Source organism: Salinicoccus luteus DSM 17002, from assembly GCF_000712035.1.
GTDB lineage: Bacteria > Bacillota > Bacilli > Staphylococcales > Salinicoccaceae > Salinicoccus > Salinicoccus luteus.
In genome coordinates, this window is sequence record NZ_JONV01000009.1 from 57,672 (window position 1) to 268,361 (window position 210,690).

A 210,690-nucleotide genomic window follows, 5' to 3' on the forward strand; every position below is an offset into this window, starting at 1 on the left:
CAGGACGGCCCCCTTGTCTATGAGAGCATAGACTCTGCGTTCTGCAATTTTTCCACCTCCGACAATAACAATCTGCCTGTCTGTAACATCTATCATTAATGGCACAAAAGACATTTGAAACCATCCTTTACATGAAATACTTTTAATCAGCTGATATATAGCTGAAGTGGATATTTAAATGTTTCATAAACCCGTTCTTTGAGTGCTTCTTGCATAGCAGGATGGTTTCCCAGATGATGACAGAGCACTACTTGTTTATTTGTACTATGATTTTGTATCTTCTCTTCAATGTATTTTTCAAGCACTCCGGTGAACCATAAATATGGGACGATAAAAACTTGTGAATGTTCTGCTTCAAGCGACTGTTGCAGCGCATCTTCAAATGAAGGTCTGCACGCCGCCAGGTAGCATACATCAACATAATCGAATCCTGTAGATTCCTTGAGCTCCCTGCCAATCGAAGAAATGTCAATTTCAGTCTGGGGATTATAACTGCCCCTGCCGACCACGAGTATTTTGGCGTCTTTATTTGCCCGGATACCCGTCTCTTGTATCCTTTCTTTCAAGATGTTCGTCAGACGGGACTGCACACCAAGTGGTTTGCCATATAGAAACTTTATATGGGGATACTTTTCATTTATAGTATTCATTTCTTCCGGTATATCTCTGAAATAATGTCCGGCGCTCAGAAGCAGCACAGGAATAACTGAAATCTCCGTTGCCCCCTGATCAACGAGTGTTTTCACGCCCTGCTGTAAATCGGGCTTTGCCAGCTCCAAAAAACATATTTCCTGAAGTTCAACATCAATCTGCGCTCTGACGGAATGGATGAATGATTCTGCTTCTTTTCGCGCTTCATAAATTCTGCTTCCGTGACTGACATATAAAATACCTCTCACTCAAATCCCTCCGTCATCCGTAAACAGCCAGTTGGGATAATGCTTCCCGGTTAGCAGATTCTTCATACCAGCTGATCTTATCTCTGAGATTCACTACTTCACCAACGACAATCATTGCCGGATTCTTAATTTCGTATGATTTTTCCACTATATTTTCGAGTGTTCCTGTAACTGTCTCCTGTGCTTCGGTTGTTCCGGAGTGAATCAGGGCTGCCGGTGTCTCCGACGGTCGACCATGTTTCACAAGCAGTCTGCATATATCCGGAAGGTTTTTAACACCCATATAAATGCAGAGTGTTTCTGGTCCTAAAGCGAGATGTTTCCAATATTCATCCACATCGACGTTTTTTTTAACCATCCCTGAGACAAAAGCGACAGAAGAGCTGAAGTCACGATGTGTCACTGGAATTCCAGCATATGCGGGTGCCGCTGCTCCTGATGTGATTCCTGGCACTATTTCAAATTGCACACCGCTCTCTGCAAGCGCCTCTGCTTCTTCACCGCCTCTGCCGAAAATCAATGGATCGCCGCCTTTTAACCTGGTCACTGTGCCTCCCTTGGACGCAAGGGAAACGAGGAGATTATTGATCTCCTCCTGTTTCATGAAATGGTGATTGGGACTTTTTCCGCAATAAACAAGTTTCGCAGTCTCCGGGGCATGATTCAGCAATTTTTTATTCACCAGACGGTCATATAGAATGAAATCTGATTGCTGGATTGCCTTCAGGCCTTTTACTGTAATCAGATCCGGGTCTCCTGGTCCGGCTCCGACCAAATATACTTTTCCCATGAAATCACCTCATTTTTAATATATTAACTGTGGAAATCCTGGCCGGAATGTACTTCCTCAATGATGCCGGCACGTATGACGAAATCTCCAAAATGTTCTCCGTCCATTCTTTCTCTACCGTACTTCAGAATTATCGGACGCAGGCTGTTCAGAATTTCTTTTTCACCAATGTTCTCTTTGTATAACTTATTCAGACGATTTCCTGCAAATCCCCCGCCAAGATACATATTGTATTTCTCCGGGCCTTTTCCTATAAAAGCAATTTCTGCAAGGGCTGGTCTGGAACATCCATTTGGACATCCGGACATGCGGATTACAATCTCTTCTTCATTCAGGCCTGCTTCATCCAAAATCTCTTCTATCTTGTTGATCAGTGTAGGCAGATAGCGTTCTGATTCCGCCATTGCCAGCCCGCATGTCGGGAAAGCGACACACGCCATAGAATTTCTTCTTAACCCTGAGTAGCTTTCTCCTTCAGTTACACCATATTTTGAAATGATCCCTGAGATCTGTTTCTTCTTATGATCTGTAATATTTGCAATGATCAAGTTCTGATTCGGCGTCAGACGGAAATCTCCTGTGTGAATCTCTGCAATTTCTCTCAATGCAGTTTTTAACTTGTAATCTTCTGTATCTTTGACACGACCATTTTGGATAAAGAGGGTGAAATGCCATTTTCCGTTACCCTTGGTCCAGCCATATCTATCTCCATTATTTTCAAATTTGAAGGGGCGATTTTCTTCAAGTTCCCATCCAAGCCTGCCGTTCAATTCATTTTTTATCCAATTCACACCTTTTGCGTCCACAGTATATTTGAACCTTGCATTTTTCCTTTCGGTACGATTGCCAAAATCTCTTTGAATCGTGACGATTTTTTCTGCAACTTCTTTCACTCTATCTTTTGAACAAAATCCTATCGTTCTTCCGAGTTGAGGGTATGTAGCGGTATCACCGTGAGTCATCCCCATACCACCGCCAATGGTGATATTGAACCCTGTTAATTTTTCATCTTCTATGATGGCGATAAATCCCAAGTCCTGGGAATATACATCGATATCATTTGATGGGGGGACAGCAATACCAATTTTAAACTTGCGTGGAAGGTATGTTTTCCCGTAAATTGGTTCAACCTCTTCCTCATCATTGTGGGTGTCTACAATTTTTTCCTCATCAAGCCATATTTCATGATAGGCACCGGTTTTTGGCGAGAGATGATTGCTTATTTCGCCGGCCAACTCATTTACTTCATGGTGGACTTCCGACTGGTATGGATTTGGATTACACATTACATTACGGTTTACATCCCCGCAGGCAGCAAGAGAGTCCATCAGGGAATCATTTATGTTCTTCATTGACTGCTTCAGATTCCTTTTCAATATTCCATGGAACTGAAATGCCTGCCTTGTTGTCAGTTTTAATGTCCCATTTGCATATTCATTGGAGATATCATCCATTGCCAACCATTGTTCAGGAGTGGATGTCCCACCGGGCACACGTACTCTGATCATAAAGCTATATGCAGGTTCCAGCTTCTGTCTTCGACGTTCATCGCGAATATCCCTGTCATCCTGCTGATAGCTGCCGTGAAATTTAAGTAATTTTGTATCATCTTTTGAAATTGAACCGGTTATTTGATTCTCTAACTCTTCTGTAATCGTTCCACGGAGATAATTACTTTCTATTTTAATGCGTTCCATTTCATCTAATTTTTCTATAAGCGTTGAACTTTTATCTTCAGTCATTCTAAAGCCCCTTTCTAATAAACATCCCGTTGGTATCTTTTATCTTTTTTCATCTGGTTCAAATATATTTCTGACTCGTCACGGCTCATGTTGCCTTCTTTCTCAAGGACAGCGATTATTGCTTCATGAACATCTTTAGCCATCTTTTTTTCGTCTCCGCAAACAAAGAGAGAGGCACCATCTTTTAACCATTGATAAAAGTCTTTACTGTTTTCAAGAATACGTTGCTGAACATATATCTTCTCGCCAGTATCACGCGAAAAAGCAAGATCCATACGGCTCAAAATTCCCTCTTTCAGCCACTTTTGCCATTCGGTCTGGTAAAGGAAATCGGTAGTGAAGTGCTGCTCTCCAAAAAATAGCCATGTTTTCCCGCCCACTTCCAATTCTTCTTTTTCTTCAAGATACGATCTGAAAGGAGCGACACCTGTACCGGGGCCAACCATAATGACTGGTGTTTCCCCATCAAAAGGAAAGTTAAAGTTTGGATTGTGGTGGAGATAGACCGGCACGGTATCTCCGGGTTCCAATCTTTCTGCAAACTGTACGGAACATACTCCTGAACGATTGCGTCCATGTGTCTGATACCGTACAGCTCCTACAGTCAAGTGGACCTCCTCAGGGTTGGCTTTGTAACTGCTTGAAATTGAATATTCGCGCGCAGTAATCTTTCTGAGAATTTTAACCAGACTGTCTGGAACAAGGTCTTGGGGAGGGAAATCACTGATGAGGTCAAGAAGATCCCTTCCTTCCAAATATGTTTTCAGTAGTGCTTCATTTTCAACCATTGTCGTCAGTGCCTGATTTCGGAAAATATCAGCAGCTTTGGTTAAAAGAGGCTTCGTCAATCTGGTAATTTCAAAATGGGTGGTAAAGGCTTCCCTGATGGAAAGGGTCTTTCCCTGTGTATTGACAGAAACCGTTTCATCTGGAGACCAACCAAGCTTTTCTATTACCATATCCACTAGTGCTGTGTCATTTTTAGGATACACACCCAGACAGTCACCGGGCTCAAACGGTATATTGAAGTCTTCGAGTGATAACTCAATATGTCTGGTTTCTTTGTTGGATCCACGTCCGTTCAAATTCAAATTTTCCAGAATTTCAGCCATATATGGGTTTGTTCTGGAATATACAGGACTTGCTTCAGAGTCCGGCGCATCTATTTCTGGAATTGAAACAGTCGAATCATTATTTGACGAATTCGTCAGTTTAAGCAGTACATTTCCCATCCATTCTTCAGCAGGTTCATCGAAATCTAAATCACAATCGATTCTTTCAGCAATTCTTTCTCCGCCAAGTTCTTCAAGACGTTTATCAAAATCTTTTCCGGTCTGGCAGAAGAACTCATAGGACGCATCTCCGAGTGAAAGGACTGAAAACCTCAAGTCCGTTAACTTTGGCGCTTTTCTGCTGTGGAGGAATTCATGGAAGGAAACGGCATTTTCAGGTGGATCACCTTCACCATGTGTAGCAGAAATTATGAACAGATCCTCCACTTTCTTTAAATCTTTTGGTTTGAAATTTTCAAGGGAGGAAAGTTTTACGGTAAACTCTTTCTCTTTTAGTCTGGTTTCCAATGATTCCGCCAAACTTTGTGCATTACCTGTTTCAGAACCAAACAGTATGGTTATTTCCCGGGTTTTAGAGGGGCTGTTCGTATTCAGCAGATACTCTGCTACTTCCTGGGACGGTGCATCAACATTTTCTTTAATTCCAGCCTGCTGGTTTGCAGTGAGGTATCCACTGAACCAGATTTTTTGTTCTGTTGTCAGTGTAGGAAGTATCTGGTTGATCTTTTCAGTCTGTTCTTCATTAAACGGGCTATTGGTTACGGTTAGATGCAAGGAAAATCACCTCATCCTATCTGTCTTTTTAATTAATATGGAGGACATATACATATTATCCCTACCATAAAACTATGTTTTAACTGCAAAAAAATATGCTTTTTCAAGCTGGTTGATTCCTATTTGGAATGGTCACTTGCGGTATGCAGTCCACATTCAGTTTTACTGGAGCCGGCCCATCTGCCATCACGTGAGTCACCTGAAGATGAGACTTGGGAGGTACACGGTATGCATCCAATACTTGGATATTGAAAATCGTGAAGTTCATTGTAAGGCAGGTCGTACTTCTGGATGTAATCCCAGACATCATCCCATGTCCAATGGATGAGAGGGCATACTTTAATCGACTTGAAGCGTTCATCCTTATTGACAAAATCGGTATTTTGGCGACTTGGCGACTGTTCCCTCCTCAAACCGGAAATCCATGCTGATGCACCGGACAGGACATCTTCAAGCGGCTTTATTTTACGGATGAAGCAGCATTGGTTCGGATTGCTTTTCCAGAGTGATTCGCCATGTTTTTCTGTCTGCTCTTCAAGTGTAAGATCGGGTTTCTTTAGTTTGATGGACAGTTCAGGGTATCTTTCCTTAACTCTGTCAATCAGGTCATAAGTTTCCTGGAAGTGGATCCCGGTATCCAAAAACACGATTTGAGCATCTTTTTTCACTTTGGATATCAAATTGATGAGTACCATGCTTTCGGCCCCAAAGCTGCAGGAATAAATAATAGAGTCACCAAAGTTTCCATATGCCCATTCTAAAATCTGTGATGCGCCTTTGGTCTGGTCTGCAGGAATTAAATCTTGAAAAGGATCATTTGTAAAACTTTCATAAGTGAGCTCTGATTCTGTCATACTTTTATTAACCCCCTTGTTATATTAAGAATTTTTTCAAAAAATTCTGTCGAAAATTTCATTGACAGTATTTTCTTCTCTTATAGAAAACCTTTAGTTTGCTTATAGAATCCTTCTATAATAGATAGAATTTTTTGAAAATAATTAATTATGAGGATTATCATATCCGATAAATTATTTCATGTCAACGATAAAATATAGTTTTTTACTATGATTTACAGCATCTCAAATCCATGGCTATTTATGGAGGTTAACAAGAAATTAAGCATTTGATTAACTTGTGCTTAAAACTAAAAATTCAGTTGCTTTGAAAAGATGAAAGCAAGAAGACCATTTATTTTCTTTAAAACTTAAAATACAGTTGAAAATGAAATTTATATCATGCTATAATAACCTTTGTGTTCAGAGTCACCATCCAATGCGGCCCGTTGGTCAAGTGGTTAAGACACCGCCCTTTCACGGCGGTAACACGGGTTCGAATCCCGTACGGGTCACTTTCTAATATCATCACCATGGTCCCGTGGTGTAGCGGTTAACATGCCTGCCTGTCACGCAGGAGATCGCGGGTTCGATTCCCGTCGGGACCGTACTTCAGGAGCTGTCAGCATACTATGCTGGTGGCTTTTTTGTTATGGTGGAATGGAAATAAGGATGGAAAAGTGATACATTTATAATGGATATGAGTATGGAAATAGGCACCTAAGGAAAGTGAGGGAATGAAATGCCGAAGAAGATTGTCGTAGTGGATGACGAGAGACCCATCGCGGATATACTGGAGTTCAACCTCGAGAAGGAAGGATATGAAGTGCATTGTGCCTACGATGGAATCGATGCACTGGAAATGATACTTGAAGTCGTGCCGGATATTGTATTGCTCGACATCATGCTGCCGGGCATGGATGGCATGGAAGTATGCCGGGAAGTCCGCAAGACGCACGATATGCCGATCATCATGCTGACAGCCAAAGATTCCGAAATAGATAAGGTGCTCGGTCTGGAACTCGGAGCCGATGACTATGTGACGAAGCCGTTTTCGACACGTGAGCTGATCGCCCGGGTGAAAGCGAACTTGAGAAGGAAGAGCGATACGGGAGTAAAGGACAAGGAACCGGAAAACAACAACATCCAGATAAAGGATATCACGATCCTTCCGGACTCCTATGCCATAAAGAAGCACGGCAAGGATATTGAACTTACCCACCGGGAATTCGAACTGTTCAACTATCTGGCACAGCACCTCTCGCAGGTCATGACACGGGAACATCTGCTTGAGACGGTATGGGGCTATGATTATTTTGGGGATGTACGGACAGTCGATGTAACTGTAAGACGCCTCAGGGAGAAGATCGAAGCAGATCCATCCCATCCTGAATACCTGATGACAAGAAGAGGTGTCGGATATTACATTCAAGGTGACGAATAAAGGAGTTAACTTTTGATGAAGCAGTTTTTCAGAAACTTGCAGTCTCTTCATATAAAGCTTGTTATCATATATGTGCTCCTCATCGTCATCGGCATGCAGATCATCGGTCTGTATTTTACGAATACGCTTGAGAAAGAGTTGACCGGAAACTTCCAGGACAACATCGAGACACAGGTGAGTCTCATAGATACGAGGATCAACGAACTCTACACCGAGTATGGAGATGATAGTGAACAGTTCCGTGAAGAGATTCAGAATCTGCTTTCCGACTATGGAAACAGGCCGGAAATCGAGGAAATCAGATATGTGAACTCTGATAATGTCCTCGTGGGCACAAGCCGAATCTCCAATGAATCGAGCATCGGTTCGAGGATCAATGCCCCGCTCACCGAAGAAGCAATCACTACCGGCACGCGCAATGAGGAGATCTATGTCGATGTGGAACAGAACCATCAGCGTGTCTGGCTGCTCAACCAGCCGGTCATACAGGACAACCAGATCCTCGGTGCCATATATACGGCTTCGAATATAGAAACGGTATACCAGCAGCTGGAGGCGATCAACAACACCTTCATCATTGCCACTGTAATTTCACTGATCATCACAAGCATCCTCGGCATCTTCATTGCACGGACCATTACAAAGCCCATTACAGATATGCGGAATCAGGCGCTCCTCATGTCGGAAGGTGATTATACATCCCGCGTAAAAATCTACAGCAGTGATGAAATCGGCGAACTCGCAGGCTCCTTCAACATCCTGTCGAAGCGTGTCCAAGAGGCACAGGCGAATACTGAAAGTGAGAAGAAGCGCCTGGATTCCGTCATCACCCACATGTCGGACGGCATCATCGCCACAGACCGCAGAGGACGCATCCGTGTCGTCAACGAGATGGCTCTGGATATGCTCGGCATGTCGGGTAAGAATCTCCATGGAGAGGACATGCTGGAACTTTTGAAACTGGAGGAGGATATGGCGCTTGAAGACATCCAGGAGATGAATGAAAGCCAGCTGATTTTCGTCGATCAAGATGACGAGGAGACGACGATCCGGGTAAGCTTCTCGACGATCGTGAAGGATACCGGATTCATCAATGGATATATCGCAGTACTTCATGATGTAACCGAACAGGAACGTGTAGATAATGAGCGCAGGGAATTCGTGGCAAACGTCTCCCATGAACTCAGGACTCCGCTCACTTCCATGAGGAGCTATATCGAAGCCCTCCAGGAAGGGGCATGGAGGAATGAAAAGCTTGCACCGAAATTCCTGGGTGTGACACGCGAGGAGACGGATCGGATGATCCGCCTCGTAGAAGATTTGCTGCAGCTTTCCAGAATGGACAATGAGGCAGAGGAGCTGGAACGTGAAATTGTCGATTTCAACCAGTTCCTGAACCGGATCATCGACCGTTTCGAGATGACGCATAAGGATGATGTGGAGTTTGTCCGCAATATTCCTGAGACTCCGATTTTCACGGAGATTGCCATGGACAAGATGGGACAGGTGCTTGATAATGTCATCTCCAACGCCATCAAATACTCGAACAGCAATTACAAAAAAGTGGAGTTCCATGTGAAACAGAACCGTCTGTACAACAGGATGACGGTCCAGATCAAAGACAATGGACTCGGCATACCGGCGAGCAAGGTCGAGCGTATATTCGAGCGCTTCTATCGTGTGGATAAGGGCCGGGCCCGCAAAATGGGCGGCACCGGACTCGGGCTCGCCATTTCGAAGGAAATAGTGGAAGCACATGATGGCAGGATATGGGCAAACAGTGTTGAGAACAAAGGCACGACGATATTCATCAATCTGCCATGCGAAACGCTCGAGGAGGATGATTGGGATGTATAGGGAAACAGCCAAATCGGTTCTCCTCTTTCTTCTTGTTGTCAGCAGTGCCATACTGACCTATATGGTATGGAGCTACCAGCCGGAATTTTCACAGATTGATACGACAATCGAATCCACCTCCAATATCGGCCAGGGGGAGCCTGTTCCATTCGACAGCGTCATGCGCGCCTATCAGCTCATCTGGGTGGATGGAGAAAATGTCAGAGGAACGATAGAAGAAAATGCTGTGGTAGGTGTCAGAGAATTTCTGGATGGCACCGAAATCGAAGGTATAGATGTCTACAATAATATGAACCGTCTGGAGCCTGCAGTGAAGGAGAATGGTAATGAAGAATTTCTGATCGTCGACTATCCCTCAGAAATACCCTCCAAGTCTCTTTTCCAGGTGCTTGGATTCACATATGAAGGCACTCTGCCCGATTACAACTTCGACCGTATCGTCGTGGACATCGCCTCCCCCCAGGTCACCTTCTATCTGTTGAATGAAGCGCTGGATCGTGTGGCGGTAGCCCAGACGAATATAGACAGCGCGTACCTGCTCTCCATTGTCAATGAGTATGAAAATTCCTTCGAAGACTACACCTCCATCATCACCAACCAGCAGACATCCAATAATAAGACAGCCATATATGGACCGGATGATCCGGGGGAAGTGAGCATAGAGAATTTTCTTTCGACACAGATCAGCATAGACACGGTCAATGACCTGCTTTTCATGGAAGATGAAATCAGCGTGACCCAGAATGAGGATGTGTATGTATACGAAGGGGAAAACAGTCTGGCGACCTACAACACGGAAACCTACAACTATGTATACACCAATCTGGATGAATCCCTGACGTCCGATCGCAACCCCCATCAGACCATCCAGCGGAGTTTCAATTTCCTCAATTCCCATATAGGTCTAGCACCGGAACATATGCTGTTCGACTATGATGAGGAAGGCAGCCAGTCGACATACCGGTATACATTGAATGGCTACGCCGTGTTCAGTGATGAAATTGCCCATACCGTCACAACGAAATATGGCAGCAATGCACTGTTCGAATACGAACGGCCCCTGCTCTACATCAATGCACAGATTCCAAGTGAAGAAACGAAGTCACTTGCCCGTATTGAAGATGTCCGTTATCAGATTGCCCTGAATGAAGACATCGACCTGCAGAAAATATCGAAAATCACCATCGGTTATGATATGCGCTTCTCGGAGTCGCAGACGGAACTCAATGTGGTCGAGTTCTTACCAGAATGGTATGTGAAGTACGACGGGGAATGGATGCGGTTCAATGAAGGGGGTCTGGAGTAATGGATTGGAAATTGACCAAGTCTCTCTATATTCTCGTTTTTCTGCTCATCAACGTCGCCCTCCTCATGATGTACTACAACAAGCAGCAGGAGGACATCAGGGAAATTGAAAATTCACCAGGGGTGCTTGAAGAAACCAATATCGACCTGACACAGCTTCCCGAGCATCAGCCTGAAAAACTGAATATACTCGCTGGTGAGAAAGTGGACTTCAACGAAGTCGAAGAAGTCTCTGAAGCCAGTGTTGAAATTATCAATGATGGCTACATCATCCAGGAGGATTTTGAAGCTGGAAGCGGTACACTCGAAATGACGGCGGAATCCCTCCGGAGGCATAAGGAAGAACAGGTTTACAGGGGCGGAAATTACCAGTATGATGACATAATGAGCAATGACAACGCCATGCTTTTCAACCAATACTATGGTGATTATCCGATTTTCAACAATGAAGCGGCACGTTTGATATATAGAGGGAATGGTACGGAAGCGATAGAATATGAGCAGGGTTACATCACAAATCTGCGTGAAAACAGCCTTACTTCCCCGATTGCAGTCAGAAATCCAAGACAGGTTGTGTCGGATCTCTATATGCGGCAAAGGATATCCGAGGAAGCAGTGATAGAAAATGCAAGACTCGGCTACTATATTATCCTGAGCGATGATGACCAGGTGCTTCTCAGACCGAAATGGGAACTCCAGATTACAGATCAGGGTGTCGAAAAGGCAATTTATGTCGATGCCATCAGTGAAACAGAAGATATTATCGAAAGTGAGTGACAGTAATGAAGATGAGCGTGTTAGCCAGCGGTTCCACCGGGAACAGCACGTATATAGAAACTGAAAAAGGCAGCCTGCTCATAGACGTGGGACTCTCCTGCAAACGTATAGAGGAGTCGCTGAATACATTGGATACTTCCTTGAAGAATATCGATGCCATACTCATCACCCATGAGCACAGTGACCATATCAAAGGTCTCAAAGTCATTTCCAAACGCTATGGCATTCCAATCTATGCCAATGAGAAGACGTGGCAGAGGATAGAAGCCAAGGATATCGAAGTCCATAGCGACAAGAAGTTCCACTTCAATCCCTTGGAGGAAAAAGAACTGCTCGGCATGGATGTACAATCCTTCAGTGTCTCCCATGACGCCATAGATCCACAATTCTATACATTCATGAAAGACAACAGGAAACTCTCCATCATCACCGATACAGGTTATGTCTCCGATCAGATGAAGGGTATCATCAAGGAAAGTGACTGTTTTGTATTTGAAAGCAATCATGATGTCGATATGCTCAGAATGGGCAGATATCCATGGGTGACCAAGCAGAGGATACTATCCGATGTCGGACATGTTTCAAACGAGGATGCTGCACACGCCATGCGTGACGTTATAACCGACCGTACAAAACGCATATATCTCAGCCATCTGAGTTTGGACAACAATATAAAGGAACTGGCGAAGATGAGCGTCGAGCAGGTACTGAACCAATATGATATCGATACGGACAACCATGTAACGATAAGCGATACAGACAAAGCCGTACCGACAAAGATATATCAGATATAAAAGTTATCCACGGAAATGTGTGAAAACTCTGTGGATAAATAGTCATAAATGTGGGTAAAGTATAAAAAGTGTGGATAAGTAAGCAGTCAGTCGTGTAAAACTGGCTGTTTTATTTATATTTATGTGGATTTAATGAGTAAACAAAAGTAATATTCATGAATAATGAGTATTTATCCGTGGATATGTTAAAAAAATGTGGATAACTATTAGTCTATGCATGAAAATAGATGAACTACTGTGAATATCCTCACTATAGTTCATCTACAATACTGTGGATAAGTCAAACTAACCGGCGTTTCTTTCAGCAAAAATCTCCTTTACCGACTTCTCATCAATCTGACTATTTCTTATACCTTCTTCATCACAGCACATCTCCCCATAGACAGTAAACGTATCATTGGTGTATTGATAGATGAAAGGGACGTCCGTTTTCTCATAAAGGTTCTTCATCAAATTTTCGACGGCTCTCGAAGAAGTGGAAAATGAAATTTCCAGGTTTTCCTCGTCGACCACCGTATCTATCGCATTCCCTTTTGTATTCCAGTGATCATTCGCCCATTCGAAGAAGTCAGGATAGCCATATTCCATTATATTCTCATAATATTTCTGCCCCAGGTCTATGCGTTCCTCTGCCACCAGAATCTGTTCCTTTTCCTGAGCGGCTGCCTGCGCAATAATCTCCTCGACATTCGTATAATGCTTATCCTTGAGATCTTCAATGAGAGAGACCTGCTCTTCCCTGTCGAGGGTGTTATAGTAGGAGCCAATGGCGGCATCCTGATAGGGGATGTGCTCTACCTTCAGAGCGTCCGGTATCGGTTCTATTGAATTGAAATCAAAATCTTTTCCGTCTTTGATGGCGTAATCGATTATCCTCCGAAGCTCGTCCAAGTTCCGGAATTTCAGTATACTGTAAGTTGTATTTGACATATGATTACTCCCTTCTCACTTTATGTGTATAAAGTTACTCTAATTATTTAACAATTCAGAATTATAGTCAAGCTATTATAGCTCGTACAAAAGGATGATTTAAAATGAAAGTCACACTGATCAGTGTTGGAAAGTTGAAAGAAAAGTATTGGAAGCAGGCTGTTGAGGAGTATAAAAAGCGTATCAGCGGCTATGCAAAGCTCGAACTCATTGAAATCCCCGATGAAAAGGAGCCGAACAATGCAAGTGCTAAAGATATCGAAATTATCAAGGAGAAGGAAGCTGAGAAGATTCTATCCAAAATCAAGGATACACAGCACGTGGTCACCTTGGAAATTAAAGGCAAAGCGTATACCAGTGAAGCATTGGCAGAAGAGTATCAAAAATGGATGAATACCGGCAGGAGTGATGTCGTATTCATCATCGGCGGCAGCAATGGCCTTGGAGAAAGTGTGCGTAGGCGTTCCGACCAGGCAATCAGTTTCGGCGCCCTCACCTACCCTCATCAGATGATGAAAGTCATGCTGCTTGAACAGATATTCAGGGTGAATAAGGTCATCAGGAATGAGAGTTATCATAAATAAAACTGATCATATAATGATATGATTAAAAACTCAAATTTACTGAACATCAAGGGGCTTCAAGCCTAAGTCAAAGGGAGGGAATTTATGAGTTTGGATAAAGAGCGCAATGGCATTTTCCGTCTACGTTCGATATTGTCTTTGATTATTCTGATCGTATTGGGTGCATCATTGTTATGGGCGGGCTTCAATCTGAATCTGCCTGAACCGGAGGAGATGAGGGAGATTATTCTTAGCTATGGCTGGGCCGGCTGGCTGGTATTCCTAGGTATTACAGCAGCATTTGCCATCACCCCCATCCCCATAACGGTACCTGCCCTGGTGGCCGGTTCACTCTATGGTCTGATTATAGGGACAGTGCTCTCCCTCTCTGGAGTGATGCTTGGCTCCTGGATTGGCTATTGGCTCGCGCGTACACTGGGTCAACGTATCACCTTTCAACTCCTGGGAAGCCATGGTTCCCTTGTAGAGAATTATCTCCGCAATGCGGGATTCTGGGCCATGTGTACGGTGAGACTGATGCCCGGCCTGCCATACTGGCCGGTGAATTATGGTGCTGGAGCTTTGGGTATAAAGCAGTATGCATTCATATCCGCTACTCTTCTGGCCTCCATCCCCGGGCAGGTTTCTCTTGTGGCTTTAGGTGCCTTTGCAGTGAATCCGTCAGTGTTCCGTGGCGTGATAGTGATTGTTGCGTGGATTGCAGTAGTGACTTTAACCTGGGTCTCTTATCGTTACTGGGGACGTATAAAGCGTCACACGAAGGACTTTTGAGTAGATTTAAATTTTCCAGTACCGATATGAAAGTTACTCAAAGATTGGGAATCTTTTAACCCATGTTCACAAAGGGACGGTGGTACTCAAGAGTTCCTTTGATTTGCTTGACGTTGACATTGTCGCCTTTCAGCCATTTGTTGAAGTCAAAGATGACCGGTTTCTTGTCTGGACCTATCACGAACCATGCTTTCAATTCTTTTGGAAAATAGACGGAAGTGTGTATCGTTCCTGCTGAAGCGTCATATTTGTTGGAAAATACGCCATGTGCGGGATCGTTCATTACTTTAAAAGCCTGGTATGGGTTGGTCGCTTGCTGCTGCTCGTACTGTATCGTTTCTTCCCGCTCGCGTGTTTCCTGTTGGCGATAACGGTTCTCTTCATCCAACAAGTGGAAATGGTTTGTGCATACATTGGATCTTCTGACGGCGACTCTCCTCGGCGATGCTTCAACGACGTAGGATTCACCCTCGGCATCCAAAAGGATATAGCTGAATGAGTGTCTGTGAGGAAGGTCTTTCAATAGAGATATGGCTTCCTCCACGTTTGCGCATGTCTCTAGTACCAGACGGCCAATCATATTGCATATGAATCCATCGTCTGAATTTTTACTGTGGGTGAAGTTGTAGCCCATCACAAGTCCTTTTTCATTCATACCGTCTATTCTTCCCGTAATCTGCATGGAGGGGCCGATTACAGCGTATCCGGAGTCAGTGGGTGCGTAGAACAGATAACGCCCTTCATATCCACGCGGATGGCTGTCGTAATTGCGGACCATGAAGTCGGCATCGGTGAAAACAGAACAGCCGCTTCGTGTATATTCCAAATAATAACCGCCGAATAGCCGGAATGCCTTCTCCATTTCCATCTCGAGTGCATCAGCAAGTCCATGAATTTCCTCCAGTATGGCTGGTGAAAAATTTGAAATTACACTTTTATATTCTTCAGGATTGATTAGAAAATGCCGATCTCTACGGGATTCCCATTGTTTTTCACGGTTGGGCAGAATCAGGGATGCTTTAAGCAGTTCTCCCTGGAAATAGCCAAAATCATAATGTGTGCCTCTATATTGAATAACATCGCTGTAAAATTCCTTCATCATATCTCCGCCTTCGTCTTTAATGAACATCCGATTCCAGCTTTATGGAATATGGAACGCCTGATAATATTAGAATACATACTATAGTCTACCCATTTTCTATTACTCTACAGAACCGTACTTATATTTTCCAAATGATCATCAGTCGTTTAGAATGAATAGAAGACAGTAATCAAAAGAGAACGAAGTAAAGGAAGTTTTTTTAATGAAAAATAAAAAGCAGTCAAGCGGACCGGATGCAGAATGGAAAGTACAGGAATCAACAGAACTATTGAAATATCTATTTGAAAAGATGCCTTCACGCAGTCGCAAGTCAGTGAAGGGGATTTTGGGCCGCGGCCAAGTGTATGTAAACGGTGAAGCAACGACCCAGTTTAATGCGCCTCTCCATCCTGGAGACCGGGTTGAAATTCAATCCCATTTTGGTGCCAGAAATGTAAAAATCAAAGGAATCGAAATTCTGCATGAAGATGATGATGTGATTGTGATTGAAAAGGAAGCGGGTCTGCTGTCGATTGCGTCGGAGAAAGAGAATCAGATGACTGCCTACCGTCAGCTCGCAGATCATGTACAGCGCAGTCATCCCAAAAACCGGATTTTCGTCGTCCATCGGCTGGACCGGGATACTTCGGGAGTCATGATGTTCGCCAAAAGCAAAAAAGTGCAGCAAAAGCTGCAGAATGCGTGGAAGGACGTCATTTCGGAGCGGTCCTATATCGCACTGGTCGAAGGAAGGGTGGAGCAGGATGGGACGATCACTTCCTGGCTGACGGAAGATAAAACGCTCACTGTGCGGTCGAGCAAAAATCCAAACCATGGGAAGAAAGCTGTAACCCACTATAAAGTATTGAAGTCCAATCGAAATTTATCATTGATGCAAGTCGATTTGGATACGGGACGTAAAAACCAGATTCGTGTTCATATGCAGGAACTTGGTCATCCCATCGTGGGGGATAAAAAGTATGGCTCCTGCAGTAATCCGATTCGGAGGATGGGGCTGCACGCCCATGTCCTGGCTTTCAGACATCCGACGACTGGAGCGTCCTTACGTTTCGAATCGGAAGTTCCAAGTGCGTTTATGCGAAACTTCAATTGACTTTAAATTGGAGCAGGATGTAGCTGCTGGATCTTTAAAGGCAGAAACAAAATGGATATGCTAAAAACAGGGTCGGGCCATTATGAATAATGGCCCGACCCTGTTTTTAATTCCTGTTGTAAATAATGCACCTGATGCTAAATGGAATAATCGTCCCTATCCTGTTCAGGTGTGTCAGCAGGCTCTTGATCCTTTTCTTTCTTTTCGTCGTTGGATAGGTTTCCGAGGAAACTTTCCAGATCGAAACCGGTCATCTGTCCCATGCTTTCCTGAAGCTTGGCCATGGTTCCTGTGACTGTGTTCGGCAATGAATTCAGCTGGTCTCCACTGCCACCATCCAGAATGCGGATGGATTCCACATTGCCCAGTGATTCACTGACGGCTCTGGCGAATTCAGGCATGATTTCAATGAACTGTTCCAGGATGATGACGTCTTTGTGCTCAGCCATTGCTTTGGCACGGCGTTCAATGGCTTCAGCCTCTGCCATGCTCTTCTCCCTGATGACTTCCGCTTCGGCCTTACCTTCGGCCATGCGTGCCTCGGCTCTTGCTTCAGCTTCCTTGGTGCGTGCATAGTAGTCTGCTTCAGCCTGCTGTCTGCGGACCTCCACCTGCTGCTTCTCAAGCGCCACATCATTTTCACGCTCCATCTGGCGAAGCTTCAATTCATTCTGCTTCTCCTGCTCGCGGATCTCCAGACGTTGACGTTCCACTTCCAGGCGCCTCTCTTCCTCTTCAAGCTGGCCGGCGGCTCTGGCTGCTGCATTTTCCTTCTCGGTTTCAGCAAGTATCTTGGCGTCCTTCAAGTCTTTTTCCTTGCGGCTGTCGGCGATATTCATTTCTCTCTTGTACTGTTCATTGGAAATGTCTTCATTATCTTTAGCCTGCTGGATTTCTGTTTCACGCCTATTTTCGGATTCTGCGATTTCTGCTTCCTTCTTCACCCTGGCTATCTGCGGGCGGCCGAGGTTTTCAAGATAATTTTCATCATCCTTCAAGTCCGATAGGCCCAGTGAAGTGATTTTGAATCCCATTCTGTTCAGCTGGTCCTGGGCGATTTCACGCACTTGCTCGTTGAAGCTCTCGCGATCCTTGTTGATTTGCTCCACTGTCATCTTGGACAGGATCGCTCGCAGATTTGAATTCAGGACTTCGGATATTTCATGTTCGATATCCTCCTGGTCCTTACCGAGAAACTGTTCTGCATACTTTACGATGCCATCCAGGTCATCGGCCACTTTTACAGTTGCGACAGCCTGACCGTAGATGCCCACCCCTTCAAGTGTATAGACCTTTGGTGTTGAAATCTGCAGCTGGAATGATTTCAGGGATACTCTCGTACCGGTCTGGAAAAGTTTGAGCCTGTGGCCACCGCCACGGATGACCTTCATATAACGGCCCTGGTCGTCTTTATATATATTCGTCTCTTTGGTTTCATCCCCGAGATTCGGTCCGGTAACGATGAGTGCTTCGTTGGAAGGAACGGTACGGTACCTGGCCTTCATGAACAGATACCAGCCAATGGCTCCAGCGATGAGCAATGCGGCAACTGCGAGTATTATTATCAATGTGCCTGTAAGTTCCATATGTATTCTCCCATCTTTGTAATTTTACGTCATGTCTAGGCAGCAGATTGCAAAAGACTGATATGGATTACGATTAATCCCCTCCCGTAAGCGATTATATGAGTCAGCTATTCTGAGACTTGCACATAGTCAGTGGGCCTCCTATTTTCAATGAAAAGAGAGCACACTGAGAATGGGTATATCTCCATGGTATCACTTTTAATAAAATTTGTTATATTCAGTAAAAAATTATTGGATAATTTAATAAAAAAACTCCCTTATGAATTGAGATTTCCAATTCATAAGGGAGTAGATACGGGCGAAGATCTTACCACCAGTTGTTTGCTTCACGGAATTCGATGGCTTCTGCAACGGAGCCGTAGCGTTCTTCTGCATAGTTCAGCATGCCTTCAGTCTGCTCCTGTACGGAACCGGTGCCCCAGGACTGCTTCGTCTGACCGAGGCCTCTGTAGCCCAGTTCATTGACGGCATTCGGGTTGCCGCTGGATTCCGGCATTACGATGGACTGCCACATTGCTTCTGAACCGCCTGCTGCGAGGAACTGTTCCTTCGTGGAGCCGTCAGCTGCAGGCGCCGCTGCCTGTACATCCTCGACCTGCTGCGTCTGTTGTGCCGGCGCCTCTTCAACGACCTGCGGTGCTTCTTCCTGCGGTGCTTCTTCCGTCACTTGTGGCGCAGTTTCCTGAACTGGTGCTGCTTCAGTCACCTGCGGTGCCGCCTCCTGAGGGGCCTCCTGTGGTGCTGTCTCAGCAGCCTCTGGCGTCTCTACGCTGTAGCCGCCATAGGACCATGTATAGTGTGTACCGTTGGATTCGAAGCTGTAGTTTACACCGTCGACGGTGAAGTTGTAGCTGTATTCACCTTCGTGGATCGGTGCATTGTTCAGTGCGCTTGAATTGTTCTGCGCCATCTGTGCGAGTTCAGCTTTATTGACCTCTGAAGCCTCTGCATTCTGATCGGCTGCGATGCCGGATACGCCAAGTCCAAGTGCGAGTGTTGTCGTCAGTATTGTTTTCTTCATAGAAATTTTCATCCTCCATAAATGGGTTTATATCATCAATCGATTGTTTGTCATCTTTGGGGTGCATCACGTTTTGATGTCCTGCTTTCTCAAGCACAAGACCCACTATAACACGCTTATCCGCCACTGTGGTTACAGCCACATAATAAGCAGGTTACAATATACACCGATATCTGTAATATGGAGATGTGACTGTATTATTTCTGAATATTCCAATACCCTGTTGAAGTTGATAAAATGATGTCTCACTAATATAGAAAGAAGCAGAGTTTTCTCTGCTCCTTTCTATCTCAAACTATAGATCCCTTTCATCGATGCCTGCTTCCTTCTGCTCCTGGTACTCCCTCTGTTCCCTGTTGAGGTACTCTTTCATGCGATGTTTGTTCGGAGTGATGGTAAGACCTAAATATTTTCTTTCTTCATCGGCATCCTTGTAGAACGAAATCATCATCATGATGATGACGAAGCTGAATGGCAATGCTGCAATGATGGCTGCAGACTGAAGGGCCTCGAGCCCTGTCTCCCCTCCGGAAAGGAGAAGGACATAGGCGATGGATGACAGGGCAATCCCCCACACGATTTTTATCCTTGCTGATGGACGCAGTGAACCATTCGATGTCTGCATCCCCAATACGAACGTGGCGGAGTCGGCAGATGTGATGAAGAATGACGATATCAATATGATTGCTATGATGGAAAGCGGTACACTGAGCGGCAGTTCATTGAAAATGGCGAACAGCTGCGTCTCCGGTCCAAGTTCCACAATGGATGGCACTTTGTCGGCAATCTCAATGCCGGTGACGCCAAATACGGTGAACCAGATGATGCCGATGGTGGTCGGTACGATGAGAAGTGCCATAATGAATTCACGGACTGTGCGTCCCTTGGAGACACGCGCGATAAAGATGCCAACGAAAGGACTCCAGCTCAGCCACCAGGCCCAGTAGTAGATTGTCCAGGCCTGCAGCCAGTCATTTTTCTGATGGCTCAGCGGCGCTGCATCAAGGGTTCTTGCTACAAATGTGTTGATGTACTCCCCAGCAGCAGTCGGCAGCATATTCAATATCAGCATTGTTGGACCTAGTATGAGAACAGTCAAAAGCAATATAGCTGCCAACACCATGTTCAGGTTGCTCAAATATCTGATTCCTTTTGTCAAGCCGCTCCATGCACTGGCGAGGAAGAGGATGGTCACCACAGCTATGATGATGCCCTGCATGCTCAGGCTGATCGGGAGGCCAAACAGATAATTCAGTCCCCCGTTAATCTGTGTAGTACCGACGCCAAGCGACACGGCAACCCCTATTACTGTGGCGAAGACGGTGAGCACATCAATGATGACACCTAAAGGTCCGTCGACTTTATCCCCTAATATCGGACGCAGCGTTTTGGAAAGCAATCCTGATTCGCCTTTTCTGAACTGGAAATAGGCAAGGGCCAGAGCAACTGCGCCGTACATTCCCCATGCATGTGCACCCCAGTGGAATATGGTCGCACGTATGGCCTCGAGTATGGCTTCTTCTGTTTCAGGTTCGGCAGTTGCGGGCGCGATGACGTGCGCAATGGGTTCGGACGTACTGTAGAATACAACACCGATGCCCATCCCGGCACTAAAAAGCATGGTTAACCATGAACGGGTACTGAATTCCGGCTTATGATGCGGCTTGCCCAATTTCAATTTCCCAATGGGGCTGAAGATCAGAAAAACACAAAAGAACAACATGGCGGATGTGATGATCATGTAATACCATCCGAAGTAGTTGCTTACCCAATCTGCTATGGCACCTGACACTGCCCCAAACCGCTCTGGGTTGATTGCACCAATAACTACCAATAATGCGACTATAATGACTGAGTATATAAAGACATTCGATAACTTCCTACTGTCAGGATTTGAAGAATCCTTCATTGATCTGCTCCTTATTGTGCGTGGGATATAATCTCCACTGTATTTACGTTCATATAAATAAATAACCTATTGATAGTAACAAAATTAATGGAGAAGCACAATTTGGATTTCCATAATCCAATGGATAAGCTGCCAAAAATCACATTATATAGACGTTATATTTTATGTAGGAACATTGATTTAGAGGTGTTTAACAAGTACCGCATAGCGTTACAAATTAAAATGGAAGACTGTTCTTCAAAAGCCCTTGAAAAGATAATGCCCATGGGAGTCAGCTCCCATGGGCATTATGATGGTATCTATTTCTTTGTCTGCTCAAAAAGGCGATACAGGTTCTCACAGGCCTTGGCTCCGGCAATATCCTTTTCAGTCAACTCCTTTTTGGAGAAGGTCGTCCAAGACACTGTGACTGTCGTATGGTTGATTGTTATTCCTGGGTGGTGCTGGGTCCCTTCAGCATAGATGCTTATTTTTTCTGTAAAATCGATACCATCCAAATACTTGGCAAACTTAAATTTCTTGCTTATCTTTTCTCCCTCGAGTGCCCAGCCATCCAATTTCTCCACTTCGGATTTTACATCTGACATTATGACTCCCCCTTTTATTTATACCTTTATACTCTACTTCTACCCTACTGGGTGAAAGGTATTTGGTTTTCCTAAAAAAAGACAGTGCCCAGTTGTACTGTCCATTCAATTTCTACTCTATCAGACCGGCTTCTTCCAAGTAATCCTCTGCAACGACATAAGGGTCTTCACTTTCGACTGCCACCCTGTAGTTCATTTCCTGCATTTCCTCGTTGCTGATCATACCACCGAGTTTATTCAATGGTTCGATGATTTCAGGGTGTTCATCGAGGAATGACTGCTTGAAGAGGGGGGCGCCCTGGTAAGGAGGAAAGACATTCCGATCATCTTCAAGGATGACCATGTCGAACTGTCTCAGTTCCGCGTCAGTGGAATAGGCATCGACAAGGTTGATGTCTCCGCCCTCCACCGCCTGGTACCTTAAGCTTGGTTCCATGGTTCTGATATTATCGAAGTCGAGACTATATGCCTCCTGTATTGCCGGCCAGCCGTCTTCACGGTCGTTGAATTCCAATGTAAATCCTGGACTGATCTCGTCTTCGATGCTTCTCAGGTCTCCAATCGTCTCCAGGCTATTCTCTTCTGCGAATTCACGTTTCACGGCAAGTGTATAGGTATTATTGTATTCCATCGGTTCAAGCAGCGTCATGTCGAACTGTTCCTCGAGGCTTCTATTGGCCTGTTCATATACCGCTTCTTCCTCTTTGGAATCCAGTTCTTCTTTTGTCAGCTCAGCGAGGACCGTTCCTGTAAATTCGAGATACCCATCTATATCGTCAGACCTTAATGCATTGAACAGGAAGGACGTTTTGCCGAGACCATCTTCGACCTCCACCGTATAATCCGTCTCCTCTTCGATGAGGATTTTGTACATATTCGTAATGATTGAAGGCTCGGTGCCGAGCTTCCCTGCGATTGTTATCGTATCTCCTCTCTGTGCGAGGAGCGGAGCGGCGGAAATCAGCAGCATTGCGACCAGTATGGTGCCGAGTGTAATGATGATTCTTTTATAGGAGAGGTTCTGTATCACCCGAAGCGCTATATCAAAAAAGATGGCAAGCAGGGCTGCTGGTATGGCACCGAGGATGATGAGTGACGTGTTGTTCCGATCGATTCCAAGCAGAATCAGATCACCGAGGCCGCCAGCCCCGATGAGTGCAGCGAGTGTCGCGGTACCGATGATCAGTACCATTGCGGTGCGTATGCCGGCCATGATGACGGGCATCGCAATCGGAAGCTCGACTTTGGTCAGGCGACGCATCGGCTTCATGCCGATTCCTTTGGCAGCTTCGACAAGCGAATCGTCGACTTCGTCTATGCCGGTAAAGGTATTCCTCAGGATCGGCAGCAGTGCATAGATGACCAGTGCAATGATGGCGGGCACCTTACCGATGCCGAATAATGGAATCATCAGACCGAGCAGCGCAAGGGAAGGGATGGTCTGGAGCACTGCTGCTATGTTTATAACGACTTCGGATAACTTTTTCGTTTTTGTCAGCATAATGCCGAGGGGCACACCGATGATGACCGCAATAAGCAGCGCGATGAAGGATATCTGTATATGCTCGATAAGTGTTGTGAGCAGTTCGCCTTTTCTTGCATTCAAAGTTTCGAAGAATGTATTCATCGGTCGTCACCCCGCTGACTGGTATCGAGGTATTTGAAGATATCCCTATGCTTCAGCACTCTTCTTTCATCATTCTCTCTGACGAGAATGCCTTCATGTTCTGATAAGTATTTATACACATCCTGTATGGAAGCTTCATGGGAGACTTCCGGGTAGTCTCCCCGCTCCCCTGGATGGAGGGGAGGATGATCTTTAGCGATATCTCCCACCGTCACCTGCTGCATCCTGTACGATTCAAGGTCACCGATGAACTCCCTGACAAAGTCATTTTTCGGGTTGGTCATGAATCCTTCGGGGGTGTCGATCTGTTCGACATGACCTTCTTTGAGGAGGCAGATGCGGTCTCCAAGCTTCAGTGCCTCCTGTATATCATGCGTTACGAATACGATCGTCTTCTGTATCTTCTCCTGAAGATCTGCGAGATCATCCTGAAGCTTCTCGCGGCTGATGGGATCGAGTGCACTGAATGGTTCATCCATAAGTATGACTGGCGGATCCGCAGCAAGTGCCCGTATAACGCCGATGCGCTGCTGCTGGCCGCCGGATAGTTCAGCCGGCATGCGCTTCTTGTACTGCTCCGGCGGCTCCAGTCCGACCATCGTAAGCAGTTCATCTATCCTTTTGTCGATGTCTTCATCCGGCCATTTCTTCATCTGCGGTACTTGCGCAATATTCTCCTTGATTGTCATATGCGGAAAGAGTGCAATCTGCTGGAGTACATACCCGATATCCCAGCGCATTTCGTAAACAGGATAGTCGCTGATCGGCCTGTCCTTGAAATAGATATAGCCTTCACTCAATGGAATGAGGCGGTTGATCATCTTCAAAGTCGTCGTCTTGCCGCAGCCTGAAGGTCCGATGAGGACAAAAATTTCCCCTTCTTCGATTTCAAAGCTCACATCGTCCACTGCAACCTTATCACCATAGCGTTTTGTCACATTTTCAAATTTGATCATATTTAATCTCCTATTGGATGTATTACCAGTAATTATAGAGAAAGAAGAATATAATGAAAATAATTTCAATTGGAAGCGTACTTGTTTGACGGTGTACTGGGGCCCGACTATGATTGAAGTGACCAGATGAAAAAATGTTGGAAAGGGTGGAATCATGATTACTGAAACGGATCGTAAATATTTGAAACGGTGCATCGAACTGGCCCAAAAAGCATTGGAAGAAGGAAATGCCCCGTTCGGATCCATACTTGTATCCGAGAACGGCGAAGTGCTCTTTGAAGATCATAACCGGACTTCTGGAGGGGACAATACACAGCATCCGGAATTCGCAATCGCCCGATGGGCCGTCAATAACATGCACGAAGCGGATCGTCCTCATGCGACCGTATACACTTCAGGTGAACATTGTTCCATGTGCGCCTCCGCCCATGCTCTGGCAGGCCTGGGCCGGATTGTCTATGCCAGTTCAACCAGACAGCTGAAGGGCTGGCAGGAAGAACTGGGCATCGGTTCCGGACGGCTGAAAGGACTGTCGATTCAAGAGGTCGTGGAGGATATTACAGTGGAAGGCCCGGATGAAACTCTGGCTGAAGAGGTAAAGAAATTGCAGTATGCCTATTTCCAGTCCCTGTCCGGTTCCGAATAGATCAGACATCCTGGGGGTAGACTACGGTGCCATCGGCTTCTATGATCGGTGCCGCGCCCCATCTTCCCAGTTCATGGCTGACCAGTTCAGGTTCGTTTTTGGAGTTGTTGATGATATGCTGCACCTCCCAGTCGTTTGCAGCGAGCCAGTTGCTTATGATCAGACGGTGGCATCGTGCAGGATGCCTTTCCGAGCACATATAGACGACATTGTCCTCCCTGGCCCTGGCTTCCAGCATTTCCATGCCTTCTTTGAACTCATCCGTCAGGGTATAGTCTGCATAGTTGTGGAATGACCGGTTGTCCCAGCCGCTGTTCAAATCGCTGCCGACAACTCCAGATGTCCCCCTTCTACCCCCGAGCATTGGGAAATGCGCATAGTCCATCTTTTCTTCCCGGAGCCATGCCTTCATTTCATCCCCATTGAACTGTGGATGTTTTCTGCTGTAGGGGAATGCGCGGACATCCGCTACATACTGAATATCCGCCTTTCTCAGCATATTAATAAACTGTTCTTTTGTATTGGTCGAATGACCTACAGTGTATATCTTCATCCGTATCACCCTGGTCTGAATTATTTTCCAATGGTTTTTAAACTGCAAAATCAATCCCCTGTCATTCGACAGGGGAATTGTTTTTGACTTTTTGGCCTTTCATTAGCAAAGGAATGGCGAGCGCGCCGGCACCTGCCGCCAAGGCATACCATTTTGCTGCCGGTCTTGAGGAGGAAGCAGCTCTTTTCTTTCTGGATGCTGAGGACCTTTTCTCCTGGTTATCTTTTGGCTCCTCATTCATTTCCTTTTCTGGATTTTCAAGACGGTCTTTCTGAGGCTCGACTCTCTCCTCATCTTCTTTTCCTTCTCCCATGCCTTTGACAATCTTTACGAGAACATTCAGCCCTTCTATTACGTGGGGATCTTTCAATGCACCGAGAAGTCCAGTATAGCCGGCGGGTTTCTTCTCGTGTTCATATTCTGCGGCCCTGGCGATTCCGCTGTTGATTTTAAGGACGATGGGTTCAATCTGTTCCATGTCTATCGTTCCAAGCAGTTGGAACAGCAGCAGCATATTCTTCATAGACTGTGGCGTTTCGGATTCATCGATTGCTGTGACTATCCGGTGGATGACCCTATCGCTCTGACCGAGGGCACTGCTGATCATATTGAGTATTTCCCGGTCCTTCAGCTTATCGGCGATGTCGAACATATCATGGAGTGTATCCTTGTGCTCAAGGAGCAGGTTCTCCAATTCCCTGAGTTCCTGCTCATGCTTCACTTCCGGGTCGATCTTCATTTTATGAATGACTTTTGTCGCTTTCGCCATTATTTATTCGCCCTTCTTTCTTTGACAAGGTCTCCTGGGAATATATAGTCGTCCCTTGCCCATTTCTCTTCAACGCGTACGCCAATCTGCGGTTGTGGATTGCCGTTGCGGTGGTTGATTCTAGGCAGCGGATTGTCGCCTTTCGGTTCAAGGACTTCCATCTTCACAGAAACCTCCTTATAGGCAGGTGTATCCGTATCCTTGTCGGAATGCGAGCTTGTCAGATAGTTGATTGCACCTTCCCCGTTGGAGTTCATCGGCAGATACAGCTGATTGCCGAAGACACGGTCGGTGACGACGCAGCGTACTTTGACACTGCCGTATGGAGATGTGAGACGTACTTTTGTGCCATCTTCGAGCCCGCGCTCCCTAGCAAGGTCCGGTGACACCTCAAGGAAGACTTCAGGTGTCCGCTTGGTGATGCCTTCGGATTTGTATGTCATGTTGCCTTCGTGGAAGTGTTCCAGCAGGCGTCCATTATTGACATGAAGGTCATATTCTTCTTTGAACTCAAGCGGCTTCGTCCATTCCACCGGCCACAGGCGCGCTTTGCCTTCAGGCAGCGGGAATTCCTTTTCAAACAGGAGCGGCGTATCTGTACCATCCGCCGCCACCGGCCACTGGAGGCTGTCATAGCCTTCAAGTCGGTCATAGCTGACACCAGCAAACAGTGGGGTCAGGGAAGCGGCTTCATCCATGATTTCACTTGGATGGGTATAGTTCCATCCTGCACCCATGCGGTTGGCGATTTCTGTGATGATCTGCCAATCCGGCTTGGAGTCGCCGAGCGGATCCATGACTTTATAGAGACGCTGGAAGCGGCGCTCCGTGTTCACGAACGTGCCGTCTTTTTCCAGGCTTGGACTGGCTGGAAGGACGACATCTGCATATTCGCATGTCCTCGAGAAGAATATATCCTGCACGACGAAGAACTTCAGTTTTTCATAGGCCGAATGGACATGGTTGAGGTTTGAATCGACGATGCCCATGTCCTCCCCTTTCAGGTAGAGGACTTCCAGGCTGCCTTCATGGATGGCTTCGACCATTTCATGGTTATTGAGCCCTTTGCTTGTTGGTATTTTTGTGCCCCAGCCTTCTTCAAAACGTGCACGGACTTCATCATCCGAGACAAACTGGTAGCCGGGGAAGCGGTCCGGCATGCTGCCGAAGTCGCTTGCACCCTGAACATTGTTGTGACCGCGGAGCGGGTAGGCGCCTGCCCCCGGTTTCATGTAGTTGCCGGTCACGAGCAGCAGGTTGGAAATGGCTGTGCTTGTATCACTGCCGCCCCCGTGCTGGGTCACACCCATGGCCCAAAGAATAGAGGTCGTTTTCGCTTCATGGATGGAAGTTGCGATCTCGATCAGCTGCTCTTTTGGCATGCCCGTCACTTCTGAAGCATAGTCGAGTGTATATTTGTCGAGGCTTTCGATGTATTCTTCAACATCATTCACATGGTCGCGAAGGAATGATTCATCATGCCAGCCCTGGTCGATGATGTACTTGGTCACTGCAGAGAGCCATATCAGATCGCTGCCCGGGGCCGGTCTGACGAATAGGTCTGCGCGATTGGCCAGCTCATGTTCACGGAGGTCTGCGACGATTACTTTCTGTCCATGCAGCTTCTGGGCACGTTTTACGCGTGTGGCGAGAACCGGATGCGACTCTGCCGTATTTGATCCGATTGAAATTACAAGTTCCGCCTGCGCGATATCCGTAATGCTTCCAGAGTCACCGCCGTATCCGACTGTACGCCATAGTCCCATAGTGGCAGGAGACTGACAGTATCTGGAACAGTTGTCGATATTGTTTGTCCCGATGACACCCCGTCCAAGTTTCTGCATCAAGTATGATTCCTCATTGGTACATTTGGAGGATGAGATGAAGGCCAAGGCATCGGCCCCTTTCTCTTTTATGGTTTCTTTGAACTTGCCTTCAATGAGGTCGAGTGCTTCCTCCCATTCTGCTTCCCTGAATGCATCGCCTTCACGGATGAGTGGTTTGGTCAGGCGTTCTTCACTGTTCACAAAGTCCCAGCCGAACTTTCCTTTGATGCATGTGGAGACTCCATTTGCCGGCGCTTCGACCTGCGGTTCCACCTTCAGTATCTCGCGGCCTTTCGTCCAGACATCGAACGAGCACCCGACACCACAGTACGTACATACCGTCTTCGTCTTCTCGATGCGGTCCTCCCGCATCTGCGCCTCCACATCGGAAATGGTCATGAGGGATTCGTATCCAGTTTCCACATTTTTCGTAATATCCACCATCGGCCTGAAGGACTCCTGCGCCAGGCCTGTCAGGAAGCCCGCTTCGCCTTCCATGCCAACTTCCATCATGGCATTGCATGGGCACACTGTGGAACAATGTCCACAGTTGACACACGAAGATTCATCGATTGTCGTATCGTTGTCCCAGATGACACGCGGCTTCTCGAGCTCCCAGTCGATCAACAGTGTTTCATTGACCTGGAGATCCTGACAGGCTTCTACACAGCGGCCGCACAGGATGCACTGGTCTGGGTCGTACCGGTAGAAAGCATTGCGCATTACTTCGGCACCTTTGGTCTCATGTGGCGTCTCCTGGTGGCTGATCCGCATTTCCTTGACCGTGTTATGTATCTCACAGTTGCCATTGTTGAAATCACAGACTGTACAGTAGAGTTCATGATTTCCCAGAATACGGTCCATAGCAATAAGCTGTGCCTCATGGACTTCTTCACCGAATGTTTCCACGACATCCCCCGGATTCAACTCCGTGGAACAGGAGCGTACATATTCGCCATTCACTTTGACTATGCATGTATCACATGTCTCCAGAGCACCGAGGCTCGGATGATAGCAGAGGTTGGGCGGTTCAACATTGTTTTCCTTCAGGTAATTGAGCACGGTGTTATCCTTTGCAGCCTGCTGTTTTCTGCCGTTCAATGTAATCTCAAAAGAATCTGGCATTCCAATACCCCTTTCCAACTCAGTTTTATATGCTGTTTCCCTGATATTGTAAAATTCAAACATTTATAATTATATAAATATAGAATAAAAGAATTTTGCATTATAAAAGAGACCATCTCTTCAGATGGTCTCTCCTTTCAGTTTATTGAACTCCTCTTACCGGCAGCCATATTTCACTGTATGCGTGGTCCTTTTTTTCTGTACTCATTTGGGTGAACGAGAATGTCGGTGCCTCGATCAGTTCATAGTTGGAAGAAGGCAGCCATTCGGAATGGGTCCGCGCCATCGTCTCCTGCATTGTCTCGGGGAATTTTCCTTCGTTGGGAAAAACAGCCCATGTGCAGGCCTCCACATGCTTCCTATCCAGATTGTCGCTGATATCTGTTTCTGTCGTCAGTACACCAATCATATGGGTCAGTTCCCCTTCTTCCTTCATGAATTTCTCAGCGGCATCATATGACGCATTGACGATTTCCTGCGGATCAATGTTCTGTATTCGTCGCATTTCGTCCCTTTGTTCCTCTGTAATGCTTTTCGCAAGTTCCATGATGGAATCGTTGACCCCTTCAAACTGCATTGGGACCCTTTTTTCCACCCCGGCTATTGTGAAAGCAGGCATTTCTACTAGTTTCACTTCCATATTTTCTCCTCCTCTAACATCGATATAGAATGAAAGCTTGGGAAATGATGTGATGGCACCTTTCCTATAGGCTTCGGAGGGCAGCATGCCACTCCAGGATTTGAAGGCTCTTGAAAAGCCCTCGACAGAGTTATAGCCGTATTTGAAGGCGACTTCAGTTACACTATGCCCCTGAACCAGGTCCTGATTCGCCATGGACAGCTTTCTTTTCTTGATGTATTCGTTGAGTGGCATGCCTGTGATGTACAAGAAAAGCTTTCTGAAGTGGTAATCCGACTCCCCGACATAGCGTGCAACATCGCTGAGTTGCAGGTCATTGGAAAGGTTCTTTTCTATATAGTCGATTACATCATTCAATTTTCCTATCATCATTTCCACGTTCCTTTCACTGCTGATGTTACATTTTTATTGGAAGTTCCACCTGATATTTTTAATATGGGAATTGTCATATCAGCTTTGGGTTATGATGCATGCAATGGGGAAAAGGACTTTATATCTCCTATTATAGCTACGCATGAAGAGGTGGCACAAACGAAATAAATAAGAATGGAAAGTCGGGATTAACTATGAAAGTATCAGAACCATTGGAACTGAATGGCGTCACACTGAAAAACCGTTTCTTCAAGTCGGCCATGAGTGAAACGATGGCCAAGGGTCGCAATCAGCCTGGAGAGAAGCACATCAGACTGTATCATGAATGGGTCAGGGGTGGTGCTGGTGTAGTCGTGACGGGGAATGTAATGGTAGACCGCAATGCCCTCGGGGAGCCAGGTAATGTCGTCATCGAGGATGAGAAAGATATGGATATGTTGAAGAGATGGGCAGAAAAGGGCACAGAGGACGATACGCATCTCTGGATGCAGATCAACCACCCCGGCAAGCAGTCGCCGAAAACCATGTCCAAAGAGCCTGTGTCACCAAGCGCCATTCCAATGGGTGACGCGCTGAGGAGTGCATTTAATCCGCCGCGTGCACTGGCGAATGATGAAGTCAAAAGTATTGTAGAAAGATATGTTCATACCGCAGAAATCGCCAAAAAAGCAGGGTTTACCGGCGTGCAGATCCACGGTGCCCATGGCTATCTGGTCAACCAGTTCCTCTCGCCCCATGATAATCGGAGGGATGATGAGTATGGTGGCAATCTTGAAAACCGAATGCGTTTCCTGGCCGAAATTTATGAGGGGATGCGTAGGGTTTTGGGGGAAGCTTTCCCCATTTCGCTGAAGCTCAATTCTTCCGACTTCAACCGGGATGGTCTTACGGAGGCAGAATCACTCATTGTTGTTGAGAAAATGTCAGAAATGGGTCTGGATCTGATTGAAATTTCAGGAGGAAATTATGAACAGCCGAAAATGTCGACGGGTACGGATTCGGAAGTGTTCTTCCTGGACTATGCCCAAAAACTGAAGGAGAAGGTCGATATTCCCGTAGTCGTTACAGGCGGCTTCAGGTCCAAAGAAAGTATGGAGGCCGCTCTTAAAAAGGGGCATACAGATATGATCGGCATTGCCAGGCCCATGGCTCTGGATCCCCTTCTTCCGAACCGGATCATGTCAGGCGACTACGAGAAGATAACGACAAGGCGCCTCACTACAGGCATAAAGGGATTGGATGAAAAGGTAGGGCCGGCTGTAGGGAACGTCTACTATGCCATGCAACTCAAGCGGATCGCTGAAGGGAAGGGAACACAGCAGCACACCAATGCATGGCGCCCACTCCTACATCTTATCGCAACTCATGGACCGCAGGCATTGAAGCCGAAACGGCGGAAGAGGAAATGATGACGGTAATGCCTGTGTAACACGAGGAACGATACCAAGAAAGGACTTTTCAGTTCCATTTAAACTATGGATTTACGGTAGTAACATAAGGTTTCTCCCCATATTATAAGAAATGGTGTAAGCTCCCCCTTTAAAGAGGGTTTTGTCTGATACAGATGCGCGAAAGGAGAATAACGATGTTCAAGGAGTACGGAAGTTTGCGTTTTCCGTTCTTTATGGTAAGTATTTTTCTTATTGTATTTGGGTTGAGTTTTTTTGTAATGATGATTTATTTGTTTGCAAAAGATCTCCTGAATTTTCTATGGCATATCCTTTTCTGATTTGATTCTCAAATAAGTGTCGAAAAAGTTAACAATAGTGAAGCCGGAACAATCTCTCCGGCTTCACTATTCAAAATTATAGTATGGAATTATTTCTTTCCACCAGGGAACTTCTGTCTGTTGAGCATTTCATCAATGCCTTGGTAGTACGGTCTACTGAAGAACATAGCGACGAACTCCGTCCACGTACCAATCCTGTTGTTGTCTGATCTTGATTGGAGATATTGTGTATACATGCTGTTGTATTTCTCAAGCAGTGGCTTCAGCTCATGATTATAGTGTTCTTCATGATACACAGCCGCTCTCGGAAGGCGTGGTTTCTGTTCAGGGTCTTCAGCAGGATGTCCGATGCACAGGCCCGATATTGGAATGACATACTCCGGCAGTTCAAGCATTTCAATCACTTCAGCGGATTTCCTGCGTATCCCTCCGATGGCCACAGTGCCGAGTCCGAGTGATTCAGCAGCCGTGACGGCGGTTCCGAGAGCGATGCCGACATCCGTTGTTCCTACAATGAGGGAGTCGATATCGTCAGATATGTTCAAAGGCTGTCCCTCCATCTCGCTGGCAATGGATGTACGGTAAAAATCCGCACAGAATATCAGGAATACAGGCGCTTCCTCGATGTGTTTCTGATTCCCGCACATTTCTGCTAGCTTCTTCTTTCGATCAGGGTCTTTTACAGCAATGATGGAATACTGCTGACCATTGGCCCAGTTGGGTGAAGCCTGTACGGCTTCGATTATTTCATCCAATTGCCGTTCGTCAACCGTCTCATCTTTATATGAACGGAAGGAACGGTGACTCTTTAGTGTCTCTATGACTTCATTCATTTATAAAAACCTCCTGTTTAATTCCAAGTACAATGGAAGTATAGCAACCTTTGAAGAGGAAGGGAAAAATTTGAGCAGGCTGCCCTGAGGTATAATGGGCATGTTATGGATGCTTTGGAATACCGTTTGAATAACACGCTGGAATGCCTACATATTAACGATTTAATCTATTTTTATAACGCCAAGTGTTACATTATTTATAACACATAGCGTTATATTAAAGAGGATTCTTGGATTATGACTGCGTTTCCAAGTCTTTTGGACGCGGGTTCTCCTTTGGATGGATGTAGGAATAGCGGTCTGTATTATCTGACGTGATGGTACGTTGGGTTACTTCATAGGGCTCGGTATAATTCATTTCGGAGATGTGAATCGAACCATCTTCATTGATGGATTCGATGTAGGCAACATGTCCAAGCTCCCCTCTTTCAGTTTGAAGAATGGCACCTATTTTTGGCTCATCATTGACTGTATAGCCATCAGCTGCTGCATTTTCTGCCCATTGGTCGGCATCTCGCCAACTGGTTTCTATCATATCCCCTTGTGCCTTCACTTTTTCGAAGACATGGTAGGTGCATTCCCCGGCATCATAAGTGTTATTTGCCATCGGGTCGGGAAGCAGGTGGTACTCCAATGTTTCCCATAGGCCATCTTCAGTCTGACTATCTGCTATGAACAGGCCAGCCGCAATAAGGCCGATGATGATAAGCACAGCAAATCCTTTTTTCACGTGAAACATCCCCTCCCGACAACATTTTCTTTTTATAGCATCATATATTATACAGACCGGCACGAACGTATAAAATAATAATGCTCATCAAAAAAGCCGGCCCAGAGCCGGCTTTTCATCCAAAGAGGGTGAAGCTATTTCTTTTTGAAAGTCTCGATGAAGCTGAGAAGACTCAAGCTGAAGAACTTGAGGGCATTCTTACTGCCTTCATAGCCATGACCGGCTTTAAGGTGTTTGAAGATGGCCACCCCGAGTACGGAACTGATCATAAGTGACCCAATACGTGTGAACGACTTGCCGAGGAAGGATGCGAACAGGAATAGTGAACCGATGGCTTCAAAGTAGCCGGCGAGTTTCATCTGCGCAGGTTCAACATTGAACTCCTGCTCAAAATCTTCACCCATCTGTCCCTCATTTTCAACTTTTGTCAGTCCACCTTCAATCATATTTTTACCGATATAGGCATTAAATAGATAATGAATCATCTGAATCATCTCCTTTTCTTATTTTGCAAGTTTCTCAAACCTGATCGTATTTGTCACTATATTTGCTTACAAAATGTAATTTATTTAATTAATGTAACGATAAGACATGAGTGCCTGCAGCATCTCAATCTCTTCCTGCAATCTGGCACCGATGTTGGTATCGCGTATCTTCTTCCTTTGAAGTTCCTCATCAACGATGCGACGCACGGAGAGCGCATCTGCGCCGTTCAACAGTACATTCTTTTTTGAATTGAAGTGCTGGTGGGCGACGAGCTGCATGCCGTATGAGTTGTATAGTAATGTATAGCCAGCGATGCCTGTAGTCTTCTGGTACGCTTTGGAGAACCCGCCATCGATGACGATCATCTTGCCGTCCGCCTTGATTGGATTCTCTCCGTCGATTTCCTTCACGGGCGTATGCCCATTGATGATATGGCCCTGATCCGGATCGAGGTCGAATTCTTCAAGCATCTTCCTGCATACATCAACATCTTCCCGCAAATGATAGTAGGGATTCTTCTCTTCCTTATGCGAAGCCTTGTCTTTGATGAAGTAGCGTTCAAATGTAGTCATCGCACGTTTGCCGAACAGGGAGGAATGCTTGCCGGTCCAGAGGTACCATACAAGGTCCGTCGATAGATCATCCGTCGATTCGATATCTTTGAAGGCTTTGCGGAGATGCTCCTCGAACTGGTTCAACAGCTCTCTTCCTTCATAGATGTTGCCATCGATTTCCATCTGTTCCATATTTCCTTCTTCGTCTACAGGAATACATCCATGAATCAGCAGGTTGCCATTATATTTCAGGTAGAGACTGCCTTTTTTCATCAGGAAGTTCATATGGCGCTTCAATTTTTCGGATTGCTGGAGGGAAAGCAGGAGTTTGTCTATGACTTCTTCTTCCTCTTCGAGTAGTTTCGCTGGATCCTCTGGATCGACAGTCGAGAAGCAGGTGTTCTCCAGTGGATAAGTCTCGCCGTAGACTGTGATTTCCTGCTTGTCATAATCGACTTTCTCCAAGACAAGCCGCTCTTCCATTTCGAAATACGGACGGCGTTTGATGATTGGGCTTTCCAACTTGAACTGGATGATGGCGATGGCCTGGTGGATTTTTGTGATCTGGAGTTTTTCCTGCTCTGTGAGCACCTTTTCCGAATGCTGTTTCGGATGGAAGGCAGGATTGTCTTCATAATATTTCTCAGCCAGGTTCAGAAGTGGACGGAGATTAATGCCGTAGGCATCTTCAATGATGTCAAGGTTGTCATAGCGTGCACAAATCCTGAGAATGTTCGCAAGGCATACTTTTGATCCGGCATATGCACCAATCCACAGTACATCGTGGTTCCCCCACTGGATGTCGAGAGAGTGGTAGTCAATCAGAGTATCCATGATCTTATCAGGCTCCGGTCCCCGGTCGTAGATATCTCCCACTACATGGAGATGGTCCACCACCAGGCGCTGAGTGGTATAGGAGAGGCCTATGATGAGCTTTTCAGCCTGGCCGAGTGTAATGATTTTATCGACGATCTTTTCATAATACGGTTTTTTATTCGTATCCTCATCACTCTTATAAAGCAGTTCCTCGATGATGTAGACAAATTGTTTCGGCAAAGCTTTTCTCAGCTTTGAACGTGTGTACTTGGAAGAGGCGAAAGATATCAGTTCGATCATATGATGAACCTTTATTTTATACCATTCATTCAGTGCCTCTTTCGAACCCACCTGGTTCTTGACCAGCTTCAATTTGTCCTCCGGGTAATATACGAGTGCCGCAAATTCACTGATTTCGTCATCTGTCAGCCTGTCCTTGAAAACATCCCGGATTTTTACCCGGACATTGCCGGAGCCGTTCCTCAGCACATGCTGAAAAGCTTGGAATTCCCCATGCAGGTCGCTGACGAAATGCTCAGTACCCTTCGGCAGGTCCAATATGGACTCGAGGTTGATGATTTCCGTGACGACTTTTTCTTCACTATTGAATTTTTCCGACAGCAGATTGAGATATTTCGCTTCCATATCCCTTTCTGCGCCGACCGTATGGGTTTTGAAACCGTTACCAAAAGTATTTACCATAACACACACTCCTGTTCAGATATTACCCTCCATTATACTTGAATTTTGGAAGATTTGGCGCAGTGCATTCAGATTCATTAATTTACATTCATTTTCATAGCAGATGCGCTTCATGAGTCCAGCATGAACGTCGTATGTCGGACATTGTTGGTGTGGATGATCTTCAATCCTGTCCTGCTGGCGATATAATGCATGGTTTTTGGCGTGTAGAAAGAAATATGGGTGCGATCCCGCATGTAGTGCCAGTTGTTGAAGTGGTCCATGTCGTTGTGATGAAAAAGGGTCATGACAGCTAAAACCCCTTCAGGTTTTAAGAGATCAGCAAACTGGTGGAAGTATTCGAGAGGGTCTTCCAGGTGTTCGACCACTTCAGTGGCAGTAATCAGATCGTACTTTTTTCCTTCATAGATTCTTTCCGGGACATAGAACAGGTCGTATATATCCATATGGAAATCATGGTTTTGGTCGAGTATCTGGGCAAGAACCGGGGCCGGTCCGCTTCCGAAATCAAGACCATGCACCCCGCCATTGACATAAGGGAAGACCGCATCATAGAGAAACTCGTAGAAGAAATCGATATATTTAGGATCATCGATCGAGTTGTTGTGGGAGTTGTAGATTTTGAGTTCCTCCTGTTCAGAAAGAATACCGTTTTCATCTTTAGAAATATATTCACAGAAAGTGCAGAAGTGGTAGTCACCAAGTTTTTGATGGCTGAAAATGCTAGTGTCTGAGTGGCATAATTTGCATCCCTTGTTCATCACATCACCTCTTAATCTGTGAGTTTTCCTTATTATACCAATAAAAATAGGCATGAACCAAAAGGTTCATGCCTATTTTCTGATTATTTGTCATTTAATTGATTTCAATGCGTTTCGAGCGGTTATCCCTATTTGTTTTTGGAAGGGTTATTTTCAATACCCCGTTGTTGAAGTCGGCTGAAATGCCGTCCTCCTTGATGTTATCGAAAGCAAACTGGCGTTTGATGGTGCTGTAGCTGCGTTCACGATGAATGACACGCCCTTGGTCATCCTTGGCTTCATTATCGATGGACTGTTCACCTGAAATCGACAGTATACCGTTACTGTATTCAATATTGATGTTTTCCTTCTCGATACCAGGCAGTTCCGCCTCGAGAACATAGGAGTGCTCATACTCACGGATGTCGGATTTCATTGTGTTTTCAGGGAATTGTGTGAAAAGTTGACGGCCAACATCCCTGAACATATCGCTAGGACTCATATCAAAAAAGCTGTTGTTGAAAGGTTTCATTTCAAAAGCCATTTCACATCTCTCCTTTAATGATAATATGCAAAGCCCCGGATATATTCACACCCTACCGACTTTGCATTTACATTATAGCATTAAGGTCAATTTTGGTCAAATAATAAAGGATAAAAATATCATTTTTTGCGTCTTTTCATTTCCTCTGAAATGCGGCGGGCATTCTGGTCCTTCCCCTCAGCCAGATGGGCCATCACACTGTCATAGTCTTTTCCACTCTTGTTCTGGTTCATCTTGTAGGCTGCCTGGACTTCATCGACTTCTATTTTGAATCCGACGATGCCTTTCATCTGGGCTTTGCTTTTGTCTGAAAGGTTATCCCATGTCCTGCCCCTATCGCGATGTCCTTCGTAAAGGTCCAGCAGGTGGATCAGATCATTCTCCAATTCGTCCTCTGACAGCAATGTTCCAGAGCCATAGATGTGGACGGATTGATAATTCCATGTCGAAACCTCCTCCGTTTCATACCAGGAAGCGGAAACATATGCATGGGGGCCCTGGAATATGAGCAGTATATCGGCGTTATCATCAATCGTCTTCCACTGCGGATTGCCCTTTGCGACGTGTCCGGTAATGACATGGCCACCGCCATTCCGGCTCATTTCCATGGGAACATGAGTGGCCATCGGCCGGCCGTTATCATTCGATATGATTGTACCGAATGGATGGTTTCTGACAAAGCTTTCGATTTCGGCCAGATCAGTGACTTCATAGTACTTTGGTATATACATCAGAACACCCCTTTTTCGAATTTATGATGCGAACGGCTTCACCATAATAATGTCAGTCTGCTCTTCGTCCCCCATGTAGAAGGAATGGCTGCCGTGCTCCGAGAAACCCAGCTTTTTGTAGAAGGCTATCGCCTTATCATTCTTCTCCCATACACCCAGCCATATTTTCGAGGCCTGCATTTCATCGGCGATATCCATAGCCTTATCGAATAGGATGCGGCCGAGACCCTGGCTTTGGAAAGCCTTAAGTATGTAGATTCGTTCGATTTCCAAAGCTTCATTGCCCATCTCCTCGGTCTGCGCATCTCCAACATTTATTTTCAGATAGCCGGCGCGCCTGTCCCCTGCATATATGAAGAAGAACTGGGAGTTCTCTTCGGAAAGTTCATTTTTGATCTTCTCTTCAGTGAACGCTTGTGTAAGATAGGCCTCCATGTTCTCCGGTTTATTCTGTGCCCTGAACGTTTCGTCAAACGTGATGCGGCTGATCTCCTGCAGCTGTTTCCATTCATTTTCCGTGCATCTTGTAATCGTCATTTCCATCTGTTTCACTCCAATGATAGGATATTCTTATTAGTAGTTTACCATGCCTGGGACATAGGAGATAACAAGTTGAAAGGAGTACTTGATGAGGATAAGGCACATACTGGTTGGAATGGTCGTGATGGTATTGGCTGGATGTGGGAGTGCAGTCAATACGATGAAGACAGCTGAAGTTTCTGAAAATGAAAAGCAGCTGATATCGGCACTGTCCGAGGAGACATTCGTTTACGGAATTGAGCATGAAAATCTGGAGAAACCTTATTTGAATATTTGGATTGAAGAGTATGTATATGGAGAAAAGCAGGAAGAGTATCTGATGATGCATAGTACGGAAAGGACGGAGGAAACTGGAAGTAGCCCAGAGGATGGAAGGCTTTATTTATCCATTCAGGGACAGGCTGGAGACAACAATCGGAAATCAATCAACATCATACATATGGATAGCGGAGTCTATAGTACAAGTGAGCTTGATGCTGAATTTGGTGAGGAGGTTGATATGGAGCGCATGAGCAGAACATACAGCACTGAACTTGGCGAGTCCGTTGATTTCAGTGATGAAGCGGAAGTGGTCATCGGTATTATGCAGTATACTGATAATACATCTACAGTACGGGGTGTTGTACCTGAGGCGCTGAATGACGGGGATGTCCGTGCAGAAGCCCTTTTTGAAGAAAACCCCGTCTCCTATTTGATCAAGGCCCAGTTCACATCAGAACCCCGGACATGATTATATATTGAAAATTAAAGGATCGCTGTCCTCGCACAGCGATCCTAGTTATATGACTGGCTGTTGTCTGCATAGCATTGCACGATGAAAATCGAATAGCGGATCAGTACATAGGTGACGATGATGACAGCCAGTGCCAGTTCGATGGTGGAAAGGAATCCGAGTATGCTGTTCAGCAGGCTGCTGCCATCCGTCATCTGCAGTGTATAGACGATTGCCGTAGCAGAAATGACGACTGGAAATGTCAGGGCGGCATAGCTTGGGTGGAACCTGAAACGCATAATCCTGGGGAGCATCATGACAATCAGGAAATATACTGCCTGGGACAGGATGAGCAGCAAATAGACGAGCATTTCAGAAGGATGTTCCATGACGGAGATGTAGCCGGTCAGGCATAACGAACCCGGTGCCGCGACGATGGCAACGAGTGGCAATGTGGTACGCGTAATACGCTGCTTTATCAGCTGTATGATGACAAGCGGCAGCAGGATGAGGTAGAACGTGAGAGCGATCCAGATCACAATTTGGCCGAATTCCACTCCGAAGTTGCTTGAAGTGGTTGGTATGACGCCGATGCCGACAAAAGTGACGAACCAGCCGGGATTGATATATTCGGACTTCAACCTGTTCGGCGCGACGAAGGTAAGGGCGAAGAAAGCCATCAGTCCAAAGTGGAGAACGATGGCAAGCCACCATACAACGAATATAAGTGGAGCATTTACAGTAAAATGGCCGAGGGTATTGCAGAGGACCATGAGTGACATGGGGAATGTCGGTGATATGGCTGCCACGACTGGATTATCGAGTGTTTTCAGGGTGTCTTTGCCCGTAACGGTGATTTTCATGAAGAACAGGAGCATCAGCAGTATGCCCATGCCAGTGAACGCCCACCCGATGGCAGTGCGCTGTATGGAGAAGAAGAGATGGCCGAGCGATACAAGACCGAGTATCAGGCCGCAGATTGAGACAGGTATCTGGTTTAGGAAACGTTTCATAATAAGACACTTCTTTTCTAGTATTGGAAAATTTGTTATCGGCAAATTGAATGCAATAACCAAGTTTACATAAATGAGCCTATGTTTTCAATATGAAGAAGCAGTGATGGGCTGCACCACTGCTTCATATTCCTATATATCTTCCAGTTGGAACCTTACGTTGAAAGACTGTTCCCGGTCGACCACTTCGCGGTCGACCCCGGATTCCGTTCCCCTTTTTCTATGTGTCTGCCCATACTGTTTGGAGTTCTGCCAGTCATGGAAGGCCTCCTCATCATTCCACAAGGTCAGGATGACGTAATAGGGACCGGATGATGCCTTCATTACACGAATGGCCTTGAAGCCATCGACTGTCGACAAATTGGACTGGCGATTCAGGAAGCGTGCTTCAAAGGGTGATTCCATGCCTTCGTTGACATAGATGTTATTGAGCACACAGTATCCCCTGTTCTCCAGTTCCCCCCTGCTTTCAATGACCGTATAGTAGGTCTCCTCAGACCCATGCTGGACTGCTGCCTTTTCCTTTCCCAGAATGATTTCATACTTTCCTTCTGCATCTTTAAGAATCATGCTGCCACCTCTGTATTCTCATTAGTTTTTTGTACTATTTCTTCCTGTGGTTCATGTTCGAAAGTACTGCTCCGAGGACTACACCAAATGCACTGCCAAAAGCGACGCCCATCGCAATTTCATCCATCGCAACACCAACGGCCGTCCCAATGCCTGCACCGAGTGCAATGCCGACCCCTACGTAGGATGCATTCTTGTTTTCTTCTTTTGGCTTTTTATCCATGAAAATCATCCCCTTTGATTTCAGATATAAAGCGTAGCATTCATCCTGATCATACCATACTTCAATAAAGGTTTATTCTGTAAGCTCCCCGGTCATACATGATATATTTGATGGGAAAAGATGGTTCAAATCACAAGGAGGTCTACAATCATATGATTAAAGCAGTGAACGAGATACGTGTCAAAAAGGGAAGAGTGGATGAAGTGGCGCCCCGGTTCTCGACGGCAAAATCGGTCCATACTTTTGATGGATTCATCCTTATGGAAGTATTGACAAAGGAGAATACGGATGAATATGACGTCATCGAAGTATGTACGACATGGGAAGACCATGCGAGCTTCGATGCCTGGAGGGAAAGCCGTGCGACGAAGAAGGCGCATGCCTCCGGCGGTTCTGAAGAAAAATCGGAAGACAACCCGATTCTTGGCGCTGAACTTTCCATCTATGAAGTGTTCGTCCAGCATCATCCGGAAAAGTAGGTAGAGATTGAAATATGGTCATGAGAGCCATTCCACGATATAATGGAATGGCTTTTTTCAATTTCCTGGGCAATAATAATCAGAAATGAAGGAGAATGGATATGACTGCTGCACTGCTGCATGGCATTATACTGGCATTCGGACTGATCCTCCCCCTCGGCGCACAGAACGTATTCGTATTCAATCAAGGCGCATCCCAGCCAAGACTGCGGGGAGCGATTCCGGTCATCATTACTGCAGGATTGTGTGATACACTGCTGATTCTGCTTGCTGTATTGGGCGTGTCGGTCATCGTCCTGACCATGCCGATCTTGCAGACGGTCATCTTCTCTCTTGGCATCATTTTCCTGCTATATATGGGATGGTCGATCTGGAGGAGCGATCCGGCGAACCTCAGTCAGAAGGAGGCGGCGATGTCCATGCAGAAGCAGGTCCTGTTCGCCATGTCCGTTTCATTGCTCAATCCACATGCCATCATAGATACAATTGGCGTCATCGGTACAAGCTCACTCAGTTATGAAGGGCTGGAGAAGGTGGCTTTCACCACGTCCTGCATCGTCATTTCCTGGCTGTGGTTCATCGGACTGGCGGTAGTGGGAAGGACAGTCGGAAACTTCGATACGAAGGGCATCTTCCTGAATGCCCTCAATAAGATTTCTGCAGTCATTATATGGGGTGTGGCGTTATATTTGGCGGTACAACTGTATAATGGCATATAAACGACACATCAAATACTTATCATCATACAAATAGAAGGTGTAATAATGGCACATAACCAGCAGGATTTTACACATGGACCGATACTCAAGTCGCTGATTATATTTTCCGGACCGATCATGCTGACGAATCTGCTCCAGACGTCATTCCAGATTGTAGACAGCCTCTGGGTCGGGAACATACTTGGTGCATCGGCACTCGGGGCGGTCGCTGTTGCAACGACGATACTGATTACGGTCCTATCATTCATACTGGGGCTCAACAACGCTGCACTCACCATACTCTCCCAGCAGTACGGCAAAAAGAATGAAGCGGGATTCAGGTCCTACCTCAATGCATTCATCGTTACGATGACAAGCATGGCGCTGGTATTCGGAATCATCGGTTTCGTCTTCGCGGAACAGTTGCTGCTGCTGATCGGAACACCGGAAGACCTGCTCGGTCAGGCAAGAATCTACCTGCAGATCAGCTTCCTGAGCATGTTCTTTCTTTTTGCATACAACTTCATGAATACAGTCCTCAGGGCAGTCGGCGACAGCAAGACGCCGCTTCGGGTCGTATTTGTCGCGGTCATACTGAATGCGGCGCTGGCCCCTGTGTTCCTGATTGGGTTCGGCATGGGCATCGAGGGTGCTGCATTGTCGACGGTCGCCTCGCAGGGCATTGCTTTCCTCTACAGCGTCTACTACTCGGTGAAACACAACCTGATTCCTTTCACAAAGCCAAAGCTGCCTTCCAGTAAGGAAGTCCGCCTGATCTTCAACCTCGGCATTCCTGCCGGGCTGCAGATGGCCGTTATCCATGCGGGTGTCGCCGCCATCCTCAGTGTGGTTACCCAGTTCGGCGGCCAGACGGTTGCGGGCTTCAGTGCCGCCCAGCGGCTCGACAGCCTGATCATGCTGCCTGCAATGGCACTCGGTACCGCAGTGAACAGCATGGCCGGGCAGAACATCGGAATCAACGACTGGGCACGTGTCAGAGAGATTGCGAAAAATGCCGCCCTCTACAACTTCGGACTCATGGTGGCCGTCGCAGTCTTCGTCATCATCTTTGCGGAATTCGGCATGCGCCTCTTCATAGAGGATGAGGAAGCGGTGCAGTTTGGAGCCCGGTACTTGCGTATCGTCGCGCTCTGCTATCCATTCCTTGGACTGAACTTCGTACTCAATGGTATCGTGCGTGCTTCCGGAGCGATGTACCAGGTGCTTGCACTGAATATCATCTCCTTCTGGATATTGCGGTATCCATTGACCGCCCTGTTCGCCTCCCAGTTTGGAGAAGTGGGCATCGGTATCGGCATGGGAATGAGTTTTATACTCAGCAGCGCATTTGCATTCGCCTACTACAATTTCGGCGGCTGGAGGAGCAAGCAGCTGTTTGGAGAAAGTGGATAGTGTTCATGGATATACAGAAAGCTGCCTCCAGGGGCAGCTTTTTTGTTCTCTTAAAATTATACATTCCAAAAATCCCCATCATCCTTATCGGTGAGTTCAAAGGTGTGGATCTGCAAGAATATACCGACAATCAATGTTGGAATAAGGACAGATACATGGGCTTGCCAAGATGCATTGAAAAAGGTGGGCAGGAAGAATAATAGGAGCATCAAAAAGGTGATCAGACTGCTTTTCTTCCTGTAATGCCAAGTCAGGTACTGCGCTTCCCCGCAATGGGGGCATGGCATCCCCCTATCAAATGAAAAAGACTTCCTCAACTTCTCCTTGAATGTCCATCGTGTGCCGCAATTTGTACAACGTGTCATAACGAGGCCCTCCTGTGGATTTGGGTTGATTGTCTCATATTTACAGAAAAATATACAAATGGATAAAGTATCATCGACGCAGAATTGACACATCTTTTTTCATTTTATATGTGAATTAATTCACGTTAGTGATATACTTTAATTGTGATATATTGAACAATCATTTGGAGGGATGTTCATGTTGAAGGAAAAGGTTCAAAGAACAGATGCATGGGAAGGCTTCAGAGCAGGACGCTGGAACAGGAAGGTGGATGTCAAGGAATTCATCCAACTGAACTATACATTGTATGAAGGAACGGATGAATTCCTGGCCGGCCCGACGGAGGCGACGGAACGTCTTTGGAAGCAGGTGCTGGAACTGTCGAAAGAGGAACGCGAGCGTGGCGGCATGTGGGATATGGATACGAAGACCGTATCGACGATCACTTCCCATGGTGCGGGCTACTTGGATGAGAAGCTGGAAACGATTGTAGGGGTGCAGACCGATGCGCCTTTCAAACGCTCCATGCAGCCATTCGGCGGCATCCGTATGGCGAAGGCGGCATGCGAGGCTTATGGCTATGAGCTCGACAAGGAGACGGAGAGCATATTCACCGACTACCGCAAGACGCATAACCAGGGCGTATTCGATGCCTATTCTAAGGAGATGCTGGCATGCCGAAAAGCGGGCATCATTACAGGACTGCCTGATGCATACGGCCGCGGGCGCATCATCGGAGACTACCGGAGAGTGGCGCTCTACGGCATAGATTTCCTCATGAAGGAGAAAAAGGATGAATTCGACAGCATGACGACCGTCATGTCGGAAGATGTCATCCGTCTGCGGGAGGAGATGTCGGAACAGTATCGTGCGCTCGGTGAGCTGAAAGCACTCGGGGAAATATATGGATTCGACCTCAGCCGTCCGGCACGGGATTTCAGGGAAGCGGTCCAGTGGACATATCTTGCCTATCTTGCAGCGGTCAAGGAGCAGAACGGGGCTGCGATGAGTCTGGGACGTACGTCCACTTTCCTCGATATCTACGCAGAACGCGATCTTGCAGCGGGTGCTGCGACTGAAGAAGAGGTACAGGAGATCATCGACCACTTCATCATGAAGCTCCGTCTTGTGAAGTTCGCCCGTACCCCGGACTATAACGAGCTGTTCTCGGGAGATCCGACATGGGTGACGGAATCCATCGGCGGCGTCGGCATCGACGGCCGGGCACTTGTGACGAAAAACTCATTCCGCTTCCTGCATTCACTCGACAATCTTGGACCGGCGCCGGAGCCGAACCTCACAGTACTGTGGTCGGAACAGCTGCCGGCGAACTTCAAGACCTATTGTGCCAGAATGAGCATCAAGACAAGCTCCATCCAATACGAGAATGATGATCTGATGCGGGAGAGCTATGGTGATGACTACGGCATCGCATGCTGTGTGTCCGCAATGAGGATCGGGAAGCAGATGCAGTTCTTCGGCGCCCGGGCGAACCTGGCCAAGACACTGCTCTACGCCATCAATGGCGGAAGGGATGAAAAATCCGGTGTTCAGGTCGCTCCTGGATTCTCCCCTGTCACTTCTGAAGTGCTTGATTACGGTGAGGTGGACAGAAAATTCGACGAAATGATGGAATGGCTCGCCGGGGTCTACATCAATTCGCTGAATGTCATCCACTATATGCACGACAAGTACAGCTACGAAAGGATTGAGATGGCACTGCATGATACGGATGTCCACCGCACGATGGCGACAGGCATCGCCGGGCTGTCGGTCGTCGCCGATTCACTGTCTGCCATCAAGTACGCCACAGTGAAACCAATCCGTAACGCAGAAGGTATTGCGGTCGACTTTGAAGTCGAAGGGAACTACCCGAAATACGGCAACAATGATGCACGGGTCGACGATATCGCCATCGAACTCGTGGAACGCTTCATGGCGAAGCTCAGAAAGCATAGGACATACCGCGACTCGGAGCACACCATGAGTGTCCTCACCATCACTTCAAATGTCGTCTACGGCAAGAAGACAGGCAATACACCGGATGGACGCAAAGCCGGTGAACCGTTTGCGCCGGGTGCGAACCCGATGCATGGGCGGGATCAGAAAGGGGCGCTCGCTTCCCTCTCATCCGTCGCCAAGCTGCCGTATGACAGCTGCAGGGATGGCATCTCAAACACATTCAGCATCGTACCGAAATCCCTCGGCAAGGAAGAGCGGATACAGGAGCTGAACCTGGTCGGCATCCTTGATGGCTACGCCATGCAGCACGGCCACCACCTGAACATCAACGTGTTCAACAGGGAGACGCTGATTGATGCCATGGATCATCCGGAAGAATATCCGCAGCTGACCATCCGGGTATCCGGATATGCCGTCAACTTCATCAAACTGACGCGCGAGCAGCAGCTTGATGTCATCGCCCGTACATTCCACGAAAGAATGTAGAAATCATTAAAAGAGGCAGGGGTTTATTATGATCAAAGGGAATCTTCATTCTGTAGAAAGTCTCGGTACGCTCGACGGACCTGGTCTGCGCTACGTATTGTTTACACAAGGGTGTGTGCTCAGGTGCCTGTTCTGCCACAATCCGGATACATGGAAGACACGGGGCGCCGCAAGAGTGGTGACGGCAGAAGAGATGGTTGAAGAGATCAGACCCTATATCCCCTACTTCAAAGCTTCAGGCGGGGGCGTTACCGTAAGTGGCGGGGAACCGCTTCTCCAGCTGCCTTTCCTGACCGAACTGTTCAAACTGCTGAAGGCTGAAGGCATCCATACATGCATCGATACTTCTGCGGGATGCGCAAATGATTCGGAAACCTTCAAGGAGGGAATGGAGGCGCTCCTCGAATACACGGACCTCATACTTCTCGACTTGAAGCATATAGACAATGAAAAGCATATCCGCCTGACGAAGCGGCCGAATACCCATATACTCAAATTTGCAGAAATGCTGGCGGCGCATCGTCAGCCTGTCTGGATCAGGCATGTCCTCGTTCCGGGTCTGACGGATGATGCGGAGGATCTCGTCAACCTCGGCAGGTTCATCAATTCCATGGATAATGTCGAGAAGTTCGAAATCCTTCCCTATCATCAGCTCGGTGTACACAAATGGCAGGCACTCGGTGTGCCCTATGAATTGAATGATGTAGACCCTCCAAGTGATATAGATGTCGAGGCGGCCTACCAGCTTGTGGACTTCAAGGGACTGACACCCGTAACAGCATAATATGATTCCGAAAGCCGGCACCCAGTGTTCCGGCTTTTTTTGAGCACTAGATTTGAATAAGACATACCCGATGACTATGATTGGGGTGAAGCCTCATGAAAAGGAGTTTTTGAAAATGACACAGCATGTTGAACTTGGAAAGTCCGGAATCAAAGTGTACCCGATTGCGCTCGGTGCCAATGCAGTCGGTGGGCATAACCTGTATAAGGATCTCGACGAAGAGGAAGGCCGCCAGGTGGTGAGGGATGCCATCGACGCGGGTGTGAACATGATCGATACCGCCTATATGTACGGGCCGAAACGTTCTGAGGAACTGATTGGCGAAGTACTGAAGGAATACATGCGTGAGGATGTCGTTGTGGCGACAAAGGCCGCCCATCGGATGGACGGAGATGGCAATACGATCCTCGACAATTCACCAGAGTTCCTCAAGCAGGCGGTGGATGAAGCACTTGAGCGGCTGCAGACGGACTATATCGATCTCTTCTATATCCATTATCCGGATGAGGAGACGCCGAAGGATGAAGCGATCCAGGCACTTGCGGAACTGAAGGAAGCAGGCAAGATCCGTGCCATCGGTGTATCCAACTTCTCTTATGAACAGCTGAAGGAAGCGGATAAGGACGGTCATGTGGATGTCTATCAGGGCCAGTACAACCTGCTCGACCGTTCTGCCGAGGAGGACCTGCTGAAATATACGGCAGACCATCAGATCACTTTCATCCCATACTTCCCGCTGGCTGCAGGGCTCCTCGCAGGCAAATATGACGAGAATACGAAGTTCGAGGACCTCCGGGCGAACCTGCCCTTCTATAAGGAAGACCAGTTCAGGGAAAACCTGAAGAAAGTCGATCAGCTCAAGGAGATTGCGGCTGAAAAAGGGGAGGAAGTTGCCCACATCGTCCTGGCCTTCTATCTGACCCGGCCTTCTGTCGATGTCCTCATCCCGGGGGCCAAGAATGGTGAACAGATCAGGTCAAACGCCAAAGCTGCGGAAGTCGAACTGACACAGTCGGAGATCGAGAAGATAGACAGGATATTCTCCTGATAGGAATACGCCTCCCAGATGGGAAGGCGTATTTTTAATATTTCAATAATCATTCATATCTTTTTGTCGGAAATTAGACAATGCATTCCAAATAATTAAACAAACCATATATTGTGTTAGTTTTCTAGTTTAAGCACAATATATAGCGTTTGGAGTGGTCATATGTATACATTGGATAAAGATATTGCACAGCTGCTGGAATTCGATCCATCGATTGTGCATGAGAACGCAAACAAGGACAGCAGGACGTTCAACACGTTCAGGGACCTCACCGCCGGAGTTGTGGCCAAATCATTTGCACTGGAGCGGATGCTGCCGGAACATGTCGCAAAAGCGCATGCTGAAGGGGACATTCATTTCCATGACCTTGATTACCACCCCTTCCAGCCGATGACGAACTGCTGCCTGATCGATATCCGTGGAATGCTCGCGAAGGGGTTCCAGATGGGGAATGCGAAAGTGGTCTCCCCGAAATCGATACAGACGGCAACAGCCCAGATTGTACAGATCATCGCAAATGTTTCCAGCAGCCAGTATGGGGGGTGTACGGTCGATCGCATTGATGAGGTGTTGAGCGCATATGCACAGAAAAATGAAGACCATCATCGTGCCGTGGCTCGAGAGTACGTGCATGGGGACAAGATTGAAGCATATGTTGAGGCACGTGTGAAGAAGGACATAAAAGACGCCATACAGAGTCTCGAGTATGAGATCAATACCCTATATACATCAAATGGCCAGACGCCTTTCGTGACAGTCGGCTTCGGGCTAGGTACCGACAAATACAGCAGGCATATCCAGCGTGCGATACTCAATACGCGTCTTGACGGCATCGGGGACAAGAAATTTACGGCGATCTTCCCGAAACTGGTCTTTTCCATCCGAAAGGGCGTCAACTTCTTTCCGGAGGATCCGAATTATGACATCAAGCAGCTGGCCCTGGAATGCTCTGCGAAACGGATGTATCCGGATATTCTCAATTATGACAGGACAGTGGAGCTGCTCGGTGATTTCAAGGCACCGATGGGCTGCCGTTCATTCCTTCCGAGCTGGCAGGATGAGTCCGGTGCCCTCATCAACAGCGGACGCGCAAACCTGGGTGTCGTCACCCTCAATGTACCGCGCATTGCAATCGAATCAGGGGGAGACAAGAAAGCTTTCTGGGAGATTTTCCATGAGAAGATGTGGCTGATGCATGATGCCCTTCTGAGCAGGGTCGAACGTCTCAAATCAGTAGTCAGCGACAACGCCCCCATCCTCTATAAGAGCGGTGCCTTCGGTATCCGGCTTGAGCCGGGAGAGGATGTGATGGATGTCTTCACCAGGGAGCGCTGCACGCTATCCATGGGCTACATCGGCCTTTACGAAGCGGCGACGGTATTTTATGGGCCGGATTGGGAAGATGATCCCAAGGCCAAGGCGTTCACTATGGAGATCCTGAAGGAGATGAAGCAGTACCAGTTCGAGTGGACTGACGACTATGACATATTCTTCAGTGTGTACGGCACACCAAGTGAGTCGCTGACCGATCGCTTCTGTCGTCTGGACCAGAAAAGGTTCGGTGATATCGAGCATATAACGGATAAGGGATACTACCAGAACTCATTCCACTATGATGTCCGTAAGGACATAACGCCGTTTGAGAAGATCGATTTCGAAAAGGACTACCCTGAAATTGCGAGTGGCGGCTTCATCCACTACTGCGAGTATCCGAAGATGACACATAACCTCAAAGCGCTGGAGGCGGTATGGGATTATTCCTATGACAGAGTGGGTTACCTCGGGACCAATACACCGATTGACCACTGCTATGAATGCCACTATGACGGCGACTTCGAAACGACGGAAAATGGGTTCAGATGTCCGAACTGCGGCAACCAGGATCCAGAAACCGTGGATGTCGTCAAACGCACATGCGGCTATCTCGGCAATCCTGTAAACCGACCGACGATCGAGGGACGGCACAAGGAAATCAAGGCCCGCGTCAAGCATATGAGTGATTCATGATGCAGGCTTTGCAGATCTATGAAGGGCAATACCATCTTGCCAAAGTGGAACCACGCAGCTTCGTCGACGGTGAGGGGGTGCGATGCAGCATCTATCTCTCAGGCTGCCCCTTCAAATGCCCCGGATGCTATAACCTGCACGCCCAGAAGTTCACGTATGGAGAACTGTGTACGGACGGTGCCATTGAAGACATCCTTTCATACTGCGAAGCGGACTATATCGAAGGGCTCAGCATCCTGGGTGGTGAACCCTTCTGCAATATGGCACTTGCGACTGAAATCATCAGCCGGTTCCGTGCCCGTTTCGCGAGGACGAAGTCCATTTGGGTATGGAGCGGATTCATGTTCGAATACCTGACGAATGATCAAAGACGGTATTCAATGCTCCAAGAGATAGATGTACTGGTCGACAGCCCTTTCGTAGACCGGCTCTACCGGCCGAACATCCCTTTTCGCGGGTCGCTCAATCAAAGGGTCATCGATGTCCCCCGCTCTTTGGAAAGTGGGACAGTGATTGATTATATGTAAAACAACAGAAGACGCACCGAAGGTGCGTCTTCTTGTCTATTCTTCGATTTCTACCACCTGTTTGCCCAAGTTCTTGCCTTCGAAGAGGTTAAGGAATGCATTTGGAATATTCTTGAACCCGTCTTCTACAGTCACTTCTGTATGGATCCTGCCTTCCTGTACCCACTCGGCAAGCTGTCTGCCTGCAGACTCGAAGTCATCTGCGTAATTGCCGACGATGAAGCCCTGCATCAACGCCTGCGTTTTGACGAGTATCGATTGGATGCGCGGACCGATATCATCTTCCCTGTTGTTGTAACTGGAAATGGTACCACATACCGGCACACGTGCGAATGTGTTCAGGTGCTGGAGTACAACATCTGAGACTTCCCCGCCTACGTTCTCGAAATAGACATCGACACCGTCCGGTACCGCAGCCTCGAATGCCTCAGCAAAGTCATCCGCCTTATAGTCCACTCCGGCATCGAAGCCGAGCGTTTCAGTAAGGTAGTTCACCTTCTCTTCTCCGCCGGCAATGCCGACGACCCTTGCACCTTTTATTTTGGCAATCTGTCCAACAACTGAACCAACAGCACCGGAAGCGGCGGAAACAACGACCGTCTCCCCCTCTTTTGGCTGGCCGATTTTCAACAGGCCATGATAGGCTGTCTGGCCGGTCATGCCGAGTGTACTCAAGTAGAGGTGGAGCGGCACATCAGAGTTCTGGATCTTTGATATATTGTCTGTTGTAACGGTGATATAACGTTGCCATGGCAGTATGCCGACGACGTGGTCCCCTTCTGTGAATGCATCATTCTTCGATTCCATTATTTTACCGACCACATGCCCATGAAGGGGCTGGTCGAGCTCGAAGGGGGCAACATACGACTTGGCATCGGACATACGGCCCCTCATATAGGGATCAACGGATATATACAATGGTTTGATCAGTACTTCCCCATTGGATGGCTCCCTCACATCGATATCTTCGAACCTGAATACATCATCACCGGGTACACCTTCCGGCCGTTTAGCGAGAACAATCTGTTCATTCTTCATATTGATATTCCTCCAATTGAAATACTTTCACGGTTAATATTCTAGAGGTCCGGGGATATGTATTCAAAGATATTGATTCCCCCTTTCCTTTTGGTCTATACTACTTTCAATTATTAGGAAGGGCTCGGGACCGATAAGGATTGATGAGGGAACAGAAAAAGAGAGGGGAAGAACGCATATGAATCATTGGGATGAGAAGTTCGACGATGCGGAATACATCTATGGGAAGGAAGCGAATGAATGGGTAAAGTCGGTGTTTGATAGAAGAGGTCACGGAAAAGTTGCCATGCTCGCCGAAGGTGAGGGACGTAATGGTGTATATATGGCGAAACTTGGATATGATGTCACTGCCTATGACTACTCACGGGTGGGTCTAGATAAAACCCGGAGATTGGCACAGGAGGCGGGAGTGGCTGTTGGCACAAGTCTTGTGGATATTACGGAACCTTATGCACTTCCACGCGGTGAGTATGATATCAGCATCAATGTATTCGGGCACGTTCCAACGGACGGAAAAGAGGAAATGATCAGAAACATGGTACAGACGGTAAAGCCGGGTGGAGACATCGTTTTTGAACTGTATTCAAAGAGGCAGATAGAGTTCCAGACAGGTGGGCCAAAGGACATCCATATGCTTTATGATGTGGGAGATCTGAAGCAGGAGCTTGAAAAGCACGGTGTGGAGGTTCTGTCACTCAAGGAAGCGATTGTCCGTCGCAATGAGGGAAAAATGCATCAGGGGAAGAGTGCAGTGATCCAGGGACATATAAAAAAAGAATAGAAGTCGGACAATGTGTCCGTCTTCCATTCTTCATCTACAGGTCGAGGTGGCGGTAGAGTGTCGCCCGGCTGATATTCGTCTCTTTTTTGATTTCATCAAGCGTATATTCTTTTGACATGTACATCTCTATGGCTTTTTTGATGTTTTCATCGCTGCGTTTCGGGCGGCCGATCTGCTTGCCTTTGGATGAGGCTTCAGTCATACCGAGACGGGTTCTGAACTTGACGATATCACTCTGGAATTCGGAAATGAGATTTAGCGATTCGCTGAAAGTGAGTGGCGTTTTCGAATCGATGGTGAGATCCTTGTTCAGTATAATGATGCTGGCCTGTTTATCCACCGCTGCATTGACCAGGTCGACAAGCTGTTTTGTGGAATCTGCCAATATGAAAAGATCTGTCACATAAAGGGTGTCCCCGGCCTTCATTACTGACAGCAGGGCATCGAGCTGTGTCCGTTTTTTATTGTTATTGTGGTCTTCCAGGTACAGCTTTTCGGCATGCTCTGCCAGCTTCTGCTCCTGCGCATCCCTGGAATCGATGAGTTCCACTGGCCGTGCATATCCATATTTCATATTACACACTCCTAGATTTCAACTATATCACGTATAATTTCAAAAAGGGGTATACATTTGAAACTTCAGTGATTATAATAGGCTCTATGATTATAAAATAGGAGCGTAAAAAATGATAGAGACTTTTAAGAAAGAATGGCTCACTGATCCAAAAACGAATATTCTTGCCGGTATTGTAGTGGCGCTTGCCCTCATTCCGGAAGCGATCGCCTTCTCGATCATTGCAGGAGTCGATCCGATGGTCGGACTGTATGCCTCATTCATCATCGCAGTATCCATCTCGATCCTGGGTGGCCGCCCAGCCATGATATCCGCTGCAACGGGGGCAATCGCCCTGCTGGTTACACCACTGGTCAGAGAATATGGAGTCGAATATCTGCTGGCAGCAACCCTGCTCATGGGTCTGATCCAGCTGATCCTGGGTATACTCAAGGTTGGGAAGCTTATGAAATTCATCCCGAAATCGGTGATGCTCGGTTTCGTCAATGCACTCGCCATCATGATATTCATGTCGCAGATTGAGCATATCTTCGGCATTTCGATTTCGACGTACCTCTATGTAGGGGTGACACTGCTCATCGTCTATGTGGTTCCGCGCTTCTTCAAGGCGGTACCGGCACCACTCATCGCGATTGTCGTGTTGACGGCGATATACCTGTATATGGGGGCCGATGTCAGGACTGTAGGCGACCTTGGGGCCATCGAGCGTTCACTCCCAAACTTCATCATTCCGGATGTGCCGTACACATTGGAAACACTCCGGATCATCCTGCCATTCTCCATTTCAATGGCAATCGTTGGTCTAGTGGAGAGTCTGCTTACCGCGAAGATCGTCGATGATGCAACGGACTCCTACAGCAGCAAGAACCGCGAATCCCGTGGTCAGGGCGTATCCAATGTCATCGCCGGCTTCTTTGGAGGCATGGGTGGCTGTGCAATGATCGGCCAGTCCATCATCAACGTAAGGTCTGGTGCAACGACACGCCTGTCCACCTTTACTGCGGGGATGGTGCTGATCTTCCTCATCATCGTCCTCGGTGACCTCGTCGTTCAGGTGCCGATGCCGATTCTGGCAGGCATCATGGTCATGGTGTCCATTGGAACATTCGATTGGGGTTCATTCAAGTATATGACGAAAGCACCAAGAACTGATGTCGTCGTCATGGTCGTGACCGTTTCAATCGTTCTGATGACACACAACCTGGCCATCGGTGTGGTTGCAGGTGTCATACTCAGTGCCCTCTTTTTTGCAACGAAAATCTCCAATGTAGAAGTGGATAGGACTGAATCAGGGAATGAAGTGAAGTACCGCATCGATGGTCAGATCTTCTTTGCCTCTGTAGATACGATGATGAACCAGATTGATCTCGATGATGAAGACAGGATGATTGAGCTTGATTTTACCAATGCCCATATTTGGGATGATTCAGGTGTCGACGCGATCGATACGATGATCACCAAAATGAGGCGGAAGAATAATCAGGTCTACATCAGAAACTTGAACAAGGACAGCCGTAAAATCATCAATGAACTCAGCATGATCAATAAAGAAGAACTGGTATAGGAGGATCAATGATGTACAATTCAATATTGCTCGCTGCGGATGGTTCAGAGAACAGCTTCAGGGCAGCGCAGGAAATCAGAAAGTTCTACAATAAAGGGGCAAAAGTCACCATTTTGAATGTGATCGGATATTCGGATTCCAAGTCAGACGTGCTGCACGGATCCAACAGCAAGAGCCTGGAGAGGGAACGGTTGGAAAAAATATCGGACATCACCGACTTTTTCGAAGAATCCGGCATCACTTACGAAACGGCATTTGAACATGGAGAACCAAAGGAGACCGTAGTAAGGGTGGCGAACTCCGGGGAATACGATGTAGTTGTGCTCGGCACAAGAGGGTTGAACAGTCTGCAGGAAATGGTGCTTGGAAGCGTCAGCCATAAAGTGGCGAAACGCGCGAATATTCCTGTAATGATTGTAAAATAGAAATAATAGGGTAAAGAACAGATACGAATCCACCACAGGGTTTGTATCTGTCTTTTTTTACGATATTGCTGTATTTTTACAGTAGATTATATATCTGTTTTTTGAGAGAAAGGGTGAATGCAATGAATATAGAAGTGCCATTGATGCTGATGATCGTATTGTTCATCGGCCTCGGCATACTGAGCCAGTGGCTGGCGGCAATGATCAGATGGCCGGCAATTGTAGTGATGTCCATTGCGGGACTGCTCGTCGGGCCCATCTTCCAATTGGTCAATCCGGAACAGTTGATGGGCAGCGAGCTCTTCAGTACGATTGTATCGCTTGCCGTTGCAATCATCCTATTTGAAGGCAGCAGTAACCTCGACTACCGGGAGTTGCCCGGCGTTTCCAAGGCGATTGCCAGAATTGTCAGCATTGGTGCTGTTCTGGCCTGGCTGATGGGTACTCTGGCCATGTACCTCATACTGGGCCTGCCGCTATCCATATCATTCGTACTTGCCGGTCTGTTCATCGTGACAGGTCCGACAGTCATCCAACCCCTGCTTAAGCAGGCGAAGGTGAAGAATTCTGTAAACTCCATTTTGAAATGGGAAAGCATCATACTGGACCCTGTCGGTCCATTATTCGCCCTTTTTGCCTTTTATGTTTTCCAGATGATAGATCGCGGATTCGGATTGGGGTATTTCATGGAGTATGTCCTCGGATTTGCGGTGGCCTTCATTCTTGGCTTCGGTTCATCCTATCTTTTCAGGTGGCTGATAAAATGGGATTTCGTTCCACAGAACCTAATGGCCCCGGTCCAATTCGTCTTCATATTACTCATCTTCAGCCTCAGTGACGCAGTGCTTCATGAATCGGGACTGCTCGCCGTCACCATTTTTGGGCTTGTCATGGCGCGGCTTAAAAACCACAGTCTGATCTATAAGGAGTCCGATCATTTCATTGATGAGATGACACTCATACTGGTCTCCACAGTCTTCATACTGATTACCTCATCATTGACACGGGAAGTGCTCAGCGAAGTCATCAGCTGGCAGTTGGTGCTGTTCTGTATTGTCATGATACTCATTGTGCGTCCTGCATATATCCTGCTGTCTACAATAAATACCGGGATAGCCTTCAAAGAGCGTGCCTTCGTCTCCTTTGTTGCACCAAGGGGTATCGTTGCCTTGGCAGTGGCAGAGTTCTTTGCGGGACTGTTCATATCCCAGGAGGTGGAGATGGCAAATTATATCGTACCGGTGACTTTTGGATTCGTCTTTGTAACGGTGGTCATCTATGGCTTTAGCTTCAGGCCACTGAGCCGATTCCTGAAACTTTCGAGTACAGCACCCCCGGGTGTCATAATCATTGGGGAAAACAGGTTTTCGCTTGAGCTTGCCGAACGTCTCCAGGCACACGAGATTCCTGTACTCATATCCGACCTGCTCAATTCCGATCCAAAGCGGGCAAAGGAGCGTGGATTGGAAACCTTCGATGGCAACCTGCTTTCTGAAGGGGAAAGGGTACAGACAGACCTCACCCCTTATGAGCAATGTCTGTTGACGACCCGGTCATATACTTTCAACCACTTGGCTTTCAATGAAATGTCACAGGAATTCGGACTGAAGAATGTCAAAATGTTCCCCTATCCCATTGACAGTGAAAAGAAGAGACGGCGTGTAGAACCCGAAATCCGCCACCATATATTGTTTGATGAGGACTACACATACTATTGGTTCAATCAGTTCATAGATGGCAATGAAATCACTGAAATCGACGCTTCTGAATCGGATAAGATTACGGATGATGATATCGTTCTTTATCATATAGACGGGAATAAGAATGTTACGTTCAAGACGATTACTGAGGATCTGAGCTATAGCACAAACGGTATTATCGGAATCCTCAAAGGCGCACAAAGCTTCAAGGAGAATAAGAAAAATGGGTCCTAGGACCCTCCATTTTTTATTTCCCGGGCAATATCATTTCCGCTTCTTCAATTCAATCTTTCGACCTTTCCATTCTATCTTTTTCTTCACGTGCGTCTGTATGAAGGACATCCCATATACATGGAAGAAGAAGAAGGAATATATGGGGTACAGAAAAGCGCTATACCATGGCAAACGGATCAACCGTCTGCCCATCCATTTGAACTGCAGTGCATATAGGGAATAGGATATGAGAGGAAGCAGCACGGCCTCAAAATGCCATACGGCTGTAGAAATCAGATAGGCAGGTGCAATGAGTGTTCCGCAGAGCCATAACATAATCAATGCCATCACCCGACCTTCAGCATTCTCGGCCCCCGAGGCAATATGCTTCTTCCACCCCTTGACTACGGAGGACATTCCTTCCGGATACATTCTGAACTGTAACACGCCATGTCCCAGATACAGAGTCGTCGGCAGCCCCTTTTCATGGTAGCCGCTGTAAATGCCCATGCCTTCTATAATTGTCTCCCTAGCGTTCGCATGCCCGCCTGCAGCAGCATAGTCCTGCCGCCCTGTAATGAGAAACGGGCCGAATACCGTACTGGTTTGAGTCCGGCCCCAAAAAGCTGAGAATATATTCACCCCTGTGACAGTGACGATGTTGAAGATGACAGAGAATGTCTCATGGAACCTTTCCGTCCGGTGGAATGGCTGGATGGAAAGGACGCCTCTTCCGCCCTGCCTCTGATACTGCGCATTGATGCGGGAAAGTGAATCGTCATCGGCAAATGAAGTGTCCGCATCCATGAAGACAAGGGTGCCGTACCGGGCATGCTGTGCACCATGATGACACGCATGGCTCTTGCCCTGCCACTCCCCCTCCGGCACATCAATGACTGTCGCACCGGCTGCTTCAGCTATTTTCCGGGTATCGTCAGTCGAGCCGTCGTCTGCAACGATAACCTCCAAGGGAACGCTCCTTTGCCTGTGGATGCTATCCAGCAGTTTTGGGAGGTTATGGGCTTCATTACGGGCAGGAACGATGATGCTGATATTGTCATCTGACCGGCTTCTGCCAATGAATCTTGGGTTCTTATAAAGGATATAGCCTGAGATGAGACAAAGCATGAGAATCGAGAGCCACATGGAATGCCAAACCATGCTATTCCCCGCTTCTTTCTCTGTCTGCAATCATTGCGCCAACCTGCTGGCCGCTTAACGTGACCATCGGCATGCCGCCGCCAGGGTTGACTGTACCGCCCACGAAGTAGAGGTTGTCAATATGCTTTGCCTTCTTGGGATGCTTGAAACCCTTGTTCTTTTTGCGGTCGGAGACGGTGCCGTAGATGGCTCCGTGGTCTGAAAAATAAAGGGATTCGATATCATGGGGAGTAAGCATGTATTCGGAGACGATATGCTCACGCAGGTTGGAGAGTCCCATATTCTCAAGCTTATCAAGTACAGTCTCCCTGAAGGCGAGGTAATCCGCCTTGGTATATTCCTTTTCCTGCAAAGGCGGAATATGAGGAAGTATCTTCAGGTTTTCATGGCCGGGCGGAGCCTGGCTGGAATCCGTCTTGTTTGTATTGACTAGATATATGGTTGGATCCGACGGGAGCACCTTGTCGTCAAATACCTCCCTGTAGTTCTTCTTCGAATCCTTCGAAAAGAAGAAGCTGTGATGGCCAAGCTGGGGATAGGTGCGATCGACGCCGAGGTGCAGTACAAGACCGGAGCTTGCCGGTTCGAACCTGTCCTCGAGCCTCTTCAAATTCCGTGGAGGGTGATCCAGCACATGGCGATAGAACGGCAATACTTCCATGTTGGAGACGATGTAGTCTGCACTCCTCCTGCTGCCATCTGCGAAAACGATATGCTGGATGTGTCCTGTACCTTCCGTGACAGCAGTTTTAATCGATTGACCGGTATGTATATCAACACCGATATTGCGTGCCAGCTGCGTGATGCCTTCGGCGAGCTTATGCAGGCCGCCTTTGACGTACCATACCCCCTGTTCATGCTGCATATGGGCCATCATATTCAGGACAGCCGGTGCCCGATAGGCACTTGAGCCGACGTATTTGATGAAATAACCCAGCATATCCTGCATATGCGGATGGCTGACATGCCTGTTGATGCCCTGCTGCATGGTGGAGAAATAGTCGAAGCCGCGCAGGGCGGCGAGCGGGCCATGGTACCCTATGATGGAGCGGAGATCATCGAATCCCTTTTCAAAGTAGCCGGGCAGGGTCAGGCGATCGATCTTTCCGGCGTAGGACAGAAACTTGCGGTATTCTGCCATATCCTTCGCGGATAATTGAGGATTCTCGCGTGCCATCCTTTCGAGGTCGCCATAGAGGTCTATATGGGTGCCATCAGTGAAGAAGGCGCGCCATTGCAGCGGCACTTCCCCGATTTCGACATAGTCGTTCATATCCTTCCCGCTTCTTGAAAAAAGGCGTTCGAAAATATACGGCATGGTCAGGAGGGATGGTCCAAGATCGAAACCGAATCCATCCTGTTCGTGACGGTTCAGCTTGCCTCCAAGGTGGTCGTTCTTTTCATATAGGCTGACATCGAAACCTTCCTGTTTCAGTGTGATCGCCGCAGATAGACCACCCAGTCCGCCTCCGATGATAAGAACTGTTCTTTTTTTGGACATCCCCCTCCCCCCTTCCTATGCATTTTTGATACTTTTGAGAAATTGTATTTCTTCGTTCCTGATTTTCATTTTTCTCGCCATGGATACAGCGTTGCGTTTTGAGAAGCAGTCGTAGTCGTTGCTCCTCACTTCATTCAGAATTTCACGGTAGACAGATAGAGAAACCAGAAGCGGAAGCTGTGAATCCTCCTTATAATGGAGGATTTCTTTTCTGAAATCATCATAGAGCGCTTCCGCTTCTTTCGCCAGATGCTCCCAGACATCCATGAACGCCTGATCTATCTTTTGTGCTTTAAGCTGTGTCATGGAACAGCCGTATTCGTTGAGGAGGGAGGCGGGGATATAGACACGTCCATGGTCCCTTATATCTTCACCGATATCCCGCAGTATGTTGGTAATCTGCATGGCGATGCCGAGTTTTTCTGCATTCGCCTTCCGTTCCTCGGAGAGATCATCGCTCAGGATCGGCAGAAGCAGCTTTCCTACCGATCCTGCAACATGGCTGCTGTAATGGATCAGGTCGTCCATCTCTTTCGGCTGCTCGAAATGGATATCCATTTCCTGCCCCCTGACTTGGGCATAAAGCATGGCTTCATCGATATCATAGCGCTCTACAACGTCACCGAGCGCGCGCCACGTCGGAGCTTGGGGTACATTTCCTGAAACAAATGCATCAAGCTCTGCTTTAAGCTGTCTGAGATTGGCGCCTCCAGTCTCCGCATCATCTGCCTGGTCTATGGCATCGTCCGCTATACGGCAGAAGGCATAGATGGCATATACGGCATTTGCATCTGTCCTGGGCAGAGTGGAAAAAGCATAATAGAAACTTTTGGAGTGCTGTTTGATCAGGGACTGGCACAGCCTGTAATCACTTTCCAGTGAGGGGGTGTAATTTTGGTTCATATTAGCATCTCCTATCAGTGATTTTCGTCCTTCAACAGCTCTCCAACGGCAATTTTCGAAGACAGAAGTACAATAGGCACTCCAGCCCCGGGGTGGGTGCTGCTGCCTGTAAAATAAAGGTTTTCGCAATGGGTTGCTTTGCTTTGCGGCCTCAGGTGGTTGCTTTGCACGAGCGTCGGCCGGAGTCCGAATGTCGCACCGTTGTAGGCATTGAAGCGGCCTTCGAATTCCCGGGGTGTCATCATCTTTTCGGAAACGATCTCCTGTTCAAAGTTCTCCATCCCAGGCAGCATTTTGATCTTGTGGATGATTTTATTCCGGTACATTTCAGACACTTCATCGGTCCATTCATATTTCATCGTGGCAGTGTCGGAGACAGGCATCAGAATATATAGGCCATCCTTGCCTTCAGGGGCAAGTGATGCATCAAGTTTGGAAGCGATATACATATAGAGGGAGGGGTCTTCAAGCATATCCCCATCAAAAATCTGATTGATATTCGTGTCCAAGTCTTCCGAAAAGACGAAATTATGGACATTGTCAATTTCAGGATATTTTCTATCCATCCCGAGATAGAGGACGAAGCATGAGCAGGAATAGTCCATCCTGTCGACTTTCTTATCCTGATATTTTCCTTTATTTTCTGGTTCCCTGACCAGGTGTTTCATTGCGTATGGGAAGTCTGCATTGCACATTACATAGTCGGACGGAATGAACTTGCCTTCTGATGATACACCGATGGCCTTATTGTCTTCTATGACGATATGATCCACATTCGTCTCGTATTCGATGCTCCCACCCATTTCCATGAACAGGCGCTCCATACCGGAAGCCATTGTGCGCATGCCGCCTTTAATGAACCAGACGCCGTAGAGGAATTCTATCATTGGAATAATCGTATAGAGTGAAGGTCCCTTGAAAGGGGAGATGCCGATATAGAGGGTCTGGAAGCTGATCATCTGTCTCATGCGCTTGTCCTTGATATATTTCTTCATCAGATTCTCGGCATTGCTCAATGTCTTCAGCTTCATGCCCTGTCCAATCATGAAAGGGTTGTAGAAATCCTTTTTATTCCTGAACGGGCGCTGCAGAAAATGTTTTTTGGCGATATTGAACCGATGATAGAGGTCACTCAGGTACCTCATGAATCCTTCGGCATCCTCATCACTGATTTCCTCGAACATTTCTATATTCTTCACAAGGTCATTAGTCACCTGGTACTGCTTCCGGCCGTTATCGAAATATCCGCTGTACATGGGATCGAGCCGCTGCATGGGGATATAGTCTTCTGGGTCCCGCCCGGCAAGCTCAAAGACTTCCCTGTACAATTCCGGCATCATAACGATGGTCGGGCCGAGATCGAACTTATAGCCGTCAACATCGATGCGGTTCATCTTGCCTCCGGGTGTGGCTTCCTTCTCCAGTATTCTTACTTCAAAGCCTTCATGCTGAAGCCGGATTGCACTTGCCAGACCTGCAACGCCTGCCCCAATGATTGTAATCGTCTTTGTCATATCTCTTATTCCTCACTTATCCAACGCGCGTTGCCCCTGCCATGAAATGATTTCAGGGCTCAGTATGAGGGGACGGCTGGTAATTTCTCCGATATCTTTTGCATCAATCATGATGGAAATCTTACGCATTTGATGGTGGAACTGCTCCACATGGTCGATGGCGACTTCGACACCATGGTGCTCGACCTGTTCCAGCATCAGCCTGGACATGCCCACGGCTTTAGCCCCGAGAGCCAAACATTTCATGGCATCGAGTGGTGTTTTGATGCCGCCACTTGCCAGTATATGCATATTCCCTTCAAAAGGCTGGGCTTCAAGGAGGGAGATGACTGTAGAGAGCCCCCAACCGCCCAGGTAGGCCATGTCCTTGTTTTCACGGCGGACATTTTCTATGGATGCGAAATTGGTCCCCCCCTTGCCGCTGACATCTGCATATTGGACGCCGATATCTTGCAGCGTCTGCAATGTTTCTCTGCTCATGCCGAACCCCACTTCTTTAATGATCACCGGGACATCGATATGTTTGACGATGCTTTCTATATTGCCCCGCCATGATTTGAAGTTGCGGTCTCCCTCGGGCATGATGAGCTCCTGCGGCGCATTGATATGTATCTGGAGTGCATCCGCCTCGAGCATGTCCACGGCCCGTTTTGCACCGTCCAGGGAGACATCTGCTCCTACATTCGCAAAAATGATGCCCTCCGGATACCTGGTCCGGACGATTGTAAACGAATCCGACAGTTCCGGGTGCTTCAGTGCTGCATGCATGGAACCGACCGCCATGGGCAGGCCTGTGGCCTGGGCCACTTCTGCCAGCTTCCCGTTGATTTCCCGTGTCCATTCACTTCCGCCGGTCATCGCATTGATGTACAAAGGCCGCGGAAGCACAAAAGGTCCAAAGCGGGTGGAAAGGTCCACATCCTCCATATTGATAGAAGGGATGGACTGATGTACGAAGCGGACATTATCGAAGTCGGAAAAGGCTGTTTGTGAAGCCTGTTCAAGGGCATGCCTGACATGCTCATTTTTTCGTCGGCTCCTTGGATCTGTTTCCCTGCGCATTCCCTGTCCCCTTCCTTTCTGTCTCTTTCTGATTTTAATTGATGCCGCTGCTTCAGCCGGTGACGATGTAACGCTGGCTGCTGATGACCACTCCAATGCAAATGGAAAGGAATGTTACATAAGGTCATTTGGTTGTATACCATTATCAGTGATAACGATATGATTTGTAAAATGATAAGGCGCAGGTGAGTGGTATACAAAAAAGCACCGGACGGGTGTCCGGCGCTTCTCCAGGAAACTATTGATTCTGATTGTCTGCTTCCTGCTCGGCTTTTATTTCTTCTGCACGTTCGCGCTTGGATTTCTCTATATAGTCCTTCATGCGCTGCCTGTTCGGTGTAATGGAAAGCCCGAGATACTTGCGTTCTTCGTCTGCATCCTTATAGAAGGACACCATCATCGAAATGATGATGAAACTGAACGGGAAGGCTGAAATGATTGCTGCCGACTGCAATGCGGCAAGGCCTGTATCTCCACCTGACAGAAGCAGGACGAAGGCGATGGAGGATAATGCAATACCCCACACGATTTTTATCTTGTTGGACGGCTGGAGAGAGCCGAATGCCGTCTGCATGCCGAGCACATACGTGGCAGAGTCGGCGGAAGTTACAAAGAATGATGAAACGAGCAGCAGTGCGAGGACTGACAGCACCATGCTCATTGGCAGTTCATTGAATATGCCGAACAGCATCGTTTCGACATTCATGTCGAAGATGGCTGGTGCAGTCTTTCCGATTTCAATGCCTGTGACACCAAACACACTGAACCAGACGATGCTGACGAGTGTCGGGACAAGCAGCACTGCCAATACGAATTCACGCACTGACCGTCCTCGGGAGACCCTTGCTATGAATATGCCGACGAAAGGACTCCAGCTCATCCACCAGCCCCAGTAGTAGATGGTCCACACTTCGAGCCATTCGCTTTTCTGCTGGTTCAGGGGTGCGACGTCAAGACTGTTGTAAAGGAACGTATCGAGCATGGCACCTGTGGATGTATTCATCATATTGAGAATCATCATTGTCGGGCCGAGGATGAGTACGGCAATGAGAAGAATACCCGCAAGGCCCATATTCAGGTTGCTCAAGTACTGGATTCCCTTGCTCAGTCCGCTCCATGCACTGATCAGGAACAGGAGTGTAACGACTGCTATGATGATGCCCTGAACCATGATGTTGATGGGTAGACCAAAGAGGTAGTTCAATCCACCATTAATCTGCAGTGTGCCGACACCAAGGGATACGGCGACACCGATGATGGTGGCAAACACGGAAAGCACATCCACAGCAATGCCGATCGGACCGTCGACACGGTCTCCGAGTATCGGTCTCAGAGTCTTGGACAGAAGTCCGACCTCACCCTTCCTGAACTGTGAATACGCGAGAGCCAGTGCCACGACGCCATACATCGCCCATGCGTGGAAACCGTAGTGGAAGAACGTCGAGCGCAATGCCTCCACCATGGCGGCATCCGTTTCAGGATCAGCCGTCGGCGGCCCCATATAATGCTGGATCGGTTCCGCTGCACCGTAGAATACAAGTCCGATCCCCATCCCCGCACTGAACAGCATGGCGAGCCATGAGATGGTCCGGAATTCCGGTTTATGATAAGGTTTTCCGAGCTTCAGCTTGCCGATTGGACTGAAGACAAGGAAGATGCAGAAGAATACCATCAATGTGGTGATGATCAGATAGTACCAGCCGAAGTATTCAATGACCCACGATCCGACGCTGCCAGTAATCTGTCCGAAGCGATCCGGGAAAATGGCCCCCAATATCACCATGATGCCGACGATTATGGAGGCATAGATGAAGACTTTGGATAGTTTTCTACCGCTGGGTTGTGTAGAGTTTTCCATTGGACAGAAGTCCTCCTTTAATTTGCATATTTGTATAATAATTATCAGTAATAGTCCCAGTGTAAAAAGTGATTTTAAGCACAACGTTATATATAATAACAAATCAGCCGGGTGATTACAACTTCATAATTGGACAAACGCTTCATTGCTATACCTTGAGGCAACACCTTTTACAGAAATTGATTACCGTGGTAACATCTTTTGGCATAAATGTAACTGGAATCTTGAAAGCGGAGGACAGGATGAAATGAACCAGCCCAAAATAGGCATACAAAATAATCTTTCACAATTCATACTCCTCGTGGTGGCAAACCTCTTTGTCGGATCCATGGTGGGGATAGAAAGGACAGTGCTGCCTCTGCTTGGCGAAGAGCAGTTCGGGCTTGCCTCCACGAGTGCTGCGCTGAGCTTCATCATCAGCTTCGGCTTTTCCAAGGCGATCATCAATTATTTTGCGGGGAGTATTGCAGATAGATATGGACGTAAGAAAGTGCTGCTGGCAGGATGGGTCATCGGTCTGCTGGTCCCTGTACTGATCATATTTGCACATGCCTGGTGGGTGATCGTTGTGGCCAATGTGCTGCTCGGCATCAATCAGGGGCTCGCCTGGTCGATGACGGTGAATATGAAGGTCGATTTATCCAAGGCCGACCAGAGGGGAACGGCAGTAGGGTTGAATGAATTTGCAGGATACTCCGGGGTGGCCATTCTGGCGGCTGTATCAGGATATGTGGCTTCCACCTACTCATTACGGCCTGAGCCTTTCTATATCGGTATAGCGGTTGGCCTCGTCGGTCTTTTTATGGCCTTGATTATAAAAGATACAGAAGGTCATCTGAAGGTGCAGATGGAACAGTCGAGTGGAGAAAAGAACGATCTGTCGGCAAAAACAGTCTTCCAGAAGACTACATGGCAGGACCGGAACCTCTCAACTGCAAGTTTTGCAGGCATGTCCACCAACCTGAAGGATGGTATGGCATGGGGGCTCTTCCCCCTCTACTTCACGACTGTTGGCTTGAGTGTCAGCCAGATTGGTACGATTGTAGCTGTATACCCTGCTGCGTGGGGTGTTTTCCAGCTCTTTACCGGAGTGTTGAGCGATAGGCTGGGGCGGAAAAAACTCATCACTTACGGAATGTGGACGCAGGCTGCCGCGTTGTGGTTCATTCTGGCTGTAGAGAGTTATCCCCTTTGGATGATAGGCGCCATACTGCTTGGTATCGGAACAGCGATGGTCTATCCGACACTGCAGGCGGCCATCAGTGATGTTGCCGCTCCGGGATGGCGGGCTTCCTCCATGGGGGTATACCGGTTCTGGAGGGACAGCGGGTATGCTTTTGGTGCAATACTGGCGGGCATCATTGCGGACTTCATGGGTGTTACATGGGCAATCGGACTGGTGGCACTGATGCCATTCATCGCAGGCTTGATGTCCCGGTTCCGACTCGAGGAAACTCTGAAGCCGAGTAATAGGAAACAGTAACCAATGCATTGCTTTGGATGGATTGGTTTTTTAATTCACCAATAATCTAATGGACTGGGATATTGAATGCTATAACCTATGAAATATAGGGAAATGAAAAGGGAATAAACAACAGGAGGCGGAGGAACATGCGGCATCTGTACTACCGAACATATCAGAAGGTCATGAAGCCCACCATAAAATATATGCCCTGGAGAACCCCATTGGTCTTTGAAGGAGTACACAGTCTGGACCGTCTGCCTGGGCTCGTCAGTGCTGCCGGCATAAGAAGGCTGTTCATCGTTACCGATAAGGGGATACTGGAAACGGGTCTCATGGACAGGACGATGGAACAGCTTGAAATGAGGGGCATCCGCTGTACCGTCTATAGTGATACTGCGTCCAACCCCGATGTTCAGAACGTGGAAGCGGCAGTGCTTCAGTATCATGACCAGCAATGTGAAGGGATTGTGGCTTTCGGTGGCGGTTCGGCAATGGATTGTGCAAAATGTGTGGGTGCCAGAGTTGCCCGGCCTGAAAAAACTCTATCCGACATGCGTGGTGTCTTTAAGGTGAGGAAGAACATGCCGCCTTTTTTTGCGGTGCCGACCACTTCCGGTACAGGAAGTGAAGGTACTCTGGCCGCTGTCATTTCAAACAGGGACACGAGGGACAAATATGCTCTGATGGATACTTCGCTTATTCCTCATGTGGCCATAATCGATCCATTTCTTACATTGGACCTTCCTCAAGGGGTTACTGCAATGACAGGGATGGATGCACTGACCCATGCAGTGGAATCATATATTGGCAGGAGCAGCACCCGGCAAACGGAAGCATATGCCAAAGAGGCAGTGGCGCTCATATTCGGCAATCTTGAAGCAGCATATGACAATGGACATGACCTGCAGGCGAGGGAAGGCATGCAGCAGGCCGCCTTGAAGGCAGGACTGGCATTCACGCGTGCCTATGTCGGTAATATCCATGCGATTGCACATACCCTGGGCGGGTTTTATAATATCCCTCACGGTCTGGCTAACGCCGTTATAATGCCGCACGTACTCGAATACTACGGGAATGCGGTGCACAAACCGCTTTCAGAACTGGCGGATATTGCAAGGGTTGGATGCTTGACGGATACTGAACAGATGAAGGCGGCGGCGTTCATTGGAGCAGTCAGAAGGCTGAATGAAAAGATGGGTCTGCCGGACAGGATAGAAGGAATAAAAGAGAGGGATATTCCTGATATGGTGGAAAATGCCTATCATGAAGCGAATCCTCTCTATCCTGTGCCGGTGATTTTTGACAGGTCTGACTTCGAGAATATCTATCATGAAATCAGAAAATGAAAAACTCCCGCAATCCTATCGATGGTTGCGGGAGCAGTATTAGTCTCTACTTTTTCATGGTCTTGAGCTTTTCGAGAATATCTTCCGTCGAGGAACCTACACTGTTCTCAACGGCAGCGAGAAAGCTGCCTTCAACTATTGGTGATTCTGAAATATGTAGTTGATGTGGACCATCATACATTTCTACGGCCATTTCAAGGTTCATCCTACTCGAGCCGATATCATAGAAACAGACGGTATCATCCCCTATTTTTTCAAGCATATCGTTGATCTGGTCGACATTTGTGCCGATGCCGCCATCGACGCCCCCCGAGGCATGGATGACGGTATCGCCTGCCATCTGGGAAACGAGGGAACGTGTGCCTTCTGCAATTTCGCTGCTGTGGCTGATGATGAGGATCTCAGTCATTTTTCAACACCTTCTCCCAGTGCGTGAATGATATAGACGGCACTTTGTGCTCCGGGATCAATCGTCCCCTTGGACTTCTCCTTGAAGTAGGCAGCACGTCCTTTTGTCGCAATCATATCCTTCGTCTCCTCAGCCAGCTGCTGAAGATCTTCCAGGCTGAGTGACCCTTTCTCCCGAAACAGATCGGCGGATTTCGAAATGACGTCGTACATCGTCTTTTCGCCGCCCTCCACCTTGCCTTTCTCAGCAACTGTCCTATCAAACACCTCCAGCATTTCCATCAGGTTTTCTCCGTCTATTTCCTCTTTGGCCACCTCGCTCATCTTGACGAAGCTGAAGCCATAAAGTGGCCCACTCGCACCCCCGATGGAGCTCATCAGCGTCATGCCTGTCTGCTTGAGGATATCCTGTGTCGAACCGGCAGAAACTTTATCATTCACCGCTGAAAATCCGCGCTTCATGTTGACGCCGTGGTCCCCATCGCCGATTTCACGATCAAGCCCCGTCAGTTCGCTTTCCTTTTCGTCGAAGATGGATTTTAACCCATGCATTTGTTCAAGTAATTTTTCGGCGTTCATTTCCATTGCCTCCTATTTGAAATACTTGGATCCTGTATCTGCCTCGAGCGCTTCAAGGATTTCATCGTCTTCATCAAGTATGGTCAATGAGAACCCTTGCATGTCGAGTGCTGTCATGTAGTCTCCGACAAGCAGCTTTGAGACTGTGATGCCACGGTCATTCAATGCCTCCATCACATACTTTGTTACGATGCTGAGTTCACTTTCCGGTGTTGCCCCCATGCCATTGACCATAACAATCAGGCGGGAGCCGTCGGTATGCTTGAATAGTTCATCAAGCAGCCGATTGACAATCTTGTCGACGCCCTCCGCCTTTTCCCGGGAAATGCCTTTTTCCCCATGGATGCCGATACCGATTTCCATTTCATCTTCTGCGAGATCGAAGCCGTACTCTCCGGTCGTCGGTACAAGGCAGGGGTGGATGGCCATGCCGATGGAATAGAGTGTGGACATCATCCCTTTCACTTTCTCTACGATGTCATCGAGCGAAGCACCCTGTTCTGCGAGATGGCCTGCGTATTTATGGACGACTACAGTTCCGGCCACACCACGTCTCTGCTCTTCATTATCAATTGAAACATCATCCCTGACAATCACTGAAGCGACATTGTGTCCTTCCGCTTCCGCCATTTCCTGCGCCATTTCGAAATTCATGACATCCCCGCTGTAGTTTTTGATGATCAGCAGGACACCATCTCCATTATCCACCGCTTTTATCGCGGCAAGCACCTTATCCGGTGTCGGGGAGGTGAATACTTCGCCACAGACTGCGGCATCGAGCATACCTTGTGCCACATATCCTGCATGGGCAGGCTCATGTCCACTGCCCCCTCCTGAAACAAGTGCTACACCGCTGCTTTTCTTCTCTTTCCTTACCACTACGGTATCTTCGATGATCTCAATCTCCGGGTCCCGGTGCTTCAGACCGTCAAGCATGTCAGATAGAAAGCGTTCCTTGTCGTTGATCAGTTTTTTCACAATTCAATCCCCCTTTATCCTATACATATGTATACCCCAATCCGGGGAGGATTGGGGTATTTTTGGAAAATTATTTGAAATAACCTTTGATTGCTTTGACTTCGAGGAACTCCTCGATGCCGTAGTCGCCCCATTCGCGGCCGATACCGGACTGTTTATAGCCGCCGAATGGAAGGTCTTTGCGTCCGCCTGCACCATTGATTTCGACTGTGCCCGCTTCGATGCGGCGGGCGACGTCCGTGAGGGTCTCCATATCTTCGCCATAGACATAGCCTGCAAGGCCGTATTTAGTATCGTTCGCAATTTCAATCGCTTCATCAAGGTCTTCATAGGTGATGACGGACATCACCGGCCCGAAAATCTCCTCCTGTGCGATGACCATATCATTTTCAACATCGGAGAAGATGGTCGGCTTTACAAAGAATCCCTTGTCGAGGCCATCCGGCTGTCCGGCGCCGCCGTGGAAGAGTGTTGCACCTTCCTCTGTCCCTTTTTCAATATAGGACTGTACAGTATCAAACTGCTTACGGCTGACCAGAGGACCGACAGCAGTCCCCTCTTTACGCGGGTCCCCGACTTTCACCTGCTCCATTTCCTTTTTCGCAGCTTCAAGAAATGCCTCCTTCATGGATTCCGGAACCAGAGTCCGGGTGCCGGCCGTACATACTTGGCCGGTATTATGGACGACCTTTTTGACGGCGATTTTGGCGGCCTCTTCGACATCCGCATCATCGAGGATGATGAGCGGTGATTTTCCACCGAGTTCGAGAGAGACCTTCTTGAAGTCCCTGCTTGCCTTCTCCATGATTTTGGAACCTGTGGGACCGGAACCGGTGAATGACATCATACGGACTTTCGGATGTTCACTGAGCGGGTTCCCTACACCTTCGCCGTCGCCATTCACGAGGTTGAATACGCCTTTCGGCACCCCGGCAGCCTCGAAGATTTCAGCGAGGATGATGGCTGCGAAAGGTGTCTCCTCTGAAGGTTTCATCACTACAGGACTGCCTGCTGCAAAGGCAGCGGACAGTTTCAGTGCCGTCTGGTTCGTCGGGAAGTTCCACGGGGTGATGAGCCCTGAAACCCCAATCGCTTCCTTGACTACGAGATGATCACCGCGCTGCTCCTCGAATTCGAATGTATCCAGGGCATCCCTTGCGGCTGTGAAGTGGTTGAGCCCAGCCTGATAGTGCGTCTTTTCCGACATCTCGAGCGGGGAACCAAGTTCATCTGTAATCGCCTCGATCAAGTCTTCTTTGCGATTTTCGTACGCCTTCACAATCCTGTCCAGCATTTCACGTCTTTCCTCTACAGGTGTATGGCGGAATTCAAGATAGACGGAGTGTGCGGCTTCTACGGCCCTGTCGACATCTTCAGCATTGCCTTTGGCGATCTTGCCGAAGGCTTCACCGTTTGCCGGATTGATGACATCGATTGTTTCTCCACTTGCACTTTCCACCCATTCGCCGTTTATATACTGTTTCGTATGATTTCTCATTATGACATTCCCCTTTATTGTTTTTATCCCATATACTCTATCCTATATGTGCTGCTTCTAATCATCAGGAGGGCGTTGAATATGGTAAAAAACAGGGTGCATCTTTACAGACACACCCTGCTCTCATATCAGCATACGGAGTCATTGGATTTTGGCACGGAAAGTCCGAAAAGAGGACGAAGATAGAGTGCCAGGAATGTACCGGCAAGCGCCAGTATGCCCCAGATATATCCATGCATGCTGAAGGAGGCGATGCCTCCGAAATAGGCGCCTATGTTGCATCCGAATGCAAGACGGGCACCATAGCCCATCAGCAGTCCGCCAATGACGGAGGCTGAAAAGTTGCCCAAGGTGATTTTCGTGAATTTGAACAGACCGCCTGCTGCAGATGCAATGAATGCACCCAGGATGACGCCGAAGTTGAGGACGGTCGTCGTATCGGCGAATATCGAGGATTGGAGTGCAGTGGCATTCGCTCCCTGCCAGTAGCCCCACTCTGCGACATCGATACCGAAGAAATTCGCCACTTTGGATCCCCATAGCGCAAATGCGGAAGTAATGCCCCATGGCTGACCCCGTGTCATCAGTGTCAGTGCGTTAAGCACCGCAAGCGCGATGGCCGCAGCAAACAGTGGCCATGAGCCCCTGACCAGACGCTTCCATCCGCGTGAAGTAGGAAGTGGTGCCATTTTTGGCGCGTTCCTCTTCTTTTCGATGATGATCGTGGCCAGTGCAATCAAACCGAATATTATGAGGGATACAATCCATGCACCCCCATAGCCGAGGCCGGTGGATGTTGCGAGTGAAATGGGTTCGAATGAAGGCATCTCCTCCGTCCAGAATGGCAGGTGATATGCGCCCATTGTTGCACCGACAATGAAGAATATCAGTGTGATGAACATGACGGTACGGCCGCCCCCGATGGCATAGAGCGTGCCGGATGCACAGCCGCCGCCAAGCTGCATGCCGATGCCGAACATGAACGCACCGACAAGCAGGCTTACACCGACCGGAGAAACATAGCCGGAGACATCCTGGCCGAAGAAGGACGTGCCGAAGGCCAGAATGGGTGCAAATAACGTCACTGCCACAGCCAGCATCAGCATATGGGCACGCATCGCCTGTCCGTTGCCCACGGACATCATGCGCCTGAAGGCCGAAGTGAAGCCGAACCGGGCGTGAAATAGTGTGAAACCGAGCAGCAGGCCAATGATCATCAGCATGGGCTGCATCATCGACTGTGTGGCCGCCAAGTATAGAAATAGTACAAAACTGACTGCAATACCGCCGCCAACCAGTGCTTTCTGGGGCGGACTCAAAGCAAGTGAATCACGTCTTACCGGATCCCTTGCTTCATTAACGGGTTGAACTCTTGTGGTCATCTATAAGACTCCTTTTCTTATTGAATTGCTAGGATTAGAATATTATAGAATATCATAGTGCTTTAGTCAAAAATAAAAGACGGCCGACAAGGCCGTCTGTTCATGAGGAGTTTAAAGTGTATTGGATTTTTGTGCATCATGTATTGTATGTACGGGCGCCAGTGCTTGAATCGTCTCATGCCGTAGGGCTGCATCATGCGTCGGCAGGTGGAACATCAGTTCATCGATTCCCGTTTTGGATGCTATTTCCTCGAGTGTCGAGAGGACTTCCGCTGCCGTTCCGGCGACGATATGCGGTTCGATGATTTCCACATCCACCTGTCCAGAAGTCGTCGAAAGCAGTTCATCCGCTTTGTCCTCGCTCCCCACGCGGAGTACCCTGCCGTCCTGGAAGGTCAATTTGAAGATCCTGTTCCGGCTGATGATTTTCTCCTGGGTGGAGGTGTCGTCCGTAACGATGACGGAAAGCGCGGCGATAAACCTCCCTGTCCCATTGTGCGCCCGGAAGGTTCCGATGCTTTCTTCGAGCAGCCGTTCATTATTGGTGATGAAGTGTGCGTAGATGAAATGGGCACCCTCCTCTGCTGCGAACCTCGCTGAAGAGGGACTCGAGCCTAGCAGAAAAAGATCCGGCGGATGGGAGGTGTCCGGTGAGGTCTTCAACCCATCCCATTCCTCCGTGGGCTCCTGGGACAGGAACCGCTTGAGGTCCCTGAACTTCCTGTCGAAGGAGATGGCATCTTCGCGCAGTCCATGTTGCAATGCCTGTGTCGACAACGGCAGTCCACCAGGTGCTTTCCCAACCCCCAGATCTACGCGGCCGGCGCCCAGGTGCTGCATAAGTTGGAATTGTTCTGCAACTTTAAAGGGGTTATAATGTTGAAGCATCACTCCCCCGGAACCGATATGCATCTGTTCTGTATGGGCGAGCAGGTGTGATATCATAATTTCCGGTGCTGTGCCTGCAAGATTCTCATCATTGTGGTGCTCGGCGACAAAATAACGCCGATATCCGAGGCTGTCCGCCCGGATGGCAAGGTCTACGGTATCCTGCAGGGAAGCTGCGACTGTATGGCCATCGAGCACAGGGCTCTGGTTCAGAATACTGAAATCCATCTCATCACTCCTAGGGGTTAATTGTCAGAATATAATTAGTAATACTATAGAGGAAAAGTATTAAAGTCAACCATTCATACTAAAATGATAGGAATACATATAGGAAGTTGGAATCCATGTGGCAAAACTATACTATCGATACGGAACGATGCAGAGCAACAAAAGCAATCAGATCATCACAACACACCACCAATATACGACCCAGGGCAAACAGTGCCTGGCCTACTCCACCCCGATAGACACCCGGAGCGGCCATAAGAGGATCAAATCGAGGATCGGCCTTGAACTGGTGTGCGAGTACATTACAGAAAACATCTATGAAGAGGTGAAAGCAATCCATGAAAAGGACAGGGTGCATGCGGTCGTGGTGGATGAGGCACAGTTCCTCTCAAGGGCGGACGTCCACCGACTGAGCGACATCGCCGATGTGCTCGATATTCCGGTCATCTGCTTCGGACTGAAGACGGACTTCCGCAACCATCTGTTCGAGGGCAGCCGGGTACTGCTGGAACTTTCCGATGCTATTGACGAACTGAAGACCATCTGCCAGTTCTGCAACAAGAAGGCGACGCTCAATATGCGGCTTTTGAATGGCGTGCCGACCAACATTGGCGAAACGATACAGATTGGAGACGAAGAGTATGTGCCCGTCTGCAGGAAGTGCTACAAGGAAAGGCTGGAGCTTGTATAAATGTCTGGTGGGGTGTTTCATTAAAAGAAATCCAGCAGTGCTTTAATCATCTTTTAATTTTTCATTAACCGTCCTCTATTGATGGCTTCCTATAATGAGGTTACAAACATTAAGGAGGCGTTATGAATGATAATCAAAAAAAATCATCTGCTGATTGGAAGTATCGCATCAGCGCTCGTACTGGGTGCGTGTTCAAGTGCAAATGCAGAAACGGATATGAGCTGGGAAGACGATCGTACGGAAGGCACGACTGCTGTGATGAGCGCTGAAGCTGAAGGCAATGTAAAGAAGACCGCGCAGGAAGCGGTCGATGCAGCGAAGAAGAATTTTGACGGCAAGGTGCAGGAAGTGGAGCTCGAAGAGGATGACGGCATCTACTACTACGAAATAGAGCTGGAAAACGGCAATGAGGAATATGACGTCGATATCGATGCCAACGATCTGACAGTTCTTGAGGAATCATTCGACAGGGACGATGATGATGGAGGCCAGGACGACCGGGACGACGATAGTGACGACAACGGCCGGGATGATGACGATGACAGAAGTGAAGGGACATCTTCAGAATCCGGCAAGGACCAGCCGAAGCAGTCTGCCGGAAACGGGCTCATTTCTTCCACAGAGGCACTGAAGATTGCCCAGAATGAAGTCGGCGGTGAAGTGAAGGAATGGGATTTTGATGACGATGACAAGGAATATGAAGTGGAAATGGAAACAGAGGGAAAAGAGTATGAAGTGGAAATCGATGCACGAACTGGCGAAGTAACTGAAATCGATGACTGATTGAGGGACAGGTGGCCCGGGAGAAGTTCTCCCGGGTTTTTTAATTGAATTTTAATCGTTCTATAACGAAAACTCGGGCATTTTGTTTTATACTTGGTGTAATAGTAATCATCGTGCATCAAAGTAATGGGGAGTGCTGTTATGGAAAAGATTCTGATTGTCGAAGACGATGACAAGATCGCCCGTGTCATCCAGCTGGAGCTGGAATATGAAGGGTACGAAGTCGCAATTGCCTACACTGGAAAAGAAGCGATGGAAAAGTACGGAGCGGAATCTTTTGACATGATTCTTCTGGATGTCATGATTCCCGAACTGAACGGGCTTGAAGTGCTCCGCCGCGTCCGTCAGAAGGACGATGAAATACGCATCATCATGCTTACGGCAAGGGATGCAGTGATGGACAAAGTGAGTGGCCTCGACTCGGGGGCAAACGATTATGTCACCAAGCCTTTTGAAATCGAGGAATTGCTTGCGCGCATCCGGGCACAGCTGAAGCAGAGAAGCCTGTCAAATAATGCCGACTTCCAGGAAATAAAGTACAGGCACCTCAAGATTCTGCCGATGGCACGGGAAGTGTATATAGATGATGAACCGATCTATCTGACCCAGAAGGAATACGATCTGCTTCATTTTCTGGTCGAACACAAAAACCAGGCGTTGTCACGGGAGCAGATCATCGAGGCGGTGTGGGGCTATGACTATTATGGTGATACGAACACTGTAGATGTCTATGTCAGATACTTGCGCAAGAAACTCGATCGCGAATCCCCCTCCATCATTTCAAGTGTCAGGGGTATTGGCTATATAGTGAAGGACTGAAGTGATGAAACTCGGGACTAAAATTCAGTTGTATACGACCGTCATGACCCTGATTGTGGTCATCATCATCAACCTGTTCGTCTATTATTCATATAAGCAGTTTTCATTGAATGCAGAAATGGGACAGCTTGAAAACCGTGGCTTCAATATCATGCAGGAAATCCAGAATGCCAATGATAATGATATCAATGCTGAAGCTGTACTCCAGGCACATCTGCTTTCAGATGGCTATATGACGGTCATCGACAGCGAAAATAACCCGGTGGTCAGGATTGCGACGGAAGCTGAGTATGCCAACATATCCATGCCATATAGTACCTCACAGTATGCAGAAGCGATGAACCATGAGGCGCATCATTTTGTGATGGTCTCCCTGCCCATCATTTGGGAGAATGGTGAGGTATATGACCTGCAGATCTATGAAAATGTCCAGTTCCTGCATGAAACTTTCGAAATCCTGCGATGGATTCTGCTGCTGTCGACGGCGATCATCTTCATCGTCATATTCCTGTTGAACAGGATCATCACGAACTTCATAACCCGGCCGATCAACAAGCTGGTTGACAGGATGAACAGGACAGAGACCACATCGAAGTATTCAATGCTGGAAGTCGACCGGAAGGACACGAAGGAGCTTCAGGAACTGTCTGCAGCCTTCAATAACATGATGGAGGAGCTGAAGATCCATGATGAAAACCAGCAGGCCTTCATCATGAATGCCTCCCATGAGCTGAAGACACCGATTACTGTCATCAGTTCATACAGCGAAATGCTTAAACGTTTCGGCAAGACCAGAGAGGATGTACTGGACGAGAGTATCCATGCCATCAGCGATGAAGCAAGAAGGATGAAATATCTGACGGAACAGCTGTTGAGCTTTGCCAAGGTGAATACAGGCAGGGAGGAGATTTCCCGGCAGCCGACGCGCATCGTCAAGCTGATTCGGGATATTGCGGCACGGCTGGAGACGGTCTATCAACGGGAGATCGATGTACGTACAGATAATGAATCGGTGCTCGCCCATGTTGACGTTAATACGTTTGACCAGCTTGTGAAGATATTCATTGACAACGCCTATAAGTACAGTTCGGATGCAGTTGCAGTCGAAGTGCATGACCATGGACAGTCGGTTGAAGTGGCGATAAAAGACAGGGGCATCGGAATCCCTGAGGAGGATATCGATCACATCTTCACACGCTTCTATCGTGTGGATAAGGCCCGGGCAAGAAAGACCGGCGGCTCGGGTCTCGGCCTGTCGATAGCCCGTGAACTCGCAAAGTTGAACGGCATTGACATTTCCGTCGACAGCCAGGTGGACGTTGGCACGACCTTCAGACTGACTATGGAAAGCGGGGGAAATGATGAGGAAGAAAACTAAACTCCTAATTGCTGCTGGAGCAGTTGTACTGGCCATACTGATTGCTGTGGCGGCAATGGTGCAGTCCGAGTCCGATGACATTGGAGAAGATGAAGTCAGAGCGATGATCATGGAGCGGTACGGCGGTGAGATTGAAGCGGTCGAGACCAAGGGTCAGCACTACATTGTCCGGGTGTCAGATGAAAATTTCGAATATGAGATTACCATGGAACAGGAAGATGGCAGCATTGTTGATATGAAATCAAGGGAACTGCCCCCGGAGGAAGTTGCTGAGGAGCGGGTTGAAGAGAGCCCTGAAGATTCCGGGGAGAAGGCGCTCATGACAGAAGGGGAGGCCAAGGCCCTTGCTGCATCGGAAGTCGGCGGACAATTCATCCATGTCACAACGAATGAAGGTGCCCATCCTTCCGAATATCAGGTCATCCAACTGGTGGAGGATGACGATGAAGGAGCACTTGTCACCATCGATGCACAATCGGCCTCAGTTGAAAAAGTGCTGTGGTTCTCCATCGATTTCGAAGATATCCCAGACATAGAGGCCTTCGCACAGGAACTGCAGGAATATAACAGGCAGTACCAGGATGACTATTATATAGAATTTGACGATTATTATGATGATTAACCCCTCCGGACATGTTATTCTAGAGGGGTATTTTTAATATACTGACATTTTAGATGCAGAGGTATGATATCATTGGCTTTTGAGGAATTTGGACAGATATGATGCCTGTGCTGATTGTATTACGGAGGTCCTGAAGTTGATAGAAATGAAAGAGGTATCAAAATCTTTTACAGGTAAGGATGGTCCCTTCAAAGCTGTCGATAATGTAACTCTCACAATCAAAGAGCGGGAGATATTCGGCATCATAGGGGAGAGTGGTGCCGGCAAATCGACTTTGATGCGCTTCATCAATGCGTTGGAGATGCCCGACTCGGGGGATGTACGGGTCGACGGTGTGGAAGTGAAAAAACTGGCTGGGAAACGCTTGAGAACCCATCAGAAGGGTATCGGCATGATCTTCCAGCACTTCAATCTGTTGAGCAATAGGACGGTCGAAGAGAATATAAGGATGCCTTTGACACTACATAAATATAAAACGCCACTATCCATAGACGAAGTGCTGGCTTTTACCGGGCTTGCCGACAAGCGTTCCAGTTATCCTGCGGAACTGTCCGGGGGGCAGAAGCAGCGTGTGGGCATTGCCAGGGCACTTATCACCCGCCCGAAGATCCTCCTGTGTGACGAACCGACATCTGCGCTGGATGAGAATACGACTTATGAAATCGTCGATGTACTGCACAAGGCACAGAATGAGTACGGCATGACGGTCGTCATCGTGACCCATGAACTCAATGTCATCAAAACGCTGTGTCATCGTGCTGCTGTACTGGACCGGGGCAGGCTGATAGATACGATTGATGTGGTCCATGAGGATGATGGCCGGTCAGGAAAATCCTATCATGAACGCGTATTGGAAGTGTTGAAAGGTGATTAATCTAAGCCTTTATATGGAACGTGTGATTGAATATGCTCCAAGATTGTTTGAGAGCCTCTATGAGACGGGGATCATGATGGTTTTCGCCATGGTGGCAGCGATTCTGCTGGGTCTTCCCCTCGGTACCCTCCTATTTCTGACCTCCAGGAATAAACCCATGGAGAACAAGCTTCTGTACCAATTGGCAAGCATCTTTGTCAATATTGTCCGGTCATTCCCCTTCCTGCTTCTCGTTGTCGTCATGCAGCCGCTGATCCGCTTCTTCTATGGACGTGCAACAGGAGATCCTGTAGCGGCATCATTTCCGATGATGCTGATTGCCATCGCCCTCTATGCACGTTTTGTCGAGCAGTCCCTCCATGACGTACCCAAAGGGGTGATGGAGACGGCGGAATCAATGGGGGCAACGACGACCCAGCTGGTATGGAAGTTTCTCTATGTGGAAGCGCGAAGTTCCCTGATCATCGGTTTCACCACCGCCTTCGTCAGTTTCATATCCTATTCCACCATAATGGGGGTCGTCGGCGGCGGCGGTATAGGAGATTTCGCCATCCGTTATGGATACCAGCGTTATGAGACGGATATTATGTATACCGCAATTGTAGTGATCATCATATTTGTCATCCTGGCCCAATGGTTCGGACTCAGGATCGCCAGAAAACTTGATAAAAGATGAATATTCCAAAGGAGATGAAATGAATGTTTAAAAAAGGATTGTTGTTAAGTGGCCTCGCCCTTGTTCTTGCAGGGTGTGGAGGAGAAGAAAGTGGTACAGAGGAGTCGCAGGATAACGGCTCCAATGGTTCAGAGGAGAAGACTGTCGTACAGGTGGCTTCCCACCTGCCCCCGATGACGGATGTTGTGGAGATAGCAGGTGACGTCATTGAAGACCCGTATGAAATAGAACTGGTTGAAGTATCAGATAACATCCAGTATAACGAAGCTCTGCTGAATGAAGAAGTCGATGCGAACTTCGCACAGCATGAACCGTTCATGGAAATCTTCAATGAAGAACGCGATGGCAATCTCGTTGCGCTTCAGCCTGTATATAACGCCATAGTCGGCTTCTATTCCCCTGTCTATGATTCCATAGATGAACTGGAAGATGGGGCCGAAGTGGCAATTCCATCTGATGCCACAAACGAAGCACGGGCACTCATGATACTCGACCAGCAGGGCATCATCACTTTGGCTTCTGATGCAGAGCATACTGCGACAGTGGAAGATATCGAAGAGAATCCGAAGAACCTTGAGTTTACACATATCGACCTGCTCAACCTGACTGGTGCATATGAAGACGGAGTACCGCTTGTATTCAACTATCCGACATATATTTCCAGCATTGATCTGACACCGGAAGATGCTGTACTGCTTGAAGAGGATGAGGATAACACCTTCGCGATTCAGCTTGTAGCACGTGAAGACAACCAGGATTCGGAGGAGATCCAGGCTGTAGAGGAGGCGTTCACTTCCCAGGAAGTACATGATTTCCTTACGGAATTGAGTGAAGAAGGACACTTGGAACCCGCTTTTGAAGTGAATGAGTAATCTTGAAAGGACCGGAACTCTATTCCGGTTTCTTTTCAGGAATTGATGAAAGCGTTAACAATTCTGTAACTATTTTATGCAATTATTCAGATGGTCCATATATTCATTTGAATAGAAATGATCAATAGGTGTAAAGTAGAAGCATACTCCAGTTGAAAATACAAAATACTAAAAGAGGTGCGGTATGGTGAATGAAAAACTGATTGGACGTCTGGAAGAGAAGTATGAACGTATGGTCGAAATTCGCAGACATCTTCATCAAAATCCTGAGCTCTCTTTTCAGGAGACGGAAACAGCGGCATATATTGCGCAGTTTTATGAAGATGAGGATGTGGAAGTGGAGACGGGAGTTGGGGGCAATGGTCTCAGAGTGACCATTGATTCCGGCAGGCCGGGCAGGACCCTCGCACTGAGAGCCGATTTTGACGCACTTCCGATTCAGGAAGCAACGGGATTGCCTTTCGCTTCGAAAAACGCAGGTGTCATGCACGCATGTGGCCATGACGCGCATACTGCATACATGATGCTCCTGGCCGAAACCCTGATTGAACTCAAAGATGAATGGAAAGGCCGTGTAGTCATCATCCACCAGCATGCCGAAGAAACACCACCGGGTGGTGCCATCCAGATGATTGAAGACGGGGTCCTGGAGGGAGTGGACAATGTCCTTGGCGCCCATGTAATGAGCAATATGGAAACAGGGAAAGTGTTCTACCGGGAAGAGGAAGCTCAAACTGGCCGTGCCTACTTCAAATTGAGAATCAAAGGTTCCGGCGGTCACGGCTCTTCGCCCCATTTGGCAAATGACCCGATTGTTGCCGGTGCCCATTTCGTCTCAGAGGTTCAGACCATCGTCTCTAGGCGGTTGAACCCCTTTGAGTCCGGTGTGGTAACAATCGGTTCATTTGATGGGAAGGGCCAGTTCAACATCATCAAGGATGAAGTGACGCTCGAAGGCGATGTACGTGCAATGGGTGATGATACGAAACAGGTAATAGAAAAAGAGATCAAACGCCTATCAGGCGGTCTGGAAGAAACATTCGGAGTGGTCAATGAACTCGAATATAAAGATGACTACCCGGTGCTGTACAATGACCCGGAATTGACCGCAAAAGTTGCCGCATCCATCAGGGAAGCGGGTATACCGGGGATCTCGTCAGTAGAGCGCTGCGGTCCCCAGCCACCATCGGAGGATTTCGCCTACTATACTAAGGAACTGTCTTCCTGCTTCATCTATATTGGTGCAGCGCCAGAGGGGGAACCCTACCCCCACCACCACCCGAAATTCAATATTGATGAGCGCTCCATGCTGATTGCAGCACAGGCAATCGGCAGCGCCGCACTGTCCTACCTGATGGAATAAGAAAACCAATATACAAATACAAAAAAGCATTTATTCAGCCATGGGCGTCAAATGAATCAGAGGAGAGAAAATATGGAACAGTTGATTGGTATCGGATTACTCATACTTTTACTCGCGTTTTTCACCCTATTCACCTACTACGCCCCCCACGGGGATAAAGCCATGGGTGCGCTCGCTGCAGCAGCCATCGCCACCTTCCTGGTGGAAGCACTTCAGTCATTTGTCATAGGAGACATATTCAGCCTGGGGTTCTTTCAGGAGGCAGGAACTGAAGCCGGACTCCTGAGCGGGGTCATCGTTGCATTCCTCGTGGCTTTGACGATGGGTGTAAACCCGCTCAATTCTGCAATCATTGCCGTCTCATGTGGAGGCATCGGCCTGATACCGAGCTTCTTTGCGGCCTACATCATATCGTTTGGGGTCAAGTATCTTGAGAAGAAGATTCCGAATGGATTGGACTTCATCATTGTGGTCCTTGCGATTGTGCCCCTCACCCGGCTGATTGGTGTCGTGCTGACTCCGATGGTGGATGCATCACTGCTCAAAATAGGAAGCATCATTGAAGTGGCTACAGAAACCAGTCCGATCATCATGGGGCTGATGCTCGGTGGCATCATTACCGTAGTAGGTACATCACCGCTGAGTTCAATGGCTCTGACGGCGCTGCTCGGTCTTACGGGTGTACCGATGGCTGTAGGCAGTCTTGCAGCATTCGGTTCAGCATTCATAAACAGTACACTCTTCCACAAGCTGAAGATTGGAAATGCGAAATCCGTATTGTCGGTCGCTATAGAGCCGTTGTCCAAAGCTGATGTCATTTCGGCAAATCCGCTTCCCATCTACATAACCAACTTCATCGGGGGCGGGTTGAGTGGTGTGATCATTGCCTATTCGGGGCTTGTCAATAATGCTCCGGGAACTGCAACGCCGACAGCCGGACTGCTTGTATTGTTCGGTTACAATCCGGCAATGCAGGTACTGCTTTATGCAGTTATTGTTGCGGTTGTTTCCGGCATGGTCGGTCTTGCCGGTGCCTATTTCTTCAGAAATTTCCCTGTCTATAACAGTGACTTTGCCAAAGTGGCGGATGAAATGGAGGAAGAATCGGACAAATTCAAAAAGACCGCAGATATATGATTATACAGCAGCCACCCTCCGAGGGTGGTTTTCTCAGAGGGACATACCATTGACATTATCTGAAAATTCTTATAAATTATAGTTGAAAGCTATTAAGGGGGAGGGATCATTATGGGAGAGAGATTTGAAAATTTCACAGCAGATATCAGCAGCTTTGTATGGGGACTGCCTCTGATCATATTTCTGGTCGGTACAGGTCTCTATTTGACGATAAGGCTTGCATTTTTCTCTTTTCGGATGCTGCCTTATTCACTGAAGCTTGTCTTCAGCAAGGCCGATACGAAAAGCGAAGGGGATATCACCCATTTCCAGGCACTGATGACGGCGCTTGCTGCAACAGTCGGCACGGGTAATGTGGTCGGGGTCGCGACTGCTGTCGTCATTGGGGGGCCGGGAGCGGTATTCTGGATGTGGATCACGGCACTTGTCGGTATGGCGACGAAGTATTCCGAAGGGGTGCTCGGGGTCAAATACCGTCAGAAGAATGCTAAAGGGGAAATGTCGGGCGGTCCGATGTATTATCTTGAACATGGGCTCGGACAGAAATGGCTTGGCGTACTCTTTGCATTCTTTGCAGTATTTGCGGCAATATTCGGCATCGGCAATATGATACAGGCGAATGCTGCCTCGGGTGTCGCACTGGATGTATTCAATATACCAGTATGGGTCACAGGAATCGTGTTTGCGGTTCTCATCGGGCTGGTTCTCATCGGCGGCGTGAGGAGCATCGGAAAGACGGCCAGTATACTCGTTCCATTCATGGTTGCGCTCTATCTGATTGCAGGGCTCCTGATACTTGTACTACATATCGACCAAGTACCTGCTGCCTTCGGTCTGATCTTTTCGGATGCGTTTACTGGAAATGCCGTTGCAGGTGGTGCCCTGGGTACGGTCATAAGAATGGGTGTCGCACGCGGCCTCTTCTCAAACGAGGCCGGTCTTGGGACTGGCGGCATCGCAGCAGCCGCAGCACGGACGGATGTGCCGCCCCGTCAAGCACTGGTATCCATGACACAGGTATTCATCGACACCATCATCGTTTGTACGATTACCGGTGTGTCCCTGACGATGGCGGGTCTCTATACAAGTGGGACAGAGGGAGCCGCATTGACGGCACAGTCTTTCGACCAGCTGCTGCCAGGATTCGGGGATATCATCGTTGCTGTCACGCTGCTCACTTTCATCTTCTCAACAATACTCGGTTGGGGGTACTTTGGTGAGAAATGTTTCACTTATCTTGTCGGAGATAATTTCACATTGCTCTATAGGGTCATATTCGTTTTGGCAATCATTCCTGGAGCCACAATGTCACTCGGTACCGTGTGGAACCTTGGAGACATCTTCAACGGTCTGATGGCAGTGCCGAACCTTATCGGGCTGGTGCTGCTCTCTGGTGTGGTTGCTGCTGAAACAAAAGAGTTCGTTGATCTCAGAAAAAGGGAAAAACGGGAGATGGGATGACATTAAAAACGCGCTTCGACTGATTCAGCCGAAGCGCGTTTTTACATTCGAGAAGGCTATACACTGGCTTTTGGAACAGTGGTGGCCGTTTTCCCCCGTTTCTGCTGTACATGGTTGGCATGCCTCTCCTGGACGAGCAGAAGGAATACGCCGCCTACAAGACTTGGAATGGCAAATGCAATGAAGGCAGTCTGGGGGGCGATGTTCGTCATCAGTACAAATCCAATCAGAAGCGGTGCCGAAATCGAACCCAGTCGTCCAATGCCTACGGCCATGCTCAGCCCGGTCCCCCTGATATCAGCCGGGTAGAACGAACTGATATATGGATTCACGAGGTTCTGTGTGCCACCGGTACAGGCTCCTCCGATTGCAATGAGTATATACAGTACTATAGGTTCATGTGTCACACTTAGTGCGATGAAAGTCAGTGCGCCGATGAGGTACATCGATAGAAGCACGTTGCGGTGGCCGATCCGGTCCACCAGATAGCCCCCTGCCAATGAGCCGACAATCTGCCCCACTGCCAGAATCATGACGAAGGAGAGGCTTGAAGCGATGCCGAACCCGGATTCCTGCATGATGGCCGGCAGCCATGTATTCAGGCCATAGATCATCATCAGGCAGCTGAATACCATAACCCAGAAGGCCACTGTAGTACGCCCACGGCCGTCCCTGAACAATCTTCCTACGGGAACTCCCTTGGCTGTTTTTGCAGCTCTTGTATACTCGAAACGGTCTGTTGAACTGTAGTTCTTCCCAGGATCAGCCCGGTTCAGTATATGTGCCACCCGGTCGCCTCTCCCCCTTGCTATGTAATATGAGAGGGACTCCGGAAAGTGCTTCATAAAGAAAGGAAGCGTAAAGAGAGGAAGCACGCCGAGCCAGTACATGAACCGCCATCCGAGTGTTTCCAGAAGACCCATGGCAATCAGGGAAGCCAAGATGGCTCCGATGGAGTAGCCGCAATACATTACAGCGACTGTCATGGCTCTGTTCTTCTTGGGTGAATATTCGGTCATCAAGGAGATGACGACCGGCATCAGTCCGCCCATCCCCATGGAGGCGATGAAGCGCATGATGATGAAAAAGGCGACATTTGGTGCAAAACCGGCAAGCATATTGAAAATGCTTATGAGTGCCAGGCAGAGCGCAAGGATTCTCTTTCTCCCGAGTATGTCGGAAAAAGAGCCGAGCAGGAATGTTCCCAGCATCATTCCGATGAGTGCATAACTGCCGATCGCCCCACCTTCTGCCGAACTTAGACCAAAGTCATCCATCATTAACGGCAGTCCGATGCCATAGAGTGCAATGTCGAAACCATCGAATGAAATTGCAAAGAAACACCAGAGGAAAACGAGCAGATGAAATTTATTGAATCTGCTCTGATTGATGACTTCTTCTACTTGGACTGTACGCATAGGCTTCCTCCCTCTCTTTTATCAGGACCAGATTTCCCTGGAAATCTCGACTACATGCTTCAGTTTGTTCCATTGCTCCTCTTCGGTCAGCAGATTGCCTTCTTCAGTGGAGGCAAAACCACATTGTGGGCTCAGGGCCAGCTGTTCAAGTGGGACATACTCCGTTGCTTCCTCGACTCTTTTCTTGATTTCATTCTTGTCCTCGAGTGCACCATGCTTGGAAGTGATTAGTCCAAGGACGATGAAGAGGTCCTTACGGTTCACATGACGAAGGGGTCTGAAATCACCGGCACGATCACTATCATATTCAAGGAAGAATCCGTCGATATCCAGTTTGCCAAAAATTTCTTTTGCAACCGGCTCATATCCTCCGGAAGAAATCCAAGTGGAGCGGAAGTTCCCGCGGCAGATATGCATTGTAATCTTGAAGTCATCCGGACGGTCGGCCACAGCCTTGTTGAGGGTTTCAAGATATTTGTCGATCAGATGGTCCGGATCGAGCCCCTTGTTTTTCAACTGCTCTTTCTGCTCTTCGGAACACAGGTAGGCCCATGCCGTATCATCGAGCTGGAGGTATCGGCAGCCAGCCTTGTAAAATGCATCGAGTGCCTTTTTATAGGCTTTTGCCAGATCATCAAAGAAGACATCCTCATCAGGATAGACAGAGGGGTCTACTTCGCCTCGGAAATGCAGCATGCTCGGGCTTGGGATTGTGAATTTGGCAGTGTGCTCCCCGGCCTGTTCCTTAAGGTATCTGAAATCCTGCAGCATTGGATGGTCGTTGAAGTCCAGTTTGCCGGTCACTTTAATGGCCCTTGATTTAGTCGTCTTCTCTTTGAATGCAATGCCATCGCCGGACCAGTAACCCTCAACACCTGTAAGGTTTTCGAGGAAGTCGAAATGCCACCAGGAGCGGCGGAATTCTCCGTCTGTGACAGCTTCAAGGCCAAGTTCTTTCTGCTTTTCAACAATACGTGCAATCTCTTCATTTTCAATGCGTTTCAGTTCCCCGGCATTTATTGCATCTTCCGAAAATTGCTTTCTTGCCGCCTTGATTTTCTCAGACCTCAGCAGACTTCCTACATGATCCGCCCTATATATTTTCTTTGTCTTCAATGTGCTCATCTAATCCCTCTTTCAAATTGATATTGTTTAAATACTATCATGTGTATAAGATATAGAGTAACGGTTTATTTTTATAATTAGTTATAACTAGAGGCTATATCCAGGAGGGGTTTTATGAAGTTGCACCAATTGAAATACTTTATTGAAGTGGTGTTGAGCGGATCGATCAATGAGGCGGCCAGAAGACTGTATATATCACAGCCCACACTGTCTAAAGCAATCAAAGAACTGGAAAAGGATCTTGGTATCGTTCTGTTCACAAGAACCTCTACAGGAATATCGCTTTCTCCGGATGGAGCAGAATTTTTGAGCTATGCCCGCCAGATCAATGAACAGGTTGAACTGCTCGAAAGGAGGTATTTCGATACGGAACCTTCACAACAGCTATTCTCGGTCTCTTCACAGCACTATTCATTCGTTGTAGATGCTTTTGTGGAGATGATTCGTAAATATGGTGGGGATAAGTATCAATTTACCATCAGGGAGACGCGGACATATGAAATAATAGATGATGTAAAAAATTTGACCAGTGAAATCGGAGTGCTCTATATCAGTGCGTTCAATGAAAAGGTGCTGGTGCAGCTGATCAAGGAAAAAGGGTTGGAGTTCACCCAGTTGTTTGAAGCCCACCCCCATATATTCATCAGCAAGACAAATCCGCTGGCCACGAGGAAATCTGTCACCTTGGACGATCTGGAGCCCTACCCGCGTCTAGCCTTTGAACAGGGGGAATACAATTCTTTCTACTATTCGGAAGAGGTATTCAGTACGATACCAAGGCCCAAAAGCATACAGGTGAGTGACAGGGCGACTTTGTTCAACCTGCTTATCGGTCTGAATGGCTATACCATATCTACAGGAATATTGAGCGAAGACCTGGACAGTTCTGAAATCGTACAGGTGCCCCTGGAGGTTGAGGATACAATCAAGGTGGGCTGGGTAGTCAATAAGAAGGTCGAGCTCAGCCGTATGGCAAGGCTGTATCTTGAAGAGTTGAGTGCGACCACCCAGCATATGCTGTAATGTTTCCCGTGAAACAACCAGTAACCAATCGTATTGGAAATATGTTAGAATATAGTATAAATAACTGTAAAAGAACCATCCCAGTAAGGAAGGATATGTAATATGAAAGTGGCCTTGTTTGATTTTGATGGGACCCTGTATCCGTACGAAACATTTAATATTCTGATGGAGCGCCTGAAACGCCATCCGAGATATAAAAGGAACTATAAACGGTTTGTAAGAAAGTTTGCGCCTATATATTTCTTCTACAAGCTCAAACTTGTCAATAAAGCGACGATGCAGAGTAAAGCGATGGAGTACTATATCCTCTCCTTCAAGAAGAACTCCAGGAGAGAGATAGAATCATTCTTCAACGAGGTTGCCGGTGATATGATAGATGATCTGAGGGAGCCATTGATACGAAAAATCAAGCAGCTGAAACGTGACAACTACTATGTCATGCTGATATCAGGTGCCTTCATCCCACTGCTTGAAGCGATATTCCAGGGATACGACATAGACTGCATAGTAGGATCGAAGATAAACTATGTTGGAGAGCGGCTGGACTACAAATCCCGTTTTGAACGCGTCTACGCAGACCGTAAGATAGACATCATCAGACAGCACTTTTCTGGAAAAGAAGTGGACTGGAAGAACAGTGAAGCATACAGTGACAGTTACGCAGACCTTAAGATGCTTGAACTCGTAGGGAAGCCGGTAGCAGTGAAGCCGGATGAGCGGCTCATGGCAATTGCATCCAGAAAGCAATGGCAGATCCATAATGATTAGTACTCAATATTGGCAATTTGAGATTACCGAGTGTTATAATGAATGATGGAGAATCAGATAGTGGAGTGTGATAAAGTGAGTTTGACAAAAATAGATACGGATGAATTGTATCCAACAGAAAAGTTGGGGCCGGCAATAGAAGGCACAATCATCTATAAAGTTGGGGAACAGACCCATTTCAAAGGTGCCTATATTACGACAAGCGAGCGTATGATCATGAATGTCGATATGAACGGCGAATCGTATAAGCGAGTATTCAGCTATCAGGATATCGTCCGTGCCATAATCGAGAATAATACCCTATTTATAGAATTCCCCCAAGGAATGGGGAAAGTCGCGATGATTGAAGTCACTGAAGGTGACGTAGATGCATTTGTCGACTATGTAAATGATAAAGTGGACTAGTTGTAAGAGGCTCTGGAACATCAGTTTCCAGAGCCTCTATTGTGATTCTCTTTCCTTTGTTTGAACCTGTCGAACAGGAAACGTGAGAACATGACCAGCAGATAGATGAAGATACCGCCGATGGCATTTCCAAGATCGGTGATCATAATCAGGAACAGAAAAAGCACGGTGGGCGTAATTATGAATAGGCGTATATTTTTCATGGTTTCTCCTCCCGTTAAATAGTATGATACATTTATTTTTATGTATGTCATATTAATACATAACCCTTTTACATCTGTAGAAAAAGGAGTATAATTAACAAATAATAACCAATATTTCTACAACTGAATAACCATTATACCATCTCATGTGAAGATGGCTGCATTAAAGAATCAAGGTGTACCTGGAGAACTTGTATACTACTTGGCCTGGGACATCCATATACTTGAATTTTGATAAGGAGCTTTGGAGTTATTATGAACAGTGTAATGAACAAAACTGATATCATTCTTATTGGTGGCGGAATCATGAGTGCAACGTTAGGTACACTTCTGAAAGAAGTGAAGCCGGAATGGGACATTGAAGTATTTGAAAAGCTGGATTCAACAGCCCAGGAAAGCTCTGACGCCTGGAATAACGCTGGAACCGGCCACTCGGCCCTGTGTGAGCTGAACTATACACCTGAGAAGGCTGATGGCTCCCTGGACGTGACAAAGGCAATCCGCATTAATGAACAATTCCAGCTATCTAAGCAATTCTGGTCTCATCTTGTTGAAAAAGGCATGATGGAGAAGCCACAGGATTTTATCATGCCAGTCCCCCATCTCAGCTTTGTAGAAGGCGAAAAAAATGTTCAATTTCTACAAAAACGTGTGGAAGCGTTATCTAAAAGTCCATTGTTTGAAGGGATGGAGTACGCAGATGATGCAGAGACACTGAATAAATGGATTCCCTTGATGATGCAGGGGCGCAACTCAAAAGAACCGATTGCAGCAACCCGTATTGAAACTGGTACAGATATCAATTTCGGCAATCTGACGCGCAAACTATTCGAACTTCTCGAAGAAAAGGGCGTGGCGCTCAATCTCGGACACGAAGTAGAAGATATTAGACGGACAAAAGGCGGAGAATGGCAGGTCAAAGTCAAAGATCTGACAACAGGAAAAATCGAGTATCATACTTCGAAGTTCATCTTCATCGGTGCAGGCGGAGGGAGCCTGCCATTGCTGCAGAAGACAGGAATACCGGAATCCAAGAATATAGGTGGTTTTCCGGTCAGTGGAATCTTCATGGTCTGTCAGAATCCTGAAGTTGTGGAGAAGCACAATGCGAAAGTATATGGCAAAGCCAAGGTTGGCGCCCCTCCGATGTCGGTGCCACATTTGGATACACGCTATATAGAAGGCAAGAAATCATTGCTCTTCGGCCCATTTGCGGGCTTTTCTCCCAAGTTCCTGAAGACCGGATCCTACTTTGATCTTATCGGTTCAGTGAAGCCGAATAATGTCTTTACTATGCTTTCCGCAGGTGCCAAGGAGATGGGTCTGACAAAATACCTGATTCAGCAAGTCCTGCAATCGAATGAAGACAGGATGGAGGATTTGAGAGAATTTATTCCGTCAGCAAGGAGTGAAGACTGGGATGTCGTAGTGGCCGGACAGCGTGTACAGGTTATCAAGGATACTGAAAAAGGCGGAAAAGGGACACTCCAGTTTGGTACAGAAGTCATTACTGCTGAGGATGGTTCCATTGCAGCACTTTTGGGTGCTTCTCCTGGCGCTTCCGTTTCCGTTGATGTCATGCTCGATGTCATGCAGCGTTGTTTCCCTCGGGAATTTCCTGAATGGGAGGATAAAATAAAGGAAATGGTGCCTTCCTATGGCATCAATCTTTCGGAGCAGCCTGAGAAATTCAAGGAAATACATGAAGTTGTTTCTGATAAACTGAATTTGAAACCTCAGGAAGAAGGCGCACTGCTCAGCTAGAAGAAAGCCCTGCAATCATGATTGCAGGGCTTTCTTGATGAAACGGAGGACATATGAAGGTTTTATGGATAAAGTGTTTCCTGTGAAACACACCCCCCTTTAATATTTGAATATCATGGAATTTTTCAGAATGAGGGGGCTTGGAGGACCCTAGTTGAAAATCCGGAAAGTAGTAATACTCCTGTTTATAACGCTAACCATTATAACTATAAGTAATGCGTGGCGTTATTTTCTATTCAATAATCCCATGAAGCCAAGGATTGTCAGTATAACGCCGAGCAATACTATTAAAAACATGTTCATTTCGAATGAGGGGCCGTTATCGATTGAAGTAAGGAAAGCATCGACGAGGAGATAGACAAGGAAGAAGCCTGCCCCGATAAGGAAATAGAGGCCGTATTCCTTCCAGAAGGGCCAATCCTTGAATGCAACCTGCCGAAAGGCATAAAATAAAGTGTATATAAAGCCGATACCAAGAGACGCAGTAATGATAATTTCCAGGATGAATGGTACGGCCACCACAGTGGTAGCCAGCGCAGCACTGTCAATCAGCCTGAAGAGTATCTGGATCAGATAGTCGAAGATAAGGTTCAATCCTACTAAGATGAGGGCGAGAAAAGCTGCCAATCTCCACAAATTCCTCTTGGGAAGCCCTTCAACCAGTCTGTCGGCATATGCTTTGTAATCTTCTCCAGTAACAGATTCTATACTTCTTCCTTCTCTCTGAGTTTGAATAATTTTTTTCAGAAATGTATTGAGCACTGCCTCTGTTTCCTGGCTCTGGGCACTGGTATTCACCCGGATATACACGTGGATATCTTCATAAACCTTTTTGTACCTCGGATCCAGTTTTTCATGTAATCTGTTATTTTCTTTGATCAGATCCTTCTCCGCCATATTGATGCCCCTCCTGTTGGATGCATACTCATTTGGGGATTATTATATCACCTGGCACTTTTTATACAAATTATAAGCTATCGGCTTGCGGGCGTGTTAAAATGTTCAATAAAGCCTAAGGGGATGAAGTACATATGAGTTACAGACTTGGATTCATCGGTGCTGGGAAGATGGTCAACCACATCGTTAAAGGTCTTCTGAAGAATCCGGATATGCAGGACGCCATCATTGTCACAGGCAGGAACCAGCAGAAGCTTGAGAAATTCAATGAAGGAAAAGGAATAAAAGTAAGTACCGATTATAGTCTGCTGTCCGAATGCGATATTATCGTCAATGGTGTAAGTTCGGATCAGACACTTCATGTTTTTAACGAAGTGAGAGCTTACACAAGAGAAGATGCAATCCATATCTCCATCGCGGCAGGTGTATCAATTGATGAAATGGAGACGATCCTCTCACAGCATAAGATTGTAAGGAATATGCCTAATATCGCCGTATCTGTCCAGGAGGGCGTGATGGTAATGGCAGCCAACGCCCATATTTCGGATGAAGACAAGGGAACCCTTAACGAAATATTTAACCGGATTGCTGCGGTGGCATGGGTAGAGGAACCTTTGATGAAATATGCACCTTCGTTAACGGGGTCTTCTCCTACCTATACGTTCCTGATGATAGAGGCAATGGCGGACAAGGCGGTGAGCGCAGGCTTTCCACGTCAACAGGCCTATATGCTGGCAGCCCAGGCTGTGGTGGGGGCAGGAAAACTTGTGTTGGAAACAGAATCCCATCCAGCAGTTCTGAAGGATCAGATTACTACATCAGGAGGATCCACCATACAGGGTGTGATGGAACTTGAGAATAACGGCTTCAGAAAAAGTGTTATTCAGGCAATGGAAGCGATAAATAATGCAAATAAAAAATAGCAGAACTTCGGTTCTGCTATTTTTTTGTTTATATAGATAATCCATTGTGCTGTTTACTTTTTTAAATCATATCTATATAATAGGATATAAAATATTAAACAATTGTGATTTTTTATGAAAAGAGTGGATGCATATGAATATCGACAATATAGAAGCTTTTGTTTTCGTCAATCATTTTGGAAGTATAAATAAAGCATCCAAGGCATTATTTCTTTCCCAGCCTTCTGTCACATCAAGAATCAAATCTCTCGAACGGGAATTGGATGCAGAACTGTTCAGACGTGTTGGAAGACAACTGATCATTACAGACAAGGGAATAGAGTTTCTGCCATTTGCGGAAAATATCATACGTACCATGAAAAAAGGCAAGGCACATCTTCAGAATATGGAAGAGAAGAACGAGATAACCATCGCATGTTCCGGCCTTGTCTCTTTCTATCTGGTTCCAAGACTGATGCCGGTGTTCAAAGAACGTTTTCCGGACCGGACGTTTAGAATAATGACAGAGAAGAGTGAAACAGTTGCACAGATGGTGTCGGATGGGGATGCTGATTACGGCTTTGCCAGCAATGTTTCCCAGACGAAATTGAATGCAGAAAGGATGATTGAAAGCCCCATACGCCTCATTGTTCCTTCAGACCATTCTTTTGCAGATGGAGGGACGATTGATATTGAGCAGCTGGTTGAAACACCCATCGTGTTTTTTGAATGCGGCTCCCTCGACTGGACAATGGTCCATAATCTGTTTCTGAGTCTCAGGGAACAGCCGGATATACAGTATGAAGTGGATAGTATGGAATCTGCTAAAGGAATCATTCTGAACAGGGCAGCCATCGGCTTTCTTCCGGAACTCAGTGTACATAGGGAACTGGAAGAAGGGTCGCTTGTAGCAATCGACGTTCCGACTCTGGCGAATGTTTCATTAAAGACCGATCTGATTCATCATAACGATATGGACATTGACGGCTTTGATGAAATGACCGCCATCATCCGGAAGGTGGCATCCGAAAGGCCTGGAGTGCACCCTCTTTCATTTATATAGAAACCATCTATAAGAAGAGGAATGAATCCCTATAAGCATCATCTTGAAGTGCCCGGAACAGGGTGCTATACTTAAAAACATTAATCATATTAAATAAGTATGGATTGGAGGGGTTCGTATATGATCAGAGTTTCTGGATTGAAGAAGTCATTCAATAACAACGAAGTATTGAAAGATATAAGTTTTCAAGTAAACGAAGGGGAAACCGTGGCCATCATCGGTCCTTCAGGATCAGGTAAATCAACATTGCTCAGGTGCCTAAATTACCTTGAGAGGCCGGATGCCGGAAGTATTGAAGTGGGAGAAGTCTCCATTGATGCAGAAAAGCCGAAAAAGGTCTTGGTGAACCAGTTGAGGATGCAGACCTCCATGGTTTTTCAACATTATAATCTGTTCAAAAACAAAACAGTGTTGGAAAATATCACGTATCCACTGACGGCCACGAAAAAGTATCGCAGAAGAGAAGCGGATGCTGTTGGACAAAATCTTCTGGAACAAGTGGGGATTCTTGATAAGCAGGAAGCATATCCGATATCCCTATCAGGCGGACAGCAGCAACGGGTTGGTATTGCCCGGGCATTGGCTGTAGATCCACATGCCATCCTTTTCGATGAACCAACTTCCTCCCTAGACCCGGAATGGGTCGGAGAGGTACTCAATGTCATCTCCGATATTGCTCAAAAGGATAAGACGATGTTGATTGTTACACATGAAATGAATTTTGCAAGAGATATCGCAGATCGAGTCATTTTCATGGCAGACGGCTATATTGTCGAAGAAGGCAAACCGGAAGATATATTCGATAACCCGCAGCATGAACGGACGAGAAGATTCCTCAGCAAATATGGCAGACAGGTTTCTACAGAGAATAATAAAGAAGAGCCCGCACTGGTAATGGCTTAGATGGATGGAAGGGAGGAACTATAATGAATTTTGATTTAGCCTATATGCTTGAAATCATTCCGGAACTGCTGGTATATATACCAATCACACTATACTTGGCAATTGTATCGATGATCATTGCAGTGGCCATAGGTGTGGTGCTTTCGCTGCTTCTCGTCAACAAAACTCCTGTGTTACTTCAACTCTCCAAACTTTACATATCTTTCTTCCGGGGGACACCTGTGCTCGTGCAGCTGTTGATGATTTACTTCGGCCTGCCCCAGCTGTTCCCCTGGCTGAATTCGTTATCTGCTGTAAATGCAGCCATCATTGCCTTCAGCCTGAATACTTCAGCATATCTGGCGGAAATATTCAGGGCAGCATTGATATCTGTGGACAAGGGACAGACGGAAGCGGCGATATCAACTGGCCTTACGTATCGTCAGGCAGTATGGGGCATTGTTCTGCCGCAGGCAGTAAGAAATGCAGTGCCAGCTACAGGAAACATGTTTATCGGTTTGATAAAGAACTCCTCTTTGGCCTTCACAATCGGTGTAACCGAGTTGCTCGCACAAGGGAAACTGCTTGCTACAGCAACACTACAATTTTTTGAAGCCTATCTGGCAGTCGGCATCATCTATTGGGGTATGACGATCGTATACAGTTGGGTGCAGCGATGGTATGAGGCGAGGATCAACAGACCTTATGAAGTCTGAACATGCATTACAGGCATCCTCAACCCTATATGTCATGAAGGGTCAATTTATAAAATGATGTTATAACGTCATTTTAAATGCTTGAAGGGGTTCCTGACTCATATGGACGATTTTCTGTAATAGTCTGCAGACAGGGATACAAAAATATGAAAGTGGTGATTGCATGACAAAGAAAAAAATAAAATTGGGTGTGCTCGTACAGGGGCCGGGATCACATCCCGCCTCCTGGAGGTCAGAGGATGCTGTAATAGATGGCAGTATCAATTTCAATCATTATTTGAATGTGACACAAAAAGCGGAAAATGCAGGGTTTGCTTTCATGTTCATCGCAGATGGTCTGCATATCAACAAACAGTCCATACCTCATTTCCTCAATCGCTTTGAACCATTGACTCTGCTCTCGGCATTGGCACCTGTGACTTCGAAGATAGGACTCGCCGGTACGGTATCCACCACATACAGTGAGCCGTACAATGTGGCGCGACAATTTGCGAGTATTGACAATATAAGTAACGGCAGGGCCGGTTGGAACGTCGTTACATCGCCATTGGAAGGTAGTGCGGACAACTTCAACAAAGGAAATCATCCAGAGCATTCCCTTAGATATCGAATGGCCAGCGAGTATGTGGAAGTGGTACAGGGGCTTTGGGATTCCTATGAAGATGATGCTTTTGTCAGAAATCGGGAAACGGGTGAGTTTCTGGATGAAAAGAAACTTCATACGCTAGGCTACGAAGGAGAATTCTTTAAAGTGAAGGGGCCGTTGAATATCCAGCGGTCGCCCCAGGGACAGCCTGTCATCTTCCAGGCCGGAGCATCCAAGACGGGCCAAGATTTTGCAGCGAAGTATGGAGAAGCAATTTTCACCCACGCCAATAGTATTGAAAAAAATCAAGAATACTACAGCACGTTAAAAAATAAGGCGATAGAAGCAGGAAGGAAAGCAGAAGATATTCTCATCTTCCCATCACTTTCTCCAATCATTGCTCCGACAGAACAGGAAGCTGAACAAAGGTATGAAAAGATTAAGAATCTGATATCCATCGATAAGGCGCTGGAAGTGCTCGGAAGGTTCTTTGATCATTATGATTTTTCTGTCCACCCTCTCGATGGACCTTTCCCCGATATTGGAGAGATAGGAAAGAACAGTTTCAGGTCAACGACTGATAATATTAAAGAGAAGGCAAAAAAAGAAGCATTGACGCTTCGGGAAGTTGCTTTGCAGGTCGCTTCTCCAAAGGATCCATTCTATGGAAGCTATGAAGATGTCGCTTCCCGTATGATTGAATGGATAGAAGAAGGAGCCGCCGACGGTTTTATGCTGAACCCTCAAATATTTGATGGGCAGTTCGACGAATTCATTGAAAATGTGCTTCCCATACTGGAGGATAGAGGATATTATGAACGGCAATATATCGGCGATACACTGAGAGAAAATCTGGGACTCGGATTCAAGGAGAACCGTTACACAAGCGAGGTCCAAAAAAGGGATAAGGAGGAAGTAAAATGAATAGAAAAGTGAATGTGCTGGTCTGGTCCAAGCAGGGCTGCTCCTACTGTGAAGAAGTGAAGCAGTATTTGGAAGAAAATCGTTTCGATTATCAGGCTATAGACGTAACAGAAAATGACCATCTAAGGGACATTCTTGATGTAAAATATGGAATACGCCATGTGCCTGTGGTGGAAGTGGGTTTCGGCAACCGGTATGATGCCGTTACAGAAGTGGGTATAGGCCCTTTGGAAGATACACTCAAACATTACAGACTGTCGGTCTAGAAAGGATGATTATATGTATGATGTTGTGGTTGTCTCAGGCAGTCCCTCCCAGTTCTCAAGGTCTGAAAGTGTCCTGAAATATATCGGTGTTATACTGGCGGAACGTGGCTTGTCCGTCCGCCATGTATCGGTGCGGGAAGTACCGGCCAAAGATTTGATGTTCGGTAACTTCAATAGTCCAGCAGTCACTGATATTGCTGAAGACATTCATAATGCAAGAGGTGTCATTGTAGGTTCCCCAGTATACAAAGCTGCTTATTCGGGTGTGCTGAAAAGTCTTTTTGATATACTCCCGCAGGATGTATTGAGAGATACTCCTGTGCTGCCTATAATGTCAGGAGGGAGTATCTCCCACTTGCTTGCAATGGAATATACATTAAAACCCCTGCTTTCTACCCTGAAGGGTGTCCCGCTTAAAGGTGTCTATTATCTGGATAATCAGATTGACAAGGAAAGCGCCGAACCCATTCTGGATAGTGCACTCATATCAAGGACCGAAAAACAGATAGACTACCTGATTGACAAGATGGAATTTGAACAAAGCTACACATAAAAAGCACGCTCGGTCGAGCGTGCTTTTTATACTGTCTACATAATTCCGAATAGAGTTATTCGATACTCACTTCCAATTTCTCATTATTGAAGATTGAAGTTTCAGCTATAAGTTCTGAATCGTCATGCTTCTCTTTTTGCTTTGGTAAGTGCCTGTGTCAAATCTGACCGGATGTCTTCGATATTTTCTATACCTACGGAAAGCCTGATCAATTGTTCATCAATGCCCCGACTTAAACGTTCTTCATCCGGCATATCTGCATGGGTTTGCGTAAAGGGGAAGGTGATGAAGGTTTCTGTCCCTCCCAAACTTTCTGCGAAGGTACAGACCTTTATATTTTCAAGCAGGGTGCCCACATCATATTCCTTATTCAACCTTAGACTCAGCATGCCGGTGCGTCCGGAATAAAGAACTTCATCGATTGCATGATGTCCAGCAAAAAATTCAGAGAGGTTCCGTGCGTTTTCTGTGGCACGATCCATTCTAAGATGCAAAGTTTTCAATCCTCTCAGCAGCAGGTAGCTATCAAATGGTGAAAGTGTTGCCCCAATCATATTGTGATGCATGGCAAGGACAGCTCCAAGAGCTTCCTCCTTTACTGTAACTACTCCAGCCAGAACATCATTATGCCCGCCAATATATTTTGTGGCCGAATGCAGTACGACATCCGCTCCATCTGATAAAGGGGTATAATAATATGGCGTGAGGAAAGTGTTGTCTATAATAGTCATTATTCCAAGTTCATGAGCCAGCTCGTAGATTGGTTCGAGTGACACTTCAATCATTGAAGGATTTGTAATCGGTTCAATGAAGAATGCCTTTGTCGAATTATTGACATGATTTTTAACATCCTCCATGTCATCGAAATCGACATATTTGAATTTTATATTGTACTGCGTTTCGTAGAAATCGAATATTCGGAAGGTCCCTCCATAAAGATCGAAGCTTACAAGTACCTCATCTCCCGGTTTGAACAGGTTACAGACGAGTTGGATGGCCGACATGCCGCTGGAAGTTGCAAAAGCGGAGGTTCCTCCTTCCAATTGGGCAAACGCTTCTTCAAAATGTGAGCGTGTTGGATTCGCCGTTCTTGTATAATCGTAACCGGTCGACATGCCCAATCTATCATGCTTATAGGCAGTAGCTGTATAGATTGGACTTGTTGTAGCTCCAGTGATATCTGTATTCATTCCTATCTGTGCAAGTTTGGTCTCCATGGTATTCCTCCTAGTATTGAAATATAAAAAGCTTTCCCCCATCTGCAGAATTGATCTGTCAGAAGGACGAAAGCTCAAGCTTACGTGGTACCACCTTTTTTTATAGAAATATCGCTATCTCTACCTCTTCCAGTTTTTGAAGACTGGGCTTCTGTAACGGGAAGCAGCCACTGACACTCCAAGACCATATTCAATCCTCTCCATTATCCCCTTCCACCCGCCGGGGACTCTCTATAAACGAGTCAGACCTACTCTTCTCTTCAACATGTCACCTTATAAAAATTCAGTTTAAACAAATATACAGATTTATATTAATAAAGTCAATCTTATTTATCTGATATTTACAAATACGTTGGGCGGCTGCTATCTCTTGTATATTAGATAATATTAACGTTATAATAGTATGGCAATATAATTATAAGGGCTGTTTTTTCAGCTGATTAATATAATGCATCAAAAATTGATTAATAACACATTAATAACGCTTAATAAGTGCTACAAATTAGGTTTTTCGAGTTTTCGTTATGGCGTTCGCACCTTCGATATATTAACGATTCAATTTGATGTATCATTACTTTTATGGATGGTAGACACTCGTGTAAATAATGTTATAATTACGGTAACTATTTTATGGGAGAAGGTATATTATGAAAGAACTTAATCAAGCAGTATATTACACCACTGCTCAAGTGAAAGATAAGGTGGAGTTATCAGATCAGAATGTTCGAAAGTATGTCCGGCTGCTCGAGGACAGAAAGTATGAAGTAGCCAAAGATGAGCATAATAGAAGGTTGTTTTCACAAGGGGATGTAGAAGTCCTGAAAGCATTCATTAAGCTAGCGAAGCAGCCTGGCTATACTCTGGAAACGGCTGCAGATGAAATCATAGAACAAGTTCCAAGCATTGTCACCGAGAATTCCCAGCACATGCCTGCCAACGTTACCAATAGCGATATTAATCAGATGCTGGGTGTTGTCATGGATAAATTGGAAACGATGCAGCAGGAAAACAGGGAACTTAAGAATAATGTACATAGACTGGTGGAAAGGTTGGATGAGTATGGGAAGTATTCCCAGACGCTCTCACTTCAATACAGCGAAGAAGATAGAAATGAAGGATGGAAGCAAGGTGACGATTCCGATAACCATGAAGTCTTTGAAGAAGTCCAGCCTCAGGAGGCTCCACAAGTTGATGAGGAGGAAACTGAGGATCCGGAAGGAAGAACGATTTATACGAGTGATATTGAAGAATCGGAGAATGGTAATGCCTCCAATGTAGATATGAGCAACTATGCTGCTTCGGAAGAAGATGGAGAAAAAGAAGGTGCAGGTACGGCACCTCAGTCAGATAAACAAGATGAAGAAAAGGGCGGCTACTTCAGCAAACTGTTCAGCATGTTCAAAAAATAGAATCCAACCGGATATGAGTGAGGTTGAATTATGACAAAAGTGATATGGGTTACCGGGGCATCAAGCGGGTTTGGCATGGCCGTGGCAATGAAACTGTTGAAGGATACAGATCATATCATATGTGTAAGTGCGAGGAGAACGCATCTTCTAGAAGTGCTTGCCAGACAAGGCGCCAAGGTCTATCCACTGGATATTACAAAGACTGCTGAAATAGAAAGAGTCCGGAGGGCGATTGAGAAAGAATACGGCCCGATTGATGCAGTACTGGTGAATGCTGGTTTTGGTGTTTATGGACCTATTGAAGAAGTTCCTGAAGAAGCAATTAGGAGACAATTTGAAGTCAACGTCTTCGGAGCCGTCGAGACGGTTCGGGCTGTCCTGCCGTCGATGCGTCGGGAAAAGAGGGGGCGTATTGTGCTGACCAGCTCTTCAGCTGCACACGTTTCGAGTGCAGGGATGGGCTACTATGCTGCCACCAAACATAGTATTAAAGCAATTGGAACGGCATTAAGACAGGAAGTGGGGCACTTGGGAATTGACGTAGTGATGATTGAACCGGGGGTCGTAAAAACAGCTTTTGGACAGGTGGCACTGGATGAAAATTATATGGCGTCTAAATCCCCGGATTATCGTGCTCAGATGCGTGATTTGAAAGATTTCATGCTGAAGGCGTTTGACCGTGCTCCAGATTTGGATCACACCAGGGATGTGATGATCAAAGCCTTGCTTGAAGAGAGCGTAAACCCCATTTATCGGACTACCAAGGGTTCTTTTTTCTTGGGCTTCCTAAGCAGGGTGTTCCCTACAAGAATATATGATGTCATAGTGAAACAGGCGATTGGCCGGCTGCATTAGGTAATTGATGAAATTTCTGAAGCGATAAAGTGCAATTAGCTTTTAATGTATCGAAATTCATGGCATCATTATAAGCGTCTTTAAATCTATTTGAATTGGATTGATAGCATGTTTGAAACGTTTGATATCGGCAGCATATCCATACCTTCGGTCTATATGGCCATTTTATTATCCTTCATCGTCACCTACTTGATGTTATGGGAATCTGAGGATAAGAAAAGGCTGTTCAACGAATGGACGAATGCTATCATCATCCTGTTTTTGGTCTATAAGCTTACATACATACCGTTCAACTGGTTTGAGTTTATAAATAATCCAATGGGTGTGCTTTATTTCGATGGGGGTCCTGATGGTCTTCTAATGGCTCTGGCAGTAACTTTCTTCTACCTCTTCTACCGATCCCGGGGCTTGTTTTATGTGGAGGCCTATTGCATCTTCTCGGTCTCCCTACTTGCTTTCTATGGCGTACTGGAATTGAGGACCCTCCCCCAATGGCCTTATATCGCCCTGGCTATAATAACGCTTGCTGCATTGGTGCTGATCTACTTTATGTGGAGGCGTTTCAGGGTTATAATGTTCGTTACGGTAACGGTATTCATAATGCAGTTGTTGGGAAGGTTCTTCATATATAGTGGCCCTGAATCCTTAAGTATAAGCATTGTCCAATGGTGGATCATCATAAGTCTTATATATGTACTGTTATCGGCGAACAAGGGAGATGATGATGAGTAGGATGCGTCATGTCATCATTATCACCATATTACTTGGAGTGATTGGATTTACACTCTATGAGGCATTATCGAACAGTATGGGAGTGACCGGGAACCTTGATTCAAATCCGGAAGCCGGTCTTGAAATCGGTGCGAGGGCGCCTGATTTTACCCTTGGAACACTTGAGGGGGGAGAAGTGACGCTCAGTGAAGTTGGCAAGCCGGTCATGTTGAATTTTTGGGCCTCATGGTGTCCGCCCTGTAAGGCTGAAATGCCCCATATGGTCAATTTTTATGAATCTCATAATGATGATGTGGAAATCATTGCAGTAAATATGGTGCATCAGGAAAGCAACAGGGAAGACATGGAAACATTCCACGATGACTTTAAACTGAATTTCCCTATACCACTTGATGAAGATGGAATAGTGACGGAAATGTACCAAGTCAAGAGCATACCTACCTCTTATTTCATTAATTCAGATGGATACATCGAGTCGAAGTACATTGGTCCGATGACGGAACAGTCAATAGGCTCAGCTTTCGATAATATAGACTAAAAAAGGCACAGTGCATTTCTGCACTGTGCCTTTAGTGTATGATGATATATCTACATGAGGACTTCCGTCCATATCTTTACTGCTGTCCCCAAAATGAGTAGGGCCAACATCCATTGAAGAACCTTCGTGTTCATATTCTGCCCTGCCTTGGCACCTAAAGGTGCCGCAATGAGACTGGCTATGATCATGATGACAGCAGGACCATAAAGTACCTGATCCGTCACGACTTTACCGATTGTGGTGCCGATGGAGGAAATGAATGTGACGGCAAGGCTTGTGGCAATGGTTACCCTGGTAGGTATCTTAAGCACTACAAGCATAATCGGTACGAGTATGAACGCACCTGCAGCACCGACGATACCCGCTGCAGCACCGGTAATGAATGCGAGCGCAGCTGCCAGAGGACCATTGAAATCAAGGTCATCACCTGGATTGAATGGCACTTCCTTTTTTGGCAGGAACATCATGACTACAGCAATTGTTGCAAGTATTGCATATACGATGTCTATCTGTGTCTCGGTGAGGAATTCTGATCCGTATCCGCCCAGAAGACTGCCGATTAGGATGGCTCCGCCCATATAGGCGATCAATCTCATGTTCAAATAACCACTGCTCTTATATGCCCATACACCGGCAATCGTTGCAAAGAAAACCTGTACGGCACTGATGCCTGCCACCTCATGGGAGGTGAACGCAGCGATTCCAAGCATGGATGGAATATAAAGCAGCATCGGATACTTTATGATGGAGCCACCGATTCCTACCATCCCGGAGATGAAGGAACCGATGAATCCGATCAGAAAGATTGTGATGATGAAAGTGATGTCCATTAATTCATCGCTTCTTTAATGCCGGCATAGCCTTTTTCAATATTGACGACATTATCGAAGCCGCGCGCTTTTAGTGCACTCATTGCGATGGCTGAACGTACACCGGATTGGCAATGGACATAAATTGTGTCGTCTGTGTTGAATGGCACTTCTTTTTCGTCGAGATGACCAAAGTGGACATGATGTGCATTATCAAGGTTGCCTTCCTTATACTCGGAAGTGGAACGGACGTCCAGGATATGCTTATCTTCATGGTTTTTGACCAATTCTTCAGGTGTTACATTTTCGTAGGAATCATCGAAGTACTTGTCCGCTTTGTCTTCAGGGACGATCAGCTTAAGGTTGTCGAAACCAATGGATGCAAGATCTTCCTGAAGGGTTCTGCTGTATTCCGGATTCGCAATGACTGTCATCGGCTGATTATAATCCACATACCATCCTGCAAACTGAAGGAATTTTTCATTGTATGGGATGTTGATTGCGCCTTTTTTAAATCCTTTTTTGAATTCTTCCTTGCTTCTGAGATCGAACAGTTGGCCTGGAAGCGTATCAGGTGTCCCTACTTCGACTTCCTTCACTTTGAATTCAGGCAGGCCTTCTTTATTGACCTTCTTCATCTGTGCAAAGTAGCTTGGCGGCTCCGGCTGGTCACTCGTCAATTCTTTGATAAAGGCTTCTTTATCCTCGTATTCGAACACCCAGTTGTTTTTGCGCTCGTATCCAAGAGTGGACAATGGCACTGCACCAAGGGATTTACCGCACGCACTGCCGGCACCATGGCCTGGCCATACTTGCATGAAGTCAGGATAGTCGTTCATCTTCTTGAGGGAATCGAACATTGCGTTGGCACCTTCTTCAGTTGTGCCTTCCATTTTTGCTGCTTCTTCAAGCAGATCTGGACGGCCGATGTCCCCAACGAAAAGGAAATCCCCAGTGAAGATACCCATCGGCTCATCACTGCCGCCTCCACGGTCTGTCAGCACGAAAGAGATGCTTTCCGGGGTATGGCCTGGTGTGTGGATGACTTTCAGCTCGACATTACCGACATTGATGATGTCGCCGTCTTTGAGGTATACGGTATCTTCCGGCATATTTTCATATTTCCAGTTCTCGTCGCCTTCGTCAGATACGTATGCTGTCGCATTGAAGCGTTCTGCAGCGTCACGAAGGCCGGAAGCGAAGTCTGCGTGAATATGCGTTTCCGTCACCTGGGTGATGTTGAAGCCTTCAGCTTTAGCCACTTCCTCATATTCATCAATGACACGTTTTGGATCGATGATGATTGCTTCCTGTGTCTTCTGACAAGCTACCATATAAGAAGTCTGTGCAAGTTTTTTATCGAAGAATTGTTTAAAGAACATTATAAATACACTCCTTGAAATTTTGATTGATTGTTGTAGATGCGCGGGACAGCCTGTCCAATTATATGAAGAGGTTCAGGTTGCCGTTTTCCGCATCGCCGAGGTAGGTGCCTACGCCGCCGAAATTGACATTAGGGAGAAGCTCATCTTCATCAATGGCCATGATATCCATGCTCATTGTGCAGGCGACCATTTTGACGCCGAGTTTATCCGCTTTTTCGATCATTTCAGTAAGCGCGTCAACTTTCTTCTTCTTCATTACATATTGGATCATTTTGGATCCCAGGCCGAACATATTCATGTTGGATATTGGAAGTTTGGAAGCGGATTTTGGCATCATCATGCTGAATGCCTTATCCAGGCCGGATTTATTCTTTTTCGGTGCATTCGGGTCTTTGATGACATTGAGTCCCCAGAAAGTGAAGAACATGGTGACATCCTTGCCCATACTTTTTGCGCCGGTCGCAATGATGAATGACGCCAGTGCCTTATCCATATCTCCACTGAATACGACCATTGTTGCGCCATCTTTTGTTTCGACCATCTGATGGCCTTCGCCGGCAGCCTTGGCCTGTGGTGCATTCTTCTGCATCACTACTACAACCTTATCTTCTGATTTTTCATTTTTAAGAATGGTATTTCCAGTCTTGCGTGCCCATGCTTCGACATCCGTGCAGAAACCGAAGTCTGTGACCGTGATTTCCATCTGCTGTCCCGGCTCCAGTTCTCCCATCACTTCATTGACCTTAAGGAGAGGGCCTGGACATTGGAGCCCACTTGCTTCGACTTTTACCCGGTTTGGATCAAGTTCAACATTCTCAGTTGATGCTTCTGCAGTTTCGTCTACTGCTTCGTCTGCACTGTTGTATTTACCAGTGTATGCAGAGTAGCCTTCTTCAAGGTTCACTGCGTCGAAACCATTGCGTTTCAGTATTTCAACTGCATTTGCACCGCGTTTTCCGCGCTGGCAGTATACATGGATTTTCCTGTCTTTTGGAAGTTCTTCAAGGCGTTCTTCAATTTCATTGACGGATACATTGTCTGCCTCAGCAATGTGTCCCATTTCATATTCAAAAGGTTCCCTTACATCCAATAGATATTCATTTGCCTCGACCAGTTGGTCGGCATCATTAATGTGATACTTTGTTTGTGTGTTACTCATATTGCTAAATCATCCTCCTGTTTTTAATACCTATAGGGGTATAATAACAATGCTTTTTCAATTTGTCAAATACCTGTAGGGGTATTTTTTTAAAATAAATAAAAACAGATGGGATCATCTGCTCTTATTAAGCAATTCAACTGCTTCTTTGACGAGTTCGTCTGTATCTTCATCCGGATTGTTCATGGTCTCCCTCACGCACTGGACAAGGTTTTCGCTGACGATGACGTTCATTGTACGATTGAGTGCACTTTTCGCTGCGCTCAATTGGGTGACGACATCCTTGCAGTCCTTGCCTTCCTCAATCATTTTCAGTGCACCGTTGATTTGGCCCTGAAGCCGATTAATGCGATTGATTATAGCTTTATCGTAGACCGTCTGTTCTTCCAGTGTACCCAACAACATCACCTTCTTTATTTGATATATGAACATTATAAAGGGTGGAATTGCTTTTGTCAAATACCCCTAGAGGTATATGAAGACCAAGTGGTTCTCTTCCTTATATACCCGTGCGCGTATATATTACACATCAAAAAAAGAGCAACTGTGAAGTTGCTCTCCTAGTAGACGTCGCCGCAGGTTACAGCGAGTAGTGCTTTGATTGTATGCATGCGGTTTTCAGCCTGTTCGAAGACTTTTGAATAGCTGCTCCTGAATACTTCATCGGTCACTTCGAGTCCATCCACCCCGAATTTTTCATAGGCGAGTTTGCCTACATCGGTGGTTGTGTCATGAATTGCAGGCAGACAATGGAGGAAAATGGTGTTTTCCTTCCCGGTCATATCCATCATCTGCTGGTTGACCTGATATGGATGGAGAAGTTCATAGCGTTCCTCAAGTGCATCTTCTTCCCCCATGGAACACCAGACATCAGTGTATATGACGTCACTTCCATAGATGCCCTTTTCAACGTCTGAAGTGATCAGAGACCGGCTTCCCGACTGCTGCTGGAGCTCTTTGGCCAACTTCTGCACTGAAAGTGCAGGCTGTAGGGACTCGGGCGCCACGATATTGATGTTCACTCCAAGGATGGCACCCGTCACGAGAAGAGAATGGGACATGTTGTTTCTGCCATCCCCTACAAAAGTGACTGTTTTTCCATGGTATGTGCCGAGGTGTTCCTTTATCGTCAGAAAGTCAGCCAGCATCTGGGTGGGGTGCCATTCGTTTGTGAGGGCGTTCCATACGGGGACGCCGGCATGCTCACCGAGCTCCTCGACGGTTGACTGTTCAAACCCCCTGAAGGCGATGCCGTCAAACATCGATCCCAGTACTTTTGCCGTATCCTCGACAGATTCCTTGGCCCCGAGCTGCATGTCGTTCTTGCTTAAGTATTCCACGTTTGCCCCGAGTTTGCTCGCTGCCACTGTAAAGGCTGAGCGTGTACGTGTCGACTGCTTCTCGAAGATAAGAGCAATATGTTTGCCGCTCATGAAACGCTGAGGAATGCCATGCTTTTCCTTTGTCTTCAAGTGTTCCGCAAAGTCGATCAGGGTTTCCAGCTGATCTTTATCGAAGTCATATTCCTTCAAAAAATTCTTGCCATAAAAATTGATGAGTTTTAATTGCTTCGCCGCCCCAAGTAATCATCTCCCTGAAAAGTATTTAACGACAATTATACATGAATATAAGCAAAAATCAAATAATTATTTAAATTAATGCATAAATACATACAAATATTCATTGTATGTTATATATGATATGTACCTTGACTTTAGGCTGCAAATATCATAAACTACCGAATGGCGAACTTAATAAAGTTATTTTGAGAAAATATTCGTATTATGAGGAGAATTCCAATGGAAAATGTATTTGATTATGAAGATATACAGTTGATTCCGAATAAATGTATAGTGGACAGCCGATCAGAATGTGATACATCCGTAAAGCTGGGAAGGCATTCATTTAAACTGCCTGTTGTCCCTGCGAACATGCAGACAATCATTGATGATAGAATCGCCCTCAAACTGGCACAGGAAGGCTATTTTTACATCATGCACCGTTTCCAGCCGGAGAAACGCATGGACTTCATCAGAACGATGAAGGGCAAGGGGCTGATCACTTCCATCAGTGTTGGGGTCAAGGAAGAGGAATTCGACTTTGTCGATCAGCTGGAAAAAGAAAGCCTTGTGCCTGACTATATTACGATAGATATCGCCCATGGACATTCGAACAGCGTCATCAGGATGATCCAGTATATCAAGGAGCACCTGCCTGGAACCTTCCTGATTGCAGGGAATGTGGGTACACCTGAAGCAGTCCGTGAGCTTGAGCATGCAGGAGCGGACGCTACAAAAGTAGGCATTGGACCCGGGAAGGTATGCATTACGAAGATAAAAACAGGATTTGGCACAGGAGGCTGGCAGCTGGCGGCTTTAAGATGGTGTGCAAAAGCAGCTTCAAAACCCATCATTGCCGACGGCGGCATAAGGACGCATGGTGACATTGCCAAATCCGTGCGCTTTGGGGCCTCCATGGTGATGATCGGTTCGCTGTTTGCGGGACATGAGGAGTCACCGGGGGAAACTGTGGAGAAGGACGGCAAGAAATATAAGGAATATTTCGGTTCCGCTTCAGAGTTCCAGAAGGGCGAGAAGAAGAATGTGGAAGGCAAGAAGATGTATGTCGAGTACAAAGGCTCCCTCAGTGATACATTGAAGGAAATGGAACAGGATCTTCAATCCTCCATCTCCTATGCCGGGGGCGATAGCCTGGATGCGATCCGCACAGTAGATTATGTAATGGTTAAAAACTCAATCTTCAATGGGGATAAAGTGTACTGATCAGAAAAAGCCATTCTTTGTTGAACTGCCCCCAGTGTTGGACAGAGTCCAATACTGGGGGCAGTTTTTCATATGGATGCTATTCGGAATCCGGAAGCTCAAGGTTATGCAGGTCATGATACCTGCGTCTGGCTTCTATCATCATTTCCTTCATCGTATCGACATCTTCCGTTTCAATCGCGTCTTTAAGGAGGTCCATCTGTGATTTGAAGCGATCGATATGGTCGAGCAGATAGTCCTTGTTCATGATGAACAGTTCCGGCCATAGGTTTTCATTGATATTGGTGATGCGCGTCAGATCCCTGTAGCTGTCCCCTGTATACTGTTTTGTGTTCCTCTGTACATCATCACTGTTTATGAGAGACAACGCAATGACATGTGCCAGCTGGCTTGTAAAACCGATGACATCATCGTGGAACTCGGGCGTTACGGAGGAAACATTCTTGAATCCCATCCTTTTGACGAGGGAGGTCAGCAGTTCAATGTTTGAATCCTTGTTGCTGTCTGTCAATGTAAACAGATAATTCGCGCCCTTGAAGACTTCGCCACTGGCGTATTTCAATCCTCTGTTCTCCCTGCCGGCCATGGGATGGCCGAAGACGAAGTCTGCTGATTCGGGCAGAAGCGGTTCGATCTGTCCGATTATTGAGCGTTTTACACCGGTGACATCCGTCAGAATGACGTTTTCCTTTAGGAGGGGTATATATTTTTCTACCAATGTTTTCAGTATGAGTGGATATACTGCAAAAATGATCAGATCTGCATGGGGCAGGATTTCTTCGGGTTCGGTGAATCCTTGATGGATGATGCCTTCCCGTTCAGCATGCTGCAGTGTACTTTCATCTACATCAATCGCATATACAGTGTGTTCGTCTGCATTTTCCTTTAGGGACAAGGCGAACGAACCACCAATGTTTCCGAGGCCAACTATGACAATATTCATTCCTCTACCTCCACTTTTCTTCGTATTAGAGTAGTATAAACATAATTATTTTCTAAAGCAATATCGATATTTCTGACAATTCTGTATTGACAAAATAATTTTAGGGGGATATAATGACTCTCAACACATCTCAAAAGAGGCGATTATATGTTACTCACTAAACAACAACAACATAATCGATTTTACTTTAGCTATTTTTGATACCGTTTGTACCCATCATTGCGTACAAACGTAAAACAAATTTGTTTGTATCAGTGATGGCTAAAGCATTTTGTGATGTCTAGCCATTTATATAAATAAGTGGCTAGGGTTCAGGTATATCTTTTTATCAAATTCCACCGCCACTTATTATATAAATAAGTGGCGGTTTTGTTATACAAATTCTATTGGGAGGTTTTTTATTATGATAATTCATGTTGCGCATAATGCAAAAGAGCAGGAAATCCAGGAGCTGGTCAAGAATATAGAAGGAGCTGGTTTCGGGGTGAACCGTTCGGACGGCAAGAACCGGACAGTTATCGGATTGATTGGTGATACTTCAAGAGTGACGGAGAATGACTTTGCAAAATACAAGATTGTGGATGCTGTCCACCGTATCCAGGCACCTTACAAGAAGGCGAACAGGCAGTTCCACGAAGACGACAGTGTGATTGACATCGATGGTGTCAAAGTTGGGGCTGAAAACTTCATGGTATGTGCAGGTCCATGCTCTGTAGAGAACGAAGACGATATGGTTGCGCTTGGCAAGAAGCTTAAAGCAGCAGGTGCAAATACATTCCGCGGAGGCGCCTTCAAACCAAGGACGTCCCCATACGCTTTCCAGGGCCTTGGCCTTGAAGGACTGCGCATCCTGAACGTCGTAAAAGAGGAAACAGGACTGCCAATCGTATCTGAACTGATGTCCACCGACTACATCGATGATTTCGTCGAATCAGTGGATGTGATCCAGGTGGGGGCCCGCAACATGCAGAACTTCGATTTGCTGAAGGCAATCGGCGAGACGGATAAACCGGTATTGCTGAAGCGTGGCATGTCGGCAACGATGAAAGAATGGTTGATGTCTGCAGAATACGTCATGGCGGGCGGCAATGACAATGTCATCTTCTGTGAAAGAGGAATCCGCACTTTCGAAACCGCCACACGGAATACACTGGACATCCAGGCGGTGCCGGTCATCCAGAAAGAGTCCCACCTGCCTATCGTCATTGATCCTAGCCACGCAGCGGGTGTGAGGCACCTCATCCCATCAATGGCCAAAGCAGCAGTGATGGCGGGGGCGAACGGTCTTCAGATAGAAGTGCACGAAGATCCTGAAAATGCATGGAGCGACGGACAACAGTGCCTGACTCCAGATGAATTCGGAGAACTGATGCAGACAGTCAATATGCTGCTTGACATCGAAAAGAAAACAGCAGCTGGAAAACAGATCGTCCAACAATAAAATTAAGGAGGGATGGCCATGAATGAACATGAAAAATTGAGGCATAGAATCGATGAGCTGGATGCAGAACTGATTGCATTATTTGAAGCAAGAATGGAAGTTGCAAGCCATATTGCCGAATACAAATTGGAAAATGACATTCCTGTATTTGATGAAACGCGGGAAGAACAGGTCGTTTGTAAAAATGTAGGAAGATTACAGGACCAGAGCTTGGAGGTTTATGCAGATTCGTTTTTCAGGCACCTCATGGCACTCTCCAGAAAACGGCAACATGAAAACCTCAGGAACTACACACTCTCCCATAAACTATAAAGAATAGCCTGCGATGTTATCGCAGGCTATTCTAATTCTGTCAGGTCATAATAGGTGTTCTGGTAGGTTTCGTTGATCCAGTTGCTGAAAAGAAGATGTCCATGGCTTTTCCAACTGAATATTGGTGTGGCCGTCGGATTGTCCTCGGGGAAGTAGTTGTGGGGGAGGGCAATCTCGCGCCCCCCTGCCAGATCACGGTCATATTCATTCTTCAGCGTGTCCCGCTCGTATTCCAGATGGCCAAATATGAACAGGTCTCGCTGATCTTTTGTACTCAGGATGTCCGGTCCGAACTGCGGATGTGATGTGAGTATATTCAAATCGTCAATATTCTCTATCGCCTCCATATCAATCTGTGTATGCCGCGACTGGGGGACCTGGTAGACATCATCAAATCCCCTTAGAAGCGGATGGGTAGGGATCAGGTTGTTGTAGTCGAATACTCCGAACAGTTTGGTCGGCAATATGGATTTCTGTATGCCGAAGTAGTGGTTGAGGGCAAACTGTGCTCCCCAACAGATGAAGAACCTGGAGAACACATGGGTCCTCGACCACTCGATGATATCCCGCAGTTCTTCGATATAATCCACCTGATCGAAATCAAGTTTCTCCACCGGTGCTCCTGTGACAATCATGCCATCATATCGTCGATTGCGTACCTCCTCCAGATTATGATAATACTTCTGGAGGTGGCTGGTCGGCGTATTCCTGCTGTGGTGTGTGCTCATATACATGAAGTCGATATCGATCTGCAGCGGTGTGTTCCCGAGCAGACGCAAAAGGTGAAGTTCCGTTTCTTCCTTTTTCGGCATCAAGTTCAAAATGAGCATGCGAAGCGGGCGTATATCTTGCGTATGCGCCCGGGTTGCTTCTATAGTATATACATTTTCCTTATGGAGGCGCTCCCGGACCGGGAGCCCTTCAATAATTTTAATAGGCATTTAAATCGCATCCAGACCTTTTTTTAGATCGTCTATGATGTCATCCACATGCTCCAATCCGACAGACAGACGGATCATTTCCGGTCTTACGCCACCTGCCAGCTGTTCATCTTCCTTAAGCTGGGAGTGGGTTGTGGAAGCCGGGTGGATGACGAGTGACTTGGCATCTCCGACATTGGCAAGCAGTGAGAAGAGTTCGAGGGATTCTATGAACGTCTTTCCGGCTTCATACCCGCCTTTGACACCGAATGTAAATATGGAGGAAGCACCTTTCGGCAGATATTTCTTCTGGAGCTCATGATACTCGCTGGATTCGAGTCCAGCATAGTCGACCCATTCCACTTTTTCATGGTTTTCCAGGAATTCTGCAACCGCTTTTGCATTCTCCACATGTCTTTCCATCCGGAGCGACAATGTTTCAATCCCTTGTGTGAGCAGGAATGCGTTGAATGGAGAAAGTGCTGCTCCGGTATCCCTAAGCAGGGTGGTACGGATTTTGAATGCATAGGCAGCAGGCCCGAATGCTTCAGTGAAAACAAGGTCGTGATAGGATGCATCCGGTTCTGTGAGACCCGGGAACTTTCCGTTGTCCCAGTTGAAGTTTCCGCCATCGACGATTACGCCCCCGATGGAAGTGCCGTGGCCGCCAAGGAACTTTGTGGCTGAATGAACAACAACATGTGCACCGTGCTCGATCGGACGGCAGAGGTACGGAGTAGCGAATGTATTATCCACGATAAGTGGTATACCATTATCCTCCGCGATTTTCGCCAATGCCTCCAAATCTTCTACATTGCCTTCCGGATTGCCGATGGTCTCTACAAAGATAGCCTTTGTATTCTCCTTGATTTCACGTGAAACATTTTCAGGATCTTTCGCATCGACAAGGCTCGTTTCAATACCGAACTTTTTGAAGGTGTGGGTGAATAGTGTATGGGTCCCCCCATACAGGCTGGCGGAGGAGACGATGTGGTCTCCGGTGCTTGCTACAGCCTGGATGGCGTATGTAATGGCAGCCATGCCGGATGCAACGCCAAGGCCGGCGACGCCGCCTTCAAGTTCTGCAACACGTGTCTCCAAAGCGGCAGTTGTCGGATTCATGATACGGGTATAGATGTTGCCTACATCCTGCAAGCCGAACAGTTCTGCAGCATGCTTAGTATCATCAAATACGTAGGAAGTCGTCTGGTAGATGGGAAGCGCGCGTGAATTTGTAGTAGGGTCCACTTCTTGTCCGGCGTGAAGCTGTTTTGTTTCGAAACGATGATTCTCTGTCATTATTCATTCCTCCAGTGATATATTATAAAAAAGAGCCTGCCCAAAGATTAAGGGAGACTCTCGAGTCACTCATCTTTCAGGAACGTACCTGTTGGATTTAGCACCTTACCTAAAAGGTTGCCGGGCTTCGCAGGGCCAATCCCTCCACCACTCTGGATAAGCAAATATTTGATTAGGGACTATGTTACTATAAGGTCAGTTAATTTGTCAAATACTTTTAAAAATTTAAATAACGTAAAAGGAGGATGCATATGTACGATATTCTTATCGTCCTTTTGATGCTTGTGGCACTTCTTCTTTTCGTCTGGAGCCGCCTTCAACTGAACAGGACCAAAAAAAGCATGACTTCACATAATTATGCTGAAGAAATTTATCACCAGGTTTCAAAAGACAGAAGAGCGGGGAAGACGAGAGGCGAAGTAATCGAAGTGCTGAAGAAGAACTACGGACTGGATCAGCATGAAGCGGAATACATATACCGCCGTACTGCAGATGAACGAAAGGGGAATGGCTGATGAAAATTGTGGAACCCGAACCTCTAAAATATGAAGGTGGTACCAGAGCAGTTATGCTGCTGCATTCTTTCACAGGTACTGTCAGGGATATGAAGCCATTGGCGCAGCACCTTCACCAGCATGGATATACTGTCCATGTCCCGAGTTTTGAAGGGCATGGCATGGGACCTTCAAAGCTCGTCGAAACCGGTCCCTCAGACTGGTGGCAGGATGTCCTGGATGAATATCGTTTCCTCAAGGATAAGGGGTACGAAAACATTGCAGTTGGCGGTGTATCCCTTGGGGGTGTATTGGCCCTCAGGGCAGCAGAAAAGCTTGAAGCCATCAATGGTGCTGTAAGCATGTCCGTCCCGCAGGGCAAGGATGTCCAAGATATAAACAGGAGGGTGTTGAGCTATACAAAGAATTTCTTGAAGTTTATGGGGGAAGATGAAGAAAAGGTCAGGGAAGCAGTCGACTACTACAGGGATCATCCGATGGGCAGCCTTGAGGACTTCCGGAAGCTGATCGATGAAGTACATGAAAATCTGGGGCATATCGATGTTCCCGTAGCGGTCAAATATGGAGAAAAAGATGCAGAATTATATATGGAGAGCGCTAAGAGTATATATGAAAACATCGACCATAGTGGAAAGGAAATCAAGTCTTATGAAAATAGTGGTCATCTGATGACGAGAGGGAGGGACCAGGAGGCGCTTTTTGATGATATCCGCACATTCTTTGACGCGCTCGACTGGCAGTGATGAATATGAATTGCTGCAGCAGAGACTTTCTTCATTTGCCAATATAACGCAATAAGTTTAATATGAAGTTACTGTGTTTTTAAAATTTTTGGAGAATTTGGAGTGGTCAAATTGCAGGATTTCAGACAGTCCTTGAAAATAGGCTTCGCCTATACGGGGGTAGTAGTGGGGGCAGGGTTCTCCACTGGACAGGAGATACTACAGTTTTTCACCAATAATGGAGCAATGAGTGTCTTTGCAATATTACTTTCCGGTCTTTTGATTCTTTTTACAGGCAAGTGGACCGCGGATGTCGGCTTTGATATCAAGGCGGAATCCCATGTGGATTCCCTCTTGAACATGTTTGGCAATACATTCGGTCGGATTATCGACATTGTGCTTGCGTTTTTCCTATACGGAGTAGCCGTGATCATGTTTGCAGGTGCAGGCTCGACTTTTTATGAAAGTTTCGGCGTAGCACCATGGATCGGTTCGCTGGTACTGATCATCGGTGTCTATATCACATTGAATATGGGCTTCAGCCGAATTGTACTGGCGCTGGGGGCCATTACACCGTATCTGCTTGCACTCGTGGTCATCATTGCTGTTGTCAATTTCCTGAATCCAGCCGTGTCACTCGGCGAAGTGGATCAGTATGCACAGCCTGGTGAAACCACGTTCGGACCATGGTGGTGGGATGCGATTACATATAGTGGCTTTACAATCGCTGTAGCATTCAGCTTTTTGACGATGATGGGATCCGATTCCAGTTCAAGGAAAGTTGCAGGGTTGGGTGGGCTTATAGGAAGCATCATTATCATCCTGCTTATGTTCCTCATCAATAATGGCCTGTTGGCACGTATGGACCAGGTCAATGAATTCGAATTGCCGATGCTGCTTCTGGCCACTGAAATCCATCCAGTGCTCGGATTTCTACTATCGATAGCGATGCTGCTGGTCATATATAATACAGCCGTCGGCATGCTCTATCCTTTTCTCGTACGATTCAGCCAACCGAAAAGCCGCCGTTACAATATTATGCTGCCAATAGCATTGATTCTGGGTTACATCCTCAGCTTTGTCGGTTTTGCTGACCTCGTGGGGACCGTTTATCCGGTAATGGGCTATGTAGGATTATTACTTGGTATTGCCATGTTCCTCAAGTGGCTCAACCTCATGGTGGCGAAAAAAGTGCCTCAATGATGAGAAACGCCCCCGAAAGTCGTGCCGCAACCAACTTTCGGGGGTGCTTCTTCGTTATTCATCCTCTCCTATAATGAAGACATTCATATTCGAAAGGACATCAATTGTCTTGTCATGGAGTGTTCTATCAGTGCTGGCTGATAGATCCTTGTTGAGCGTAATATCCGCCTGGGGGAAAATGTTCTGGATGACCATGATGTTTGCGAGGACGCAGACATTCGTCTCTGCACCGACAAATTCAATGGTCCGGTTGGTCTCCACTTCATCTCCATAGTTTTTTTGTATCTTTCTCGCTTCTTCGGGAGGGATGCCATAGAATGTCTTTACATATTCATCCCCGTGGGTTTCAAGCAGCTCACGGAACTGTGGGAAAATCTCTTCGTCAAAACGAATACTTTCCAGGCTCCGCTTATCCTGTTCGAATTCCGGATAGAGATTGCGTGTATATAGGATGGATTCGCCATTATCTATGGCCTGCCGGATACGTGCTTCAATGCCGTCCCGCACTTCTTTTGTGGAATTTGCGTATCCTGTTCCCCTTTCGTCGAAAATATCATTTTGGACATCTATTACGATGAGCATTCGATCTACTCCTTCATATTGGGAATCAATTGTGGATTCATGTTAACCATTTACCCACTTAATGTGCTTTCATACCGTCAGCCTTGAAATTCGTCCCTATTTTGGGTTACCATATACATAATCATATAAAAAGGTTGCCTAGGGTTCCGACATTTGAAGATGGGCCTGGTCCGAGAGGCGGCACATGAAGTTTATTCATGACACGGAAGGATAAAAGCCTGGGAGAGAATGCCATTCTCTTTCGGGCTTTTTTAATTTCACAGGAGGTAGAATATGACGAGGCAATGGATCAAAGTTGTAATCGCAAGTATTTTTGAAGTGGGATGGGTGATTGGCCTCACTCATTCAACGACATGGTATGAATGGATTGGCACCCTGGTTGCCATCTTTTTGAGCTTCTATCTGATGATAGATGCAGGCAAATATTTGCCGGTCGGCACGGTTTACGCCGTCTTTGTCGGTCTGGGTGCGTTCGGAACGGTGTTTTCGGAAATCATTCTTTTCGGCGAACCTTTCGTTCCCCTTAAGATTGTTCTAATTTCACTCATACTTGTTGGTGTCATCGGATTGAAAGTCGTGACGGATGACAATGCAGACAGGGAGGCAGGATGAATATGGCATGGGTATCACTTATTGTAGCAGGACTGTTTGAAGTATGCGGTGTACTATCGATAAATAAACTGCATAGGGACAAATCCTTATTCTCACTCATTCTACTGCTGATATTTTTCGGCTTATCCTTTTTCTTCCTGTCGCTCGCACTTGAAGTATTGCCGATGGGGACCACCTATGCGGTATGGACAGGCATCGGGGCCTCTGGTGGGGCACTGCTCGGCATGGTGTTCTTTGGGGAGTCGAAGGATTGGAAGCGCATCTTCTTCATTATGCTCATCATCTTTGCGGTAGTTGGATTGAAGTTGATCTCCTGATGCGCTCAACTTGAAACTTCATGGGACTCAATACTCGTTTCATTAAGCAGATTGAGCAGGGCGAGTGTGCTGGTCGATTGGAATCTGACGTCCGGTGTGAGCAGGTAGAAGTACCTGTCGAGTGACATATCATTATAATTGATGTGCTGCAGCCTTCCAGTCTCGAGTTCATGATGGATGGTGTGCTTCGACAGCAGTGAAAGGCCGATGCCGCTTGCTACAACATTCTTGATCGCCTGGGTACTGCTCAAGGTGATTGTTTTGGGACGAATGCCGAGACGTTCGAAAACCTGCTCCTGAAAATGCCGGATACCGGAGCCTTCTTCGCGGATCAGCCAAGTCCTCTCTTCCAGTGTCTGGAGGGAGGGGGAAGCGGGCAAGGCGGCATCCCCTATGATGTACATGGCATCTTTGAGAAGCCGGGTAATGTTGACTCTGGGATCGGTGATCTCATCTTCAATAATGCCTATATCAAGGTTAGAGGATTTTATACCTTGCATAATGGCTGCCGAATTGCTGATATGGACCTCAGGTATTATTCCCGGATATTTCTTAACAAGTTTCGCAAGTATGGAGGGAAGAATATACTCTCCATAAGTGTAGCTTGCCCCAATCTGAATCGGGCCCTTCGTCTCTTCCTGAAGGTCGTGGATGAGGTGATGCATCCTTGCTTCGAGAGATATCATCTCTTTGACGTGATGATAATATATCTCTCCTGCTGGATTCAGTCTAATTCCACGGGTCGACCGTTCAATCAATGTAATATCAAGCTCTTCCTCAAGCTGTTTGATGTAGTCCGAAACTGCGGGTTGGGTCATGTGAAGCATATTCGCCGCCCGTGTGAAACTTCTTTCCTCAACAACTGCGACGAATACCCTTGCTGTCTGATTAATCATGTTAAAACCCTTTCCATAACCTATTAGTTATAAATAATATTATTATATACTATTTCACTTATGCTTCCTACCACTCTATCATGAGGTACGGAGGCGTATATTATGAGAGTTGAAAAGCCACAATTTTGGTATGGCATTCTTTTTACATTCTGCATAGCAGTACTCAGTTTCGGAATCGCCCAATTGCCGGGTTTCAACTATATTGGGCCACTGGCGACTGCAATTATCCTTGCATTCATATACAGGCAGATTTTTGGCTACCCTGACAAGCTGAGATCGGGCATACAATTTTCAGCAAAGATACTGCTACGTGCAGCAATCATTCTGTATGGGCTGAAACTCAATATAGATACTGTATTCAGTGAGGGGCTGCCACTTTTGATGAAATCAGCGATTGTCATTGTTCTGGCCATCCTCCTGTCCTATACTCTGACGAAAATCTTCAAAGCCGATATGACCCTTTCCATGCTGCTTGGAGTGGGGACGGGTGTATGCGGTGCTGCTGCCATTGCTGCAGTTGCTCCCATCATCAAAGCGAAGGATGAAGACACTGCGGTGAGTGTAGGCATCATTGCACTGCTGGGGACGGTATTCTCAGTTTTCTTTCTCATCGTCCGTCCCTATCTGCCGGTGGATGATGTGCTTTATGGAATATGGTCGGGTTTAAGCCTGCATGAACTCGCGCACGTAGCGCTTGCTGCAGAGCCAGCTGGTGAAGAGGCGCTGGCGTTCGCATTGCTCGCCAAGCTTTCAAGGGTCTTTTTGCTTGTGCCCCTATGCTTTATCTTCATCTGGTATATGAGGCGGAAACAGAGCAGGACAGGAGAGGCCAAAGTGGCTTTTCCATATTTCCTCATCGGATTCGTAGTGATGAGTCTGGTGAATAGTTATGTATTGGGGGATATTGTGAGTTTTTCTGAAGGGTTCATGACTCTTATCTCCAATCTGACTACATTGTTGCTGACGATGGCGATGATTGCACTTGGACTGAACATCAATATGAGGGATATGGCTGGCCGTACATCAAGGCCATTTGGAATCATACTATTTGTTTCCATAGTAATTGCCATAACTGTATATATTATAAAATAAAACCGTTTCCTGAAAGGAAACGGTTTTACTCTAGGCGAGATATTGTTCGACACTGTCGTTGTTTGTAACAATCAGGAATACCTTTCCTTCATCCATTTCACTTTCATAGCTCTTAGCTTCGGATTCTGAAAAACCGAGATTCTGAAGCTGTTTACGGAGAAGGTCGCCTTTTTTCTCGAATGTAGATTTTACTGCTTCGCCGACGCCCATTTCACTCAGGCCGACCGTGCTGACGCCTGCGTTGTCTGCAATGCGTTTGGTACGGTCATCGTCGTGGGAGATGACATAGATGTCATCTGCGCTTACATCTTTGGAAGTGAGTTTACTAATATCGTCTTGGAGTGCTTCGTCATTTGTATACGGTTTGATGAATGGTTTCATGTGCGTGATTCCTCCTAAGTGTATTGATATTAACGATTCACAGGAATAATTCCCCATTATCCTCTTGTTAAACATGGCTGTATTGACAAATGGCGGCAAAGTATTTAGTATTGCAATGTTGTAAAACTCTAATGATCGGAAGGTGACTCTGTTTGAATGCGGTCCTGATAGCGGTTTTTGTAATGATTTTATTAAGTCTCTTCAGATTGAACGTAGTGCTGGCACTATTTATCGGCGCACTCGCTGGCGGAGTGGTTGCAGGTTTGGGATATGGTGAAGTCATCACCATATTTACGGAAGGTATTGTAGGTGGAGCGGAAATTGCACTCAGCTATGCGCTCCTCGGTGGATTTGCTGCGTTGATTGCGTATAGCGGCATTACAGAAGTGTTGGTAGGCTTCATAATTAAAGCGCTGAAGAAAGAGCAGTCCAAAAAAGCGCGTATCATTGCGAAGGTATCAATCATAGTTGCCCTTCTTGCGGTATCGATCATGAGTCAAAACCTCATTCCGGTACATATTGCATTTATCCCGATTCTCATTCCACCATTGCTCAGCCTGATGAATGAACTCGGTTTCGATCGGCGCCTCATTGCAGTGGTACTGACTTTTGGTCTGACTTTCCCCTATGTACTTCTTCCAATCGGCTTTGGCCAAATATTCCAGAATACGATTGTGACAGGATTCGAGTCTGCGGGGATGAATATCGCCTTCGGGGAAGTGGCGCCTGCACTTGTCATTCCTGCGAGCGGCTTTGTCGTCGGCCTGGTTCTGGCGTTATTCTACTATAGGAAGAACCGACGATATGAAACGAAAGATATCGCTTCCGAAGGCGTTGCAGAAGTGAGTGTCAAAACAGTCTCCATTGCTGTGATTGCAATTGTGGCGACGTTTGGTGTCCAGATTCTGACGGATTCCATGATATTTGGCGCATTGGCGGGAATAATGGTCTTTTTCCTGTCCTTCCAGTTCAAATGGAGCAGGCTGGATAATGAACTGGTCAATGGTATCAAGATGATGGCCTACATCGGCATCGTTATGTTGGCCGCCAATGGTTTTGCAGCTGTCATTTCAGAAACTGGGCATGTGAGTCCGCTCGTCGATGGCATAGCGAACATCCTCTCGGACCAGAAGGTTCTGGTGGTCATTTCCATGCTGTTTGTCGGTCTGGTAGTGACGATGGGAATCGGCTCCTCGTTCGCCACCATTCCGATCATCGCGAGCATCTTCATTCCGATGGGCATGGAACTTGGACTGTCGATACCGGCTATCATTGCAATCATTGGCACCGCCGGTGCCTTGGGTGATGCTGGCTCGCCAGCCTCCGATTCGACACTTGGACCGACGGCTGGACTTGCTGCCGACGGCCAGCACAATCATATATGGGATACATGCGTCCCAACATTCGTATTTCTGAATATACCTGTCCTGATTGCAGGGTTCTTTGCCGGCATGATCCTATAACTTTCAAAATCCACCCGGAGCCGCAGCTCAGGGTGGATTTATAACATCCAGAAAAGGTGAGTACATGTACCATACAGATTCCATAAGAGAAATGTATAAACAGTTCATCAGAATATTGTGGCCCATCATGATCACCCAGGTGCTCCTCTATTCCATGAACCTGATCGATACGATGATGTCAGGGAGGGCAGGGGTGGACGACCTGGCTGGCGTAGCCATCGGATCCAGTTTTTGGGCCCCTGTTTCCACAGGCATCAATGGGATACTGTTGGCCGTCACGGCCATCGTGGCCCAACTGCTGGGTGCGGGTCAGAAAGAGGCGGTACGGCACAATGTCCAGCAAGCTATCTATGTAGCAGTGGGGCTCACGGCCATTATCCTATTAATCGGCATGTTTTTTTTAAATGATATACTGGATATCATGGGGCTGGAAGCGTCCGTCCACCAGATATCCTACTACTACCTTGTCGCTCTATCCACCGGTGCGCTGCCATTATTCTTTTTCGGCGTATTGCGCAACTTCGTTGATGCACAAGGCCTTACACGTATATCGCTATACGTTATAACAACATCATTGCCTTTGAACATATTTTTCAATTATGCTTTAATTTTCGGGAACTTCAGATTTCCTGAGCTCGGAGGCGTCGGTGCCGGTTTTGCAACATCCATTACCTACTGGCTCATGTTTCTCCTCATGATCCTCATGGTTATGAAGGTCACTCCACTGAAGGGGTTCAACATATTCAGAGGATGGTCGCGGCCTTCAGCAGAGACCATATGGCACCATTTGGCCGTAGGTGTGCCGATTGGAGTCCTTATATTTGTAGAAACCAGCATCTTTTCCATGATGACCCTTTTTATCGGAGTGATGTTTACCACAAATATCATTGCAGCCAACCAGGTCGTACTCAATTTTACTACGATGCTGTTCATGCTGCCGCTCAGCATATCCATGGCAATGACCATCGTTATAGGCTTCAGTGCTGGAGGTGGACGCCATGAGGATGCAAGGCGTTATAAAATGATGGGAGTCATTTCAAGCCTTGGATTGGTGAGCGTGGCTTCCACTATCCTATACTTTTTCAGGGAGCCCATTTCATACCTGTATACGGACGACCCTGAAGTTGTGGCCGTTACAATGCCGTTATTCCTTTTCGCCATCGTCTACCAGTTCTCCGATGCGCTGCAGGCGACTTTCCAGGGGATATTGAGAGGATATAAGGATGTCATCCTGCCTTCAGTCATCGCCATCGTTTCCTACTGGCTGATCGGCATGTTGGCCGGCTATCTGTTGGCTTCCAGAACTGTTCTTGAGGTCTACGGATTCTGGGTCGGCATTTCCATTGGTCTTACCTCTGCAGCCGTTGGTTTCTATATTCGGCTGAAGCATATTGAAAACAAAAATATGTTTAACTCTTCCCAAAATGCGCAATAAGTAGGTATAAACAAGATGGAAGGGGAGTAGGATTATGGAGAACTTGAATAATCCCAAGTATAAATATTTTGATGATAAATTCAGCAAACAGGAACAGCCGTACCCGGGTGTACAGAATGAGATGACCCCGGTACCTGATTGTGGAGAGGAATCCTATAAAGGTAGTGACAGGCTGACCGGAAGAAAGGCGCTAGTCACCGGAGGCGATTCCGGAATCGGACGTGCTGCAGCCATTGCATATGCGAAAGAGGGTGCGGATGTTGCCATCAGCTATCTTCCAGACGAGGAGTCGGATGCCGAGGAGGTTAAAGAAGTGATCGAATCGGCTGGGAGGAGAGCGGTGCTCCTGCCAGGAGATTTGAGAGATGAATCATTTGCAAGGCAGCTTGTCCATGATGCAGCCAAAGAATTGGGTGGACTGGATATTCTGGTGATGAATGCCGGAATGCAGCAGTATATAAATGATATAAAAGGACTGGAGACAAAGCAGCTTCAGGATACTTTCACCATCAATGTATTCTCGAACGTATGGATGCTCCAGGAAGCACTGGATCATCTTCCTGAAGGCGGCAGTGTTATTATAACAACCTCCGTACAAGCTTTCAGTCCAGCATCCATCCTGGCGGATTATGCAATGACGAAGAGCGCACAGGTGTCCTTCATCATTTCGATGGCTCAGGAGCTCGGGCAAAAAGGCATCCGTGTAAATGGGGTGGCACCGGGACCAGTATGGACAGCATTGCAGATTTCAGGAGGCCAGCCGCCGGACAACATCCCGGAATTTGGCCAGAATACACCATTGCAGCGTGCCGGTCAGCCTGTTGAACTGTCCGACACCTATGTGTTGCTCGCTTCAGACAGCGGCAGCTATATCACCGGCCAGATCTTCGGAGTGACAGGCGGCATGCCGATTAATACGTAGATACAAAAGTCGTGTTGAAACTTAAAAGAACACCCCTCAGGATGAAGCAGGTTCCTGAGGGGTGTCCTTTATTTTATCGCCAAATATACTTGAGCATTTTACCGAAAAGCTTGGCATTGGGATATCTGAAGGGTAAGTCAAATCGTGTCGTCTGATCTAGAATGCTTTTTTCATGGGTGAAAGTCTCGAATGAGTACTTTCCATGATACCTTCCCATCCCACTGTTGCCACGACCACCGAAAGGAAGGTGTGGATTGACGAGGTGGAATACGGTGTCGTTTACAGCGCCGCCACCGAACGGTACAGATTGGATGACCTTTGCAGATTCGGTTTTTTTATCGGTGAATACATACAGGGCCAATGGATCGGGCAGGTCCCTGATATCGAGCAACGCCTTATCAAGGGAATCGAACTCGAGTACAGGCAAGACAGGACCGAAAATCTCCTCCTGCATTGCATCATGTCCAAAATCCACGTTATCGATAATTGTCGGCTCTATGGAAAGTGTGGATTGGTCTGTATGGCCGCCATGGACTACATCACCTTGTATCAGATCTTTGACCCGGTCAAAGTGTTCCTTATTGACTATGTGCATGTAGTCTCCATTCCTGAAAGTCTCACCATAAAATTTCTCGGTGTAGTATTTCAAGTGGCGAATCAGTTCCTTCTTGATGGAAGCATGTGCATAGACGAAATCAGGAGCCACACAAGTCTGGCCGGCATTGATGAATTTCCCCCATACAATCCTCTTGGCAGCAATTTTCAAGTTGGCGTTTTTTGTTACGATGGCTGGTGATTTACCTCCCAGTTCAAGGGTGACCGGTGTAAGGTGCTGCGCTGCTTTCTCCATGACGATCTTCCCCACATGGGACCCCCCTGTATAGAAGATATAGTTGAAGGGCAGATTGAGAAGGCTCTGGTTCGTTTCGATACCCCCTTCTACGGAAGCTATATATTTTTCGGGGAAAACGAGAGAGATGATATCGCTGATCACCCGGCTGATGGCTGGTGTATGTTCTGACGGTTTGAGAATGGCGGTGTTACCCGCACCGATTGCACCGATCAGAGGCCCGATGGCCAGATTAAATGGATAATTCCATGGTGAAATGATAAGCGTGACCCCGTAAGGCTCCTTATGGATCTTTGAAGTTGAACCGATATGGCTTGCTGGCGTCTTTACTTTTTCTGTTTCCGCCCATTTTTTAAGATTTTTTATGGAAAGGTTGAGATCATGGTACACATACCCGATCTCGGTCAGGTACCCTTCAGTTTCTCCTTTGTTCAAGTCCATTTTCATGGCTTCGAGCAGAGCGTCTTCATAATAATGGACGGCCCTTTTCAGTTGCCTGAGCGACTCGATCCTGAATGGGATGCTGTGCGTCTTTCCAGATTGGTAAAATTGCTTTTGTCTGTTGAATAAAGATTCATGCATATCTATTTCACTCCTCATTTGTATATGTACCCAAGTAGGTAACGAATATGTGATTTCTCCATTGAAAAATGCCCATATCATACTACACTATTTTTTAATTTTCACTTTAATTAATACTTCTTTACAGAATGATAATATTTTATATGATTTGTGTAAAAATGATTGCTTTTAACCCAAATGGCACTATACTTAATGTACTACATGAAAAAGGTGATCAAATGGAGACTAAATTAAAAATATTGGAAGGTAGATTGACAGCCTACCAATTGAGTGAGGCCCTGGGCATTCCGATGGAAACGGCGCAAGGTCTCTTGAACGAAGAACTGGCAATAGAGCAGCTTGATGAAGCAATCAAAGCAAAGATCACTGTATTGGAAAGCGCACTATTTAATCAGTAGTCATGTAGCCTTTCACTATACATGTTTCCTGCATTTCATAGGAAAGTGTTTAAATGCAATTCACATTTATTGTTTAATCTTCTTCCTGTGATATAATTAACTTTAGTTTGATTAATTGGTTGAGGAAGGTGAATGCATGGATATTGGTTTGAATTTTGAATTAATGACTGAAAAGCTGACAGCTTACCAAATAAGTAGAGCTGTGGATATCTCCATTGATCAGGCTCAATCAATTATAGACGGACAGGTCGATATTGATGACCTGGACCAAGAGACGATAGACAAACTTAAAAATTTGAACGATAAACTGATGAACTGAGGTCGGCTGCAGCCAATCTCAGTTTATTTTATACAACTTTAGGCGGTTTAATTCAGGACAGGCAGATGATAACATATAATATACGCTTAAATATATGTATAAAGGAGCCTTTCCAATGAAGTTACTGATCCTTTCAGGAAGTGCTTTTCCAGATTCGCATACACATTCGATTGCCAAAATTATCGAATCTCTTGTGGAACAGCCGGAACACGATGTAACCCATATAGACCTCAGGGAAATGGACATTCCTGTATTCGGCCAGGGAAAGACCGAAGATATAGAAGTCTTGAAACGTCATGCTGAGAATGCAGATGCCATCGTCATCGGCACGCCGAACTACCATACCTCATTTTCCGGTCTGCTGAAAAATGCATTGGATCATCTGTCGATAGACGAATTTGAGATGAAACCGGTTGGACTCTTCTGCAACAGTGGCGGCATGAGGAATTCCGATCCTTTGACGCAACTCCGGATGGTGATGAGGGGCGTACATGCGATGGTGCTGCCATTACAGGTGTGTACATGTGATGAAGACTTTGAAAAGACCAGCGAAGGATACAAGCTGGTCAATAATGCACTGAAAGAACGACTGAGTGTCATGATTGATGGTCTGGTCCGCCAGTCACATTCCGAGACGATAAGCATCTGATGCATCAGATGCTTATTTTAGTATGGAGATCAATTGAAACGGATGGGGAAAAGTGGACAGATGAATAGAAGGATGAAAGAAAATATTCCGGTTCTTATATTGCTGGGTGTCATGGCCATATTTCTATTGGCATTCATGGTATCAGAAACGACGCTGTTCAAGGGTGGTGGAAATATCCATAATTTTGATGAAGCAGTGGAACGTCAAATCAACAATGGTACAGCGGATCTGAAGCTTGAAAAAGGCAGAATTCGCCAAGCTGAAAACGATGAAATCAGAAATGCGATGAAAGTCCATGGAAGTCCTGCCGAATATCAATTTTTGAATCTCACTGAAAAAGTGGATGTGACAACTGAAGAGCTGGAGTGGTTGTTGGAAGGCAAAGGCATACTTGAAGGCCGCGGAGATGTGTTCATTGAAGCGCAGGAAAGATATGATATAAACGCCCTGTATCTCATCAGTCATGCCCAGCTCGAGACAGGCAATGGGAGATCGCAGCTGGCTCAAGGTATTCGTGTAGGGGATGACATGTACTATAATTTCTTTGGCATCGGTGCTTTCGACCGCCAGGCAATCGAAGAGGGTTCGGCCTATGCAGCACGTGCCGGGTGGTCTACTCCTGAAGCTGCCGTAATCGGAGGTGCAGAATTCATCAGGGAAAATTATCTGGATCAGGGACAGCAGACACTGTATGCGATGCGCTGGAATCCGGGAAATCCAGGGAGTCATCTTTACGCGACCGATATAGAATGGGCATTGAAGATAGGGCGTATTGTCGAATTGCATTATCAGAAATTGGAGAAGGACGCAGGCGATTTCCATAAAGATTATTATAAGGATTGAAAAGAGTCCAGCCTTAAAGGCCGGACTCTTTTTTAATGCGCCAGGGATGGCTGTATATGTTGAACGAATCGCCACGGATGAAACCGACAGCTGTAATGTTCAGATCTTCCGCCAACTGTATCGCGAGGTTTGTGGGGGCTGATTTGCTCAGTACAATGCCGACACCGATCTTTGCGGCTTTTGTCAGTACTTCGGATGAAATGCGTCCGCTGAATACAAGAACTTTGTCCCGGACGGGGATACGGTTCTGCAGACAATGGCCATACAGTTTGTCCAATGCGTTATGTCTGCCGATGTCCCCCCGATGGGCAATGAGACTATCCGGTGTACCCAGACTTGCATTATGTATGCCGCCCGTTTCCTTGAATATGGTGCTCCGCTCCTGCATGGCATGCATCAGTTCTATGCATTGCGATGGGGTCAGGGTCGTTTTGGCCATTGAAACCTTTGCAGTGTCCACATCGTTCTGGAAATAAAACTGGCGGCTTTTGCCACAGCAGGATCCGAGGATGCGTTTGGAATAGATGAAATGATCAGTGGGGATTTCCCTGTTCAGGCGGATGTGGCAGAAGCCCCCGTGGTCGTCCAGGTTCATGGATTCTATGTCGCTGAACCGTTTTATCGCCCCTTCAGAGGCAAGAAAGCCGATAACCAGTTCCTCAAGATGTTCTGGGGAACATACCAGCGTTGCAAATTCCACATCGTTCAAGTAGATAGTAAGAGGGAACTCCTCTGCCACAGCATCTTCCACTTCCACCATCTGATCATCACTGTAGCGGAGAATCTTTTTGTTGGTTGTGGCCTTCAATTTTTTCCCTCCTTTTGATATTATTGAAAACGCTTCCCCTTTATAATATAATGAAAATTAATTTACAGTAGTCCAAACATATTCTATAGCGTAAAGGTTTTTTTGTAAACAATTAAAACAAAGGGGCGCTTCAATTGAAAACAAAGAAAAACCGTTGGCTCATCGCATTGGCAGGAGTGGGGATACATATTTCGATAGGCTCTGTCTACGCATGGAGCGTATTCACTTCACCACTCCAGACCGAATTGGGATGGAGTTTGAGTAATGTTTCATTTACGTTCAGCCTGGCAATCCTGTTTCTCGGGTTGTCTGCAGCCTTTATGGGCCATTTCGTAGAAGCGAAAGGACCGCGTATCTCAGGTCTTGTTTCTACAGGGTTTTTTGCCTCCGGTCTCGCGATTGCCGGGTTTGCCGTACAGATAGAGAGTCTTTGGCTATTATATCTCGGTTACGGTGTTCTGGGAGGAATTGGACTTGGGATAGGATATATCACTCCCGTATCGACTCTTGTAAAATGGTTCCCTGACCGCAGGGGGATGGCGACAGGGCTTGCCATTATGGGGTTCGGTTTCGCCGCAATGCTGGCAAGTCCAGCAATGGAGTTCATGATTGAATCATTCAGCATCGCAGTGACTTTCTATGTGCTTGCTGTGGTCTACTTCGTAATTATGCTGCTCTCGAGCCTCTATTTGGAGAAGCCGCCGGAAGGCTACCAGCCGGAAGGTGTGGATTTGGAAGAAGAGAAGACAGCGAAACAGGATGCGGTGCAGCTTACAGCGAATGAAGCGATCAAAACCAGAAGGTTCTACTTCTTATGGCTCATGCTCTTCATAAACGTGACATGCGGCATTGCAATTCTTGCTGTGGCGAGTCCAATGGCCCAGGAAATCGCTGGTCTATCTGCGGGCGCAGCTGCACTGATGGTCGGGTTGATGGGCGTGTTCAACGGTGGTGGAAGGCTGGCGTGGGCGACGGTGTCCGACTATCTGGGACGTCCCAATGTCTACACAATGTTCTTTGTCATACAGATCGCATTGTTCCTGATCCTCCCATCAGTTACTCAAGCCCTGATTTTCCAGTCCATGCTGTTCATCATCATTTCATGCTACGGTGGGGGCTTTGCTTCGATTCCTGCCTATATAGGGGATATTTTCGGAACGAAACAGCTGGGGGCAATCCATGGGTATATACTGACAGCCTGGGCAGCTGCAGGATTGGTCGGTCCGTATATCTCCTCTACAGTCTACGAGGCGACACAGAGCTATACACTGACCTTATACATCTTTGCAGGCATGTTTGTGGTGGCCCTGCTGATTTCCCTGCTCATTAGGGTAGATATTAAGAAAATTAAAAAGACCGCAAAGAACGAGGGCGAGCCGAAACTTGCCATTGAAAACTAGTAGTTGGGAAAAGAACTTCAGTACATGTTAAGTATAAAAATGAAATTGCTGATTTGCCATTTTAGTAAGGCATGTATTCTTCATAATGAAGAGCATGTCTTTCAATTTTGTCCAATTTGAATCATGAATATGAAGTTGTTGCCACTTTCAATTTAAATTCTCATAAGAGAATTGATTAAACTGAAAATTGGGATACAATAACTATAGGAAAAGACAATTCTTTAGAGGAAGTGTAGTAATGGGAAAAACTCTGCATCAAGGTCCAATAAGCAAGACGAAGAAATGGGACCCCAACTTGTGGGTGAGTCCGGTGCCGTTCGGCCTGACCAAAGTGAAACCGCACCACATCAGGGACACGGCCAAAATTGCATGGAAAAATAAAGACAATCTCAACTATGCCAAAAATATCATCACCAAAGGTGTGTGTGATGGTTGCGCTCTAGGTGTATCCGGTCTGCAGGATCAGACGCTGAAAGGACCGCATATGTGCACCACCCGCTTCAATGTCCTCCGTTTGAATACCGCACCGCCGATCAAACCTGAAGTTCTACACCAGGATATCGATGAACTGAGGAAGATGACAAGTGCAGAACTCAGGGAACTGGGCCGCATCCCATATCCGATGATGCGCCGCAAAGGAGATCGCAAGTTCATCCGCATTTCATGGGATGAGGCGATGGACACGGTAGCGGATAAGATGAGGGCGCTGGACCCCAAACAGTATGCCTTCTATCTTACAAGCCGGGGCATCACCAATGAGTCATATTATACAGCAGCCAAAGTATCAAGGTTTCTCGGGACCAACAATATAGACAACGCATCCCGTATATGCCACTCCCCGAGCAAAACGGCCATGAAGCGCTCAATCGGTGTCGGGGCGTCGACATGCAACTATCAGGACTGGCTTGGCACCGATGTACTGGTCTTCTGGGGCAGTGTAGCTTCAAACTCAAGCCCGGTATCCACAAAGTATATGATGGAGGCAAAGAAGCGCGGCACCAAGATCATCGTCATCAATCCATATAAAGAGCCTGCGATGGAGAACTACTGGGTGCCTTCCGTGACAGAGTCCGCACTGTTCGGCACAAAGATTGCGGATGACTTCTTTGAAGTGAACATCGGTGGAGACATTGCGATGATGCATGGCGTCATGAAGCACTGGTTCGAAATGGAAGAAGGAAAGCACGGCTCGGCGGTCAATCATCAGTTTGTAGAGGAGCACGTGAATAACTACGATGAACTGAAGAAAACTGTAGAAAACCAGACATGGGAACATATCATTGAATCCTCCGGCATCAGCCGGGAGCGTATTACAGAACTTGCGGAACTGCTTGCAAATTCGAAAAGCGGAGTCATGGTGTGGGCGCTTGGTCTGACCATGCATAAGCATGCGACGGACAACATTTCGCAAGTGGCGAATCTCGCCCTATTGCGTGGCTGGCTTGGAAGGGAACACTGTGGTCTCATGCCTCTGCGTGGACATTCCAGTGTTCAGGGTTCCGGGGAAATGGGTGCCGATCCATTCGTTCTGCCCGGAGGCGACTATAATGATGCAAATAGGGAACGCATCGAAAAAATATGGAACTTCGAATTGCCGAAATGGCCGGGGGATTCCGTCGGAGTCACGATCGAAAATGCCATGCTGCCGGAAGATAATGAAAGGAAGCTGAAGCTCTATTATATGTCAGGAGGCAACTTCCTTGAGACGATGCCGAATCCTGATTTTGTAGCAGAAGCACTTTCCAATCTGGAAGTACGTGTGCATCAGGACATCATCCTGAACACCTCCACGCTGCTTGATGCGAAAGAGACGGTAATCGTCCTTCCTGCCAAGACGCGGTATGAACAGGATGGTGGCGGACTGTCCACATCAACGGAGCGGATGGTCTATTTCTCCCCGGAAATCGAAGGGAACCGGAACCGTATCGAGGAAGCGCGGAGCGAGTGGCAGATTTATGTGGATCTTGCCAAACGTGTGAAGCCGGAATCTGCAGAGCTTATCGATTTTGCATCCGGACAGGAAATCAGGGAAGAGATTGCCAAAGCCAATCCCCAGTATGATGGGGTGCAGCACCTCAAGAAGGCCGGAGACGTCTATCAATACGGCGGCGCCTGGCTATGTGAGGGAGGTGTGTGCCCGACGCCGGACGGCAGGGCGAACCTCATCGGCATCGACATACCGGATAACAACAAGAAGGCCGGTGAGTTCAGGCTTTTGATGAGACGGGGCAAGCAGTTCAACTCCATGGTTTATGGCGATACGGACGCATTCAATGAGATGGGCAGATATGACGTGCTCATTAGCAGAGAAGATGCGAAACGGGAAGGCATCCAGGATGGTGAAGCCATTGTCCTCTACAATAAGAACGGTGTATTCCAGGGATTCGCAAGAAGCGCCGATATCAAATCCGGGAACCTGGGCATCCAGTTCCCGGAGGGGAACTATCTTGTGCCTAAGGGCATCTATGAAAACTATGCGAAGATGCCGGACTACACAGTCGATGTGAAGCTGGAGAAAGCAGACCACTTCAATGCCAATAAAGACAGGCAGTACTATGAAAAGCCGGTGCCTGATCTGGAAGACAATCCAAACTAGCAGCCGAGGGGGCGTTCCTGTCATGGGAACGCCCCTTGCATTATTTTAACGGGAATTTCTGAGGCAGAGTGTTCAAATGCATTCCAGGTGTGCTACTATATTAGGAACTCTATTTAAAATGAATGAAGTGAATAATAGTGAAGTGAGGTTAGTTTATGAATAGTGTGAGATGGGGTTCCAAAATCGGGTTTGTTCTGGCAGCTGCAGGTTCAGCGATTGGACTTGGTGCGCTGTGGCGTTTCCCTTATATGACCGCCGAACATGGTGGCGGCGCGTTTCTTCTTGTATTTCTTATATTGACATTATTTGTTGGGATGCCGCTCCTGCTGTCCGAGTTTGTCATCGGAAGGGCAAGTCAGCGCAACCCGATTGAAGGGTTCGAATATCTCGGGGGCAAAAGATTCTATAGGGTATTCGGCTGGCTTGGGAATATAGCCGTCTTCCTGCTGCTCTCCTTCTACAGTGTCATTGGAGGATGGATACTGATCTATCTTGTTGTTGCGCTCGGTGATGCCATCAATCTGATTCAGATTGACAATTATGGGGCGGCCTTCGAAGGCATCATCGCCAACCCGCTCTATGTTGTTTTGGCGCAGGGCGTCTTCATCCTGCTGACGGCCTTCATTGTGGCCAAAGGCGTGCAGGAAGGACTTGAACGTGCATCCAAAGTGATGATGCCGCTGTTGTTCGTCCTGTTCCTGATTGTAATCATCCGTTCAGTGACGCTTCCCGGAGCGATGGAAGGCATCGCATTCTTCCTGACACCGGACATCGGCGAAATCGATTCTACGGCGCTGCTCTATGCGCTGGGCCAATCCTTTTTTGCCCTGAGCATTGGTGCGACGACGATGATTACTTACTCATCATATCTGGGTGAAGAGCATAACCTTACACAATCGGCACTGTCCATTGTAATCATGAATGTTGTCATTTCCATCATGGCCGGATTCGCCATCTTCCCTGCGATTGCATCGCTTGGTGTGGAAGCGGCTGAAGGCCCGGGACTCGTATTCATCGTCCTGCCGCAAGTGTTTGGGGAGATTCCACTGGGCATGCTGTTCTATATCCTATTCCTTGGTGCATTCCTATTCGCTACATTGACTTCTTCAATTTCAATGATTGAAATCAATGTGGCCAATGCAATCAAGGGAAATGAGAGCAAGCGGCGCAGCAGAGCATATATCTTCGGCTTCTTCGTATTTCTGGCGGGTATTCCCTCCGCGTTGTCCTATGGTGTGCTGAGCGATGTCATCATTTTCGGAAGATCGATTTTTGATAATGTGGACTTCCTCGTATCCAATATCATGCTGCCGATCGGGGCACTTGTCTCTACGCTGTTTGTCGGTTTTGTCATCGACCGGCGTGTGACGATGAACCAGCTGAATGTGGATGAAGGCAGCAAAATGTATGGACTGTACAAGTTCTGGATATTGATGCTGAGGTTTGTGCTTCCAGTAGTGATACTGATAGTTTTTGCAGTAAGTATAATAGGCTAGATGGGAACTTCCGGCGTGGCGTCGGAAGTTCTTTTTTATAGGCAGAAAGCAGTAGGGCAGATGGAGTTAATTGTGGTAATATTCAATCAACGGATATCAATTCCGGGGAGGGAATGGAATGATTAAATTTTCGATTGGACGTCCCGTACTCACTATGGTCACCATGCTGCTTGTGATCATTCTAGGCGCTGTTTCACTAATCAATATACCACTCAAGCTCATACCGGAAATAAACCCTCCGATCGGAGTGGTTGTTACAAGCTATAGCCAGGCGAGTCCAGAAGAGGTAAATGATCGGATCACCCTCCCTCTTGAGGATCAGTTGTCGACGACTCCGGGGCTTGATTCGATGATTTCCACTTCACAGGAGGGATCCAACCTGATCTTTCTGCAATTTGGATGGGCCACTGACATTGATGAAGTTGAAAACGAAATCAACCAGGCGCTTCGTGCCGCCCAGCTGCCGGATGACGCAGGGGAACCCCGTTTCATGAAATTCGACCCGAGCCAACTGCCCATCATTCAGATGTCTTTGAGCAGTGATGAAAAGGATGCTGAATTCCAGTCCCTCGTTGAGGACTTGACGGTGGAGCTCGAGCGTATCCAGGGGATAGCGAGTGTGGATGCCGAAGGCCTGTCGACTGAGAGCATAGAAATCAAATTGGATGGGGAGGCACTGGATGAGTATCAGCTGGATATGACGGCCATCCAGCAGTCACTGGCAGCAAGCCATCTGTCGCTGCCCGGAACATCGGTTGACGAGGGGACCGAGAGCATCACTACACGCATACAGTCACAGTTCCAGTCCATTTCCGATCTTGAGGCGTTCATTGTGACGGTCAACCCTGCGAATAGCGAAACCATCACACTTTCTGATATTGCTGAAATAGAGAAGGTGGGTACAAGTGGCGATACGATCTCCAGAACGAACCAGCAGCCTTCCGTACTGGTCAATGTGCTTGAAGAGGCGGATGGCAATACATCCAATGCCTCGCGGGAATTCAATGCCGCCCTCAAAGAGACACTCGAACAGCCCAAGTACGAGAGTATAGATGCGGACGTTCTCTTTGACCAGGGCGACTATATCAACCGCTCAATCAGCGACATTTCCCAGGCACTGATCCTTGGGGCAGCCTTTGCGATGGCCGTCCTCTTCCTCTTCCTGAGGAACTTCAAAAGTCCAATCATCGTCGGCATCGCAATTCCATACTCTGTCATCTTCACCTTTGTACTGATGTACTTTTCCGATTTCACATTAAACCTCCTGACGATGGGAGGGCTCGCTCTCGGGGTCGGGATGCTCGTGGACAACAGTATCGTTGTTATAGAGAACATCAACCGGCACCTGGGCATGGACAAGTCACCGAAGGAGGCTGCTTATGAGGGAGCGAAGGAGGTGGCGGGCGCCATCACTGCATCAACACTTACAACAGTGGCTGTGTTCCTGCCGGTCGTATTCATCGAGGGCATCATCGGTCAGATATTTACACAGTTTTCAGTGACCATCGCTTTCAGCCTGCTTGCATCTCTCGTTGTTTCATTGACTACGGTACCGATGTTCGCAAGCAAATTCATGAAGCGGCCGAACAAGAATCTGGAGAGGGGGAATAGGAAAAGAATCTTCAACAGGATATTCAATGGACTTCTGAAAAAGGTGCTGCGCTACAGAATCATCACCATCCTCCTGGTCGGAATTCTTGTGGGGCTTGGCGTATTCGGCATCTATCGTACCGGATTGATATTTCTTCCTGAAACAGACGAAGGATTCTTTTCCGCGAATATCGATATGACGGCAGGGACCAACCTGGAGACGACGGAACAGGCAGTAGGAGAGATGGAATCATATCTCTCTTCCATCGAAGACATTGATGTATACCTGAGCATGGCCGGAGTGTCAAGCAATGGGGGCATCACGAGTTCTGCCGATACATCGGAGGGGGCAATCTATGTCACGACAGTTCCAATGGAGGAAAGGGACCGATCGACAAATGAAATTGCGAGGGCGGTCGGACCGGAATTGCAGGCCATCGCTGAATCTTATATTGAGGAGGCGGAAGTTTCCATGACCACTTCCACCTCCACCGGTACCGACTCCTCAGTGCTGTCATTCAATCTGATGAATGACAGCGAACAGAATCTCAATGCCGATGAAGAAGCACTTACAGCCGCACTGGAAGATCTGGATACTGTAGCGGAGGTTTCCAATAATCTGACCGAGACGGTCGAGGAACTGGCGATCAATCTGGATCGGGAAGCACTATTTGAGAATCAGCTGACGGCTGCCGAAGTGGCAGAGAAGTTTTCGAACTTCACGAGAGGAGTGGATGTCTTCAATATCGCTGAAGACGAAACTGAAGAAATATTGACCGTCTCCCTCAAGCTTGCCGATGAAGATGTAGATAGTGTGGGGGCACTCGGCGATATGACCATACAGACTTCAGCAACAGGGGAGAGCGTCCGACTCGAAGACGTGGCGGATATTGAACGCCAGGCTGCGCCGGCAGCAATCGAGCGGATTGATGGTCTCCATGCCTACCAATATGAGTTGGAAGTGGCGGCAGGCAGCAGCCTTTCGGAAGCTGCTGCAGAACTTGAAGAGACGGCCGGGAATCTCAACCTCAGTGAAGGAAGTGAAATACAATACACAGGAGATCAGGAACTGATAGAAGATTCCGTGATGGATATGCTGATGGCGATGGTACTTGCCGTCATCCTTGTCTATTTCGTCATGGCAGCACAGTTTGAATCGTTCAAGTATCCATTCGTCATCATGTTTACAGTTCCCCTGATGTCGATTGGGATCATGTTCGGCCTATGGATCACAGATACGCCGCTTAGTGTGCCGGTCTTCATAGGCGCGCTGGTACTGATCGGTATAGTTGTGAACAACGGCATTGTCCTTGTCGACTTCATCAACCAGTTGAGGGAGCGTGGGATGAACCCATATGAAGCGATCATAGAAGCGGTCAACATACGCATACGTCCGATTCTTATGACAGCTTTCACAACGATGCTCGGCCTGGTACCAATCGCCTTCGGATTCGGGGAGGGGGCAGAAATCAATCAGCCGATGGGCATCAGCGTAATTGGAGGACTGTTCACCAGTACATTCCTTACCCTGCTCATCGTACCGCTTGTCTACAGCCTGCTCACGCGGGAAACATTGACGATGAATTTCAAAAAGAATCGCCATAAATTTGACCGCGAATAGAAAAACATCGGAGAAACAGCTTGTTTTCTCCGATGTTTTATTATAGTTTCATAGTCATGTTAGATTATCTTACATCGATTAGATTTTTGAAAAATGTTGTGCTAATATTATGAATATGATTAGAGGTGATCATTTTGGATAGAGATCAGATGAGACGTAACACCGCTATCTTTCCGATGTCATCAGCCATGAAACTGACTGGTCTGACGGCACGGCAAATCAGATATTATGAATCCCTGTCTCTTATTTCTCCTGAAAGGACCCCCGGCAACCATCGGGTCTTTTCCATGAACGACCTGGACCTTCTTCTTACCATCCAAAACTACATGGAAAAAGGGTTTACCATGAAAAGGATAGGGGAAATCCTAAATGAACCTCAAAAAGTCGACACACCGGAGATACTCAAGCACAACGAATACCAGAGACCACTATTGAACCGTGGGGATTTATCAAGGTTTTTCCAATAATTTACAGGAGCGTGTACAATGAGCGAATTTACAAGAGAAGATATCATCCGTATTGCAGAGGAAGAGAATGTCAGATACCTACGCCTGCAGTTCTCCGATATTTTGGGAACAATTAAGAACGTCGAAGTGCCGATCAGCCAATTGAGCAAAGCACTTGATGGAGAAATGATGTTTGATGGATCTTCAATTGAAGGGTTTGTCCGCATCGAAGAGTCCGATATGTACCTGGTTCCTGACCTCGATACATGGACAATCTTCCCATGGACGGCAGGCAAAGGAAAAGTAGCGAGATTGATCTGTGATATCTATAACGTAGATGGAGAACCATTCGATGGCGATCCGAGATCAAATCTGAAACGTGTACTTAAAGAAATGGAAGACATGGGCTACTCCGCCTTCAACCTTGGGCCTGAACCGGAATTCTTCCTCTTCAAGCTTGATGAAAAGGGCCAGCCGACAACCGAACTCAATGACCAGGGTGGATACTTCGACCTTGCACCGACAGACCTTGGTGAAAACTGCCGTAGGGACATCGTGCTTGAACTCGAGGACATGGGCTTTGAAATAGAAGCTTCCCACCACGAAGTGGCTCCTGGACAGCATGAAATCGACTTCAAATACGCGGATGCCATCGCCGCTTGTGATAACATTCAAACATTCAAGCTCGTTGTCAAGACGGTCGCACGCAAGCACAACCTGCACGCTACATTCATGCCGAAACCTCTGTTTGGCCTGAACGGCAATGGAATGCACTTCAACGTTTCCCTGTTCAAGGGTGATAAGAATGCATTCTACGATGAGAATGACGATATCGGATTAAGCCAGGATATGAGGCACTTTATGGCGGGAATACTCAAGCACGCGCGTGGATTTACCGCAGTATGCAATCCGCTCGTCAATTCCTATAAGCGTCTTGTGCCAGGATATGAAGCGCCAAGCTACATCGCATGGAGTGGCAAGAACCGTTCACCACTGCTCCGCATTCCATCCTCCCGCGGGATGTCGACACGTGCAGAAGTAAGATCGGTCGATCCGGCAGCCAATCCATATCTTGCACTTGCCGTCATCCTGAAGGCCGGTCTTGAAGGCATCAAGAATAAAACGGATCTGCCTGAACCGGTAAACGAGAATATCTATGAAATGTCCCGTGAAGAAAGAGAAGCTGTGGGAGTGGAGGACCTGCCTTCTACGCTTTATACAGCACTCAAGGCGATGAGAGAGGATAGAGTGGTCATGGATGCACTGGGCAGCCATATCTATAGACAGTTCCATGGCAACAAGAGTGTCGAATGGGACATGTACCGTTCACAAGTTTCCGATTGGGAACTCAAACAGTACCTGAACCAGTACTAAAGGCAACAGGAGTGAGACCCCGGTCTCACTCCTGTTTTTTCATGTGTTGCATAATTACCTGTTTCATATGATCTATTGCGTACTTATACTTCTGGTAATCAGCATCTGAAGTTTCCTGATCCATATACCTTGTCCTGCGGTATATCTCGAGTTTGTCGGAATCGACAATCTCTTCCAGACGACATCGACGGATCCACTCTTCGATGGTTTCATTCCTGTATCTTCCCAGCCCCTTTGAAGCCAGCCATTTTTCAAAACCGTAATATAACTTTCTTACCTTATTTTTTGGTACTTCAGGTTTTCCATAATACTTCTTTACGGAGGAATGAGCAATCGCCATTCCCTCCTTCTCATTTTTTTCTGTCTTTTGTCCAGCCGGGGCCTCTCTTTTTCTATAGAAATAGTAAATACCGATACCGATTATCAACAGGAGCATGAGTGACATGATTGTATCGACCGGTATTTGTGAAGCTGTGGATTCTGCCTGGACCATTTCAGCGCTCTCCTCCCCTTCTGTCTGATCCGGCCTCTCACTGTCCGGTAGCTGGGGCGGTTCAAACTCGACATCTTCCAGGAATGCAAAAAAGGGCTTCAGTATTTGGACCATGCCACCCAGCAATACGATGACGATATACTTAAGGGAAAAAACAGCGTATCTATAAGCGATAGCGAGGATAACGCCAAGCGTTATAAAAATTCCTGAGAGTGAAAGGAATACAGTGAATTTTCCCCTGTGGACATACGGACTTCCAAGCAGCAGAAGCACTATCCGACCGATGAAATAGAACAGGACCTGGCTGATGAACAATAGGTGGTATTCTGTCTGGAAGGAGGAATCGGCTCCGCTTCCCAAAATATTGACGCCTAAGAGGAGCAGGAATGTAATGATGATGGAAGGCGCTGCCAACGTATCTTCAATATCGTCATAAAGATATTCGAAGCGCAGAATCGGGACAAAGCTCAGAGCCAGTGCCGATAACCAGTGGAAACCAAGCATTGTGGCAGTGACCAGAACAAATGGCAGTATAATGTATATATATCGCAGTCTGAAATAATGGACGATGATCCAGCCAGCTGTCAAAACGCCCAGGACGACCATCATATAAGGCAGTAGAAGTGGCTGTTTTCCGTTATGGATATTCAGAAAGAATATGATGAAGTAAAGGAGGAACATATTGGTTGTGTAGCTATGGAAGAAAGAAAAATAATAATTAGCTCGGCTCATCATCGTCACTCCTTATCGGAAAAGCATACGGTTGCACATCGTCTTCATCCATCTGGAATATTTCGACGCCCCGGGCCCGGAAGGACTTGAGCATATCTTCAATCGCCGGATCTGTTCTGCCTGTAAAGAGCAAATGGGAGGGGAGGGCCTCATGAGTATGGATATGTTTCAACAGGCGGTCGAAACTCAATGTATAGGATAATGCATCTATCCGTGCGAGTGTCTCCAATGTTTTTCTGTAATGCAGTTTCCCGGTCCCTTCTTCCAACTTGAGAAATGTGCGGGAATCGAAGGTGGACAGATTCGTAAACAGACTATAGGGGATGGATGCTTCACTTGCCATGCGGGTGAGATACGCAATCTTTTCAATATTCTCTTCGATATTGGAAGGAGGGGCATAAGTCTTTTCCGATCGAAGATTAATGGCAATCAGCCAGGAGACATGGGTCGTTTTTTCATAGATGCGTGTCTGGAGTCCCCCGGCCTTGGCGCTCGCTTTCCAGTGTATGTCCTTCATGCTGTCCGTCTGCTGGTAGCTTCTTGTTCCAATGGTGAGCATTGGATCATTATACAGGGCCCGTTTCTGTATGAAGAGCCCCTGCAAGGTTTTACTTCTCATATCGAAAGGTGGTATGTCGAGCTGTCCAGGGTAGACCAGGATTTCATGAAGGAACCTGCCTTTTTGTGTAAGCTTGAGTGAATCAAAACCAAATATTTTAGGCACTTCGATTCTTGTATCCATTACTTTGACTATTCCGCGCTTCCTGGCCCTGAAAGGGATCTCTATGGTGATATCACTTTTCGCCATGACCGTAAACACGGCACGGGTTTCGGTCTGGTGTCTTATTTTTAATGATGTATCGTTGAAGAATTCAATGTCATCACCTGCAACCAGGATAATCGAACCATTCAGAACAGGCAGCCATCCCTCATTATGAATTCTGAGCCGGAGTGTTCCCTCCTGATTATTGAACAAACGTATATCCCTTTCCAAAATGGAGACTGTGATCTTATCAGGCACCATTTTTTCATAGATGAGATTGAGCAGGAAAAAAGACATGAAGAGGCCAAGGGATAAAGTCATCCACCGGTTCAGCTGCATACCATAGAAAACGTCCAATACAAAAAGGATGGCGACAGCCCCGATGAAAAATGTCATCGCATTGGAAGGCTGATAATCAACCTTATAATTCATTTCTTGGAACTCCATATTCGACTGGCACTTCTGTCCCCTCAATGATTTCTCGTATGACAGTTTTCTGATCCGAAAGGGTCAGGCCCTCAATGCTTAAAACAATACGGTGGCCCAATATGTATGGAGCGATATATTTCACGTCCTCCGGCGTTACATAATCCCTATCTTGAATCAGTGCAACTCCTTGCGCAGCATGCATCAGGGCGAGTGTACCGCGTGGCGATACACCAATATCCACATGGGGGTGCTGCCTCGTGAGGTGGATCATATCAAGCATGTACTCCATAGTGGAGTGGTTCACAGTAATGGCCGAGCACCGGGATTGTAAATCGGTAATCATTTCCTTGCTGAATACAGTGTGGATTTCTTCAGTGGGATAGTGGCCATTATACAATGCCATCATATTCAGTTCTTCTTCCCGTGAAGGATATCCGAGATCTATCCGCATCAGAAATCGGTCCATCTGGGCCTCCGGAAGACTGAAGGTCCCCTGAGTGGATTCAATCGGGTTCTGCGTGGCTATTACAATGAATGGATCGTCGATTTCTATTTTCTGGCCATCGATCGTCACTTGTCGCTCTTCCATGACTTCGAGGAGGGCGGATTGAGTACGGGGGGTAGCCCTGTTGATCTCGTCTGCCAGCAGGACATTGGTAGCTATTGGCCCCATCTGCAATTCAAACTCATGGGTTTTCGGACTGTAGATGTTTAATCCCGTAATATCGGTTGGAAGCAGATCTGGTGTGAACTGGATTCTACTGAAGGAGCCATCAATTGTCTTTGCCAACGCTTTGGATAATGATGTCTTGCCCGTTCCGGGAACACTCTCGAACAATACATGTCCTTTCTGAAGTATGCTGATGAATAGAAGGTCGAGCACTTCATCCTGGCCGACAATCACTTTTCCTATTTCTTGTTTGAAGTTTGTCAAATGTGTCTCAATATTCAAATTATTACCCTCCTTTATTACATAGTATAAAAAACAGGAAAGATTTGCCAGTCATTTCTTGAATAAATGAAGGGGGAAAGGGGAATGATACTTAAAAATGGAGGTGTCGAAAGAATGAAAAAGCATTATCGACTGGTCATATTGGGTGGAGGCACTGCCGGTATTTCCACAGCAAGCCGTATTCTGAGTGAGGACAAGAGTCTGGAAAACGATGTACTGATTATAGATCCCACTGTACACCATTACTTCCAGCCGGGCTGGCCGCTGGTCGGCAGCGGGGAGATGAAGCTCGAGTCTACAAAAAAATCCATGGATAAGGTCATGCCAAAAGGTGCTAAATGGCTTCAGGAAGCGGTGGAGCAGGTGGATCCCGTCAAACGTGAAGTGACAGCGGGCAAACATACCATCGAATATGATTTCCTGGTGGTGGCACTTGGCATAGAACTGAACTATGATGCAATAAAGGGTGCGAGAGAGTCGCTTGGAAAAAACGGAGTATGTACAAACTATATATATGAACATGTCAATTATACGTATGAGACCCTGCAGAATGTCAGAGAGGGGAACATTGTAATCACCAAGCCACAGTCCAGGATAAAGGGTGGCGTTTCCGCCGAAAATTCGGTATTTACAATGGATGAATACGTAAAAGATCATGACCGTGATGTCAATATAGTGTTCCGCAGCGGACGGGATCAGGTATTCAAAGTGAAGAAGTACAGCGATAAGATTGTGGAGAGGCTGGAGGAAAAGAACATAGACTACAAGATGAAGGAAGAGCTTGTTGAGGTTAGAGGAGAGCATAAGGAAGCTGTATTTGAAAACCTTGACACGGGGGAGCGTCATGTTGTGCCTTTTGAGATGCTCGTTATCACCCCTCCAATGAGCGGCCCTTCGGTACTTGAAGATTCCGGTCTTCTGAATCCGGAAGGATGGGTAAGTGTAGACCCCCACACGATGATGCACAACACCTATACTACAGTCTTTTCACTGGGTGATGCCTCGAGCCTGCCGACGGTCAAAATGGGCAGTGCGGTAAAGGAACAGATGCCAATCCTCGTTAAAAACCTTCTGGAGCGTATGGATGACAAGACACCTTCACATGAGTATGATGGGAAAACCGCTTGTCCGATAGCGACTGAATATGGACATCTGATTCTTGCAGAATTCGGATACGACAACATCCCTAAGGAGACGACCTTCCTTAACCAGGCGGATGACAAATGGCTGTTCTACCAGTTCAAGAAAAATATGCTGCCGATCATGTACTGGAATGCATTATTAAAAGGGAAAGTATAGAAAAAGCTGGAACAGCCATTGGCTGATCCAGCTTTCTGTGTTATTCATAGATTGTAAAATCTTCAGCAAGGTCATCGACTTCATCACTCAGGTTCGTTTCTGAGATGTTTCTTGCGTTGTAGCCGATGCGCTCCAAAGTACTGATGAGGTCTACATAAAGCAGTCCACCATCTGTGGAGCAGATGCCTTTGTTCAGGCGCTTGACATGCTGTTTTCTAAGTTTGTTTTCTATCTTGTATGATTTCTGGCTGAGTCTGATGACCTCTTCCAGATCTTGCGGGTTGTATATATCAAGAGACTCTATCGACTTCCTGAAGGATTTATATACATGGTTGAACAGGTCTTCAAGGCCTTCCTGGGCTGGTTCGGAAAGTTCGATGTTCTCGCGGTGCTTCTTATTGAACAGGTCGGCATATTCATTGATCTGTCCACTTACCTTATAGAAGATGCGCGTCACTTCAAGCAAGGTTGACTGTCTTTCCGCGTCTTCCGGAGAAATATCATACTTTGATGCGTCGATGATATATGACCGCAGGCTATCCTGGAGCGTATCGACGACATTCACTTTCTCCTTGATCTGTTTATATAGTTTAGGGTTGTTCGTTTCGCTGTACTCTTTCGTATCATCCAGAATGCTGAGTGTAAGGTTGCCAAGGTTCTTCACTTCTTTTTGGGCACCCTGCAAGGCAAGGCCAGGCGAGCGCTTAAGAAGATGAGGATCCAGATGGTTTGGTTTATAGTCTTCAGAGAAGTCTCTTCCTGGGACTATACGGGTTACAATCCATGCCAAGGCGGCAATGAACGGCAAGTGGATGAGTGTATTTGTGATATTAAAGAAACCGTGTGCAAAAGCAATCGTCATTTCCGGGTTGAGATCCATTGCAGATTGCAGATATGAAATGAAGTTAACGAAAAGTGGCATGATGATCATGAAGATCGTTGCACCAATCACGTTGAAAATGACATGGACGGCAGCTGCCCTTTTGGCTGCGATGGAACCTACAAGCGCTGCAAGGACAGCAGTAATTGTTGTTCCTATATTATCCCCGAGCAGTAATGGTAAACCGGCGCTAAGGTCCAGGAGTCCGTTACTATAAAGACTCTGGAGGATGCCGATGGTAGCACTCGAACTCTGGACTATGACTGTAAGTACTGTACCGACAGTAACTCCAAGAAGAGAGTTGGAAGACATGTCCAGCATTAGATTTGTAAACCATTGGTAATCCGCCAATGGCTTCATACCCTGACCCATCAGGTCAAGTCCATAGAACAGGGCACCAAAACCGAAGAGTATTCGACCGATATTATAGGATTTTGGGCTGTTCTTCAAAAAGAATATGAGGAATGCCCCAAGAGCCAGAATCGGCAGTGCATAGTCGCCAATCTTCAGTCCGATGATGAAGGCAGTGACTGTGGTACCTATGTTGGCACCCATGATGACACCGATGGATTGACGCAGTGTCATGAAACCTGCAGAAACAAGGCCAATAGTCAGTACTGTCGTTCCTGTACTGGTCTGCAGCAGTATTGTAACGACAATACCAGCAATGATCCCTTTAATCGGGTTTGAGGTCATCCGGTTCAGAATCTCACGCAACCGGTCTCCTGCGGAAGCTTGCAGGCCGTCCCCCATCTGTTTGATACCATAAAGAAAAATACCAAGTCCTCCGAGAAATAGAAAGATGACTTCCATCGGACTGAGTTCCATAAATATTCCTCCACCCAGGTACAACGTACCTTAACATTATATTAATGATTTTAACGTAATATTTACCATTCATATTACGACTTACATTATAGGATGAAACATATGAAAATGCATCAGAATAAAAAAATTAACCCGGGTTAAAATGTTATATTTGGCGTAAAAGCGTTTTCTCATATGATTCGTTGTTCCCTAAGTGAAAGCGGTTTAAACCACGCGACTCGCAGTGTATAACGATTAATATGGTATAATATTACCTTTCTGTAGAAGAGTGAATTTGTAAAATTTCTAATTATCAAAATGAATATCGACAATTAACGGCTGGTATGAGAAACTGGAGCTTATAAAAACCGATTATGAACAGGGAGGACAACAGTGTGACGGTCGTACTATTTGATGTGGATGGTGTTTTTTTAAGTGAAGAAAGGTGCTTTGATGTATCTGCACTGGCGGTGCATGAGATGCTCTATAGTCCAAGATATTTGAATCTGAATACATATCAGTTCCGTACGGACTACAGCGATCAGGAAATTAAGGATATAAGGGCTGAGGTGTTCAGTAATGACGAGGTGCTTGACCGGTTCAAGCAGATGGGGTTGAATTCCAACTGGGATATGCTTTTTGTAACATTTTCAATCCTCTATATAGAGCTGATGAAAGATGCGCAGGTCAATTTTGAAAATGTGGATATTGCCGATATCCAGGAAGTCGGCAGAATGATGGACACCCAGAAGGCGGATTACAGCAAAGTTGTCGATTTCCTCAAAGGTGACATCTATACGAAAGATTCAATCTATGACGCACTCATGGCATATGCCAGGGAGAAGCTGGACTTAACGGACGCGTCCGCTTTTGAGATGTCGGGAGCAATTTGGGCAACGGGCCAGTATAAATATCAGGAATGGTATCTTGGCAGCAAGGATGTAAAAACTTCCACAGGCATTGAGGCGGAGGAACCGGACAAACCTGGATTCATCAATGATGAAGAATGGATTGTGGCTCCCGAAGACATCAGGGGCATGCTGAAGCGTCTGCTTGATGCAGGGGTAGAAATCGGTGTGGCAACAGGGCGTCCGAGGCAGGAGACGCTCATTCCCTTCCATCAGGAACGTCTTATGGACCTATTCCGTGACAACAGGATATCCACCGCGTCGGAAGTGCTTGCCGCAGAGGCGACGGAGCAGGCGGAGGGATCTCTTGCCAAGCCCCATCCATACAGTTACTTATGGAGTCTGTACGAGCATGATGAAACACATTTTGAGGATGCTGTGAATCAAAGGAACCTCTCTGATGATAAGATTTTCATCGTGGGGGATTCGGTGGCTGACTACTATTGTGCTGAAGCGATCGGGTCAGACTTTATTGCTACATTGACCGGCCTCACCGGACGGGCGATCATTCCAAACTTTGAAGCTTTGGGTGTCGACCATATGGTTGATTCTGTTCTTGGAGTGGAAGAAATCATACTAAAAAACCATCACTCTTGAGTGATGGTTTTTGCATTCAGTGCTCTTCTCAGGATAGATCGACTTGCTTCACCCTGTGGAAGCCGTCGATTTTTCTGAGTTCTTCGATTGCTTCGTCACCTACACTTTGATCAAGTCTCAGAGACAATAGTGCAGCACCACCTTCGTCTTTCCGGCCAAGCTGCATGCTGGCGATATTAATACTATACCTTCCTAAAGTATATCCCATTTCACCTATGATGCCCGGACGGTCGAGATGATTGATGAAGAGGAGATGCCTCGTCGGTTTGATATCCACCTGGAAGCCGTTTATCTTCACAATGCGTTCTCCATAGCCGTTCAGGACACTCGCGCCAATCGTCAACGTTTCGTCGTCATTGACCAGTTCCGCTTCGAGATAATTGCTGTAGCCGTGCGTCTGCCCCTTCTTCTCCACCTTGTACGTGACATCCTGTTCCTGGAGCAGATAGAGTGCATTGATGATATTGACGTTTTCACCGAGGTGGGGCTTCAGCATATTTGCAACGAATGACCGTGTCAGAATGCTCGTGTCATCCAATGCAAGGTCGCCGTGGTATTTCAGTTTGATTTCCATAGGAGGCCGATTCATCAACTGTATCGCAACTTCACCCATGTGGCTGGATATATTTATGAATGGTTTGAGTTCCTCATTGATGTTCTGGCTCATCCTCGGTGCGTTCACTGCGTGGACGATTGTATCGTTCTCAAGAATATCGATTATTTCCCGGGAAACACTGAGCGCCACCTTTTCCTGCGCTTCAACAGTAGAGGCTCCAAGGTGCGGCGTCACTACAATGCGGGGGTGACCGAGAAGCTTCTGGTTGGTCGGAGGCTCCTCTTCAAACACATCGAGGGCCGCGCCATCTATCTGACCCTCATCAAGTGCGTCAAGCAGCGCTTCTTCGTCGATGATGCCGCCCCTTGCCACATTGATGATCTTAAGTTCCGGTTTTGCCAGCTTAAAGAATTCCCTGCCTACAATTCCTTTGGTCTGCGGGGTCAGGGGTGTATGCACAGTGACGAAGTCCGCGTGTTTTGCAATATCCTCAACTTCCATCTTTTCTATGTCTGCTTCCTTGGCCTTATCCTCTGAGAGGTAGGGATCGAAGGCAACGATTTTCATGCCGAAGCTCTGGGCACGCCGGGCGACGCCGAAACCAATTTTTCCGACCCCGATGATGCCAAGTGTCTTGCCATACATTTCTGTCCCTTTATATGCCTTGCGGTTCCAGGTGCCTTCTGAAAGTTCCTTGTGTGCTGCCGGAATCTCCCGCGTAAGGGCAAGCATCATTGCCATTGTATGCTCGGTCGCGGATATTGTGTTGCCATCGGGTGCATTGATGACGATGACCCCGTATTTTGTGGCGGCACCGATATCAATATTGTCTACGCCGACCCCAGCCCGGGCGATTACCTTCAGGGATCTTGCATATTGGATGATTTCTTCAGTGATGGTTGTCTGGCTTCTGACGATGAGGGCATGGTAGTCATGGACTATCTCCAAGATTTCAGCTTCAGAGAGTCCCGTGTTGATATCCACTTCATAATTGGGGTGATCGAGCAGTTCCTTAATACCGTCTTCACTGATTGGATCCAGTACGAGTACCTTATATTGATTCATAATATGCCTCCTGGGCAGCAGTCAATGCTCTGCCATAGTATTTTTTCCCGCGATAGTCACTTGTGATGGCCTCAAGTGCAGATAGGACGGTCAGCATGTCCTTCGGGAACATGTAGCCCATATGACCGATGCGCAAGATTTTTCCTTTAAGCTGCTTCTGGCCTCCTGCAATTGTGATCCCGTGTGATTTTTTCAGGGCATCCTTGATATGGGAAAGCTCTGCTTCATCGGACTTGAAGGCGGTGACAGTCGGAGAGGCATGGGTTTCCTCTACGAGGAGTTCGAAATCCAGTGCCTTAAGTCCAGCCCTCAGCATATTGCGCATCTTGAGGTGGCGCTCATATATCTGCTCCACACCTTCCTCCTTATACAGCTTCAGAACCTGTGCCAATCCTTGTATCAGCGAAACGGCAGGGGTGAAGGGCGTGGAGTTCTCCTCAAGGGATTTAAAGTATCTGTTGATATCCAGATAGAATCTGGACAGTTGGTTTTGGGAAGCACGCTCACGCGCCATATGATTCATGGCGACGAAAGCGATTCCCGGCGGCAGCATCAGTGCCTTCTGGCTGCCCGTCACCAGGCAGTCGATGGCATCTGCGGACATATCGAACTTCATGCCGCCGACTGCACTTACACCATCGACGATGAACAGCGTGTCCTTATTGTAGTTCTTGACCAGTTCCCCTAAGGAATGAATTGGATGGACTACGGCTGTTGATGTTTCACAGGCCTGTGAGAATACAGCTCTGATATTTTCTTTATCGTCAAGGAACTTCTTGAAAATTTCCAGGTCCACCCCTTCGCCCCATGGCACTTCAAAAACATGGACATCGAATGGATATGTCTGTGCAATATTTTTAAAGCGGTCGCCGAATGCGCCGCTGACGATGACTGCAATGGATTCATCGGGCTGCACCAGATTGACCATTGCTGCCTCCAGGGCACTTGTACCGCTTGATGTAAGGACGGCGACAGGATCATCTGTGCCGAATAGTGTCTTTATGTTGGACTGCACATTTTCCATAAGTGCAGTGAAATCGGAAGAGCGGTGTCCAATCATACCATCTGACATTGCACGCGTTACTTGAGGGGGAATGGGCGTCGGACCGGGTGTGAGTAGCAAGTTTGGTTCCATATATATCTGCCTCCATAGAATAGATGTACACTATAATATCAAAGTTTTCTGTATTTTCCATAATCATAAGCGGGCAAATATACTTAAGAGTGTAATATTATCCGTTAAAACGTTTTCATCAATTATCCTTGCCCTCTTTCAAAATTTCATCCACCAGCCTATGCGCTTCCTGGTACCTGTTTCCATAGGACTCGCCATCCAGAATATGTGTGATCGAGAGAAGGTCATGCATTTCCAGTTCTTCCATGAGCATTTCATGGATTTCATTTTTGGAATCGAGGTTTTTGGCCCCCTCGCCTTTCGGTGATTCCGGAGGCAGCACCAGGATGAGTGACCAGTTCTGGAGGTGGATATAGTAGTCGAAGACGGATTTCAGGCGGTTGAATTCCTCTCCATCGGCGTATCGCTTCATATTGACTTTTGTAGTCATGACGTCGGTGTCCGCAAAGAAAACTTTGCGCGTACCGGGGGAGTGGATATGGCGCCTGTTATTCTCAAACTGTCCGATGCCGATTGCATGAAAGTCCTTTACATCGAGTTCATCGTCCGCAATCCGATGTTCACGGCAGTATGTTTTTGCGTACTCCACGGAGTAGCTTGTGGAATAGCGTCTTGCCAGATCCTGTACCATCGAAGTGCGGCCTGTCCCCGGGGCTCCGATGATGAGTACATTCTGGACAAAGAACTTCCTGAAGGTCCGCATGACGTAATCCCAGTTCAGTATGGGTTCTTCCCTGATGCTTGTGCCGCTGATTCCGAGTATTTTGCGGTCGACCATCGTAATGGATGCATCGATGTGGGGCCACTCATCAGAAAAGAAGTCCTTGAGCGGTTTGATATACTCCTCCTCTCCGACATAATAGGTCATACTCTCGACGGGAAAGGGCAGCGAATCCTTTTCTTCGAGGATGGTGTCTGCAAGCATTTTGAGCCAGGGCCCCCAGCCATGCGGATATCTCGGAATATGCGTTTCATCGAGCTTGAGTATGGTGACGTTGTCATCAGGACCAAGCAGCCGACGCATGGATTTGACCCGGTTGTCGAGTGTCATCCCGTAGGTGTCGCCCCGGTCGCCCTGGTATCCGCTGACAATCACAAAGGCATGCCTGTTCTCCCGTTTTGCACGGATGATCTGTTCAAAGTGCCCTACATGACACGGGGCGAAGGTACCGAAATAAATTCCTAGATCTCTCACTGTGACAGCTCCTAACCAAATGGTATTAAGACAGTTATATCAGTATAAAAGCGGTTTATCAAATCAATATACATGCTCTTTGACAACTACTATGCAAAGGTATGCTACAATCAGATGGTAAAAATTAAAAGTTGAGGGATACAATAAATGGTTAAATGGGTAAATATATTTAAAGGTTTTCTCATGGGCATCTGCGAGCTGATTCCAGGGGTCAGCAGCGGAACGATGGCCCTGCTGCTTGGAATCTATGATCAGTTTCTCGGGGCCATCAGCAAAATCGTGTCAAAGCACTATAGGAAGGCGATTCTGTTCCTGCTGCCGCTGGTCATCGGAATGGGAATTGCAATCCTTACATTATCGAACCTGATAGACTATCTGCTGCGGAATCATACAGTGCCGACACACTGGTTCTTCATCGGATTGGTACTCGGTGTCGTCCCGATGATGCTCAGAATTTCGAATTATAAAGTCGAGTTCAGGGCCGGCCACTACATCATTTTGTTCATGGCGGTGGCTTTGCTTCTTGTTATGGGTATAAGCAGGGGGGAGGAGCAGGCAATCAATGACGTTGCGATTACTTTCCCGCTTCTCGTCAAAATGTTCATCAGTGGCATACTTGCTTCAACAACGATGCTGCTGCCGGGGATATCGGGCTCCCTTGTTCTTTTGATTCTGGGCTCCTATTCCATCGTCATCTATGCGGTGAGTGAGCTGACCAGCTTCAATCTTGGGGTTCTTCCGATTCTGATTGCCGCCGGCTCCGGCATCCTCCTCGGACTGCTTGTCGCCAGCCGGATCATCCAGTATATGCTCAGGCACTTTACGTATCTGACCTACGCGCTGATATTGGGGCTCGTCATCGGCTCCGTCTTTGCCATCTATCCGGGCCTTCCGGACACGGTACTGTCCTGGGCAGTGACAGCACTGGCGGCCATACTGGGCTTTGCAATCAGCTGGTACATGGGTGCTGACAATGAAGGTACAATCTGAATCGAGGTGAGGATATGGAACAGAGCCATCCATTGGTCATGGCCTACCATGAATATATAGAATCGACGATCGATTATCGCGTTGCTGTGCTTGGGCAGGTGGATGCGGGCAAAAGTGCCCTGGTGAACCGCTTGGCGGATGCTGATTCTTTCATCTCCACACAGACTGACGCCACACGCACAATTACGGAGCATCCCTACGGAAGACGGGGGAAGATCCTCGATTTTCCAGGTGTCGGAACAACAGAATATTCTCCGAAGCAGTACAGGAAGCTGATAGCCAAGACGGGCATCAGGCATGTTTTGTACGTATTCTCCTCAAAGATACGGGATGCGGACGAAGCGGTCATCCGATATCTTGCCAAAAGGGGTATCCATGTCACTTTCGTATACAACAAAAGCGACACGCTGGTAGATGTCTCCGGGGAGCGGGCGCAGAAGACGCTGATGAACGACAAGGATACGGAGCTCCACGTGACCTTCAAGAAACAGCTCGACCAGCCGTTATACTATCATTTTGCCAGTGTGAAGGACGATGCAGGAATCGATGAACTGAGAGGGAAGCTGGATGATATATTCAGGGAAAAGGACGACCAGTTTGATCAGAGGGTCCATAGTGCCCAGTATCTCGAGAGGTTCCTGTCCCGGAAGATGAATGGGCTGGCGACCAAACTGCTGTCACCGGGCTTCAAGGACATCATCCTCAGCCGGGCCTACAGGTCTATAGAAGAGATGACGGAATCGCACTATCATGTTACAGCCGAGGATGGCGTGGAAATCGGCCAGGAAATTCCGAGGGCCGCCGATTATATCAATCGTGTCAAAAACACGGAAAAGGACACGAAGAAGCCGGCGGACTACATCAACCACTTGGCAACGCTCTTCGGAGCGGTCTTTAAAATGCGGAAGTTGAATGTTGTAACGTTCATTGCATCCTCCCTGGGTGAAATCAGCATAAAAAATATTTATCCCGTACTGAAGGGAACATTTGAATACGTCGGTGATATGAACGACTTTGCCCGCGAGGTCATCAAACATCACCGCTAGACCACAGCACTTCGGTAATCGCCGGGGTGCTGTTTTTTGCTGGGGACAATCGTTTGCATGAAGGGGCAGTATTATTTTTTCAAAAGCCTTTAGCTGTAAAGGAATAATTTATGCAATCGTTTGCAAAAAGTTGTTGACTTAAAAGAATTCTGAATATAGAATAAAAGTACAAGCGATTGATAACGCTTACATACAAGGAGGATGAAAAATGAAGAGATCGAAGTGGAGTTATGCCTTTCTTCTCGCCCTGCTTCTCATGCTGGGAGCCTGTGGGAACAGTGGAGATGCTGGCGGTTCAGTTTCAGGGGACGGCGAAGAGGGCAGCGGCGATGGCGAATCAGTAACGATTGACCTTTATCAGTTCAAAGTGGAATTCAAGGAGCAGTTCGAATCCCTCGTGGCACAATATGAAGAAGAGAATCCGAATGTGACAGTCAACGTTGAAACGGTCGGTGGCGGAAACGACTACGGTGCCACATTGAAGTCGAAGATTGCATCTGGCAACGAACCGGATATCTTCAATATCGGCGGACCTCAGGACTATGAAGACCATAAGGACCGTATCGCACCAATCGAAGATTCCGCAGCTGTCGACGCAGCGCTGGAAGGTACGCTTGATGCAGTTACAGTGGAAGACCAGGTTTACGGTGTCCCTTACAACCTCGAAGGCTACGGACTGATCTACAACAAGGGGATCTTTGAAGAGGCTGGCATCAACCCTGATGAGCTGACGACGATGGAAGATCTGCAGGCAGCAGTCGATACACTTGACGGTATGAAGGAAGAACTTGGACTGGACGCTGTCTTCGCCTTCCCGGGCAAAGAGAGATGGGTATATGGAAACCACTCCAGCAGTTCATTCCTCGCGCCTGAATTCAATGACAGCGTTATCGAAGCATTTGAATCCGACACGGTTGAATTTGAACTCTCGGAAGAACTGAAAAACTACATCGACATGCAGGTGAACTATTCCGAGCAGCCTGTATTGAGCCTCGACTATTCACAACAGGTCGAAGCCCTCTATTCCATGGAGAAGGTGGCCATGATCCAGCAGGGAAACTGGGCTTACCCTTCCATTGAACAGATTGCACCTGAAGTGGCTGAGAACTCCGGCATCATCCCTATTCCTGTAGGCGGCGAGGCTAAAATGCCTGTAGGCGTGCCGCAGTATTGGGTAGTGAACTCCGGAGCGGATGATGCTGTGCAGCAGGCCTCTGTCGACTTCCTTGACTGGATGTACACATCCGATGCGGGCAAGGAAGCTGTACTGAACGACTTCAACTTCATTCCGGCATATAAGGACTACGACACAAGCCAGATTTCAGATCCATTGTCCCAGGAGATCTATGAGTACTCCGAAGAGGGCAATACAAGTGGATGGGTATTCCTTGGATATCCTACCGGGTTCTCTGAAGAGACATTCGGTGATAATGTTCAGCAGTACATTTCCGGTGACATCACATGGGAAGAAGTGGTAGAGAACTCCAAAGCATACTGGGAAGAGAATAGATAAATGAAATCATAATGGAGCAATCTTATATTGCTCCATTATTTCTTACAAAGAGGTGTTAATATGAAAACCAAAAATATCATGTACTGGGTGTTCATTGCCCCGGTTCTGGCGGCACTTCTGATTGTCGTGGTCGTTCCTTTCATCTGGGGAATCTACTATTCCCTTACAGAATGGTCGGGCGACATGGCACAGACACCGGTGTTTACAGGATTTGATAACTACAAGAGCCTGATGTCCGACCCGACATTCCTGAGTGCGCTCTGGTTCACTTTTAAATATGCAATCGTGACCGTGATCATCATAAATGTCGTTGGTTTTTCACTGGCACTGATTGTAACGAGCTATATAAAATCAAAGAACCTGCTCAGAACGATCTTCTTCATGCCGAACCTGATCGGCGGGCTGATCCTCGGTTTCATCTGGCAGTTCGTCTTTACGAACATCTTCAATGCCCTTGGAGAAGCCATGGGTGTTGAAATGCTGCAGGGATGGCTCGCAACCCCTGCGACTGGCTTCTGGGGACTGGTCATTCTGCACGTATGGCAGATGGCCGGCTACATCATGATCATCTACATTGCATATCTGCAGAGCATCCCCGACGAACTTCTCGAGGCGGCGGATATGGACGGGGCAAGCTACTTCCAGAAATTGAAGAATGTAGTGATGCCGCTCGTCGCACCGGCATTCACGGTAAGCATGTTCCTGACATTGTCCGGTGCATTCAAAATCTATGATCAGAACCTCTCTCTTACAGGCGGCGGACCTGGTGGCACTACGAAAATGATTGCCATGGACATCGTTGATACGGCGTTTGCGATGAATACGATGGGAATGGCCCAGGCCAAGGCGGTCATCTTCTTCATCATCGTGGCAATTTTAAGTTTGACGCAAGTCTACTATAATAAGAAAAAAGAGGTGGAGCTGTAATGAAGAAGAAAAAGACGACCGGTCGCATCGTTCTGGAAATCGTCGGCATTCTGCTCGCACTTCTATGGCTGTCCCCCTTCTACATCATGCTGGTCAATGCATTCAAGACGAAGCGGGAAATGTTTGAAAATACGCTCGCACCACCGCAGGAACCCATCTTCGGGAACTTTGTACAGGCTTTTCAGGAACTCGACTTTCTCAGGACATTCTTCAACTCCTTCCTGATCACGTCGCTGAGCATCGTGTGCATAGTATTCTTTTCAGCAATGGCTGCATATGCACTATCCAGGAACAAGAGCAAGGTCAGCGGACTGATATTCTTCCTGTTCGTTGCCTCGATGCTCATACCGTTCCAGTCTGTAATGATTCCGCTGGTCAAGATATTCAGTGAGCTTCAAAGCCTCAACAAATGGGGACTGATATTCATGTACATCGGCTTTGGTTCCGGTCTCTCGCTTTTCCTCTACCATGGCGCGCTGAAGAATATACCGCTCTCTTTGGATGAGGCGGCAAAAATTGACGGTGCAACGAAGTGGCAGACTTTTTGGCATGTCATTTTCCCGCTTCTTAGACCGATTGGTGTGACGGTGGCGATCCTGAATGTCATCTGGATCTGGAATGACTTCCTGCTTCCAAGCCTGGTGCTTGGCCAGGGGGATGAAACGATTCCGCTTAAGCTGTTCCTGTTCTTTGGACAGTATACGAAGCAGTGGACTTTGGCGCTGGCCGGCCTGACGATTTCCATCATACCGGTCATAATCGGCTACTTCATTGCTCAGAAGCACATCATCAAAGGAGTATCGGACGGTGCTGTGAAGTAAGTAGGAGGATTATCATGAAATGGTGACGATAAAAGATGTGGCAAGGATAGCTGGAGTCTCCCCCTCTACAGTGTCCAGGGTAATAAAGGACCATGAGGGCATCAGCGCCTCTACAAAGAAGAAAGTGCGAAAGATAATGGAAGAGATCGGCTACGCCCCCAACATTGCGGCGCGGAACCTGGTGACCAATCAGGCGAACACCATCGGGCTGGTCATCAAGAGCGGGATGCACGAAGTGAACCTGAACCCCTTCTATTCCGAAGTGAATCTCGGCGTTTCCGAGACGTGCAGGCAGAAGGGCTTCTCAACACTCACCACTTCTGCGACGGATGATGCGAGTCTTCTGGCAGAGGTCAAGGAGCTGATCAGTTCCAGGCAGGTCGACGGGTTCATACTGCTCTATTCCAAAGAGGGGGACCCGGTAGCGGAATTCCTCTCGTCATCAGGGTTCCCCTTCGTAGTGATAGGGAAGGATATACACAACGACCAAGAAGCCATATATGTGGATAATGACAATGTACAGGCGGCGGTGTCGATCACTGAATTATTGATCCGAAAAGGGTATAGTGAAATCACGATGATAGTGGATAATGACGTCTTCGCAGTTGCGACGGACAGAATCAGGGGGTTTGAAGCAGCGATGCATGAAGCAGGTCTTTCCAATTCCTGCAGGGTGGTCAAATGCGGGAACGAGGAAGGTGCTCTCGGCCGTATGCTGGATTCCCTGTTTGAAGATGCGGGCCCGGAGGCGCTGCTGACATTGGACGGTGTGCTGAACGCCCGCGTCATCTCCCACCTCTATAAGATGAAGATCCGCATTCCCAAAGATGTTGCGACGGCGACCTTCAGCGATTCACTGCTGACAAAATTTGCAGCGCCGCCGCAGACCGTTGTCGATATCTTTCCGAAGGAGCTCGGGAAGGAAGCAGGCAGTGAAATCATCACCCTGATAAAGGATGAAGATAAATTGAAAAGGAATATTACGGTGCCTACACGCATTATAGAGCGCCGATCAACACAGAAGGAGGAAGTCAGATGAGAGTGACAGTGTGGAACGAGTACAGGCATGAGAAGGAATCCGAAGTGGTGGGAGAAATCTATCCCGAAGGCATCCACGGCCAGATCGCAAGTTTCCTCGAGGGGCATGAGGTGACCACGGCAACGCTGGATGAGGCGGACCACGGACTGACTGATGAGGTGCTGGAAAACACGGATGTACTTGTGTGGTGGGGGCATAAGGCACACGATGAAGTGTCTGATGAAATTGCAGAAAAGGTGCGTCAGCGTGTGTGGGACGGCATGGGGCTGGTAGTATTGCATTCAGCCCATTTCTCCAAGCCCTTCAAACTGCTGATGGGCACATCCTGCGATCTCAAATGGCGTGAAGCGAACGAGAAGGAACGGCTGTGGGTGGTGGATCCGACACACCCGATCACCGACGGTCTCGGAGAATACTTCGAGCTGCCCGAGGAAGAGATGTACGGGGAGCATTTCGACATCCCCGTGCCGGATGAACTCATCATGCTCAGCTGGTTCGAAGGCGGCGAAGTGTTCAGGAGTGCGTGCACCTTCAAGCGGGGCAACGGAAAGATCTTCTATTTCCGCCCAGGTCATGAGACGCATCCGACCTACTATGATGAGAATGTCCAGAAGGTCATCAATAATGGTGTGAACTGGGCAGGCAGTGTACACGGCAAAAAGCACTACTACGGAAACCACGAACCACTGGAAGAAATAAAGGAGAAATAATCATGATCAACGTTGGTATTATAGGATGCGGCAGCATCGGAGTGAAGCGGCACATTGCCGAATATGACGAGAACGAGAACGTGAAGCTGGTTGCCTTCTGCGATCCGGTCATCGACCGGGCGGAGGCGCAGCAGAAAATATACGGGGGGAAAGCCTACCGGGATTATCAGGAGCTCCTTGCAGATGATAATGTCGACGCCGTCAGTGTCTGTACGCCGAACTACATGCACGCAGAGATTTCAATTGCGGCGCTTGAGGCAGGCAAGCATGTACTGTGCGAGAAGCCGATGGGTGTTGCGATGGATGAGATGGACCGCATGATTGCTGCGGAAAGCGCATCCGGCAGACAGCTGATGGTCGGCCATAACCAGCGTCTCATCAAAGAGCATCAGGTGGCACGCGATTACATCAATGAAGGCAGACTCGGCAAGATCTATTCATTCCGTACGGCGTTCGGCCATCCCGGGCCGGAGGATTGGAGTGTCGATGGCAAAGACAGCTGGTTCTTCAAGGTGGATGAAGCGGTAATGGGCGCGATGGGGGACCTTGGGGTCCACAAGGCGGACCTCATGCGTTATCTCCTCGGGGAAGAGGTCGTGGATGTAGGCGGCTTCATTTCCAAGGAAGCGAAGGATTTTTCCGATGTGGATGACAATGCAGTATGCATTCTGCGCACCGAATCGAATATCGTCGGAACATTGCAGGCGAGCTGGTCGTTCTACGGGGAAGAGGACAACTCCACCGTCATCTATGGTGAAAAGGGTGTGCTCAGCCTGCTTGCAGATTCCGAGCATTCATTCATTTTCACAGGCAGGGACGGCGAGGTCGTCAAAGAGAACTACGGCGGCATACAGACAAATGATGAAGCGGGCCAGAAGAAGAAATCGCTGGTCATGGATGCATTCATCAATGCCCTTGTGAATGAAGAGCGGGTGCCGGTGACGGCAGAGGACGCAAAAAGATCCGTGGAAATCATACTGAATGCTTTTGAGTCCGATCGTACGAAGAAAATCATTACTGGAGAATAGGTGTTGCAAATGTCTAAAATCAGACTGGGTTTCATTGGTGTCGGAGGAATAGCGACCGGGCGCCATATCCCTACATTCAGAACATTCGACGAAGTGGAGATTACAGCAGTCCAGGATGTCAATCAGGAACGGGCGATGAAGGTGGCGAATGAACTCAATATCCCCGAAGTCTGCTCCACAGTCGAGGACATGTACCCATATGTGGATGCTGTTGTCGTCTCTACGCCGAATAAATATCATGCGTCGATCAGTATTGATGCCATGACCAATGGCAAGCACGTCCTCTGTGAAAAGCCGATGGCGATGACGACAGAGGAGTGCAACGCGATGATTGAAGCGGAGGAGCGCAATGGCGTGAAGCTCCATATCGCCTATCATTACCGCTTCATGAAGGAGGCCATTGCCGCCAAGAAGATCATCGAACGCGGTACCATCGGCAATCCATTGGTGGTCCGTGTGAAGGGCCTCAGACGGCGGAAGGTTCCGGGGTGGGGTGTCTTCACCAACCAGGAGCTGCAGGGCGGCGGCGCATTGATCGACTATGGATGCCACCTCCTCGATCTGGCGATGTACCTTATGGGTGATGTCAAACCGGTGGAAGTCTCCAGCTCAACCTATAATCAGCTGAGCCGCACGAATACGGTCAACGAATGGGGACATTTCAATCGGGATTCCTTTGAAGTGGAGGACCATGTCAGCGCCTTCATACGGTTCAACAATGGTGCATCGATGCTGTTTGAGACGAGCTGGGCTGCGAACATCCCGGAAGATGAGAACCATATCAGCATTTCAGGTGCCAAAGCGGGCCTCGATGTGTTCGATATGAAAGTGAACCAGGCTGATGAGGACCTGATGACGACGATGCGCATCGACTATATAAAAGTGGATGAACCTTACAGCAGGCTTCAGGCGGAGAATTTCATTTCAGCCATCAAATACAATACTCCGCTGACGGTGAAATCAGTAGAGGCGAAAGAAGTATCCAAGATTATCGAAGCAATATACCTGAGCTCGAAAGAGCAGAGGAGCATCAGACTTTAGGAGGCAGACAGATGAAACTGGGAGTATTCAATCCGCTGTTCCAGAACATGGAACTTGAAGAAATGCTGGATTATATTAAAGCATCCGGACTGGATGCGGTGGAAGTCGGGACAGGCGGCTATCCTGGGGACAAGCACTGCAATGTCGACGAACTGCTTGAATCCGGGGCGGCAAGAGAGGCATATCTGGAGAAATTCACATCACGCGGCCTCATCATCAGTGCTTTCAGCTGCCACGGGAATCCGATTTCCCCGGACGAAGCGTTCCGCAGGGAATCGGATGAAATACTGCGGAAATCGATCAGGTTGGCAAACATGATGGATGTACCTGTAGTCAATACATTCAGTGGCACGCCTGCAGGGAATGAAACGGACACGGCAGTCAACTGGCCGGTGACCCCCTGGCCGGAGGAATATTCGGAGATAAAGCAATGGCAATGGAAGCACAGGCTGATTCCATACTGGCAGGAGATAGCGGCGCTCGCAAAAGAAAACGACGTGAAGGTCGGACTGGAGCTCCATGGCGGCTTTCTCGTCCATTCCCCGCATACGATGCTTGAGCTGAGGAAAGCGACGAATGAATATATAGGCGCCAATCTGGATCCGAGCCATATGTGGTGGCAGGGAATAGACCCTGTTGCAGCAATCAAGATACTGGGACGTGAAAATGCGCTCCATCATTTCCATGCGAAGGATACGTATATCGATCAGGACAACCTGGATATGCATGGGTATCTTGATATGAATCCATACGGGAATATCAGGGAACGGAGCTGGACATTCAGAAGTGTCGGACTGGGCCACAGCGTGGATGAATGGGCGAACATGATGAGTGCGCTGAGGACCTACGACTATGATTATGTTGTATCCATTGAACATGAAGATGGTCTGATGTCGATTGAGGAAGGCTTCCAGACTGCTGTAAGAAACTTGCAGAGTGTTATAATAAGAGAAACGCCGACTGACATGTGGTGGGCTTAAAGGAGTGGTCTCATGGCTGAACTAAAGCTGAAGAATATAAAGAAGACATATGAAAAGGGCCCGACGGTCGTAGATGATTTCAATCTTGAAATACATGATGGGGAATTCATCGTGCTGGTCGGTCCTTCCGGGTGTGGGAAATCGACGACATTGCGGATGATCGCCGGCCTGGAGGAAATCACCGACGGCGAACTGTATATCAATGACAAGAAAATGAACGATGTGGAACCGAAGAACAGGGATATCGCGATGGTCTTCCAGAACTATGCGCTCTACCCGCATATGAGTGTGTACGACAACATGGCGTTCGGCCTCAAACTGAGAAAGACACCGAAATCTGAAATCAAGCAGCGCGTGGAACATGCAGCGGATATTCTCGGCCTGACCGACTACCTGGACCGAAAGCCGAAGGCGCTGTCCGGTGGTCAGAGGCAGCGTGTGGCCCTGGGCCGCGCAATCGTCAGGGAGGCGAGCGTCTTTCTGATGGATGAGCCGCTGTCCAACCTGGATGCAAAATTGAGGGTGCAGATGCGGGCTGAAATCACCAAGCTGCACAAGCGCCTGAAGACGACTACGGTATATGTGACACACGACCAGACGGAAGCACTGACGATGGCCTCACGCATCGTGATACTCGACAAGGGGGACATCATGCAGGTCGGTTCGCCGAAGGAAGTCTATGATTTCCCGGAGAATGTGTTCGTCGCCCAGTTCATCGGATCGCCGGCCATGAATGTATTTGATGCGGAAATCAGAAACGGAGAGCTTGTGATCGGTGAGTCCACGATCAGAATCCCTGAATTCAAACGGCGCATGCTTGTGAATGAAGGTTATGACAACAAGCCGATCAAGTTCGGCATCCGTCCGGAGGATGTCAGGGAGGAAGCGGTCTTCGTCGAATCCGAGCTCGCCTCCGCGTTCAATGCGGAAGTCAAAGTAAGTGAACTCCTCGGTTCTGAAATCATGCTGTATTCCGATCTGGAGGGGCAGGAATTCATCTCCCGTGTCGACGCACGCAATGAGCTGGAACCGGGGGATGTCGTGAAGTTTGCATTTGATATGAACAAAGGCCACTTCTTTGATAATGAGACACACAAGCGCATCGTCACAAAAGAAGAGCGCGAGAAGGAGAAGGAACGCCTGGAGAATGATACGTCCGGCGTCATCAAAGCATAGAGCCCCAGCCTGTCCATATGGACAGGCTGTATTTTTTAGTGTTTGGTATGATTTAATGGTAATATGATATAGTTGAAAAGAGGTGAACTGCATGGTGAAATTCGATCACATCATACATTTTGTCAACCAGCTGGATTCAGTCGGGACGGAAGGTGTGCTGCCGATCCATTCCGGTGGAAAACATGAACCTTTGGGCACTGCGAACCTGTTGTCCTATTTCGACCAGAGGTATGTGGAGTATTTGGCGATCGACGATGAAGAGAGGTTCAGGCGCCATCTGGAAGCGGCGGAGGATTCATTTGCCAAGACGATTGACCAGGTGCAGTACGAGGAAGGATTCATCCGTTGCGCGCTTGCCACTGAAGAGATACACCAGCTTGCCGACCGGTACAGGGCAAAAGGCTTCCGGACTGTCGGACCGGTGGATATGGAACGTACAACCAATGGGGAGACCATCCGGTGGAAACTGCTCTATATCCTGGATGATAAGGAGACCCTCCCCTTCTTCATCCAATGGGAGGAAGCGGAATCGGCACGCTTGGACCGGATCAGAAACTTAAGGGGAGGGTTTATTTCCCCGGAAATAAACATCCATCATGAAGTGAAGAACGGGAAGGTGTGGGAAGCCTTCTTTGACGTCATCGGTGTCTGGAAAGGCGAAGTGGATGCGCATACGACAATAACCATCGCAGAAAATGAAAAACCATCCATCACCCTGGAAGTGGCGATGGATGGTGAATCGGCAATTTACAAAGGTGCCGTCTATAAGTTTATATAGACGATGAGTCCAAGGTGCAGAAGTGCCGAAAGCGCTGTGATGATGCTGAGGATGGCAATCGACTTTGTGCCTCTTACAAGTATATATGCAATACTCAGCATGATAGTGATGACGCCGAGGATGATTCTGGCACTCATCAGGGCGATGAGATCCCCACTATCATATTGACCCAGTTGGAAAACGCTGACGATATTGATGATCAGAAGAAAGATTAGAATAGCTTGTCTCATGATAGGACCACCTTTCATGGAATATTATATCAGATTTTATTTGAATGGAGACCGTTATGCTTAAATTGTTGAACCTGACAGAAGACGAACACGATCAGTTTGTAGAAAGCCACCGCCATGGAGACCTGCTGCAGTTGACCGACTGGGCACAGTCGAAGCATCTGACTGGGTGGTACTCCAGGCGTTTTGCTGTGGGCAATGAAGCGGGGGAAACGCTCGGTGTCGCCCTTCTGCTGTTCAAGAAGGTGCCTAAACTCAGTCATACGCTATGCTATATATCCAGAGGCTTTGTCTGCGACTACCATGATCCGCTTCTTGTGGAATTCATGCTGAAGGAGGCATTGAACATAGCCAGGGATGAAAAGGCCTATGCAATAAAGATAGACCCGGACCTCCCACTTGAAACACATCAGGATACAATAGGATTTCTTGAATCAATCGGTTTCAGGCACCGTGGTCTCAAAGATGGCATGAGCAAGGATAATATACAGCCCAGACAGACGATGGTTGCTTCAATCGACAAGGATGACAAGGCACTGCTGCAGAGTTTTGAAAGGAACAATCGTACAAAGGTGCGCAATGCCATCCGTCGGGGCACCAGAGTCTATAGAGCGGAACGAGAAGATCTGCCAACTTTCGTCAGGCTCATGAAGGAGACGGGGCAGCGGGATGGATTCCTCACCCGGGACATCACCTATTTCGAATCCCTCTATGATAATTTGCACAGTAATGGCCATATGGAACTGTTCCTGGTGAAACTGATGCCTACAGAAGTCGCAGCTTCGCTGGAAGCGGACATGGAGAAGGTGGAGAAGGATCTGGAAAAAGCCATGAAGAAAAAGGATGGCAGCAAGAAGGAGAACCAGATCAACGACCTAAACAACCGAAAGGAAAAACTTCAGAAGCAGCAGCACGAGATTGAAGAAATCAAGAAAGAGCATCCCGAAGGCGTTATCCTTTCCGGTGCCCTGCTTGCCCAGTCTGGACACAAGGCATACTATCTCTATGGGGCCTCTTCCGATCAGTATCGTGAATACTTGCCGAACCATCATATGCAGTACGAAATGATGAAGTATGCCCGGGATAATGGAGCCAGAACATACGACTTTGGCGGTGTCAGTGTTGCTCCACCCGAAACATCCCCACATTTTGGCCTATGGCAGTTCAAGAAGGTATGGGGCACGGAAGTGAGCGAGAAAGTCGGAGAGTTCGACTATGTCATCCACCGTCCGCTCTATACGCTTGCTGAAGTCGGTGTGCCGATGTTCCAAAAGGGGAAAGTGAAATTGAATCAGACACTTAAAGCCTTGAAAGAGCGCCGTTGAACCACACGGCGCTCTTTCTTATAGAAAAAATTTATATGCAGCCTTTGAATTCCCTATATGAGAGCACCTTGTTAAAGAGGTCCTGCCATGATAGACTTGTATCCATTAATCCATAGTAATAAACTATGTTTTATGGGTCTATGATTATATGACAACTTACATACAGGGGGATTCTTATGAAGAAATGGATTTTACCGTTGGCATTCGTCCTGCTCTTGATTGCAGGGTGTGGAAATGAAGCAGAAAGTGGGAGTGTGGAAGAGACGGAAGGGGACAAGGTCATCAAAATCGGATCATCACCTGATGGCTATCCGCTCTCCTTCCAGGAAGATGGGGAAGTGAAGGGATTCAACGCAGATATCTACAACGCGATATTCGATGAACTGGACTATGAGATAGAATGGGTGATGACGGACTGGACAGGCGTGCTGGCCAATCTTGATACGGGAAATGTGGATACGGCCAGCAATTTTGCCATGACTCCGGAAAGGGCTGAAAAGTATACCTTCTCTGACCCCTACTATAATTCGAAGGCGGCGGTGGCGGTGGCCCAGGATAATGAAACCATCCAATCCGTTGATGATCTGAATGGGGCCGATGTAGGTACGATACTGGGTACGAACTTCCAGAATGTACTGAATGAGGAATACCCGGACCATGGGGGCGAGATCATCGACTATGAGAATAACGAAGTCGTCTATAATGATGTAATTGCCGGGAAGATTGATGCATATCTATTTGGACGGGAACAACTGCTGGCAATGATCAATGACCGTGATATAGCGCTCGACATAGCAGGGGAACCTTTTGGGGAACAGCCTGTCGCCCTGCCATTCAAGGACACCCCGGAGAATCAGCAGTTGATTTCGGATATCAACGAAGTAATTGCTGATTTGAGGAGCGATGGCACACTGGCTGAAATATCCGAAAAATGGTATGGCATGGATATATATGAAGAAGAGGCAGAATGATGCTTCCATAAGTAAAGCCAGCTTCCACATGGAAGCTGGCTTTACTTGTGCCTTGGCTATAGGAAATAGGGGCGGGTCAGAACGATCAGCAGTATGAAGATCAGGGACATGACCGACATGAGCAGCAGTGTTACCGACAGGGCAAAGTGGATATTGCGGTTTTCATAGAGGTTCGGCTCCGATTTGGCCGCCTTCCACCCTGCCAGAAGGGAGATGAGATTAAGCAGTGCCCATACATAAATGTTGAAGAAGATGACCCCATCATTGATTATATAGTTTATAAAAAACATGAATTGCATCAGTATGAGCAGAATAAGTATGACCCGTCTCATGGGTCCACCTCTCTTCCTAATTACAGTGTCAGCAGCATGATGATGAGCACGGCGGAAATCATAAGGGTAAATGCATGTATCATGAACAGGCGTGCGTGATCGCCTTTCGCTTCCTTGAAGCCGGTGATTTCAATTGATATGAACAGGCATATGGCAAGTGAAAAAATCAGCAGACCATCGGGACTGGGTGCATCAAGCGAGATCAGGGTCATCATAAGCATGAAGGCGATGCCCGCGATGACACGCAGTACATCGAGAATCCTGTTTCTGAGCAGCAATATGGTAATTGCACTGATGACGACATATATGAGCAGTATAAGAACGGCCAGAATCATGCGAGAGTCCTCCTTTTCCTGAAGTATTGGAAAATGAAGTATGTGGATAATACAGTCATTACCGCACCGAACCAGAATGGCAGCCCTGCAGTAAGAATGAACAGCAGGTTGAAGACGAGCGGGCCGAATATTCTGCCAAGACTATCGAGGGAATATGTAGCAGCTGTCATGCGTCCCATTTCGTCCTGGTGTGCTTCTTTAGTAATCTGGGAAGTGAGCAGTGTCTTGACGAGTGCATTCCCCGTCATAAGCAGGATGATGCACACTCCGGCAAAAACCAGACTGGACATGAAGGGCAGGAGGATGAAGGCGGCCAGTGTCATGATCTGCCCGGCAATCATTACCGGGTATTCCTGGCCATCTTTGAGACGGCCGATGAAGCCGCCCTGGACCGCGGCGTTGAATATTCCACCGATTACAAAGAGGATGCCCATCTGTGCAGGAGTGATGTCTATCCTATCGATGCCGAGCAGCTGGAAAGTGCTCTCCATGCCACTCATTGTCAGCATGACGAAGAATGTGCATATCAGAAGGATGCCGACAGGCTTCAGGAAATACTCGCTCGGCAAAGTGATGTCTTTTCCTGCGCTGACTCCCGGGCGGTATGTCTCCTCGATTTTAAATACGCTGAATATCAATGCGCCTGCAATGACGATGGTTGTCATGTAGTAGGCGAAGCTTAGGCTGATCTGGGCGAGCAGCCCGCCCACACCTGGCCCGAAAATGAAGCCAAGTCCAATGGACATGCCGATCAGCCCCATGAACCGTGTACGCTCTTCGCGCGTCGTCAGGTCCGCCACCATGCTGGTCGTTGCTGTATAGAGTGCCCCTGACGCAGCCCCTCCAATCAGGCGGGTCAGGTAGAGCACCCATAGCACATCGATGAACAATCCAAACAGTAGGAAGCTGAAGCTGAAGGCGAGCAGTCCGTACAGCAGGATCGGGCGACGGCCATGGCGGTCGCTCAGTTTGCCGAAATAGGGGGCGGCGGCAAAACTGGCAACGGAATATACGGCGAGTAGTCCTCCCATATGCAGGGTGGACACGCCGAGCTCGGTCACAAGTTCCGGTATGACCGGTATGATCATGCTGAAGCCAAAATATATGAGAAATTGTATGATCATAATGAATAAGATCATTTTTTTCATTGCGGGCACTTCCTATTGGTTATTTCTGATTCCTGATTTCCTTTTTTGTCTGTGCAATTTCTGTTTCTATCTGAGTGAGGCGGTCTTCCATTTTTGATGTGCGGTTGCCAGTGGATTCGAGCTTTTCCAGATCACCCTGGATGCGTACATACTCATTTTTGAGTTCCTTAAGTCTGTATTCCAGATCCATTACTTTCACCACCTTGAATTATAGTAGTATCATATCATAATGCAATCGATATTAGGGGAATCACTAATGACATTTTAAGGATGATTGAAGTAGAATGGAAGGGAATGGAGGGACATTGGATGCACACTTTTGAAATATATGAAGAATATTACGATTGGGCACCGCTTGAAGGGGATTCGGAAGCCCGGGTGCATTTGCTTACATACGGCGGGGAGGACCCGCCCAATATGTACCAGCCGCAGGAACCGCTGATTGCAAAATCCTACATTGATGATGTGAAGCGGACACGGCGGGAATACAAACGGCTGCTATGGATGGAGCTGAATAAGATCAATGGTGTGCCGAAGCCGGTGACATTATATGAAGAGGCCGGTGCCTATATGTTCTATTTGGCTCTTCCGGGCGTGGATGCCGAGAAGTTCCTACAGGGGCAGCCGCCTGAGGTCATCGTTTCCACACTGAAGCAGATTGGCAGATACTTGAGTTTTCTGCATAAGCAGAAGATTGAGGGATGTCCGTTCGTCTATTCTGAGGATGCCGTCCATACGGATCTGGTTTTCAGCCATGGGGACTTTAGACTCTCCAATGTAATAGTAAACGAAAATTACATTACAGGCAGTGTGGATATGATAGGAATTGGAGTAAGGGACCGGTATTTTGACCTTGCCGCCATGGCACTTGATATTGAGAGGGTCTTGGGTCGTGAATACTTGGAATACTTTTATGAGGGGTATCGGATCAAGGATCATGTCGATCAGAAAAAGATGAACCAGTTCATTCAGCTGGTGGAAGCATAAGAAAAGGCGTAACCACATTGGTTACGCCTTTTCTCATCAGTCGTCCGTTTCCACTATCTCGCCGTTCTCGGCGTTGATGGTCACATCAGAATCTCCATTATCACCATTTTTCATATCCACTTCATATTGCAGCTGTCCGTCATCCCTATCCAGGGTCCAGCCTTCCAGTTCACCATTGGTCTCATCCATGGCAGTCTGCACCGCTTCCTCTGCAGGCACGGCATCGCCATAGCTGAAGTGTTCGTCCGTATCGAAGTCATCATCGCTCTCCGTCTGCTCCTCTACTACGGAAAGGTCATCCACAGACAATTTCACCTCGTATTCTTCAGATTCACTCTCCATATCTACTTTGTATATCCATTGGTTATCCTCGTCATCGAGTTCGACTTCCACAAGTTCTCCATCGAAGTTTTCTGATGCAGCATCCACTGCCTCTTCGGCATCATGATTGATGTCTTCAGGGGCAATCGTATCACCGGTGCTGCCTGAAGATTGGCCACTGGATTCCTCGGTGGACTCCTCTGTTGATTCCTCGGTTGATTCCTCGGTTGATTCTTCAGCAGACTCCTCGGTTGAAGTGAATTCTTCGTTCTCTTCCACAACTTCGTCGACATCTGCTGAATCAGGATTTTCATCGGCACCGCCACACGCGGCCATTACGAGTGATGCAGACATCAGGACGCTTGCGAGCTTGTATCTATTCTCCATTTCGAATCCTCCTATTTTAAGTTAATCGTTTAAATTGATTATTTCAAAAATTGATTACTTCAAACCTTCCCTTCCATATGCCATTTCAAACGTGGAAGGTGTATTGGCAAACAATATTGCGTTTTTCTTCACAGAGGCGTAAACTAGTTTAAATAATAAGAGGTGAGGGGATGCCATGTGATAACGAATCTGACAAAGCGCTGGCTGTTCTATATCGTGGGACTGGTGATTCTGGCTCTCGGAATCTCATTGACAATAAAAGGAAGGCTCCTCGGACTCAGTTCATGGGATGTGCTGCATTATGGACTGTGGCAGACCTTTGGTCTGACAATAGGAAGCTGGGCAATCATTGCCGGAGCCACAATCGTCCTATTCACTGCTGTCATCACACGGCGCCTGCCGAAACTTGGCGTCTACATCAACATGGTGGCGGTGGGAGTTTTTATTGATATCTTCAACTGGCTCATTCCTGAGTTTGAAGGGTGGACACAGCATATCATCATCTTTACGGTGGGTCTGTTCGTCATGGCATTCGGTGTAGCATTCTACATAACGCCGAATCTTGGCGCGGGTCCACGGGATACCCTGATGCTGCTGCTTGTCGAAAAGTTTGGATTGAAAATTTCCATGGCAAGGAATATCATGGAGCTTGGTGCCGCTGTCGCCGGATATCTTCTGGGCGGCCCGGTGTTCATCGGGACGGCGATCATCATTATCGGTTTGGGGAAACTCATTGAAATGTGGCTCCCGCTCACCCGCCGGATGCTCGTCAATTTCCTGGGCGGCGAAGATAAGGAAATCATCAAGATTATATAGCTTTGAATAATTCAATCAAGGAATGGAGTAGGTTATGAAAAAGTTTTTTGGCTTTGAGGAACACGGTACCAATTATCGACGCGAAATAGTTGGAGGATTGACGACCTTCCTATCCATGGCATACATACTCGCTGTCAATCCTTCTGTTCTATCCCTCCAGGGTATCGAAGACATACCTGATTCTATGCGTATGGACATGAACGCCATATTTGTTGCGACTGCGCTCGCAGCTTTCATCGGCTGTCTGATTATGGGGATTTATGCCAGATACCCCATCGCCCTTGCCCCCGGAATGGGGCTGAATGCATTCTTCGCGTTCACTGTTGTGCTGACGATGGGAATTCCGTGGCAGACGGCGCTGACCGGAGTGCTGTTCTCCGGAGTGATATTTGCCCTTTTGACCATCAGCGGCCTGAGGGAATATGTCATCAATTCCATACCGATGGAAATGAAGATGGCAGTCAGTGCGGGAATCGGCTTCTTCATCACTTTCGTTGGGCTGCAGGGTGCTGGTATCATCGTCACAAATGATGCGACTCTTGTCGGTCTGGGCGCCCTTCATGATCCAAAGGTGCTGCTCGCCGTAGGAGGGCTTTTCATCACAGCCGTACTGATGGCAAGAAAAGTCCCGGGAGCTATCTTCTTCGGTATGATCATTACTGCAATCCTCGGCCTGCTTTTTGGTCTGGTGCCGCGGCCGGAAAGCTTCTTCGGATCGGTGCCGAGTATGGAGCCGACATTCGGGGCAGCCTTCGAGGCCTTCTCGGACCCGGCTGAAATATTCAACATCCAGTTCCTGATCGTTGTATTGACATTCCTGTTCGTCGACTTCTTCGATACAGCCGGAACGCTTGTGGGTGTCGCCAGCCAAGCGAACCTGATCAAGGATAATAAATTGCCAAGAGGCGGACGGGCACTGCTTTCCGACTCCATTGCGACGATAGCAGGGGCTATTTTTGGCACTTCGACCACCACCTCGTATGTGGAATCCACCGCCGGTGTTGCAGCAGGTGCCAGGACAGGCTTTGCAAGCGTCGTAACAGGCGTGCTGTTCCTGTCGGCCATCTTCCTGTCACCGCTCATCGTGACTTTCACCTCCGAGGTGACGGCTCCAGCACTGATCATCGTTGGAGCCCTGATGGTATCAAACCTGTCCAAAGTGAGGTGGGACCAGTTCGAAGTGGCGGTTCCGGCGTTTTTGACCATGTTCATGATGCCGCTGACCTACAGCATTGCGACAGGAATTGCAATCGGCTTCGTATTCTATCCGATTACAATGATTATGGCGGGGAGAAGAAAAGAGATCCATCCTATAATGTATGGACTCTTTATAGTCTTCATATTGTATTTCGTCTTCATGACGGAATAAAAAACATCTTGTAAATTGTAACTGAAAACTGTATAATAGGACACCGTATCGCAGGTCCAGCGGAAAAAAGTGAAAAAATCTTGGGTAATCTATTGATTTTTTCACTTTTTTCGTGTAATATATCTAACGTTGGACTGAAATGGATAGGTTACTGTCCATGTTAATAAAACTCACCGCCTTACATACAGGGGTGGACGTTTTTAATCGATGAAGCGAGAGGTTACTGACACGCCCGGCCGCTTTGCCATGGCAGCGTGCAAGAGAATTTTCGTGGAGAAGTCTATCAAACAATGATGACGACCAAAAGGAGGTTAAATAATGGCAAAACAAAAAATTCGTATTCGTTTGAAAGCGTACGATCACAGAGTATTGGATCAATCAGCAGAGAAAATTGTTGAAACAGCAAAGCGTTCTGGTGCGGATGTTTCCGGCCCGATCCCACTTCCAACTGAGAAGACTGTTTACACGATAATCCGCGCGGTACACAAGTACAAGGATTCCCGTGAACAATTTGAACAGCGTACGCACAAACGTCTTATCGACATTGTAAACCCTACACCGAAAACGGTAGATGCCCTCATGGGACTCAACCTGCCATCTGGTGTGGACATCGAAATCAAATTATAAATTATAGCAGGAGGTGCGACTTTCGATGACCAAAGGAATCTTAGGTAAAAAAGTGGGAATGACTCAAGTTTTCGGAGAAAACGGCGAACTCATCCCTGTAACAGTAGTAGAAGCAGCGGGCAACGTAGTGCTGCAGAAGAAGACGGAAGAAACTGATGGATACAGTGCAGTACAAATCGGTTTCGACGACAAGCGTGAGTTCTTTGAAGGTGCAAGAACAAACAAATATGCAAACAAGGCTGAAACCGGCCATGCCAAGGCATCCGGCAAAGCTCCTAAGCGCTTCGTACGCGAATTCAAAAATCTCGCAGCAGATGAATTCGAAGTCGGTCAAGAAGTCACTGTAGATACATTTGAAGCAGGCGACTTGGTGGACGTGACGGCAACATCCAAAGGTAAAGGTTTCCAGGGTGCAATCAAGCGTCACAACCAGAGCCGCGGACCTATGTCCCACGGTTCCCGTTACCACAGAAGACCTGGTTCAATGGGACAGGGTGCCGACCCATCCCGCGTATTCAAAGGCAAAGCATTGCCAGGACGCATGGGCGGAGAAACTGTCACATTGCAGAATCTTGAAATTGTAAAAGTGGATGCAGAACGCAACGTAATCCTTGTAAAAGGAAACGTTCCTGGCCCACGCAAAGGATATGTAAAAATCGCATCAGCAATTAAAAAAGGTGTTAAATAATAGCAATTTAGGAAGGGAGGATTTAACACATGGCAAGCGTAGATGTATTAACTAAAGAAGGAAGCAAAGTTAATTCTATAGAACTTAACCAGGATATATTTGGCATCGAGCCAAACCAGCATGTGCTTTTTGAAGCAGTGAACCTGCAGCGCGCGTCACTGCGCCGTGGCACTCACTCAGTCAAAAACCGTTCCGCAGTCAGCGGTGGTGGCAAAAAACCATTCAGACAAAAAGGAACAGGTAATGCACGTCAAGGTACAATCCGTGCACCTCACTATCGTGGAGGTGGAGTGGTATTCGGCCCTACGCCAAGAAGCTACTCCTACAAAATGCCTAGAAAAATGCGCCGTCTGGCTCTTCGCTCAGCGCTATCCGCAAAAGTCAACGAAGAAGCGTTGACAGTAGTGGACAACCTGGCGCTCGACACTCCGAAGACAAAAGATTTCATGGCGATCCTTGAAAATCTGAATGCAGACAAAAAGGTTCTTCTCGTACTCGAGAACGAAGATGTAAACGTTGAACTTTCATCTCGCAACCTGCAAGGAGTCACAGTACTGACGCTGGAAGAGCTCAACGTACTCGACATCCTTTCTGCAAACCGTGTTATTTTCACTGAAGGCGCAATCAATAAAGCAGAGGAGGTGCTTCTGTAATGGATGCACGCGATATCATTAAACGCCCGGTAATCACTGAGCGTTCTGCTGACTTGATGTCCATTGATAAATACACTTTTGATGTGGATGTAAAAGCAAACAAAACACAAGTTAAATATGCAGTTGAAGAGATCTTTGACGTAAAAGTCGACAAAGTGAACATAATGAACTATAAGCCGAAGAAAAAACGTATGGGACGTTACAGCGGCTATACTAGAAAAAGAAGAAAAGCAATCGTAACACTTAAAGAAGGCTCTATCGAAATATTCTAAGGAGCACTTACCAATAAGGAGGTAAAACGAGATGGCGATTAAAAAATATAAGCCGACCACAAACGCTCGTCGTAATATGACTGGTTCCGACTTCTCAGAAATCACATCAACGACACCAGAACGGTCATTATTACAGCCGCTTCCGAAAAAAGCGGGACGTAACAACCAGGGCAGGATCACTGTTCGTCATAAAGGTGGCGGACACAAGCGTCAATACAGGGTCATCGACTTCAAACGCATCAAAGATGGTGTGCCTGCTCGCGTGACGCAGATTGAATATGATCCAAACCGTTCAGCAAACATCGCTCTTGTTGTTTATGAAGACGGAGTGAAAAGCTACATCCTTGCACCTAAAGGTGTAACAGTAGGACATGAAATCATGAGTGGCCCAGATGCGGATATCAAAGTGGGTAACGCTATGGCACTTACTGATATTCCTGTAGGTACAACAATCCACAATATCGAATTGAAACCAGGCAGAGGCGGCCAGCTGGTAAGATCAGCAGGTGCGCGTGCGCAGGTGCTCGGTAAGGAAGGTAAATATGTTCTTGTCAGACTTCGTTCTGGCGAAGTGCGCATGATCCTTGCGACTTGCCGTGCAACTATCGGAGCAGTTGGTAACGAACAGCACGAACTCATCAACATCGGTAAAGCAGGCCGTTCCAGATGGAAGAGGCAGCGCCCTACAGTTCGTGGTTCTGTCATGAACCCTAACGATCACCCACACGGTGGTGGTGAAGGCCGTGCGCCAATCGGACGTCCATCACCAATGTCTCCTTGGGGTAAACCAACCCTCGGTAAGAAGACACGTAGAGGTAAGAACCGTTCTGATAAGCTCATCGTAAGAGGACGCAAGAAGAAGAAATAAATGAAACCAAAGTGTGCGGATGCTACATCCGCACGCATTATTGGAAGGAGGCGCCAAAATGGCTCGCAGTCTTAAAAAAGGACCTTTTGTTGACGATCACCTCATGAAGAAGGTAGAAAAGCTCAACGAAGATAACAAAAAAAGTGTAATCAAAACTTGGTCACGTCGTTCCACAATCTTCCCTAATTTCATCGGTCATACAATCGCTGTATATGATGGACGCAAGCATGTGCCGGTCTATGTTACAGAAGATATGGTCGGTCATAAACTTGGAGAATTTGCTCCAACAAGAACGTTTAAAGGCCACGGAAACGACGACAAGAAAACAAGACGATAAGGGATAAGACGGAATAAAGGAGGAACGAAAGATGCAAGCGAAAGCAGTCGCAAAAACAGTTAGAATTGCTCCTCGTAAAGCGAGAATGGTTCTCGACCTCATTCGCGGTAAAGAAGTCGGAGAAGCGATCGCAATTCTTAAACTTACAAACAAAAGAACTTCGCCAGTAGTTGAAAAGTTGATCAAATCAGCTGTAGCCAATGCTGAACATAACTATGACATGGATATCGACAGCCTATATATCTCTGAAGCGTATGCTAACGAAGGCCCGACATTGAAACGTTTCCGTCCACGTGCACAAGGCCGTGCGACAAAGATCAACAAACGTACAAGCCATATCACTATTGTAGTTTCAGAACCGGCAGAAGAAGAGGTTCAGGAAACTGAAGAAACAAAAGTAGAAGAGAACGCATAAAATCACAAGGAGGGAATTAATTTGGGTCAGAAGATAAATCCTATTGGGCTTCGTACAGGCATCATCCGTGATTGGGAGGCGAAATGGTACGCAGAGAAAGACTTTGCAGACCTGCTGCACGAAGACCTTAAAGTTCGTGAATATATCGAAAACAATCTTAAAGACGCAGCTGTTTCAAAAGTTGAAATAGAGCGCGCGGCCAACCGTGTGAACATCGCGCTTCACACTGGCAAACCAGGTATGGTAATTGGTAAAGGCGGTAGCGAAATCGACAAGCTCCGTACAGCCCTGACAAACCTGACAGGCAAAAAAATCCACATCAATGTCGTAGAAGTGAAAAAAGTCGACATGGACGCAAAACTTGTTGCTGAAAACATTGCACGTCAACTTGAAAACCGTGTATCTTTCCGTAGAGCACAAAAACAAGTACTGCAAAGAGCGATGAGAGCTGGAGCTAAAGGTATTAAAACTCAAGTTTCAGGCCGTCTCGGTGGCGCAGATATCGCACGTTCTGAAGGATACAGCGAAGGAACAGTTCCACTGCATACTCTTCGTGCAGACATAGACTATGCACATGAAGAAGCAGATACAACATACGGTAAACTCGGTGTTAAAGTATGGATCTACCGTGGAGAAGTTCTTCCTGTCAAGAATGACAAAAAGTAAAGGAGGAAATTAACAATGCTATTACCTAAAAGAGTAAAATACCGCCGTCAACACCGTCCGGATACAAAGGGACGCGCTAAAGGCGGAACTGAAGTGAGTTTCGGCGAATACGGCCTGCAGGCGACAACAACTGCCTGGGTTACATCCAGACAGATTGAAGCAGCGCGTATCGCCATGACACGTTATATGAAGCGTGGCGGTAAAGTATGGATCAACATCTTCCCGCACACACCATATACTAAAAAGCCATTGGAAGTACGTATGGGTTCAGGTAAAGGTGCTGTAGAAGGCTGGATGGCTGTAGTAAAACCTGGCCGTGTAATGTTTGAAGTTGCAGGTGTCCCGGAAGAGGTTGCTAGAGAAGCGCTTCGTCTTGCGAGCCACAAACTTCCAGTAAAGACTAAAATCGTTAAACGTGAAGAATTAGGTGGTGATACGAATGAAAGCTAATGAAATCCGTGATCTGACAACATCTGAAATTGAAAACAACGTCAAAGAACTTAAGGAAGAACTCTTCAACCTACGCTTTCAGCTAGCTACTGGTCAGCTAGAGAACACTGCTCGTATCAAAGAGGTTAGAAAAACTATCGCAAGAATGAAAACAACTATCCGCGAGAGAGAGCTCAGCGAAGCAAAAGCAAACCAATAATATCAGAGGGAGGCTCATATAGTGGAAGGTAAAAACGAACGTAAAGTTTACCAGGGTCGCGTAGTATCCGACAAGATGGATAAGACGATTACAGTGGTTGTCGAAACACAGAAAAGACACCCGATCATTGGCAAACGTGTCAAATACTCTAAAAAATATAAAGCGCATGATGAAAACAATACTGCAAAGATGGGCGATATCGTAAGAATCGAAGAAACACGTCCATTGTCTGCAACTAAACGTTTCCGCCTCGTGGAAATTGTTGAAGAATCAGTTATCATCTAAACAATTGAAGATAAAGGAGGTCTATTCGCATGATCCAACAGGAATCCCGCTTAAAAGTGGCAGATAACTCAGGTGCACGTGAAGTGCTGACTATTAAAGTCTTGGGTGGAACAGGCCGCAAGACAGCAAATATTGGCGACGTCATTGTTGCAACCGTAAAAAATGCAACACCTGGTGGCGTTGTTAAAAAAGGTGAAGTAGTAAGAGCTGTTATAGTTAGAACTAAATCCGGTGTACGCCGTGAAGATGGTTCATACATCAGATTTGATGAGAACGCATGCGTAATCATCCGTGATGATAAAGGCCCAAGAGGTACTCGTATCTTTGGACCAGTAGCACGTGAACTCCGTGAAGGCAACTTCATGAAGATCGTTTCACTTGCACCAGAAGTACTTTAATCCACATTTAAACAAGGAGGTGCGATTCCCATGCACGTAAGATCTGGAGACAAAGTCGTTGTAATCAGCGGTAAAGATAAAGGTAAAGAGGGCACTGTGCTCAAAGCAATCCCTGCCAAAGACCGCGTAGTCGTTGAAGGTGTCAACATGATGAAGAAACATCTCAAACCTTCACAGATGAACCCTGAAGGCGGCATCCTCGAAACAGAGGCGGCTATCCACGTATCCAACGTAATGCACGTTGACCCTGAATCAGGAGAACGCACTCGCATCCGTCATGAAATCAAAGAAGACGGAACTAAAGTGAGAGTTGCTGTAAAATCAGGAAAAGAAATTCCGACTGTAAAATACGAAAAAAATTAATTAGCAATGGAAGGAGGTCCATACAGTGGCACGTTTAAAAGAAAGATACAATGAAGAAATCAAAAATGAACTTGTTAATAAATTCAACTACTCTTCCGTCATGGAAGTGCCTAGGATCGAGAAGATCGTAGTAAACATGGGTGTTGGGGACGCAGTTCAAAACGCTAAAGTTCTCGATACTGCAGTAGAAGAATTAGAAGCAATTACAGGTCAGAAGCCGGTAATTACAAAAGCTAAGAAATCTATCGCGACATTCAGACTTCGTGAAGGTATGCCGATTGGAGCCAAAGTTACTCTTCGTGGGGAAAGAATGTACGATTTCCTGGACAAACTGGTTTCAGTATCCCTCCCACGCGTAAGAGACTTCAGAGGTATTTCCAAAAAGGCGTTTGATGGACGCGGCAACTACACACTTGGTGTAAAAGAGCAGCTCATCTTCCCTGAGATCGACTATGACAAAGTATCCAAGGTCAGAGGTATGGATATCGTTGTTGTAACTACAGCGAACACAGACGAAGAAGCACGCGAGCTACTCACTCAGTTCGGAATGCCATTTCAAAAGTAAGCTATAAGGAGGCGAAATTGTGGCTAAAAAATCAATGATTGCTAAACAGCAAAAGAAACAAAAATTCAAAGTTAGAGAATATACACGCTGCGAACGTTGCGGAAGACCACATTCAGTTATTCGCAAATTCAAGCTCTGCCGTATATGTTTCCGTGAACTTGCTTACAAAGGTCAGATTCCTGGCGTTAAAAAAGCAAGCTGGTAATCGCCATAAATTGAAAGGAGGCAATTAGTAATGACAATCTCAGATCCAATTGCAGATATGCTGACGCGCATTAGGAATGCGAATATCGTGAGGCATGAAACACTGGAGATTCCTGCATCCAACATCAAAAAGGAAATTGCAGAGATTCTCAAATCAGAAGGTTTTGTAAAAAATGTAGAATATATCGAAGACGATAAGCAAGGCGTCATCCGTGTATTCCTTAAATATGGTAGCAAGAACGAAAGAGTCATCACTGGATTGAAACGTATCTCCAAGCCTGGTCTTAGAGTGTACGCACGAAGAGAAGAGCTGCCAAAGGTCCTTAATGGTCTAGGTATTGCACTGATCTCTACATCTGAAGGTGTGCTTACTGACAGAGAAGCACGCAAAAGAAATATCGGCGGGGAAGTTCTCGCATACGTTTGGTAATGAATTAACAGGAGGTGCAAATAAATGAGCCGTGTAGGTAAACGTATTATTGAAATACCAAGTGATGTTACAGTTGATATTAATGGTTCCACAGTTACAGTCAAAGGACCTAAAGGTGAACTGGTAAACACGTTTAACGAAGAAATGACTTATGAATTGGAAGACAATACGCTTCAGGTTGTAAGACCAAGTGATTCCAAGGATCATCGCACAAACCATGGTACAACACGTGCATTGATCAACAACATGGTTGTCGGAGTATCCCAAGGGTTCTCCAGAGAGCTTGAGCTTGTTGGTGTCGGTTACCGTGCGCAGATGCAAGGTAAGAAATTGGTACTCAATGTTGGGCTTTCTCACCCGGTTGAATTCGAACCTTCCGAGGACCTTTCCATCTCAGTGGATGGCAATACGAACGTAAAAGTTGAAGGTATCAACAAGGAAAGTGTTGGAGCACTTGCTTCCAAAATCCGTTCCGTACGTCCACCTGAACCTTACAAAGGAAAAGGTATCCGTTACAAAGGCGAACAAGTCCGCCGTAAAGAAGGAAAAACTGGTAAATAATTAATTAAAGTGAGGAGTGAACTCAATGATCGCTAAGATTGATAAAAATAAAGTGCGTCAAAAAAGGCATCAGCGCGTGCGCAGCAGACTTTCTGGCACATCAGAAAGACCACGTCTAAATGTCTATCGCTCTAATAAGCATATCTATGCTCAAGTGATTGATGACAGTCAACAGACGACATTGGCAAGTGCTTCTACACAAGATGCTGATTTCAACAAAGAAATTGGATCCAATGTAGACGCAGCTGCTGAAGTAGGTACACTGATAGCAAAACGTGCTAAAGACAAAGGTATTGAAAGCGTAGTATTCGACCGCGGTGGTTATCTATACCACGGACGTGTGAAAGCACTCGCAGAAGCTGCACGTGAAAACGGTCTGCAATTCTAATCGAAGGAGGGAATAACATTTATGGCTCGTAGAGAAGAGAAAGTACAGGAATTCGAAGAGCGCGTTGTTACAATCAACCGTATCGCTAAAGTTGTAAAAGGTGGACGTCGTTTCCGTTTCTCTGCACTTGTTGTAGTAGGAGACAAAAAAGGACGTGTAGGCTTTGGTACAGGTAAAGCCCAAGAGGTACCTGAAGCAATCAAAAAAGCAATCGAAGCTGCTAAGAAAGACCTTATCGAAGTACCACTCGTAGACGGTACTATCCCACACGAAATCATTGGACGTTTCAGTTCCGGTAGAGTATTCATGAAACCTGCCGCTCCTGGTACAGGAGTTATCGCTGGTGGACCGGTCCGTGCCGTATTGGAACTTGCAGGAGTTTCCGACATCCTGAGCAAGTCTCTTGGTGCTAACACTCCGATCAATGTTGTTCGTGCAACAATGACAGGCCTTACTGAACTAAAAAGCGCAGAAGAAGTTGCCAAATTGCGCGGCAAATCAGTAGAAGAGCTACAAAATTAAGGAGGGATTTACAGACATGGCTAAAGTTAAAATCACCCTCAAAAAAAGTTTGATCGGGAGATCTGAGACTCAGAGAAGAACAGTTGCTTCCCTCGGACTCAGAAAGCTCCAGCAGTCAGTCGAGCTTGAAGACACACCTCAGCTCAGAGGTCAGGTTGAGAAAGTCAGCCACTTAGTTTCAGTAGAAGAAAAATAATGATATTATGATATAGGAGGTGCAAAGATGAAATTACATGAGATGAAACCAGTAGAAGGTGCGCGTAAAAATCGCAATCGTGTAGGTCGTGGTATGTCTTCTGGTAATGGTAAGACATCTGCACGCGGTCATAATGGTCAAAATTCACGTTCCGGTGGTGGAGTTGGACCGACATTCGAAGGTGGACAACTTCCACTGTTCCGTCGTATTCCAAAGCGTGGATTTACGAACATTAACCGTAAAGAATATGCAGTGCTTAACCTGAGCGATCTGAATCGTTTCGAAGACGGCACTGAAGTTACACCTGAAATGCTGAAAGAAAATGGTATTGTTAAGAATGCAAAATCTGGAATCAAAGTACTGGGCAATGGTACTCTTGAGAAGAAATTAACAATCAAAGCTCATAAGTTTTCTGGTTCAGCTGCTAAAGCAATTGAGGAACAGGGCGGAAGCTACGAGGTGATCTAATGCTCGGCACGTTATCCAATTTCTTTAGGATTAAAGAAATCCGAAGTAAAATCCTTTTTACTTTGGCAATGCTCGTGATTTTCAAAATCGGCACATATATACCGGTTCCAGGCGTGGATCCAAGTGTGTTCGATATGGGAGCAGGCCAACAGGGCGTGCTGGATCTTATGAACACCTTCGGTGGTGGCGCACTGATGAACTTCTCCATTCTTGCCATGGGTATCATGCCCTACATTACAGCATCAATCGTGGTCCAACTCCTACAGATGGATGTTGTGCCGAAATTTGCTGAATGGGCAAAGCAGGGCGAAGTTGGAAGACGCAAGCTCAGTCAGTTTACACGCTATTTCACCATCATACTTGCGTTCATACAATCGTTGGGAATGTCTTTTGCTTTCAACCAGATGTTCGAAGGTATGCTACTGGATAATAGCAATATTGGGTCATATCTGCTTATCGCACTTGTACTCACAACGGGTACAGCCTTCCTGATGTGGCTTGGGGAACAGATTACGACACATGGTGTTGGCAATGGTATCTCCATCATCATCTTTGCAGGTATACTCAGCGTGCTGCCAAGCGCAATCATTCAACTCTACCAGCAGAAATTTGTCGGTGCGGATGATACAACGATGGCAGTGCTGCAGATGATTGGTCTCATCATTATGCTTATACTGATTACAGCGTTTGCTGTGTTCATACTGCAGGCTGTGCGTAAAATCCCAGTGCAATATGCCAAGCGTCAGCGAACCTCATCACAATTGGCACCACAATCGACATTCCTGCCGCTCAAAGTCAACCCGGCAGGGGTAATTCCGGTCATCTTTGCGATGGCATTTTTCATGCTCCCGCAGACGCTGACACTGTTCTTCCCTGACGCCAATTGGGCTCAGACGATCGCAAGATTCGCTGATCCATCCGATTGGATAGGAATGATCTTTTATGTTGCCTTGATCATTGCATTTACGTACTTCTATTCATTTGTTCAGGTCAACCCTGAAAAGATGGCAGACAACCTCAAGAAGCAGGGAAGTTACGTGCCTGGCATCCGTCCGGGCAGGAATACCCAGGACTACATTACATCTGTGCTATACAGGCTTGTATTTGTAGGCTCACTCTTCCTGGCCGGCATTTCCATCCTGCCACTTCTTATTACGAAGTTCATGGATCTGCCGCAAGCGATTCAAATTGGAGGTACGAGTCTTCTGATTGTCATTGGTGTCGCACTTGAAACCATGAAACAGTTGGAAGCACAAGCAAACCAAAGAGAATACCGCGGTTTTAGAAAGCGCAGGTAGGAGGAAAAGCGTATGAATATTATATTGATGGGATTACCTGGGGCAGGCAAAGGCACTCAGGCATCCAAGATTATAAAGAAATACCCGATCCCTCATATTTCAACTGGCGACATGTTCCGTCTTGCAATCAAAAATGGTACAGAACTCGGTAAAGAAGCCAAGTCCTACATGGATAAAGGTGAACTTGTTCCAGATGAAGTGACAATCGGTATCGTCAAAGAACGCTTGAGTCAGAGTGATGCAAAGGATGGCTTCCTATTGGATGGATTTCCACGTACTGTGGAGCAGGCGGAAGCACTGAACGGCATCATGAAGGAACTTGGAACACAGATTGATAGAACAATCTATGTTGAAGTTGCTGAAGAAGAACTGATGAATCGTCTGACTGGTCGTCGGATCTGCGAAGTTTGCGGCACTACCTATCATCTTGTGTTCAATCCGCCTAAGCAGGAAGGTGTTTGTGATCTTGATGGCGGCAAGTTGTATCAGCGGGAAGATGACAACCCTGAAACAGTTGCAAATCGTCTGGAAGTAAACCTCCAGCAGACAGCACCGATGCTTGACTTCTATGAAGAACAGGGTGTGCTGGTCAAAGTGGATGGCTCCCGGGACATTGACGAAGTGTTCAACGATGTTGATGAGATTCTGCAAAATATATAAGGATATTCACCTCTTCAGACACTTCTGAGTGAATGTTGCTTGTATTATAACGAAAAATATCCAAGTTCATATTTGGCGTTAAGTGTAATCCTATCTTCACCTGAAGTGAATTTCTAATAGAGATTAGAATGCTGTAAAGGGGGAATTTGAATGAGTAAACAAGATGTTATCGAACTGGAAGGCACTGTGCTTGATACATTGCCAAATGCCATGTTCAAAGTGGAACTTGAAAATGGGCATGAAATTCTCGCCCATGTTTCGGGGAAAATCCGTATGAACTATATACGTATTCTTCCTGGCGATAAAGTTACAGTCGAAATGTCACCATATGATCTAACACGTGGCAGAATCACTTATCGTTTTAAATAATGGACTCCACATTCTAAGGAGGTAAAACACATGAAAGTAAGACCATCAGTCAAGCCTATCTGTGAAAAATGCAAAGTCATCCGCAGAAAAGGCAAAGTAATGGTAATCTGTGAAAACCCTAAGCACAAACAGAAGCAAGGCTAAAATTATAATATCGGAGGTGTAACATATGGCTCGTATTGCAGGAGTAGACGTACCACGTGAAAAACGTGTTGTAATCTCTCTCACTTATATTTACGGTATCGGTAACACAAGAGCGCAGGAAATCCTTGAAAAAGCAGGTGTATCTGAAAGTACACGTGTAAGAGATCTTACTGAAGACGAACTCAACTCGATTCGTGAAGTCGTTGATACGTATAAGATCGAAGGTGACCTTCGCCGTGAACAGAACCTCAACGTAAAACGTCTGATGGAGATTGCTTCCTATAGAGGAATCCGTCACCGTCGTGGACTTCCAGTTCGTGGACAGCATACCAAAAACAATGCCCGTACACGTAAAGGTCCAGTTAAAACAGTTGCGAATAAGAAGAAATAATTAGGGAAAAGGAGGAGAAAAAATGGCTCGTAGACAACAAACACGTAAACGTAAAGTGAAAAAGAATATTGACTCCGGAATCGCGCATATCCGTTCAACATTCAACAACACAATTGTAACTATCACTGACGATTTTGGTAACGCACTGTCATGGTCATCAGCAGGTGCACTTGGTTTCAGGGGTTCTAAGAAATCTACACCATTCGCTGCACAGATGGCTTCAGAAACAGCTTCCAAAGCTGCGATGGAACACGGACTCAAAACTGTCGAAGTTACAGTGAAAGGTCCAGGGGCAGGTCGTGAATCAGCAATCCGCGCACTCCAATCTGCAGGTCTTGAAATTACAGCAATCAAAGATGTCACTCCTGTACCACACAATGGCTGCCGTCCGCCTAAACGTCGCCGTGTATAATTACTGGTCACAGGACAACTCCGAGTGTAATGTAAAACACATGGCTGCATAATATTTCCGGCGTTTAGAGGGAGGATAAGTAGACAAATGATAGAAATCGAAAAACCTAGAATTGAAACAGTCGAAGTATCGGAAGATTCTAAGTTTGGTAAGTTTGTTGTTGAACCTCTTGAAAGAGGATACGGAACAACACTTGGGAACTCCTTGCGTCGCATTCTTTTATCATCATTACCTGGTGCGGCAGTCAAAACGATAGAAATAGAAAATGTACTGCATGAATTTTCTACAATTGAAAACGTTGTGGAAGATGTTACAACAATCATCACGAACATCAAAAAGCTTGCACTCAAGATCTATTCCGAGGAAGAAAAAGTACTGGAAATTGATTTCAGTGGAGAAGGTTCCGTCACAGCTGGAGATATCACACATGACAGCGATGTCGAGATTTTGAACCGCGACCTGAAGATTGCAACTGTATCCAACGGTGGACAGTTAAAAATCCGCATGATCGCAAATCGCGGCAGAGGTTATACTCTCGCAGAGGGCAATAACAAGAGCGAAATGTCAATCGGTGTGATTCCGGTAGATTCAATCTACACACCAATCGAACGTGTCAACTATACAGTTGAAAACACGCGCGTTGGCCAGAAGACGAACTTCGACAAACTGACTCTCGATGTATGGACAGATGGTTCAATATCTCCGCAGGAGGGCATATCCCTTGCTGCCAAAATCATGACGGAACACCTGAATATCTTTGTCGGTCTCACTGACGAAGCTCAGAATGCAGAAATCATGATTGAGAAGGAAGAGGACCAGAAAGAGAAAGTACTTGAAATGTCCATCGAGGAACTCGACCTGTCAGTACGTTCCTACAACTGTCTGAAGCGTGCGGGCATCAACTCCGTACAGGAACTCACTGATAAGAGTGAAGCAGATATGATGAAGGTAAGAAATCTGGGACGCAAGTCTCTTGAAGAAGTTAAGTTTAAACTTGAGGACCTCGGTCTGGGGCTCCGTAAAGAAGACTGATAAAGGAGGTAAATTGCAATGGGCTACAGAAAACTAGGACGCACGTCCGACCAAAGAAAAGCGATGCTCCGTGATTTGGCAACATCCCTTATCGTGAGCGAACGCATTACAACAACTGAACAGAGAGCGAAGGAACTTCGCAGAGTGGTAGACAAACTGGTTACACTTGGAAAACGTGGAGACCTCGCGTCTAAACGCCGTGCTGGCCAGACAGTACGCAATGTCGAAATCGCAAACGAAGATGGTACTACACAGTATGCACTTCAAAAGCTGTTTGATGATATCGCACCACGTTTTGAAGATCGTCAAGGTGGCTACACAAGCATCAAGAAACTTGGTGAACGTCGTGGCGACGGTGCAGAACTCGTCATCATCGAATTCGTACAAGGCGCTGCAGCAACTGAAGAAGCGTAATCCTATAAAAGCAGACTGAGTGTTACGATAATGTGGCCGTATGGCCATATTGTCTAGCTCAACGTACCCTGCAGGCAATACTGAATTATCGCGCGACTCCCATGTGCAGGGTACGCGCTTTTTTATTACATAAAAATGGTGGTGGAGATATGATTGGACTTGAAGATATAACCTACAGCTATCGAACAGGTGAATATAAAGCCCTGGATCATATCTCCCTGACCTTTCGTCGCGGGGAATGGGTCTCCATCATCGGCCATAATGGATCGGGCAAAAGTACGCTTGTCAAAATCCTGATGGGCATATTGGATGATTACGAAGGTTCAATCACGGTCGATGGCGAATTGCTGGATGAAGAAAACCGTATTACGATGAGGAAGAAGTTTGCCATCGTCTTCCAGAACCCGGATAACCAGTTTGTCGGTGCAACGGTGGAAGATGACGTGGCATTCGGTCTCGAGAACAATGGGGTCCCGAGGGACGAAATGGTGAGACGGACCGAAGAGGCACTGAAGGCGGTCAACATGCTCGAATTCCGCGACCATGAGCCCTCCAGGCTGTCGGGAGGACAGAAGCAGCGCGTTGCCATTGCGAGTGCCCTGGCAATGGCTCCTGATGTACTCATCCTCGATGAGGCGACCTCTATGATCGACCCGGAAGGCAGGCGGGAGGTGCTCGACATACTGAGAACCATCCACCGTCGTGGAAAGACGACGCTTATCTTCATTACACATGATCTTTCAGAAATTGAAGACAGTGATCATGCAGTCATCATGAAGGATGGACAGATCATCAGTGAAGGCACAGTGGAGGAAATATACAAGGATACGGATGCACTGCTGGCAAGCCGCCTGGTGCTGCCTTTCCATATGAAGATATCCAAACGGCTGCTTGATGGTTCCTTCTTATCATATGACGAGTTGGTGGAACGCCTATGAGGATCACTTTCAAAAATTTGACGAGCATCTATCACCAGAATACGCCTTTTGAACATCTTGCACTGAATGATATCAATACGACCTTTGAAGAGGGTGTATACTATGGCATCATCGGCCACACAGGCAGTGGCAAGTCGACGATGATCCAAACGCTGAATGGGCTTCTGCTGCCGAGCAGGGGAGAAGTGCACGCTGGTGACATCCTGTTGAGAAGGAAGTCGAAGCAGAAGGATATCCACCGGGTAAAAAAGCATGTGGGCATGGTATTCCAGTTTCCTGAGCATCAGCTTTTCGAAGAAACTGTACTCAAAGATGTCATGTTTGGACCGAAGAACATGGGAATGGATGAAACTGTAGCACAGGAGAAAGCAGAATATTATCTGGATCTGCTGAACATTGATGCGTCCCTGTTCCAATCATCGCCTTTCGATCTGTCAGGCGGACAGATGCGCAAGGTAGCCATCGCGGGCATACTCGCCATGGAACCGGAAGTACTCATTCTGGATGAACCGACGGCAGGGCTGGATCCGAAAAGTCATATTGAGACGATGGCGCTTTTTAAGCGGATCCACCAGGAGATGGGCATTACCGTCATCCTTGTTACACACGATATGAATGATGTTTATGAATATACGGAATATGTAAAGATTTTGAGCGGAGGCCACCTGGTGAGGGAAGGCAGGACTACCGACCTTCTTACAGACGAAAAACTGCTTGAACGGTTTGCGCTTGAACCGCCGGATATTGTAAAGCTGACCCATGATCTTGAGAATAAAGGAATCATTTTCGACAGCGTACCGAGAAATGTGGAGCAGTTCACCGAACTCTATGAGGAGTGGAGGGCCGGCAATGCTTAGTAAAATGCTGCTTGGCAGATATATACCGGGATCCAGTATTATCCATCAGCTGGATCCACGTGCAAAGATACTGGCAGTCGTCCTTTTCATGGCCATTGTATTCTTTGCCAACCACTGGACCGGCTATATACTGCTGATTGTTTTCATCACTGTACTGACAAAAACTGCAGACCTGTCCATCCGCTTCCTCTTCAATGGATTGAAGTTGATACTCATACTTCTCCTGTTCACCTTCTTCATGCACCTCTTCTTTACGAAGGGCGGCACAGTGCTTGTCGATGGCGGCTTCTTCACAATAGAGTCGGAAGGTGTCGTTCGGGGTGTCTATATCACCATACGCCTCGCAATGCTTGTCTTGATTACAACGATACTAACCTTGACGACAAGCCCACTGCAACTGACAGACGCCATCGAGCGCATCGCAAAGCCACTGAAGGTCTTCAAGGTGCCCGTGCATGAAATCGCGCTGATGATGTCCATCAGCCTCCGGTTCATTCCGACACTGATGGATGAGACGGAGAAGATCATAAAGGCCCAGAGTGCCAGGGGATCGACTTTCATGACCGGAAACCTGATGTCCAGACTGCAGGCACTGACACCAATCTTCATCCCACTTTTCATTTCATCCTTCAAAAGGGCGGAGGAGATGGCCATTGCCATGGAAGTGAGAGGGTATCAGGGAGAGGAAGGCAGAACACACTACCGTGTGCTCAACTGGCAGTGGAAGGACACTTTCGCACTGATTCTTATGATCATATTCGGCATCATCCTGTGGATGATCAGACAGTAAGGAGTAGAGGAATGCGTTATCTAGTAAGAACAAGCTATAATGGTGCCGGATTCAACGGTTTCCAATACCAGATGGAGGGGCGTACAGTCCAGGGGGAGATAGAAAAGATACTGCAGCGGATGCATAAGACTCCCGTCAGAATCCATCCTGCTGGACGTACCGACAGCGGGGTCCATGCACGGGAGCAGTATTTCCATTTCGATACGGATCTGAACATCCCTGAACCGAAATGGCAGCATGCATTGAACAGTGCGATGCCAGGGGACATAGCGATCCACGAAGTCAGACGGATCAGTCCGGACTACCATATACGCCACCATTCAGAAGGCAAGGCCTATCGGTACCGAATCTATCAGGGGGAAATCCGGGATCCTTTCGAAAGGGGTCTGAAGACCTATTATCCGTATAAGTTGGATGAAGAAAAGATGCGGGAGGCGATGCAGCATTTCGTCGGCACCCATGACTTTACAAGCTTCTCCAGCGCCAAGTCACCGATCGAAAACAAGGTGCGCCACATCTATCGCTTCGACCTGATAAAGACGGAGAACGGCTATGACTTCCTGATCATCGGTTCCGGTTTCCTCTACAACATGGTCAGAATCCTCGTCGCCTATGTGCTTGAGGTCGGCCAGGGCCGTTGGGAGGCCTCCCGCACCCCTCAGATCATAGAGGCAAGGGACAGGACACTCGTCCCCAAGACTGCACCGCCAGAAGGACTTTACCTGGAACGCGTCTTCCTCGATGAAGCATCACGGAATGAAGCACTGGAAAAATATAATTTAACCCGCTGAGACATTGACAAAATACCCTTTTAAGGTTATCATAGACAACGGTATAATTTTATATCACCCCACGATAAGCCCCGGAAACTTATTGTGCACAACGATATAAAGCAAACGAAGCTTTTTTATTTTAGAGAGCATGAATGAGAGCACCACTCATATATTTAGGAGGACTGGAAATGCGTCAAACATTTATGGCAAACGAAGCCAATATTGAACGTAAATGGTATGTTGTCGACGCAGAAGGACAGACACTTGGTCGTCTTTCTTCTGAAGTTGCATCCATACTTCGCGGCAAGAACAAACCGACTTATACACCACACGTTGATACAGGTGATAACGTAATCATCATCAACGCTGAAAAGATCCAAATGACCGGCAACAAAGAACAGGACAAAATGTACTACAGACACACTGGCCACCCAGGTGGAATCAAATCCATCTCAGCTGGTGAACTGAAAAGGAAGAACCCTGTCCGTCTGTTGGAGAACTCCATCAAAGGCATGCTTCCAAAGAACAGACTCGGTCGCGCACAAGGCAAGAAACTTCATGTATACGCTGGAAGCGAGCACAAGCATGAAGCACAAAAACCAGAAAACTACGAACTTCGCGGTTAAGGATAGGAGGTTAATTCATTGGCTAAAGTAGAATATACAGGAACAGGTCGTCGTAAAAATGCAGTAGCGCGTGTACGTCTCGTACCAGGTGAAGGCAATGTTACAGTCAACGGACGTGACATGAGGGATTATCTCCCATTCGAAAGTCTCATCCTTGACTTGAATCAGCCATTCGCAGTTACAGAAACACAAGGTAACTACGATGTACTGGTAAACGTTAAAGGTGGCGGCTTCACAGGACAAGCTCAGGCAATCCGTCATGGTATCGCAAGAGCACTTCTGGAAGCAGATCCGGAAAACCGTGGCGTGCTTAAGAGAGCTGGACTCCTTACACGTGACCCACGTATGAAAGAACGTAAGAAATACGGACTCAAGAAAGCCCGTCGTTCTCCACAGTTCTCAAAACGTTAATAGGTTTGTTAATATACCAACGCTTGCAAAGGTTTTTTGGTGCAAGTTGGTTCAAATCAGTAACTAATATTACAAAGCACTTAACAGATTTAAAGCATCGGCATCTTGCTGGTGCTTTTTTTTCTGGCATTAATTCAAGATAATAATTTTGTGTTGTTTGTATATTAATGTGTCCTAACCGTTTTGATACATATGCAATATCTATATCTTGAGCAAATAAAAATGATGCGTGCGTATCTCTTAGACCGTGAAAAGTCGTTTTTTTAATATTTAATCCCTGTAATAATTCACCTAATAGCTCGGATTGTTTAAAACCTCCAAAGCTAAAAATATAACCATTTTCTTTCACAGGAATTTTACGAATAAGCTCATAAACCTCTTTGTTTATAGAAACATCTCGTTTTGCATTGTGTGTCTTTAATGAAGTATCGTCAGAAGTAGGACTGATTGAATGTCTAACTTCTATGCCATATTCATAAAGGCTCTCTGGTCGTATTGCTAGTAGTTCTCCACGTCGCATACCTGTTTCTAATGCTAATAATACAAGCACGTTAAATTCATCTTCTGAATGCTGTAAAACGTAATTACGAAGCTTTTTAAAATCTGTAATAGATAAAGCTTTGTTTCGTTTCGGTGGATTTTCTCCACGGGTTTTCACTAAACGAGCAAAATCATTTGCAATATAACCACGAGCATATGCATCACGTAAGGATGTTTTTATTTTAAGGAGCACTTCATGCGTTGTTTTTTGTGAATGTGTTTTCGCATATTCATCAATTTTCTTTTGAACGACAATATAATAAAGAGTAGTTTTAATTATTAATCTGTAGACAGATTGTGAAAGGATGCACTTATACTAACGGGCAGAAGAGTTGAAGACGGTTAATTATGTTTTGGTAAAATGTATGTTGGAGAATTATTTACCTTTAGTTCTACAAAACGGATTACCAATAAAATGAAGATGGAGGTTTGCATATGAAGAATGTTAGTCGAGAAATTCAGGATTTGTCAATTAAATCATTGGAGTCAACTTTAAACAAACTTTCAAATGCTTATAATAGTATGATAGAAAAAGGTTCAAATACAACTCTTGTTAAAAAGAGACGGAATTCCGTAAAAATTGGTTTGGAGAGCCTCAAAGACGCTTGGGAAAAGGGGGAATTTTCCTATGATGAAGAAGATATTTTGACTTCTAAAGATATTCTACAAGGTATCATTCCATCTATAGAAAAACAGATAGCAAAAGCAAAAGAAGGTAGTTCCCAAAAAACACTAAATGAGCGTCGTTTAACTGCAATCAAACTGGCAATCGAATCCTTGGAGAACCGTCTAAAATAATTCCATTTGTGATTTCAAGTGTAAATTTTTGACTAAAAAGGCACTTTTCTTGTTGCACTAACGGATGCAATACTTCAAATAGATGGGGGAGAATCGAATGAGAACGCTCTTAGAACTACTTCGTATAATATTTCTTTTGGGTTTGCTCGGTACATTGGGTTGGTTAGTTGTAGGAAATATTTATAAATTCAATGAATTAACTGAATCTTATTCTTGGCTTGGTGCAATTGCTATTTTAATACTTATATTTGTTTTGTATAGGAATAAGTTGCAATTCTCAGGATGGTATAAAGGAGAAGGTAGAATGAAACTTCCGAAATCTATTACAGTGACACTCATTTCAAGCTCTATATTGTTAATTATCTTGCCATTTGTATTAGGTTCTTTGTTAAACTAATGGGTGCTTTAGTTAAATAATAATGAATAAAAATCAGCCTGTATCTTATGTTACTATTAAGTAATTTAAGATACAGTTTTACTATTTTTGAAATAATTACCTTTCACTTCAAATACATGTATTCAAAGTGAAAGTATTGATTTAAATGATTCTTTTGTAATTTACTCTTGATAAGACCCCAAACCATCGATGGAAGATATTAATGTTACAAGACGATTAGTCGAGATTGGAAAGTTACTAGGTATCGAAGTGCTTGATCACTTAGTAGTAAATAGTGATAATAGTTTTACTAGCCTGAAAGAAAGGGGGTATATTTAAAAGGGAGAAACCACTCCCTTTTTTCTTCAAGGTATATTACAGGGGGAAAAAGGAAAATACATAATAAACTCCGATTAATTTTTAGTACAGAATAAAAATTAAGAGTAATGCAAATTGAATGTTAGAAGGTTGCAAAAAAAGTAAAGGCTTGCCAGCCCCTCAAAATACCCCATCGTTATTGGTGTCGAATCAAAAATAGGAGAGTGAAAGGATGCTAGCAATGCCTGAAATTAATCATTTAAAAAATTAGGGAATGGATAACCGTTATCTATCAATGAAGTTTCACTTTATGCTTTCTTTTTCTCTAATAAAGTCACAATCAAAAGGTAAATTCCAATACCTCCGAACATGATGACTGATTCTAAAATGAGTTGAGTTTCATATGGTAATGATGTCTGACTTAGTAAGTAACCTGGTAATGATATGAATGCAACAACAACAATTAGAATCCACGTTTTGGCCCAAAGGGACATACCTATAATGAAAAGTACTGTAATTATCCCAATAATCACGCTCGCTGTATTACCAAAATTAATAATAGGAGTATCGACTGTTCTATTTAAGAAGATCAAACCAAAGAATAAAGCTCCTGGTAACATCACTATAGGAAGTAATATTCCTATTTGTTTCCAGTTAGATTGCTTCATGGTGGAAATATATTTAAAACCCTTTAGTACTGAGAAAAAGAATATGGCAGTAATGACAAGATTTCCAATAATCTCTAAGATGGAATAGGAGAGCTCTCCTTCTAATACATCTCTAATAATTGTAATAGAAAATGATCCAATAATGATTAGAAAAATGTATTTAAACCAATTTCGATAGTCAATTGCCATTTCATTGGAAATCGTTTCCATATACTCTTTTGGTGACTTTCCGATAATTTTTTCAATCGGCTTTCCTCTTTTTTCCGCTTCATGTAAATGATTTTCTAGTTCCTGGATAATTTCTTCTATTTCATCTGAATTTTTTCCACTAGAAAATAGGTAGACCCGTAAATTTTCTATAAAAGTTTTACTTTGTTCGGAAAGTTTTATTTCATTTTTCAATCGTTTCATCTCCTTTTCTAAGATTTGTACCTGATTCATGGTATACAACATTATTCACGTTAGTTTGTAGATCACCCCAACGTTTAATGAACATTTCTAATTCCTTCTCTCCTTTTGCTGTTAGAGAATAATATTTCCTTCTTGGTCCTGCTGTAGATTTTTTCAATGTGGAAGTTACCAATTCTTCCTTTTGCATACGCAATAATAATGGATAAATTGTTCCTTCACTAAAGGAATGAAATCCATAACTTTCAAGCTTATCAGCTAATTCATACCCATATACTTCTTTGTTCTTAATAATTGCAAGTAAACAGCCATCAAGTATTCCTTTAAGCATCTGTGTTGTTGACACGTTTCTATCACCTCTTTCATTACCTTGCAATGCAAGGGTTATGGTTAAAAAAGAAATACCTTGTATTGCAATATATGTTTAGCGTAACATGCTTAATCTTGTAATGCAAGGTATTGTTTAAAAGATTTCACTGCAATTGTTAATTGTATGTAACTGTTCCCCATTTTCAGTGACGAAACAGTGACGACTTCATGGTTATATAAGTCGTTTATGTTCAATTGGTTATCTAAAAACATTGATTTTACTGTTTTTTAGTCGCAAATGTTGCTTATATTTTTTAGATATACCCATGGTAAGATAAACATCATGTAATGTAACAAGAATAGTATTACAAAGAATAAATTAAATTGTATTCAACTAACATCTGTCATGTTGGTTCAAATTGGTTCAAGTAATGTCATTTTCTATCTTTATTCATACACTTTTATCCATATAACAATTTCTAAAACGTTGATATAAATGGATTAAGATGTATTCAGTACACTTAGAATTTACTTGTATATTTCTCAAAACGTTAATATATATATATTGGAAAGCACTTCCCAAAGATTGGGGAGTGCTTTTTTGTTTATAATTTTACAGAGGGATTGGACAAGGGGCGTATATAGATAACACCTCTACACATTATGATAGTATGAAGTTAAGTCAATACTGACAGATGCTCTATAGAAGAAGCTGCTCAAGAATATGGAAATAAAACCAAGTACAGATGAGGAGTGGATAAAGGTATGTCGGGTATGATATTCAGGTTGGGTGAGAAGAAGTATAGGGTGGAGAGCGACTGGGCTGAAGGTTCTTCAAGACAGTATATCAATAACGTCTCGGCTGTTTCGAGCGATGAGGAAGGCTATATATACGTGCTGCAGAGAAGTGATCCATTCATGCTCGTTTTCAATGGAACCTTTCAATCATCCGACTGATATCGCCTTTTCCAGAAGAGGTGACTTCTTTGTTTCGGATGGCTACGGCAATGCACATATCCATCACTTTAATAGAGATGGTGAGTGGATCAACACCTGGGGTGGGCTTGGAACAGGAGAAGGGAGTCTCAGTACCCCCATGCAGTAATGCTAGATCGAAACGAAAGGGTATTGGTCGCGGATCGTGAAAACAATCGGGTTCAAATATTCGATCAGAGTGGCAATTATTTAAAAGAACTATCAAATGTATTTCACCCAATGGATATATGCCAGGACAGGGAGGGATTCATTTATGTTACAGATCAAGTGCCGTCCTTGCACGTTTTCAATTCTGATGATGCATTTATCGGCAGGTGCCGGACACTGGGCACCTTTGGGCACGGAGTCGCTGTAGATGTCCACGGTGATATCTATATTGCAGAGATGCTGCCTGACGGCATCGCAAAGCTTATAGGCATATAGATGTTTTTGATGATATTCAAATAGGATGCACCACATTTAGGGAGGTGGCATTATGATTGAGGAGATGGATCGTTTTTTGGGCCATCCATCCGGCAGACTGGATGATTATATCTCGAGTTATATGAAACGGGTGCCTTTTGAGAATATAGATGTGCAGAATGAAGTACCTGTTTCAGTGGAACTGGACAATCTATCCGAGAAGATAATCACACGGGGCCGAGGGGGGTTCTGTTATGAGATGAACACTTTATTCAGATATTACCTAAATGAAAAGGGATATGAGGCATATAATGTTGCTGCCACTGTGAAAAATCCAGATGGATGGACACGGGAAGGCAGTCATATGTCGACATTGGTGAAGGCGGACGCACTGTATGTCGCTGATGTCGGATTTGGCGACCTGCCCGTGAAAGCCATGCCGATTCGTCCAATTGGTCAGGAAATCACAATCGATGATGTGAATGGCCGGTACCGTGCAGTTGAAGTAAACGATGGGTTTGAAGTCCAGAAAGAAAATGCAGGCGTTTTTGAAACACTGTATAAAGGATATTTCGAACCGCGTAGGCCAGAGGACTTCAACGACAATATGGACTATAATCAACACCATCCGGATTCAATCTTTACCAGACACCTGATAATCACAATGCCCAAGAGCTACGGCCGTATATCGATGACGGAGAGCAATCTCACGATTACGATGGATGGCGAGAAAGAGAAGTTTGAAGTGACGAGAAGCAACTATCAAAAATATTTAAATGAATATTTCGGCCTGGACGTTAAAATAGATAGGTTGGAAAAGGATTCATAACGGTAAGCTCAAGGGTATATGTCAAGAAGCCATTATTTTTTCTGATGATAAATGGAGTTGGAGGGATATGAATGGCTTTCGACTACGATCTGGATTTTGACAACATCGACTTTCGTGAACAGCCTGAACTATACAGAGTGGGACGAGGCGAACAGGGAGTGCTGATGGTGGAACCCTATAAAAGTGAAATACTCCCGCACTGGCGCTTCAAGACGCCTGAGATTGCACGGGAATCCTCGGATAAGATCTATCAGATGTATCTGGACTATAAGGAAAAGGACGACTTTGTGGGTATGGACATGGCGAGGAAATTCCTCCAGATGGGGTATACAAGGTCCCGCCGTTATGCCAATTATAAAGGTGGAAGAAAGTACGATAAGAACGGTGAAGTGAACGAACGGGATATTGATGAGGAAAAGGCGGAATCGGCCGCGATCTTTGAAGAGAAATGGAAGACGGTGCGGGAGGACGAAGATTACCTCAAGCTGAAGAAGGCACATCAGAAGAAGTACGGATGAGATGACGCCTGTTCCAATTTACTTCCGTCTCCAAGGTGTCATGAAGGAAAGGTGATTCTATGAAAGTGATTGTTGATGCGGATGCATGTCCAGTGAAGGACATCATCATAAAAGAAACAGGGGACAGGCAGGTGCCGGTCGTATTGGTGTCGAGCCTGTCGCACTATTCCACCCAGGAATTGCCTGATCATGTCCGGGCTGTCTATGTGGAAGCGGGCCCGGATGCTGCGGACTTCAAGGTGGTGCAGCTCGCGGCAGCGGATGATATCGTGGTGACCCAGGACTATGGGCTTGCTTCCCTGCTTCTGCCGAAGGGGTGCACAGTACTCCATCATAAAGGATTTGAATATGACGCCAGGAATATCGATCATCTGCTTGAGACGCGCTATATGGGCAGCATGATCCGCAAAGGCGGCGGGAGGACGAAAGGGCCAAAACCGTTCTCCAGGGAGGATAGGGAGACGTTTCTCAAGCTCTTCCGCCAGAAGCTCGGGAGTGCAGTGGATAACGGGTAGTTTTTTTATTTATTGCTTTGAGCGTATAACCGAAATGAAAGCTGAATATATAGTATATTGAAACGGAAGATATTTTTATGGGAGGAGAATTCTAATGGATGTTAAATTTCCAATCGGTAAACTCGATGTACCAGAAACACCAACACTTGAAAATGTACAGGAATGGGCGGAGCAGATCGAGTCCTATACCGGGCGTCTGAGGGACGCTGTAGACGGATTGAGCGAAGAGGAACTTTCAAAAACCTACCGTGAGGGCAGTTGGACAGTAAGACAGCTTGTCCACCATATTGCGGATTCCCAATTGAATATGTATCAGCGGCTGAAGCTGGCCCTGACGGATGATGGACCGACGGTGCCAGGCTTTCTCCAGGAAGAATGGGCGGTACAGCCGGATACTGAGCTTCCGGTGGAAGCATCCATCAGAATGCTCGAAGGGATGAACGCACGCATTACAGAAGTGGCGCGCAACCTGACGGATGCACAATTGGATCGATATTTCATCCATGAGACGAACGGCAGGATTACTGTAGCGACAAAAGTGGCAAAACTTGCATGGCATGAGGAACATCATCTGGAACATATAAAAATCGCATTATCGAAATGATGGGGCCGGCTAGCCTGTTGTCTCTAGATGCCAAAGTGTGTATAAAGATGCCTGAAACCGGGAATGAATAACTGATTGGCAAACAGCTTCATACTACGGGACGGAGGTTATCATGATGAACATCGATTTCGAGCATATCAAGACGAATGGAGTAGAGCTCCATGTTGCGGTATCCGGCCCCGAGGAGGGGGATCTGGTGATACTGCTCCATGGCTTTCCCGAGTTCTGGTTCAGCTGGAGAAGACAGATCCGTGAGCTGGCCGGAGCGGGATACAGGGTCATCGCCCCCGACCAGCGTGGATATAATAAAAGCGACAAGCCCGATGGTGTACGGTCATATGACATCGACACGCTCAGGGATGATATCATCGGGCTCATCCACCACTTCGGGCACAAGGCTGCGGCCATCATCGGCCACGACTGGGGCGGTGCGGTAGGATGGCATCTGGCAGCTACACGCCCGGGACTGGTCCGGGGCTTTGTGGCGATCAACATGCCGCACCTGGCAGTATTACCTAAAGTTATGCTGACGACACCGCTGCAGTGGCTGAGGAGTTCATACATGCTGTTCTTCCAGACCCCGAAAGTGCCGGAGAAGATCTTGAGCAGGAACGATTACCGATATATGGAGCAGGCGCTTAGGACGACGAGCAAAAAAGGGACATTCACAGAAGAAGAGCTCGGTGCTTATAAGATCGCCTGGGCAAGGCCCAAGACGTTGACGAGCATGCTGAACTGGTATCGTGCAATGCCCTTCAGCATGAAAAGTGTGCGGAAGGGTAATATCGAAGTGCCCGTAAAGATCATTTGGGGAGAAGGTGACCAGTTCCTTTCCACCAAGCTGGCAGAGGAGAGCCTGAAGTTCACAGACAGCAATTCTGTTATCTGGGTCGAGGATGCGACGCATTGGGTTCATCAGGAAAAACCTGATTTCGTCAACGACCAGCTCATACATTTCCTGGACAAAACGGCTTCCCGGGTTATTCGGTAAGCCGGAGGCCCTATTTCCCTGAAGCTTGTTTTATTGATATGGTGGAGGGAACAGACTTGTGGATCGGTAGGTGGAATCAATGGTATCGACAGGCACAATCATCATCATGTCCATCGTGGGGCTCACTGCATTTCTGCTGTCCTTCCTCTTTATATTGATATTGAGACGCTGGTTTGAGATTCAATGGATTCCCATCATCATTGGTGCAGTGACATTCATCATCTTTGCGATGGTGCTTGAACAGATTTCTCATTTTTTCGTTCTTGGCTCTGAAATGGGTGAAGAGATTCCGCTGCTTAAAAACTCTCCCTGGCTATATGTATTATACGGAGTGCTTGCTGCCGGGGTTTTCGAGGAAACAGGCAGACTTGTCGCTTTCCTGCTGATGAAGAGGAGGTATCGAAAGCTGGATACCGCCATTTCCTATGGTATCGGCCATGGAGGGGTGGAAGCGATGATCCTCCTCGGCCTTGGCATGGTGAGTGCAATTGTATTCAGCATACTCATCAACAGTGGCAGCAGCATATTGGATGGGCTGCCGGCGGGAGCCTTGGAACCCGTGACAGGGACTGCAAATTATATGTATGTACTATCGATTGTCGAACGGGTCTTTGCCATTAGTGTCCACATTGGCCTCTCTGTCATCGTATGGGTTTCCGTGATGGAAGAAGGCAAGTGGTGGCTCTTTCCAGTGGCCATCATATTGCATGCTCTGACAAACCTTACTGCAGGAATGTTCCAATCCGGTTTGCTGAGCAGCATCTGGATGGTTTATATTGGATTCATCGTAATGACTGCAGTGACACTATGGGTCGCCTATGTGGTGGGAGTGAAGCGAAGCAGTCACAGGCGGAAGAACTCTGTATAGGGTTGTGAAAAGCGTGGGAGGAAAAGGGGTGAGCAGTTGCTCATTCTTTTTTTTAATAACTTATGTGAAAAAATTAACAATAAAGTATTGCATATGTGATAAAAATCACATATAATAAACCTATAGAAAAGAACGGATAATAAGAGAGGGGAAATACAAATGATCAGATGGTTGAAGGAACATAAGGCGAGTAAATATGTATTACTTATTTTGAGGATATTCCTGGGATTTGGATGGTTTACAAGTGGCCTGGGGAAAGTGATGAACGGCTTTGACGCTTCGGGATACCTGCAGAATGCAGTACAGAATCCTGTATTGGGTCCGGACGGTAATGCAGTCTATCCATGGTATACATTCCTTGTGGAAAATGTCTTTCTGCCGATGGCGCCGATCGTCAATGTCATGATTCCATGGGGAGAACTGTTTGTTGGCCTCGGATTGCTTCTTGGGGGACTGACGACCTATGCGGTACTCTTCGGTTTGATGATGAACTTCGCTTTCCTGTTTGCTGGTACAGTATCAGTGAATCCGCTCTACATCCTCATCGGGCTGGTTATACTCGCCGGAGGACACAAGGCGGGAAGCCTGGGGATTGACCGCTTCCTATACCGCCAGAATGAAGATGGTGCATCCCACCGATTCAAGTTTCCGGTACGCAAGCGCGAAGTAACTGAATAATTCCCGGTACATCAATGGCCCGGCTCCCAATATGGAGCCGGGTTTTTCTCTGCCATATTCTTCTGTAGACTGTCTTTCCATCCTTTGTTGAGTAATTCCATTATCCCGGTTATGATTGACTTAATATTTGCAAAAGATGGGGATAGACAATGAAATTCCTGAAGAAGATAAGAAACAGCATATGGGTCATCCCGATCTTCTATTGTTCAATGGCAGTTGCCTTGGCATTGATTGTCGTTTATGTGGACATGAAGGTGCTGCCGAGACTCAACTTTGAACTGCCTTTCTTCCTCGCCACTAAAGTCGATTTCGCCAAAGAGATACTCGGTTCCATTTCGGGGGCACTCCTGACGATGACGACAATTACATTCTCCACCATCATGGTGATGCTGACTACATATTCTTCGCAGTTTTCGCCGAGGTACTGACGAACTTCGTCAATGACCGGAGGACGATGCGCGTGCTTGGTGTATTCATGGGTGGTTTTCTATATTCGATATTGTCCTTGGCTTTCATGCAGCAGGCGACTTTTGAAGGTGAGGTCATTTCAGCAATTGTGGCGGTCATGCTGGCCGTACTCTGCTTGTTCTTCTTTGCCTACTTTATACATTTCGTCGCTTCGAGCATACAGGTCAGCAATCTGATCAACTCGCTCGTGGAAGATGTGAAGGATGAGATAGACAGGGAAGAGAAGCGGCTCGGCCAGGACCATGTGGCGATCAGCAGTCTCGAACCGGAGATGGTGACCGAATATGATGCAGTCACATCATTCAAGTCGGAGAGTTTCGGATTCATCCAGTTCATGAACCATGACAGACTGTTTGAATGGGCGGATGAAAATGGCGCGGTAATCCATATCAATCAGCTGATTGGTGAGTTCGTAACGACCTCCACTATTCTTTTGACCGTCCATCATGACGACGATGTTGAAGTGCCGGATAGTCTGGTCGGTAATATAGAACTGGGCAAGGAGCGGATCGTCTATCAGGATGTGGACTATGGTCTACAGAAGATCGTAGATGTTGCCATCAGGGCGCTTTCTCCCGGAATCAATGATCCCAACACTGCCGTCCAGTGCATTCATTACCTGTCCGAGGCATTGATAAAGAATTTCAAATATACTGGCACGCATGTCATCTACAATGATGAGATGCATATCGGACGGCTTGTAGCCAAAAGGAGCAGTGTAGAGGATAAGCTGTATAAGGTGCTGTCACAGATCAGTTTCTATGGCCGGCAGGACGTAACCATCCTGAAGGCTCTGATTGAGTCTTTGGAAAATATTGCGATGAATAGTACAGACGATGTAAAACGTGAAATTGATGTATTCAGCCCATATGTATACGACGGATTCGATGAGGACGTTCTCCATGGCATCGACTACAAATACATCAATGAAAGACAGGTGCGGTTGAGTGAAGCGCTGAACAGAGTGCAGTAGAGGACCTCGGCGATATTCATCCCTGGACTGTTTTTGGTTTGGAAGTAAAGGCATTGGGAATAACAATGCATCAGGAAGGGAGAAGGAGGCATTGATATGGGAATCTGGTTCAGCCTGCTATTCACAATTGGTTTTGTAATTATCCATCTGACATCTAAACAGATGAAGTTCCTCAAAGTCGCCCCCAGGAGTAAATTTCTATCCGTTGCGGGCGGAATTTCCGTAGCATATGTATTCATGCATCTTCTGCCGGAACTTGGGGAATATCAGGAAGCATTCGAAGGAACAATTGAGAGCATTGAATTTCTTGAAAATCATATCTATATCATAGCCCTGTTCGGTCTTGTCGTTTTCTATGGCCTGGAACAGCTCGCGAAGCATTCTAAGAGGATGGGCGCAGAGAAGGGTACATACAAGGCTTCCGCCGGTGTATTCTGGGTTCATATCGGCTCCTTCGTGCTGTACAACGCCATCATCGGCTACCTGCTGCTCAGGGGCGAATATCAGTCGGAATGGGGCATGCTGTTCTATTTTATCGCCATGGGCATCCACTTTATTACAAACGACAAGGCACTGCGTGCGGCGCACAAAGAAGATTATGACCGCTACGGCCGTTGGCTGCTTGCCCTGTCCATTACAGTGGGTTGGGTGATCGGCGTATTTACTGAAATTAATATCCTTGCCATTTCGATACTGACAGCCCTTCTGGCGGGCGGCGTGATACTCAATGTAATGAAGGAAGAGCTGCCCGAGGAGCGGGAAAGCAGTTTCCCGGCCTTTTTCTCCGGTATGCTGGGCTATACTCTGTTACTATTGTTCATGTGATTACGGCAATTAGATTGGAATCATTTCCGCAGTGTATACAGTATATTAAAGTGGAACTGAAACTGTTCCTTCAGATGTATCTTGAACAGTTTGATATCGCCCAAAAGAGTACTCCTTGAACATAAAAGGAGTACTCTTTTTATATGCGGCACCCCCTCAGAAGACTATAAACCTCTTTGTCAGGGTATAGGTACGTATTGATAATAGGAAGAGGGTGTATTGATGAAGATACTGCTGACCGGTGCTTCCGGATATATTGGAGGCAACTTGCTGGAGAATCTTAAAAAGGATTACGAAATCGTTGCCATTTCTAGGCATACGGACAACAAGAAAGATGAAGAGAATGTGACATGGAAGGAAGCGGATCTCTATTCCCAGATTGATATAGAAAATGTAATGGAGGATATAGACATTGCAATCTATCTCGTCCATTCCATGCAGCCTTCCTCAAAACTGTCCCAGGCCAAATTCGAGGACATGGATGCGATACTTGCGGACAATTTCGCATGGGCGGCAAAACAGAAGGGCGTAAAGCGGATCATCTATCTAAGCGGGATCATCCCAGATGATGAAAAGCTTTCTGAACATCTGGAAAGCCGATTGGAATGTGAGAAGATACTCGGGTCCTACGGCATTCCCGTATCGACGCTGCGTGCCGGCCTGATTGTCGGCCCAAAGGGATCTTCATTTCCCATACTCCACAATCTGGTGAAGCGGCTGCCTGGCCTGCTGTTGCCGGCATGGGCCTATAACCGGACGCATCCCGTCGCACTGAAGGATGTCATAACAGGATTGACGAGTGTGGTCAAAAGAGCGCCCGATAAAAATGAGTCCATCGATATCGGCGGCCCTGAAGAGAAGTCCTACAGACAACTTTTTGAAGAGACGGCCGAAGTGATGGACAAGAAACTGCCGATGATCGATCTGCCGATCATTCCGATCGCATTGTCCAAGCTGTGGGTCAGGCTCATTGCACAGAAGCCGAAGGAGATGGTCTATCCATTGCTGGAAAGTCTGACACACAATATGGTGATGAAAGATGAGAATTATGTGGAAGGCATCTCCAATGCACCAACGACTTTCAAGGAGAGTGTGCGCATCGCACTTGAAGATGAGATAGATTCAAGTTCAAAAAAGGGCGTTGAAATCATACAGAAAAAAGATATAGAGAAGAATGACGTGAAATCGGTACAGCGTATCCGGATTCCGAAGCAATGGTCGGTTGATGATGTGGCAGACTACTACGTGAACTGGCTGTCCCGGATTGGCGGTAAATTCATCAGTACACGTGTAAAGGACAGGGAGACATCGATTGCCCTGCCGTTCTTCAAATCACCGATTCTGGTTCTGGAAAAATCAGAAGAGCGTTCATATGAAGATCGCATACTCTACTATATCAAAGGAGGAAAATTCTCGCAGACAAGGGAAGATGGACGGGCACGCCTCGAGTTCCGGCGCGTACTGGATACGGATGAAGTTCTGATTGCAATTCATGAATACGAGCCGACACTCCCGTGGTTCGTCTATACGCTTACACAGGCCAAGGTGCACCTGCTCGTAATGAAGGCCTTCGGTTTTGAGACCAGGCTGCTTGCGAACATGCTGGATTCACAGTATGCGAGATATGTTTCCAATCCGAATGAAGGGTAGTATATCGAAGACTTCAGCTTTTGGAGTCTTTTTTACATATAAATGAAACAATTTTGAATATTTACTTGAGATATCGGATGAATAGTGTTTTAATTATTAACTAAACATAGGGGAAATACATAGAAGAGGTAGCCAAAATGAAAGATAATATCCGCATGGCTACTAGCCTGTATATCAATTACATCCTTCTCGGGATGATCAATCTCATCATCGCATTGCATATGAGTTTTCTGACCGTTCAATTTGATGCAGATGCAGCATCGATCAGCGGCCTGATTTCTGCCATCGGGTTCGGAAAACTGTTTGCACTGTCCTTTGCGGGCCGTCTGTCGGATTCTTTGGGAAGGAAACCGATGGTCATTACAGCATGCATATTATATGTGGTATTTTTGATTGCCATTCCTTTATCACCGACATATGCGGTGGCTTTTGCATTTGCACTCCTTGCTGGAATGGGAAATTCCATACTCGATACAAGCACATATCCTGCATTGATTGAAGGATTTCCGAACCGCTCAAGTTCTGCAACTGTACTGGTCAAGGCATTCATGTCCATCGGGGCGACGATTCTCCCCCTGATCATCACGTTCTTCATTGCGCGTGACATGTTCTATGGCTATACCTTCTTCATCATGGCATTCATCTTTCTGGTCAATGCAGTCCACCTGATGACGGTAAGGTTTCCAAAAGCCAATATGGCCATTGTCAAACCGAACCCGGAAGGCGAAGTGGAAAGTATCCCCGTAGTGACGTTCAGGGAGCGGCCGAAATTCTGGAAAGAGGGCATCACGGTAATTTTCATTGGATTCATATCCGTCTCCCTGCTACTGATCATCCAGACATGGCTGGCAACCTATGCCGAGGATATCATCGGGCTTGGTGAATCAACAGCCATCAACCTGCTGAGCTACTATAGCTTCGGAGGGTTCATTACAGTGATTCTGCTTTCTGCGATTTTGGGCAGAGTCTTTCGGCCGATCACTGTGCTGATTCTCTATCCTTTTATTGCGAGTGTTGCTCTGCTGTCGCTGTTGTTTGTATCGAACTACTACTTATTGGTCGGCATTGCATTTCTGCTGGGCCTGTCGACATCCGGCCTGTTCCAGTTGGCGGTGACATTGATGTCCGAATTCTTTCCTGAGAAGAAAGGGGCAAGCACTGCCTACGTTACCTTGTCATCGAGCATCGCCTTCATCGTGATGCCTTTTGTGACAGGGCTGATGAACAGATATTTGGACGCTTCATATATCTTCATTTTTGAAATATTTATTGCGTTCATTGCGATGGGATTGGCAATTTTCATTTCAACAAGATACCGCCGTATATTCGGCATAGAAGCGCCTGGGAAGGCGATGTGGAGGGTGTCCTAAGAAATAGAGGAAAAGACAGCGGACCGTTATATCACACCGGTCCTGCTGTCTTTTGCGTTTTTGGGGGCATGCGCCTGATACCATTGCCAGCACAGGATGACGATCAGTCCAAGATCGATGATATCCCCGCCATAGTACATCAGTAGAGCACCGCTTTCGCCTGCGTCCTTTGAGATTCCAGTTGGTGGCGCAGCGTAGATGAGCTTGGACAATACTTTGTGGAAACCTAGCGCAAGGACCAGTACGATGGCCCGGTACATGAAACTGTATCTATGCGTCGTGATATCGATATAGATGATGGAGATGGTGAATAGATATCCTGCAAGGAAAACATGCAGGTGGACTAGTCCATACAGCCATGCAGATGTATGCATCAGTGTGAAAAGATCGGTCATGTAGATGAGGAAGAGCCCGCCGATATTCAGGGTGGCTGCAATTATTGGGTTGGTGACGAAACTTACGTATCTGCTGTTGAGCAGCCGGCTCAGATTCCTGGCTGCAGGGACGTTCAATGTGCGCATGAGCAAGGTCATCGGTTTTCCGAATACGAGGATGAGCGGTGCCAGCATGCCGAGCAGCAGGTGCCCCGCCATATGTGCAGTAAAGTCTGTATGTGCCAGTTGGGCGAGGGGTCCGGTCAAAGTCAACGCAGCGAGGATGATGCCGGCAGACCAGAAAATATAGCGGTGAAATGGCCATTTCCTGTGCTTGCCATTCGAAATGTGCATGGCAATCGGGTACAGGAGCAGCGCAGCGAGTGCAATGAATCCAGCAGTAAATTCAATGGGAAGGAAGTTTGCGTGCGTCATATCATCCCCCCTCGTTCAGGCTCAAGCGTCTTTTTGCCTGGAAGAACAGAATGGTGCCGATGGTGAGCAGAATGAGACCGGAAATATTCCAGGCGAGGTCATAGGGCAGTACTTCAACACCATACCGTACCTGGTGGATCTGCAGCAGCTTATGGTTTACGATCCCGTCGAACACCTGGAACCCCCCAAGGCCGAGAAAGAACGATGCAGTCCATGTCCGCATATGGGCAATATGCCTGCGGTGGATGTCTGCAAACATGAACAGGCCTGCCACCACAGCAAATAAAGCGAATGCATTCAGCAGTCCGTCCGACAATATACCGATGAACGGTGTGGAAAGATCATAGAAGTGATGCCACTGCAACAGCTGGTGGAAAATGATTTCGTCAATCAGTGCCATCAGCCCGATGCCGAACAGCACGCCGGACAAGATATTCCGGGAGGGGCTGACATGACGGTTCTTCTGTTTTCTTGCCATTATATCCTCTCCTGTCAATTCAAGTTATAAATCACTTACCCATAAATGAGGATAATGAAATAAAAATTCTTTGATTCCTGTCTGAACCAGACTAACGGGTGTGCTTTCATTTTGTGACGAAACGCTGAAATATCCGCATACCCCCCTTTTCTGTGTAATTATATCCTTGTTTTGCATTCATACATAAAATGGATAGTGCTATAATAACTGAAAAGAATTAATTTTTAGATATCTATCAAATGGAGGGATTTTGTGTCTGTCAAAGAAAAATTGTTGCAGAAGCTTGAAGAGAAGGAACAAAGGATGATTGAAATCAGACGTCATCTCCACGAACATCCTGAATTGTCTTTTGAAGAGGAGGATACGGCAAGATACATCGCCGATTTCTATGAGGGCAAGGATGTCAAAGTGACAACGGGCGCTGGAGGCGGTCACGGAGTGATTGTGGAAATTGAAGGTGCTTCTCCCGGCAGGGTGATCGGCATCCGTGCGGATTTCGATGCACTGCCGATCCAGGAGGAAGCGGATGTGCCTTTCAAGTCTAAAAAAGAGGGAGTCATGCATGCATGCGGACATGACATGCATACGGCATATACACTGATTCTGGCTGAATCCCTATATGAGCTTAAGGACGAATGGGACGGAACGATAAAGGTGATTCATCAGCATGCCGAAGAGGTGCCGCCAGGCGGCGCGAAGGGGATTGTCGAGTCGGGAATACTGGATGATCTGGATGAAGTGTATGGTATACATATCTTCCCGAACTTTGAAGTTGGGGAAGTTGTCCTGGCAGAAGCAGAATCGATGGCAGGGCGTTCGAACTTTGACCTTACCATTCAGGGGAAAGGGGGTCATGCAGCGATGCCATCCACGGCAAAGGATGCACTGGTGGCTGGTGCACACTTCGTCACACAGGTGCAGACGGTCGTCTCAAGGCGGATGGATCCGGCAGACCTTGTTGTTGTTACAGTAGCATCTTTCGATGCACCGGGAGGCTATAATGTCATCCAGGACTCCGTGACACTGAGAGGGACGGTAAGATATATGAGCGAGGACAACAAGATCCCGGCATATGAGGCGATCAGAGGTATTGCAGAATCCCTTGAAAGTGCATTTGGCATTACGGTGGATCTTGACTACAAGTACGACTATCCGGTGCTCTACAACACACCGGAGCTTGCCCGGGAAATCGAGGGCATCCTGAAACCGAACGTCGGAGGATACCTGAAGGGTGTAGAGTTCGGAAAGCCGCTGTCAGGCTCCGAGGACTTCGCCTATTATCTCGAAAAGACTCCTGGTGCCTTCTACTATATCGGAGCCAAACCGGAAGGTGTGGAGGAGCCGTATATGAACCACCATCCAAAATTCGAGGCCAATGAAGGTGCCCTTCTGATTTCCGCAAAAACATTGGGCGAAGTCGTTCTCGGGCGACTGCAGCAAAGCGGCCGGTAAAGGAGTGGTAGAATGGACAACACGATGCACATCGCAAACAGCTGGCCGATATGGGCCTTCGCCTCCCTAATCATTGGGGTCGTCGTATTCCAGGGCATAAAATTTCTCCAGCTCGCCAGGAAGGCGGGGGCCGGGATTGGATTGTCAAACCAGGAAATGAACAAAGCGATAAAGACGGGGGCGATCACCGCGATCGGCCCATCATTCGGTATCGTCATCGTCGCCATCTCACTGATATCCCTGTTGGGAAACCCATTGACGATGATGCGTATCGGTGTCATCGGTTCTGCACCGATCGAATCCCTCGGCGCCTCGCTGGCGTCAGAGTCGGCAGGCGCAGAGCTGACGGGTGTCACCTTTACACCGGAAGTGTTCACACTGATTGTGTGGACACTGTGTATCGGAGGTTCAGGATGGATGCTGTTTACGCTTTTCTTCAATAAATCCCTGGGAACTGTCCAGGAGAAGATTTCCGCTACACCGAACGGCAAAAAGTACCTTTCCGTCATTGCACTTATTGCGATGATCGCGATATTCGGTTCCCTGACAAGTGCAGAGATGATCAAAGGACTGGTTCCGGCACTGACCGCCGTAGCGGCCATCCTCTCGTCACTGCTGATGAATCTCATCGCTGAAAAGAAAAAAATCATCTGGCTGAAAGAGTGGGCATTGGGGCTTTCCATCATCATCGCTCTGACAGTCACCTATTTCATCATCTAGGAGGTCCCGCATGAATAATAGTAATACCATGGCCGAGTTCCATACGTCCGCCCACCTATGGGGACGTGTGACGTTGGGACTCGGGATTCTGATATCATACGCATTGCCCCTTTACCTGTCCTATGCCATGGGATACCATCCCGGTTTTGACCTGATTCTTCAGAGTTTTTTGGCATATGCGGCCGTCATCGCATTTGTATGGGTACTTGAACCGTTGATGTACTTTGCCATTCTCGGTGTATCGGGAACCTACATTGCCTTCTTTACAGGAAATATATCAAATATGTGCCTGCCTTCTGCGGCAGCAAGCCAGGATGCACTGAAGGTAGAGCCTGGAACGGAACAGGGGGAGATTGTCGGTACGCTTGGAATCAGTGCCGCTTCACTCGTGAACAAGATCATACTGGTGCCGATCATCCTGCTTGGACTATGGCTGCTCACCGTCATCCCCCCAAGCATCCAGGAAGTCTTTCCATATGTCCTGCCGGCAATATTCGGTGCGGTGCTGGCACAATTCTCACTGAAGCGTCCCGTCTACGGACTGCTTGCTCTGATAGTGGGTGCGCTCGTCAACATTTCCCCGATTCCGCTTGTATTCAAGAATCTGGTTGTCATCCTCATCGTTGTATTTCTGGGGTTCCAGCTGGAAAAAAGAAAAAAGAGCGAATAAATTCACCCCCGCCCCGGATAATCTGGAGGCGGGGGTTCGTTTATGATGAGCACCTGCATGCACCGGAGGACCTGTGCTATGTTATTCTTGGGAAAAAAGGATGAGAGCATGGTTCATTCAATAGTTCTTGATGATACAGAAATAGAAGTGAAGCACTATGACAGGAAGACGGAAGAGGGGCATCAGGTCATATCCATTATTTTTGACGTGACAAGTGCAGAGTATCATGACATTACGGTCCTGCTATACAAGGGGACGTTCGATATCAGAGTGCCTGAGGAAGGCTTGGACTTCAGAGGGACGATCATCAATTATTCCACTTCCCTGGACAACCTGTATGAGGAGAATCAGACAGGGGAATTCCGGGTGGCATTACAGGAAGTGTAAGGAGCAGAAAATATGAAACTGAGTATTTTGGATCAGGCACCGATTTCCAGGGGGCAGACGCCGGGAGAAGCACTTGAGGCATCCAGACGGCTGGCCAAGGTGGGGGATGAACATGGATACACCCGCTTCTGGGTGGCCGAGCACCACGCATTGCCGAATCTCGCTTCAAGTGCGCCGGAAGTGATGCTCGGCTACATCGGTGCCCACACGGACAGAATCAGAATCGGTTCCGGCGCCGTCCTGCTGCCGTACTACAAACCCTACAAAGTGGCCGAGAACTTCAATATGCTGGCAACACTTTTCAGGGACCGGGTGGATATCGGTATCGGCAGGGCACCGGGCGGTCCAGCGGAAGCATCCGAGGCACTATCCGACGGGTTCCTGCAGCAGGTGTTCAAAATGCCTGATTTGGTCGATGAACTGATCGGGTATGTCGATAAGGCTGCCACACTGGCTGCAAACCCGCTACCACCGATCGAGCCGGCACTCTGGATGCTCGGTACGAGCAGAAAAAGTGCGGCGTTCGCAGCAGAGAAGGGGCTCTCCTACTGTTTCGGGCAATTCATGAGCGAGGAAGATGGCAAAGACATTCTTGAACATTATCGTGAAAACTTCATAGCGCGCAAAAAAGGACAGGCTCCCCAGACGATTATGGGGATTTCTGTCATCTGTGCTGAAACGACGGAGGCGGCACATGATATCGCCTCAAGCTGGCTCATCTGGCAGGTTCGGCAGTCCCGTGGCGAGGCCCGGGGCATTCCTTCAATCGAAGAGGCGAAAGCCTTGGAATTGTCGGAGGAGGAAGAAGGAAAGCTGAAAGCCATGCGTGATAAGATGATTATTGGAAACCCGGAGGAAGTGGTGGACGCACTCACTCGACTGCAGAAGGCGACGGGTGTGGATGAATTCATGATCATCACCATCACCTTCTCGCCGGAGGATAAAAGGGATTCCTATCGATATATTGCAGAAGCGCTGGATGAAAAATGAAGCCGCCCGATATGGGCGGCTTCATTTTTTGTCATATGTCATAGCGTTTTGTCATATGTCATAGCGTTTTGTCATATGTCATAGCGTTTTGTCATATGTCATAGCGTTTTGTCATATGTCA

At 46.9% G+C, this 210,690-nt stretch carries 227 protein-coding genes, 2 tRNA genes, 3 pseudogenes and 2 riboswitches (1 of these 234 cut by a window edge); of the genes and pseudogenes, 152 read left to right on the forward strand and 80 right to left on the reverse strand.

Going from position 1 to position 210,690, the window contains the following annotated elements; all coding sequences use genetic code 11:
• The 6 genes from BO53_RS0106825 to BO53_RS0106850 form a co-directional block, all read right to left on the reverse strand.
• Positions 1-114 carry the beginning of an NAD(P)-binding protein gene (locus BO53_RS0106825; protein WP_031546806.1) on the reverse strand. Its footprint begins 501 nt before the window's first position, so the window shows 114 of its 615 coding nt (coding positions 1-114); it begins with the start codon at positions 112-114; its stop codon lies beyond the left edge, outside the window.
• Between the two features lie 32 nt (positions 115-146).
• A complete protein-coding gene (locus BO53_RS0106830) occupies positions 147-899 on the reverse strand; it encodes a sirohydrochlorin chelatase (protein ID WP_031546808.1) in 753 nt (250 codons plus the stop codon).
• A 13-nt stretch (positions 900-912) separates the two neighbouring features.
• On the reverse strand, positions 913-1,689 hold the full coding sequence (cobA, locus tag BO53_RS0106835) for a uroporphyrinogen-III C-methyltransferase (protein ID WP_031546810.1): 777 nt from the start codon (positions 1,687-1,689) through the stop codon (positions 913-915).
• Between the two features lie 23 nt (positions 1,690-1,712).
• Positions 1,713-3,431, reverse strand: a complete 1,719-nt coding sequence (cysI, locus tag BO53_RS0106840; RefSeq protein ID WP_031546811.1) for an assimilatory sulfite reductase (NADPH) hemoprotein subunit — start codon at positions 3,429-3,431, stop codon at positions 1,713-1,715.
• Between the two features lie 14 nt (positions 3,432-3,445).
• Positions 3,446-5,278, reverse strand: a complete 1,833-nt coding sequence (locus BO53_RS0106845) for an assimilatory sulfite reductase (NADPH) flavoprotein subunit (protein ID WP_031546813.1) — start codon at positions 5,276-5,278, stop codon at positions 3,446-3,448.
• A gap of 119 nt (positions 5,279-5,397) precedes the next feature.
• The gene (locus tag BO53_RS0106850) at positions 5,398-6,132 is read right to left on the reverse strand and encodes a phosphoadenylyl-sulfate reductase (RefSeq protein ID WP_031546815.1); all 735 of its coding nucleotides are present in this window, start codon (positions 6,130-6,132) and stop codon (positions 5,398-5,400) included.
• A 422-nt stretch (positions 6,133-6,554) separates the two neighbouring features.
• Between BO53_RS0106850 and BO53_RS0106855 the strand changes: the two genes are divergently transcribed.
• The 7 genes from BO53_RS0106855 (at position 6,555) to BO53_RS0106885 (ending at position 12,288) form a co-directional block, all read left to right on the forward strand.
• Positions 6,555-6,626, forward strand: a tRNA-Glu gene (locus BO53_RS0106855).
• A 20-nt stretch (positions 6,627-6,646) separates the two neighbouring features.
• A tRNA-Asp gene (locus BO53_RS0106860) sits at positions 6,647-6,719 on the forward strand.
• Positions 6,720-6,853: 134 nt separating this feature from the next.
• Positions 6,854-7,555 (forward strand): response regulator YycF, encoded by a 702-nt coding sequence (gene yycF / locus BO53_RS0106865; RefSeq protein ID WP_031546817.1) that lies wholly within the window; start codon positions 6,854-6,856, stop codon positions 7,553-7,555.
• 15 nt (positions 7,556-7,570) lie between these two features.
• Positions 7,571-9,412: a cell wall metabolism sensor histidine kinase WalK gene (gene walK, locus BO53_RS0106870; RefSeq protein ID WP_031546818.1), complete on the forward strand. Its 1,842-nt coding sequence runs from the start codon at positions 7,571-7,573 to the stop codon at positions 9,410-9,412.
• Positions 9,405-10,718: a YycH family regulatory protein gene (locus BO53_RS0106875; RefSeq protein WP_031546819.1), complete on the forward strand. Its 1,314-nt coding sequence runs from the start codon at positions 9,405-9,407 to the stop codon at positions 10,716-10,718. The genes walK and BO53_RS0106875 overlap by 8 nt, the downstream gene beginning before the upstream one ends.
• Complete coding sequence (yycI, locus tag BO53_RS0106880) at positions 10,718-11,494, forward strand: two-component system regulatory protein YycI (RefSeq protein ID WP_031546820.1); 777 nt, start codon at positions 10,718-10,720, stop codon at positions 11,492-11,494. Before BO53_RS0106875 ends, yycI begins: the two co-directional genes overlap by 1 nt.
• Before the next feature lie 5 nt (positions 11,495-11,499).
• Complete coding sequence (locus BO53_RS0106885; protein ID WP_156956113.1) at positions 11,500-12,288, forward strand: MBL fold metallo-hydrolase; 789 nt, start codon at positions 11,500-11,502, stop codon at positions 12,286-12,288.
• Positions 12,289-12,573: 285 nt separating this feature from the next.
• Here the strand turns inward: BO53_RS0106885 and BO53_RS0106890 are convergent, their stop codons facing one another.
• Positions 12,574-13,218: a hypothetical protein gene (locus BO53_RS0106890; RefSeq protein ID WP_031546822.1), complete on the reverse strand. Its 645-nt coding sequence runs from the start codon at positions 13,216-13,218 to the stop codon at positions 12,574-12,576.
• Between the two features lie 104 nt (positions 13,219-13,322).
• On the opposite strand from BO53_RS0106890, the gene rlmH reads away from it, so the two are divergent.
• A complete protein-coding gene (gene rlmH / locus BO53_RS0106895; protein WP_031546823.1) occupies positions 13,323-13,802 on the forward strand; it encodes a 23S rRNA (pseudouridine(1915)-N(3))-methyltransferase RlmH in 480 nt (159 codons plus the stop codon).
• 84 nt (positions 13,803-13,886) lie between these two features.
• The gene (locus tag BO53_RS0106900) at positions 13,887-14,573 is read left to right on the forward strand and encodes a TVP38/TMEM64 family protein (RefSeq protein ID WP_031546824.1); all 687 of its coding nucleotides are present in this window, start codon (positions 13,887-13,889) and stop codon (positions 14,571-14,573) included.
• 55 nt (positions 14,574-14,628) lie between these two features.
• On the opposite strand, the gene BO53_RS0106905 is transcribed toward BO53_RS0106900, so the two are convergent.
• Positions 14,629-15,672 carry a C45 family autoproteolytic acyltransferase/hydrolase gene (locus BO53_RS0106905; protein ID WP_031546826.1) on the reverse strand — a complete coding sequence of 348 codons (1,044 nt, stop codon included), beginning with the start codon at positions 15,670-15,672 and terminating at the stop codon, positions 14,629-14,631.
• A gap of 205 nt (positions 15,673-15,877) precedes the next feature.
• Between BO53_RS0106905 and BO53_RS0106910 the strand changes: the two genes are divergently transcribed.
• Complete coding sequence (locus tag BO53_RS0106910; protein ID WP_031546827.1) at positions 15,878-16,768, forward strand: RluA family pseudouridine synthase; 891 nt, start codon at positions 15,878-15,880, stop codon at positions 16,766-16,768.
• Positions 16,769-16,905: 137 nt separating this feature from the next.
• Here the strand turns inward: BO53_RS0106910 and BO53_RS0106915 are convergent, their stop codons facing one another.
• The 6 genes from BO53_RS0106915 to BO53_RS0106940 form a co-directional block, all read right to left on the reverse strand.
• Positions 16,906-18,354, reverse strand: a complete 1,449-nt coding sequence (locus tag BO53_RS0106915) for a flotillin family protein (RefSeq protein ID WP_037341966.1) — start codon at positions 18,352-18,354, stop codon at positions 16,906-16,908.
• Positions 18,355-18,661: 307 nt separating this feature from the next.
• The gene (locus tag BO53_RS0106920; protein ID WP_031546831.1) at positions 18,662-19,375 is read right to left on the reverse strand and encodes an aggregation-promoting factor C-terminal-like domain-containing protein; all 714 of its coding nucleotides are present in this window, start codon (positions 19,373-19,375) and stop codon (positions 18,662-18,664) included.
• Positions 19,376-19,670: 295 nt separating this feature from the next.
• Positions 19,671-21,284, reverse strand: coding sequence for a BCCT family transporter (locus BO53_RS0106925; RefSeq protein ID WP_031546832.1), 1,614 nt, complete (start codon positions 21,282-21,284; stop codon positions 19,671-19,673).
• A gap of 299 nt (positions 21,285-21,583) precedes the next feature.
• Complete coding sequence (locus BO53_RS0106930; RefSeq protein WP_031546834.1) at positions 21,584-21,871, reverse strand: 4a-hydroxytetrahydrobiopterin dehydratase; 288 nt, start codon at positions 21,869-21,871, stop codon at positions 21,584-21,586.
• A 112-nt stretch (positions 21,872-21,983) separates the two neighbouring features.
• Positions 21,984-23,498 carry an ABC transporter permease/substrate-binding protein gene (locus BO53_RS0106935; protein ID WP_031546835.1) on the reverse strand — a complete coding sequence of 505 codons (1,515 nt, stop codon included), beginning with the start codon at positions 23,496-23,498 and terminating at the stop codon, positions 21,984-21,986.
• Positions 23,495-24,454, reverse strand: coding sequence for an ABC transporter ATP-binding protein (locus tag BO53_RS0106940; RefSeq protein WP_031546837.1), 960 nt, complete (start codon positions 24,452-24,454; stop codon positions 23,495-23,497). The genes BO53_RS0106935 and BO53_RS0106940 overlap by 4 nt, the downstream gene beginning before the upstream one ends.
• Before the next feature lie 154 nt (positions 24,455-24,608).
• On the opposite strand from BO53_RS0106940, the gene BO53_RS0106945 reads away from it, so the two are divergent.
• Positions 24,609-25,100, forward strand: a complete 492-nt coding sequence (locus BO53_RS0106945; protein ID WP_031546839.1) for a nucleoside deaminase — start codon at positions 24,609-24,611, stop codon at positions 25,098-25,100.
• A 1-nt stretch (position 25,101) separates the two neighbouring features.
• Here BO53_RS0106945 and BO53_RS0106950 read toward each other — a convergent pair whose 3' ends face one another.
• The 4 genes from BO53_RS0106950 to BO53_RS0106965 form a co-directional block, all read right to left on the reverse strand.
• The gene (locus tag BO53_RS0106950) at positions 25,102-25,653 is read right to left on the reverse strand and encodes a DUF488 domain-containing protein (protein ID WP_031546841.1); all 552 of its coding nucleotides are present in this window, start codon (positions 25,651-25,653) and stop codon (positions 25,102-25,104) included.
• 61 nt (positions 25,654-25,714) lie between these two features.
• Positions 25,715-26,422: a helical membrane plugin domain-containing protein gene (locus BO53_RS0106955; RefSeq protein WP_031546843.1), complete on the reverse strand. Its 708-nt coding sequence runs from the start codon at positions 26,420-26,422 to the stop codon at positions 25,715-25,717.
• On the reverse strand, positions 26,422-29,373 hold the full coding sequence (fdhF, locus tag BO53_RS0106960) for a formate dehydrogenase subunit alpha (RefSeq protein ID WP_031546845.1): 2,952 nt from the start codon (positions 29,371-29,373) through the stop codon (positions 26,422-26,424). Before fdhF ends, BO53_RS0106955 begins: the two co-directional genes overlap by 1 nt.
• Positions 29,374-29,515: 142 nt before the next feature.
• On the reverse strand, positions 29,516-30,385 hold the full coding sequence (locus BO53_RS0106965) for an AraC family transcriptional regulator (RefSeq protein WP_342665368.1): 870 nt from the start codon (positions 30,383-30,385) through the stop codon (positions 29,516-29,518).
• A 194-nt stretch (positions 30,386-30,579) separates the two neighbouring features.
• Here BO53_RS0106965 and BO53_RS0106970 point away from each other — a divergent pair, with 194 nt between their 5' ends.
• A complete protein-coding gene (locus BO53_RS0106970) occupies positions 30,580-31,794 on the forward strand; it encodes an NADH:flavin oxidoreductase/NADH oxidase family protein (RefSeq protein ID WP_031546849.1) in 1,215 nt (404 codons plus the stop codon).
• A 409-nt stretch (positions 31,795-32,203) separates the two neighbouring features.
• Here the strand turns inward: BO53_RS0106970 and BO53_RS0106980 are convergent, their stop codons facing one another.
• The 8 genes from BO53_RS0106980 to paiA form a co-directional block, all read right to left on the reverse strand.
• Positions 32,204-32,947, reverse strand: coding sequence for an NADPH-dependent oxidoreductase (locus BO53_RS0106980; RefSeq protein WP_031546850.1), 744 nt, complete (start codon positions 32,945-32,947; stop codon positions 32,204-32,206).
• A 235-nt stretch (positions 32,948-33,182) separates the two neighbouring features.
• Positions 33,183-33,686, reverse strand: coding sequence for a CHAP domain-containing protein (locus tag BO53_RS0106985; RefSeq protein WP_051683049.1), 504 nt, complete (start codon positions 33,684-33,686; stop codon positions 33,183-33,185).
• A gap of 125 nt (positions 33,687-33,811) precedes the next feature.
• Positions 33,812-34,162 carry a hypothetical protein gene (locus tag BO53_RS0106990; protein ID WP_031546854.1) on the reverse strand — a complete coding sequence of 117 codons (351 nt, stop codon included), beginning with the start codon at positions 34,160-34,162 and terminating at the stop codon, positions 33,812-33,814.
• An 84-nt stretch (positions 34,163-34,246) separates the two neighbouring features.
• Entirely contained in the window at positions 34,247-36,178 is a 1,932-nt protein-coding gene (locus BO53_RS0106995) for a fructose-bisphosphatase class III (RefSeq protein WP_031546855.1), read from the reverse strand.
• A 167-nt stretch (positions 36,179-36,345) separates the two neighbouring features.
• Positions 36,346-36,996: a class I SAM-dependent methyltransferase gene (locus BO53_RS0107000; protein ID WP_051683051.1), complete on the reverse strand. Its 651-nt coding sequence runs from the start codon at positions 36,994-36,996 to the stop codon at positions 36,346-36,348.
• A 94-nt stretch (positions 36,997-37,090) separates the two neighbouring features.
• On the reverse strand, positions 37,091-37,519 hold the full coding sequence (locus BO53_RS0107005) for an Hsp20/alpha crystallin family protein (protein WP_031546859.1): 429 nt from the start codon (positions 37,517-37,519) through the stop codon (positions 37,091-37,093).
• A 119-nt stretch (positions 37,520-37,638) separates the two neighbouring features.
• Positions 37,639-38,250 carry an FMN-binding negative transcriptional regulator gene (locus tag BO53_RS0107010; RefSeq protein WP_031546860.1) on the reverse strand — a complete coding sequence of 204 codons (612 nt, stop codon included), beginning with the start codon at positions 38,248-38,250 and terminating at the stop codon, positions 37,639-37,641.
• Between the two features lie 21 nt (positions 38,251-38,271).
• The gene (gene paiA / locus BO53_RS0107015; RefSeq protein ID WP_031546861.1) at positions 38,272-38,793 is read right to left on the reverse strand and encodes a spermidine/spermine N(1)-acetyltransferase; all 522 of its coding nucleotides are present in this window, start codon (positions 38,791-38,793) and stop codon (positions 38,272-38,274) included.
• An 85-nt stretch (positions 38,794-38,878) separates the two neighbouring features.
• On the opposite strand from paiA, the gene BO53_RS0107020 reads away from it, so the two are divergent.
• Positions 38,879-39,520 carry a hypothetical protein gene (locus BO53_RS0107020; protein ID WP_031546862.1) on the forward strand — a complete coding sequence of 214 codons (642 nt, stop codon included), beginning with the start codon at positions 38,879-38,881 and terminating at the stop codon, positions 39,518-39,520.
• 44 nt (positions 39,521-39,564) lie between these two features.
• On the opposite strand, the gene BO53_RS0107025 is transcribed toward BO53_RS0107020, so the two are convergent.
• The 3 genes from BO53_RS0107025 to BO53_RS0107035 all read right to left on the reverse strand — a co-directional run bounded on the left by BO53_RS0107025 (position 39,565) and on the right by BO53_RS0107035 (position 41,308).
• Positions 39,565-40,515 carry a TDT family transporter gene (locus BO53_RS0107025; RefSeq protein WP_031546864.1) on the reverse strand — a complete coding sequence of 317 codons (951 nt, stop codon included), beginning with the start codon at positions 40,513-40,515 and terminating at the stop codon, positions 39,565-39,567.
• Positions 40,516-40,647: 132 nt separating this feature from the next.
• Positions 40,648-41,085 (reverse strand): antibiotic biosynthesis monooxygenase family protein, encoded by a 438-nt coding sequence (locus tag BO53_RS0107030; protein WP_037341970.1) that lies wholly within the window; start codon positions 41,083-41,085, stop codon positions 40,648-40,650.
• A gap of 34 nt (positions 41,086-41,119) precedes the next feature.
• Positions 41,120-41,308, reverse strand: coding sequence for a glycine zipper domain-containing protein (locus tag BO53_RS0107035; RefSeq protein ID WP_031546868.1), 189 nt, complete (start codon positions 41,306-41,308; stop codon positions 41,120-41,122).
• 152 nt (positions 41,309-41,460) lie between these two features.
• Between BO53_RS0107035 and BO53_RS0107040 the strand changes: the two genes are divergently transcribed.
• The 3 genes from BO53_RS0107040 (at position 41,461) to BO53_RS0107050 (ending at position 43,898) form a co-directional block, all read left to right on the forward strand.
• Complete coding sequence (locus BO53_RS0107040) at positions 41,461-41,787, forward strand: antibiotic biosynthesis monooxygenase (protein WP_031546869.1); 327 nt, start codon at positions 41,461-41,463, stop codon at positions 41,785-41,787.
• Positions 41,788-41,888: 101 nt separating this feature from the next.
• Entirely contained in the window at positions 41,889-42,506 is a 618-nt protein-coding gene (locus BO53_RS0107045; protein WP_031546871.1) for a LysE/ArgO family amino acid transporter, read from the forward strand.
• A gap of 45 nt (positions 42,507-42,551) precedes the next feature.
• Positions 42,552-43,898: an MATE family efflux transporter gene (locus BO53_RS0107050; protein WP_031546872.1), complete on the forward strand. Its 1,347-nt coding sequence runs from the start codon at positions 42,552-42,554 to the stop codon at positions 43,896-43,898.
• Positions 43,899-43,954: 56 nt separating this feature from the next.
• Here BO53_RS0107050 and BO53_RS14205 read toward each other — a convergent pair whose 3' ends face one another.
• Positions 43,955-44,356 (reverse strand): TIGR04104 family putative zinc finger protein, encoded by a 402-nt coding sequence (locus BO53_RS14205; RefSeq protein ID WP_084184954.1) that lies wholly within the window; start codon positions 44,354-44,356, stop codon positions 43,955-43,957.
• 85 nt (positions 44,357-44,441) lie between these two features.
• Here BO53_RS14205 and pflB point away from each other — a divergent pair, with 85 nt between their 5' ends.
• From pflB to nrdG, 5 genes are all read left to right on the forward strand, one after another.
• Entirely contained in the window at positions 44,442-46,691 is a 2,250-nt protein-coding gene (gene pflB, locus BO53_RS0107060; protein ID WP_031546875.1) for a formate C-acetyltransferase, read from the forward strand.
• A gap of 28 nt (positions 46,692-46,719) precedes the next feature.
• Complete coding sequence (gene pflA / locus BO53_RS0107065) at positions 46,720-47,475, forward strand: pyruvate formate-lyase-activating protein (protein WP_031546877.1); 756 nt, start codon at positions 46,720-46,722, stop codon at positions 47,473-47,475.
• A 115-nt stretch (positions 47,476-47,590) separates the two neighbouring features.
• The gene (locus BO53_RS0107070; protein ID WP_031546879.1) at positions 47,591-48,523 is read left to right on the forward strand and encodes an aldo/keto reductase; all 933 of its coding nucleotides are present in this window, start codon (positions 47,591-47,593) and stop codon (positions 48,521-48,523) included.
• A 162-nt stretch (positions 48,524-48,685) separates the two neighbouring features.
• Complete coding sequence (gene nrdD / locus BO53_RS0107075; protein ID WP_031546880.1) at positions 48,686-50,530, forward strand: anaerobic ribonucleoside-triphosphate reductase; 1,845 nt, start codon at positions 48,686-48,688, stop codon at positions 50,528-50,530.
• Positions 50,530-51,057, forward strand: a complete 528-nt coding sequence (gene nrdG, locus BO53_RS0107080; RefSeq protein ID WP_031546881.1) for an anaerobic ribonucleoside-triphosphate reductase activating protein — start codon at positions 50,530-50,532, stop codon at positions 51,055-51,057. Before nrdD ends, nrdG begins: the two co-directional genes overlap by 1 nt.
• Before the next feature lie 36 nt (positions 51,058-51,093).
• On the opposite strand, the gene BO53_RS0107085 is transcribed toward nrdG, so the two are convergent.
• A complete protein-coding gene (locus tag BO53_RS0107085; protein ID WP_031546882.1) occupies positions 51,094-52,095 on the reverse strand; it encodes an NADP-dependent oxidoreductase in 1,002 nt (333 codons plus the stop codon).
• 178 nt (positions 52,096-52,273) lie between these two features.
• Here BO53_RS0107085 and BO53_RS0107090 point away from each other — a divergent pair, with 178 nt between their 5' ends.
• Positions 52,274-52,876 (forward strand): class I SAM-dependent methyltransferase, encoded by a 603-nt coding sequence (locus BO53_RS0107090; RefSeq protein WP_031546883.1) that lies wholly within the window; start codon positions 52,274-52,276, stop codon positions 52,874-52,876.
• A gap of 34 nt (positions 52,877-52,910) precedes the next feature.
• Here BO53_RS0107090 and BO53_RS0107095 read toward each other — a convergent pair whose 3' ends face one another.
• Positions 52,911-53,450, reverse strand: a complete 540-nt coding sequence (locus BO53_RS0107095; RefSeq protein WP_031546885.1) for a recombinase family protein — start codon at positions 53,448-53,450, stop codon at positions 52,911-52,913.
• Between the two features lie 112 nt (positions 53,451-53,562).
• Between BO53_RS0107095 and BO53_RS0107100 the strand changes: the two genes are divergently transcribed.
• The 3 genes from BO53_RS0107100 (at position 53,563) to BO53_RS0107110 (ending at position 57,373) form a co-directional block, all read left to right on the forward strand.
• Positions 53,563-55,014 carry a SulP family inorganic anion transporter gene (locus BO53_RS0107100; RefSeq protein WP_031546887.1) on the forward strand — a complete coding sequence of 484 codons (1,452 nt, stop codon included), beginning with the start codon at positions 53,563-53,565 and terminating at the stop codon, positions 55,012-55,014.
• An 11-nt stretch (positions 55,015-55,025) separates the two neighbouring features.
• Positions 55,026-55,439 carry a universal stress protein gene (locus BO53_RS0107105; protein WP_031546889.1) on the forward strand — a complete coding sequence of 138 codons (414 nt, stop codon included), beginning with the start codon at positions 55,026-55,028 and terminating at the stop codon, positions 55,437-55,439.
• 122 nt (positions 55,440-55,561) lie between these two features.
• Positions 55,562-57,373, forward strand: a complete 1,812-nt coding sequence (locus BO53_RS0107110) for a cation:proton antiporter (protein WP_031546890.1) — start codon at positions 55,562-55,564, stop codon at positions 57,371-57,373.
• A 30-nt stretch (positions 57,374-57,403) separates the two neighbouring features.
• Here BO53_RS0107110 and BO53_RS0107115 read toward each other — a convergent pair whose 3' ends face one another.
• From BO53_RS0107115 to BO53_RS0107140, 6 genes are all read right to left on the reverse strand, one after another.
• Positions 57,404-58,513 carry a glycosyltransferase family 2 protein gene (locus BO53_RS0107115; RefSeq protein WP_031546892.1) on the reverse strand — a complete coding sequence of 370 codons (1,110 nt, stop codon included), beginning with the start codon at positions 58,511-58,513 and terminating at the stop codon, positions 57,404-57,406.
• A 1-nt stretch (position 58,514) separates the two neighbouring features.
• Positions 58,515-60,014 carry a phytoene desaturase family protein gene (locus tag BO53_RS0107120; protein ID WP_031546894.1) on the reverse strand — a complete coding sequence of 500 codons (1,500 nt, stop codon included), beginning with the start codon at positions 60,012-60,014 and terminating at the stop codon, positions 58,515-58,517.
• Between the two features lie 15 nt (positions 60,015-60,029).
• Positions 60,030-60,917 (reverse strand): phytoene/squalene synthase family protein, encoded by an 888-nt coding sequence (locus BO53_RS0107125; RefSeq protein WP_051683052.1) that lies wholly within the window; start codon positions 60,915-60,917, stop codon positions 60,030-60,032.
• A 14-nt stretch (positions 60,918-60,931) separates the two neighbouring features.
• A complete protein-coding gene (locus BO53_RS0107130) occupies positions 60,932-62,431 on the reverse strand; it encodes a phytoene desaturase family protein (protein WP_031546897.1) in 1,500 nt (499 codons plus the stop codon).
• 12 nt (positions 62,432-62,443) lie between these two features.
• Positions 62,444-63,493 carry a type 2 isopentenyl-diphosphate Delta-isomerase gene (gene fni / locus BO53_RS0107135; RefSeq protein ID WP_031546898.1) on the reverse strand — a complete coding sequence of 350 codons (1,050 nt, stop codon included), beginning with the start codon at positions 63,491-63,493 and terminating at the stop codon, positions 62,444-62,446.
• Positions 63,494-63,731: 238 nt separating this feature from the next.
• Entirely contained in the window at positions 63,732-65,351 is a 1,620-nt protein-coding gene (locus BO53_RS0107140) for a BCCT family transporter (RefSeq protein ID WP_031546899.1), read from the reverse strand.
• Positions 65,352-65,598: 247 nt separating this feature from the next.
• Here BO53_RS0107140 and BO53_RS0107145 point away from each other — a divergent pair, with 247 nt between their 5' ends.
• Positions 65,599-66,834 carry an MFS transporter gene (locus BO53_RS0107145; RefSeq protein WP_031546900.1) on the forward strand — a complete coding sequence of 412 codons (1,236 nt, stop codon included), beginning with the start codon at positions 65,599-65,601 and terminating at the stop codon, positions 66,832-66,834.
• Positions 66,835-67,037: 203 nt separating this feature from the next.
• A complete protein-coding gene (locus tag BO53_RS0107150) occupies positions 67,038-68,162 on the forward strand; it encodes an iron-containing alcohol dehydrogenase (protein WP_342665369.1) in 1,125 nt (374 codons plus the stop codon).
• A gap of 46 nt (positions 68,163-68,208) precedes the next feature.
• On the opposite strand, the gene dhaM is transcribed toward BO53_RS0107150, so the two are convergent.
• The 6 genes from dhaM to BO53_RS0107180 form a co-directional block, all read right to left on the reverse strand.
• Positions 68,209-68,571, reverse strand: a complete 363-nt coding sequence (dhaM, locus tag BO53_RS0107155) for a dihydroxyacetone kinase phosphoryl donor subunit DhaM (protein WP_031546902.1) — start codon at positions 68,569-68,571, stop codon at positions 68,209-68,211.
• Positions 68,568-69,149, reverse strand: a complete 582-nt coding sequence (dhaL, locus tag BO53_RS0107160) for a dihydroxyacetone kinase subunit DhaL (protein WP_031546903.1) — start codon at positions 69,147-69,149, stop codon at positions 68,568-68,570. The genes dhaM and dhaL overlap by 4 nt, the downstream gene beginning before the upstream one ends.
• Positions 69,150-69,161: 12 nt before the next feature.
• Positions 69,162-70,130: a dihydroxyacetone kinase subunit DhaK gene (gene dhaK, locus BO53_RS0107165; RefSeq protein WP_031546904.1), complete on the reverse strand. Its 969-nt coding sequence runs from the start codon at positions 70,128-70,130 to the stop codon at positions 69,162-69,164.
• A gap of 67 nt (positions 70,131-70,197) precedes the next feature.
• Positions 70,198-71,625, reverse strand: coding sequence for an aldehyde dehydrogenase family protein (locus tag BO53_RS0107170; protein ID WP_031546906.1), 1,428 nt, complete (start codon positions 71,623-71,625; stop codon positions 70,198-70,200).
• Positions 71,626-71,753: 128 nt separating this feature from the next.
• A complete protein-coding gene (locus tag BO53_RS0107175) occupies positions 71,754-73,007 on the reverse strand; it encodes a YeeE/YedE family protein (protein ID WP_031546907.1) in 1,254 nt (417 codons plus the stop codon).
• Between the two features lie 111 nt (positions 73,008-73,118).
• A complete protein-coding gene (locus tag BO53_RS0107180) occupies positions 73,119-74,123 on the reverse strand; it encodes an MsnO8 family LLM class oxidoreductase (protein ID WP_031546908.1) in 1,005 nt (334 codons plus the stop codon).
• Between the two features lie 118 nt (positions 74,124-74,241).
• Between BO53_RS0107180 and BO53_RS0107185 the strand changes: the two genes are divergently transcribed.
• The 11 genes from BO53_RS0107185 to BO53_RS0107235 all read left to right on the forward strand — a co-directional run bounded on the left by BO53_RS0107185 (position 74,242) and on the right by BO53_RS0107235 (position 84,799).
• Complete coding sequence (locus BO53_RS0107185) at positions 74,242-74,814, forward strand: thymidine kinase (RefSeq protein ID WP_031546909.1); 573 nt, start codon at positions 74,242-74,244, stop codon at positions 74,812-74,814.
• A 126-nt stretch (positions 74,815-74,940) separates the two neighbouring features.
• Complete coding sequence (locus BO53_RS0107190) at positions 74,941-75,597, forward strand: PepSY domain-containing protein (protein ID WP_031546910.1); 657 nt, start codon at positions 74,941-74,943, stop codon at positions 75,595-75,597.
• Positions 75,598-75,738: 141 nt separating this feature from the next.
• A complete protein-coding gene (locus BO53_RS0107195) occupies positions 75,739-76,416 on the forward strand; it encodes a response regulator transcription factor (protein WP_031546912.1) in 678 nt (225 codons plus the stop codon).
• Positions 76,417-76,420: 4 nt separating this feature from the next.
• Entirely contained in the window at positions 76,421-77,794 is a 1,374-nt protein-coding gene (locus tag BO53_RS0107200; RefSeq protein ID WP_031546913.1) for a sensor histidine kinase, read from the forward strand.
• Entirely contained in the window at positions 77,778-78,416 is a 639-nt protein-coding gene (locus BO53_RS0107205) for a hypothetical protein (RefSeq protein WP_031546915.1), read from the forward strand. The genes BO53_RS0107200 and BO53_RS0107205 overlap by 17 nt, the downstream gene beginning before the upstream one ends.
• Positions 78,417-78,561: 145 nt before the next feature.
• Positions 78,562-79,290, forward strand: coding sequence for a methionine ABC transporter ATP-binding protein (locus tag BO53_RS0107210; protein ID WP_245608217.1), 729 nt, complete (start codon positions 78,562-78,564; stop codon positions 79,288-79,290).
• A 13-nt stretch (positions 79,291-79,303) separates the two neighbouring features.
• Positions 79,304-79,966: a methionine ABC transporter permease gene (locus tag BO53_RS0107215; protein WP_031546917.1), complete on the forward strand. Its 663-nt coding sequence runs from the start codon at positions 79,304-79,306 to the stop codon at positions 79,964-79,966.
• 23 nt (positions 79,967-79,989) lie between these two features.
• A complete protein-coding gene (locus BO53_RS0107220; RefSeq protein WP_031546918.1) occupies positions 79,990-80,838 on the forward strand; it encodes a MetQ/NlpA family ABC transporter substrate-binding protein in 849 nt (282 codons plus the stop codon).
• Positions 80,839-81,025: 187 nt separating this feature from the next.
• Entirely contained in the window at positions 81,026-82,201 is a 1,176-nt protein-coding gene (locus BO53_RS0107225) for an amidohydrolase (RefSeq protein ID WP_031546920.1), read from the forward strand.
• Positions 82,202-82,273: 72 nt separating this feature from the next.
• Positions 82,274-83,338: a PTS sugar transporter subunit IIC gene (locus BO53_RS0107230; protein ID WP_084184956.1), complete on the forward strand. Its 1,065-nt coding sequence runs from the start codon at positions 82,274-82,276 to the stop codon at positions 83,336-83,338.
• Positions 83,339-83,449: 111 nt separating this feature from the next.
• Positions 83,450-84,799: an alanine/glycine:cation symporter family protein gene (locus tag BO53_RS0107235; protein WP_031546922.1), complete on the forward strand. Its 1,350-nt coding sequence runs from the start codon at positions 83,450-83,452 to the stop codon at positions 84,797-84,799.
• Between the two features lie 56 nt (positions 84,800-84,855).
• On the opposite strand, the gene BO53_RS0107240 is transcribed toward BO53_RS0107235, so the two are convergent.
• Positions 84,856-86,217: an MFS transporter gene (locus tag BO53_RS0107240; protein ID WP_037341977.1), complete on the reverse strand. Its 1,362-nt coding sequence runs from the start codon at positions 86,215-86,217 to the stop codon at positions 84,856-84,858.
• A 21-nt stretch (positions 86,218-86,238) separates the two neighbouring features.
• Positions 86,239-87,342 (reverse strand): 5-methyltetrahydropteroyltriglutamate--homocysteine S-methyltransferase, encoded by a 1,104-nt coding sequence (locus BO53_RS0107245; RefSeq protein WP_031546925.1) that lies wholly within the window; start codon positions 87,340-87,342, stop codon positions 86,239-86,241.
• A gap of 114 nt (positions 87,343-87,456) precedes the next feature.
• Between BO53_RS0107245 and BO53_RS0107250 the strand changes: the two genes are divergently transcribed.
• From BO53_RS0107250 to BO53_RS0107260, 3 genes are all read left to right on the forward strand, one after another.
• A complete protein-coding gene (locus BO53_RS0107250; protein ID WP_031546926.1) occupies positions 87,457-88,365 on the forward strand; it encodes a LysR family transcriptional regulator in 909 nt (302 codons plus the stop codon).
• A gap of 102 nt (positions 88,366-88,467) precedes the next feature.
• Complete coding sequence (locus BO53_RS0107255) at positions 88,468-89,133, forward strand: HAD family hydrolase (protein WP_031546927.1); 666 nt, start codon at positions 88,468-88,470, stop codon at positions 89,131-89,133.
• Between the two features lie 75 nt (positions 89,134-89,208).
• Positions 89,209-89,538, forward strand: coding sequence for a hypothetical protein (locus tag BO53_RS0107260; RefSeq protein WP_031546928.1), 330 nt, complete (start codon positions 89,209-89,211; stop codon positions 89,536-89,538).
• 20 nt (positions 89,539-89,558) lie between these two features.
• On the opposite strand, the gene BO53_RS0107265 is transcribed toward BO53_RS0107260, so the two are convergent.
• On the reverse strand, positions 89,559-89,741 hold the full coding sequence (locus tag BO53_RS0107265) for a hypothetical protein (protein ID WP_031546929.1): 183 nt from the start codon (positions 89,739-89,741) through the stop codon (positions 89,559-89,561).
• Positions 89,742-89,996: 255 nt separating this feature from the next.
• Here BO53_RS0107265 and BO53_RS0107270 point away from each other — a divergent pair, with 255 nt between their 5' ends.
• Positions 89,997-91,505, forward strand: a complete 1,509-nt coding sequence (locus tag BO53_RS0107270; protein WP_031546931.1) for a malate:quinone oxidoreductase — start codon at positions 89,997-89,999, stop codon at positions 91,503-91,505.
• Positions 91,506-91,730: 225 nt separating this feature from the next.
• Here BO53_RS0107270 and BO53_RS13580 read toward each other — a convergent pair whose 3' ends face one another.
• Positions 91,731-92,402 carry a DUF1048 domain-containing protein gene (locus BO53_RS13580; RefSeq protein WP_031546932.1) on the reverse strand — a complete coding sequence of 224 codons (672 nt, stop codon included), beginning with the start codon at positions 92,400-92,402 and terminating at the stop codon, positions 91,731-91,733.
• Positions 92,403-92,536: 134 nt separating this feature from the next.
• Between BO53_RS13580 and proC the strand changes: the two genes are divergently transcribed.
• The 7 genes from proC to ssuE all read left to right on the forward strand — a co-directional run bounded on the left by proC (position 92,537) and on the right by ssuE (position 98,294).
• Complete coding sequence (gene proC / locus BO53_RS0107280) at positions 92,537-93,325, forward strand: pyrroline-5-carboxylate reductase (RefSeq protein ID WP_031546934.1); 789 nt, start codon at positions 92,537-92,539, stop codon at positions 93,323-93,325.
• 133 nt (positions 93,326-93,458) lie between these two features.
• The gene (locus BO53_RS0107285; RefSeq protein WP_051683054.1) at positions 93,459-94,367 is read left to right on the forward strand and encodes a LysR family transcriptional regulator; all 909 of its coding nucleotides are present in this window, start codon (positions 93,459-93,461) and stop codon (positions 94,365-94,367) included.
• Positions 94,368-94,487: 120 nt separating this feature from the next.
• Positions 94,488-95,270, forward strand: coding sequence for an amino acid ABC transporter ATP-binding protein (locus BO53_RS0107290; RefSeq protein ID WP_037341980.1), 783 nt, complete (start codon positions 94,488-94,490; stop codon positions 95,268-95,270).
• Between the two features lie 23 nt (positions 95,271-95,293).
• Entirely contained in the window at positions 95,294-95,965 is a 672-nt protein-coding gene (locus BO53_RS0107295) for an amino acid ABC transporter permease (RefSeq protein WP_031546938.1), read from the forward strand.
• Between the two features lie 163 nt (positions 95,966-96,128).
• Positions 96,129-97,475: an LLM class flavin-dependent oxidoreductase gene (locus BO53_RS0107300; protein ID WP_031546939.1), complete on the forward strand. Its 1,347-nt coding sequence runs from the start codon at positions 96,129-96,131 to the stop codon at positions 97,473-97,475.
• Entirely contained in the window at positions 97,472-97,741 is a 270-nt protein-coding gene (locus tag BO53_RS0107305) for a glutaredoxin family protein (protein ID WP_031546940.1), read from the forward strand. Before BO53_RS0107300 ends, BO53_RS0107305 begins: the two co-directional genes overlap by 4 nt.
• Positions 97,742-97,754: 13 nt before the next feature.
• Entirely contained in the window at positions 97,755-98,294 is a 540-nt protein-coding gene (gene ssuE / locus BO53_RS0107310) for an NADPH-dependent FMN reductase (protein ID WP_031546942.1), read from the forward strand.
• A 122-nt stretch (positions 98,295-98,416) separates the two neighbouring features.
• Here the strand turns inward: ssuE and BO53_RS0107315 are convergent, their stop codons facing one another.
• Complete coding sequence (locus BO53_RS0107315) at positions 98,417-99,511, reverse strand: PLP-dependent transferase (protein WP_031546944.1); 1,095 nt, start codon at positions 99,509-99,511, stop codon at positions 98,417-98,419.
• 647 nt (positions 99,512-100,158) lie between these two features.
• On the opposite strand from BO53_RS0107315, the gene BO53_RS0107320 reads away from it, so the two are divergent.
• The 4 genes from BO53_RS0107320 (at position 100,159) to BO53_RS0107335 (ending at position 103,045) form a co-directional block, all read left to right on the forward strand.
• A complete protein-coding gene (locus tag BO53_RS0107320; protein ID WP_031546945.1) occupies positions 100,159-100,920 on the forward strand; it encodes a MerR family transcriptional regulator in 762 nt (253 codons plus the stop codon).
• A gap of 30 nt (positions 100,921-100,950) precedes the next feature.
• Positions 100,951-101,775, forward strand: coding sequence for an SDR family NAD(P)-dependent oxidoreductase (locus BO53_RS0107325; RefSeq protein ID WP_031546947.1), 825 nt, complete (start codon positions 100,951-100,953; stop codon positions 101,773-101,775).
• Between the two features lie 108 nt (positions 101,776-101,883).
• Positions 101,884-102,507 carry a hypothetical protein gene (locus BO53_RS0107330; protein ID WP_051683055.1) on the forward strand — a complete coding sequence of 208 codons (624 nt, stop codon included), beginning with the start codon at positions 101,884-101,886 and terminating at the stop codon, positions 102,505-102,507.
• Positions 102,500-103,045: a redoxin domain-containing protein gene (locus BO53_RS0107335; protein WP_169738739.1), complete on the forward strand. Its 546-nt coding sequence runs from the start codon at positions 102,500-102,502 to the stop codon at positions 103,043-103,045. Before BO53_RS0107330 ends, BO53_RS0107335 begins: the two co-directional genes overlap by 8 nt.
• Before the next feature lie 50 nt (positions 103,046-103,095).
• Here BO53_RS0107335 and BO53_RS0107340 read toward each other — a convergent pair whose 3' ends face one another.
• The 5 genes from BO53_RS0107340 to argF form a co-directional block, all read right to left on the reverse strand.
• Positions 103,096-103,875, reverse strand: a complete 780-nt coding sequence (locus BO53_RS0107340; RefSeq protein WP_031546952.1) for a sulfite exporter TauE/SafE family protein — start codon at positions 103,873-103,875, stop codon at positions 103,096-103,098.
• Positions 103,875-105,236, reverse strand: coding sequence for an MBL fold metallo-hydrolase (locus BO53_RS0107345; protein ID WP_031546954.1), 1,362 nt, complete (start codon positions 105,234-105,236; stop codon positions 103,875-103,877). Before BO53_RS0107345 ends, BO53_RS0107340 begins: the two co-directional genes overlap by 1 nt.
• A 61-nt stretch (positions 105,237-105,297) precedes the next feature.
• Positions 105,298-106,398 (reverse strand): DsrE/DsrF/DrsH-like family protein, encoded by a 1,101-nt coding sequence (locus tag BO53_RS0107350; RefSeq protein WP_031546956.1) that lies wholly within the window; start codon positions 106,396-106,398, stop codon positions 105,298-105,300.
• A gap of 114 nt (positions 106,399-106,512) precedes the next feature.
• Positions 106,513-106,788, reverse strand: a complete 276-nt coding sequence (locus BO53_RS0107355; protein ID WP_245608218.1) for a metal-sensitive transcriptional regulator — start codon at positions 106,786-106,788, stop codon at positions 106,513-106,515.
• Between the two features lie 170 nt (positions 106,789-106,958).
• The gene (gene argF, locus BO53_RS0107360) at positions 106,959-107,954 is read right to left on the reverse strand and encodes an ornithine carbamoyltransferase (RefSeq protein ID WP_031546960.1); all 996 of its coding nucleotides are present in this window, start codon (positions 107,952-107,954) and stop codon (positions 106,959-106,961) included.
• A gap of 243 nt (positions 107,955-108,197) precedes the next feature.
• On the opposite strand from argF, the gene guaC reads away from it, so the two are divergent.
• Positions 108,198-109,181, forward strand: coding sequence for a GMP reductase (guaC, locus tag BO53_RS0107365; RefSeq protein ID WP_031546961.1), 984 nt, complete (start codon positions 108,198-108,200; stop codon positions 109,179-109,181).
• A gap of 79 nt (positions 109,182-109,260) precedes the next feature.
• On the opposite strand, the gene BO53_RS0107370 is transcribed toward guaC, so the two are convergent.
• Positions 109,261-110,124, reverse strand: a complete 864-nt coding sequence (locus BO53_RS0107370; RefSeq protein ID WP_031546963.1) for a prephenate dehydrogenase — start codon at positions 110,122-110,124, stop codon at positions 109,261-109,263.
• 403 nt (positions 110,125-110,527) lie between these two features.
• Here BO53_RS0107370 and aroF point away from each other — a divergent pair, with 403 nt between their 5' ends.
• Both aroF and BO53_RS0107380 read left to right on the forward strand, forming a co-directional pair.
• Complete coding sequence (gene aroF / locus BO53_RS0107375) at positions 110,528-111,565, forward strand: 3-deoxy-7-phosphoheptulonate synthase (RefSeq protein ID WP_031546965.1); 1,038 nt, start codon at positions 110,528-110,530, stop codon at positions 111,563-111,565.
• 18 nt (positions 111,566-111,583) lie between these two features.
• The gene (locus BO53_RS0107380; RefSeq protein WP_031546966.1) at positions 111,584-111,877 is read left to right on the forward strand and encodes a chorismate mutase; all 294 of its coding nucleotides are present in this window, start codon (positions 111,584-111,586) and stop codon (positions 111,875-111,877) included.
• Positions 111,878-111,903: 26 nt separating this feature from the next.
• Here the strand turns inward: BO53_RS0107380 and BO53_RS0107385 are convergent, their stop codons facing one another.
• Together BO53_RS0107385 and BO53_RS0107390 are read right to left on the reverse strand one after the other, a co-directional pair.
• Entirely contained in the window at positions 111,904-112,818 is a 915-nt protein-coding gene (locus BO53_RS0107385; protein ID WP_031546967.1) for a homoserine O-succinyltransferase, read from the reverse strand.
• A complete protein-coding gene (locus BO53_RS0107390) occupies positions 112,819-114,096 on the reverse strand; it encodes an O-acetylhomoserine aminocarboxypropyltransferase/cysteine synthase family protein (protein ID WP_031546968.1) in 1,278 nt (425 codons plus the stop codon). It lies immediately after the preceding gene.
• Between the two features lie 66 nt (positions 114,097-114,162).
• A riboswitch (SAM riboswitch) is annotated at positions 114,163-114,259 on the reverse strand.
• A gap of 88 nt (positions 114,260-114,347) precedes the next feature.
• Between BO53_RS0107390 and BO53_RS0107395 the strand changes: the two genes are divergently transcribed.
• The 3 genes from BO53_RS0107395 to BO53_RS0107405 all read left to right on the forward strand — a co-directional run bounded on the left by BO53_RS0107395 (position 114,348) and on the right by BO53_RS0107405 (position 116,536).
• Positions 114,348-114,611, forward strand: a complete 264-nt coding sequence (locus BO53_RS0107395) for a hypothetical protein (protein ID WP_031546970.1) — start codon at positions 114,348-114,350, stop codon at positions 114,609-114,611.
• Positions 114,611-115,354 carry an alpha/beta hydrolase gene (locus BO53_RS0107400; RefSeq protein ID WP_031546971.1) on the forward strand — a complete coding sequence of 248 codons (744 nt, stop codon included), beginning with the start codon at positions 114,611-114,613 and terminating at the stop codon, positions 115,352-115,354. Before BO53_RS0107395 ends, BO53_RS0107400 begins: the two co-directional genes overlap by 1 nt.
• 102 nt (positions 115,355-115,456) lie before the next feature.
• Positions 115,457-116,536, forward strand: a complete 1,080-nt coding sequence (locus BO53_RS0107405; protein WP_031546973.1) for a YkvI family membrane protein — start codon at positions 115,457-115,459, stop codon at positions 116,534-116,536.
• A 54-nt stretch (positions 116,537-116,590) separates the two neighbouring features.
• Here BO53_RS0107405 and BO53_RS0107410 read toward each other — a convergent pair whose 3' ends face one another.
• Positions 116,591-117,118 carry a cysteine hydrolase family protein gene (locus tag BO53_RS0107410; protein WP_031546975.1) on the reverse strand — a complete coding sequence of 176 codons (528 nt, stop codon included), beginning with the start codon at positions 117,116-117,118 and terminating at the stop codon, positions 116,591-116,593.
• Positions 117,119-117,245: 127 nt separating this feature from the next.
• A riboswitch (guanidine-I (ykkC/yxkD leader) is annotated at positions 117,246-117,345 on the forward strand.
• Positions 117,346-117,391: 46 nt separating this feature from the next.
• Here BO53_RS0107410 and BO53_RS0107415 point away from each other — a divergent pair.
• Positions 117,392-117,730 (forward strand): DMT family transporter, encoded by a 339-nt coding sequence (locus tag BO53_RS0107415; protein WP_031546977.1) that lies wholly within the window; start codon positions 117,392-117,394, stop codon positions 117,728-117,730.
• Positions 117,731-117,732: 2 nt separating this feature from the next.
• A complete protein-coding gene (locus BO53_RS0107420; RefSeq protein ID WP_031546979.1) occupies positions 117,733-118,047 on the forward strand; it encodes a DMT family transporter in 315 nt (104 codons plus the stop codon).
• A gap of 5 nt (positions 118,048-118,052) precedes the next feature.
• On the opposite strand, the gene BO53_RS0107425 is transcribed toward BO53_RS0107420, so the two are convergent.
• The gene (locus tag BO53_RS0107425; protein ID WP_031546980.1) at positions 118,053-118,943 is read right to left on the reverse strand and encodes a LysR family transcriptional regulator; all 891 of its coding nucleotides are present in this window, start codon (positions 118,941-118,943) and stop codon (positions 118,053-118,055) included.
• A 102-nt stretch (positions 118,944-119,045) separates the two neighbouring features.
• On the opposite strand from BO53_RS0107425, the gene BO53_RS0107430 reads away from it, so the two are divergent.
• Positions 119,046-120,035 (forward strand): YeiH family protein, encoded by a 990-nt coding sequence (locus BO53_RS0107430; RefSeq protein WP_031546981.1) that lies wholly within the window; start codon positions 119,046-119,048, stop codon positions 120,033-120,035.
• Between the two features lie 30 nt (positions 120,036-120,065).
• On the opposite strand, the gene BO53_RS0107435 is transcribed toward BO53_RS0107430, so the two are convergent.
• Complete coding sequence (locus BO53_RS0107435; protein WP_031546982.1) at positions 120,066-120,416, reverse strand: YflT domain-containing protein; 351 nt, start codon at positions 120,414-120,416, stop codon at positions 120,066-120,068.
• A 152-nt stretch (positions 120,417-120,568) separates the two neighbouring features.
• On the opposite strand from BO53_RS0107435, the gene BO53_RS0107440 reads away from it, so the two are divergent.
• The 3 genes from BO53_RS0107440 (at position 120,569) to BO53_RS0107450 (ending at position 124,236) form a co-directional block, all read left to right on the forward strand.
• Positions 120,569-121,879, forward strand: coding sequence for a Na+/H+ antiporter family protein (locus BO53_RS0107440; RefSeq protein ID WP_031546983.1), 1,311 nt, complete (start codon positions 120,569-120,571; stop codon positions 121,877-121,879).
• Between the two features lie 64 nt (positions 121,880-121,943).
• On the forward strand, positions 121,944-123,314 hold the full coding sequence (locus BO53_RS0107445; RefSeq protein WP_031546984.1) for an MATE family efflux transporter: 1,371 nt from the start codon (positions 121,944-121,946) through the stop codon (positions 123,312-123,314).
• Positions 123,315-123,348: 34 nt separating this feature from the next.
• Complete coding sequence (locus tag BO53_RS0107450; RefSeq protein ID WP_031546985.1) at positions 123,349-124,236, forward strand: SDR family oxidoreductase; 888 nt, start codon at positions 123,349-123,351, stop codon at positions 124,234-124,236.
• Positions 124,237-124,309: 73 nt separating this feature from the next.
• Here the strand turns inward: BO53_RS0107450 and BO53_RS0107455 are convergent, their stop codons facing one another.
• Complete coding sequence (locus tag BO53_RS0107455) at positions 124,310-125,668, reverse strand: aldehyde dehydrogenase (RefSeq protein ID WP_031546986.1); 1,359 nt, start codon at positions 125,666-125,668, stop codon at positions 124,310-124,312.
• Between the two features lie 239 nt (positions 125,669-125,907).
• On the opposite strand from BO53_RS0107455, the gene BO53_RS0107460 reads away from it, so the two are divergent.
• The 4 genes from BO53_RS0107460 (at position 125,908) to BO53_RS0107475 (ending at position 127,877) form a co-directional block, all read left to right on the forward strand.
• Positions 125,908-126,066, forward strand: a complete 159-nt coding sequence (locus BO53_RS0107460; protein WP_169738740.1) for a hypothetical protein — start codon at positions 125,908-125,910, stop codon at positions 126,064-126,066.
• Between the two features lie 136 nt (positions 126,067-126,202).
• Positions 126,203-126,385, forward strand: a complete 183-nt coding sequence (locus tag BO53_RS0107465) for a hypothetical protein (protein WP_031546988.1) — start codon at positions 126,203-126,205, stop codon at positions 126,383-126,385.
• A 115-nt stretch (positions 126,386-126,500) separates the two neighbouring features.
• Positions 126,501-127,034, forward strand: a complete 534-nt coding sequence (locus BO53_RS0107470; protein ID WP_031546990.1) for an NADPH-dependent FMN reductase — start codon at positions 126,501-126,503, stop codon at positions 127,032-127,034.
• Between the two features lie 60 nt (positions 127,035-127,094).
• A complete protein-coding gene (locus BO53_RS0107475) occupies positions 127,095-127,877 on the forward strand; it encodes an N-acetylglucosaminidase (RefSeq protein WP_031546992.1) in 783 nt (260 codons plus the stop codon).
• 13 nt (positions 127,878-127,890) lie between these two features.
• On the opposite strand, the gene fdhD is transcribed toward BO53_RS0107475, so the two are convergent.
• Positions 127,891-128,637, reverse strand: coding sequence for a formate dehydrogenase accessory sulfurtransferase FdhD (gene fdhD, locus BO53_RS0107480; protein ID WP_051683064.1), 747 nt, complete (start codon positions 128,635-128,637; stop codon positions 127,891-127,893).
• Between the two features lie 182 nt (positions 128,638-128,819).
• Here fdhD and BO53_RS0107485 point away from each other — a divergent pair, with 182 nt between their 5' ends.
• The 6 genes from BO53_RS0107485 (at position 128,820) to glnA (ending at position 139,208) form a co-directional block, all read left to right on the forward strand.
• Entirely contained in the window at positions 128,820-130,085 is a 1,266-nt protein-coding gene (locus tag BO53_RS0107485; RefSeq protein WP_031546994.1) for an L-lactate MFS transporter, read from the forward strand.
• 238 nt (positions 130,086-130,323) lie between these two features.
• Positions 130,324-132,681: an FdhF/YdeP family oxidoreductase gene (locus BO53_RS0107490; RefSeq protein WP_031546996.1), complete on the forward strand. Its 2,358-nt coding sequence runs from the start codon at positions 130,324-130,326 to the stop codon at positions 132,679-132,681.
• 155 nt (positions 132,682-132,836) lie between these two features.
• Complete coding sequence (locus BO53_RS0107495) at positions 132,837-134,177, forward strand: sodium-dependent transporter (RefSeq protein ID WP_031546997.1); 1,341 nt, start codon at positions 132,837-132,839, stop codon at positions 134,175-134,177.
• A gap of 118 nt (positions 134,178-134,295) precedes the next feature.
• Positions 134,296-137,388, forward strand: a complete 3,093-nt coding sequence (locus BO53_RS0107500) for an efflux RND transporter permease subunit (RefSeq protein ID WP_037341986.1) — start codon at positions 134,296-134,298, stop codon at positions 137,386-137,388.
• Positions 137,389-137,522: 134 nt separating this feature from the next.
• Positions 137,523-137,855, forward strand: coding sequence for a MerR family transcriptional regulator (locus tag BO53_RS0107505; protein ID WP_031546999.1), 333 nt, complete (start codon positions 137,523-137,525; stop codon positions 137,853-137,855).
• A gap of 18 nt (positions 137,856-137,873) precedes the next feature.
• On the forward strand, positions 137,874-139,208 hold the full coding sequence (gene glnA / locus BO53_RS0107510) for a type I glutamate--ammonia ligase (RefSeq protein WP_031547000.1): 1,335 nt from the start codon (positions 137,874-137,876) through the stop codon (positions 139,206-139,208).
• 25 nt (positions 139,209-139,233) lie between these two features.
• Here the strand turns inward: glnA and BO53_RS0107515 are convergent, their stop codons facing one another.
• The 3 genes from BO53_RS0107515 to BO53_RS0107525 are packed head-to-tail and all read right to left on the reverse strand — an operon-like array spanning position 139,234 to position 142,577.
• Positions 139,234-140,442: a DUF4129 domain-containing protein gene (locus BO53_RS0107515; protein ID WP_156956115.1), complete on the reverse strand. Its 1,209-nt coding sequence runs from the start codon at positions 140,440-140,442 to the stop codon at positions 139,234-139,236.
• Positions 140,420-141,628 (reverse strand): DUF58 domain-containing protein, encoded by a 1,209-nt coding sequence (locus tag BO53_RS0107520; RefSeq protein WP_031547003.1) that lies wholly within the window; start codon positions 141,626-141,628, stop codon positions 140,420-140,422. Before BO53_RS0107520 ends, BO53_RS0107515 begins: the two co-directional genes overlap by 23 nt.
• On the reverse strand, positions 141,618-142,577 hold the full coding sequence (locus BO53_RS0107525; protein ID WP_031547004.1) for an AAA family ATPase: 960 nt from the start codon (positions 142,575-142,577) through the stop codon (positions 141,618-141,620). The genes BO53_RS0107520 and BO53_RS0107525 overlap by 11 nt, the downstream gene beginning before the upstream one ends.
• Before the next feature lie 84 nt (positions 142,578-142,661).
• Here BO53_RS0107525 and BO53_RS0107530 point away from each other — a divergent pair, with 84 nt between their 5' ends.
• Positions 142,662-143,876: an NAD(P)/FAD-dependent oxidoreductase gene (locus BO53_RS0107530; protein ID WP_051683056.1), complete on the forward strand. Its 1,215-nt coding sequence runs from the start codon at positions 142,662-142,664 to the stop codon at positions 143,874-143,876.
• Positions 143,877-143,916: 40 nt separating this feature from the next.
• Here BO53_RS0107530 and BO53_RS0107535 read toward each other — a convergent pair whose 3' ends face one another.
• Positions 143,917-145,584, reverse strand: a complete 1,668-nt coding sequence (locus tag BO53_RS0107535) for a Na/Pi cotransporter family protein (protein ID WP_031547006.1) — start codon at positions 145,582-145,584, stop codon at positions 143,917-143,919.
• Between the two features lie 374 nt (positions 145,585-145,958).
• Between BO53_RS0107535 and BO53_RS0107540 the strand changes: the two genes are divergently transcribed.
• A complete protein-coding gene (locus BO53_RS0107540) occupies positions 145,959-147,068 on the forward strand; it encodes an HAD family hydrolase (protein ID WP_051683065.1) in 1,110 nt (369 codons plus the stop codon).
• A 28-nt stretch (positions 147,069-147,096) separates the two neighbouring features.
• On the opposite strand, the gene serA is transcribed toward BO53_RS0107540, so the two are convergent.
• The 3 genes from serA to BO53_RS0107555 all read right to left on the reverse strand — a co-directional run bounded on the left by serA (position 147,097) and on the right by BO53_RS0107555 (position 151,019).
• Entirely contained in the window at positions 147,097-148,689 is a 1,593-nt protein-coding gene (serA, locus tag BO53_RS0107545) for a phosphoglycerate dehydrogenase (RefSeq protein ID WP_031547008.1), read from the reverse strand.
• Entirely contained in the window at positions 148,676-149,830 is a 1,155-nt protein-coding gene (locus BO53_RS0107550; protein ID WP_425414485.1) for a pyridoxal-phosphate-dependent aminotransferase family protein, read from the reverse strand. Before BO53_RS0107550 ends, serA begins: the two co-directional genes overlap by 14 nt.
• Before the next feature lie 112 nt (positions 149,831-149,942).
• Entirely contained in the window at positions 149,943-151,019 is a 1,077-nt protein-coding gene (locus BO53_RS0107555) for an AAA family ATPase (RefSeq protein WP_031547012.1), read from the reverse strand.
• 147 nt (positions 151,020-151,166) lie between these two features.
• Here BO53_RS0107555 and BO53_RS0107560 point away from each other — a divergent pair, with 147 nt between their 5' ends.
• The 12 genes from BO53_RS0107560 to BO53_RS0107615 all read left to right on the forward strand — a co-directional run bounded on the left by BO53_RS0107560 (position 151,167) and on the right by BO53_RS0107615 (position 163,068).
• Positions 151,167-152,009, forward strand: coding sequence for a DUF368 domain-containing protein (locus BO53_RS0107560; RefSeq protein ID WP_031547014.1), 843 nt, complete (start codon positions 151,167-151,169; stop codon positions 152,007-152,009).
• Positions 152,010-152,023: 14 nt separating this feature from the next.
• A complete protein-coding gene (locus BO53_RS0107565) occupies positions 152,024-153,055 on the forward strand; it encodes a GTPase domain-containing protein (protein ID WP_031547015.1) in 1,032 nt (343 codons plus the stop codon).
• Between the two features lie 208 nt (positions 153,056-153,263).
• On the forward strand, positions 153,264-154,568 hold the full coding sequence (locus tag BO53_RS0107570) for an ABC transporter substrate-binding protein (RefSeq protein ID WP_031547016.1): 1,305 nt from the start codon (positions 153,264-153,266) through the stop codon (positions 154,566-154,568).
• Positions 154,569-154,628: 60 nt separating this feature from the next.
• Positions 154,629-155,495 carry a carbohydrate ABC transporter permease gene (locus BO53_RS0107575; protein WP_031547017.1) on the forward strand — a complete coding sequence of 289 codons (867 nt, stop codon included), beginning with the start codon at positions 154,629-154,631 and terminating at the stop codon, positions 155,493-155,495.
• Positions 155,495-156,316, forward strand: coding sequence for a carbohydrate ABC transporter permease (locus BO53_RS0107580; RefSeq protein ID WP_031547019.1), 822 nt, complete (start codon positions 155,495-155,497; stop codon positions 156,314-156,316). The genes BO53_RS0107575 and BO53_RS0107580 overlap by 1 nt, the downstream gene beginning before the upstream one ends.
• Positions 156,317-156,335: 19 nt before the next feature.
• Entirely contained in the window at positions 156,336-157,355 is a 1,020-nt protein-coding gene (locus BO53_RS0107585) for a LacI family DNA-binding transcriptional regulator (protein WP_031547021.1), read from the forward strand.
• Complete coding sequence (locus BO53_RS0107590) at positions 157,352-158,065, forward strand: ThuA domain-containing protein (RefSeq protein WP_031547022.1); 714 nt, start codon at positions 157,352-157,354, stop codon at positions 158,063-158,065. The genes BO53_RS0107585 and BO53_RS0107590 overlap by 4 nt, the downstream gene beginning before the upstream one ends.
• Positions 158,062-159,093: a Gfo/Idh/MocA family protein gene (locus BO53_RS0107595; protein WP_156956116.1), complete on the forward strand. Its 1,032-nt coding sequence runs from the start codon at positions 158,062-158,064 to the stop codon at positions 159,091-159,093. The genes BO53_RS0107590 and BO53_RS0107595 overlap by 4 nt, the downstream gene beginning before the upstream one ends.
• A 9-nt stretch (positions 159,094-159,102) precedes the next feature.
• A complete protein-coding gene (locus tag BO53_RS0107600) occupies positions 159,103-160,134 on the forward strand; it encodes a Gfo/Idh/MocA family protein (RefSeq protein ID WP_031547025.1) in 1,032 nt (343 codons plus the stop codon).
• 11 nt (positions 160,135-160,145) lie between these two features.
• Positions 160,146-161,114 carry a sugar phosphate isomerase/epimerase family protein gene (locus BO53_RS0107605; protein WP_031547026.1) on the forward strand — a complete coding sequence of 323 codons (969 nt, stop codon included), beginning with the start codon at positions 160,146-160,148 and terminating at the stop codon, positions 161,112-161,114.
• Between the two features lie 12 nt (positions 161,115-161,126).
• Positions 161,127-162,290 (forward strand): ABC transporter ATP-binding protein, encoded by a 1,164-nt coding sequence (locus BO53_RS0107610; protein ID WP_031547027.1) that lies wholly within the window; start codon positions 161,127-161,129, stop codon positions 162,288-162,290.
• A 91-nt stretch (positions 162,291-162,381) separates the two neighbouring features.
• Complete coding sequence (locus tag BO53_RS0107615; protein ID WP_031547028.1) at positions 162,382-163,068, forward strand: VOC family protein; 687 nt, start codon at positions 162,382-162,384, stop codon at positions 163,066-163,068.
• Here BO53_RS0107615 and BO53_RS0107620 read toward each other — a convergent pair.
• Complete coding sequence (locus BO53_RS0107620) at positions 163,053-163,298, reverse strand: hypothetical protein (protein WP_031547029.1); 246 nt, start codon at positions 163,296-163,298, stop codon at positions 163,053-163,055. The genes BO53_RS0107615 and BO53_RS0107620 overlap by 16 nt on opposite strands.
• 56 nt (positions 163,299-163,354) lie before the next feature.
• Here BO53_RS0107620 and BO53_RS0107625 point away from each other — a divergent pair, with 56 nt between their 5' ends.
• Together BO53_RS0107625 and BO53_RS0107630 are read left to right on the forward strand one after the other, a co-directional pair.
• Positions 163,355-164,623: a lipid II:glycine glycyltransferase FemX gene (locus BO53_RS0107625; RefSeq protein ID WP_031547030.1), complete on the forward strand. Its 1,269-nt coding sequence runs from the start codon at positions 163,355-163,357 to the stop codon at positions 164,621-164,623.
• A gap of 176 nt (positions 164,624-164,799) precedes the next feature.
• Positions 164,800-165,594: a transporter substrate-binding domain-containing protein gene (locus BO53_RS0107630; RefSeq protein ID WP_031547031.1), complete on the forward strand. Its 795-nt coding sequence runs from the start codon at positions 164,800-164,802 to the stop codon at positions 165,592-165,594.
• Positions 165,595-165,650: 56 nt separating this feature from the next.
• Here BO53_RS0107630 and BO53_RS0107635 read toward each other — a convergent pair whose 3' ends face one another.
• From BO53_RS0107635 to BO53_RS14060, 4 genes are read right to left on the reverse strand one after another with little or no spacing between them, the layout of a single operon-like run.
• Positions 165,651-165,926, reverse strand: a complete 276-nt coding sequence (locus BO53_RS0107635; protein ID WP_031547033.1) for a hypothetical protein — start codon at positions 165,924-165,926, stop codon at positions 165,651-165,653.
• Positions 165,927-165,946: 20 nt separating this feature from the next.
• The gene (mspA, locus tag BO53_RS0107640) at positions 165,947-166,261 is read right to left on the reverse strand and encodes a membrane stabilizing protein MspA (RefSeq protein WP_031547034.1); all 315 of its coding nucleotides are present in this window, start codon (positions 166,259-166,261) and stop codon (positions 165,947-165,949) included.
• Positions 166,258-167,409 carry an MFS transporter gene (locus BO53_RS0107645; protein ID WP_031547035.1) on the reverse strand — a complete coding sequence of 384 codons (1,152 nt, stop codon included), beginning with the start codon at positions 167,407-167,409 and terminating at the stop codon, positions 166,258-166,260. The genes mspA and BO53_RS0107645 overlap by 4 nt, the downstream gene beginning before the upstream one ends.
• A gap of 19 nt (positions 167,410-167,428) precedes the next feature.
• Positions 167,429-167,599: an SE1832 family protein gene (locus BO53_RS14060; protein WP_169738741.1), complete on the reverse strand. Its 171-nt coding sequence runs from the start codon at positions 167,597-167,599 to the stop codon at positions 167,429-167,431.
• Positions 167,600-167,718: 119 nt separating this feature from the next.
• Between BO53_RS14060 and BO53_RS0107655 the strand changes: the two genes are divergently transcribed.
• Positions 167,719-168,396: an aminoglycoside phosphotransferase APH(3') gene (locus BO53_RS0107655; RefSeq protein ID WP_031547037.1), complete on the forward strand. Its 678-nt coding sequence runs from the start codon at positions 167,719-167,721 to the stop codon at positions 168,394-168,396.
• Positions 168,397-168,432: 36 nt separating this feature from the next.
• Here the strand turns inward: BO53_RS0107655 and BO53_RS0107660 are convergent, their stop codons facing one another.
• Positions 168,433-169,104: a PepSY domain-containing protein gene (locus BO53_RS0107660; protein WP_031547039.1), complete on the reverse strand. Its 672-nt coding sequence runs from the start codon at positions 169,102-169,104 to the stop codon at positions 168,433-168,435.
• A gap of 177 nt (positions 169,105-169,281) precedes the next feature.
• Between BO53_RS0107660 and BO53_RS0107665 the strand changes: the two genes are divergently transcribed.
• The 37 genes from BO53_RS0107665 (at position 169,282) to rpsI (ending at position 189,959) form a co-directional block, all read left to right on the forward strand.
• Positions 169,282-169,920, forward strand: coding sequence for a YczE/YyaS/YitT family protein (locus BO53_RS0107665; RefSeq protein ID WP_156956117.1), 639 nt, complete (start codon positions 169,282-169,284; stop codon positions 169,918-169,920).
• A 34-nt stretch (positions 169,921-169,954) separates the two neighbouring features.
• Positions 169,955-171,289: an NCS2 family permease gene (locus tag BO53_RS0107670; protein WP_031547041.1), complete on the forward strand. Its 1,335-nt coding sequence runs from the start codon at positions 169,955-169,957 to the stop codon at positions 171,287-171,289.
• A gap of 318 nt (positions 171,290-171,607) precedes the next feature.
• Complete coding sequence (rpsJ, locus tag BO53_RS0107675) at positions 171,608-171,916, forward strand: 30S ribosomal protein S10 (protein WP_031547042.1); 309 nt, start codon at positions 171,608-171,610, stop codon at positions 171,914-171,916.
• Positions 171,917-171,941: 25 nt separating this feature from the next.
• Complete coding sequence (rplC, locus tag BO53_RS0107680; protein ID WP_031547043.1) at positions 171,942-172,604, forward strand: 50S ribosomal protein L3; 663 nt, start codon at positions 171,942-171,944, stop codon at positions 172,602-172,604.
• Between the two features lie 29 nt (positions 172,605-172,633).
• On the forward strand, positions 172,634-173,257 hold the full coding sequence (gene rplD, locus BO53_RS0107685) for a 50S ribosomal protein L4 (protein ID WP_031547044.1): 624 nt from the start codon (positions 172,634-172,636) through the stop codon (positions 173,255-173,257).
• Positions 173,257-173,529 carry a 50S ribosomal protein L23 gene (gene rplW / locus BO53_RS0107690; RefSeq protein ID WP_031547045.1) on the forward strand — a complete coding sequence of 91 codons (273 nt, stop codon included), beginning with the start codon at positions 173,257-173,259 and terminating at the stop codon, positions 173,527-173,529. Before rplD ends, rplW begins: the two co-directional genes overlap by 1 nt.
• Before the next feature lie 31 nt (positions 173,530-173,560).
• Complete coding sequence (gene rplB / locus BO53_RS0107695) at positions 173,561-174,397, forward strand: 50S ribosomal protein L2 (protein ID WP_031547046.1); 837 nt, start codon at positions 173,561-173,563, stop codon at positions 174,395-174,397.
• A gap of 58 nt (positions 174,398-174,455) precedes the next feature.
• Positions 174,456-174,734, forward strand: a complete 279-nt coding sequence (gene rpsS / locus BO53_RS0107700; protein ID WP_031547047.1) for a 30S ribosomal protein S19 — start codon at positions 174,456-174,458, stop codon at positions 174,732-174,734.
• 31 nt (positions 174,735-174,765) lie between these two features.
• Positions 174,766-175,149 carry a 50S ribosomal protein L22 gene (gene rplV / locus BO53_RS0107705; protein WP_031547048.1) on the forward strand — a complete coding sequence of 128 codons (384 nt, stop codon included), beginning with the start codon at positions 174,766-174,768 and terminating at the stop codon, positions 175,147-175,149.
• A gap of 21 nt (positions 175,150-175,170) precedes the next feature.
• On the forward strand, positions 175,171-175,815 hold the full coding sequence (gene rpsC, locus BO53_RS0107710) for a 30S ribosomal protein S3 (protein WP_031547049.1): 645 nt from the start codon (positions 175,171-175,173) through the stop codon (positions 175,813-175,815).
• A 15-nt stretch (positions 175,816-175,830) separates the two neighbouring features.
• Positions 175,831-176,265: a 50S ribosomal protein L16 gene (rplP, locus tag BO53_RS0107715; RefSeq protein WP_031547050.1), complete on the forward strand. Its 435-nt coding sequence runs from the start codon at positions 175,831-175,833 to the stop codon at positions 176,263-176,265.
• Positions 176,255-176,464, forward strand: coding sequence for a 50S ribosomal protein L29 (gene rpmC / locus BO53_RS0107720; protein ID WP_031547052.1), 210 nt, complete (start codon positions 176,255-176,257; stop codon positions 176,462-176,464). The genes rplP and rpmC overlap by 11 nt, the downstream gene beginning before the upstream one ends.
• A gap of 21 nt (positions 176,465-176,485) precedes the next feature.
• Positions 176,486-176,749, forward strand: coding sequence for a 30S ribosomal protein S17 (gene rpsQ / locus BO53_RS0107725; RefSeq protein ID WP_094907277.1), 264 nt, complete (start codon positions 176,486-176,488; stop codon positions 176,747-176,749).
• 29 nt (positions 176,750-176,778) lie between these two features.
• Complete coding sequence (gene rplN, locus BO53_RS0107730; RefSeq protein WP_031547056.1) at positions 176,779-177,147, forward strand: 50S ribosomal protein L14; 369 nt, start codon at positions 176,779-176,781, stop codon at positions 177,145-177,147.
• Between the two features lie 30 nt (positions 177,148-177,177).
• Positions 177,178-177,510: a 50S ribosomal protein L24 gene (gene rplX / locus BO53_RS0107735; protein ID WP_031547057.1), complete on the forward strand. Its 333-nt coding sequence runs from the start codon at positions 177,178-177,180 to the stop codon at positions 177,508-177,510.
• 25 nt (positions 177,511-177,535) lie between these two features.
• Positions 177,536-178,075 carry a 50S ribosomal protein L5 gene (rplE, locus tag BO53_RS0107740; RefSeq protein WP_031547058.1) on the forward strand — a complete coding sequence of 180 codons (540 nt, stop codon included), beginning with the start codon at positions 177,536-177,538 and terminating at the stop codon, positions 178,073-178,075.
• Between the two features lie 19 nt (positions 178,076-178,094).
• Entirely contained in the window at positions 178,095-178,280 is a 186-nt protein-coding gene (locus BO53_RS0107745; protein ID WP_084184968.1) for a type Z 30S ribosomal protein S14, read from the forward strand.
• A gap of 30 nt (positions 178,281-178,310) precedes the next feature.
• Positions 178,311-178,709, forward strand: a complete 399-nt coding sequence (gene rpsH / locus BO53_RS0107750; protein WP_031547063.1) for a 30S ribosomal protein S8 — start codon at positions 178,311-178,313, stop codon at positions 178,707-178,709.
• Positions 178,710-178,733: 24 nt separating this feature from the next.
• The gene (gene rplF / locus BO53_RS0107755) at positions 178,734-179,270 is read left to right on the forward strand and encodes a 50S ribosomal protein L6 (RefSeq protein ID WP_031547064.1); all 537 of its coding nucleotides are present in this window, start codon (positions 178,734-178,736) and stop codon (positions 179,268-179,270) included.
• 25 nt (positions 179,271-179,295) lie between these two features.
• Positions 179,296-179,658 carry a 50S ribosomal protein L18 gene (gene rplR, locus BO53_RS0107760; protein ID WP_031547066.1) on the forward strand — a complete coding sequence of 121 codons (363 nt, stop codon included), beginning with the start codon at positions 179,296-179,298 and terminating at the stop codon, positions 179,656-179,658.
• 21 nt (positions 179,659-179,679) lie between these two features.
• Positions 179,680-180,180: a 30S ribosomal protein S5 gene (rpsE, locus tag BO53_RS0107765; RefSeq protein ID WP_031547067.1), complete on the forward strand. Its 501-nt coding sequence runs from the start codon at positions 179,680-179,682 to the stop codon at positions 180,178-180,180.
• 16 nt (positions 180,181-180,196) lie between these two features.
• A complete protein-coding gene (gene rpmD, locus BO53_RS0107770) occupies positions 180,197-180,376 on the forward strand; it encodes a 50S ribosomal protein L30 (RefSeq protein WP_031547068.1) in 180 nt (59 codons plus the stop codon).
• Positions 180,377-180,403: 27 nt separating this feature from the next.
• Positions 180,404-180,844 carry a 50S ribosomal protein L15 gene (rplO, locus tag BO53_RS0107775; protein ID WP_031547070.1) on the forward strand — a complete coding sequence of 147 codons (441 nt, stop codon included), beginning with the start codon at positions 180,404-180,406 and terminating at the stop codon, positions 180,842-180,844.
• On the forward strand, positions 180,844-182,142 hold the full coding sequence (secY, locus tag BO53_RS0107780) for a preprotein translocase subunit SecY (protein WP_031547072.1): 1,299 nt from the start codon (positions 180,844-180,846) through the stop codon (positions 182,140-182,142). The genes rplO and secY overlap by 1 nt, the downstream gene beginning before the upstream one ends.
• A gap of 12 nt (positions 182,143-182,154) precedes the next feature.
• Entirely contained in the window at positions 182,155-182,802 is a 648-nt protein-coding gene (locus BO53_RS0107785; RefSeq protein WP_031547073.1) for an adenylate kinase, read from the forward strand.
• 150 nt (positions 182,803-182,952) lie between these two features.
• Positions 182,953-183,171, forward strand: a complete 219-nt coding sequence (infA, locus tag BO53_RS0107790) for a translation initiation factor IF-1 (RefSeq protein WP_017547668.1) — start codon at positions 182,953-182,955, stop codon at positions 183,169-183,171.
• A gap of 30 nt (positions 183,172-183,201) precedes the next feature.
• Complete coding sequence (gene rpmJ, locus BO53_RS0107795) at positions 183,202-183,315, forward strand: 50S ribosomal protein L36 (RefSeq protein ID WP_003156543.1); 114 nt, start codon at positions 183,202-183,204, stop codon at positions 183,313-183,315.
• Positions 183,316-183,340: 25 nt separating this feature from the next.
• Entirely contained in the window at positions 183,341-183,706 is a 366-nt protein-coding gene (gene rpsM / locus BO53_RS0107800) for a 30S ribosomal protein S13 (RefSeq protein ID WP_031547074.1), read from the forward strand.
• Between the two features lie 22 nt (positions 183,707-183,728).
• Positions 183,729-184,118 (forward strand): 30S ribosomal protein S11, encoded by a 390-nt coding sequence (gene rpsK, locus BO53_RS0107805; protein WP_031547075.1) that lies wholly within the window; start codon positions 183,729-183,731, stop codon positions 184,116-184,118.
• An 87-nt stretch (positions 184,119-184,205) separates the two neighbouring features.
• Positions 184,206-185,150 (forward strand): DNA-directed RNA polymerase subunit alpha, encoded by a 945-nt coding sequence (locus BO53_RS0107810; protein ID WP_031547076.1) that lies wholly within the window; start codon positions 184,206-184,208, stop codon positions 185,148-185,150.
• Positions 185,151-185,168: 18 nt separating this feature from the next.
• The gene (gene rplQ, locus BO53_RS0107815; RefSeq protein WP_031547077.1) at positions 185,169-185,564 is read left to right on the forward strand and encodes a 50S ribosomal protein L17; all 396 of its coding nucleotides are present in this window, start codon (positions 185,169-185,171) and stop codon (positions 185,562-185,564) included.
• 149 nt (positions 185,565-185,713) lie between these two features.
• Positions 185,714-186,502 carry an energy-coupling factor transporter ATPase gene (locus BO53_RS0107820; RefSeq protein WP_031547079.1) on the forward strand — a complete coding sequence of 263 codons (789 nt, stop codon included), beginning with the start codon at positions 185,714-185,716 and terminating at the stop codon, positions 186,500-186,502.
• The gene (locus BO53_RS0107825; protein WP_031547080.1) at positions 186,499-187,359 is read left to right on the forward strand and encodes an energy-coupling factor transporter ATPase; all 861 of its coding nucleotides are present in this window, start codon (positions 186,499-186,501) and stop codon (positions 187,357-187,359) included. Before BO53_RS0107820 ends, BO53_RS0107825 begins: the two co-directional genes overlap by 4 nt.
• A complete protein-coding gene (locus BO53_RS0107830; protein ID WP_031547081.1) occupies positions 187,352-188,149 on the forward strand; it encodes an energy-coupling factor transporter transmembrane component T family protein in 798 nt (265 codons plus the stop codon). The genes BO53_RS0107825 and BO53_RS0107830 overlap by 8 nt, the downstream gene beginning before the upstream one ends.
• 11 nt (positions 188,150-188,160) lie before the next feature.
• Positions 188,161-188,940 (forward strand): tRNA pseudouridine(38-40) synthase TruA, encoded by a 780-nt coding sequence (gene truA / locus BO53_RS0107835; RefSeq protein ID WP_031547082.1) that lies wholly within the window; start codon positions 188,161-188,163, stop codon positions 188,938-188,940.
• Positions 188,941-189,110: 170 nt separating this feature from the next.
• Complete coding sequence (rplM, locus tag BO53_RS0107840) at positions 189,111-189,548, forward strand: 50S ribosomal protein L13 (protein ID WP_031547084.1); 438 nt, start codon at positions 189,111-189,113, stop codon at positions 189,546-189,548.
• Between the two features lie 18 nt (positions 189,549-189,566).
• Positions 189,567-189,959, forward strand: coding sequence for a 30S ribosomal protein S9 (gene rpsI / locus BO53_RS0107845; RefSeq protein ID WP_031547085.1), 393 nt, complete (start codon positions 189,567-189,569; stop codon positions 189,957-189,959).
• Here rpsI and BO53_RS13745 read toward each other — a convergent pair.
• Positions 189,919-190,692 carry a site-specific integrase gene (locus BO53_RS13745; RefSeq protein WP_245608214.1) on the reverse strand — a complete coding sequence of 258 codons (774 nt, stop codon included), beginning with the start codon at positions 190,690-190,692 and terminating at the stop codon, positions 189,919-189,921. The genes rpsI and BO53_RS13745 overlap by 41 nt on opposite strands.
• A gap of 242 nt (positions 190,693-190,934) precedes the next feature.
• Between BO53_RS13745 and BO53_RS0107850 the strand changes: the two genes are divergently transcribed.
• From BO53_RS0107850 to BO53_RS13750, 3 genes and pseudogenes are all read left to right on the forward strand, one after another.
• Positions 190,935-191,297 (forward strand): hypothetical protein, encoded by a 363-nt coding sequence (locus BO53_RS0107850; RefSeq protein ID WP_031547087.1) that lies wholly within the window; start codon positions 190,935-190,937, stop codon positions 191,295-191,297.
• A gap of 97 nt (positions 191,298-191,394) precedes the next feature.
• Positions 191,395-191,694 (forward strand): hypothetical protein, encoded by a 300-nt coding sequence (locus BO53_RS0107855; protein ID WP_031547089.1) that lies wholly within the window; start codon positions 191,395-191,397, stop codon positions 191,692-191,694.
• 186 nt (positions 191,695-191,880) lie between these two features.
• Positions 191,881-192,012 (forward strand): annotated as a pseudogene (locus BO53_RS13750) (JAB domain-containing protein); the annotation flags it as partial.
• A 287-nt stretch (positions 192,013-192,299) separates the two neighbouring features.
• Here BO53_RS13750 and BO53_RS0107860 read toward each other — a convergent pair.
• A complete protein-coding gene (locus BO53_RS0107860) occupies positions 192,300-193,061 on the reverse strand; it encodes an HAAS domain-containing protein (RefSeq protein WP_051683057.1) in 762 nt (253 codons plus the stop codon).
• Complete coding sequence (locus BO53_RS0107865; protein ID WP_031547092.1) at positions 193,051-193,398, reverse strand: PadR family transcriptional regulator; 348 nt, start codon at positions 193,396-193,398, stop codon at positions 193,051-193,053. Before BO53_RS0107865 ends, BO53_RS0107860 begins: the two co-directional genes overlap by 11 nt.
• Before the next feature lie 743 nt (positions 193,399-194,141).
• Between BO53_RS0107865 and BO53_RS14065 the strand changes: the two genes are divergently transcribed.
• From BO53_RS14065 to BO53_RS0107935, 15 genes and pseudogenes are all read left to right on the forward strand, one after another.
• On the forward strand, positions 194,142-194,333 hold the full coding sequence (locus tag BO53_RS14065) for a hypothetical protein (protein WP_037341999.1): 192 nt from the start codon (positions 194,142-194,144) through the stop codon (positions 194,331-194,333).
• Entirely contained in the window at positions 194,308-194,481 is a 174-nt protein-coding gene (locus tag BO53_RS14210) for a hypothetical protein (RefSeq protein WP_169738742.1), read from the forward strand. The genes BO53_RS14065 and BO53_RS14210 overlap by 26 nt, the downstream gene beginning before the upstream one ends.
• Positions 194,475-194,531, forward strand: a pseudogene (locus tag BO53_RS14215) (hypothetical protein); the annotation flags it as partial. The gene BO53_RS14210 and the pseudogene BO53_RS14215, both read left to right, overlap by 7 nt.
• 117 nt (positions 194,532-194,648) lie before the next feature.
• Positions 194,649-194,795: a hypothetical protein gene (locus tag BO53_RS14135; RefSeq protein WP_245608215.1), complete on the forward strand. Its 147-nt coding sequence runs from the start codon at positions 194,649-194,651 to the stop codon at positions 194,793-194,795.
• A gap of 52 nt (positions 194,796-194,847) precedes the next feature.
• A complete protein-coding gene (locus BO53_RS0107875; RefSeq protein WP_031547093.1) occupies positions 194,848-195,603 on the forward strand; it encodes an arylamine N-acetyltransferase family protein in 756 nt (251 codons plus the stop codon).
• Positions 195,604-195,674: 71 nt separating this feature from the next.
• A complete protein-coding gene (locus BO53_RS0107880) occupies positions 195,675-196,121 on the forward strand; it encodes a DUF4385 domain-containing protein (protein ID WP_031547094.1) in 447 nt (148 codons plus the stop codon).
• 59 nt (positions 196,122-196,180) lie between these two features.
• On the forward strand, positions 196,181-196,636 hold the full coding sequence (locus BO53_RS0107885) for a YaiI/YqxD family protein (RefSeq protein WP_031547096.1): 456 nt from the start codon (positions 196,181-196,183) through the stop codon (positions 196,634-196,636).
• 94 nt (positions 196,637-196,730) lie between these two features.
• Complete coding sequence (locus BO53_RS0107890; RefSeq protein ID WP_031547098.1) at positions 196,731-197,240, forward strand: YfiT family bacillithiol transferase; 510 nt, start codon at positions 196,731-196,733, stop codon at positions 197,238-197,240.
• Positions 197,241-197,352: 112 nt separating this feature from the next.
• Positions 197,353-198,231, forward strand: a complete 879-nt coding sequence (locus BO53_RS0107895) for an alpha/beta fold hydrolase (RefSeq protein WP_031547099.1) — start codon at positions 197,353-197,355, stop codon at positions 198,229-198,231.
• Between the two features lie 79 nt (positions 198,232-198,310).
• The gene (locus BO53_RS0107900) at positions 198,311-199,099 is read left to right on the forward strand and encodes a YhfC family intramembrane metalloprotease (RefSeq protein ID WP_051683059.1); all 789 of its coding nucleotides are present in this window, start codon (positions 198,311-198,313) and stop codon (positions 199,097-199,099) included.
• A 159-nt stretch (positions 199,100-199,258) separates the two neighbouring features.
• Complete coding sequence (locus BO53_RS0107905; RefSeq protein WP_051683060.1) at positions 199,259-199,777, forward strand: DoxX family membrane protein; 519 nt, start codon at positions 199,259-199,261, stop codon at positions 199,775-199,777.
• Positions 199,778-199,986: 209 nt separating this feature from the next.
• Positions 199,987-201,218, forward strand: a pseudogene (locus BO53_RS0107915) (DUF2254 domain-containing protein).
• Between the two features lie 96 nt (positions 201,219-201,314).
• Complete coding sequence (locus tag BO53_RS0107920) at positions 201,315-202,043, forward strand: hypothetical protein (protein WP_031547107.1); 729 nt, start codon at positions 201,315-201,317, stop codon at positions 202,041-202,043.
• A gap of 219 nt (positions 202,044-202,262) precedes the next feature.
• The gene (locus BO53_RS13395) at positions 202,263-203,693 is read left to right on the forward strand and encodes an NAD(P)H-binding protein (protein ID WP_084184972.1); all 1,431 of its coding nucleotides are present in this window, start codon (positions 202,263-202,265) and stop codon (positions 203,691-203,693) included.
• Between the two features lie 137 nt (positions 203,694-203,830).
• Positions 203,831-205,063 (forward strand): MFS transporter, encoded by a 1,233-nt coding sequence (locus tag BO53_RS0107935; protein ID WP_051683062.1) that lies wholly within the window; start codon positions 203,831-203,833, stop codon positions 205,061-205,063.
• Between the two features lie 26 nt (positions 205,064-205,089).
• Here BO53_RS0107935 and BO53_RS0107940 read toward each other — a convergent pair whose 3' ends face one another.
• Both BO53_RS0107940 and BO53_RS0107945 read right to left on the reverse strand, forming a co-directional pair.
• Positions 205,090-205,872: a cytochrome c oxidase assembly protein gene (locus BO53_RS0107940; protein WP_031547109.1), complete on the reverse strand. Its 783-nt coding sequence runs from the start codon at positions 205,870-205,872 to the stop codon at positions 205,090-205,092.
• Between the two features lies 1 nt (position 205,873).
• Positions 205,874-206,350 carry a DUF2243 domain-containing protein gene (locus BO53_RS0107945; RefSeq protein WP_031547111.1) on the reverse strand — a complete coding sequence of 159 codons (477 nt, stop codon included), beginning with the start codon at positions 206,348-206,350 and terminating at the stop codon, positions 205,874-205,876.
• Positions 206,351-206,602: 252 nt separating this feature from the next.
• Between BO53_RS0107945 and BO53_RS0107950 the strand changes: the two genes are divergently transcribed.
• From BO53_RS0107950 to BO53_RS0107970, 5 genes are all read left to right on the forward strand, one after another.
• Positions 206,603-207,802 (forward strand): amidohydrolase, encoded by a 1,200-nt coding sequence (locus tag BO53_RS0107950; RefSeq protein WP_031547112.1) that lies wholly within the window; start codon positions 206,603-206,605, stop codon positions 207,800-207,802.
• Between the two features lie 12 nt (positions 207,803-207,814).
• A complete protein-coding gene (locus BO53_RS0107955) occupies positions 207,815-208,522 on the forward strand; it encodes a DUF5058 family protein (protein WP_031547113.1) in 708 nt (235 codons plus the stop codon).
• Between the two features lie 10 nt (positions 208,523-208,532).
• Positions 208,533-209,192, forward strand: coding sequence for a hypothetical protein (locus BO53_RS0107960; protein WP_051683063.1), 660 nt, complete (start codon positions 208,533-208,535; stop codon positions 209,190-209,192).
• Positions 209,193-209,300: 108 nt separating this feature from the next.
• Entirely contained in the window at positions 209,301-209,579 is a 279-nt protein-coding gene (locus BO53_RS0107965; protein ID WP_031547116.1) for a DUF3219 family protein, read from the forward strand.
• Between the two features lie 12 nt (positions 209,580-209,591).
• Positions 209,592-210,569, forward strand: a complete 978-nt coding sequence (locus tag BO53_RS0107970; protein ID WP_031547118.1) for an LLM class flavin-dependent oxidoreductase — start codon at positions 209,592-209,594, stop codon at positions 210,567-210,569.
• Positions 210,570-210,690 lie beyond the last annotated feature (121 nt).

Excerpts from the sequence above, each read along its gene's own strand:
- cobA (WP_031546810.1), bottom strand. The coding sequence starts at position 1,689 with ATGGGAAAAGTATATTTGGTCGGAGCCGGACCAGGAGACCCGGATCTG.
- cysI (WP_031546811.1), bottom strand. The coding sequence starts at position 3,431 with ATGACTGAAGATAAAAGTTCAACGCTTATAGAAAAATTAGATGAAATG.
- BO53_RS0106850 (WP_031546815.1), bottom strand. The coding sequence starts at position 6,132 with ATGACAGAATCAGAGCTCACTTATGAAAGTTTTACAAATGATCCTTTT.
- yycF (WP_031546817.1), top strand. The coding sequence starts at position 6,854 with ATGCCGAAGAAGATTGTCGTAGTGGATGACGAGAGACCCATCGCGGAT.
- walK (WP_031546818.1), top strand. The coding sequence starts at position 7,571 with ATGAAGCAGTTTTTCAGAAACTTGCAGTCTCTTCATATAAAGCTTGTT.
- BO53_RS0106875 (WP_031546819.1), top strand. The coding sequence starts at position 9,405 with ATGTATAGGGAAACAGCCAAATCGGTTCTCCTCTTTCTTCTTGTTGTC.
- yycI (WP_031546820.1), top strand. The coding sequence starts at position 10,718 with ATGGATTGGAAATTGACCAAGTCTCTCTATATTCTCGTTTTTCTGCTC.
- BO53_RS0106885 (WP_156956113.1), top strand. The coding sequence starts at position 11,500 with ATGAAGATGAGCGTGTTAGCCAGCGGTTCCACCGGGAACAGCACGTAT.
- BO53_RS0106890 (WP_031546822.1), bottom strand. The coding sequence starts at position 13,218 with ATGTCAAATACAACTTACAGTATACTGAAATTCCGGAACTTGGACGAG.
- rlmH (WP_031546823.1), top strand. The coding sequence starts at position 13,323 with ATGAAAGTCACACTGATCAGTGTTGGAAAGTTGAAAGAAAAGTATTGG.
- BO53_RS0106900 (WP_031546824.1), top strand. The coding sequence starts at position 13,887 with ATGAGTTTGGATAAAGAGCGCAATGGCATTTTCCGTCTACGTTCGATA.
- BO53_RS0106905 (WP_031546826.1), bottom strand. The coding sequence starts at position 15,672 with ATGAAGGAATTTTACAGCGATGTTATTCAATATAGAGGCACACATTAT.
- BO53_RS0106910 (WP_031546827.1), top strand. The coding sequence starts at position 15,878 with ATGAAAAATAAAAAGCAGTCAAGCGGACCGGATGCAGAATGGAAAGTA.
- BO53_RS0106915 (WP_037341966.1), bottom strand. The coding sequence starts at position 18,354 with ATGGAACTTACAGGCACATTGATAATAATACTCGCAGTTGCCGCATTG.
- BO53_RS0106920 (WP_031546831.1), bottom strand. The coding sequence starts at position 19,375 with ATGAAGAAAACAATACTGACGACAACACTCGCACTTGGACTTGGCGTA.
- BO53_RS0106925 (WP_031546832.1), bottom strand. The coding sequence starts at position 21,284 with ATGAAGGATTCTTCAAATCCTGACAGTAGGAAGTTATCGAATGTCTTT.
- BO53_RS0106930 (WP_031546834.1), bottom strand. The coding sequence starts at position 21,871 with ATGTCAGATGTAAAATCCGAAGTGGAGAAATTGGATGGCTGGGCACTC.
- BO53_RS0106935 (WP_031546835.1), bottom strand. The coding sequence starts at position 23,498 with ATGAATACATTCTTCGAAACTTTGAATGCAAGAAAAGGCGAACTGCTC.
- BO53_RS0106940 (WP_031546837.1), bottom strand. The coding sequence starts at position 24,454 with ATGATCAAATTTGAAAATGTGACAAAACGCTATGGTGATAAGGTTGCA.
- BO53_RS0106945 (WP_031546839.1), top strand. The coding sequence starts at position 24,609 with ATGATTACTGAAACGGATCGTAAATATTTGAAACGGTGCATCGAACTG.
- BO53_RS0106950 (WP_031546841.1), bottom strand. The coding sequence starts at position 25,653 with ATGAAGATATACACTGTAGGTCATTCGACCAATACAAAAGAACAGTTT.
- BO53_RS0106955 (WP_031546843.1), bottom strand. The coding sequence starts at position 26,422 with ATGGCGAAAGCGACAAAAGTCATTCATAAAATGAAGATCGACCCGGAA.
- fdhF (WP_031546845.1), bottom strand. The coding sequence starts at position 29,373 with ATGCCAGATTCTTTTGAGATTACATTGAACGGCAGAAAACAGCAGGCT.
- BO53_RS0106965 (WP_342665368.1), bottom strand. The coding sequence starts at position 30,385 with ATGATGATAGGAAAATTGAATGATGTAATCGACTATATAGAAAAGAAC.
- BO53_RS0106970 (WP_031546849.1), top strand. The coding sequence starts at position 30,580 with ATGAAAGTATCAGAACCATTGGAACTGAATGGCGTCACACTGAAAAAC.
- BO53_RS0106980 (WP_031546850.1), bottom strand. The coding sequence starts at position 32,947 with ATGAATGAAGTCATAGAGACACTAAAGAGTCACCGTTCCTTCCGTTCA.
- BO53_RS0106985 (WP_051683049.1), bottom strand. The coding sequence starts at position 33,686 with ATGTTTCACGTGAAAAAAGGATTTGCTGTGCTTATCATCATCGGCCTT.
- BO53_RS0106990 (WP_031546854.1), bottom strand. The coding sequence starts at position 34,162 with ATGATTCATTATCTATTTAATGCCTATATCGGTAAAAATATGATTGAA.
- BO53_RS0106995 (WP_031546855.1), bottom strand. The coding sequence starts at position 36,178 with ATGGAAGCGAAATATCTCAATCTGCTGTCGGAAAAATTCAATAGTGAA.
- BO53_RS0107000 (WP_051683051.1), bottom strand. The coding sequence starts at position 36,996 with ATGAACAAGGGATGCAAATTATGCCACTCAGACACTAGCATTTTCAGC.
- BO53_RS0107005 (WP_031546859.1), bottom strand. The coding sequence starts at position 37,519 with ATGGCTTTTGAAATGAAACCTTTCAACAACAGCTTTTTTGATATGAGT.
- BO53_RS0107010 (WP_031546860.1), bottom strand. The coding sequence starts at position 38,250 with ATGTATATACCAAAGTACTATGAAGTCACTGATCTGGCCGAAATCGAA.
- paiA (WP_031546861.1), bottom strand. The coding sequence starts at position 38,793 with ATGGAAATGACGATTACAAGATGCACGGAAAATGAATGGAAACAGCTG.
- BO53_RS0107020 (WP_031546862.1), top strand. The coding sequence starts at position 38,879 with ATGAGGATAAGGCACATACTGGTTGGAATGGTCGTGATGGTATTGGCT.
- BO53_RS0107025 (WP_031546864.1), bottom strand. The coding sequence starts at position 40,515 with ATGAAACGTTTCCTAAACCAGATACCTGTCTCAATCTGCGGCCTGATA.
- BO53_RS0107030 (WP_037341970.1), bottom strand. The coding sequence starts at position 41,085 with ATGATTCTTAAAGATGCAGAAGGAAAGTATGAAATCATTCTGGGAAAG.
- BO53_RS0107035 (WP_031546868.1), bottom strand. The coding sequence starts at position 41,308 with ATGGATAAAAAGCCAAAAGAAGAAAACAAGAATGCATCCTACGTAGGG.
- BO53_RS0107040 (WP_031546869.1), top strand. The coding sequence starts at position 41,461 with ATGATTAAAGCAGTGAACGAGATACGTGTCAAAAAGGGAAGAGTGGAT.
- BO53_RS0107045 (WP_031546871.1), top strand. The coding sequence starts at position 41,889 with ATGACTGCTGCACTGCTGCATGGCATTATACTGGCATTCGGACTGATC.
- BO53_RS0107050 (WP_031546872.1), top strand. The coding sequence starts at position 42,552 with ATGGCACATAACCAGCAGGATTTTACACATGGACCGATACTCAAGTCG.
- BO53_RS14205 (WP_084184954.1), bottom strand. The coding sequence starts at position 44,356 with ATGTGTCAATTCTGCGTCGATGATACTTTATCCATTTGTATATTTTTC.
- pflB (WP_031546875.1), top strand. The coding sequence starts at position 44,442 with ATGTTGAAGGAAAAGGTTCAAAGAACAGATGCATGGGAAGGCTTCAGA.
- pflA (WP_031546877.1), top strand. The coding sequence starts at position 46,720 with ATGATCAAAGGGAATCTTCATTCTGTAGAAAGTCTCGGTACGCTCGAC.
- BO53_RS0107070 (WP_031546879.1), top strand. The coding sequence starts at position 47,591 with ATGACACAGCATGTTGAACTTGGAAAGTCCGGAATCAAAGTGTACCCG.
- nrdD (WP_031546880.1), top strand. The coding sequence starts at position 48,686 with ATGTATACATTGGATAAAGATATTGCACAGCTGCTGGAATTCGATCCA.
- nrdG (WP_031546881.1), top strand. The coding sequence starts at position 50,530 with ATGCAGGCTTTGCAGATCTATGAAGGGCAATACCATCTTGCCAAAGTG.
- BO53_RS0107085 (WP_031546882.1), bottom strand. The coding sequence starts at position 52,095 with ATGAAGAATGAACAGATTGTTCTCGCTAAACGGCCGGAAGGTGTACCC.
- BO53_RS0107090 (WP_031546883.1), top strand. The coding sequence starts at position 52,274 with ATGAATCATTGGGATGAGAAGTTCGACGATGCGGAATACATCTATGGG.
- BO53_RS0107095 (WP_031546885.1), bottom strand. The coding sequence starts at position 53,450 with ATGAAATATGGATATGCACGGCCAGTGGAACTCATCGATTCCAGGGAT.
- BO53_RS0107100 (WP_031546887.1), top strand. The coding sequence starts at position 53,563 with ATGATAGAGACTTTTAAGAAAGAATGGCTCACTGATCCAAAAACGAAT.
- BO53_RS0107105 (WP_031546889.1), top strand. The coding sequence starts at position 55,026 with ATGTACAATTCAATATTGCTCGCTGCGGATGGTTCAGAGAACAGCTTC.
- BO53_RS0107110 (WP_031546890.1), top strand. The coding sequence starts at position 55,562 with ATGAATATAGAAGTGCCATTGATGCTGATGATCGTATTGTTCATCGGC.
- BO53_RS0107115 (WP_031546892.1), bottom strand. The coding sequence starts at position 58,513 with ATGGTTTGGCATTCCATGTGGCTCTCGATTCTCATGCTTTGTCTCATC.
- BO53_RS0107120 (WP_031546894.1), bottom strand. The coding sequence starts at position 60,014 with ATGTCCAAAAAAAGAACAGTTCTTATCATCGGAGGCGGACTGGGTGGT.
- BO53_RS0107125 (WP_051683052.1), bottom strand. The coding sequence starts at position 60,917 with ATGAACCAAAATTACACCCCCTCACTGGAAAGTGATTACAGGCTGTGC.
- BO53_RS0107130 (WP_031546897.1), bottom strand. The coding sequence starts at position 62,431 with ATGACAAAGACGATTACAATCATTGGGGCAGGCGTTGCAGGTCTGGCA.
- fni (WP_031546898.1), bottom strand. The coding sequence starts at position 63,493 with ATGCGCAGGGAAACAGATCCAAGGAGCCGACGAAAAAATGAGCATGTC.
- BO53_RS0107140 (WP_031546899.1), bottom strand. The coding sequence starts at position 65,351 with ATGGAAAACTCTACACAACCCAGCGGTAGAAAACTATCCAAAGTCTTC.
- BO53_RS0107145 (WP_031546900.1), top strand. The coding sequence starts at position 65,599 with ATGAACCAGCCCAAAATAGGCATACAAAATAATCTTTCACAATTCATA.
- dhaM (WP_031546902.1), bottom strand. The coding sequence starts at position 68,571 with ATGACTGAGATCCTCATCATCAGCCACAGCAGCGAAATTGCAGAAGGC.
- dhaL (WP_031546903.1), bottom strand. The coding sequence starts at position 69,149 with ATGAACGCCGAAAAATTACTTGAACAAATGCATGGGTTAAAATCCATC.
- BO53_RS0107170 (WP_031546906.1), bottom strand. The coding sequence starts at position 71,625 with ATGAGAAATCATACGAAACAGTATATAAACGGCGAATGGGTGGAAAGT.
- BO53_RS0107175 (WP_031546907.1), bottom strand. The coding sequence starts at position 73,007 with ATGACCACAAGAGTTCAACCCGTTAATGAAGCAAGGGATCCGGTAAGA.
- BO53_RS0107180 (WP_031546908.1), bottom strand. The coding sequence starts at position 74,123 with ATGGATTTCAGTATTCTGAACCAGAGCCCTGTGCTCGATGGCCATACA.
- BO53_RS0107190 (WP_031546910.1), top strand. The coding sequence starts at position 74,941 with ATGATAATCAAAAAAAATCATCTGCTGATTGGAAGTATCGCATCAGCG.
- BO53_RS0107195 (WP_031546912.1), top strand. The coding sequence starts at position 75,739 with ATGGAAAAGATTCTGATTGTCGAAGACGATGACAAGATCGCCCGTGTC.
- BO53_RS0107200 (WP_031546913.1), top strand. The coding sequence starts at position 76,421 with ATGAAACTCGGGACTAAAATTCAGTTGTATACGACCGTCATGACCCTG.
- BO53_RS0107205 (WP_031546915.1), top strand. The coding sequence starts at position 77,778 with ATGAGGAAGAAAACTAAACTCCTAATTGCTGCTGGAGCAGTTGTACTG.
- BO53_RS0107210 (WP_245608217.1), top strand. The coding sequence starts at position 78,562 with ATGAAAGAGGTATCAAAATCTTTTACAGGTAAGGATGGTCCCTTCAAA.
- BO53_RS0107215 (WP_031546917.1), top strand. The coding sequence starts at position 79,304 with ATGGAACGTGTGATTGAATATGCTCCAAGATTGTTTGAGAGCCTCTAT.
- BO53_RS0107220 (WP_031546918.1), top strand. The coding sequence starts at position 79,990 with ATGTTTAAAAAAGGATTGTTGTTAAGTGGCCTCGCCCTTGTTCTTGCA.
- BO53_RS0107230 (WP_084184956.1), top strand. The coding sequence starts at position 82,274 with ATGGAACAGTTGATTGGTATCGGATTACTCATACTTTTACTCGCGTTT.
- BO53_RS0107235 (WP_031546922.1), top strand. The coding sequence starts at position 83,450 with ATGGGAGAGAGATTTGAAAATTTCACAGCAGATATCAGCAGCTTTGTA.
- BO53_RS0107240 (WP_037341977.1), bottom strand. The coding sequence starts at position 86,217 with ATGCGTACAGTCCAAGTAGAAGAAGTCATCAATCAGAGCAGATTCAAT.
- BO53_RS0107245 (WP_031546925.1), bottom strand. The coding sequence starts at position 87,342 with ATGAGCACATTGAAGACAAAGAAAATATATAGGGCGGATCATGTAGGA.
- BO53_RS0107250 (WP_031546926.1), top strand. The coding sequence starts at position 87,457 with ATGAAGTTGCACCAATTGAAATACTTTATTGAAGTGGTGTTGAGCGGA.
- BO53_RS0107255 (WP_031546927.1), top strand. The coding sequence starts at position 88,468 with ATGAAAGTGGCCTTGTTTGATTTTGATGGGACCCTGTATCCGTACGAA.
- BO53_RS0107265 (WP_031546929.1), bottom strand. The coding sequence starts at position 89,741 with ATGAAAAATATACGCCTATTCATAATTACGCCCACCGTGCTTTTTCTG.
- BO53_RS0107270 (WP_031546931.1), top strand. The coding sequence starts at position 89,997 with ATGAACAGTGTAATGAACAAAACTGATATCATTCTTATTGGTGGCGGA.
- BO53_RS13580 (WP_031546932.1), bottom strand. The coding sequence starts at position 92,402 with ATGGCGGAGAAGGATCTGATCAAAGAAAATAACAGATTACATGAAAAA.
- proC (WP_031546934.1), top strand. The coding sequence starts at position 92,537 with ATGAGTTACAGACTTGGATTCATCGGTGCTGGGAAGATGGTCAACCAC.
- BO53_RS0107285 (WP_051683054.1), top strand. The coding sequence starts at position 93,459 with ATGAATATCGACAATATAGAAGCTTTTGTTTTCGTCAATCATTTTGGA.
- BO53_RS0107290 (WP_037341980.1), top strand. The coding sequence starts at position 94,488 with ATGATCAGAGTTTCTGGATTGAAGAAGTCATTCAATAACAACGAAGTA.
- BO53_RS0107295 (WP_031546938.1), top strand. The coding sequence starts at position 95,294 with ATGAATTTTGATTTAGCCTATATGCTTGAAATCATTCCGGAACTGCTG.
- BO53_RS0107300 (WP_031546939.1), top strand. The coding sequence starts at position 96,129 with ATGACAAAGAAAAAAATAAAATTGGGTGTGCTCGTACAGGGGCCGGGA.
- BO53_RS0107305 (WP_031546940.1), top strand. The coding sequence starts at position 97,472 with ATGAATAGAAAAGTGAATGTGCTGGTCTGGTCCAAGCAGGGCTGCTCC.
- ssuE (WP_031546942.1), top strand. The coding sequence starts at position 97,755 with ATGTATGATGTTGTGGTTGTCTCAGGCAGTCCCTCCCAGTTCTCAAGG.
- BO53_RS0107315 (WP_031546944.1), bottom strand. The coding sequence starts at position 99,511 with ATGGAGACCAAACTTGCACAGATAGGAATGAATACAGATATCACTGGA.
- BO53_RS0107320 (WP_031546945.1), top strand. The coding sequence starts at position 100,159 with ATGAAAGAACTTAATCAAGCAGTATATTACACCACTGCTCAAGTGAAA.
- BO53_RS0107325 (WP_031546947.1), top strand. The coding sequence starts at position 100,951 with ATGACAAAAGTGATATGGGTTACCGGGGCATCAAGCGGGTTTGGCATG.
- BO53_RS0107330 (WP_051683055.1), top strand. The coding sequence starts at position 101,884 with ATGTTTGAAACGTTTGATATCGGCAGCATATCCATACCTTCGGTCTAT.
- BO53_RS0107335 (WP_169738739.1), top strand. The coding sequence starts at position 102,500 with ATGAGTAGGATGCGTCATGTCATCATTATCACCATATTACTTGGAGTG.
- BO53_RS0107340 (WP_031546952.1), bottom strand. The coding sequence starts at position 103,875 with ATGGACATCACTTTCATCATCACAATCTTTCTGATCGGATTCATCGGT.
- BO53_RS0107345 (WP_031546954.1), bottom strand. The coding sequence starts at position 105,236 with ATGTTCTTTAAACAATTCTTCGATAAAAAACTTGCACAGACTTCTTAT.
- BO53_RS0107350 (WP_031546956.1), bottom strand. The coding sequence starts at position 106,398 with ATGAGTAACACACAAACAAAGTATCACATTAATGATGCCGACCAACTG.
- guaC (WP_031546961.1), top strand. The coding sequence starts at position 108,198 with ATGGAAAATGTATTTGATTATGAAGATATACAGTTGATTCCGAATAAA.
- BO53_RS0107370 (WP_031546963.1), bottom strand. The coding sequence starts at position 110,124 with ATGAATATTGTCATAGTTGGCCTCGGAAACATTGGTGGTTCGTTCGCC.
- aroF (WP_031546965.1), top strand. The coding sequence starts at position 110,528 with ATGATAATTCATGTTGCGCATAATGCAAAAGAGCAGGAAATCCAGGAG.
- BO53_RS0107380 (WP_031546966.1), top strand. The coding sequence starts at position 111,584 with ATGAATGAACATGAAAAATTGAGGCATAGAATCGATGAGCTGGATGCA.
- BO53_RS0107385 (WP_031546967.1), bottom strand. The coding sequence starts at position 112,818 with ATGCCTATTAAAATTATTGAAGGGCTCCCGGTCCGGGAGCGCCTCCAT.
- BO53_RS0107390 (WP_031546968.1), bottom strand. The coding sequence starts at position 114,096 with ATGACAGAGAATCATCGTTTCGAAACAAAACAGCTTCACGCCGGACAA.
- BO53_RS0107395 (WP_031546970.1), top strand. The coding sequence starts at position 114,348 with ATGTACGATATTCTTATCGTCCTTTTGATGCTTGTGGCACTTCTTCTT.
- BO53_RS0107400 (WP_031546971.1), top strand. The coding sequence starts at position 114,611 with ATGAAAATTGTGGAACCCGAACCTCTAAAATATGAAGGTGGTACCAGA.
- BO53_RS0107410 (WP_031546975.1), bottom strand. The coding sequence starts at position 117,118 with ATGCTCATCGTAATAGATGTCCAAAATGATATTTTCGACGAAAGGGGA.
- BO53_RS0107415 (WP_031546977.1), top strand. The coding sequence starts at position 117,392 with ATGACGAGGCAATGGATCAAAGTTGTAATCGCAAGTATTTTTGAAGTG.
- BO53_RS0107420 (WP_031546979.1), top strand. The coding sequence starts at position 117,733 with ATGGCATGGGTATCACTTATTGTAGCAGGACTGTTTGAAGTATGCGGT.
- BO53_RS0107425 (WP_031546980.1), bottom strand. The coding sequence starts at position 118,943 with ATGATTAATCAGACAGCAAGGGTATTCGTCGCAGTTGTTGAGGAAAGA.
- BO53_RS0107430 (WP_031546981.1), top strand. The coding sequence starts at position 119,046 with ATGAGAGTTGAAAAGCCACAATTTTGGTATGGCATTCTTTTTACATTC.
- BO53_RS0107435 (WP_031546982.1), bottom strand. The coding sequence starts at position 120,416 with ATGAAACCATTCATCAAACCGTATACAAATGACGAAGCACTCCAAGAC.
- BO53_RS0107445 (WP_031546984.1), top strand. The coding sequence starts at position 121,944 with ATGTACCATACAGATTCCATAAGAGAAATGTATAAACAGTTCATCAGA.
- BO53_RS0107450 (WP_031546985.1), top strand. The coding sequence starts at position 123,349 with ATGGAGAACTTGAATAATCCCAAGTATAAATATTTTGATGATAAATTC.
- BO53_RS0107455 (WP_031546986.1), bottom strand. The coding sequence starts at position 125,668 with ATGCATGAATCTTTATTCAACAGACAAAAGCAATTTTACCAATCTGGA.
- BO53_RS0107465 (WP_031546988.1), top strand. The coding sequence starts at position 126,203 with ATGGATATTGGTTTGAATTTTGAATTAATGACTGAAAAGCTGACAGCT.
- BO53_RS0107470 (WP_031546990.1), top strand. The coding sequence starts at position 126,501 with ATGAAGTTACTGATCCTTTCAGGAAGTGCTTTTCCAGATTCGCATACA.
- BO53_RS0107475 (WP_031546992.1), top strand. The coding sequence starts at position 127,095 with ATGAATAGAAGGATGAAAGAAAATATTCCGGTTCTTATATTGCTGGGT.
- fdhD (WP_051683064.1), bottom strand. The coding sequence starts at position 128,637 with ATGGTGGAAGTGGAAGATGCTGTGGCAGAGGAGTTCCCTCTTACTATC.
- BO53_RS0107490 (WP_031546996.1), top strand. The coding sequence starts at position 130,324 with ATGGGAAAAACTCTGCATCAAGGTCCAATAAGCAAGACGAAGAAATGG.
- BO53_RS0107495 (WP_031546997.1), top strand. The coding sequence starts at position 132,837 with ATGAATAGTGTGAGATGGGGTTCCAAAATCGGGTTTGTTCTGGCAGCT.
- BO53_RS0107500 (WP_037341986.1), top strand. The coding sequence starts at position 134,296 with ATGATTAAATTTTCGATTGGACGTCCCGTACTCACTATGGTCACCATG.
- glnA (WP_031547000.1), top strand. The coding sequence starts at position 137,874 with ATGAGCGAATTTACAAGAGAAGATATCATCCGTATTGCAGAGGAAGAG.
- BO53_RS0107520 (WP_031547003.1), bottom strand. The coding sequence starts at position 141,628 with ATGAATTATAAGGTTGATTATCAGCCTTCCAATGCGATGACATTTTTC.
- BO53_RS0107530 (WP_051683056.1), top strand. The coding sequence starts at position 142,662 with ATGATACTTAAAAATGGAGGTGTCGAAAGAATGAAAAAGCATTATCGA.
- BO53_RS0107535 (WP_031547006.1), bottom strand. The coding sequence starts at position 145,584 with ATGGAACTCAGTCCGATGGAAGTCATCTTTCTATTTCTCGGAGGACTT.
- serA (WP_031547008.1), bottom strand. The coding sequence starts at position 148,689 with ATGAATCAATATAAGGTACTCGTACTGGATCCAATCAGTGAAGACGGT.
- BO53_RS0107560 (WP_031547014.1), top strand. The coding sequence starts at position 151,167 with ATGGTTAAATGGGTAAATATATTTAAAGGTTTTCTCATGGGCATCTGC.
- BO53_RS0107565 (WP_031547015.1), top strand. The coding sequence starts at position 152,024 with ATGGAACAGAGCCATCCATTGGTCATGGCCTACCATGAATATATAGAA.
- BO53_RS0107570 (WP_031547016.1), top strand. The coding sequence starts at position 153,264 with ATGAAGAGATCGAAGTGGAGTTATGCCTTTCTTCTCGCCCTGCTTCTC.
- BO53_RS0107575 (WP_031547017.1), top strand. The coding sequence starts at position 154,629 with ATGAAAACCAAAAATATCATGTACTGGGTGTTCATTGCCCCGGTTCTG.
- BO53_RS0107580 (WP_031547019.1), top strand. The coding sequence starts at position 155,495 with ATGAAGAAGAAAAAGACGACCGGTCGCATCGTTCTGGAAATCGTCGGC.
- BO53_RS0107585 (WP_031547021.1), top strand. The coding sequence starts at position 156,336 with ATGGTGACGATAAAAGATGTGGCAAGGATAGCTGGAGTCTCCCCCTCT.
- BO53_RS0107590 (WP_031547022.1), top strand. The coding sequence starts at position 157,352 with ATGAGAGTGACAGTGTGGAACGAGTACAGGCATGAGAAGGAATCCGAA.
- BO53_RS0107600 (WP_031547025.1), top strand. The coding sequence starts at position 159,103 with ATGTCTAAAATCAGACTGGGTTTCATTGGTGTCGGAGGAATAGCGACC.
- BO53_RS0107605 (WP_031547026.1), top strand. The coding sequence starts at position 160,146 with ATGAAACTGGGAGTATTCAATCCGCTGTTCCAGAACATGGAACTTGAA.
- BO53_RS0107610 (WP_031547027.1), top strand. The coding sequence starts at position 161,127 with ATGGCTGAACTAAAGCTGAAGAATATAAAGAAGACATATGAAAAGGGC.
- BO53_RS0107615 (WP_031547028.1), top strand. The coding sequence starts at position 162,382 with ATGGTGAAATTCGATCACATCATACATTTTGTCAACCAGCTGGATTCA.
- BO53_RS0107620 (WP_031547029.1), bottom strand. The coding sequence starts at position 163,298 with ATGAGACAAGCTATTCTAATCTTTCTTCTGATCATCAATATCGTCAGC.
- BO53_RS0107625 (WP_031547030.1), top strand. The coding sequence starts at position 163,355 with ATGCTTAAATTGTTGAACCTGACAGAAGACGAACACGATCAGTTTGTA.
- BO53_RS0107630 (WP_031547031.1), top strand. The coding sequence starts at position 164,800 with ATGAAGAAATGGATTTTACCGTTGGCATTCGTCCTGCTCTTGATTGCA.
- BO53_RS0107635 (WP_031547033.1), bottom strand. The coding sequence starts at position 165,926 with ATGAGACGGGTCATACTTATTCTGCTCATACTGATGCAATTCATGTTT.
- mspA (WP_031547034.1), bottom strand. The coding sequence starts at position 166,261 with ATGATTCTGGCCGTTCTTATACTGCTCATATATGTCGTCATCAGTGCA.
- BO53_RS0107645 (WP_031547035.1), bottom strand. The coding sequence starts at position 167,409 with ATGAAAAAAATGATCTTATTCATTATGATCATACAATTTCTCATATAT.
- BO53_RS14060 (WP_169738741.1), bottom strand. The coding sequence starts at position 167,599 with ATGGATCTGGAATACAGACTTAAGGAACTCAAAAATGAGTATGTACGC.
- BO53_RS0107655 (WP_031547037.1), top strand. The coding sequence starts at position 167,719 with ATGCACACTTTTGAAATATATGAAGAATATTACGATTGGGCACCGCTT.
- BO53_RS0107660 (WP_031547039.1), bottom strand. The coding sequence starts at position 169,104 with ATGGAGAATAGATACAAGCTCGCAAGCGTCCTGATGTCTGCATCACTC.
- BO53_RS0107670 (WP_031547041.1), top strand. The coding sequence starts at position 169,955 with ATGAAAAAGTTTTTTGGCTTTGAGGAACACGGTACCAATTATCGACGC.
- rpsJ (WP_031547042.1), top strand. The coding sequence starts at position 171,608 with ATGGCAAAACAAAAAATTCGTATTCGTTTGAAAGCGTACGATCACAGA.
- rplC (WP_031547043.1), top strand. The coding sequence starts at position 171,942 with ATGACCAAAGGAATCTTAGGTAAAAAAGTGGGAATGACTCAAGTTTTC.
- rplD (WP_031547044.1), top strand. The coding sequence starts at position 172,634 with ATGGCAAGCGTAGATGTATTAACTAAAGAAGGAAGCAAAGTTAATTCT.
- rplW (WP_031547045.1), top strand. The coding sequence starts at position 173,257 with ATGGATGCACGCGATATCATTAAACGCCCGGTAATCACTGAGCGTTCT.
- rplB (WP_031547046.1), top strand. The coding sequence starts at position 173,561 with ATGGCGATTAAAAAATATAAGCCGACCACAAACGCTCGTCGTAATATG.
- rpsS (WP_031547047.1), top strand. The coding sequence starts at position 174,456 with ATGGCTCGCAGTCTTAAAAAAGGACCTTTTGTTGACGATCACCTCATG.
- rplV (WP_031547048.1), top strand. The coding sequence starts at position 174,766 with ATGCAAGCGAAAGCAGTCGCAAAAACAGTTAGAATTGCTCCTCGTAAA.
- rplP (WP_031547050.1), top strand. The coding sequence starts at position 175,831 with ATGCTATTACCTAAAAGAGTAAAATACCGCCGTCAACACCGTCCGGAT.
- rpmC (WP_031547052.1), top strand. The coding sequence starts at position 176,255 with ATGAAAGCTAATGAAATCCGTGATCTGACAACATCTGAAATTGAAAAC.
- rplN (WP_031547056.1), top strand. The coding sequence starts at position 176,779 with ATGATCCAACAGGAATCCCGCTTAAAAGTGGCAGATAACTCAGGTGCA.
- rplX (WP_031547057.1), top strand. The coding sequence starts at position 177,178 with ATGCACGTAAGATCTGGAGACAAAGTCGTTGTAATCAGCGGTAAAGAT.
- rpsH (WP_031547063.1), top strand. The coding sequence starts at position 178,311 with ATGACAATCTCAGATCCAATTGCAGATATGCTGACGCGCATTAGGAAT.
- rplF (WP_031547064.1), top strand. The coding sequence starts at position 178,734 with ATGAGCCGTGTAGGTAAACGTATTATTGAAATACCAAGTGATGTTACA.
- rplR (WP_031547066.1), top strand. The coding sequence starts at position 179,296 with ATGATCGCTAAGATTGATAAAAATAAAGTGCGTCAAAAAAGGCATCAG.
- rpsE (WP_031547067.1), top strand. The coding sequence starts at position 179,680 with ATGGCTCGTAGAGAAGAGAAAGTACAGGAATTCGAAGAGCGCGTTGTT.
- rpmD (WP_031547068.1), top strand. The coding sequence starts at position 180,197 with ATGGCTAAAGTTAAAATCACCCTCAAAAAAAGTTTGATCGGGAGATCT.
- rplO (WP_031547070.1), top strand. The coding sequence starts at position 180,404 with ATGAAATTACATGAGATGAAACCAGTAGAAGGTGCGCGTAAAAATCGC.
- secY (WP_031547072.1), top strand. The coding sequence starts at position 180,844 with ATGCTCGGCACGTTATCCAATTTCTTTAGGATTAAAGAAATCCGAAGT.
- BO53_RS0107785 (WP_031547073.1), top strand. The coding sequence starts at position 182,155 with ATGAATATTATATTGATGGGATTACCTGGGGCAGGCAAAGGCACTCAG.
- infA (WP_017547668.1), top strand. The coding sequence starts at position 182,953 with ATGAGTAAACAAGATGTTATCGAACTGGAAGGCACTGTGCTTGATACA.
- rpmJ (WP_003156543.1), top strand. The coding sequence starts at position 183,202 with ATGAAAGTAAGACCATCAGTCAAGCCTATCTGTGAAAAATGCAAAGTC.
- rpsM (WP_031547074.1), top strand. The coding sequence starts at position 183,341 with ATGGCTCGTATTGCAGGAGTAGACGTACCACGTGAAAAACGTGTTGTA.
- rpsK (WP_031547075.1), top strand. The coding sequence starts at position 183,729 with ATGGCTCGTAGACAACAAACACGTAAACGTAAAGTGAAAAAGAATATT.
- BO53_RS0107810 (WP_031547076.1), top strand. The coding sequence starts at position 184,206 with ATGATAGAAATCGAAAAACCTAGAATTGAAACAGTCGAAGTATCGGAA.
- rplQ (WP_031547077.1), top strand. The coding sequence starts at position 185,169 with ATGGGCTACAGAAAACTAGGACGCACGTCCGACCAAAGAAAAGCGATG.
- BO53_RS0107820 (WP_031547079.1), top strand. The coding sequence starts at position 185,714 with ATGATTGGACTTGAAGATATAACCTACAGCTATCGAACAGGTGAATAT.
- BO53_RS0107825 (WP_031547080.1), top strand. The coding sequence starts at position 186,499 with ATGAGGATCACTTTCAAAAATTTGACGAGCATCTATCACCAGAATACG.
- BO53_RS0107830 (WP_031547081.1), top strand. The coding sequence starts at position 187,352 with ATGCTTAGTAAAATGCTGCTTGGCAGATATATACCGGGATCCAGTATT.
- truA (WP_031547082.1), top strand. The coding sequence starts at position 188,161 with ATGCGTTATCTAGTAAGAACAAGCTATAATGGTGCCGGATTCAACGGT.
- rplM (WP_031547084.1), top strand. The coding sequence starts at position 189,111 with ATGCGTCAAACATTTATGGCAAACGAAGCCAATATTGAACGTAAATGG.
- BO53_RS0107850 (WP_031547087.1), top strand. The coding sequence starts at position 190,935 with ATGAAGAATGTTAGTCGAGAAATTCAGGATTTGTCAATTAAATCATTG.
- BO53_RS0107855 (WP_031547089.1), top strand. The coding sequence starts at position 191,395 with ATGAGAACGCTCTTAGAACTACTTCGTATAATATTTCTTTTGGGTTTG.
- BO53_RS0107865 (WP_031547092.1), bottom strand. The coding sequence starts at position 193,398 with ATGCTTAAAGGAATACTTGATGGCTGTTTACTTGCAATTATTAAGAAC.
- BO53_RS14065 (WP_037341999.1), top strand. The coding sequence starts at position 194,142 with ATGTCGGGTATGATATTCAGGTTGGGTGAGAAGAAGTATAGGGTGGAG.
- BO53_RS14210 (WP_169738742.1), top strand. The coding sequence starts at position 194,308 with ATGGAACCTTTCAATCATCCGACTGATATCGCCTTTTCCAGAAGAGGT.
- BO53_RS0107875 (WP_031547093.1), top strand. The coding sequence starts at position 194,848 with ATGATTGAGGAGATGGATCGTTTTTTGGGCCATCCATCCGGCAGACTG.
- BO53_RS0107880 (WP_031547094.1), top strand. The coding sequence starts at position 195,675 with ATGGCTTTCGACTACGATCTGGATTTTGACAACATCGACTTTCGTGAA.
- BO53_RS0107885 (WP_031547096.1), top strand. The coding sequence starts at position 196,181 with ATGAAAGTGATTGTTGATGCGGATGCATGTCCAGTGAAGGACATCATC.
- BO53_RS0107890 (WP_031547098.1), top strand. The coding sequence starts at position 196,731 with ATGGATGTTAAATTTCCAATCGGTAAACTCGATGTACCAGAAACACCA.
- BO53_RS0107895 (WP_031547099.1), top strand. The coding sequence starts at position 197,353 with ATGATGAACATCGATTTCGAGCATATCAAGACGAATGGAGTAGAGCTC.
- BO53_RS0107900 (WP_051683059.1), top strand. The coding sequence starts at position 198,311 with ATGGTATCGACAGGCACAATCATCATCATGTCCATCGTGGGGCTCACT.
- BO53_RS0107905 (WP_051683060.1), top strand. The coding sequence starts at position 199,259 with ATGATCAGATGGTTGAAGGAACATAAGGCGAGTAAATATGTATTACTT.
- BO53_RS0107920 (WP_031547107.1), top strand. The coding sequence starts at position 201,315 with ATGGGAATCTGGTTCAGCCTGCTATTCACAATTGGTTTTGTAATTATC.
- BO53_RS0107935 (WP_051683062.1), top strand. The coding sequence starts at position 203,831 with ATGAAAGATAATATCCGCATGGCTACTAGCCTGTATATCAATTACATC.
- BO53_RS0107940 (WP_031547109.1), bottom strand. The coding sequence starts at position 205,872 with ATGACGCACGCAAACTTCCTTCCCATTGAATTTACTGCTGGATTCATT.
- BO53_RS0107945 (WP_031547111.1), bottom strand. The coding sequence starts at position 206,350 with ATGGCAAGAAAACAGAAGAACCGTCATGTCAGCCCCTCCCGGAATATC.
- BO53_RS0107955 (WP_031547113.1), top strand. The coding sequence starts at position 207,815 with ATGGACAACACGATGCACATCGCAAACAGCTGGCCGATATGGGCCTTC.
- BO53_RS0107960 (WP_051683063.1), top strand. The coding sequence starts at position 208,533 with ATGAATAATAGTAATACCATGGCCGAGTTCCATACGTCCGCCCACCTA.
- BO53_RS0107965 (WP_031547116.1), top strand. The coding sequence starts at position 209,301 with ATGGTTCATTCAATAGTTCTTGATGATACAGAAATAGAAGTGAAGCAC.
- BO53_RS0107970 (WP_031547118.1), top strand. The coding sequence starts at position 209,592 with ATGAAACTGAGTATTTTGGATCAGGCACCGATTTCCAGGGGGCAGACG.